This window comes from Streptomyces sp. NPDC037242, from assembly GCF_055604165.1.
In genome coordinates, this window is sequence record NZ_JBVJUY010000019.1 from 1 (window position 1) to 165,540 (window position 165,540).

146 protein-coding genes and 8 pseudogenes are annotated in these 165,540 nt (G+C 70.9%); 84 read left to right on the forward strand and 70 right to left on the reverse strand.

Going from position 1 to position 165,540, the window contains the following annotated elements; translation table 11 throughout:
- Positions 1–115: 115 nt before the first annotated feature.
- Together ACZ7GJ_RS22460 and ACZ7GJ_RS22465 are read right to left on the reverse strand one after the other, a co-directional pair.
- The gene (locus ACZ7GJ_RS22460; RefSeq protein WP_470754091.1) at positions 116–4,162 is read right to left on the reverse strand and encodes an NB-ARC domain-containing protein; all 4,047 of its coding nucleotides are present in this window, start codon (positions 4,160–4,162) and stop codon (positions 116–118) included.
- Position 4,163: 1 nt separating this feature from the next.
- The gene (locus ACZ7GJ_RS22465; RefSeq protein ID WP_470754092.1) at positions 4,164–4,475 is read right to left on the reverse strand and encodes a trypco2 family protein; all 312 of its coding nucleotides are present in this window, start codon (positions 4,473–4,475) and stop codon (positions 4,164–4,166) included.
- 157 nt (positions 4,476–4,632) lie between these two features.
- Between ACZ7GJ_RS22465 and ACZ7GJ_RS22470 the strand changes: the two genes are divergently transcribed.
- The 5 genes and pseudogenes from ACZ7GJ_RS22470 to ACZ7GJ_RS22490 all read left to right on the forward strand — a co-directional run bounded on the left by ACZ7GJ_RS22470 (position 4,633) and on the right by ACZ7GJ_RS22490 (position 10,963).
- Positions 4,633–5,010: a hypothetical protein gene (locus ACZ7GJ_RS22470; RefSeq protein WP_470754094.1), complete on the forward strand. Its 378-nt coding sequence runs from the start codon at positions 4,633–4,635 to the stop codon at positions 5,008–5,010.
- Positions 5,010–6,326 (forward strand): lanthionine synthetase C family protein, encoded by a 1,317-nt coding sequence (locus ACZ7GJ_RS22475; RefSeq protein WP_470754097.1) that lies wholly within the window; start codon positions 5,010–5,012, stop codon positions 6,324–6,326. Before ACZ7GJ_RS22470 ends, ACZ7GJ_RS22475 begins: the two co-directional genes overlap by 1 nt.
- A 59-nt stretch (positions 6,327–6,385) precedes the next feature.
- Entirely contained in the window at positions 6,386–9,430 is a 3,045-nt protein-coding gene (locus tag ACZ7GJ_RS22480) for a lantibiotic dehydratase (RefSeq protein ID WP_470754099.1), read from the forward strand.
- 115 nt (positions 9,431–9,545) lie between these two features.
- Positions 9,546–10,507, forward strand: a pseudogene (locus ACZ7GJ_RS22485) (aldehyde dehydrogenase family protein); the annotation flags it as partial.
- A gap of 234 nt (positions 10,508–10,741) precedes the next feature.
- Positions 10,742–10,963 (forward strand): hypothetical protein, encoded by a 222-nt coding sequence (locus tag ACZ7GJ_RS22490; RefSeq protein ID WP_470754101.1) that lies wholly within the window; start codon positions 10,742–10,744, stop codon positions 10,961–10,963.
- A 200-nt stretch (positions 10,964–11,163) separates the two neighbouring features.
- On the opposite strand, the gene ACZ7GJ_RS22495 is transcribed toward ACZ7GJ_RS22490, so the two are convergent.
- Positions 11,164–11,619, reverse strand: a complete 456-nt coding sequence (locus tag ACZ7GJ_RS22495) for a DUF3592 domain-containing protein (RefSeq protein ID WP_470754102.1) — start codon at positions 11,617–11,619, stop codon at positions 11,164–11,166.
- 214 nt (positions 11,620–11,833) lie between these two features.
- Here ACZ7GJ_RS22495 and ACZ7GJ_RS22500 point away from each other — a divergent pair, with 214 nt between their 5' ends.
- Positions 11,834–13,402: an alpha/beta hydrolase gene (locus ACZ7GJ_RS22500; protein ID WP_470754104.1), complete on the forward strand. Its 1,569-nt coding sequence runs from the start codon at positions 11,834–11,836 to the stop codon at positions 13,400–13,402.
- 11 nt (positions 13,403–13,413) lie between these two features.
- On the opposite strand, the gene ACZ7GJ_RS22505 is transcribed toward ACZ7GJ_RS22500, so the two are convergent.
- The 3 genes from ACZ7GJ_RS22505 to ACZ7GJ_RS22515 all read right to left on the reverse strand — a co-directional run bounded on the left by ACZ7GJ_RS22505 (position 13,414) and on the right by ACZ7GJ_RS22515 (position 15,830).
- Positions 13,414–13,941 (reverse strand): hypothetical protein, encoded by a 528-nt coding sequence (locus tag ACZ7GJ_RS22505; RefSeq protein ID WP_470754105.1) that lies wholly within the window; start codon positions 13,939–13,941, stop codon positions 13,414–13,416.
- A 106-nt stretch (positions 13,942–14,047) separates the two neighbouring features.
- Positions 14,048–15,010, reverse strand: coding sequence for a GlxA family transcriptional regulator (locus ACZ7GJ_RS22510; RefSeq protein WP_470754106.1), 963 nt, complete (start codon positions 15,008–15,010; stop codon positions 14,048–14,050).
- A gap of 73 nt (positions 15,011–15,083) precedes the next feature.
- Complete coding sequence (locus ACZ7GJ_RS22515; RefSeq protein WP_470754107.1) at positions 15,084–15,830, reverse strand: S1 family peptidase; 747 nt, start codon at positions 15,828–15,830, stop codon at positions 15,084–15,086.
- Positions 15,831–16,088: 258 nt separating this feature from the next.
- On the opposite strand from ACZ7GJ_RS22515, the gene ACZ7GJ_RS22520 reads away from it, so the two are divergent.
- Both ACZ7GJ_RS22520 and ACZ7GJ_RS22525 read left to right on the forward strand, forming a co-directional pair.
- A complete protein-coding gene (locus tag ACZ7GJ_RS22520) occupies positions 16,089–17,087 on the forward strand; it encodes a GlxA family transcriptional regulator (RefSeq protein ID WP_470754108.1) in 999 nt (332 codons plus the stop codon).
- 173 nt (positions 17,088–17,260) lie between these two features.
- Positions 17,261–17,692: a VOC family protein gene (locus ACZ7GJ_RS22525; RefSeq protein WP_470754109.1), complete on the forward strand. Its 432-nt coding sequence runs from the start codon at positions 17,261–17,263 to the stop codon at positions 17,690–17,692.
- 255 nt (positions 17,693–17,947) lie between these two features.
- Here the strand turns inward: ACZ7GJ_RS22525 and ACZ7GJ_RS22530 are convergent, their stop codons facing one another.
- The 4 genes from ACZ7GJ_RS22530 to ACZ7GJ_RS22545 form a co-directional block, all read right to left on the reverse strand.
- Positions 17,948–18,721 carry a glycosyltransferase family 2 protein gene (locus tag ACZ7GJ_RS22530; protein WP_470754111.1) on the reverse strand — a complete coding sequence of 258 codons (774 nt, stop codon included), beginning with the start codon at positions 18,719–18,721 and terminating at the stop codon, positions 17,948–17,950.
- A 116-nt stretch (positions 18,722–18,837) separates the two neighbouring features.
- Entirely contained in the window at positions 18,838–19,533 is a 696-nt protein-coding gene (locus ACZ7GJ_RS22535) for a hypothetical protein (RefSeq protein WP_470754113.1), read from the reverse strand.
- Positions 19,534–19,725: 192 nt separating this feature from the next.
- Positions 19,726–21,927, reverse strand: coding sequence for a YhgE/Pip family protein (locus ACZ7GJ_RS22540; RefSeq protein WP_470754115.1), 2,202 nt, complete (start codon positions 21,925–21,927; stop codon positions 19,726–19,728).
- Positions 21,924–22,481 carry an ATP-binding cassette domain-containing protein gene (locus ACZ7GJ_RS22545; RefSeq protein WP_470754117.1) on the reverse strand — a complete coding sequence of 186 codons (558 nt, stop codon included), beginning with the start codon at positions 22,479–22,481 and terminating at the stop codon, positions 21,924–21,926. The genes ACZ7GJ_RS22540 and ACZ7GJ_RS22545 overlap by 4 nt, the downstream gene beginning before the upstream one ends.
- A gap of 220 nt (positions 22,482–22,701) precedes the next feature.
- Here ACZ7GJ_RS22545 and ACZ7GJ_RS22550 point away from each other — a divergent pair, with 220 nt between their 5' ends.
- The 9 genes and pseudogenes from ACZ7GJ_RS22550 (at position 22,702) to ACZ7GJ_RS22590 (ending at position 35,017) form a co-directional block, all read left to right on the forward strand.
- The gene (locus ACZ7GJ_RS22550) at positions 22,702–23,649 is read left to right on the forward strand and encodes a phosphotransferase family protein (RefSeq protein ID WP_470754118.1); all 948 of its coding nucleotides are present in this window, start codon (positions 22,702–22,704) and stop codon (positions 23,647–23,649) included.
- A 310-nt stretch (positions 23,650–23,959) separates the two neighbouring features.
- Entirely contained in the window at positions 23,960–24,640 is a 681-nt protein-coding gene (locus ACZ7GJ_RS22555; RefSeq protein WP_470754119.1) for a hypothetical protein, read from the forward strand.
- A gap of 51 nt (positions 24,641–24,691) precedes the next feature.
- Positions 24,692–24,835 (forward strand): annotated as a pseudogene (locus ACZ7GJ_RS22560) (N-acetyltransferase); the annotation flags it as partial.
- Positions 24,836–24,948: 113 nt separating this feature from the next.
- Positions 24,949–25,191: pseudogene (locus ACZ7GJ_RS22565) on the forward strand (response regulator transcription factor); the annotation flags it as partial.
- Positions 25,192–25,785: 594 nt separating this feature from the next.
- Positions 25,786–29,370, forward strand: a complete 3,585-nt coding sequence (locus ACZ7GJ_RS22570; RefSeq protein WP_470754120.1) for a WD40 repeat domain-containing protein — start codon at positions 25,786–25,788, stop codon at positions 29,368–29,370.
- A 120-nt stretch (positions 29,371–29,490) separates the two neighbouring features.
- Positions 29,491–30,030 (forward strand): anthrone oxygenase family protein, encoded by a 540-nt coding sequence (locus tag ACZ7GJ_RS22575; protein WP_470754122.1) that lies wholly within the window; start codon positions 29,491–29,493, stop codon positions 30,028–30,030.
- Between the two features lie 78 nt (positions 30,031–30,108).
- Positions 30,109–33,249, forward strand: coding sequence for a CHAT domain-containing protein (locus tag ACZ7GJ_RS22580; RefSeq protein ID WP_470754123.1), 3,141 nt, complete (start codon positions 30,109–30,111; stop codon positions 33,247–33,249).
- Between the two features lie 29 nt (positions 33,250–33,278).
- Positions 33,279–33,944 carry a hypothetical protein gene (locus ACZ7GJ_RS22585; protein WP_470754124.1) on the forward strand — a complete coding sequence of 222 codons (666 nt, stop codon included), beginning with the start codon at positions 33,279–33,281 and terminating at the stop codon, positions 33,942–33,944.
- A 299-nt stretch (positions 33,945–34,243) separates the two neighbouring features.
- Complete coding sequence (locus ACZ7GJ_RS22590; RefSeq protein WP_470754126.1) at positions 34,244–35,017, forward strand: CAP domain-containing protein; 774 nt, start codon at positions 34,244–34,246, stop codon at positions 35,015–35,017.
- Positions 35,018–35,161: 144 nt separating this feature from the next.
- Here the strand turns inward: ACZ7GJ_RS22590 and ACZ7GJ_RS22595 are convergent, their stop codons facing one another.
- Positions 35,162–35,404, reverse strand: a complete 243-nt coding sequence (locus ACZ7GJ_RS22595; protein WP_470754128.1) for a hypothetical protein — start codon at positions 35,402–35,404, stop codon at positions 35,162–35,164.
- Between the two features lie 61 nt (positions 35,405–35,465).
- On the opposite strand from ACZ7GJ_RS22595, the gene ACZ7GJ_RS22600 reads away from it, so the two are divergent.
- From ACZ7GJ_RS22600 to ACZ7GJ_RS22630, 7 genes are all read left to right on the forward strand, one after another.
- Positions 35,466–35,714, forward strand: a complete 249-nt coding sequence (locus ACZ7GJ_RS22600) for a hypothetical protein (RefSeq protein ID WP_470754130.1) — start codon at positions 35,466–35,468, stop codon at positions 35,712–35,714.
- A gap of 312 nt (positions 35,715–36,026) precedes the next feature.
- A complete protein-coding gene (locus tag ACZ7GJ_RS22605) occupies positions 36,027–36,779 on the forward strand; it encodes a thioredoxin family protein (protein ID WP_470754131.1) in 753 nt (250 codons plus the stop codon).
- Positions 36,776–37,390: a TlpA family protein disulfide reductase gene (locus ACZ7GJ_RS22610; RefSeq protein ID WP_470754132.1), complete on the forward strand. Its 615-nt coding sequence runs from the start codon at positions 36,776–36,778 to the stop codon at positions 37,388–37,390. The genes ACZ7GJ_RS22605 and ACZ7GJ_RS22610 overlap by 4 nt, the downstream gene beginning before the upstream one ends.
- Positions 37,387–38,151, forward strand: coding sequence for a cytochrome c biogenesis CcdA family protein (locus ACZ7GJ_RS22615; protein ID WP_470754133.1), 765 nt, complete (start codon positions 37,387–37,389; stop codon positions 38,149–38,151). Before ACZ7GJ_RS22610 ends, ACZ7GJ_RS22615 begins: the two co-directional genes overlap by 4 nt.
- A 60-nt stretch (positions 38,152–38,211) precedes the next feature.
- Complete coding sequence (locus ACZ7GJ_RS22620; protein WP_470754134.1) at positions 38,212–38,778, forward strand: hypothetical protein; 567 nt, start codon at positions 38,212–38,214, stop codon at positions 38,776–38,778.
- 35 nt (positions 38,779–38,813) lie between these two features.
- Complete coding sequence (locus tag ACZ7GJ_RS22625; RefSeq protein ID WP_470754135.1) at positions 38,814–39,554, forward strand: response regulator transcription factor; 741 nt, start codon at positions 38,814–38,816, stop codon at positions 39,552–39,554.
- Complete coding sequence (locus ACZ7GJ_RS22630; RefSeq protein ID WP_470754137.1) at positions 39,551–40,981, forward strand: ATP-binding protein; 1,431 nt, start codon at positions 39,551–39,553, stop codon at positions 40,979–40,981. The genes ACZ7GJ_RS22625 and ACZ7GJ_RS22630 overlap by 4 nt, the downstream gene beginning before the upstream one ends.
- A 359-nt stretch (positions 40,982–41,340) precedes the next feature.
- Here the strand turns inward: ACZ7GJ_RS22630 and ACZ7GJ_RS22635 are convergent, their stop codons facing one another.
- Together ACZ7GJ_RS22635 and ACZ7GJ_RS22640 are read right to left on the reverse strand one after the other, a co-directional pair.
- A complete protein-coding gene (locus ACZ7GJ_RS22635; RefSeq protein WP_470754138.1) occupies positions 41,341–42,513 on the reverse strand; it encodes a DUF6183 family protein in 1,173 nt (390 codons plus the stop codon).
- Positions 42,514–42,605: 92 nt separating this feature from the next.
- Complete coding sequence (locus ACZ7GJ_RS22640; protein ID WP_470754139.1) at positions 42,606–46,676, reverse strand: polymorphic toxin-type HINT domain-containing protein; 4,071 nt, start codon at positions 46,674–46,676, stop codon at positions 42,606–42,608.
- A gap of 453 nt (positions 46,677–47,129) precedes the next feature.
- Between ACZ7GJ_RS22640 and ACZ7GJ_RS22645 the strand changes: the two genes are divergently transcribed.
- Positions 47,130–49,199 (forward strand): trypsin-like serine protease, encoded by a 2,070-nt coding sequence (locus tag ACZ7GJ_RS22645; RefSeq protein WP_470754141.1) that lies wholly within the window; start codon positions 47,130–47,132, stop codon positions 49,197–49,199.
- 230 nt (positions 49,200–49,429) lie between these two features.
- Here ACZ7GJ_RS22645 and ACZ7GJ_RS22650 read toward each other — a convergent pair.
- Positions 49,430–49,585 (reverse strand): annotated as a pseudogene (locus ACZ7GJ_RS22650) (mycothiol transferase); the annotation flags it as partial.
- Between the two features lie 109 nt (positions 49,586–49,694).
- On the opposite strand from ACZ7GJ_RS22650, the gene ACZ7GJ_RS22655 reads away from it, so the two are divergent.
- The gene (locus ACZ7GJ_RS22655; RefSeq protein ID WP_470754142.1) at positions 49,695–51,509 is read left to right on the forward strand and encodes an endonuclease/exonuclease/phosphatase family protein; all 1,815 of its coding nucleotides are present in this window, start codon (positions 49,695–49,697) and stop codon (positions 51,507–51,509) included.
- Positions 51,510–51,566: 57 nt separating this feature from the next.
- Here ACZ7GJ_RS22655 and ACZ7GJ_RS22660 read toward each other — a convergent pair whose 3' ends face one another.
- The 6 genes from ACZ7GJ_RS22660 to ACZ7GJ_RS22685 all read right to left on the reverse strand — a co-directional run bounded on the left by ACZ7GJ_RS22660 (position 51,567) and on the right by ACZ7GJ_RS22685 (position 59,367).
- The gene (locus tag ACZ7GJ_RS22660; RefSeq protein WP_470754306.1) at positions 51,567–51,956 is read right to left on the reverse strand and encodes a RidA family protein; all 390 of its coding nucleotides are present in this window, start codon (positions 51,954–51,956) and stop codon (positions 51,567–51,569) included.
- 178 nt (positions 51,957–52,134) lie between these two features.
- Positions 52,135–52,653, reverse strand: coding sequence for a hypothetical protein (locus ACZ7GJ_RS22665; protein ID WP_470754143.1), 519 nt, complete (start codon positions 52,651–52,653; stop codon positions 52,135–52,137).
- Positions 52,654–52,951: 298 nt separating this feature from the next.
- Complete coding sequence (locus tag ACZ7GJ_RS22670; RefSeq protein ID WP_470754145.1) at positions 52,952–53,422, reverse strand: hypothetical protein; 471 nt, start codon at positions 53,420–53,422, stop codon at positions 52,952–52,954.
- A 165-nt stretch (positions 53,423–53,587) separates the two neighbouring features.
- Entirely contained in the window at positions 53,588–54,100 is a 513-nt protein-coding gene (locus tag ACZ7GJ_RS22675; RefSeq protein ID WP_470754146.1) for a cupin domain-containing protein, read from the reverse strand.
- An 897-nt stretch (positions 54,101–54,997) separates the two neighbouring features.
- The gene (locus tag ACZ7GJ_RS22680) at positions 54,998–55,393 is read right to left on the reverse strand and encodes a hypothetical protein (protein WP_470754147.1); all 396 of its coding nucleotides are present in this window, start codon (positions 55,391–55,393) and stop codon (positions 54,998–55,000) included.
- Positions 55,390–59,367, reverse strand: a complete 3,978-nt coding sequence (locus ACZ7GJ_RS22685) for a polymorphic toxin-type HINT domain-containing protein (protein WP_470754149.1) — start codon at positions 59,365–59,367, stop codon at positions 55,390–55,392. The genes ACZ7GJ_RS22680 and ACZ7GJ_RS22685 overlap by 4 nt, the downstream gene beginning before the upstream one ends.
- A 586-nt stretch (positions 59,368–59,953) precedes the next feature.
- Here ACZ7GJ_RS22685 and ACZ7GJ_RS22690 point away from each other — a divergent pair.
- The 5 genes from ACZ7GJ_RS22690 (at position 59,954) to ACZ7GJ_RS22710 (ending at position 65,463) form a co-directional block, all read left to right on the forward strand.
- Complete coding sequence (locus tag ACZ7GJ_RS22690; RefSeq protein WP_470754150.1) at positions 59,954–61,909, forward strand: trypsin-like serine protease; 1,956 nt, start codon at positions 59,954–59,956, stop codon at positions 61,907–61,909.
- A gap of 254 nt (positions 61,910–62,163) precedes the next feature.
- The gene (locus ACZ7GJ_RS22695) at positions 62,164–62,388 is read left to right on the forward strand and encodes a hypothetical protein (protein WP_470754152.1); all 225 of its coding nucleotides are present in this window, start codon (positions 62,164–62,166) and stop codon (positions 62,386–62,388) included.
- A 130-nt stretch (positions 62,389–62,518) separates the two neighbouring features.
- Positions 62,519–64,378 (forward strand): hypothetical protein, encoded by a 1,860-nt coding sequence (locus ACZ7GJ_RS22700; protein WP_470754154.1) that lies wholly within the window; start codon positions 62,519–62,521, stop codon positions 64,376–64,378.
- A 191-nt stretch (positions 64,379–64,569) separates the two neighbouring features.
- Positions 64,570–64,923, forward strand: a complete 354-nt coding sequence (locus ACZ7GJ_RS22705) for an RHS repeat-associated core domain-containing protein (RefSeq protein WP_470754156.1) — start codon at positions 64,570–64,572, stop codon at positions 64,921–64,923.
- A 132-nt stretch (positions 64,924–65,055) separates the two neighbouring features.
- Positions 65,056–65,463: a peptidoglycan-binding domain-containing protein gene (locus ACZ7GJ_RS22710; protein ID WP_470754158.1), complete on the forward strand. Its 408-nt coding sequence runs from the start codon at positions 65,056–65,058 to the stop codon at positions 65,461–65,463.
- Between the two features lie 141 nt (positions 65,464–65,604).
- Here the strand turns inward: ACZ7GJ_RS22710 and ACZ7GJ_RS22715 are convergent.
- Positions 65,605–65,894, reverse strand: a pseudogene (locus tag ACZ7GJ_RS22715) (transposase); the annotation flags it as partial.
- A 132-nt stretch (positions 65,895–66,026) separates the two neighbouring features.
- Between ACZ7GJ_RS22715 and ACZ7GJ_RS22720 the strand changes: the two are divergent.
- A complete protein-coding gene (locus ACZ7GJ_RS22720; protein WP_470754159.1) occupies positions 66,027–66,368 on the forward strand; it encodes a DUF5713 family protein in 342 nt (113 codons plus the stop codon).
- A 42-nt stretch (positions 66,369–66,410) separates the two neighbouring features.
- Here ACZ7GJ_RS22720 and ACZ7GJ_RS22725 read toward each other — a convergent pair whose 3' ends face one another.
- A complete protein-coding gene (locus tag ACZ7GJ_RS22725) occupies positions 66,411–67,259 on the reverse strand; it encodes an NAD(P)H-binding protein (protein WP_470754160.1) in 849 nt (282 codons plus the stop codon).
- 118 nt (positions 67,260–67,377) lie between these two features.
- Positions 67,378–67,749, reverse strand: a complete 372-nt coding sequence (locus ACZ7GJ_RS22730) for a winged helix-turn-helix transcriptional regulator (RefSeq protein ID WP_470754162.1) — start codon at positions 67,747–67,749, stop codon at positions 67,378–67,380.
- Positions 67,750–67,831: 82 nt separating this feature from the next.
- Between ACZ7GJ_RS22730 and ACZ7GJ_RS22735 the strand changes: the two genes are divergently transcribed.
- The 3 genes from ACZ7GJ_RS22735 (at position 67,832) to ACZ7GJ_RS22745 (ending at position 69,842) form a co-directional block, all read left to right on the forward strand.
- Positions 67,832–68,746 carry an NAD(P)-dependent oxidoreductase gene (locus ACZ7GJ_RS22735; protein WP_470754163.1) on the forward strand — a complete coding sequence of 305 codons (915 nt, stop codon included), beginning with the start codon at positions 67,832–67,834 and terminating at the stop codon, positions 68,744–68,746.
- A 230-nt stretch (positions 68,747–68,976) separates the two neighbouring features.
- Positions 68,977–69,360 (forward strand): VOC family protein, encoded by a 384-nt coding sequence (locus ACZ7GJ_RS22740; RefSeq protein WP_470754164.1) that lies wholly within the window; start codon positions 68,977–68,979, stop codon positions 69,358–69,360.
- 80 nt (positions 69,361–69,440) lie between these two features.
- A complete protein-coding gene (locus ACZ7GJ_RS22745) occupies positions 69,441–69,842 on the forward strand; it encodes an NADAR domain-containing protein (protein ID WP_470754166.1) in 402 nt (133 codons plus the stop codon).
- A 147-nt stretch (positions 69,843–69,989) separates the two neighbouring features.
- Here ACZ7GJ_RS22745 and ACZ7GJ_RS22750 read toward each other — a convergent pair whose 3' ends face one another.
- Positions 69,990–70,136 carry a hypothetical protein gene (locus ACZ7GJ_RS22750; RefSeq protein ID WP_470754167.1) on the reverse strand — a complete coding sequence of 49 codons (147 nt, stop codon included), beginning with the start codon at positions 70,134–70,136 and terminating at the stop codon, positions 69,990–69,992.
- 100 nt (positions 70,137–70,236) lie between these two features.
- On the opposite strand from ACZ7GJ_RS22750, the gene ACZ7GJ_RS22755 reads away from it, so the two are divergent.
- Positions 70,237–72,972: an RICIN domain-containing protein gene (locus tag ACZ7GJ_RS22755; RefSeq protein ID WP_470754169.1), complete on the forward strand. Its 2,736-nt coding sequence runs from the start codon at positions 70,237–70,239 to the stop codon at positions 72,970–72,972.
- Positions 72,926–76,444: a glycosyl hydrolase family 18 protein gene (locus ACZ7GJ_RS22760; protein WP_470754170.1), complete on the forward strand. Its 3,519-nt coding sequence runs from the start codon at positions 72,926–72,928 to the stop codon at positions 76,442–76,444. Before ACZ7GJ_RS22755 ends, ACZ7GJ_RS22760 begins: the two co-directional genes overlap by 47 nt.
- 798 nt (positions 76,445–77,242) lie before the next feature.
- Here the strand turns inward: ACZ7GJ_RS22760 and ACZ7GJ_RS22765 are convergent.
- On the reverse strand, positions 77,243–78,025 hold the full coding sequence (locus ACZ7GJ_RS22765; protein ID WP_470754172.1) for a hypothetical protein: 783 nt from the start codon (positions 78,023–78,025) through the stop codon (positions 77,243–77,245).
- Between the two features lie 378 nt (positions 78,026–78,403).
- Here ACZ7GJ_RS22765 and ACZ7GJ_RS22770 point away from each other — a divergent pair, with 378 nt between their 5' ends.
- The gene (locus tag ACZ7GJ_RS22770; protein ID WP_470754174.1) at positions 78,404–79,474 is read left to right on the forward strand and encodes an alpha/beta hydrolase family protein; all 1,071 of its coding nucleotides are present in this window, start codon (positions 78,404–78,406) and stop codon (positions 79,472–79,474) included.
- Between the two features lie 40 nt (positions 79,475–79,514).
- On the opposite strand, the gene ACZ7GJ_RS22775 is transcribed toward ACZ7GJ_RS22770, so the two are convergent.
- From ACZ7GJ_RS22775 to ACZ7GJ_RS22785, 3 genes are all read right to left on the reverse strand, one after another.
- Positions 79,515–79,919: a hypothetical protein gene (locus ACZ7GJ_RS22775; protein WP_470754175.1), complete on the reverse strand. Its 405-nt coding sequence runs from the start codon at positions 79,917–79,919 to the stop codon at positions 79,515–79,517.
- A 152-nt stretch (positions 79,920–80,071) separates the two neighbouring features.
- Complete coding sequence (locus ACZ7GJ_RS22780; RefSeq protein ID WP_470754176.1) at positions 80,072–80,341, reverse strand: hypothetical protein; 270 nt, start codon at positions 80,339–80,341, stop codon at positions 80,072–80,074.
- 106 nt (positions 80,342–80,447) lie between these two features.
- Positions 80,448–82,235 carry a S8 family serine peptidase gene (locus tag ACZ7GJ_RS22785; RefSeq protein ID WP_470754177.1) on the reverse strand — a complete coding sequence of 596 codons (1,788 nt, stop codon included), beginning with the start codon at positions 82,233–82,235 and terminating at the stop codon, positions 80,448–80,450.
- A gap of 116 nt (positions 82,236–82,351) precedes the next feature.
- On the opposite strand from ACZ7GJ_RS22785, the gene ACZ7GJ_RS22790 reads away from it, so the two are divergent.
- Positions 82,352–83,065: a TetR/AcrR family transcriptional regulator gene (locus tag ACZ7GJ_RS22790; RefSeq protein WP_470754179.1), complete on the forward strand. Its 714-nt coding sequence runs from the start codon at positions 82,352–82,354 to the stop codon at positions 83,063–83,065.
- A 103-nt stretch (positions 83,066–83,168) separates the two neighbouring features.
- Here ACZ7GJ_RS22790 and ACZ7GJ_RS22795 read toward each other — a convergent pair whose 3' ends face one another.
- Positions 83,169–83,498, reverse strand: coding sequence for an NHLP-related RiPP peptide (locus tag ACZ7GJ_RS22795; protein WP_470754181.1), 330 nt, complete (start codon positions 83,496–83,498; stop codon positions 83,169–83,171).
- A gap of 249 nt (positions 83,499–83,747) precedes the next feature.
- On the opposite strand from ACZ7GJ_RS22795, the gene ACZ7GJ_RS22800 reads away from it, so the two are divergent.
- Positions 83,748–84,938, forward strand: a complete 1,191-nt coding sequence (locus tag ACZ7GJ_RS22800; RefSeq protein WP_470754182.1) for a putative peptide maturation dehydrogenase — start codon at positions 83,748–83,750, stop codon at positions 84,936–84,938.
- Between the two features lie 114 nt (positions 84,939–85,052).
- On the opposite strand, the gene ACZ7GJ_RS22805 is transcribed toward ACZ7GJ_RS22800, so the two are convergent.
- Together ACZ7GJ_RS22805 and ACZ7GJ_RS22810 are read right to left on the reverse strand one after the other, a co-directional pair.
- The gene (locus ACZ7GJ_RS22805) at positions 85,053–85,244 is read right to left on the reverse strand and encodes a hypothetical protein (RefSeq protein ID WP_470754184.1); all 192 of its coding nucleotides are present in this window, start codon (positions 85,242–85,244) and stop codon (positions 85,053–85,055) included.
- Entirely contained in the window at positions 85,216–85,461 is a 246-nt protein-coding gene (locus tag ACZ7GJ_RS22810) for a hypothetical protein (protein WP_470754186.1), read from the reverse strand. Before ACZ7GJ_RS22810 ends, ACZ7GJ_RS22805 begins: the two co-directional genes overlap by 29 nt.
- A 240-nt stretch (positions 85,462–85,701) precedes the next feature.
- Between ACZ7GJ_RS22810 and ACZ7GJ_RS22815 the strand changes: the two genes are divergently transcribed.
- Positions 85,702–86,259, forward strand: coding sequence for a GNAT family N-acetyltransferase (locus ACZ7GJ_RS22815; RefSeq protein WP_470754188.1), 558 nt, complete (start codon positions 85,702–85,704; stop codon positions 86,257–86,259).
- Positions 86,260–86,404: 145 nt separating this feature from the next.
- Positions 86,405–87,139 carry a carbonic anhydrase gene (locus ACZ7GJ_RS22820; RefSeq protein ID WP_470754190.1) on the forward strand — a complete coding sequence of 245 codons (735 nt, stop codon included), beginning with the start codon at positions 86,405–86,407 and terminating at the stop codon, positions 87,137–87,139.
- A 44-nt stretch (positions 87,140–87,183) separates the two neighbouring features.
- Here ACZ7GJ_RS22820 and ACZ7GJ_RS22825 read toward each other — a convergent pair whose 3' ends face one another.
- Both ACZ7GJ_RS22825 and ACZ7GJ_RS22830 read right to left on the reverse strand, forming a co-directional pair.
- Complete coding sequence (locus ACZ7GJ_RS22825; protein WP_470754307.1) at positions 87,184–88,674, reverse strand: alpha/beta hydrolase; 1,491 nt, start codon at positions 88,672–88,674, stop codon at positions 87,184–87,186.
- Positions 88,675–88,763: 89 nt separating this feature from the next.
- Positions 88,764–89,147 (reverse strand): DUF4190 domain-containing protein, encoded by a 384-nt coding sequence (locus ACZ7GJ_RS22830; RefSeq protein WP_470754191.1) that lies wholly within the window; start codon positions 89,145–89,147, stop codon positions 88,764–88,766.
- A gap of 288 nt (positions 89,148–89,435) precedes the next feature.
- On the opposite strand from ACZ7GJ_RS22830, the gene ACZ7GJ_RS22835 reads away from it, so the two are divergent.
- Positions 89,436–90,578: a sensor histidine kinase gene (locus ACZ7GJ_RS22835; RefSeq protein ID WP_470754193.1), complete on the forward strand. Its 1,143-nt coding sequence runs from the start codon at positions 89,436–89,438 to the stop codon at positions 90,576–90,578.
- Positions 90,575–91,315: a response regulator transcription factor gene (locus ACZ7GJ_RS22840; RefSeq protein WP_470754194.1), complete on the forward strand. Its 741-nt coding sequence runs from the start codon at positions 90,575–90,577 to the stop codon at positions 91,313–91,315. Before ACZ7GJ_RS22835 ends, ACZ7GJ_RS22840 begins: the two co-directional genes overlap by 4 nt.
- A gap of 95 nt (positions 91,316–91,410) precedes the next feature.
- Here ACZ7GJ_RS22840 and ACZ7GJ_RS22845 read toward each other — a convergent pair whose 3' ends face one another.
- Positions 91,411–91,854 (reverse strand): DUF6223 family protein, encoded by a 444-nt coding sequence (locus ACZ7GJ_RS22845; RefSeq protein ID WP_470754196.1) that lies wholly within the window; start codon positions 91,852–91,854, stop codon positions 91,411–91,413.
- Between the two features lie 196 nt (positions 91,855–92,050).
- On the opposite strand from ACZ7GJ_RS22845, the gene ACZ7GJ_RS22850 reads away from it, so the two are divergent.
- Entirely contained in the window at positions 92,051–93,178 is a 1,128-nt protein-coding gene (locus ACZ7GJ_RS22850; protein WP_470754197.1) for a sensor histidine kinase, read from the forward strand.
- A complete protein-coding gene (locus ACZ7GJ_RS22855) occupies positions 93,175–93,837 on the forward strand; it encodes a response regulator (RefSeq protein WP_470754199.1) in 663 nt (220 codons plus the stop codon). Before ACZ7GJ_RS22850 ends, ACZ7GJ_RS22855 begins: the two co-directional genes overlap by 4 nt.
- 82 nt (positions 93,838–93,919) lie before the next feature.
- Here the strand turns inward: ACZ7GJ_RS22855 and ACZ7GJ_RS22860 are convergent, their stop codons facing one another.
- Positions 93,920–94,504 (reverse strand): DinB family protein, encoded by a 585-nt coding sequence (locus ACZ7GJ_RS22860; RefSeq protein ID WP_470754201.1) that lies wholly within the window; start codon positions 94,502–94,504, stop codon positions 93,920–93,922.
- A gap of 283 nt (positions 94,505–94,787) precedes the next feature.
- Positions 94,788–95,951: a lipase family protein gene (locus ACZ7GJ_RS22865; protein WP_470754308.1), complete on the reverse strand. Its 1,164-nt coding sequence runs from the start codon at positions 95,949–95,951 to the stop codon at positions 94,788–94,790.
- Between the two features lie 263 nt (positions 95,952–96,214).
- Between ACZ7GJ_RS22865 and ACZ7GJ_RS22870 the strand changes: the two genes are divergently transcribed.
- Both ACZ7GJ_RS22870 and ACZ7GJ_RS22875 read left to right on the forward strand, forming a co-directional pair.
- Positions 96,215–96,649, forward strand: a complete 435-nt coding sequence (locus tag ACZ7GJ_RS22870) for a hypothetical protein (protein ID WP_470754204.1) — start codon at positions 96,215–96,217, stop codon at positions 96,647–96,649.
- Between the two features lie 111 nt (positions 96,650–96,760).
- Positions 96,761–97,396 carry a VOC family protein gene (locus tag ACZ7GJ_RS22875; protein WP_470754205.1) on the forward strand — a complete coding sequence of 212 codons (636 nt, stop codon included), beginning with the start codon at positions 96,761–96,763 and terminating at the stop codon, positions 97,394–97,396.
- Between the two features lie 44 nt (positions 97,397–97,440).
- On the opposite strand, the gene ACZ7GJ_RS22880 is transcribed toward ACZ7GJ_RS22875, so the two are convergent.
- A complete protein-coding gene (locus ACZ7GJ_RS22880) occupies positions 97,441–98,535 on the reverse strand; it encodes a C40 family peptidase (RefSeq protein ID WP_470754206.1) in 1,095 nt (364 codons plus the stop codon).
- Positions 98,536–99,342: 807 nt separating this feature from the next.
- Between ACZ7GJ_RS22880 and ACZ7GJ_RS22885 the strand changes: the two genes are divergently transcribed.
- The 6 genes from ACZ7GJ_RS22885 to ACZ7GJ_RS22910 all read left to right on the forward strand — a co-directional run bounded on the left by ACZ7GJ_RS22885 (position 99,343) and on the right by ACZ7GJ_RS22910 (position 108,191).
- Positions 99,343–100,890, forward strand: coding sequence for an AbfB domain-containing protein (locus ACZ7GJ_RS22885; protein ID WP_470754210.1), 1,548 nt, complete (start codon positions 99,343–99,345; stop codon positions 100,888–100,890).
- A 68-nt stretch (positions 100,891–100,958) separates the two neighbouring features.
- The gene (locus ACZ7GJ_RS22890) at positions 100,959–101,540 is read left to right on the forward strand and encodes an RICIN domain-containing protein (protein ID WP_470754212.1); all 582 of its coding nucleotides are present in this window, start codon (positions 100,959–100,961) and stop codon (positions 101,538–101,540) included.
- Between the two features lie 35 nt (positions 101,541–101,575).
- Positions 101,576–102,250, forward strand: coding sequence for an RICIN domain-containing protein (locus tag ACZ7GJ_RS22895; RefSeq protein WP_470754213.1), 675 nt, complete (start codon positions 101,576–101,578; stop codon positions 102,248–102,250).
- A 119-nt stretch (positions 102,251–102,369) separates the two neighbouring features.
- A complete protein-coding gene (locus tag ACZ7GJ_RS22900) occupies positions 102,370–103,494 on the forward strand; it encodes a hypothetical protein (protein WP_470754215.1) in 1,125 nt (374 codons plus the stop codon).
- Positions 103,495–103,645: 151 nt separating this feature from the next.
- Positions 103,646–107,947 (forward strand): polymorphic toxin-type HINT domain-containing protein, encoded by a 4,302-nt coding sequence (locus ACZ7GJ_RS22905; RefSeq protein WP_470754216.1) that lies wholly within the window; start codon positions 103,646–103,648, stop codon positions 107,945–107,947.
- A gap of 10 nt (positions 107,948–107,957) precedes the next feature.
- A complete protein-coding gene (locus ACZ7GJ_RS22910; protein ID WP_470754218.1) occupies positions 107,958–108,191 on the forward strand; it encodes a hypothetical protein in 234 nt (77 codons plus the stop codon).
- Positions 108,192–108,306: 115 nt separating this feature from the next.
- Here ACZ7GJ_RS22910 and ACZ7GJ_RS22915 read toward each other — a convergent pair whose 3' ends face one another.
- Complete coding sequence (locus ACZ7GJ_RS22915; RefSeq protein WP_470754221.1) at positions 108,307–111,225, reverse strand: AfsR/SARP family transcriptional regulator; 2,919 nt, start codon at positions 111,223–111,225, stop codon at positions 108,307–108,309.
- Positions 111,226–111,305: 80 nt separating this feature from the next.
- Between ACZ7GJ_RS22915 and ACZ7GJ_RS22920 the strand changes: the two genes are divergently transcribed.
- The 6 genes and pseudogenes from ACZ7GJ_RS22920 to ACZ7GJ_RS22945 all read left to right on the forward strand — a co-directional run bounded on the left by ACZ7GJ_RS22920 (position 111,306) and on the right by ACZ7GJ_RS22945 (position 116,737).
- A complete protein-coding gene (locus tag ACZ7GJ_RS22920; protein ID WP_470754225.1) occupies positions 111,306–111,851 on the forward strand; it encodes a carboxymuconolactone decarboxylase family protein in 546 nt (181 codons plus the stop codon).
- A gap of 15 nt (positions 111,852–111,866) precedes the next feature.
- Positions 111,867–112,937, forward strand: a complete 1,071-nt coding sequence (locus ACZ7GJ_RS22925) for a GNAT family N-acetyltransferase (protein ID WP_470754228.1) — start codon at positions 111,867–111,869, stop codon at positions 112,935–112,937.
- A gap of 55 nt (positions 112,938–112,992) precedes the next feature.
- On the forward strand, positions 112,993–113,400 hold the full coding sequence (locus ACZ7GJ_RS22930) for a VOC family protein (protein ID WP_470754229.1): 408 nt from the start codon (positions 112,993–112,995) through the stop codon (positions 113,398–113,400).
- A gap of 91 nt (positions 113,401–113,491) precedes the next feature.
- Positions 113,492–114,709, forward strand: coding sequence for a glycosyltransferase (locus ACZ7GJ_RS22935; RefSeq protein WP_470754232.1), 1,218 nt, complete (start codon positions 113,492–113,494; stop codon positions 114,707–114,709).
- Positions 114,710–114,775: 66 nt separating this feature from the next.
- Positions 114,776–115,969: pseudogene (locus ACZ7GJ_RS22940) on the forward strand (glycosyltransferase); the annotation flags it as partial.
- A gap of 30 nt (positions 115,970–115,999) precedes the next feature.
- Positions 116,000–116,737: an SAM-dependent methyltransferase gene (locus tag ACZ7GJ_RS22945; protein WP_470754310.1), complete on the forward strand. Its 738-nt coding sequence runs from the start codon at positions 116,000–116,002 to the stop codon at positions 116,735–116,737.
- Positions 116,738–116,914: 177 nt separating this feature from the next.
- Here the strand turns inward: ACZ7GJ_RS22945 and ACZ7GJ_RS22950 are convergent, their stop codons facing one another.
- Entirely contained in the window at positions 116,915–117,322 is a 408-nt protein-coding gene (locus tag ACZ7GJ_RS22950) for a RidA family protein (protein ID WP_470754235.1), read from the reverse strand.
- A 146-nt stretch (positions 117,323–117,468) separates the two neighbouring features.
- Between ACZ7GJ_RS22950 and ACZ7GJ_RS22955 the strand changes: the two genes are divergently transcribed.
- Complete coding sequence (locus ACZ7GJ_RS22955) at positions 117,469–117,849, forward strand: winged helix-turn-helix transcriptional regulator (protein ID WP_470754237.1); 381 nt, start codon at positions 117,469–117,471, stop codon at positions 117,847–117,849.
- On the opposite strand, the gene ACZ7GJ_RS22960 is transcribed toward ACZ7GJ_RS22955, so the two are convergent.
- Positions 117,813–118,016, reverse strand: a complete 204-nt coding sequence (locus ACZ7GJ_RS22960; RefSeq protein WP_470754312.1) for a response regulator transcription factor — start codon at positions 118,014–118,016, stop codon at positions 117,813–117,815. The genes ACZ7GJ_RS22955 and ACZ7GJ_RS22960 overlap by 37 nt on opposite strands.
- Here ACZ7GJ_RS22960 and ACZ7GJ_RS22965 point away from each other — a divergent pair.
- Entirely contained in the window at positions 117,972–118,739 is a 768-nt protein-coding gene (locus ACZ7GJ_RS22965; RefSeq protein WP_470754318.1) for an ABC-2 transporter permease, read from the forward strand. The two genes, ACZ7GJ_RS22960 and ACZ7GJ_RS22965, sit on opposite strands and share 45 nt — an antisense overlap.
- A gap of 103 nt (positions 118,740–118,842) precedes the next feature.
- A complete protein-coding gene (locus ACZ7GJ_RS22970) occupies positions 118,843–119,331 on the forward strand; it encodes a hypothetical protein (protein WP_470754238.1) in 489 nt (162 codons plus the stop codon).
- Positions 119,332–119,410: 79 nt separating this feature from the next.
- On the opposite strand, the gene ACZ7GJ_RS22975 is transcribed toward ACZ7GJ_RS22970, so the two are convergent.
- From ACZ7GJ_RS22975 to ACZ7GJ_RS22995, 5 genes and pseudogenes are all read right to left on the reverse strand, one after another.
- Positions 119,411–119,899, reverse strand: a complete 489-nt coding sequence (locus ACZ7GJ_RS22975) for a P-loop nucleotide/nucleoside kinase family protein (RefSeq protein WP_470754314.1) — start codon at positions 119,897–119,899, stop codon at positions 119,411–119,413.
- A 255-nt stretch (positions 119,900–120,154) separates the two neighbouring features.
- Positions 120,155–120,757: a mycothiol-dependent nitroreductase Rv2466c family protein gene (locus ACZ7GJ_RS22980; protein ID WP_470754240.1), complete on the reverse strand. Its 603-nt coding sequence runs from the start codon at positions 120,755–120,757 to the stop codon at positions 120,155–120,157.
- A 256-nt stretch (positions 120,758–121,013) separates the two neighbouring features.
- The gene (locus ACZ7GJ_RS22985; protein ID WP_470754242.1) at positions 121,014–121,388 is read right to left on the reverse strand and encodes a hypothetical protein; all 375 of its coding nucleotides are present in this window, start codon (positions 121,386–121,388) and stop codon (positions 121,014–121,016) included.
- A gap of 142 nt (positions 121,389–121,530) precedes the next feature.
- The gene (locus ACZ7GJ_RS22990) at positions 121,531–122,343 is read right to left on the reverse strand and encodes an FG-GAP repeat domain-containing protein (protein WP_470754244.1); all 813 of its coding nucleotides are present in this window, start codon (positions 122,341–122,343) and stop codon (positions 121,531–121,533) included.
- Positions 122,324–122,560 (reverse strand): annotated as a pseudogene (locus tag ACZ7GJ_RS22995) (type III PLP-dependent enzyme); the annotation flags it as partial. The pseudogene ACZ7GJ_RS22995 and the gene ACZ7GJ_RS22990, both read right to left, overlap by 20 nt.
- 6 nt (positions 122,561–122,566) lie before the next feature.
- Here ACZ7GJ_RS22995 and ACZ7GJ_RS23000 point away from each other — a divergent pair.
- Positions 122,567–122,815: pseudogene (locus ACZ7GJ_RS23000) on the forward strand ((2Fe-2S)-binding protein); the annotation flags it as partial.
- Positions 122,816–122,939: 124 nt separating this feature from the next.
- On the opposite strand, the gene ACZ7GJ_RS23005 reads toward ACZ7GJ_RS23000, so the two are convergent.
- Positions 122,940–123,773, reverse strand: a complete 834-nt coding sequence (locus tag ACZ7GJ_RS23005) for a PIG-L family deacetylase (RefSeq protein WP_470754246.1) — start codon at positions 123,771–123,773, stop codon at positions 122,940–122,942.
- A gap of 196 nt (positions 123,774–123,969) precedes the next feature.
- On the reverse strand, positions 123,970–124,371 hold the full coding sequence (locus tag ACZ7GJ_RS23010) for a hypothetical protein (protein WP_470754248.1): 402 nt from the start codon (positions 124,369–124,371) through the stop codon (positions 123,970–123,972).
- 233 nt (positions 124,372–124,604) lie between these two features.
- Here ACZ7GJ_RS23010 and ACZ7GJ_RS23015 point away from each other — a divergent pair, with 233 nt between their 5' ends.
- Complete coding sequence (locus ACZ7GJ_RS23015) at positions 124,605–125,471, forward strand: SDR family oxidoreductase (protein WP_470754249.1); 867 nt, start codon at positions 124,605–124,607, stop codon at positions 125,469–125,471.
- A 54-nt stretch (positions 125,472–125,525) separates the two neighbouring features.
- On the opposite strand, the gene ACZ7GJ_RS23020 is transcribed toward ACZ7GJ_RS23015, so the two are convergent.
- The 3 genes from ACZ7GJ_RS23020 to ACZ7GJ_RS23030 all read right to left on the reverse strand — a co-directional run bounded on the left by ACZ7GJ_RS23020 (position 125,526) and on the right by ACZ7GJ_RS23030 (position 131,376).
- Entirely contained in the window at positions 125,526–128,408 is a 2,883-nt protein-coding gene (locus ACZ7GJ_RS23020) for a hypothetical protein (protein ID WP_470754251.1), read from the reverse strand.
- Between the two features lie 131 nt (positions 128,409–128,539).
- Complete coding sequence (locus ACZ7GJ_RS23025; RefSeq protein ID WP_470754253.1) at positions 128,540–129,604, reverse strand: 3-oxoacyl-ACP synthase III family protein; 1,065 nt, start codon at positions 129,602–129,604, stop codon at positions 128,540–128,542.
- Positions 129,601–131,376 carry a thiamine pyrophosphate-binding protein gene (locus ACZ7GJ_RS23030; RefSeq protein WP_470754255.1) on the reverse strand — a complete coding sequence of 592 codons (1,776 nt, stop codon included), beginning with the start codon at positions 131,374–131,376 and terminating at the stop codon, positions 129,601–129,603. Before ACZ7GJ_RS23030 ends, ACZ7GJ_RS23025 begins: the two co-directional genes overlap by 4 nt.
- A gap of 470 nt (positions 131,377–131,846) precedes the next feature.
- On the opposite strand from ACZ7GJ_RS23030, the gene ACZ7GJ_RS23035 reads away from it, so the two are divergent.
- Positions 131,847–133,016 (forward strand): ATP-binding protein, encoded by a 1,170-nt coding sequence (locus ACZ7GJ_RS23035; protein ID WP_470754257.1) that lies wholly within the window; start codon positions 131,847–131,849, stop codon positions 133,014–133,016.
- 44 nt (positions 133,017–133,060) lie between these two features.
- Here ACZ7GJ_RS23035 and ACZ7GJ_RS23040 read toward each other — a convergent pair whose 3' ends face one another.
- A complete protein-coding gene (locus ACZ7GJ_RS23040; protein ID WP_470754259.1) occupies positions 133,061–133,558 on the reverse strand; it encodes a ricin-type beta-trefoil lectin domain protein in 498 nt (165 codons plus the stop codon).
- A gap of 242 nt (positions 133,559–133,800) precedes the next feature.
- Here ACZ7GJ_RS23040 and ACZ7GJ_RS23045 point away from each other — a divergent pair, with 242 nt between their 5' ends.
- From ACZ7GJ_RS23045 to ACZ7GJ_RS23055, 3 genes are all read left to right on the forward strand, one after another.
- Positions 133,801–134,898, forward strand: a complete 1,098-nt coding sequence (locus tag ACZ7GJ_RS23045; RefSeq protein ID WP_470754260.1) for a serine hydrolase domain-containing protein — start codon at positions 133,801–133,803, stop codon at positions 134,896–134,898.
- Complete coding sequence (locus ACZ7GJ_RS23050; protein ID WP_470754261.1) at positions 134,895–135,671, forward strand: MerR family transcriptional regulator; 777 nt, start codon at positions 134,895–134,897, stop codon at positions 135,669–135,671. Before ACZ7GJ_RS23045 ends, ACZ7GJ_RS23050 begins: the two co-directional genes overlap by 4 nt.
- Positions 135,672–135,742: 71 nt before the next feature.
- A complete protein-coding gene (locus tag ACZ7GJ_RS23055) occupies positions 135,743–136,198 on the forward strand; it encodes an RpiB/LacA/LacB family sugar-phosphate isomerase (RefSeq protein WP_470754263.1) in 456 nt (151 codons plus the stop codon).
- 271 nt (positions 136,199–136,469) lie between these two features.
- Here the strand turns inward: ACZ7GJ_RS23055 and ACZ7GJ_RS23060 are convergent, their stop codons facing one another.
- The 3 genes from ACZ7GJ_RS23060 to ACZ7GJ_RS23070 all read right to left on the reverse strand — a co-directional run bounded on the left by ACZ7GJ_RS23060 (position 136,470) and on the right by ACZ7GJ_RS23070 (position 139,147).
- Positions 136,470–137,402: a hypothetical protein gene (locus ACZ7GJ_RS23060; RefSeq protein ID WP_470754265.1), complete on the reverse strand. Its 933-nt coding sequence runs from the start codon at positions 137,400–137,402 to the stop codon at positions 136,470–136,472.
- 204 nt (positions 137,403–137,606) lie between these two features.
- Positions 137,607–138,785 (reverse strand): ALF repeat-containing protein, encoded by a 1,179-nt coding sequence (locus ACZ7GJ_RS23065; protein WP_470754266.1) that lies wholly within the window; start codon positions 138,783–138,785, stop codon positions 137,607–137,609.
- A gap of 41 nt (positions 138,786–138,826) precedes the next feature.
- Positions 138,827–139,147, reverse strand: a complete 321-nt coding sequence (locus ACZ7GJ_RS23070) for a helix-turn-helix domain-containing protein (RefSeq protein WP_470754267.1) — start codon at positions 139,145–139,147, stop codon at positions 138,827–138,829.
- A gap of 31 nt (positions 139,148–139,178) precedes the next feature.
- On the opposite strand from ACZ7GJ_RS23070, the gene ACZ7GJ_RS23075 reads away from it, so the two are divergent.
- Both ACZ7GJ_RS23075 and ACZ7GJ_RS23080 read left to right on the forward strand, forming a co-directional pair.
- Positions 139,179–139,892 carry an FG-GAP repeat domain-containing protein gene (locus ACZ7GJ_RS23075; protein ID WP_470754268.1) on the forward strand — a complete coding sequence of 238 codons (714 nt, stop codon included), beginning with the start codon at positions 139,179–139,181 and terminating at the stop codon, positions 139,890–139,892.
- 242 nt (positions 139,893–140,134) lie between these two features.
- Positions 140,135–140,494 (forward strand): DUF6355 family natural product biosynthesis protein, encoded by a 360-nt coding sequence (locus ACZ7GJ_RS23080; protein WP_470754269.1) that lies wholly within the window; start codon positions 140,135–140,137, stop codon positions 140,492–140,494.
- 81 nt (positions 140,495–140,575) lie between these two features.
- Here the strand turns inward: ACZ7GJ_RS23080 and ACZ7GJ_RS23085 are convergent, their stop codons facing one another.
- Positions 140,576–141,076 (reverse strand): MarR family winged helix-turn-helix transcriptional regulator, encoded by a 501-nt coding sequence (locus ACZ7GJ_RS23085; RefSeq protein WP_470754315.1) that lies wholly within the window; start codon positions 141,074–141,076, stop codon positions 140,576–140,578.
- Between the two features lie 183 nt (positions 141,077–141,259).
- Between ACZ7GJ_RS23085 and ACZ7GJ_RS23090 the strand changes: the two genes are divergently transcribed.
- Complete coding sequence (locus ACZ7GJ_RS23090) at positions 141,260–142,390, forward strand: NADH:flavin oxidoreductase (protein WP_470754270.1); 1,131 nt, start codon at positions 141,260–141,262, stop codon at positions 142,388–142,390.
- 184 nt (positions 142,391–142,574) lie between these two features.
- On the opposite strand, the gene ACZ7GJ_RS23095 is transcribed toward ACZ7GJ_RS23090, so the two are convergent.
- The 4 genes from ACZ7GJ_RS23095 to ACZ7GJ_RS23110 all read right to left on the reverse strand — a co-directional run bounded on the left by ACZ7GJ_RS23095 (position 142,575) and on the right by ACZ7GJ_RS23110 (position 146,315).
- Positions 142,575–143,885 (reverse strand): SgcJ/EcaC family oxidoreductase, encoded by a 1,311-nt coding sequence (locus tag ACZ7GJ_RS23095; RefSeq protein ID WP_470754271.1) that lies wholly within the window; start codon positions 143,883–143,885, stop codon positions 142,575–142,577.
- Positions 143,886–144,024: 139 nt separating this feature from the next.
- Positions 144,025–144,684: a hemerythrin domain-containing protein gene (locus ACZ7GJ_RS23100; protein ID WP_470754273.1), complete on the reverse strand. Its 660-nt coding sequence runs from the start codon at positions 144,682–144,684 to the stop codon at positions 144,025–144,027.
- Between the two features lie 200 nt (positions 144,685–144,884).
- Positions 144,885–145,772, reverse strand: coding sequence for a LysR family transcriptional regulator (locus tag ACZ7GJ_RS23105; protein ID WP_470754316.1), 888 nt, complete (start codon positions 145,770–145,772; stop codon positions 144,885–144,887).
- Between the two features lie 96 nt (positions 145,773–145,868).
- Positions 145,869–146,315, reverse strand: coding sequence for a nitroreductase family deazaflavin-dependent oxidoreductase (locus ACZ7GJ_RS23110; protein WP_470754274.1), 447 nt, complete (start codon positions 146,313–146,315; stop codon positions 145,869–145,871).
- Positions 146,316–146,715: 400 nt separating this feature from the next.
- On the opposite strand from ACZ7GJ_RS23110, the gene ACZ7GJ_RS23115 reads away from it, so the two are divergent.
- From ACZ7GJ_RS23115 to ACZ7GJ_RS23125, 3 genes are all read left to right on the forward strand, one after another.
- Entirely contained in the window at positions 146,716–147,780 is a 1,065-nt protein-coding gene (locus ACZ7GJ_RS23115; RefSeq protein WP_470754275.1) for a gluconolaconase, read from the forward strand.
- Positions 147,781–147,802: 22 nt separating this feature from the next.
- Complete coding sequence (locus tag ACZ7GJ_RS23120) at positions 147,803–148,963, forward strand: SMP-30/gluconolactonase/LRE family protein (RefSeq protein ID WP_470754276.1); 1,161 nt, start codon at positions 147,803–147,805, stop codon at positions 148,961–148,963.
- 223 nt (positions 148,964–149,186) lie between these two features.
- Positions 149,187–150,530, forward strand: coding sequence for a phytase (locus ACZ7GJ_RS23125; protein WP_470754277.1), 1,344 nt, complete (start codon positions 149,187–149,189; stop codon positions 150,528–150,530).
- 34 nt (positions 150,531–150,564) lie between these two features.
- On the opposite strand, the gene ACZ7GJ_RS23130 is transcribed toward ACZ7GJ_RS23125, so the two are convergent.
- A complete protein-coding gene (locus tag ACZ7GJ_RS23130) occupies positions 150,565–150,798 on the reverse strand; it encodes a helix-turn-helix domain-containing protein (protein ID WP_470754278.1) in 234 nt (77 codons plus the stop codon).
- Positions 150,798–151,283, reverse strand: a complete 486-nt coding sequence (locus tag ACZ7GJ_RS23135; RefSeq protein WP_470754280.1) for a DUF2975 domain-containing protein — start codon at positions 151,281–151,283, stop codon at positions 150,798–150,800. Before ACZ7GJ_RS23135 ends, ACZ7GJ_RS23130 begins: the two co-directional genes overlap by 1 nt.
- Positions 151,284–151,772: 489 nt before the next feature.
- On the opposite strand from ACZ7GJ_RS23135, the gene ACZ7GJ_RS23140 reads away from it, so the two are divergent.
- Together ACZ7GJ_RS23140 and ACZ7GJ_RS23145 are read left to right on the forward strand one after the other, a co-directional pair.
- Positions 151,773–152,051, forward strand: a complete 279-nt coding sequence (locus ACZ7GJ_RS23140; protein ID WP_470754281.1) for a hypothetical protein — start codon at positions 151,773–151,775, stop codon at positions 152,049–152,051.
- Between the two features lie 43 nt (positions 152,052–152,094).
- Positions 152,095–152,835 carry a class I SAM-dependent DNA methyltransferase gene (locus ACZ7GJ_RS23145; RefSeq protein ID WP_470754283.1) on the forward strand — a complete coding sequence of 247 codons (741 nt, stop codon included), beginning with the start codon at positions 152,095–152,097 and terminating at the stop codon, positions 152,833–152,835.
- 32 nt (positions 152,836–152,867) lie between these two features.
- Here the strand turns inward: ACZ7GJ_RS23145 and ACZ7GJ_RS23150 are convergent, their stop codons facing one another.
- Positions 152,868–153,215: a hypothetical protein gene (locus ACZ7GJ_RS23150; protein WP_470754284.1), complete on the reverse strand. Its 348-nt coding sequence runs from the start codon at positions 153,213–153,215 to the stop codon at positions 152,868–152,870.
- 139 nt (positions 153,216–153,354) lie between these two features.
- Positions 153,355–153,492, reverse strand: coding sequence for a hypothetical protein (locus tag ACZ7GJ_RS23155; RefSeq protein ID WP_470754285.1), 138 nt, complete (start codon positions 153,490–153,492; stop codon positions 153,355–153,357).
- Positions 153,493–153,693: 201 nt separating this feature from the next.
- Here ACZ7GJ_RS23155 and ACZ7GJ_RS23160 point away from each other — a divergent pair, with 201 nt between their 5' ends.
- Entirely contained in the window at positions 153,694–154,155 is a 462-nt protein-coding gene (locus ACZ7GJ_RS23160) for an RICIN domain-containing protein (RefSeq protein ID WP_470754286.1), read from the forward strand.
- Positions 154,156–154,345: 190 nt separating this feature from the next.
- Entirely contained in the window at positions 154,346–154,630 is a 285-nt protein-coding gene (locus ACZ7GJ_RS23165) for a hypothetical protein (RefSeq protein ID WP_470754288.1), read from the forward strand.
- Positions 154,631–154,644: 14 nt separating this feature from the next.
- Here the strand turns inward: ACZ7GJ_RS23165 and ACZ7GJ_RS23170 are convergent, their stop codons facing one another.
- The 3 genes from ACZ7GJ_RS23170 to ACZ7GJ_RS23180 are packed head-to-tail and all read right to left on the reverse strand — an operon-like array spanning position 154,645 to position 156,433.
- Complete coding sequence (locus ACZ7GJ_RS23170) at positions 154,645–155,064, reverse strand: DUF732 domain-containing protein (protein ID WP_470754290.1); 420 nt, start codon at positions 155,062–155,064, stop codon at positions 154,645–154,647.
- Between the two features lie 14 nt (positions 155,065–155,078).
- The gene (locus ACZ7GJ_RS23175; RefSeq protein WP_470754292.1) at positions 155,079–155,672 is read right to left on the reverse strand and encodes an HAD family hydrolase; all 594 of its coding nucleotides are present in this window, start codon (positions 155,670–155,672) and stop codon (positions 155,079–155,081) included.
- Between the two features lie 5 nt (positions 155,673–155,677).
- A complete protein-coding gene (locus ACZ7GJ_RS23180; RefSeq protein WP_470754293.1) occupies positions 155,678–156,433 on the reverse strand; it encodes a DeoR/GlpR family DNA-binding transcription regulator in 756 nt (251 codons plus the stop codon).
- A gap of 73 nt (positions 156,434–156,506) precedes the next feature.
- On the opposite strand from ACZ7GJ_RS23180, the gene ACZ7GJ_RS23185 reads away from it, so the two are divergent.
- A complete protein-coding gene (locus tag ACZ7GJ_RS23185) occupies positions 156,507–157,706 on the forward strand; it encodes an MFS transporter (RefSeq protein WP_470754296.1) in 1,200 nt (399 codons plus the stop codon).
- 17 nt (positions 157,707–157,723) lie between these two features.
- Here ACZ7GJ_RS23185 and lepB read toward each other — a convergent pair whose 3' ends face one another.
- Positions 157,724–158,398 carry a signal peptidase I gene (gene lepB / locus ACZ7GJ_RS23190; RefSeq protein WP_470754297.1) on the reverse strand — a complete coding sequence of 225 codons (675 nt, stop codon included), beginning with the start codon at positions 158,396–158,398 and terminating at the stop codon, positions 157,724–157,726.
- 132 nt (positions 158,399–158,530) lie between these two features.
- Here lepB and ACZ7GJ_RS23195 point away from each other — a divergent pair, with 132 nt between their 5' ends.
- Entirely contained in the window at positions 158,531–158,962 is a 432-nt protein-coding gene (locus ACZ7GJ_RS23195; protein WP_470754298.1) for a DUF5958 family protein, read from the forward strand.
- A 28-nt stretch (positions 158,963–158,990) separates the two neighbouring features.
- Here ACZ7GJ_RS23195 and ACZ7GJ_RS23200 read toward each other — a convergent pair whose 3' ends face one another.
- Complete coding sequence (locus ACZ7GJ_RS23200) at positions 158,991–159,755, reverse strand: helix-turn-helix domain-containing protein (protein ID WP_470754300.1); 765 nt, start codon at positions 159,753–159,755, stop codon at positions 158,991–158,993.
- An 88-nt stretch (positions 159,756–159,843) separates the two neighbouring features.
- Between ACZ7GJ_RS23200 and ACZ7GJ_RS23205 the strand changes: the two genes are divergently transcribed.
- The 3 genes from ACZ7GJ_RS23205 to ACZ7GJ_RS23215 all read left to right on the forward strand — a co-directional run bounded on the left by ACZ7GJ_RS23205 (position 159,844) and on the right by ACZ7GJ_RS23215 (position 161,820).
- Positions 159,844–160,581 carry an SDR family oxidoreductase gene (locus ACZ7GJ_RS23205; protein WP_470754301.1) on the forward strand — a complete coding sequence of 246 codons (738 nt, stop codon included), beginning with the start codon at positions 159,844–159,846 and terminating at the stop codon, positions 160,579–160,581.
- The gene (locus ACZ7GJ_RS23210; RefSeq protein WP_470754302.1) at positions 160,578–160,991 is read left to right on the forward strand and encodes a nuclear transport factor 2 family protein; all 414 of its coding nucleotides are present in this window, start codon (positions 160,578–160,580) and stop codon (positions 160,989–160,991) included. The genes ACZ7GJ_RS23205 and ACZ7GJ_RS23210 overlap by 4 nt, the downstream gene beginning before the upstream one ends.
- 220 nt (positions 160,992–161,211) lie before the next feature.
- The gene (locus tag ACZ7GJ_RS23215; RefSeq protein WP_470754303.1) at positions 161,212–161,820 is read left to right on the forward strand and encodes a response regulator transcription factor; all 609 of its coding nucleotides are present in this window, start codon (positions 161,212–161,214) and stop codon (positions 161,818–161,820) included.
- A gap of 34 nt (positions 161,821–161,854) precedes the next feature.
- Here the strand turns inward: ACZ7GJ_RS23215 and ACZ7GJ_RS23220 are convergent, their stop codons facing one another.
- Entirely contained in the window at positions 161,855–163,627 is a 1,773-nt protein-coding gene (locus ACZ7GJ_RS23220) for an ATP-binding cassette domain-containing protein (RefSeq protein WP_470754304.1), read from the reverse strand.
- Positions 163,624–165,408, reverse strand: coding sequence for an ATP-binding cassette domain-containing protein (locus ACZ7GJ_RS23225; RefSeq protein WP_470754305.1), 1,785 nt, complete (start codon positions 165,406–165,408; stop codon positions 163,624–163,626). The genes ACZ7GJ_RS23220 and ACZ7GJ_RS23225 overlap by 4 nt, the downstream gene beginning before the upstream one ends.
- Positions 165,409–165,540: the final 132 nt, after the last annotated feature.

Here is a 165,540-nt window from a genome sequence, read left to right on the forward strand (position 1 = left end):
GTGCTCTCGGCGTGCCGACCGGAAGCCCGCGTACTGGACGTACTCGGGCTTCCGGCCGGTGCGGCGAGAGCACGTGCCGGGCGTCGCGACGCCACGGACATCCGTCAGACACCCCCTAACGGCCGTCGTCGATGGCGCCGAGGCGCCGCAGGGCTTCGCGCTGGGCGTCGCTCAGGCCGTAGGCCTTGTTCAGCCTCATGCGCTCATAAGGGCGGTCCGGAACGAGCATGGCGGTGGCCTTGCCGTCCGCGTGGGACCACAGACGCACGGTCCCGTCCGTGCTGGCCGACACCAGGGTTTCGCCGTCGCTGCCGAAGTCGACTGAGGTCACCGCCCCGGGATGGCCGCGCAGCACCTGCACGCAGCGGCCTTCCGCGAGCTCCCACACGTGCACGGTGCGGTCCTCACCCCCGCTCGCGGCAAGGTTGCCGCTCGGGCCCACGGCCACGCACGACACCCGGTTCCCGTGCCCCGTGAGCGTGTGGAGGTGTTCGGCTGTGTCGAGGTCCCACACGTTGACGCAGCCGTCGACGCCCGAAGTCACCAGTCGGCGGCTGTCCGCGGTCACGGCCAGGGAGGTTACGGCCCCGATGTGCCGGGCGAGCGTCGCCAGGTGCTCTCCGGTCTGCGCGTCCCACAGCTTCACCTGCGCGCGGTGGTCGTGTCCTCCGCTCACCAGGAGCCGCCCGTCAGGGGTGAACGCGAGCGCGCCCACGCTGGAGTCGTAAGCGTCGATGACCGTGATGGCGCGCCCGGTGACGGTGTCCCACACACGGATCCTGCTGTGCGCGCCGCCGCTCGCCACCCTGGTGCCGTCCGCGCTGAAGGCCACGTCCGCCACCCAGCCGGTGTGCCCGTGCAGCACGTGCAGGCACTGGCCTCCCTCGACGTCCCAGACCCGTACGGTCCGGTCGTCGCCGGTACTGGCGAGCAGCCGGCCGTCGGGACTGAAGGCGAGTGCCTGCACCCAGTGCTGGTGCCCGCGCAGGGTGCGGGCCCGGTGCGGTGCGCGCGTCGGCCACAGGCGTATGTCGGTGTCGTCACCGGCGCTGGCGATCGTCCTGCCGTGCGGCGCGCACACCACTGCCCGGACCGGCTGCTCGTGGCCGCGGATGACCATCAGGCACTCGCCGCGGCCCGCGTCCCACACCCGTACCGTCTGGTCGTCGCCTCCGCTGACGAGCCGCCGGCTGCCGGGGACGAACGCGGTGCCCGACACGCCGAGCTCGTGACCGGCCAGCGTCTGCACCCGCCGCCCCGCGGCGAGGTCCCAGACCCGTACCGTACGGTCGCCGCTGGCGGAGGCCAGCAGACCGTCGGCCGAGTCGAACGACAGGTCGGTCACCCGGTCGGCGTGGGCGCGCAGGGTATGTGTCAGTGCGCCGGTCGACAGCTCCCAGACGCGGATGATGCCGTCGAAGCCGCCTGCGGCCACCGACCGGCCGTCGGGCGACACGGCGATGCTCCACAGGCTGTCCGGCTGCTCGTCCCGCTCGTCGGCGAGCACCCGCAGGCACTCGCCGCTGTTGCTGTCCCACACCCGGACCGTGCCGTCCAGGCTGCACGTCACCAGCGTCTCGCCGTCGGGCGCGTAGGCGACCGCGCTCACCCAGTTGCCGTGGCCGTGCAGGGTGTGGCGCAGCCGCCCGGTGAGCGCGTTCCACACCCGGCCGGTGTTGTCGTACGCCGCACCGGCGACCAGCGGTTCCGTCGGGTGGCAGGCCACGTCCACGACGGCTTCCTCGGGGCCGTGGCACACCTGGATGCAGCGATGGGTGCGCATGTCCCAGATCCGCACGGTCCGGTCCGCGCCCGCGCTGGCCAGGATGCGGTCGTGGTCGCCGAACGCCACGGCCCAGGCGGTTCCGGAGTGCTCGTGCCAGGTGGCGGTGGGCCGCGCGTCGGCGAGCTGCCATACGCGGACGTCCCCGCCGCCGGTGCCCGCGGCGACCAGCGCTCCGTCGGAGGACACCGCGACGCCGCGGACGACCCCGAAGGTGTCCGTGAACAGCGTGCGCTCGAAACGCGCCGCCGTGAAGTCGACGTCCCTGAGCGTGACCCCTCGCAGATCGGCCTCACGTACCGTCAGGGCTGAGAAGTCGAACTCCGACGGGGGCAGTTGGAGGTGGAGCACCAACTGCAGCACATTGGCGGCGGTGTATCCCACGGACGGCCCCGCGGCGCCCCGGCGGGCCGCCGCCAGCAGATCCTGGAGCATCCGCGTGACCTCGGGCAGCCCGAACGTGCCGAGCAGGCGGCGGGCCAGGGGGGCCACCAGTACCCGGGCCTGTGCCTCCCGGATGTACTGCCGGGCCGTCGCCAGGGTCAGGGCGTGGCTGGACAGTTGCTCGGGCGTCCCTGAGACGACTTCCCGGAACAACGCGTCCAGGAGCCTTTCCAGCACGAACTCCAGGATCACGGGGTGGGTCGTGAAGGAGCCGGGCAGGCCCCCGCCGGCCATCGAGCGGCGGCTGAGCGCGTCCAGCGCCGCGATCAGCTCGCGCCGGGTCAGCGGGGGTACGACATCGCGTTCCAACTCCCCCAGGGTCACCGGTTCGCGGCGGACCGCGAACCAGTACATCACCGCCTGCTCGTGCGCCGACATGCGGTCGAACTGGCCGGCGAGCAGCTGGTGCGTCCCGCCGACGACGCCGGTGTCCTCGCGCAGGAACGCGGCCACATCGCCCTGGAAGACCCGCAGCACCGTGTCGCAGACGACCTTGATCTCCAGCGGATTGCCCGAGTACCGCTCGATGAGCGCCGACCACGACTCGACCCGTGAGGTCAGGCCCCGGTCGGCCATGAGGTGGCGGCCCGCCGTGTCCGACAGCCCGCCCAGGTCCATCACGCGGACCGGGCCGCTGTCCGACCGCGACCGGACGATCTCGGCGGGCATCTCCCGGCTGGTGACCAGCAGGCAGCTGCGGTGGCCCCCGGCGGCTACGGCGTCGAACAGCGCCCCGTAGTCCGCGAGCCCCGGCAGGTAGCTTCCGGCCGTGAGCGCGCCGCCCTCGAACAGGGACTCCGCATTGTCCAGGACCAGAAGGCACCTGCGTTCGCGCAGCAGGCGCCGCACCAGCAGCATCTGCTCCTCCAGGGAGTCGGGCAGGTCGGTGATCTCTCCGGCCGAGACGTGCCGTACGAACGCGCCGAGGACCTCCGCCAGCGGCTGCGCGTTGAACAGGGAGCGCCAGAACACCACGGTGAAGTCGTCCCGCAGGGCGGCTGCGAGATGCGCGGCGAGCGTCGTCTTGCCCATGCCGCCGCGGCCCAGGACGGCGACCAGCCGGCACTGGTCCTCGCCGAGCCACTGGCGCAGGGTCCCGATCTCCTCTGCGCGCCCGAAGATCACGGGTACGTCGGGGGCCTCACGCAGGTCCACACGGGGCCCCTCACCCGGGATGGCGGCGCCTTGCGAGGGCTGCCCCGGAGCAGGCACCGATGCGACGGGGTCGCCGTCCGGCGAGGGCTCCGCCGCGTACACCGGCTCCACCCGCGGGGCCGTCCCCGTATCGCGCTGAACGAGTTCGGCGAATGCCGGGTGCCCGACGAATGCTTCGGCGGGCAGGGCGTGCAGACGGCGGTGGTCGAACTCCCGGTCGTCGCACACCACGACGCCGACCAGCAGCCCCCGGCAGAACACCGCCGTCCCCGAAGCACCGGACCACGGACGCCGGCCCGAGGAGGAGTCGGCCCGGGGCGCGGCCTGCTGGTCGAGTACGTAGTACCGCTGCGGCCCGGTGGCCAGCGGCGGCAGTTGCCCGCGCAGCTGCTCGACGTGGGGGACGTCGCCGTAGCGGGCCAGCAGGGGGAAGCCGATGCCGTTGTAGTCCAGCGCGTCGTGGCCCTCCGGCCGTCCCCAGCGCACCGGCGGTCCGCCCACATCGATCGGCTCGTCGAGCCGGAGCAGTGCGGCGTCGATCTCCGGGAAGTCCCCGGTGGTCGGGTCCGGCCAGCAGAGCAGCGCGGTACGCCGCGCAGGGGTTCCATGGCGCGGATGGCCGATGCGGACCTCGAACCGCGGCCAGCCGCGGCCGTGGGCGTCGGTCACGACATGGCGCGCCGTCAGGACCAGGTGAGGGCTGATGAGGTAGCCCGAGCCACTGCTCCTCGACTCCTGCTCCGTACCGGCCCGCACGTCAGCCAGGCGCGCGGGGTCCACCTCAGTCGCCCCAGGACGTCGAACGGTCCTGGCCGACCTGGACGTTGCGGCCACCGGTGGCTTCGTCGCGCACGCTGAGCCGGAGCGTGAGCCTGTGGGTCCGCGCGGTGGCCACCGCCCCGGCGATGCCCGCGCTCACCACGCCGAAGGACAACCGCGCCTCCGGTGACGCCTCCCGGCGCAGCTCCAGCAGCAGTTCCAGCTCCGCCTCCGCGACCTCGAACCGGAGCTGCTGCCCCGCCCCCGCGTCCTGCGCCCGGCCGAGCTCCCGGCGCAGTTCCTCGATCGCCTCGGCCAGTCCGATCTCCGCCACCGCGCATCCCCCCAGGACTCTCCCGACCACGCTCAAGCAGTGTGCCCGGCCTGCGCCCCCTCATGCCGGCGATGCCGCCCCGGGTTGCGGCCTTCCCCGGAGGTGCCATCGTAGAAATAAAGGCATTGCTCGGTGACCGATTTCCGAGGGCTGAGCCATGGAAGACGAGCAAGCGCACGTCGTGGTCAACGATGACCAGTTCGACCTGGACATCCGCGTCAGGATGACGACGCGGGAAGTCGACAGATTCGTCATCCAGGACACCCACAGCTGCGCCAGTACCTGCGGCGATGAATGCACGAACAGCTGTGCCAGTACCTGTGCGGGCAGTTGCCCCGTTCTCGACACTCCCAACGAGACCGAAACCTGTGGGACCTGCGGCTCCTGCACCTCGGAGTGCGACCGCAGCCTCTACGAGGACCACTACGTCCTGGAGGTCAGTCAGGTCCGGGCCGACGGGGTCACCCGCAAGGTCGCCGGGGAGCACGTCATCCGCCGCGTCGTCGAGCACGAGAACCCCCCGCAGGAAGGCTGATGGTCCCGCCCGCCTGGCAGCCGGCCATCGGCGATCCGCAGACCGCCGCCTCGGTGCGCGCCGTCTGCGTGGACGTGCTCTCGCGGCTGCGAGACCCCGACACCGTCGAGGGAGCGGCCCGTACGACACCGCTCCAGGGACGTCCGCGATGGACGGCCCACAGCGCCGCCCAAGGCACGTGCGGTCTCGCCCTCGCCTTCGGACACCTCGACCGGTGCCTGCCCGGCGAGGGCTGGGACCTCGTGGCCCACCAGCACCTCGGCCGCGCCGTCGACGGCACCGCGTCGAACCCCGTGGGCACCCTGGGACTCTTCGCCGGCCTCACCGGGGTGGCCTTCACCACCGCGTACCTGGCGCGCGGCGGACAGCGGTACCGCACCCTGCTCGGCGACATCGACGACAGCCTGTACACCCGGATTCCCCAACGGCTGCCGGCCGTCACCGGGGAAGGCCTCTCCGTCGGTACGTTCGACCTCGTGTCGGGGTGGACCGGCGTGGCCGCGTATCTCCACTCCCGGCCGACCGGCCCGGCCCGGGACCGTGCTCTCCAGATGGTGCTCGGCTGGCTCGTGGACCTGTCCCGCGCCGTCGACGGGGTCCCCGCCTGGCACACCCCGCACGCCCTCATCACGGACGAGGGCATGCGCGACCGGTACCGGACCCCGGTCGCCAACTGCGGCCTCGCCCACGGCATCACCGGCCCTCTCGCCATGCTCGCCCTCGCCCACGCCGACGGCCCGATCGGCGCGGGACACACCGAGGCGATCCGCCGCACGGCGTCCTGGCTCGCCTCGCACCAGGTCGACGACGCCCAGGGAGCGGCGTACCCGGCGGTCGTCCCGCTCGGTGAGGACCCCGCCACCGCCGCACCACCGACGGCAGCCCGCGACGCCTGGTGCTACGGCAGCCCCGGTGTCGCCCGCGCCCTCTGGCTGGCCGGCACCGCCCTCGGGGACCCCGACCTGACACGTACGGCCGTGGCCGCCATGCGGGCCGTCCTACGACGGCCCGTCGCCCGGCGGCGCATCGACTCGCCCGGGTTCTGCCACGGCATCGCCGGGCTCCTCCAGGTCACCCTGCGATTCGCCGTCGACACCGGGGACGAGGAGATCAACGAGGGCGCGCGCCGCCTGGTCGACCAACTGCTCGGCGCATACCAGCCGCAGGCGCCCTTCGGCTATCGCAGTGTCGAGCCCGACGGCACCCGCGAGGACCGCTCCGGCCTCCTCGAAGGCGCCGCGGGGGTCGCCCTCCCCCTTCTCGCCGCCGTCACACTCGAACCACCCGCCTGGGACCGGTTCTTCCTCCTGTCATGAGCGCCGACGCCTCCCGTGGTCCCGGCCGTCGGACACGAGCCGCTCCCCGGGCATCCGGGTTGTACCGCTGTCTCGACGACTTCGTCATCCGCACCCCGATCCTCCCCGTCGCGCAGTACCCCGCGGCCGAGGACCTCGGGCGCGCGTCCGCGACCGCTCGCGTCCGGGACGACGACGAGGCGCGACGTGCCGTCGTCGTGTCCTCGCTGGCCCTCGCCACCGCGTTGGCGGGGCCCGTACGCAACGAACGCGACCGGCGGCGCCTTGAGTCGAGCCTCCTGCGCTACCTCATTCGTCTCAGCACCCGGCCCACGCCCTTCGGGCTGAACGCCGGCGTCGCGCTGGGGCGGTGGGGCCCGGTCACCGACGTCCGCCTCGCCGACCGGCCCCCCGAGGTCCACGCCCGTATCGACATGCACGCCCTCGTGCACTTCGTCACCGCCCTCGAATCACGCACCGAGATCCGGGAGGAGACGACCGTCATCGCCAATCCGGCCGTGCTGCACCGCGCCGGCCGGATCACGTTGAGCGGTGTCGAAGCGGTCCTCGGAGCGAACGGCGGGGAGAACGTCACCCTGCGCGCCACCGGCGCCGTCACTCGCGCCCTCGCCCTCGCCCGCACACCCACGGCCTACGCGGACCTCGCCGCCGACCTCCTGGAATCCGTACCCGGAGCCACTCCGGACAAGGTCCACGATCTGCTGTACCGGCTGTGGCGGCACGCGTTCCTGCTGACCGACCTGCGCCCACCGCTGACCCGCCTCGACCCCTCGGGACACGTCCTGGAGCACCTCGGCCGGATACCGGCAGCCGCCGGCGCCGCCGCGGACCTCGGCGATCTGCTGGCCGCGATCCGGGACTGGGAGGGGCAGCCGGCCGGCGCCGGCGCCGCCGCCTTCCCCGCGCTCGCCGATCACGCCCGCCGTGTCACGGGCTTCGAAACGGCCACGCCGCTCCAGGTCGACACCGTTGTGCCCCTGGCGGCCTGCGACGTGTCCCGCAAGGTGGCCGATGAGGCGGTCCGAGCGGCCGAACTGCTGCTGCGGCTCACCCCGTTCCCGTTCGGCATGCCGCAGATCAGCGCGTACAGGAGCGCGTTCGAGGCGCGCTACGGCACCGACCGCGACGTGTCCGTCCTCGAACTCCTCGATCCCGTCGCAGGCCTCGGGTCACCGTCCCTCCTGCCTCCGGTCATGCCCGCCAAGGCCGCCCGTGCCGACACCTTGCTCCGCCTCGCCACCCGTGCCCTCCACGAGCACCTCGCCAGCGTCGAACTCGACCAGGACACCGTCGACCGGCTCGCCCTCTGGGAAGCGGCTCCCGAGGGGCTCCCCGCCTCGCTCGACCTCTACGCCATGGTCTGCGCCCCGTCACCCGCCGCCATCGACGCCGGGGACTTCCACCTGGTCGTGGGCCCCAACGTCGGTGCCGGAGCAGCCGGACGCAACCTCGGCCGCTTCGCGGGCATGCTCACCGGCGCCGTTCCCGCCCTCGGTTCCATCGCCGACGCCGAGCAGGCCGTCGAAGCCGGCCGCGTTCTGGCCGAGCTGGTGTACCTCCCGGAGAAGACCCGCTCGGCGAACGTCGTCGTCCGGCCCTCGATCCGCGACCACGAGGTGGGCATTCGCACCAGCGCGCAGGACGGACCTGCCCGCTCCATCCCCCTCGACCGGCTCGCGGTCCGCGTCACGAACGGCAGGTTCGCCCTGATCTGGGACGACGACGCCACGGGGGAACGCCGAGAGGTCGGCGTCTGCTCGGGACACATGCTCAACAACAGCCGGGCCCCGGCCGTCTGCCGTTTCCTCGCCGATGTGAGCCGCGACGGCACCGCCCAGATCGTCGGCTTCGACTGGGGCCCGGCCCGCGACTTCCCCTACCTGCCCCGCGTCACCTCCGGCCGGGTCGTCCTGCGCCTGGCCCAGTGGCGCATCGACCACGCCGCGGCGCACGAACTGGCCGGGCAGCAGCCGGACCGGTTCCAAGCCGCCTTCGAAGCCTGGCGCCGCGAGTGGCGGGTGCCCCGCTTCACGTACCTGACGAGCAGCGACGCGGCCGCGGACCATCGGCTCCTCATCGACGCCACCGCGCAGTCCCACACCCACGAGATACGGCGAGCCCTGAACCGTCTGCGTCCCGGCGGCAGCGTGGTCCTCCAGGAGGCCGTTCCCGGGCTCGACGATGCCTGGGTCGGCGGGCCGAGCGGCCGCCACACGGTCGAACTCGTGGTGTCCATGGCCCGCAACGCCGTTGTTCCGCGCTCCGTTCCACCCGGCAGGGCCGGCGCCCCGGTGGCGAGGGCGGACCGGCTGCGGCCCCCGGGCAGCGACTGGACCTTCGTCAAGCTCTACGGCGACCGGCAGGAGGAGGAATCCCTGCTCGTCGACGGCATCCGGGAGCTCATCGGCTCGCTCGACGGCCAGTGCGACCGACGCGTCTTCCTGCGCTACTCGGACCCCGAACCCCACTTGCGGCTACGCCTGCGCGGCAACCCTGCCGTGCTCGTCCCCGCACTCAGCGACTGGGCCGGCACCCTCCTCGCCGACGGCCACGTCTCCCGTTTCACCTTCGACGTCTACGATCGCGAGATCGAACGCTACGGCGGCGTCGTCGGGATGGAGGTCGCCGAACAGCTGTACTCCGCCGACAGCTCCGCCGTTCTCGACCTGCTCTCCCTCGACCTGGCCGGCAGGTCCCAGCTCGACAGGACCAGCCTGGCGCTGCTCACCATCGACGATCTGTTGGCCGGGCTCGGCCTGAGCGAGGCCGAGAGGCTCCGCTTCTACGACTGGGAGAATCCCCAGCGACGGGCTGCGGGCGCGGAGTACCGCACGCGCAAGGCGGAGTTCTGCGACCTGCTGCGCGGACCACCTCCTCGTCCCGTTGCCGACGTCCTCGCGCGGCGTCGTCCCCAACTGGCGGACGCCGCCGACCGGCTCGCCGATCTGGGTCGCCGCCGGCAGCTCGGCAAGACGCTGCCCGAGCTGTGCCACAGCTACGTACACCTGCACTGCAACCGCCTCCTGGGCACGGACCGGGCTGCCGAGAACACGGTGCTGCAACTGCTCTACCGCACCCGCCACAGCCTGGATTCCGCCCCGTGAGCCGTGCGGCACTGGTGCACCCAGTCCAACGGCAAGCTCGCAGCACAGGACTTCTGGTCACCCGACCCGGCAACCCCCGATCACTTCCCGGCCGTCTTCGCATCCCTGCCGCTCATTGCCTGGCCCGCTCCTGCGCCGCGAACCGGTCGGGGTCTGCGCCCAGATCACCCCCTGGAACTACCCCCTGATGATGGCGGCGTGGAAGATCGCCCCGGCGATCGCAGCCGGGAACACGACCGTCCTCAAGCCCGCCGACACCACGCCCTCCTCGTCCGCGCTGCTGGCACGCATCGCCCGGGAGCACCTGCCGCCGGGCGTGCTCGACGTCGTGTGCGGGGACCGCGACACCGGCCGGGCGCTGACCGCCCACCGCGCGGTGGCCCTGATCTCGGTCACCGGCAGCGTACGGGCGGGGCAGGAGATCGCGGCCACGGCGGCGTGGACGTCGAGGGGACGGCCGCCGCCCTGGCCGGGGTCGCCTACTACAACGCGGGCCAGGACTGCACCGCGCCCACCCGGTTCCTGGTCCACCCGCGGGTGTACGACGCGTTCCTCGGCTCCTTCGCCGCCGCGGCGGCGAAACTGCGCACCGGCCCTCCGGACGAACCGGGCGCGGACTTCGGCCCCCTGAACAACGCGGCCCAGCTGGCATCCGTACGGGGCCTGCTCGACCGGCTCCCGGTCCACGCCGAGACCGTCACCGGGGGCGCCCGGATCACGCGGCCCGGCTTCTTCCACGAGCCGACCGTCGTGGCCGGCGTGCGCCAGGACGACGAGATCGTTCAGGAGGAGATCTTCGGCCCGGTGGTGACCGTCCAGACGTTCACCGACGAGGCCGAGTCCCTGCGGCTGGCCAACGACGTCCGCTTCGGGCTCGCCGCCAGCGTCTGGACCTCGGACCACGACCGCGCCATGCGGGCGACCCGGGCCCTGCACACGGGCATCGTCTGGGTGAACACCCATGGCACCACCGTCTCCGAGATGCCTCACGGAGGCGTCAAGCACTCGGGCTACGGCAGCGATCTCTCCCTGTCGGGCCTCCTGGACTACACGCAGGCCAAGCACGTGATGCTGTGAGCGAGCGCAGCCCACTGCGAACCCGGTCCCGATGGGTCAGCGGCCGAGGGAAGGAGGCCGGCAGCTCCTTGCAGCGACCCAGCCGACGCGAACGCATACCGCGACGATGCCACGACCCCGGCAATTCCCTGAAGTTCCAGCGCAGTTCCTGACCGAACACGGGACGGGTTGCGTAGGGAATCCCGTGGGCTGAACCCTGTCTTCCGCCCTCATGGGCCTGAGAGCATCCCCCGTATGACGACGCACTTCCTCACTCGCGCGGCCATCGCGCTCGCCTTCTCCGCCGCCCTCGTGTGCTTGTCCACGCAGGCGGACACCTCCGCCGCCCCGGCCGACTCCCGGGTTCAGCTGGGGACTTGTCACGGCTGCTGGCCCAACGACGCCGTCGTCGCGATGCCCAGCGGCTGGGGCCAGGACTTCCCCGACGTGGTGCAGGGCGACGGCGTCTGGCTCTGACCGCCACCGCGCCGCGGGGCACGCGGCGAGGCCGGTCACCGCGGTCCGCCTGGCCGACCGGGCGTAGCGGCGCATCCGTGGTCCGGGCGAGACCGGCCGGAGCGGTTCGCACATCCCGGCGTACGGGGATTCCTCCCTCCCCGTACATCAGCACGCACCGCCCCGCCCCGCCGCGAGCGCGCCGCCGAGCACCGGGATCCTTACGACAGGCCCCCCAGGGCGAACCCCAGCCCCATCGCGACGAACAACGCGCCCAGTGCGCTGAACAGCCACCAGAAGGCAGTGCCCTCGGCCGGGAGTATCCAGCGTGACGGGTCCGCCCGGTCGTACCGGACCTCGACGCGGGCACCGACGGGAAGGGTCCTGTCCTTGGGCCGGGCGATGCTCGTCCTGGTCTCCATGGCGCGGCCGTCGCCCGTGCTCCACGTGATCACCGGGTAGTACACGGTGGTTCCGACGCTCCGGCCGGTGCTGCCGGCGTCCGAGGCCGGCGCGATCCGGGTCTCCTCAAGACGGGTCACCACGCCCCGCGCGGTACTGCCCTCCCTCAGCAGGAACCGGACGCGTCGGATCTTGAGGCAGGCGACGACGCCGATGACCGACCCCGAGGCGGTGAAGACCGATGCGAAGAGCAGGAGTATCTGGGAAGCGGACACGGGGTCGTCTCGATTCTGGAGCCGGAGGACTCCTGACAGCATGCCAGTGCGGCGGTCTCCTCCCGGAGGAGGAGGCCGGACCGGGCCCCAGGTCCCGGACCAGGGGTGGGCGGGACCGGGGTCCTCGTGCCCTTGGGCGATGTGCCGTACCAGGGCGGGTTCCTAGCCTCGGGGCATGCGATCACACGAAGCGGACGATGCTCAAGGAAACCCCGTGACCACTGTCAGCCCCGCCGCACGCCGTGCCTTGGCCGTGGGCCTCACCCTCGCCGCCTGCCTCACGTCCTCCCCCGCCCTGGCCACGGCCGCCGAGACCCCCACCCAGGACAGCTCCGGGGCCGGACTGGACCGGTACTACCGCCAGCACCTCGGCTGGGGCAGCTGCACCAAGGGCCCCGACGACACCAAGGGCCGCGATCTGGACCAGGCAGGCGTGCAGTGCGCGGACGTGACCGTGCCCCTGGACTACGCCGACCCCCGGGGGCGCACGATCACCGTGGCGGTCTCCCGGCTCAAGGCCACCGACACCCGCCACCGCATCGGCGCGATCCTCCTCAACAACGGCGGTCCGGGCGGTCCCGCACTCCAGTCCCCGCCGCAGGCCCGCGCGTCGATGAAGGAGGTCGGCGCGCGCTACGACATCGTCGGCTTCGACCCGCGCTTCATCGGGCGCAGCACCCCGCTGGACTGCGGCTTGCCCGTCGGTATGACCTGGCTGTCCGCCGGCGCCGGCCGGGCGGGCTTCGACCGCCAGGTCGCCCTGCAGAAGAGCCTGGCCGACAAGTGCCGGGCCACCACCGGTGCCTCGGTGCTCCCGCACGTCACCACCCGCAACACGGCCCGCGACATGGACGTCATCCGCGGCACGCTCGGTGAGCGGAAGATCTCCTTCCTGGGCTACTCGTACGGCACCTACCTGGGCACGGTCTACACGCAGATGTTCCCCGGCCGCCACGACCGGATGGTGCTGGACGGGGCGATCAACCCGAGCGACTACCGCCCCCGGCTGCTGAAGGGCGCCGAGCGCGAGAACGAGAAGGCTCTGTCCGACTGGGCCGCCTGGGCCGCGGAGCACCACGACGCCTACGGCCTCGGCCGCAGCCGCGCCGAGGTCCTCGCCGCCGTCGACCGCATCGTCGCGGCGGCCGCGCGCGCTCCGCTGACCATCGGCGCCGGCGCCGATGCCTTCCGGATCGACGACAGCCAGGTGCCGCTCCTCCTCTTCTCGGGCATCGCGGACGACACCGCCGCGGCGCGGGCCTCGTTCGGCGAGCTGCTCTCCGTACTGGCCAATGCCGTGGAGGGCCGGCCGACGACGGTGCCGCCGATGCTCCTCCCGGAGCTCCGCTATGTGCTGCGCGGTGAGGGCGAGCCCACCGGCGCGCAGTCCGCCGTCATCTGCGGGGACGTGGCCGCCGAGCGCGATCCCGAGCTCTACTGGCGGGACATCGAGCGCAACCGCGCCGCGCACCCGCTGTTCGGCGCCCTGACCAACAACATCAACCCGTGCGCCTTCTGGGACTCGCCACGCGAAGAGCCCACCCGGGTGCGGCGCGATGCCCCCGCACTGATCGTCGCCGCCACCGGTGACCCGCGTACGACGTACAAGGGAAGCGTCGAACTGCACAAGCAGCTGCCGAGCTCCAGGCTGGTCACCCTCGAGGGCGCCAACCGGCACGCCCTCTTCGGGCGCTACGGCAACGCGTGCGTGGACGACCAGGTCAACCGGTACCTGGCCACCGGCAAGCTGCCGGCGAAGGACCGGACCTGCGTCAAGCACTAGCGGCCCGCGGTTCACTCCGTGAGACGCTCTCGCGTGGCCTGGATCTTGTAGACGTCGCCGACCCTCAGCTTCTCCGGTGTGACGTACTCGCCGTAGGTGCCGATGACGGTGACGGCCACCTGGGAGGCGGGCTGCCAGAAGGTACGGAAGTACGGGGCGTTCACGGGCATTGCCGGGACCTCCACCAGCGGGACGCCGCGCCGCTCCAGCAGGCGGCGCAGCTTCTCGAACCGCAGCCGCCGGGTGAACCGCCCGTACCGGTCGCGGAGCACGCCGTCGACGATGGCGCGGTTCCCGTGTGCGAGCCGGTGCACCTGCAGGGAGAAGTGGTGGCCCGCCCAGGGGTCCTCGGCGGAGACCCGGTCCCAGTAGAACTCGGCGAGGCCGTAGTCGCGGACCAGGCCCTGGGCGTGCGCGTTCTCGCCGAAGTCCGCCCCGAGGACCTCGGTGACGCGGTCGGGCGAGTCACCGGGGCCCATGCCGAGCACGGTGCCGGAGGTGACGACGTCCACGTAGAACGCCAAGGAGTACGGGGTCAAAGGCCGGTTCCTCGGTCGGTTGCGGTGTGTGCGCACCACCGTAACCCCGCCGGCGTGGTGACCGGGGGCCGCGGTACGGCGCACGCGCCAGTTCCGGTCATCCCTGCTATTCCGGGGTGCGGGCGGCGCGATGGGACTGGCGGTAGGCACGGGGGGTGGTGCCGGTCAGGGCGCGGAAGTGGCGGCGCAGGACGGCCGGTGAGGTGAAGCCGGTGCGGGCGGCGACCTGTTCGACGGGGATGTCGGTCTCCCTGAGTAGCCGCTGGGCCTCTGAGATCCGCGCATTGAGCAGGTACTGGAGGGGGGTGTGACCGGTATGGGCTCGGAAGCGGCGGGTGAGGCTGCTGATGCTGGTCCGTGCGTGGGCAGCCATGTCGGGGAGGGTCACGGCGCGGTCGAGCTGGGTCTCCAGCCACCGAAGAGTCGGTTCGAGCCCAGCGCTGTCCATGATCTCCTGTTCGATGGTGTCCTGGACGCTGTCCGCATCGAGGTGAAGTGGTGTGATCAGCTCCCGGGCGGTCTCTCCTGCCACTCGCGCACCGTGGTCACTGCGGAGGATGTGCAGACAGATGTCCAGTCCGCCGAAGATCCCCGCAGTTGTGAGGAAGGGGCCGTCCTCGACCACGGTGCCGAGCGCGTCCACCTCGATCCGTGGATGGCGCTCCGCGAGTTCCCCGGTGTGTCGCCAGCTGGTTGTCGCGCGGCGACCGTCCAACAGGCCGGTCGCCGCGAGGGTGAAGACACCCGTGCCGACAGCTGCGAGACGGATTCCCCGGCTTGCCGCCGCGTGCAGCGCGGCGTGAACGGATGCCGGCGGCTCGCCCCGGTGGCCGGGGTGCCCGGTGATCAGTACGACATCCGCGCCCACGAGACCTTCCAGGCCCCAGGGCAGGCTGACCGGCATCGGGCCGGGCGAATGGACCACCCGAAGACCGGGGGCGGCGCAGAGTCGCACCTCGTAGTCCACGCCCGGATGGTCACGGGACACAGCTGCGAACACCATTGCGGGGGTGGTGAGGTGAGGGCCGGGAACCCCGTCGAACGCGAGGACGGCGATGATGACTGACACGACCGGAATATAGCCAGGTCGGCGCAGGCGCCGCCGTCAGCCTCGCGTCCGGTCACCTGGAGCTGCCGGCCGGTCAGCCGGACTTGCGGATCGTCTCGCGGATCCAGTCGGCGTAGACCGGCACGTTGGTGTAGAGCCCGGGACCCGTAGCGCACGCCGGGTCGTTGTCACCGTCGCCCGACGTCGTACCGATGAGTTCCCAGCGGCCGTTCCTGGCGCGCTGCACCTGCGGGCCGCCGGAGTCCCCGTTGCACGCCATCGCATCCGGCTTGGCGCTCACCGTGCACAGCCGGGTTTCCCCGGCTCGGTTGACGCACTCGGCCTCGGATCCCCTGCGGGTGTCCAGCTGCTGGAGCCGCTCCGGGAACACCCAGTTCGGGAAAGCGGCGCCGACGACGGTACCGAAGCCGAGGATCCGGGTGGGTGTGCCCACCGGTCCGGCCTGCTTCGCGATCCGGATGGGCTTCTGGGAGACCGGCCGGTCCAGGCGTACCAGCGCGAGGTCGTTCGGGTTGGGCGCGCCGTCCTTCCCCTGGGCGTACCCCGGGTGCATGACGACCTTGTCAACCTTGCGGACGGTGCCGCCGGACGTGCGGTGGTCGCTGCCCACACGGACCAGCCCCTCCTGGGTCACCCCGAGATCGGGGTCCATGCAGTGGCCGGCCGTGAGCACCCATTGCCGGTCGATCAGCGTTGCCCCGCATCCGGCCTTCAGCACCGCCCCGTCCTCCAGAGGGATCGACATGGGGATCGAGGCCATGAAGGAGTAACGTTCCGTTGAATCCTCGCCGTTCACGATGGCGTTCGCGCTGCCGGTCATGAGCGTTGCCCCGAGTGCGGCTGCCATTCCGGCCGCGGCTGCGACGCGCACCGTCAAGGCGCGCAGGCGTGCGGAACGGGGATCGGAGGTCGGGCGGTGGGCGGGAGTAAGACGCATGTCAGTCCTCTCGGAGGGGGCGCAGGAAGAGGCACGGGCCGGGCGGCCTCTCGTGCCGGGCTCCGTGCTGATGCCCATCCTCCGGGCCGGGTCCCGCCCCAAAACAGTCGTTCTCATGTCACTCTCGGCTAAATTCGGGACATGTCACTGATCGCCGTCCTGGCGCTCGACGGAGTTCCGGGGCACCAGCTCACCACCCCCGGGCTTGTCTTCGGCGCGGCCGCCAGGCACCACCCGTGGGTTGACTACGACCTGCGGATCTGCGCCGCGCCGGGCTTCGAGAGCACGGGCGGCTCCGCTCCCTTCCGTATCGGGACACCGTGGGGTCTGGAGGGACTGGAGGACGCCGACACCGTGCTGCTGCCCGGCTGCGCGGCCTTCCGGGACGCACCCGCGCCCGCCGTGGCCGAGGCCCTGCGTGCCGCCGCCGCACGTGGCTGCCGCATCGGCGCGGTCGGTACCGGCACGTTCGTCCTCGCGGCCACCGGTCTGCTCGACGGCCGGCGCGCCGCCACCAGCCGTCGGCACACCGAGGAGCTGGCGCGCCTGCACCCCCGAGTCGAGGTCGACCCCGACGGCGCGGTCGTGACGCACGGCCGCTTCCACAGCGCGGCCGGAGTCCTGGGAGGCGTCGACCTCTGTCTGCGCCTGGTGACCCTCGACCACGGCGAATCCGTGGTCATCGAAACCGAGAGACAGGCGTTCCTCCAGCTCCACGCCCCGGCCGACGACCCCGCCGGTGACGTCGCAGCGACTCTGTCGTCCTCGGACGGCAGTCTCTATGAGGCAATCCGGTGGATGGAGGCCAACCTCGAACATCCGCTGACCCTCGCCGAAATCGCCGACCGCACGGGCCTCGGTGTACGCACCCTGACCCGGCGCTTCCGCTCCGAGACCGGACTCAGCCCGCTCCAGTACCTGCTCCACGCCCGTATCCAGCTCGCTCAGCGGCTCCTGGAGCGCACCGACGACCCCATCGAGCGCATCGCCGCCCGCACCGGTCTGGGCACACCCGCGAACCTGCGGCACCACTTCCATCGCTGTACCGGCACCACTCCCGGCATCTACCGCAACGCCTTCCGTTCCCTTGCCGCCGATCTCACCTGGGCCGCGCGGGATGAGGCCGCCGGCCATTCCTGAGCGGCACGGCAGGTGATGTCCGTTCCGGAGGGTCCTCGTGCGGGACCGCTCGAGCCGCCGGGATACGCTGCGTGATGCCCTGGCCCGGTGCGGCCCGGAGGGCGCCCGTACCGAACCTCCCGTCGGACCTAACCACCTGGGAAGATGAGCAGGGCCCCTGTTACCGTGCACCGATGTCAACGATCAAGCAGTTCCAAGTGACTTTCGACTGCGCGGAGCCTGCGAGCCTCGCTGCTTTCTGGTGTGAGGTGCTGGGGTACGTCGTACCGAAGGTCCCGCAGGGCTTTGCCACGTGGGGGGAGTACCACCGCTCACTGCCTCCCGAGGACGAGATCTACTTCGCGTGCACCGATCCCTCGGGTGCGGGCCCGCGCCTGCTCTTCCAGCGAGTTCCCGAAGGCAAGGTCGTCAAGAACCGGGTGCATCTCTGCGTGCGGGCCGGTGTCGGGCTCGTGGGCGAGGAGCGCCTTGCCACGCTCGAGGCCGAGTGCGCACGACTGGTCGCGCTCGGCGCGGTACATGTCCGAACGATGCTTGCCGACGGCGAGAACGAGTCCTGCATTGTGATGCAGGACGTTGAGGGCAACGAGTTCTGCCTCGACTGAATCCCGTCCGGGACTGCGGAAAGTGTGCTCGACGCGGGCGCGGACCCGTTTGCGACTCTTGTTGTGGGCCTGCTTCCCGTCGGGCAGGTCCTCTCCTCGACGGCGAGTCGGGCCTGGCCGTCACCTACACCCTCGTACGCACGGCCGACGGCACGGCCACGGGCACGAGCCGGCTCAGGGATCTGGAGGCGCTCGGTCCGGGTCGGCATCGGCGCGAGATCCTGCGGCGCGGTCATGGGGGCAGGATCGGCCGGGCTAGATGCGGGAGTTGCGCGCCGACTGCCACACGGCACCGGCCAACGCCCGCGTCGCCCGGGGGACCGACAGGTGCTCGTGCTCGCGGTACAGCGCCCAGTTGTACCGGACGAGCGAGAGCTTGTTGGAAGACAGGGATCCCGCCTGGTGGGCCCGGTACACCGCGAGCGGCTCAGCCAGACCCCGGGCGTCGGCGCCGTCCCGCATGATCGACAGCCAGAGGGCGTAGTCCTGGCGCTTGCGCATCTCCGGCATCAGCCTCGTGCCCAGGACGTTGCGGTCGTACATGGCGGTGAGGGCCCCGATGTGGTCTCGGACCAGCATCGCGCGGTAGTCCACGTGCTCACGCGCACGGACCACGCGTCCGTTGGGGACCCAGTCGGTGCTCTCACCGGCGTAGTCCGCGTCCATCTTGAAGTAGGACGTGAACGTCAGCGGCGCGGTGGCCCGGGCGGCGAAGGCGAGCTGCTTCTCGGTCTTCTCCGGCAGCCACATGTCGTCGCTGTCGAGGAAGGCGACGTAGTCCCCTCGGGCCCGCTCGATCGCGCGGTTGCGGGCCAGGCCGGCGCCGCCCTGTTCGGGCGCCTGCTTCGGCAGGACGCGCTCGTCCTGCCGGGCGAACTCCGCGAGCAGGTCCATGGAGCCGTCGCAGGACCGGTCGTCGGTGACCAGCAGCTCCAGATCGCTGTGGGTCTGGGTGAGCACCGACCGGACGGCCGCACCGAGGGTCGCCGCCGAGTTGTACACGGGCATCACGACAGACACCAGGGGCACAGTGCTTCTCCTTGCCAGACCAGGAACGGGCACCCCATTCAAGCACCGCAATCAGGTAGGAGCCGGCATGCCGGTCGTGGTCGCCGGTAGCGCTCCCCCTGGCCCGGGGGTCTCGGCTACGGCGTGGGCGGGTGGGTGAGGCGCAGCCAGGCGGTCAGTGCGGCCTGCAGTTCGAGGACGGCCTGGTGGTCGAGGGGCTCAACCGTGCGGCCGATCCGCAGCGCGACGGTTTCGGGCGTGACGTGCCAGCCCACGGCCGACCGTTCGGGAGATGTGATCGCTGCGCCGTGGGCGAGGGTGCGCAGCATGCTCTCGACGCGGGGCGGTACGGGTGCTCGGCGCGGCCGTGAGGCCGTGTTCCTTCGGCGGATCGGGAGGCCGAGTGCGGTGCGGAACTCGTCGATTGCGGCGTCCAGCAGTTGCGGGTCGCTCGGAGCTGCCCCGATGAAGGCGACGGTCAGCTCGTGATGGGGCCGTGCGTCGTGCTGGCGTTCCCGCGGGGGCAGCGGGTGCTCCTCGATGTCCAGGCGTACGCACGCCGGCGGGGTCAGCTGATGGCTGTAGTTCTTCTTCGTGGAGGCTGCGTGCTGCAGGCGCAAGGCCCTGATGGGGCCGGTCAGCAGGTGCTCGCCCTGCATCCACGGCAGGTCCGGGTGCAGATACCGAAACGGCGGTCGCGGCGGGTCCAGCTTGGGGCGGCGCCCGTACACGCCGTAGGAGCGGTGGAGCACACCCGTTTCGGTGATCAGTACGGTCACCTGCCTGCTCGTCGCGGGATTGCCCAGCCGGAACCCCACCACAGTCGTCGGCATCGGCCCCTCCCCCGCCCGGTGCTCGGATCGGCACCTACGACGGTAGCGGTGACGCCTGCCGCAGCATGCGGGAATCCACATCCCGCCAATACCGGACCTGCCGCGAAGGGCTACGGCCCCGGCGCGGCCGCGACGAGTTCCTACTCGCGGTCCGGCGTCTTGGCCTTGGGCTCCTTGTGCTGACCGCGGGTGCTACATCTCGACAGCTGGTTTCATCCTGCCGAAGGTCCAGGTGCGCTGCCTGTGGGCGATGAGGACGGCCAGGGCGAGTGCCCCCGCGAGGAATCCCGACAGCACCAGTGCGTCGTACCAGAAGTCCTGTTCCCGGCCGCCTGAGATCGACACGCGCAGGGCGTCGATGAGGTAGGACATCGGCAGGAGCGGGTGGAGGAATTTGAAGGGCTGCGGTGAGGTCAGGATCGGGTACGTGCCGCCTCCCGAAGTCAGCTGCAGCATCAGCAGGACGAGTGAGAGCAGTCCGCCGACCACTCCGAGGGCGGCTCTGAGGGCGTAGGAGATCGCCGTGAACGCCGCCGCGCCCAGCACCATGATCCCGATGGTGTGCAGGGGTTGGAGCGGGTCGAGGCCGAGCCCCAGGTCGACCGAGGAGTAGAGGACTCCGACCGCGAGCACTCCGATGCCCAGGATCGGTAGCCAGCCTCCGAGGGCCACCGTCGTCGAAGGCAGACTCCCGGCCAGCGCCCTGCTGTTGAAGGTGCCCAGGATCTGGTAGCCGAGCAGCCCGAGGACCCACAGGGCGATGCCGAAGAAGAAGGGGGCCAGACCGCGGCCGTTGACGTGGGCCGGGTTCTCCACATCGGTGCGGATCTCCACCGGGTTGGACAGCACGTCGGCCATCTTGGCGCGCAGCGCCGGGCGGATCGTGGGGATCTTCTTCACGCCCGAGTCGAGGCCGTTCGCCAGCTCGGTCGCGCCCGTCTTGAGCTCGACCAGCCCCGACGTCAGTTCGTTCGCGCCGTCCTGGGCCTTGCCCAGGTTGTCGCGGAGCAGGTTCGCCCCGTCCGCGACCTGGTGGGCACCGTCGTTGAGGAGCTGGACCTGCGATCTGGCTTCGGCGATGGTGCCCGGCAGTTCGGCGATGCGTGCGACGGCCTGGTCGACGATGCCCGCGAGGCGCCGCACCGCGGCGTCGATCCGGTGCTGGGCCGTGTTGATCCAGTCGGCCGCGATCTTCACGTTCTTCGTCAGTTCGACGAGTCCGCTGCACACCGGCCCCGGGTCGCCCGCGCACCTGCGCTTGACGTGGCGGTGGACCGTGTCGGCCGCTCGGGCCGCCTTGGTCGTGGCCCTGGTGAGATCGTCCGCGATCGCGAGCACGGTGCGCTCCCCCGTGACGAGCAGCTTCGCCAGCGCGTCGAGCGTGGGCGGCACCGTGGCCGCCTCGTCGAGCAGTCGCTGGAGGGCGTGCAGGTCTTTGGAAACCTGCACCGTGATGCGGTGCGCGACGGCCGCCGCGTCGATCGCATCGCTGCAGACCGGACCCGGGTCGCCGGCGCACAGTTGCTTCACCGTCGTCAGGACGGCCGAGGTGTCGGCCACCGCTTTGTCCGCCAGCAGGGAGAGCAGTTCCACGGTGGAGGACGCGGCTCCCGCTCCTTCCCGCACGGCGGAGGCGAGGTGCGCGATCTCGCCCTCGGCCGCCGCTACGGCCTCGTCCACCGCGTCGACCAGCTTCTGGGTGCCGTCGGCCACCTGCCCGGCGCCCTCCGCCAGGGTTTTCGAACCGTCGGAAAGCTGTGTGATGCCGTCGGCGAGTTTCCGGGCGCCGCCGACCGCGGTACCCGTGCCCGTCGACAGTTTCGCCGCGCCGTCCGCCGCCTTGGCCATCTGGTCGTGCAGTTCGGGCAGCTTGCCCAGTACGCCTCGGGTGTAGGCGGCGAAGGCCGCCGAGTTGACGCGCCGTTGCAGCTCCGGCTCCGCGGACTCCCCCATCTTGCCGATGGTGAAGCCGCGCGCGTCGTTGAGGGTGAAGGTGATGTGGGCGCGTCTGGGCTCCAGCGACAGCGGGCTGGCCAGGTCCGCGCTGAAGTCCCGGGGCACGGTCACGATGAAGTAGTACGTGCCGTCCTCAAGGCCGCGCCGCGCCTCGTCCTCGGTGACGAAACGCCAGCCCAGGGTGTGGTCCTGGGTCAGCTCCTCGACGAACTTGTTCCCCGCGTCCACGGTCTTGCCCATGGCGGTCACGGGCTCGTCCAGGTTCACCACCGCCACGGGTACGTCCTTCAGCCTGCCGTACGGGTCCCAGTTGGACCACAGGTACAGCCCGCCGTACAGCGTCGGCAGCAGGACCAGGGCCAGGGGCACCAGGCGGCGCACCAGGGGTCCGGTCGTGAACCGGGCGAGTTCGACGGCGGCGAGCCGCAGTGCGCTCATCCGGCCGCCCCCGGACCGAGGTCGATCACGCCATCCACGTCGGGTGGAGCCGCGCAGGCGCTCGCCACGACGGCCACGCCGGAGTCGGCGACCTCGCGCAGGTACTCCCAGGCCCGTTCCAGGTCCGCGGGAACCAGGCCTTCGTCCACGTCGTCCACGAAGACCGCCTCGGCGCCGGAGGCCAGGGCCAGCCCTACGTCGACCCGTAGCCGGTCCGCCGCGGACAACTCGCTGTACCGCTGGCCCTGGTCACCCGGGAGCGCGCCGGCCAGGCCCTGGTCCTGCAGGAGTTGGCCCACCTTTCGGTGCTCGTCGGTCTCCACGACACCGGTGATCCTGGCCAGGGAGGCGAGGTCGCGCACACCGCCCTGCGGGCCCTCGCCCCGACCTCCTCGGAGCCTGCCCGCCAGGGCCATCAGCAGGCTCGATCTGCCGGAGCCTCCCGGCCCGACCACGGCGATGAGCTGACCCTTTCGGATTTCAGCGTCGACGGGACCGAAAACTGGACCTTCCGGTCCCACCAGGCAGAAACCCTTCACCGAGATCACTGCCACAGATTAAGGGCAATTTTCTCTATTCTGGACTTTTGATGGCAGTTCTTGGGAGATGTCCCATACTCCAATATCCGATGAGCACGCTATTCCTATGGACAGAAGAAAGGCTTCTCGCAGACCGCGACGGAGACCTCGCTTTGGCACTCCCTCTGGTGACCTGGGTCGGAGATTCGCCGCCCACTGCCGCCGAATCTCCGACTCAGGTCACTAGGGTCGGGCCATGGGGGAAGACGACCAGGAATGGCGCGCCACGCGCGCGTGGGTGGAGCGGGGCCTGGCCCCTGGCGAGCGGATCGCGGGTGCCGTGCGGTTGCGGGGCGGGTTGACTTCGGAGATGCGGCGCCTGGACCTGGTGGGCCCCGGCGCGCGTTCCCTCGTCCTCCGGTCCTTCGTGCAGCCCTTCTTCCGGCGGCACGCGGAGGGGCTGCTGACCCGCGAGGCGCACGTGTTGAGGCTGCTCTCCGGGGCGGAGGGGATACCCGCGGCGCGGCTCGTCGCCGTGGACGCCACCGCCACGCACTGCGACGACCCGTCGCTGCTGATGACCCTGCTACCGGGGGCGGTACGGATCGCCGACGAGGGGGCCGGGCCGCGGGCCGAGCTGCTGGCACGGCAGTTGGTGCGGATCCACGGCCTGGCGGTCGCCGAGGCCGACCGGCCGCGGGCGTACGAGGCCCGGACGGGTCCGGAGCGCCTGGTCGTACCGGCGTCGACCGGGCGTCCGGAGCTCTGGGCGCGGGCGGTGGACGTGATCCTGCGGGATCCGCCGGCGTACGAACCGTGCTTCCTGCACCGGGACTTCCACCCCGGCAACGTCCTCTTCGCCGGTACCGGGCCGGACCTCCGGATCACCGGGGTCGTGGACTGGGTGGAGACCTCGTGGGGGCCGGCCGATCTGGACGTGGCCCATTGCGCCACGGGGCTGGCGCTGCTGCACGGCGCCTCTGCGGGGCTGGCGTTCTCGGACCGGTACGAGGCCGCCGGGGGCGGCTTGGCCGCGGGTCCCGACCACCTGTACTGGCGCCTCCTGGACGTCCTCGCCTTCGCTCCCAACGCGGAGAAGGTCGCCGCCCCCTGGCGCGACCTCGGCCGCCACGACCTCACCCCTGCCCTCCTCTCCGCCCGCCTTGAGTCGTACGTGGCCGCCCTCATGCACCGCTACGCCTAGGGAGTGTCGTCACAGTGGCGTCGGCCGCCCGAAGGGCGGGGCCGGCGGGGCCTGGTGCGTGCGCTCGCAAGGCGGAGGAGGGAATCGACGCGGAGCGTCGGTGACCGACGACAACGCGGCGAGCGTGCGTGCCAGGCCCCGCCGGCCAGACGGGACTTTGACGACACGACCTAAACCGTCTCCGGCCGTGACTGCGACGGGTGCACGCCTGGACAGAGCTGTTCGCGGACCGGCGGACTATGCGAGGCGCGACGGATCCGCTAGATTGAACGCGTTCAGTTGAATGCGTTCAAATCATTGGGGGACGATCATGGAAACCGGCCAGGAGCAGGACACGACAGTTCCTGTCCACGGGCTGCAGCGGGGCCTGGCCGTGGCCGCGGCGGTCGTCACGCTGCCCGTGGTGGCTTGGGGGCTCACCCAGATGATCGGCAGCTGGTTCCTCCTGACATGGCTCGTAGCAGCGGTCCCACTGCTGTTCCTGCGTGGGCGCAACGGCTTCGTCCCCGCGTGCGTGACCGTGGGGCTGCTGCTCCTCGGATGGGGGGTGCTCGGCGCCCTCGCCGGGATGTTCCTGTTCCTGCCGTCGGCCGTGCTGCTCCTGCTCGCCGCGTTCGCGGACCCGCGCCGACGCCCGCTCGCCGCCAAGGTGCTCGGCACTGCCGGAACCTTGATGACGGTGGCGGTCCTCGCCGGCTGCACGACCCTCGCCTGGAAGCTCTACCTCGCTCCCGCCTGGGCCGAGCCCCACACGTACCGGGCCGAAACCACGCCCGAATGGATCCGCTACGGCCTCAGGGACGCCACTCCCCACCTCAAAAGGTTCGGGGCGACAACCGTAGGGGGATCGCAGTCCGACGAAGGCACCTACCTGCAAGTCCGCTTCCCCGACCAACTCTCCGGACCCGAGCGCGAGACCCTGAGGAACGAGATCGCCCAACTGCCCGGCATCACCGGGGTCGAACTCTGCCCGGTGACCGACTGCGGCTGAAGCATCCCGCCGCCGACCGAACCGCCCCTGTCCGGCCGATCACCCACCGGGGCCGCGGAGCTGCGGATCAGGAAGCGCGGTCTGCGGCGGGCCGAGGTGGCTGTGGAGGAGAACAACCCCCGGGCTCATGCGCCGTACCAGCGACTGGGCTACGTCGCGTACAGTCGCCAGCCGGACTCGTGGGACGTACAAGCCCGCATCAACGTGCACATCGTTTCGTGGCGGCGCAACGATCCGTCGGGGCCCCGGCGGCACGTTCACACGTCGCGGTGCCTCACGGTGAAGACGGCCAGTGCAACCGCACTGCGCGCCCCGAAGCTGCTCCGGAGCGTTCCCCGCGGCCGGTCGAGGGCTTCACGGAACGGGAGCGGGAAGCGCTCACCCTGGTCGGACGGGGCCGGTCGAACACCGAGATCGCGGAGGACCTCTTCATCACGGTGGCCACCGCCAAGTCGCACGTGTCACGGCTGCTCACCAAACCGGGAGCCCGGGACCGGGTCCAACTGGTGATCAGCGCCTACGGGATGGGGCTCGTCACGCCGCCCCGCTGACGGCGGCCTGCTCGACAGTGCGTTCCCACCGTGCCGCGCGCGGTCCTGTTCGTACAGGCCGTCGCCCGAGGTCCAGCGCTCCGCCCACAGGCGGGCCTGTTCCGCGGTCTCCCACAGGCCGGTCGACCCCGATGCGCCCGTCAGACGACGCACCACGGTCGGGCTGTAGACGCCCTGGACACGGAAGTTCTCCAGGTGCCAGACCGGTACGATCACGCACACGTGCCGTGGTGACCCGCGGTGCCGGCCGACGGCGATGACTCGCCCGTGGCCCCAGTCCCATCCGGGCCGTACCAGCCACACCTTGCCACCGGGCGGGAAGTGCTTGGTCCCGCGCTTGATCTCCACTGCGCCAGGGCCGTACGGAAGTTCGCGGCGTACGTTCGCTGCCACCGCGTACCCGAGTGTGTGCGCCGACGTCTGCGGACCGCTGTTGTCCATACACCCCCCTTGATTTCGTCCACCCGACGGTAGGGCGTGTGCGTCATGCCACCAACCGGTTAATGACGGGGAGCGGGGTGCCGTCGGCCGCTTGGTGAAACTCCGGCCCCGTGCACCGCGCGACGGTAGCCTCCGGTGCAAGGGGGTGCGCGGATGGGGCGCTTGGGAAGAACGGTGGCGATCTGCCTGGCAGCGGCCATGGCTGCCGCCGTCGCCGTGCTGGCCTCGCTCGCGGCGAACGCGGCGACGGCTGACAACCGTTGGCCCGGCGTACTCGACCGCATCCGGGCCGGCCCTTGGCCGTGGGTCGGCGGGCTCGCGGCCGGAGCGGTGTTCTTCGCCGTGGCCGCCGCGCTGCTCGGCCGGGAGCCCACCGGAGCCGCCCAGGACCCGCCGCCGCCAGGGCCGTCCGTCGTCCCGGCTTGGGTCGTCGACCGCGCGGAAGCACGGCGAGCCGTCGCCGCCGTCTGCGGACGCGGGGCGGCCGGCCCGGTGGGGATCACCACCGCCCTCGAAGGGGCCGGCGGGTTCGGCAAGACCACCCTCGCCACCCTCGTCTGCGCCCATCCGCGGGTCCGCCGCCGTTTCCGCGGCCGCGTCTACACCGTCACCATCGGCCGGGACGTCCGCGGACGTTCCGCCATCGCGGCCAAGGTGGTGGAAACCACGGCCTTCATCACCGGCGACTCCACCACCTTCGAGGATCCCGACCGGGCAGGCGACCACCTGGGGCGGCTACTGGACCACCGGCCGCGCACCCTGCTGGTCCTGGACGACGTCTGGGAGCCGGAACAACTGGCCCCTTTCCTACGAGGCGGGCGCCACTGCGTACGGCTGGTCACCACACGCGTCCCGGCCGTCCTGCCCGACGGCGCCGCACGGCTGCGGGTCGACGAGATGACGCCGGACCAGGCACGTGCGGTCCTGACCCGGGACCTGCCCGAGCTGCCCGAGGAGACGGTCACCGGGCTGCTGCGCGCCACCGGACGGTGGGCGCTGCTGCTGCGGCTGACGAACCGTCTGATCATCCGGCGTACCGCCACCGGCGCCGATGCCGCCACGGCCGCTGCCGAGGCGCTGGAAGACCTGCGCACCGGAGGCCCGGCCGTCGGCGAAGCCCCGGTCGAGCAGCTCGACTTGGACGATCCCGCACGCCGGTCGCGGGCCGTGCGGGCGAGCGTCGAGGCGGCGACGACCCTGCTGCCGGACAGCGGGGCGCGACGGCTCGTCGAACTCGGCGTGTTCGTGGAGGACGAGTCGATCCCCGTCCCGCTCGTGGTGCGGCTTTGGGAGACCACCGCGGGCCTGTCCGAGGCGTGCTCCCGGGACCTGTGTGCGGACCTCGACCGGCTCTCCCTCATCACGCTGAGCCCGCAGGACGGCGGCCGGATCACGCTCCACGACGTACTGCGCGACTACCTGCGCGGCGAACTGGGCGCGCCCGAGCTGCGCGAGCTGCACGCGGCCCTGGTCGACGCGGCCCCGGTCGACGCGGCCCTGAGTGGGACCGCCCTGCCCTCCGGCGCGCCGCCGCGGGTGGCGGCCGGGGACGGCTACCTGCTGGACCACCTGATCGAGCACCTCCTGGCGGCGGGCGAGACGGCCCGGGCCGAAAGCGTCGCCGGAGACCTCCAGTGGGTGGAGGCGCGCCTGCACCAGCGTGGGCCGTCCGCGCCCTGGGGCGACCTCGCCCGCATCCCCACGGATTCCGCGGCCGCCCTCGCCCGTGACCTCGGCCGGATCGCACACCTCCTCGCCCCCATCGAGCCGGCCCGGATCCTGACCGCCGTCCTGCACAGCCGCCTGTCCGCACTCCCCCACTGGGACGCGCAGGTCACCGCACGGCAGGCCGCCGAACCCGCCCTGCGGCCGCTGCTCGCCAACCACTGGCCGCTGCCCGACGCACCGGACCCGACTCCGCCGCACGACCTCAGCTGGCCCGGAGACCTCGAAGACCCGGTGCTCGCCGTCGCCGCGGGCCCGGGCGGGGCCTGGCTGGCGACGGGCGACGCCACGGGTGAGCTGGTGGTACGCGAGCCGCGTACGGGCGCCGTGGTGGCCCGGCACCGGTTTCCGGACGGGGTGGCTGACCTCGTGGCCGTCCCGGGCGACGGCTCGTTGCTCATCGCCTCGGGCCGGACCGCGCTCCGGGCGGACCCCCTGCGGCCGGAGCAGGCCGTACCGCTGTTCACCGCCCCCGAACGGCTGCTTCGGCTGACCGCCGCCCCCGACGGCAGTTGGTACGCCGCGCGGACGCGTCACGGGCACCTGTGCGCGGCGGTGGGCAGCACGGTCTCGACTTTGGCCGGGCGCTCCGGCCGCGGCGACAGCCCCGCGGACACGCTCGCCGCCTCTCCGACCGGCCGCCTGCTGGCGGCGTCCGAGGGCCGCGGGTGGCTCGGGCTGTGGGACATGACCACTCGCCGGCGCGTGGCATGGATCCGCGGGAGCCGCGCTGCGCCCAGGCCCGCGTACACCGCGGCCTTTTCCGCGGACGGCCGCTTCCTGATCACCGCGGACAACGAGGGAGCCGTTCGCCGCTGGTTCGTTGCCGGTCCATTGCCCCCGCGGCTGGACGAGGACGACTCCGAGCCCATCGCCCAGGCCGGCGGCCCCCTCGTACGGCTGGCCGTCGCGCCGGACGGCTCCTGGTGCGCGAGCGCCGGTGCCGACGGGGCGGTGCGCCTGTGGGACTTGCCCGACGGACGCCCCCATTCGGTTCTGCTGGGCCACACCGGTACCGTCCGCTCCCTCGTCGTCTCCCCGGACGGCTCCTGGCTGGCGGCCGTCGGAGAGTCCGGCGCGCTCCGGGTGTGGGACACCCCCGCCGGCCCGCCGGAAGACCTGGCCGAAGGGCACCTGACTCGGCAGGTGGCCGCCCTCGCGTACGCCCCGGACGGCACCACCCTCGCCTCCACGGGGCCACTGGTCCATCCTGTGGGCCTGGACTTCCGGGGGGACGGCGGAGCGACACTGCTACACCGGGCGGATGACCCGAGCCTGGCCGTGACGCTCGAAGGCACCACCTGGACGAGCGGGACGTCACTGTGCTTCGCTCCCGACGGGTCCTGGCTGGCCCGCGGGGACACGAACGGCACGGTGTCGGTGTGGGACACCGGGACCACAACCCCTCGTAGCGTGACGCCGGTCGGTGCCGGCGCAATGGCCCTGTCGCCGGACGGCCGTCTGCTGGCCACTGCCAGGGACCGGACCGTACACCTGAGCGATCCGGCCACGGGCGAGTCGGGGGCCCGCTTCGAAACCGACAGCGAGGTGCACGCGGTCCTGTTCCCGCCGGACGGCTCCTGTCTGGTGACCGGCGAGGCGAGTGGCGACGTGTGGATCTGGGACCTGTTCAGCCGGACCCGGACGGCGCGGCTCAAAGGCGGCCGGGGGGCGGTGCTGGCGCTGTCCATGACGCCCGACGGGCACTGGCTGTTCGGTGCGGGCCACGACGGGACCGTACGGATGTGGGACGCCCGCACCGGCGCGTACGGAGCCCTGCGCACCGGCAACTCCCGGCCCGTGAGGGCGGTCGCCGTCTCCCCGGACGGGCGGTGGACGGCCTCGGCGGGCGACGACGCCACGGTACGGGTCTGGGACCGGGCCGGCGGGCAACTGGTGGCGGCCCAGCGGGCCGAAGGCGCGTTGCGCGCGTGCAGCTGGCGCCCCGACGGCAGCGGGCTCGCGGTCGGCGGAGACCGGGGCATGTACGTCTACGCGTTCCTGACGGCCTGAACACGCAGTCGGGAGTTTCGAGTCGAGATCCAAAACCCATGGCAGAAAAGCGAGTTGGATGCCACGATCGGCTGCCCGCACCGCGGGCTGTGAACTCCGACCGGAGCTGGAGAGCGTCCCATGCAGAGAAGTACAGCCGGCGGGAGCACCCGGATCGGGACCGCCCTGCTCGTGCTCTCGACCGTGCTCGTGGGCCTGATGGCGGGCCTGTTCTTCGCGTTCGACGTCTCGGTGATGCCGGGACTGGCGCAGGGCGACGAGCGCACCTACGTCACGGCGATGCAGAACTTCAACGCGGCCATCGACGGGAACGGCCTGTTCGGCACGGTCTTCGTGGTGGCCCTGCTCACCACCACCACCTCGGCGGTCCTCGAATTCCGCAGGGGGCGCCGCGGGATCGCGGTGTGGGTGGGAGCGGCTGCCGTCGCGTACCTCGCCGTCCTGGTGATCACGTTCACCGTCAACATTCCGCTGAACAACGAGCTCGCCGATTCGGGGTACGCGACGCACCTGGCTGAGTTTGCGGACTTCCCGATCGTCGAGAAGTTCAAGGGGACCTGGGTGACCGCGAACATCGTCCGCACGGTCCTCTGCACGTCCGCCCTCGTCTCCCTCTCGTGGGCAACGGTGCTGCACGGGCGGGCCACCGCGCGGCGGTGAACCCGATCAGCCACGGGTATGTACGGCTCGTCCCGCTCGGCGGGAGACTGCACGTGCGTCGACGTGTGAGGTGGGGGCATGGCGTTCTTCGGGCATCTTCGTCGCGGCGCGCGCTCGCCGTCGATCCACAGCGTGCTCTCTCATCCGGTCATCGGCATCGCAGCCCAGGTCGTCGACCGGCGGATCAGCCCCGATGAGGGGCTGTCTGCCGCCCGCCGGCTGGGGACGTCGTTGCGTGTCGACGCGGCCGTCGTGACGCGTCTGTCGGACTTCAACCGGGAGTCTGCTCTGGAAGGCGGCCTCACACAGGCGATGGTGCTCCAGCGGGTGCTCATCGCCTACGTCGAAGGCGCGGAGAGCCACAACCGCCGAAAGGTCTGGGTCGAGGCTGCGATCAGCGTGTTCGGCGACTGGGTCGACGTCGTCACGGTCGAGATGGCCGAGAACGCAAGCGTTCTTTCGTACATGTCGGCGGTGCGCTACGGCGAGCGGGCCGTAGCGCTGGCCCGCGAGCGCGGCCGACCCGAGCGTGAGGGCGAGGTCCTGCACCGGCTGGGTACCCTGCATCTCGACCCGTATCAGCGCGGCGAGCCCGCGCATTTCCGCGAACGGGTCCGGGAGTGGCGCACGCGGTCCCGGGTCTCCGACGACCTGGAGCAGGTCCTCGCGGTCACCGGCCCGGTCGAATTCGGCGACGATGGCGAACTGCACCTCGGCCGGCCCGACGCGGAGCTGCCGAGCGTTGAGCAGGCACTCGCGAAGGCGGCGGACCACTTCGGCCGCGCCACGCTCCTGCGGCCCGCTCCTGAGCGCGGCTACAGCTACAAGGGCCTCGCGCAGACCCTGTACCTGTTACGGCAGTTGGGTGCCCCGATCGCGGACGCGGACTTCGAGCACGTGTGCCGGCTCGCTCTGCGCGACCTGCCCGCGGAAGCGGTCGGGGAGCGGCTGTTCGTCAAGGCCGCGCTCGGTGCCGGCACCACGGGCGACACAGGCACCACGGGCGACACAGGCGCCGCAGGCGTGGACACAGACGTAGGGCATCTGCTCAGCGGCGGACTCGCCGAGGTCGTGCACCGGGACGGGCAGGAAGCCGCGTGGGAGGCCCTGCAGGCGGCTGCGGCCATGACCCGGATCACCGATCCGGATACGGCCTGGCAGCTCCTGCTCCTCCAGGAGACGCTGGATCGCGCCTGGTCCGACACCACCCTGCGGGCCCGGCATCTGCGTTCTCTGATGGAGTTGGTCGGCCTCGTGGAGGGACCGGCCTGGGTGCGAGACGCCACCGCGGAGAGCCTGGACGCCGACGCGGAGCGCATGCGCACCGACGACGAGGTCACCCAAGAGCAGCGGGGCTACGGCTTCGTGCGGCTGGCCTGGTTGGCGGGGACGGTCGATCGCGAGTTGCTGGGCGTGGAGCTGGCGGACGAAGCGGTCCGGCTGCTCAATCCGATGCCCGCGCATCGCGCCGGAATCTTCCACGTACTGTATGCGGGCCTGCACAGCGGCGAGGCGGTCAATGCCTTCACCGAGGATCGGCCGATGGAAGCGGTCGACCACTACTGCGTCGCCCTCGCCTATCTCCTCGACGCCGAGCTCACCGACTCGGCGCTGGACGTCCTCGGCCGCATCGAGAGCGTCGTCCGGGACGTGCCGGAAGGACTGGAGTGGGCGATCAGCTACCTCGGTCCTGTCGCCCTCCGCCTGGAGTCCAGGGGCGATGCGGCAGCACTGCGACGACTCCAGGAGATCTATCAGATACTGGCCTCGGTGCTGATCCGGCAAGGCCTGCCGCCGGCGTTGTTCCTCTTCCTGATCCAGATGGCGAAGGGGGCCCGGCGCTCGCTGCTCCTGCTGCGCGGCGCGGGATCGATCGCGTTCGGCCGGCCCGGCACCGACCTGCATCCCGGCGGCCGTCCGCAGTTCCTCCAACACCCCTGGACCGACGAATATCTGGACCAGGACACGCGGCTTCTGGCCTACGCCGGAGGTCGCGAGGTCAGGCCGATCGCGACGCCGGAGGATCGGGCGGCCGACCGACGCGCGGCCTACAGCGCCCGCATCTGGGACGCGATGCTGGCCGCTGTCGGGGAACCCGGCGAGGACATGGTGCTGCCGGACCGTCTGAAGGAACTGCTGGACCCCCAGACCATCCTTCTCGTGCACTGGATGGTGATGGACGCCGCCGTGGGCCAGGTCGTCGTGACCCTGCTCGTCACGGCGGAGGACGTCGAGATGGTGGTTCGGACCAACGAGCTCCCGGCCGCCACGTATGCGGTCACGGATGCCGGCCGCACGCTCTTCATCCCGCCGGAATCACTGTTCCTGGCCGAGCAGCGGCGACTCGTGCAGCGAGATCCGCGACCGCGGACCGTCCATCGGGACTGCGCCCTGCCGCTGGCGAACATGTACCAGGACATGTTCCAGCCGGTCGTACTGGGCCTGGATCGGCTGGTCGCAGCCGGGAAGACACACATCCTCCTCGCGCCGTACGGGCCGTACCGCTTCTTTCCCCTCCATCTCGCCGGGGAGGCGGACCGGCCCGTGTGCCAGGACTTCGCGGTCTCCTACCTGTCGGACATCGCCGGCCTGGACCGGCCGGCGCGCCGGTCTCCGTCGGCTCCGCGCCGCACCGCCCTGGTCGCGCTGGGCCTCTCGTACGACGACCGGGACGACCTTCCGTCGCTGCGGCAGACCGTGGAGGAGCTCCAAGGCGTCGCGGCGCCCTTCGACGTCGGCATGCTCCTCGACGGCGAGGTGACCACCCCTGTGGTGCGCCAGGCGCTGCTGTCGGCTCGGATGGTGCACCTGCGAGCCCACGGCAGCCACGATGTCGACGCCCCGATGCTGCAGACGGTGTACCTGACGCCATCGGCTGCCGACGACGGTCGCCTGTTCGCCTACGAGGTGCTCGGCCTGGACCTCGCAGGCCTCGAACTCATCACGCTGAGCGCCTGCGAGACCGGACTGGGACGCTTCGACGAGGGCGACAACGTCGCCGGCCTCGCCGCGAACCTGCTGGTCGCCGGTTGCGGAAACGTCGTCAGTACCCTGTGGCCGGCCGCCGAACGCGCCTCGACGGTCTTCTTCCCGGCGCTGTACCGGGCGCTGGCGGACGGAGCCACCGTGCGTCACGCCTTCCAACAAGCCCAGAAGACGACGCGGAGCAGGTTCCCCGAGTACCGCGACTGGGGCACCTTCGTGTTGTACGAGGGCTGAAGAGACGGCGGAAGTTCTCAGGAGGCAGTGTGAGGGACCACCACCTGCAGGCGATCGACCTGAACCTCGACGAGCGCGTCACGCTGGGGCTGTCCGCTGCGCCGCCCGAGACGTTCAGGGAACGCGTGTACCTCGGCCGGACCCGGGTCGGGGCGTTCGAGGGTGACGATCTGACCCCCGCCCAACGCTCGCACGTCGAAGCGCATCCCGATCTCCGCTTCGCCCGGGCGGTGGTGCCGCTCACGCTGGTCCATGACGAGGAGAGCCCGTTCGATTCCGTATGGCTCCAGATCACTCTGCGCACGCAACCGTCCGACCGCACGGCCTTGTCACGCTGGTTGGACCCCGGTCTGCTGTTCGATGCGATCGAGACCACGACCACCGCCAAGATCGGAGCCGCGCTGAAGGTCACCGCCGAGCGCAGCGAAGAGACCAGGACGACGGGCCGTGCGGTCTACCTGGAGGCCCTGTACGACGGCAGCCCGACGCCCACCTGGTCCTTCACCCGCACCGACCAGCAGATCCGTGGGCAGTACCTGCTGAGCATGGTCGTCGAGGCGCAGCGCGATGCACGGGTCACCGCCGAAGCGCGGCTCGGCGCCACGGTCCGCGCCAAGAGGCTGGGGATCTTCTCCTACACGGCGAAGCTGACGCCGGTCGTGGGTCCGCTGTTCGAACTCGGGCCGGGAAGTTAGAGCGGTCGGCAGGCCGAGGGATCCCCCTCGGCAGGCCTGGTCATGGACCGCCCGATCGTGCGGGAGGGCCGGGCCCCTTTTGTGGTGGGTCGGTGCGATTGCACGAATCGCCCCTGTGGCGATCCTGCGGGCTTCCTTAAGGGAAGTTGAGGAAGCCCTCCGGAACGGTCTTTTCGCTGGTCGCCAGCCTAGGCTCGGGCGGACTCCCCTCCTCCCCTGCCTTGTGAGGTGTTACCGGCATGAGCCCCAGCCGTACTCCCGGACGTCCGTCCCGCGTCGAAGCACGACGGAAGAAGACGGTGCGCACGCGCATCGTGCTGTCCGTCACCGCGGCCGCCGCGGCGGTGGCGGTCGGCGTCGCGGTGGCCGACTCCGACGGCGCCGCGCGCGGGGGCGGACACTCCGACGGCGCCGCCGGGCCGTCGGACGGCACGGCAACCACACCCACGCCTCCCGTCCCGACCAACGAGCCTTCGGCCACGGCGAGTCCGGGTCCGAGTCCGTCCGCGACGCCCGGGGGCGACGCCCCGGGCTCCGCCACCCCCGCGCAGCCCTCGGCGGCGGAGAGCAGCACGGTTGCCAAGGCCGCGGCGCCGGTTCAGTCCGACAAGCCCACACGTAAGCCCGCGACGCCGCCGAGCAGCGGCTCCGGTGGCTCCGGTGGCTCCGGTGGCTCCGGCACGGTCGACGCGGGTAGCGAGTCCGCGGTGCTCGCCCTGGTCAACAAGGAGCGGGCCGCAGCCGGATGCGGGCCCCTGGCCTCGAACAGCAAGTTGAGCGCGGCCGCACGGACCTACAGCGACACCATGGCCCGCAGCGGCGTCATGTCGCACACCGGACCCGACGGGTCCACCATGACCAGCCGCGTGGAAGCCGCCGGGTACTCGTGGTCCCGCCTGGGCGAGAACATAGCCCGCGGTCAGGCGGACGCCGACGCGGTGATGGACGCGTGGATGAACAGCTCCGGCCACCGGGCCAACATCCTCAACTGCGACTTCAAGGAGATCGGAATCGGCGTGCACAAGGGCGACGGCGGCCCGTGGTGGACGCAGAACTTCGGCGCCTCGAAGTAGACCGGCCCACCTGGCCCACCCGGCGGACAGCGACGTCCTCCGCACCCGTGGAGGGGTGCGGAGGACGTCGTCGTTCGTCCGTGGGCCCGGCCCCCGCACCCCTCGGGGCGTGCGCCACTATGGGGCCGTGCCCCGTCTTCCGCGTTACCTGTTCATATGGCTGTCGTGCACGGCCGCCAGCGTGACCGCCGTGCTCGTCACCGTCCAGTTCGTGGTCGGCACGACCCGGCACACTCCCCCGGTCGCACGCTCCGCCCCGACGGTCATCGAGACGCCGCCCGCGTGGCAGGCGGGCAGCCCGCCCGCGTGGCAGACGGGCAGCCCGTCCGCGAGCGCGTCCGAGAGCCCCTCGCCCTCGGTGACCCAGCGGCCGTCTCCCTCGGCCACCTCCCCCACCCCCGCCAAGGCCCCATCGGGAACCCCGCGGTCCAGCACCTCGAAGAGCTCCGTGGACTGCGCGGAGGGCGGGGCCGGCCTGTACACCGTCCCCTCGCAGGGCGGCAAGGTCACCGTGCGGTACGGGAGCCGCGGGGTGTGCCTGATCTCGGCGGTCCCGGACCGCGGCTTCAAGACCAGCACTTCGCAGACCGCGGACGACACCCTCACCGTCACGTTCACCAGCGCCGACCACCGGTCGGTCGTGACGGCGACGATCGATCCGTCTGCGAAGGCGAGCGTCCGCGAGTCCTCGATCTGAGGGCTGGTGACAACACCGCCCGACCTTGGACCTTTTGATGGGATTGCACCCCTGTACGCACCCTTGTCCGCGCCCCGGAACGCGCTCGGGCGAAGCGGAAGGTGAGCTGTTCCTTAGGGCATCCTCAAGATCGGGCCGAGCCGGTTCCGGCGGCCCGTAGCGGTCCTATGCTCACCTCAGCCGAGCAGCCTTCGGCGCCGGGGCCCTGACCCCGGCGATCCGTCGGGCCGCCGGTTTCACCGAGCCGGGGGGCGTCCTGCCCTTCCCGCATTCCGATCCGTGCCCTGGGGTGTCTTCGCCATGAGTTCTCGCATGCTCCGACCCGTCCGCGCCGACCGCCGTACGCAGCCGCCCTCCCCCGGCGCGTCCCGGGGGATGCGGCTGCCGCTGGTCGCCGCGGCCGTGGTCGCCGCGGGGCTGACCGCCGCCTGCGGGCCGTCCACCCAGGCCGTCGGATCCGCCGCGCCCTCCGCGGCCTCTTCGTCCCCGGAGCCCTCCGCCACCGAGGCCGCAACCGCTTCGCCCGAGGCGTCCCCGACCTCGACGGCCTCGGCGTCGGCTTCCGCATCCGCCACCCCCCGGCCCGGGTCCTCGCCCACCAAGGCCGCGTCCGCCTCCGCCGGGACGCCGGCCAAGCCGTCCCGTACGCCCGCCGCGGCCCAGCCGGCCGCTGTTCCCGGGCCCGGCTACGACAGTTCGGCCGACGCGCAGAAGCTCATCGACGCGGCCTTGCGCACGGCCAAGTCCGAGGGGCGGATGGTGCTGCTCGACTTCGGCGCGAACTGGTGCGGCAACTGCAAGGCCGCCGACAAGGTGTTCGCCCAGCCCCAGACCGCCTCGCTCCTCGGGAAGTCCTACCAGCTCGTCAAGATAGACATCGGCGGCAACAACTCCGCCAACTCCGCGCTCCTGCGCAAGTACAGCCCGTCCGGCGGCACCTACACGATGCCCGTACTGGTCGTCGTATCCCCGTCGGGCACCGTACGCACCGACACCCACGTCACCGGAAACCCGTCCCTGACCGCGGAGGGCATCAACTCCTTCCTGCGCCAGTGGGCGTCATGAGGAGACCGGTCCGGAAGAAGGCGCTCGTCCCGGCCGGGGCCGGGCTCGCGGTCGCGGCCGCTCTCGTACTCGCCGGCCTCGCCACGGACGACGGCGGGCCCGCGGCATCGGACGGTCGGGCGGGCACGGCCGTGGGTACCGCGGCCGGGACCACGGTCATGGACCCCGGCACCCGGCCTGACGCGCCCGCACTGACCGGCGACGACCTGGACGGCCGGGCGGTCAGCCTCGCCGGGCTCCGCGGCCACGTCGTCGTCCTCAACGTCTGGGGCTCCTGGTGCGGACCGTGCCGGACGGAAGCCGACGGCCTGGAGCGGCTCAGCCAGCAGACCCGGGCCGAAGGAGTCCGGTTCCTCGGGATCAACACCCGCGACCGGGACCCGGCCGCAGCGCGGTCCTTCGTACGGGCACACGCCCTGAGCTTCCCCAGCCTGCCCGACCCCACCGGCGAACTGCTGCTCCGCTTCCCGCCCGCGCTGCTCAACCCGCAGACCGTCCCCTCCACCCTCGTGATCGACCGCCGCGGGCGCATCGCCGCCAGCATCGGGGGCGCCGTCACCGAGGAGCAGCTGCGGCCCGTACTCGCACACGTGGCGCAGGAGGAGTCATGATGCTCGCCGCCGCGGACACCGCCTCCCTCGTCAACGGAACGCTCCTGATCGCAGCCCCGGTAGCGCTCCTCGCGGGACTCGTCTCCTTCCTCTCGCCGTGTGTCCTGCCGCTCGTTCCGGGCTATCTCAGCTACGTGACCAGCCTGTCGGTCTCCGACCTGGCGGACGCGCGCGGCGGGTCCCGCAGCCGCATGGCGGCGGGAGCCCTGCTGTTCGTCCTGGGCTTCACGGCGGTCCTGGTCTCCGGAGGCGCCCTGTTCGGCCACTTCGGCCGCGTCCTGCTGGCCCACCAGGAGGTGATCACCCAGGTGGTCGGCGCTTTCACCGTGCTGATGGGGCTGTCGTTCATGGGGCTCCTGCCGGGCTTCGCACAGCGGGAGCTGCGCAGCCACCGGCGGCCCGCGCTGGGGCTCGCCGGAGCCCCGATGCTGGGTGCGGTGTTCGCCGTGGGCTGGACCCCCTGCATCGGCCCGACGCTGGCCGCCGTCCAGGCGCTGGCCTGGACCGAGGCGAGTGCCGCCCGCGGAGCCCTGCTGATGGCCGCCTACTGCCTGGGGCTGGGCCTGCCGTTCGTCCTGACCGCGCTGGCCTTCCGCCGCGCCCTGGGCGCCTTCGGCCTGGTCAAGCGCCACTACCCGTGGGTGCTGCGGGTCGGTGGGGTTCTGCTCGTCCTCGTCGGCCTGCTGTTGGCCACTGGGGTGTGGAACGACCTGGTGTACACGCTCCAGCTGTGGAGTGCGAACTCCCCCGCCGCGCTCTAGGACCGGCCCGGCCCGTTGCGACCCACACAGATGCACATATACGGAGATACAGAGACGCACATGAACGCTTCGCAGTACATACGGCGGTCCCGCACGGCCCGGGTCTCGGCCTCCCTCCTCGCCTGCGCCACCCTCGCCGCATGCGGCGGCCAGCAGGCCGACGGCGCCCACCACCCCGCACCCACGACGAGCTTCACCGAGGAAGGGGTCACGGTCACCCTCTCGGTGTCCGACTGGCACGCCTCGACGGGCACGCTCTCCGCGGTGTTCACGCCCGAGCGCAAGGGCTTCCACCTCTACAGCACCGATCTGCCGGCCGACGGCGTCGAGGGCGTGGGCAGACCGACGGCCGTGACCGTCACCGGGGCCCTGAAGGCGGGCGGCAGGCTGGCGGCCTCCGCGGAGGTACGGTCGATCATCGTGCCCGGTGTCGAAACCCCGGTGCCCGTCTACCCGGACGGCCCCGTCACCACCACACTGCCCGTACGCGCCGACGCGGACGGGAACGCGACGGTGCTGGTCGGCTACGCGAGCTGCAGCACTCAGGACGGCTGCACCATTCCGGTCTCCGACCGCCCGGTGCACCTGCACGTCACGGGCGACCGCGCTACGTTCAGCCCCCACTAGCCGCAACCCACCGGGCCGACCCTAAGGTGTCCTCCATGCCCAGCGTCCTGGTCGTGGAAGACGATCCCAGCATCCGCCAGTCCCTGATCGAGGTCCTGACGGAACACGGCTATGCCGTACGCAGCTCCGCCGACGGGTTCGGAGCCCTGCGGGAGGTCACCCAGACGCCTCTCGACGCGGTGGTCCTCGACCTGGGCCTGCCCGATCTGGACGGAGGAGACGCACTGCGCATGATCAGGGGCATCTCCTCCGTACCCGTCCTGGTGGCCACCGCCCGCGACGACGAGCGGGAAATCATCAGCCTCCTCAATGCGGGTGCCGACGACTACCTGGTCAAGCCGTTCTCCGGCGGGCAGCTCGTCGCGCGCCTCTCGGCCGTCCTACGGCGGACCGCACAGGTCCCCGCCGCGGCGGTCCCTCCGGGAACGCGGGGGACACCGGTGGCACATGCCGCGGTGACGTCCGATGCGCTGCACCCCACCACCGTGGGCGAACTCACGGTGGACCCGGGCGCGCGTACCGCGTACCTGACCGGCGTGGAACTGCGCCTCACCCGGCGGGAGTTCGACCTCCTCGCGTTCCTCGCCCGCCACCCCGGCCAGGTGGTCTCCAAGCGCCGTCTGCTGACGGAGGTCTGGCGCGAGCCGTACGTCGACGACCAGACCGTGGACGTCCACCTGTCGTCCCTGCGCCGGAAGCTCGGCGAGCGGGCGGCGGCCCCGCGCTACCTGCTGACCGTCCGCGGGGTCGGGATCAAACTGGTGGCACCGCGTTGAGGCGTTCACTGGCCGGAGTGGCGCTCGCAGTGACCTCCATGGTCGCCCTCTCCTTCCTCATACCGCTGGCCGCACTGGTGATGTCGCTGGTCAAGGCACAGGCCGTCACCGAGGCCGAACAGCGCGCCGCCGCCCTGGCCCCCGTCCTCACCCTGACCACGGACCCCGCCGCGCTGCGGGAGTCCGCGGCGAGCCTGGATCCGGCCCAGCGGCTGGTGATCCACCTACCGGCGGACGCCGAGGCCCTCGGCAGCTCCAAGGCGCCCGCCGCGCTGCTCCAACGGGCCCAGCAGGGGCGGGAGTCCATCTCCCAGGAGATCCCGGGCGGCTGGATATGCCTGCAGCCGGTGGTGCTCCCGGGCGACCGGGTCGCCGTGATCGAGAACTTCGTGCCCGAGGAGGAACTGACCCACGGGGTCAAGGAATCGTGGGCGGTCATGTCCTTCCTCGCGGTGGCCCTGATCGGCGGCTCCGTACTGGTCGCCGACCGTCTCGGTGCGAAGGTCGTCAGGTCCTCGAAGAGACTCGCCCAGGCCTCGCGTGCACTCGGCCAGGGCGACCTGGACACCCGGGTGGAGCCCGTGGGGCCCAGGGAACTGCGGGATGCGGGCGTCGCCTTCAACGCGATGGCGCACCGGATGACCGAGCTGCTCGCCGTCGAGCGCGAACTCGTCGCCGACCTGTCGCACCGGCTGCGTACGCCGCTCACCGCACTGCACCTCGCGTCGGAGCGCATGGCGGGCACACCCGAGTCGGCCCGGGTCGAGGCGGCCGTCGGTGAGCTGGAGGCGGAGCTGCGGGCCATCATCGCAGCGGCGCGCACCCCGCTCGCCGTGGGCCCGATGGGCCTGGGCATGCTCGGTACGGAACCGCCCGCGGGGCAGTCCGCCGTGGGGGCCGGGGCTGGGGCCGGGGCTGGAGCTGGGGCGTCCTGCCCGCGCTGCGAGGCTGCCGATGTGGTCCGTCGCCGTACCGCCTTCTGGTCGGTCCTGGCGGAGCAGCAGAACCGGCCCTGCTCGGTCGACCTGACCCAGGAAGCCACGGCCGTCGCCCTCTCCGACGACGACCTCGCCGCCGTGGTCGACGCGCTCATCGGCAACATCTTCCGCCACACCGCGCCCGGGACCCCGTTCCGCGTCCAGGTGGTGCGGACTGCTCAGGCCGTGGAGCTGGTCGTTGAGGACGGCGGGCCGGGCATCCCCGCACCGGACCTGGCCCTCAGCCGCGGGAGCAGCACCGGCTCGACGGGATTGGGCCTCGACATCGCGGGGCGCGCCGCGAGTGCGACGGGCGGCTCGGTGCAGATCGGCCGCAGCTGCCTGGGAGGGGCTCACATCACGGTGTCGTTCGCCCTCGCCCCGCAGGTTCCGTCCGAGCGCAGACGCCGCATCTCGCGCCGCCGCCCGACGTGGCCGCACAGACGGTAGACCGTCCCCTCCAGGCGGGAGCCCTGTCGCTCAGCCGGCGAGGAGAGGGCCGTTCGCTCTCCGGTTCTGCCTGGCCATCAAGCGGCTCCTTCGTGTTGTGCAATGCTTCGTTCAGGCGGCCGCCGTGCCGCAGGGCCCCTCGGTGCGGAGCGCCTGACCCAGCCGATCACGATCACCCGACGCCGGCTCCCCTCGTGGACGCAAGTCCATCCGTGTCCACCGGACCCGTGCAATTCGAATGGCCCGTTCGCGCCACCCGCACACATCCCGCCGCCCCGGCCGCCTCCGTCACGGATGCACTCGTCGAGCGGATCGATCATCGCCGTCCTGGCGGTGGGGCGGCCGGCCCGCTGTGGCGGTCAGTCGGTGTCGGTGGCGGCGAGGACCGCGACCTCCTGGCCACCGGGTCGCAGTGCGGCGACGGCGAGGTCCCAGGCCACTTCGTGGAACCACGGCGACTCGGTGTCGGCTCGGAACCAGTGCGTCTGCCGTACCAGTTCGGCCGTGTGCGTGATCGCGGCGTCCACCGGAGCACCGGTCAGGCCGCCGAGGGAGCGCCAGGCCGCCAGCCTTCCGTAGGCACCCGTGAGGCCGGCGCCGTAGGCCGGGGCCCGGACCGCGGCGCTGAGCAGGACCCGCAGCACCGCGTCCGGAGTGGACGCGTACAGCCGCTCCGGAGCCTCCCGCTCGGGCCAGGGGACGAGGGGCAGTAGTTCGAGGACGGCGGGGAAGTCCTCCGCGGACACCGGATCCGCCGACCAGAACTCCTGAGCGGCGATCTCGCCGTTGGACTGGGCCCGCCAGTGCTCCACGGCGGCGCCCATCGTCCCGGCCAGTTCCGGGAGGCTGGTCTCCGTCATGTCGAGGCCGGCCGTGCGCTCACGCATCGCCGGTGTCGCGTGCAGTTCGGGTCCGTCGAAGGAGACGAAGGGGGTGGGGGGCAGGACCCAGGCCCAGCCGTCCGCCGCACCTGCGGGGCGGCGCAGCCCGTACTCCTCGGGCAGGAGGGCGAGCGGCAGCGCCGCGAGCGGGTGCCCTTCGGCGTCGAGCGTGCGGGCGTGGGACACGAGCGCCGGGTACTCCTCCACCCTGGCCGAGACGAGCACCAGTTCGTGGAGGAGGCATGCGGCGAATTCACCGGAGTGCACCGTCTCGGTCTCCCGGGCGAACACCAGCCGCGCGAGGTCCTCGATGCGGTGGCCCCGGGCCACGAGCAGGGCCAGGCGTCGCTCGGCGTCGGTCCGCTCGGGGCCGTCCGGGTGCGGTGATGCGGGCAGGCGCAGCAGGGTGCGCAGGCTTTCCGGTCCCGGCCTGGCGGCCAGGGCGCGGAGCACATGGCCCAGCGTACGGGCGCACCGGTCCCCGGGGTCCTTCCCGGCGGCGGCGCGGGCAGCGGTCGCCGCCCCTAGGTCTCCGGCCCAGTCGGTCTCGCCGGCGGACACCCGCGCGTCGATCTCCTGGCGCAGCGCGTGGAGGCTCGCCTCGTCGGCTTCGTCCAGAGCCGCGAGCACGTCGGCGATGTTCTTGCTCATGGCGGTGGAGTTCCTGACTTCTGGGCACAAACGGGATCGGCCGGCACCACCTTCCCGGTGGTGCCGGCCAATCCTAGCTATGGACGCGGATGTCAGTTTCCGGCTGTTGGGAACGGATAGGCGGTGATGATCCGGTTGGTGGCGGGATCCGCCACGATACGGACGAACTGCTCACCCTCCGTGCCGACTACCCGGCCCATGGGGACGACCCACGTCATGTCATCGATCTGGACACCCCTGTGCCGGAGGTTCCAGGCGTCGTCGATCAGGTCGAACATCACGTTCGGGCGCGTCGTGGCCCACACGTTGTGGTTCGCCTTGTCCGGGTTCTTCACCATGTGGGCGAGCACATGGTCGAGCTTGTGCTCGCTGGGCTTCTTCGGATTGATGCCGTAGATGAGGCCACCGGGCGAGACGAAGTCGAAGTTCCCGATGTCCGCGAAGACGACGGGGCATTCCGTCGCGCTGGAGTTGTGCACCAGGACCGGGGTCTCGCCGGCCAGCACGTAGTAGGTGTGGAGGTCGTTGACGGTCAGGTTGAAGGCGGGTTCGAGGCCCTTCCAGTGGCTGACCTTGTCGATCTGCACCGCGGTGCCGACGGGGGTGCGCAGGGCGTCGCCGACCCTGAGGTCCGCGGCGTCGACCCAGCGCTTGCGGTTCTCCACCCAGTAGGGGTGATGGTCGGTCGAGGTCAACGCCCCGGCCTGCGCCCCCGCCCCGAGCTCGATGTCCGTGAACTCGCGGTCGTCCGGCGTGTAGATGGTGGCTTCGACGCGGCGCGGTCCGGTGGTCCCGGACTCGGGGTCGGTCGCCTTGACGAAGTCACCGACCTTGACCTGCTCGATGGGGCGGGTGGACCCGTCCCCCATGAGTACGCGCGTGCCGGCCGGGAAGCTGTTGCGTACCGCCGGGGGGCAGTCGGGGACCTTCCGCAGCAGGCTCGCGAACTGGTCGTACATCTCCTTGGCCTTGGGGCCGTACTTCTCTGCCCACTTGGTCCACTTGACGGGCGCGGTGGCCCAGCCGCCGATCGGGATCGCGGAGAGGCAGGAGAGCGCCGCGTCCGTCCACATCCCCTCCCTGCCCGTCGGCACGAAGTAGTCGACGGTGCCCTCCAGCGCGTACAGGCCGCAGTTGACCCCGTCCGCGATCTCGCCCCAGCCCGGAACCAGGCCGACGATGTCGAGCCCGATGTGCAGGAGGTCGAGCTGGGCGTTGAGGGAGAGGCCGGCCGCGTCGGGGCCGAGGGTGATGAACTTCAGGAAGGTGATGCCGGAGTCGATCAGCCCCTGCCGCTTCTTGGCGGCCTCGGCGCGCAGGCGTTCCTGCTCCGCCTTGACGTACTGGTCGTACATGTAGCGCTCGATGGTCGCCTCGAACTTGGCCCGGGCTTCCTGTGCGCTCTCGCCGGCGTTCAGCGCCGACTGGCGGGCCTGGTCGGCCGCCTGGTAGGCGCTGGCCGCGTAGCCCGCCGCCGCCATGGCGCTGGCCCTGGCGTCCATGGCGGAGTTGCCCGCCTGCTGGGCGCTGCGCTCGGCGCGGAGCTCGGCGTCACGGGCGCTGGCCGCGGAGGCCGTCGCCGCTGATGCGGAGGCCGCCGCGCTGTCGGCGGACTTCTTGGCGTCGTCGGCGTAGCCGGCTGCCTTGCTCGCGTAGGACGCGGCCGTCTGTGCGTGGCCGTTCGCCTCGTCTGAGTAGCCCTGTGCGAGGGCGGCGGCCTTGGCCGCTTCGAAGGCGTCCTGGTAGGCCTTGGCCGCCACCTTGCTGGCGTCGGAGATGATGCCCTGGACCTGTGCGACGTGGGCCGCGTTGAGCTGGTCGCGGCGCTTGGCGCGGTACTGGCCGGAGTCGATGAAGGTGCGCAGGTCCGTATCGGGGCTGGCGAGGGCGGTGTCGGCCGCCGCCTTGACCTCGGGGCTGCCGCCTTCGGAGAGGGTGGCGGCCTTGACGCGGTCGTCTTCGATGCGGGCCTGGTGCTGCCCGGTGAGGAGGAACGCGGCGAGGGCCTTGGGGTCGGGGTTGTCGAGGGCTGCCTTGGCCGCCTCCTTGACCCCGGTGCCGCCGGCCTCGGCGACCTTGGCGACCTCGATGCGGTTGTCCGGCGCCGCGGCCGTGTACTGGCCGGCCGTCAGGAAGGCGTGGACCTGTGCCCCGTCGCCCGTGAGGGCATTGGCCGCGGCGGTACGCACGTCCGCGTGCGCGGAGTTCTGCCCGAGCTGGTTGACCAGTTCGCGTTCGTCCTGCTCGCCGGCCTTCTTCCAGCCGGTGCGGACGTACTCGACGACGGCCGTGTCCGCGCCGGCCAGGGCCGCTTCCGCGGCGGTGCGGCTCCAGGGGCCGCGGGTCTGCATCGCGATGAGGGCCATCTTGCGACCCGTACTCGCCGTCTGCTCATCAGTGGCGCCGGGCTGGGCGGACTGGGCCGCCAGCGTCACGAAGTCGGCGTCGAGCTTGACGGCCTCCTGTTCGAGGCGGGCGTACTCGGCCTTGGCCTCGTCGTACTTGGCCTTGGTGTCCCGGGCCAGGTTGACCTGGGTCTTGGTGCGGGCGGCGACCTCTTCGGCCTCGGTCGCGCGGGTGGCCGTCTGGACGTCCTGGGCCTTCTTGACCGCGGCGTCGGCCGCTTGCGCCGCCTTCATCGCCTCGTCGGCGTTGATCTTCGCCTGGTTCGCGGCCTTCTGGGCGTCGTTGGCGTAGTCCGCGGCCCTACGAGCGGCTTCGGCCGCCTTGCGGGCGTGCGCGGCGGCCGAACGCGCTGCGGCGGCGGCCTCACGCGCCTGGGTGGCGGCGGCCTGGGCGTGGCCCTGCGCGATGGCGGCGGACCGCTTGGCCTCCGCGGCGTGACGGCGGGCGGACGCGGCGGCCGCTTCGGCCTCACCGGCGTGGACGCCGGCCTTCTGCGCGGCCTGGTCCGCCTCCGTCGCGCTGCCCGCGGCCAAGTCCATGTCGGCGATGGCATCGAGCGAGGCCTGCAGGGCGGCGGTGGCGGCGGCGAGCGTCTTCTGGAGCGCATCGGCGGAGTCGGCGATCTTCTCCGCCTGCGTCGCGGCCGCGAGCGCGTCCGAGGCGGCCTGCTCGTTGACCTTGCCCGAGGCGGCCGCGCTCCACGCCCTGGAAGCGGCCTGGGACGCGTACAGGGCAGCGGTCGAAGCGTTGTGGGCCGCGACCGCGGCGGTCTGTGCGGCCGAGTTGGCCGCGCGGGCCGAGGCGATGGCCGACTGTGCGGCAGCCGCGGCGCGGCGGGCGGATTCGGCTGCCCGGCGGGCGGCGTCCTTGGCCTTGGCGGCGTCGTTCTCGGCGGCCTTCGTCTCCTGGGCTGCCTTGGCGCTCTCCTCCTTGGCCAGGCGGGCGGCGTTCTTGGCCTTCTCGGCCTGCTCGACCGCGCTGTTCTTCGCCTTCTCGGCGGCCGCGCCGGCGTCGGCCGTCTGCTTCGCCAGATCGGTGATGGTGGCGTGTTCCTGGTCCTGGGCCCGGGCTATGTACTGGCCGTAGGTCAGGAAGTCGCGCACGTCCTCGATGGTGCCCTTGAGCGCGGCAGCGGCGCCGCGCTTGGTCGCGGGGCCGCCGCCGGATTCGAGCTGCGAGACCCGTACCCGGGCGTCCTCGTCGCGCTGGCGGTACTGCCCGTCGGACAGGAACTGGCGGATGTCCTCGATCGAGCCGCGCATGGCGGCGTCGCCGGCTTCGCGGACGCCGACGCCGCCGGCCTCGGTGACCCGGGCCGCCTCGACCTGCTGGTCCTGCGCCAGCGGCGCCTTCCAGCCGTCCTTCATGAAGGCGGCCAGCTCCGTGGACGTGCCGTCCATGGCCTGCTTGGCGGCCTCGCGCACGGCGGGTCCGGCATCGGTGACGAGCTTGAGCGCGGCCTCGCGCAGGTCCAGTTCCTCGGCGACCTTCTGGCCCGCGGCCAGGTAGTCGCGGATCTGGTCATCGGTGCCGGCGAGTGCCGTCCCGGCGGCGGCCTTGACCGCGGGACCGCCGGCCTTCCACTGCTGGAGCGCTTGTGCGCGCGGGGACGGAGCCGCCGGATCGGCGGCGGAGGCCGGACCTGCCGATACGAGCCCGGCGAGCAGGGCGAGCGGAAGGAGTCCGCGCGCGGCCTGGGAGGCCAGCACGGTTCCCCGCCCCCAGGCGCCGCTGCGCCGTGGTGGGTTGTGACGCACGAAGAAGGTTCCCTCTGTGATGTGGCGGTGTGCCGTCGGCGCATGGCGCAGGACCGACCCCTCACGGAACGGAGGAGCCGGCCGGCGTTGTTGCCTTCCTGCGTGCGCGTAGGACGGGGCCCGCCGGCCTCCTTTGATGCAGCTTCCCCAGGCCAAAGGACGGCGGGCCCCGCTCCGGACCGTCAGTCGGGCCGGCGCAGCTCTTGGTTGATTCGAACGTGAGATCAGTTCGCCGGGGCGATGGTTGCACACCTCGAATGTCTATTTATCGCTTCGTTACTACTGACGGGAAGTTAAACAACCGTCGGATGCGATGCCTCCGTTTACCGGGTACTCTCCCCGTGGCCCCCCAGGCAACCCGACCGTCCGCGCCGACGCGGCACGGTCTTCTCAGCTCATCCCACCTTCGCGCCCGACGCGCTGAGGGTTGCCCCGAAAGGCCAGACACCACCCGTGCGTATCCGCAGATGGCTGCCCGCAGCCACCCTTGCCGCCGCCCTCGCAGCCGCCACGTCCGCCCCGCTCGCTTCGGCCGAGCCGGTGGCACCCTCCAACGGCGAGGCCCCCTTCATCGCCGATGACGGCTCCTACCCGTTCCGCAGCGCCGTCCTGGCCGCCACGGGCGCGGACCTCATCGCGGGTGACGGCAACATCACCCACACCTCCTGCTCCGGGCCGTACCAGATCATGGTGTGGGCGCGGGACCTGAAGACCAGCGATTCCAGGATCTGCTTCAAGGCCGGAAACACCGGCTACCTGGCCGTCAACATCCCCCGCGCCTACCGCATCGAGACGGTCAAGCGGGACATCAAGGCCGATATCTCCATCAGTGGGGCAACGCAGAACCTCGAGATCCCGGAGGACACGTCGAAGGGTTTCGGCGAGGCCAACCCCACCGATCCCAAGCAGGCCGTCCTGCTGGAGATGCGCGTCACCGGCTCATCCGGCCCGCGCATGGCGGGGCAGCCCCTGAACGACAACGAGCTCAAGTTCAACGCGAAGCTGAACATCGGTGACGGCAAGCGTTCCTGCTCCGGCGCGCTCGTGGACCCGAACTGGGTCCTGACGGCCAAGAGCTGCTTCGCCGACGACCCCGCCGCGAACAACACCGTGGCGGCCGGGGCGCCGAAGGACAAGACCACCGTCTCGGTCGGCAAGTTCTGGCTCAACTCCGAAACCGGCTTCTTCGCCGACGCCACCGAACTGGTTCCGCACGCCGACCGCGACCTCGTCATGGTCCGCCTGTCCCGCGCCGCCACCGACATCACTCCCGTTCCCGTCTCCTCGACGGCACCCGCGGCCGCCCAGGAGCTGACCGTCGTCGGCTACGGGCGCACCAAGGACAGCTGGGGGCCCGTCGACCGCCACCAGGCCGCGTTCAGCGTGGGCACCACCGCCGCCACCGGCTTCGACCTCGCCGCCAAGACGCCCGCCGACGCCACCGTCTGCAAGGGCGACGCCGGCGCGCCGGCGCTGCGCACCGTGAACGGAAAGCTGGAACTGGTCGGTCTGGTCAGCCGTTCCTGGCAGGGCAGCTGCCTCGACAGCGCGGCCGAGAAGGCCGGCGCCTACGGCACCCGCGTCGACGACATCCGTGACTGGGTCCAGCAGACCCGCGCCCTGACCCCGGGCTGGAAGACGGAGGCGCTGGTCCAGTCCGGCACCAGCCTCTACCAGGGCATCCGCCTGGCGGACGGCTCCTGGACCGGTTTCACCGACCTCCAGACCAAGATCAGCAGCCTCGGCGGCATCCGCTCCTCCGCGTCCGCGGGCATCGACGGCGACACCCACGTCCTCGCGATCAGCGACAGCGGCGGCCTGTTCCACACCATCCGCAAGGCGGACGGCACGTGGACCAGCTTCGGGGACGTCTTCTCGGTGGCCAACTCCCTCGGCAGCCTCACGCAGGTGTCCGCCGTCTCCGTCGGCAGCGACCTCCACGTCGTGGCCGTCGCCAACGGCAAGATCTTCCACACCAAGCGCAACTCCGCGGGCCAGTGGTCCACCTTCGGCGACCTCTCCGGCGTCGCCGGCCCGATCGGCACCGTGACCGCCGCGGCCACCGCCAGCGCGGGCGGCCAGCTCCAGGTCGTCGCCGTCTCCGGCGGCAAGGCGTACCACACCATCCGCAACGCCGCGGGTCAGTGGAGCATCTGGGGCAACGTCGCGGGAGCGGCCGGCACCACCGGGCCCATCACCGCCGTCACCATGGCCGGCACCGGCAACGACGCGCACATCGTCGTCGCCACCGACAACGGCACCCGCCAGCACCACGCGATCCGCAAGGGCGACGGCAACTGGGAGCTGTTCGGGGACCTGAAGGACGTCCTCGGCACCATCACCGCCAAGTCCGTCGCCGCGGCCTCCGTCAACGGTGAGCTCCAGCTCGCGGTCACGACCGCCGACAACAAGGCCCTGCACACGGTCCGCCACGCCGACCGCACCTGGAACCCGACCGCCCAGGTCAACCTCCAGGGCACCAGTGGCACCTTGGGCGCCATCAGCATCACCGGCACCTTCTGACAACCACCCCGGCCGCCGCACCTGCCCCCGGGCACGACGGCGGCCGGGGTCGCCACGTGAAGCCCGGCCATCAGGAATGGCGTAGCCACCGGCGGTGACGGCTCCCCCACCCGGTGGACGCGGGCGGGCGCGGCGATCGGCGTACGCAACTGCATGTCGGTCACGAACCGATGCTCCCACCGGCGGACGGCAGTTCCGCGCCCGGACGGCCCCGGGAGCAATCAAGCCTTGGCCAGGTGTTTGACCAGGCCGAGGAGGTTGGTCCCGGTCGCCGTCAAAGGCCGGCGGGCGTCGTACTCCGACAAGCCGTCGAGTTTCCAGAGCAGCGCCTCGCGGTCCCGCCGCAGTCTCCCGTGCAGGTTGCCCTTCGCGAATTCATCGATCATGCAGCGTGTGCCTGCCATGCACTGCTCGCGGCCTCAAGATCGCGTACGCGGCTCATCATGCGACCATCAGGTTTCTTCTGCATCACATATCCGAAAGAAGGAACGTCACATGATGCGCCTACGTGCGCTCATCGTCGCCCTGCTCGCAGCGACGATGCTGAGTGGGCCGGTCGCCCCGGCATCCGCCGACAGCGTCTCGCCGAAGTCCGCCTCCGCGCTGCGCTTCCTCAGCTACAACATATGCGGGGGCAGCGACGAACTCGAAACCCCCTGTGGCACCGCCGCGCAGAGGGACGCCGTGAAGGTGCGCGTCGACCTGGTCAAGAAGCACGTGACCGATTGGGACGCGGACATCGTGTTCCTCCAGGAGGTCTGTCAGTCCCAGTACGACGAGCTCCACAAGGCCCTCAAGCCCTTGGGGTACGACGGCACCTTCACCACCATGATCCCCGTCCCTGTTCCCTCCACCGGGGACCTGTGCAAGTCCAACAGCGAGCCCGCCTTCAACAAGGAACACCCCCTGGGCAACGCCGTCTTCGCCAAAGGGCCGGTGACGGCCCTCGACCCTCTCGACCTGACCACCGGCGACGAGAAGGCCGGGACGACCTGGAAGTCCTCGTGCGTCCAGGTCTCGCTCCAGGGCCGCGAGACGCGGGCTTGCTCCGTCCACTTGTACTCGTTCAACGACACCATCCGGATCGAACAGGCCAAGAACCTCGCCGGCTTCGTCAAGCCGTGGATCGACGCGGGCACACCGGTCGTCCTCGGCGGTGACTTCAACGCCCAGCACTGGGCGCAGCGGGACGGGGAATGGTACAGCGATCCGCGCCTGAGCCCCATGACCTCGCTGCTGGACCCGTTCTACAGCCACTCGGGCGGCACGGGCCAGTTCCTGGAGGCGGACGAGACCGATGCCCAGCGCTTCACACCGGAGTGCCAGGCCCTCAACCCGCCGGCCGGCCACTGTCGTTCCGGAGCCAACACGGTGTTCAGGGACAGCGACCCCCTCACCGAGTCCAAGTACGACTACGTCTTCGTGAGCAAGGACCACTTCAAGAACGTCGTCGCCGACGCGATGCCGCGCGAGTCCCTCTCCGACCACTACCCCTACCGCGCCGCCGCGACCTGGTCGAACTGCAACAACCCCGCCGACGGCAGGGCCGACCTGCTGCGCCGTGGCGCCGACGGCAGCCTGTACCGCCACTTCGGCGGCCGCCGGACGGACAAACTGCTCCAGGCTTCGTACTGCAAGGTCGGCGCCGGTTGGAACGCCGACTGGAGCGGCATGCGCAAGCTCGCGCGAGCGGGTGACGTCGACGGCGACGGCGCTGAGGACCTCTACGCCATCGACAGCGCGGGGAACCTCCGCTTCTTCCCCGGGGACCCGACCGAAACGTTCTTCCGGTGGCCCCGCACCGTCGCAACCGGCTACGGCACGGTCGACCAGTTGGCCGTGAGCGCCGACATGGACGGTGACGGCACCCGAGACCTGGTGACCCGGCTCGCCGACGGAACGCTCCAGCGCCGGGCGATCCAACCCGACGGCACGGTGGGCAGCCCGGTCTCCATCACGGGAGAGGTCTCCTGGAAGGACTACGACACCATCCTGACGCCCGGTGACCTCACCGGCGACGGCACGCCCGACCTCCTCGCCCGGACCCCCGCCGGCGATCTGTACCTCTACGCGGGGACTGCCGGCGCCACGCTGCGGCCGCGCGTCAAGATCGGCTGGGGCTGGAACACGTACGACGGCATCTCCGCCCCCGGCGACGTGAACGGTGACGGCAAGGCCGACCTCCTGGCCCGCGACACCGCCGGCAACGTCTACTTCCACGCCGGCCTGGGCGCGCTGAACGGCACCATCGCCTTCGCCGACCGGTTCAAGAGCGGCTGGGGCTTCCCGACCGGCGAAACCCTGTTCTAGCGGACAGGAGGTCCTGGGCGCGACGCTCAACCAGCACCGGGAGGTAGCCCGGACCGATCAGTCGAGGGTCGCGACGGCCTCGATCTCGACAAGGTGCTCGGGTACGTCCAGGGCCGCGACACCCACCAGGGTGGCCGGCGGCGCGGGGATCACACCCAGCCGCGCGGCGGCCCGGCCGGTCCCCTCCATGAGCCGGGGCATCTTGTCGGGGGTCCGGCCGACGGCGTAGACGGTCAGCTCGGCGACGTCGTCGAATGAGCCGACCGCAACGCCGTCGGCGTCCCGGGCGACCTGGCCGGCGATGAAGACCATCTGTGAACCGGATGCGATGGCCACCTGCCGGTAGGCGTCGATCGTGGGCAATCCATCAGGGAGGGGACATCTTCTCCTGATGTTCGCGGCTCCGGCGCAAGCAGCACCGGGCGGCGGAGTCTTCGTGCCGTCCATCGCTTCCTCCCGGAGGGCTCCGGGAGCCTGTTCCGGATGCCGGATCATCCGGACGGGCTGCTCCTGTGGCCCGGACAGCCGCGTGGTGAAGAGGCGCAGGCCTTGCATCGGTGGCAAGTTCTTGCGGGAGGACGAGGGTCGCGTTGACGGCTTCGATGTCCGCCTCGGCCCCCTGCTGTCAGGCTCGAACGCCGTCGGAGTTCTGGGGGAAATCGAGGAACATGCTGACCCGGTCGATCCGGCCGTCGCCGTCGTCGGTCCGGTCGGTCACCGTGATCCTGACAGCGGTCTCCGGCACGCGGAACCGGACGATCCCCGCCTCCACGTCACTCTCGTACTCGACGTACGGGTCGAGCGCGTGTCCTGCCGACTCGATGCCGGCTCGCACCGGCGCGAACATGGCCGGTCCCGACAGCGGGCCGTAGGCATCTGCGATGCGCGGCGGAACATCAGCGGTGGTCAGTCCCGGACGGTCCACGCGGATGACGAACCCGAAGGGCCGCCAGGTACCCTCCTCCTCACCGCGCAGGTGGTGGACCTCGATCAACCCGTAGTCCTGGAGCAGCCCCAGCGCCGTCTCCCCCACCCACAGCGGCGCACCGCCCAGACGGGCCCGCCACTCCTCCGGAGTGAGGTCCGCGCCGGCGCCCAGCATGCCACCGGTGATGGCCACGTCGATCAGGAACTCGTCGATCACCGCCCCGCCTTCCCTTCTTCTCAGGTCTCTGGGGACAAGCGGAGCATGATCCTTAAAGCGTACCGCGAGCCTTGCCGTCCGCCAGGCCAGGGCCAGTTAGAACATCCGCGGTACGTCCGGGAAGCGCATCCCGGCGCGGCCGAGCGGATCATGCTCGACCCTCGGGCCCCAGCGGCCCCGACAGCCCCCGGGCGCCTGGCGCCCGCGCCAGTTCTCCACGGTGGCGCCGAACTCCGGCAGACCGCCCACGTCGGGGGCCAGGGTGTCGAAGAACCCCTCGTCGTGGAAGCCACCACCGTCACGTTCGCCGGAGGTGGTACAGGGTGGGAGAGTCCGGGTCCCCGGCGAGGTAGTAGGGCTGGATCCCCTTCTTGGTCCGCTCCATGCCGAACTTCCAGGTGTACTTGCCGATCGGCGCGAGCGGCACGGTCGTCCACTTGTCCATGTCCCTGGGCGGACGCTGGATTTGCCCCGTCACGTCGGTGATGGAGATCTGGACGGCGGGAGCAGCCATCAGCGTCTCTCCACTGACCCCCTCGATCAGCTTCCAGGTCCCGGTGCCCGACAGACCCCACCCCTTGTCGAAGTCCCAGTCCTCGCCTCCAAGATTCGTCACCTCGGCCCGCCCATCGCTCTCCAAGGTCACCTTGGCGCCGTCGAGTCCCGTCCAGGCCCCGGTGAGTTCGCTGGTCGTGGCATCACGGACGGTGGGCAGTGCGGGGTACGCACAGCCGCCGACCACCATGACGAGGGCCGCTACCGGGCCCAACACCCACCATCTTGCGCGCCTACGGTTGCCCATCATGCCCCCAACTCAACGCCCACCTCGGAAATGAACGTGTTCAGAATAGCTCCTTCAGCTGTTCCGGCAATACGCACCCGGGTGCGTCCGATGTCTGTAGCAGGCGTACTGCCGTGACCATCCGCCACCAGGTCAGGTGGCCGAGGGCGGTTGGCCGATCAGCGTGGCGAATCGTCTGGCGAACGGTGCGCGCGAGAGTCTGCCCTGCTCAGCGAGTGTGGCTACGGTCCAGGGTGCTGCGGAGGTCTCGGTGGATGGAGTGGAGGGCGGCGGTGACCGAAGGGGCGTCCAGTGCGGCCGCCCATCCGGTGGCACTCCCCCGGGCGGGTTGTCCGTCGAACCAGATGCGCAGGATGTACAGGAGCAGGGCGTCCAGGAGTCCGGGGACGATCGCATCCGTGCCCAGGCGCGGCCTCTTCCAACTCGGCAGCCAGAAGTCCCCCGGCCGAGCGCAGCTCGGGATGGCGGTCCGAGTGCGCCGTCGGCCAGGGCGTGCCCGCTGCCGTTGGGCAGGAACACCACGTCGCCCGCGCCCAGTTGGACGGCCTTCCCGTCCGGGGGCAGAAGCCAGCCGGAACCCTGAAGGACCACCTGGAAGCCCGCCGATCCTGGGACGGGGGCGAACCCCTGCACCCAGGGGGGCATGCCACTCTGCGCGCCGGAATGCCGCGGTCGTTCTTCCCCGTGGACCTGCCCTACGCGCTCGGCTCCGGCTCGAACTTTCCGTCACCGAACTCCGTCACCTGCTCACTGGTGCCGAGCGTGACCTGGCCGACTTCGACCTGTCCGCATCGATCGTACCGCCGGAGCGGTAGAACAGGGGCCCGGTTGCGTCGGCCATCGAGGGTCGGGGCGCCGGGCACCGTCCCGCACCACGATGAGGGGCGCACCGAGTTGTCGGTGTGGACCACTGAAGGGGGCGGCGAGCTCGCGAGCTCTGAAGACCTTCTTGTCGCCGGTTCGGCCCCGATCGTCTGCATCCGACGGATCAGACGCGTCTCGCGACCGGGTCTGACGCAGACCATCCCGGCCATCAGTACCCGGCTGCTCGAACCATCCCCGTCACTTTGATCACCGGAGTCCGCCGCAACTGGCTCCGACCGCCACCGCGCGACCGCTCGCTCCTCCCGCTGGATCGCCCCGTGAGCGGGCACTTGCGGCGACCAGCTGGGGCTCGCTCCAGCCATGCGCGGCCGGGCCGCCTTCCGGCTCGGCCTGCAGCCGGACCGACTGGGCATCGCTGAGCGGACAGGGACAGCCACCGGGTCCCCTGGACACCCGCCCGTCGGCGTGCAAGGCGTACGCCGGCTTCCGCTCGGTACCCGTAGCCTGCCGGCCGCCTCAGGAGGTCGAACCCCCGCTCGAACACGGCTGCGGCTGCCTCGAAGTGCATCGTCCCGGGGGGCAGAGCGCCACCGAGGGCGTACCTCGTGACGAGGGTGCAGCACCACCAGCGCCCGCTGTCGAAGCCCCGGTGGGCGGGGACGCGGAACGCCCTGCCCGCGCTGTGCGCGGGCAGGGCGTTTCCTGTGTTCGGGGCGATCAGTCCTTGCGGACCAGTTCCCAGCTCATGGAGTCCCCCGAGCCGACCGTGAGGGTCCCGTCGGAGAAGTCGAGCACGGCGCCGTACAGCTCGCCGACTTCGTTGTGGACCGGCGAGGCCGTGAGGATTTCGTCGAGGCCGGGCTCGCCGAGGCCGTCCATGGGCTCGAACGCCCAGGCCTCCGGCGGCCAGGCCCAGTCGGGCAGTGCGGGCCATCCGCCGTCCGAGATCCGCAGGGTCCAGTCGGTCCCGTTCCACAGGATCACGGAGCCGCCGGACGCGAGGATCAGTTCGATCCCCTCCGCACTCCAGTCATCGCCCTCGGGCAGGTACCTCAGGGCGAAGGCGGCTGTGAGGGTCTCGCCCTGGAGGGCGAGGGTCTGCCGGTCGCTCACTTCTTGCAGCTGCAGGTCATCGGAGTGGCATTCGAGTACCACCTGTTCAGACCCTTGTCCATCGGGAAGAGCGAGACGAACTCGCCGTTGGCCTTGGTGATCACCAGGTCCTGTCCCTTGCGGTAGAAGAAGTAGTCGTCGGAGCCGCCACCGTCGGGGTTGTAGGGGCCCTGCCGCACGTCCTCGTGGTTGGCGCGGACATCCGCAATCTTGTCACGGTAGGCCTGACGAGCGGCCTGGTCGCCGGGGTGCGCTCCGTAGTCCTTGGAGTGCTTGCCCCACTTCTTTCCGAACTGGTCCTCAATGATGTTGAGTTCCGGGCCGCAGCTCGTGTTGTGCACGAGGACCGGAGTCGTGCCGGCCAGGACGTAGTACGTGTGGAGGTCGTTGACCGTGAGGTTGTAGGCGGGTGCGAGTCCGGTCCAGTGGCGGACGTTGCCGATCTCCGCCGTGCTGCCCTCGGGGGTACGCAGGGTGTCCTGCGGGGTGAGGTCGGCCGCCACCTTCCACGTCTGGGCGCTCTCGGACCAGAACGGGTGGTGGCCGGTCGCGGTGAGCGAAGCGCCGCCGCTGTTCTGGGCGAGGGTGATGTCGGTGAACTCGCGGTCGTCCGGCGTGTAGATCGTCGCGTCGACCCGGCGCGAGCCGGTGACACCCGTGTACGGGTCGGTGGCGAGAACCTCGTCGCCCGTCTTGACCTGCTCGATCGGACGGGTGCTCCGGTCGCCCATCAGGACGGGAGTGCCGGCCGGGAAGCTGTTCTTCGGCGTCAGGCACGGCGGGAGCTTGGCGTACTTCGTGCCCTTGGCGACGCTCTCGATGCCGTCGTAGATCTTTCCGGCGATCTTGATCTTGCCGATCGGCAGGACGCCGGCCGCGGCCATGACGCAGCCGCCGAGGGACGGCTCCTTGATGCACTTCTCGATGTCGGCGGCGCCGGACAGCTCCCACGCGGCCTTGCCGAGGAGCTTGGCGAGTTCCGCGTCGGGCTTGCCGATGACGATCTCGAAATCGTCCTGGTTCATCGCGCACGGCGGCAGGTGGTCCCGGTTGTACGGGATGATGCAGGGCTTCTTCTTGTTCTTCTCGGCCTCTGCCTGCTGCTTGCGCACCTCCTCGGCCTTGCGCTGTGCCTCGGCGAGCTCCGCCTCGCGCTTCACCTTGACGTCGGCCCACGCCTGGGTGGCGGCGGCCGCGGCCTCGTCCTTGCTCTTGCCGGCCTGGATGGCCGACTCCTTGGCGCGGGCAGCGGAGATGTCCGCCTCGCGGGCCGATTCGCGGGCGTAGTTCGCGGAGAACGCTGCCTGTGCGGCGGAGGCCTCGGCGGCGTCGGCGGACCGGTTGGCGTTGTTCGCCGCGTTGCGGGCGGTGACGGCCGATGCCTTGGCCTGGTCGGCGCTCTTGGTGGCCGCGTTGGCGGACTTCTGGGCGTCTGCCGCGTAGGTCTTGGCGAGGGCGACGGACTTGTCGGCCTCGGCCGCCCACTTCTTGGCGTCGGTCTCGGCCTGGTTGGCGCGTGCCGCCGCCTCGGCGGCACGCCAGCGGGCGGCCTGGGCGTTGGCCGAGATGATCTCGCCCTCGGAGAGCATCCGCCTGATCTGGAAGCGGTGGTGATCGGTCAGGTCGTCCTTGCGGGCCGCCATGTACTGGCCCGAGACGACGAACTCGTGCAGCCTCGCCGGCGTTCCCGCCAGGGCAGCCTTCGCGGCGGCCCTCAGCTCGGCATTGGTCTCGCTGCCGTCCTCCGCGTCCTTCTTGTTGGCCAGGGTGGAGGCGATGACTTCTTCATCGCTCAGCCGGGCACCGTACTGGCCGACCTCCAGGAACGTGGCCAGAGCCTTTCCGGAGCCGTCCGCCAGGGCGGCCTTGGCGTCCTTCTTGACGCTGTCGCCGCCGTCGTTGTTCACCTTGGAGACGGCGACCGCGAGGTCGTCCGCGCCCACCGCGTACTGGCCGGTGTTGTGGAAGTCCGCGATCTGCTCGGGAGTGCCCTTCAGCGCCGTGGCGGCACCCGCGCGGATGGACGCGTACGGGCTGCTCACGCTCAGCTGGACGACACGGTCGCGGATCTCCTCCAGACCGGACTTCTTCCACCCGGTGCGCAGGTATTCCAGGACCTCGGCGTCCGTGCCGCCCAGGGCACGCGACGCGGCTTCCTGGTTCCAGGGACCGCGGAGGTTGAAGGCGTCCAGAGCGAACTTGCGGCCCTTGGCGGCGGTGCCGGCGACATCCACGTCCGGCTTGGCCGCATCTGCGGCCAGTGCCTGGCCCGTGTTGTCCAGGGCGCGGGCGTCGCGGGCGACCTCGGCGGAGGCCGAGACCAGACGCTGGGTCTGCTCCTTCTCCGAGCGGGCCCGCTCCAGAGCCGCCTCGGCGCGCGCGGTCAGCTCCTCCGTCTCGACGTCGAGAGCGACCTGGTGGACCTTCTTGGCGGTGTTCACCGCCTTCGTCGCGGCCTCGGCGGCCACGCGCGCGGCTTCCGCCCAGGTACGGGCATCCGCGGCGTACTTCGCCGCGTCCCCCGCGTACTTCGCGGCGAGCTCGGCGGCAGCGGCCGCCTTCTCCGCGTGGTCCGCGGCGGAACGTGCCGCGTCGCGGGCGTCGAAGGCCTGCTGGGCAGCACGGCGGGCGAGCGCGCCGGCGTTGTTCGCCGCACGGTTCGCGGCGTTCGCGTGGCGGCGGGCCTCAGCGGCCGCGTTGCGGGCTTCGGCGGAGTACACACCGGCCGCCTCGGCGTGCCGGTTGGCTTCCTCCGCGGACGACGCGGCGGCGTTCGCGTGGTCGCCCGCGCTGCGCGCGCCATCCGCGGCGATACCGGCGGCCAGCGAAGCCTCGCCCGCCTTCTGCGCGGCGTCGGCCGACGCCTTCGTCAGCAGCGCGGCGTCACGCGCGTCCTTGGCGGCGCGGTTGGCCGCCTCCGCCTTGCTCGCGTCACCGGCCGCCGCAATCGCGGAGTTGTAGGCGTTGTTCGCCGCGGTCGCGGCCAGAGAAGCGGCATTCGCGGTCTGCGCGGCGGCCAGCGCGGCCGTGCGGGCCGCGCGGTTCGCCGCGTTCGCCGAACCGATCGCCTGCTGCGCCGCGGCCGCGGCCTCACGCGCCGACTGTGCGGCCTGCTTCGCCTTGTAGGCGGCCCGGTCGGCGTCCTTGCCGGCCGCCTCCGTCTCCTTGGCCGCCTTCAGCGCGGCGAGCCGGGCGTTGTCGGCGGCGGTCACGGCCTTGGCGGCGGCCGCCTCCGCCTTCTTCGTCGCCGCTTCCGTCTGGATACCGGCCTGCCTGGCCTGCTCGGTCAGCTGGGCGATCGTCGCGTGCTCCTGGTCCCGGTTGCGGGCGACGAACTGCCCCACCTCCAGGAACTCCGCGATGTCGTCCGCCGAACCCCGCAGGGCGTTCTTGCCCGCGAGCTTCAGGTTCGGGCCGCCGGAGTTGACCAGCTTCGAGACCTCGACGGCGTTGTCGGTCTCACGTGCCTCGTACTGGCCCGTCTCCAGGAACTTCGCAACGGCCTCGGGACCGGCCTTGAGCGCGGTCTTGCCGGCCTCCTTGACCCCCGGACCGCCGAAGTTGATGACCTGCGACGCCTCGACCTCGCGGTCCTGGGCCAACGGCTTCTGCCAGCCGTTGCGCATGAACTCCTGGAGCTCCTCGGGGGTGCCCTTGAGAGCTGCCTTCCCGGCTTCACGGACCGCCGGTCCGCCCGTGCGGAAGATCCGGCTGGCGTCGATGTAGTCGTCGTCGTACTGGATCGCGGGCATCTCGGCGAGGAACGCCTTGACGTCGTCGTCGGACCCCAGCAGAGCCTTCTGCGCCGCCTCCCGGATTCCGGCGCCGCCGTGCCTCCAAGCCTGCACGACGTAGGAGCGGTCGGAGGAAGGCTCATCCGTGCCGTCCCAGTCGGCGGCCTGGGCAGGTGACGCCCCCAGAAGGCTCGCCGTCAGGGCCACGGGCAGGGCGACTCCGCAGAAGCGGCCGAGCACCCTTTTCACCGCCCCGGGCGATGCGGCGGAGCCTGTGGCTCCGGATGTATGTATGCGCCGTCGCATGCGACGTTCCCCTCGCTCGATGTTGTTCTGCTCGTGCGCGGGCACGGGGGAAGGGCGTTCCGGTCACAGTTCGCCCGTGCCGCAGCGGATGTCACACGCGTGCGGTCGGCAATACCCCCAGGCGGGGCAGTCCTCCCCCTTGGCCACGCACCAGCATGGTGAAGCGAAATCGATCTTACGTGCTACCTACAGCCGGTCGACGCGGGGCTCGAAGCCCCGTACGCGCGCTGTCCGATTTCCGGACGCGATGTCCCGATGGAGAGGGTTTGGCGTTTCCCTCAGCACATCACCCCGAGTCGATGCGCGAGGTTCGCATGTTTCGGTTCTCACACTTGCGGAACATCGACACTCCAGTGGCGATGAATCAGCGGGATTCACCCGGTTTGCGTCGGTCCAACAAGCCCAATCGCCCCCATTCCGCAGGGAGTTTGCGAATATCCGGGGGATCGCACATGTGATCTACTTGCGTGAACTCACGGGGCGTCACAGTGCCCCCGTCCTCCTGCACCCAAGGAAGTCCGTGGCGATATCGCGTGCCCGCAAGGCACTTTTCACCAGTCTCGTCGGAACGACGGCGGCCCTCGCCGGAAGCGCGAGCATCGGCGTCGCGTACGCGGGCCCCCAGTCCCCCGCGGCCGCCTCGGCGACCGCATCCGCGACCGAGATGCCCGTCACTGCCGAGGACCTCTCCTACCCGGATGCGGCCCGGATCCTCGCCGAGCAGAAGATCACGCTCAAGCGCGGCGACGGCCACATCGTCTTCGTCGACTGCGCGGCCGGAACCCCCGACATCGAGGTCAAGTCCCGCATCGCGCAGAAGAACTTCTGCTTCGACGTCATCGGCAACAAGGGCTGGCTCACCCTCGAACTCCCCGACGCCTTCGGCATCTGGACCGAGGCCTATCCGGTCCAGGCCAAGATCACCGCAGATGGCCAGGAAACCGTCGTCAATGCGCCCGCCAACGACTACAAGCCGTTCGGCGAGGCCGGCGACTCCGGTGCTCCCTCGGTCCTCGTCGAGCTCCGCGTCAACGGCACCGGCGGGGAAGCACCTGCTCCCATCGATCCCCCGGCCCAGCTCCCCTTCGCCGCCAAGATCGACATGGGCGACCAGGGCTCCTGCACCGGAACGCTCGTCTCCCAGCGCTGGGTCCTGACCGCGGCCACCTGCTTCGCCGCCAACGGGAAGCCCGCGGCCGGCAAGCCCGCAGTCGCCACCACCGTCACCGTCGGGCGCCCCGACCTGGCGCAGACCGCGACCGGTGGCGTGCGCACGGCCGTGCAGCTCGTCCCGCACCCCGACCGCGACCTCGTCCTCGTGAAGCTGAACACCGGCATCGCCGGCGTCAAGCCCGTCGCGCTGGCCTCGGCACCCGTCACGGCCGCCCAGGCCGTCACGGCAGCCGGCTACGGCCGGACGAAGACCACCTGGGTCCCCAACACCCTGCACGCCGGCGCCTTCAACGCCACCGGCGACAGCTCCGCGAACGTCTCGCTGACCCCGTCCGGCGAAGGCCTGATCTGCCAGGGCGACGCCGGCGGCCCCGTACTGCGCGCGGTCGGCCAGACTCAGGAACTCGTCGCCGTCACGAGCAGGTCCTGGCAGGGCGGCTGCCTCGGCACCCCCGCCACCGAGACCCGCACCGATGGCGTCTCCACCCGCGTGGACGACGTACGCACCTGGATCACCAGCAACGCCAATCCGGTCGCCGGCGACATGACCGGCGACAACCTGCCCGACATGGTCGCCGTTGACGACGAGGGCAAGCTGCGCCTCTACCCCGGCAACGGCGCCGGAGGCCTCGGGTCGATGGTGCTGATCGGCACCGGCGGCTGGGGCGGCGCACAGGTCACCCACCGCGGTGACTGGACCGGTGACGGCATGGAGGACATCGTCGCCGTCGTCGGCGGTGAGCTGCGTGTCTACCCCAACCGCGGTGACGGCACCCTCGGCGCCCCCGTCAAGATCGGCACCGTGCCCACCTCCGCCCGTGTCGTCGGCATCGGCGACTCCACCCGTGACGGGCAGCCCGATCTCGTCGTCGGCTACGACGACAAGCTCTGGATCTACCCGGGTGTCGTCGGCACCACGCCGAAGCACGGCACCCCGATCCAGGTCGGCACCTCCGGCTGGAACGTCATGACCCTCAGCGCTCCGGGCGACGCCAACAAGGACGGTCGCCCCGACCTGCTCGCCCGTGACACCCGTGACGGCATCCTGTACGTCTACCTCGGCCAGCCCAACGGATCCTTCGGTGACCGCACCGAGTTCGGCCGCGGCTACACCGTCGCCAACCGGCCCCTCATCGCCGGCGCCTCGGACGCCAACCGCGACGGCGTCGCCGACATGTGGGCCACCGCCGGCGACGGCACCCTGAAGTTCTACAAGGGCGGCGCCGACATCCACGGTCCCATCGACGGCCCGAGCATCCAGGTCGGCAGCGGCGGCTGGGGCGCGATCAAGTCCATCAGCTAGCTCCGGACCGCCCGCATCCGCTTGATCCGGGCCGGAGACACGGGGCCTGTTGTTTTCCCCCGGCGATCAGCCAGGGGGAAACCGGCAGGCCCTCTCCGCGTTGATGAGGAACTCTCGACCGGTTGAGACTTTCGTGAGACTCCGGCCGTTCCTCCCGCCCGTAACGTCATTGGTGTCCGCCTCTGACGTCAGGGGGCAGAGGTCCACCCAAACGGGTGTCAGGGATAGTGAGGGGAATCAACATGATGCGACGGATGCGTACCGGCCTGCTCGGGGGAGCGCTCGGCCTGGGTGCGATGCTGCTCGCGGCCGTTCCGGCTTCGGCGGCGCCCGCGTCGGCCGACACGCAGGGAAAGGTCCAGCTGGTGGCCGACGCAGCCACCGCTCAGGCGGCGGCTGCGGCCTCCGACTGCCACTACGGCGGGTACATCATCTACTCCGACGGCAGGGTGGTGCACGTCATCGTCTGCGGTGAGTGACATCCTCGGTTGACGAGTCGCTCCGGGAGATCTCAGGCTCTCCCGGAGCGATCGGAATTCCCTCTTCAGCGCTGCCCGACCCCTAGCATCGTCCCGTGCGCAACGGTGGCCGATGGGCGGGGGTCCTGGCATGGAACGAGCATCATCCGAGTCCGCGTTACCGAACGCAGGGCAGGAGGACGTCCGGGACCGGGTGACGGAGCTGCTCGCGGGGGCGGGCGGGGTCGCGGTCGTCGACGTCGTCGGCCCCCTGGGGTCCGGGAAGAGCACCATCCTCACCGAACTCGCCGCCGGACGGCCCGTCATCAGCGCCCACCGAAACGACCTGAGTGCCGCCATGCGCGAGGCTTCCGGCAGCAGCCCGCGCCCCGTCGTGTACATCGACGACGCCGACGTGCCCGGCTTCAGGGGAATGCTTCGGGAGCAACTCCTCCTGGCCGGGGCGGACGTGAGCGTGGTGCTGGCGAGCAGGCACCCGATACCCGACACTTCCACCGTGCTCGTCCCGCGGTGGACGGACGAGCAGGTCCGCGAACTGGCGGTGGCCCTCGGCGTGACGGCCGGACTCGACCTCGTGGTGGCGTTGGCCGGTGGGCTGCCACTGATCGCGGCTGGGCTGAGCCGGGCGCTGCTCGCGCCGACACCGCCGGAGGTGCCGGGGGCCGTAGCCGACCGGGCGCTGCGCGAGATCCTGGCCGATGTCCCCCTGGACCGGCACCTGTCGGACGTACTGGAAGTACTGGCCGCCGTCGGGCGGGGAGACGAGGAACTGCTGGCCGGCCTGGTGGAGCCACCGGACGGCCCGGACTGGTTCGCCGCGCTCACCGACCTCGCGCTGATCACGGCCACCGAGTGCGGTCCGGCGGTGGTCGAGCCGTACCGGTCCCTCCTCGACCTGCGGTACCGCTGGCGTCGCCCGGTCGCACACCGCGCCGCGATCACCCAGGCCGCATCCCGCAACCTCCGCCTGCTGGACACGACCGCCGACGAAACCCGCCGGCAGGCCCTCGCAGAGCACTCGCTGTATCTGACGGACGACCCGGTCGTGCGTCGGACGCTGTTCCCGCCCGCGCCGAGCATGCCGACCGTACGGCAGGCCCGGCCCGCCGATCACGAGCGGATCCTCGCCCTGGCCGGCCAGTGGGCGCGTCGCGGCGGCCACAGCACCGCCCGTACCGGACGGCTGCTCGACGGTTGGCTCCGGCACACCCCCGACGGATTCCGCGTGGTGTGCGACCCGGACGACCGACCCATCGGCATGAGCTACACCCCGATGCTCACCGACCGGTCGGTGGCCGTGATCGAGCCGGTGACCCGCCAACACACCGACTGGCTGGCCGACAAGGCCGGCGGGGCCTTCATCGGGATGGCGGCGTGCGAGGACGGACACCCGGAGGCGCACGCAGCGCTGTTGCGCCGGATCCTGGCGGACGGCATCGGCAAGCGGCGGATGGTGGTGGCCACGCCGTCGCCCGACTACCAGCAACTGGTACGCAGGCTCGGCTTCGGTTTCGTCGGCACGGCACGGCACGAGATGTCCGACGGCGGACCGTCCGCGGAGATCCACGAACTGGCGTTTCCGACACCGGACGGCCTGAGCGCCTGGCTGGGCCGGATCGCCGCCAGCGGCCTGGCCGGGTCCCTCCCGCCGAACCTGCGGTGGTGCGTGGCGGAGGTCCGCAAGGCGCTGGGACTCCTCCACGATCCCGTTCGACTGGCCCGGAGCGCCCTGTTGGCCTCGGCGGCGGCCTCGACCCCGAAGGAGTTGCGCCGGGTGTTGGTCGACGCGATCGGTGACCTGATCGCCTCGGACGATCCGCGCACCGCCCAGGCGGGCCGGATCCTGGACGCCTACTACGTGCGCCGCCGGTCCGACCACGTGGGCGTGGCGCACCGCCTGCACCTGAGCCGGGCCACGTACTTCCGCCGGCTCGACCACGGCCTGACCCGGATCGCCGAGCAGATGCTCGTCCGGTACGGCACGACATGACCGCCGGACTTCCAAGGGCGGCCGGGCCTTCTGCAAAGCCGAGGGAGGCGGTGCGGCCCTGCGGGGTGCGGGGGTAGAAACGCAGGATGCCGGTGGTGCTGGTGCCACCCGGGAGGGTGGCCCAGATGTCGGGGGACTCCTGGCCGGCCGTGGGGGCGAACTGGCGGTAGCCGCCCTCTTGGTCTACGGCCTTGCCCTGGCCGTTGCCGCCGGAGGCGATGCGCAGGACGCTCGCCGCGTCCCAGCCGGACGGTGCGTACTCGGCGACGCGTGCCGATGGCGAACTGGGTGCCGCCGTATCGGCCCACCAGGTCGGGGATGCCGTCGCCGTCGCCGTCACCGGGAGAGACGACGTCGTACGCGAGTACGACGCGGCGAACAGCCGGTTCGTCTCGGTCGACCCGGCCATGGACCTCACTGACCCGCAGCAGCTGAACGGCTACGCGTACGCGAGCAACAGTCCGGTCACGCTCAGCGACCCGACCGGCCTGTACGCCTGCTCACGGCGTCTTGGCCAAGAACCGCTGGGCGGGCGTGACCGCTGACGTATCAGGTATAGACAACTCGCCTTGGGTAGAGGAGAGTTCGGCGCGCTCCGGCGATCGCCAGGGCCGGTCGACCGCTCGGATTCCGACCGATGACGGCAGTCCTTCCACATTCCCGACAAGGAGTTCCCTGTGCGCAAGCCTGTGAATGCACTGCTCGCGACGCTCATAGCGCTGAGCGGCAGCCTGATCACGCTCGCCTCGGCAACCTCGGCTACAGCAGCCACCCCGACGTGCAACTGGAGCGCCTCGTACTACGGGGCCTGGGTGCCCAACTACGGGACGACCAGCGTCAACGTCAACTGCAACATGATCAAGGGCGTCAACAGTGTCGCGGTGGGCACTCTGCAGGAGACCCTCAACATGTGTTACGGCGAAAACCTGGTGGTGGACCGGGACTTCGGATCCGCGACCCGAGCCGCGCTGGTCCGCGCCCAGCAGAAGGCCGGCACTCCCGCAGATGGCGAGTACGGGCCCAACACCAGGAAGGCCATCAAGCACAAGCCGGTGAGCGGCAGTACGTGCGTCCGCGTCCCCTAGCCAGTAGCCAGCGCGGCGGCCGCCGTGGGAACGCCCCGGAGCATGACCGGTCCGGGGCGTTTCCCCAACGGGACCGAGGGGCGGCCGCAGCGCTACATCGAAACCACCACGCTGTCCGAGCGCCGGCGCCCTTCGCGGCGGGTTGATCAGGTGGGACCGGAGAAGGATGCGGCGTAACTCTCGGCGGAGTGTGCGGTCGAGGTCCTATCAGCGACCAGACGGCCTCGACGGAGGTTCGGATCAGGCGCGCATGGCGGGAGCCGAACGGTGGCGAGCCAGTGATGCTCGGCCTCGTTCCGTTTCAGCCCCGCGACCAGATGGGTGTTGAGATGGTCCCAGACCACCACGATCGGGCCGCCGAGCTGAATGCGCGCCCGCGCCAGCAGGTCGCAGTGACCCTTCCAGGAGAAGCTCTTGCGTGCATCCTTGAGCGACGGACGCCGTAGCCACCAAGGGTGTTGCAAAAGTCCTGGCCGCCTACTGTCTGGCATCGATGGGGGCATCGTTGTCAGTGGTGCTGTGCATGATCGGCACGTCAGCCTTTCGCGGAGTAGGGAAGCATTGTGCCGATCACAAACCAGCAAGCAGTGAGACACGCCTTCCTGCGGCAGATGTACGACGACTCGTACTTCCCTGATCACGTGGTCGATCAGGGAAAGGCGATCCTGCTGCGGCTGTGCGAACGCGTTGAGGCCGAGCAGCCGTCGGACCTGGAGGCCTTGTATGCGCTCACGCAGGCTGCGACGGAGGAGTTCAACCTGCTGGAGAGGGAGTTCGTGGCGGCCGGAAGCGAGATCGAGACGGTTGCGCGTGAGGGGATCTGTGACGAGTTCTACTTTGTCGCGCAGGCATACGGGTTCATGGACGCGGATGCGGAGGATCTGACTTCCGGCCGGGACTGGTGAACGAGGACGGGAAGGCCGCCTCGGGTCGAAGCCGCATTCCTCTCAGCGGAAGTCCGCAGCGTGGTCCACCGCCCACTCCCGGAAGGACCGGGCCGGGGTACCAGTGATGCGCTCCACCTCGTCGTTGACCGGCTCAGGATTGTCGAGCATCTCCGCCTGGGCCGGCAACACGGCCTCCACCAGCTCTGCCGGGTAGCCTGCGGCCTTCATCTGCTCGACGGCCTCGTCCAGTCCGATTTCCTCGAACCGCACCGGCCGCCCGATGGCCTCACCGATCAGTGCCACCTGCCGTTCCTGGGTGATCAGTTCGCGGCCGGTGATCAGGGGGCGGGCGCCGAGCAGGGCGTCGGTCCTCAGCGCCTCAACGGCGACCGCGGCCATGTCCGCCTCGTGGATCAGCGGGCGGGCCAGCCTCGCCAGTGGCGCCCGTACCGCACCGGTAGTGCGGATCTCCTCCGCCCAGCCCAGAGTGTTGCTCGCGAACCCGGTGGGCCGCAGCGCCGTCCACTCCAGGCCCGACGCCTCGATCAGCCGCTCCAGCTCGGTGTGGAACATGGTGATCGCCTCACCCGGCTTCTCCTCGCCCCCCACCCCGGCCGATGACAGGTACACCACCCGTCGGGCGTGCTTCCCGATCACGTCGATCACGTCCGACGCGCCCTCGGCGCTCAGGAACGGCCACACCAGGAAGACCGAATCGACGCCCTCCAGAGCCGCGTCCAGCGACGCGGGATCACCGAGATCGCCGCGTACCGCCTGCACACCCTCCGGGAAGTCCGCCTCCCCTCTCACCAGCGCCCGCACGGGCACACCCGCCGCGTGCAGTTGGTTCACCACCGCGCCGCCGACCTTTCCGGTCGCGCCGGTCACCAGGATCCTGGGCTGTGTCATCGGAATCTCCTCGTCTCTCTGTTCGATGACACGACTCTCGTACATCAACCAAGGTTCAGGTCAAGCACCGGCCGGGGGTGATGCAGCGCGGCGCCCCTCAGCCGTCAGCCCTCAGCCCTCAGCCCTCAGAGGGCTCGGCTACGTCGATCGCTTCGGACCTTTCGCGACGGATCCGCTCCATCCCCCAGGCGCCGAGCGGCCCGAGCGCTTGGTTGAGCGTGTGTCCGTGCTCGGTCAGGGAGTACTCCACCTTCGGCGGCACCTGGGCATAGACCTCCCGGTGGACGAGGCCGTCCTCCTCCATCTCCCGCAGGTGCTGCGTCAGCATCTTCTCGCTCACTCCCGGCAGGCCACGACGAAGCTCGGCGAAGCGGCGTACGCGATAGGTGTCGAGTTCCCAGAGGATCAGTCCCTTCCACTTGCCGCTCACGACGTCGAGCGCGGCGTCGATGCCGCAGACGTAAGGCCCGCACCTCGGCGTCTTGGCCATCACTGTCCCCTTACTAAAAGGTAAGTACCGCAGAAAATAGTGGGTACTTCCGAGAGTAGATGTGCTCTCCGAGCATGGAGGGGTGAACGAACAACGAAACGCCACCACCACGCAGAACAGTGCAATCACCGTGATCGGGCTCGGCCCGATGGGCCAGGCCATGACCCGCACCCTCCTCACCGCCGGCCACCCGGTGACCGTCTGGAACCGCACGGCCAGCCGGGCCGCCGACGTCGTCGCCGCCGGAGCAGCGTTGGCAGCGACGCCGCGCGAGGCGGTCGAAGCGAGTGACCTAATAATCCTCAGTCTCACCGACTACCAGGCCATGTACGACGTCCTCGACAGCGCCACCGCATCGCTCGCCGGCCGCACGCTGGTCAACCTGAGTTCGGACACTCCCGACCGCACACGCGACGCAGCATCCTGGGCAGCGGGCCACGGCGCCACCTTCCTCACCGGAGGTGTCATGGTCCCCGCGCCGATGGTCGGCACGGGGGCGGCGTACGTCTACTACAGCGGCTGCAACCAGGTGATGGAGAGGCACCTGGCAGCGTTGACACCGCTCGGAACACCGAAGTATCTGGGCGAAGACCCGGGCCTCGCCCAGATGATGTACCAAGCCCAACTCGCGGTGTTCCTCACCACCTTGTCCGCGCTGATGCACGCCACTGCGATGCTGGGTACCGCAGGAATGAAGGCCCAGGAGGTACTGCCGGAACTGCTCGCCTCCGCCGACTCGATCGGCGACATCCTCAGGGCCGGTGAGGACAACCCCGGCACCGCGCTCGATGCCGGGGAGCATCCCGGTGACCTCAGTACGGTCACCATGATGGGTGCGACGTCCGACCACATCGTCGAGACCAGCGCGTCACTCGGCCTCGACCTCGCGCTCCCCCGGGCCGTGCAGGCCCACTACCGACACGCGATCGAGAACGGTCACGGCAGCGACAACTGGACCCGCATCATCGACAGCATCCGAGCACCCGGCCCCCACTGACCCACCCAGGACCGCGCGGTCCGACTCCGGGGCCTGCCCCCGGCGCCGGACCCGGCCATGAGGCACCGCACGCGAAGGCGCTGAACTCGCCTCCGATCCGGGTGTGGCTCTCCCAGGCCATGCGGACGGGATGCAGCGTACGAGCCGTTGCCGCCGCCAGGGTCGACGTACGCGGTGCTACATCAAGCCGGTGCCGGGCTTTGACGTCGGCACTCGTAGACTGTGCGGTCATGACACAACCATGGCCCTTCATCCACCACGTCACCTTCATCGCCTCTGACCTCGAGGCGAGCACCCGCTTCTACACGGCCGCGCTCAAGCCTCTCGGTGTTGCCGGGGAAGCGGCTGACGGCGGAGCGGAGTTCTGGGAAGAGGAGCTGGACACTCCTTCCTTCGGTCTGTACCCCGCGGGCGACGCCACGGTGACCCGGGGCGCACACATCGCGTTCACCGCACGCGACCGAGCCTCAGTCGACACCTTCTATGAGGCTGCCCTGGCCGCGGGTGGCACGTCCCGGCACGAACCCCGGCTTTGGCCTGAGTACCACGCCTATTGCGCGTTCGTTGACGACCCGGACGGCAACAACATCGAAGCCGTGTACAAGGAGCAGTAGTAGGGCAGTTGGGTGTGGCTCTCCATCAAGGAGAGCCACACCCAACTGGTTGCTCGGGCGCCCCCTGGACGGCGGCGCCAGTGAGGCCGAGCTCGCGCACGTTTCCACGAGAGCCGGTCGCCGACCCGGGCCAGGACGAGCTGCGTAATGACTACCCCGCCCCGATCACCGTTGGTGAGGTCATCCACCCGTCCCTCGCCGATGCCTACTGGGCCCTGTCGATCGATAAACCAGAGGTCCGCGAGAGCTGGGAGCACGTCCGCACCGCCGTCATGACCGGCCTGCTGCGCGCCAAGGACAACCAGCATCCCGAGCTGGCCGAGACCCTGCTGGCGACGGGCGACGCCACCGTGATCTACGACGACATGGACTCGGCCTTCTGGGGCGACAACTCCGGCCGGGGTCGCAACTGGACGGGCCGCCTCCTCGAGCTCGTCCGCTCCGAGCTGCACATGCGGCGAGCGGGCATCCCCGGGCTCTGACCGGCTCACGGGGTGCCCGGCCGCGGGGAGAAGCGGCGCGCCCTGGTGGATCCGCATGCTCGCGCTGAAGGCTGCCGTCAGGCCCTCGCCGATCCCGTCGGCGCCGAGAATCGGGGTCCGCGCCGTGAGCAGCCGCCGCATCCGGGCCTACGCGGTGACCGCGGCCGCCCCGGCCCGTGAGCCGAGGAGCGTGACGGAGTCCCGCGCCCCCTGGTGGAACCGGAATTGCTCCGACCGGGGGCTGCCCGGGAGGTGCTCGTCCGTCGGCGCGGCCCTGCGGTAGCTGGCGCTCACTCCGGTCGCGGGCCTCCTCCAGGCTGTTGATCTGCTGTCTACCGTGCTCAGCCACGATCCCCGAATGAAGGAAGTCCATCGAGCAACGGAGTACATGGACATGCGTGGGTTGATCGAGCGGGCGCGCCGGCCGGGCCGGGCGCGGGCTTTAGGGCAGTTGCTGGCGCTGGCCCTGATCGCAGGGCTGTTGCAGGTGCTGCTCCTGCCTGCCGGGCAGGCTGCAGCCGCCGGCGTCGAAGACCACACCGTCGCCACCTGGAACCTGCAGGGCAAGGCGGCTCGGCTCCAGTACACGGTCCCCTACCTGATGCGGGAGAAGCGGCTGGAGCTCATGGCCGTGCAGGAGGCCCCCGAGAGGCGCTCCGTGGGCTTCTTCACCGGCGGAAGGCTGGTGAAGAACGTCGGGGAACGTCACCTGGAGGAGTCGACGTGGAGCGACAACGGGCAGACCTACTACTTGTACTGGGTGGTGAACGCCGAATCCACGGACCGGGGGGTCGGAATCGTCACGACGGTTCGGCGGCAGGCGGACGATCTGGACGTCGTCGAAATGCCCGGCAACCGAGCGCCCGACTCGACCAGGGGGCGCCGAACGAGGCAGGGAATAGTACCGCGGAAAGACGCATTCCCCTTTCCCTCGGTGGGCGTTCGCGTCGGGACCGAATGGTTCTACGCGATCCATGCGACCAACGGATCGGCGAGGAGCAGGAACAACGCCGCGGGGATCGTCCGGACGATCAATAACCGCAGGCCGGGTGAGCGCTGGGCTGTCCTGGGCGACTGGAACCGTCATCCCTCCAACGGGAGTGACAAGTTCGCCGCCCGGGACCTCCGGACCGAGAACCCACTGGAGCAGCAGATCGACAACGATCCCGCGGGCGTCCGCGTCGTCTACAGCAATCAACGCACGCACCGAAAGTCCCAGCCGGTTGTGGGCGGGGCAAAGGGCGAGACGGAGATCGTGGACTTCAACGAGCTCGACTACCTCGTGAGCAACGACGCCGGTGCGGGCTACGCGGCGACCCGGATGGACGGCCCACTGGGGTCGGACCACTATCCGGTCGTGTTCTCGCGGAACGCCGTCGACCCCGCCGTGGCCTGTCCCCTCGCGCCTGTCCAACCTCTCCGATTCCGAGCCGAGTCGAGTGCCACCGCCGGAGGCCTCTGCGAGGAGACCCCCGAAGAGGAGACTCCCGACGTCGAACCGGCCATCGTCTCGATGGGCGACAGCTACATCTCCGGTGAGGGCGGCCGCTGGGCGGGCAACGCGCTCACCAAACAGGAGGGGGACGTCTGGGGAACGGACCGGCGCTCGCGTTGCGCGGACAGCTCGCAGGACTGCGTGTACGACACGACGTCCTACGACAACGGCGGCAACCGGTGCGACCGTTCCGACGTGGCCCCTATCAAGGGGGCGGAGTTCGAGGACGTCCCCGTCGAACGGCGGTTCAACATCGCCTGCTCGGGTGCGACGACGAAGGACATCCTCTCCGACTCGCGCAACAACGAGAAGCCCCAGATCCAGCAGTTGGCCGACCTCGCCCGCACCCATGACATCGGGATGGTCGTCGTCTCCATCGGCGGCAACGACCTGAATTTCTCGGGCATCATGACGGCGTGCGCCCAGGCCTTCTTCAGTACCGCTCTGAATTCCTCCTGCAAGCCGGACGGGGAGAGGCAGTTCGCCGGCAGGCTCAACACAGTGCGGACCGATGTCACCAGGACGTTGACCGCGATCCGCGGCGTGATGTCGGCCGCCGGCCAGTCTGACTACCAACTGGTGCTCCAGTCCTACCCCAACCCGCTTCCCGCCACGAACGACTTCCGCTACGCACAGGGCGTGATGACCAGCGACCGGTTCAGCAAGGGCGGATGCCCCTTCCGTGACGTCGACGCGGACTGGGCCCGCAACTCGGTGGTGCCCCGCATCACCGACATGCTGCGGCAGGCCGCCGGGACCGTCGGGGCGAAGTTCCTGAACGCGCAGGACGCCTTCGCCGGGCACGAGTTGTGCGCGAAGACGGCGGAGCAGGCGACGAGCTCCAACAGCAGCGCGGCTCCGCTCCCGGCGGCGAAGGCCGAGTGGGTGCGCTGGGTGCCGTACGTTCCCGGTTTCGGGTGGGCCACCCCCACCGCGCAGGGCGATGTCCAAGAGGCCGTCCACCCCAACGCCTTCGGGCAGCAGGCGCTGTCGCAGTGCCTGACCGGGTTCGCCAAGGCAGCGTCCGACCCCGAGCAGTACGTCTACAACTGCGCCGGTTCGGGCGATGGCATGACGGTCACTCCGGATGCCTCCACGGTACGGGAAGGCATCATCCGGCTACGGAACGTCCGCACGGGCGAGGTGCTGGACTCCGAGGGGAACGGCGACGACGACTACCTCGTCACCCGCCCGGACGACGGGCGGGCCAGCCAGCGGTGGCTGCTCCACAGCACCGGCTCCAAGATCTCGCTGCAGGCGCAGCACAACGGACGCTACTTGGGCGTGTGGAACAACGTCCTCAGCAACAGGAACTGGGCGTACCTCGGCGGCAAGGAGCTCGGCTGGAGGTTGACTCGGGGCGGAGACGACCGGGTCACCCTGTGGCAGGAGGGGATGGGGTTCAAGGGCAGCGGCGCATGCCTGACGCAGGACCCGGGGAGGCGGTCCGACGACACGAACTGGGTCGGCATCGAAACCTGCGGCGGCTCCGACGGGAGAGCGGACTGGCACATCGAGTATCCCGGGGACGTGATCATCACCCCCCCGCGACCCCGACTCCGGCACCGATCCGCGCGAGGGCCAGCAGGTGGAGCTGCGTTCGGGCACGGGCATGGCCGTGGATCTGAGCGGTAGCAACACCGCCGGCGGGACGAGCGTCCAGGCCTACGCGCCCAACGGCAGCGGTGCCCAGCGCTGGGTGATGCGCTCGCTCGGCGGCGGCAACTGGCGGATCACGGCCTCGGCGAAGCCGGACATGGCCGTGGACCACGACCCCGGGCCGCACACCACCCACCTCATGGCGACCCAGGAGGGCAACGCCAACCAGGTGTGGCAGCCGAAGAGCACCGGCACCGGCTGGTACACGCTGGTCAGCACCACCGACGGCGGCTGTCTGACCGCCGGCGGCGCGGGCGAGGCGCTGGCGGTGGCGGCCTGTGACGCGGACAACCAGGCCCAGCGGTGGAAGTTCCGGGAGACCGGGACGGGCACGGAGGTCGGTACGATCCGCGGGCTGGCGGGCAAGTGCGTCGAGCCGCTCGGCGGAAGGCGGGACGACCGGACGCCCGTCCGGCTCACGGACTGCTCCGGCTCCGACGGCCAGGCCTGGACGGTGTCGGCCGACGGCTCGCTGCAGTCGCTGGCCAAGTGCCTGGACGTGGACGGTGGCCGTGCGGACAACGCGACGGCCGTGCAGTTGTACGCGTGCAACGGCTCTCCCGCCCAGAAATGGATCTACACCGCGCGCCAGGAGCTGCGCAACCAGGCCTCGGGCAAGTGCCTGGACGTCCCGGGCTCGGACATCGGCCGGCCGCTGCAGATCTACGACTGCAACCGGAGCGAGGCCCAGAAGTGGCAGCTGTCCGCCCGTCCGGTGGGCCAGCCCGACGGGGGTGACGCGGGCGACCCGTTCGACGGCTCGCCGGACAGCCGCGGCACCAAGCCGGCCGCCTCGGGCGACTGCCGGCCCGAGGGCATGACGCCCACCCCGGGCGTGGCGGCGCGGTACTGCGACGTGTACGACGGCGCGGGCCGCGAGTGGGTCGGCCAGGACCGCACCCGGCGCGTGGTGGGCTACTTCACCGGCTGGCGCGCCGGCGTGAACGGCGACCCGAAGTACCTGGCGTCGAACATCCCCTGGTCGAAGGTCTCGCACGTCAACTACGCGTTCGCCGACGTACGCGACAACCGGATCAGCGTCGGCGACCCGAGCGACCCCGCCAATCCGGCGACCGGCATGACCTGGCCGGGGGAAAAGAACGCCATGGACGCCTCGCTGCCGTACAAGGGCCACTTCAACCTGCTGAACACGTACAAGAAGAAGCACCCGGCGGTGAAGACGCTGATCTCGGTCGGCGGCTGGGCGAGCACCCGGAACTTCTACGCGATGACCACCAACGCCGACGGATCGGTGAACCAGGCCGGCATCGACACGTTCGCGGACTCCGTCACCGCCTTCCTGGACCGCTACGGGTTCAACGGCGTAGACATCGACTACGAGTACCCGACCGCCCTGCCCAACACCGGCAACCCGCTGGACTGGGATGTCTCCAACCCGCGCCGCAAGGGCCTCCAGCAGGGCTACAACGCGCTGATGAAAACCCTCCGCGAGCGGCTCGACCGGGCGGGCGCCGATCAGGGCCGCTACTACCTGCTGACCTCCGCGGGCTCCTCCTCCGGCTACCTGGTGCGCGGGCTGGACGCCGGGCAGGCGCTCCAGTACCAGGACTTCGTCAACGTCATGACCTACGACCTGCACGGCTCCTGGAACAGGTTCGTCGGCCCGCAGGCCCCGCTGTACGACGACGGGCGGGACAGTGAACTCGCGGACGCCGGCATCTACAACGACCAGGCGCCCGACACCAAGGACTTCCAGAAGGAGGGCTACTTCAACGTCGACTGGGCCTACCACTACTACCGCGGCGCCCTGCCTGCCGGCCGGATCAACCTCGGCATCCCGTACTACTCCCGCGGCTGGCGCGACGTCCAGGGCGGCACGGACGGGCTGTGGGGCACGGCCACGATGCCGGACCAGGCCCAGTGCCCGCTGGGCACGGGCGGGCGGGGCCCGGTCAACGCACAGTCCTGCGGACTGGGAGCGGTCGGGATCGACAACCTGTGGCACGACCTGGAGAACGAGCGCGAGGTCGGCGCCGGGTCGAACCCGCTGTGGCACACCAAGAACCTCCAGGACGGCCGGACCCCCGGCTACCTGCGGTCCTACGGCGTCGACACCGGCCTGCCGAGCGGACAACTCACCGGCACGTACGCGGAGAAGTACTCGGACGCCCTCCAGTCGCCCTGGCTGTGGAACAACACCAAGAAGGTGTTCCTGTCCACCGAGAACGAGAAATCCCTCGACGCCAAGGCCCGCTACATCGTCGACAAGGGCATCGGCGGCGCGATGATCTGGGAGCTGGCGGGCGACTACGCCCAACGCCCGGGCGGGGAATGGGGAATGGGTTACGACCTCACCACCCGTCTGGACAATGCCTTCAAGGGCGCAGGCGCCACCAGCAACACCAAGGCCGGCGGGAGGCCGCAGCCGACCGAGGTGATCGACGTCAAGGCCGAACTGGTGGAATTCCCCACCGGGGAGAACGACTTCTACCCCATCCAGCCGAAGCTGCGGATCACCAACAACTCCGGCGTCACCCTCGCCCAGGGCACTGAGATCTCCCTCGACCTGCCCACTTCGACGCCACCCGTCGTCAAGGACAACGACTACAAGGAGATGAAGGGCCTCGTCCCCGGCCATACCGGCCCCAACACAGGAGGCCTCAAGGGGGACTTCCACCGGCTGACCCTCACCGTCGGCTACTGCGAGGACCTGTCGCCGGGCAAGTCCCGGGACATCGACCTGAAGTACTACCTGCCGATCACCGGGCCCGCCAACGTCACCTTCCGGATCGGCGGCCGGGAGTACGGCTCGACCGGCGAGCAGCGCCGCGACGTCCGGACGGTCGCACCGCCCGCCCCCGCGGTCGGCAGCTCCTGCCAGGCGCCGGACTGGAAGCAGGGCCAGGTCTACCGGCCGGACGGCGGACGGTTGTGGCGGATGTACGACAAGGGTGACAAGGGCTGGATGTTCGAGTACGGGGACAGCCAGGCAGGGAAACCCATGATGATCGACAACTTCTCCGACCAGTCCCGCGCACACCTCGTGGAACTGATGGACCAGAACCCTAACCAGTACTGGCGGATCCAGGACGCGGGCGGCGGCCAATACACCATCGCCGGCGGCGGCAGGTGCCTGACAGCCTCCGCTTCCCGGCAGGACCTCGCCTCGCTCCCGTGCGACGGGCGCAACGAGCAGAAGTGGCGGCTCATTCCGATCGCGGACAACGGCAGTGAAGGAGCCCCCGGCGGGCCGAAGCACAACGGCGTGTTCAAGCTCCGCTCCACCACCGGCAACGACATCGAAGTGTCCGGCGGCTCGACTGCCCGGGAAACCCACCTCATCACCGGCGACCCGGCCGCCTCGACAGCCGCGTTCGTGAAGTACCAGGGCTACTACTGGCACGCCCAGTGGTACACCATGGTCGCCCCCGGCACGGCGGAGGCCAACGGCGGCCGGCCCTGGAAGCGGCTGAGCCCGACGCCGTAGCCCCGGGAAACCACACGCCGTGAGCCGGCCGGGCACCGCGTTCCCGCGGCCCCGGCCGGCTCTTCAGTCCCACGCGGCCGGACTCTGACGGCCGCGGCCGGGTCGGCGAGACCGCTTCCTGGTTGTGGTCTTCCGACCGCGAATCAACAACATCGCGCAAGGACCGCTCCGCGGATAGTCCGGGAACGAATCCACGGGCAAGTGGTCGTGGTACAGGCGGCGGTGCCACCACTCCCCCGGGCCCGCCTCGGGATCGGGCAGCGTTCGACGCCACAGTTCCTCGTCCAAAGGTCGCACGATCAGCTCCAGTTCCCGCCGTGGGCGGGGTGGCAGGAGAGGAAGGATCCGTTCTATGGCGTCCCGGGCCATTGCCGTGTCATCGAAATGTCCTCCGGGGCACGGACAACCGGTGCGTTGGAGATAGAGGTAGCGGCCGGGTTGGGTGAGGAAACAGCGGTACAGACGCAGAGCGGTCTCTGTGCCGAGGCGGAGGTCGGGGTGCTGGCCTTCCACATGATGGATGAGGGCAGTCGTCCGGGGCGACAGCCGCCAGATGCGCCTGGTCGTCGCTCTGACGGGCCTCCATTGCAGCGCACGAAGTGCGCCTGGGCGCTTACGAGGCATGGGCCTTTCGAAGGATGATCATGCACTGAGGCTTCCATGACGCGGCCCGCGATGTCCATACCGTTCCCGGCATTCCGTGGTGTCGCGCGTGCAGGCGATGGCCTGGGCCGGCTGCCCCGTCCGCGGCGACAGGCGGGCGGAAGGAGCAGGCCGGCCCAGGAGGGAAGTGGTGGGTCAGATCTCGCAGTTGGTCTCGGTACCGAGGAAGGGGATGTCTTCCTGGCAGGTGTCGTTGCCCGGGCCGCCGTCCACGGTGCCGGTGGCTTCGGCGCCTTCGTGGATGTTGTCGTTGCCGGCTCCGCCCAGGACCGTACAGGCGTTGGCGTCGGTGATGTCGATGGTGTCGTTGCCGTCCTCGCCTGCCACGGTGCTGAGCGTGCAGGTGAGGAGCGTCAGCTCGTCGCCACCACCTCCGCCGTGGATGCCCCCGACACTGGCCGCAAGGATGTTGATGTTGGCGAAGTCGTCGCCGGTGCCGAGGAACGCATCGTCGGCGAGCACCGATCCGTGAACGATGAACCGGTCCGAGTTCGCGCCGGTGTCGACGAGACCGGAGTTGTTGCCCGTGATCTCGACGAGGTCATCGCCGCCGCCGGTGGCGATCGAGGTGCCGTCGTGGTTGCCGAGGATCCGGACGATGTCGTCGCCGCTGCCGGTGTTGAAGTCGGCCAGGCCGTCCAGGTTCCCCGCCGTGACGAGATCGTTGCCGCCTCCGGTCACCACGCTGCCACCGGCGTTGAGCAGGATGGTGACGGTGTCGTTGCCGCCGAGGCTGTTGATGGTCTGGCCCGGCAGCAGGAACGGGCAGGTGATGTTGTCGGCGCCGTTGGTCTCCGCTCCCGTGCACTGCAAGGGGAGGGCTGAGGCGGTGGTGGCCGACAGGCCGACCAGCCCGAAGGACATGAGCAATACGGTGGCCAGCCAGGCCAGGCCACGGCGCGGCGTGTTCGCGTACATCAGAGTGCTCCTCTCCACAGTCGGCGCGTTCGACCAGGCTCTGTGCGAGGGTTTTCGCTCCGGTCTCACGCCGACCTGCGCTTGAAGTGTGCGCATGGCTCGTCCAGGGGTGGGAGGGCGTACTGGGGTGGCCCCCCGCGCCCAGGCGCCCACGGGCGCCACTCAACGAGACCCCTGGTTCAAGGCAGTACGCCTGGGATGTCCGGCGCGGGCGCGAGGGCTGCGCCGCCATTGAGGCGTGGGCGCGTACTGCCTGATACACGCCCGACAAATACCGCGCATAGCGTTCCGGATGCCGCCGTGCCCCCTCCCCCACACACACGGCCCCGAGCGTCCACCACAGTCTGCGAGCAGCAGCCAGGAAGGCCCCCTACCCCCATGCGTACGACCCCTCGCTCCCTGCGCCGCAGCATCCTCACCACGGCGGCCGCCGCCACCGTCACCCTGGCGTCGGCCTGCAACTCCCCCGCGCCCGACGTCGCTGTCGGCCCGGCCCGGGTCTCCGTACAGGCCGACACCGACAAGGTGTCCCAGCTGACGTACGACCTCGGTGACACCGCTTACGCTCCGCCGGGCCTGGCCGGAGAGCGCACGGAGCTGAAGGCCGCCGTGACGTACCCCCGCCAGTTGGACGGAGGCGGCAAGCACCCCCTGGTGATGGTGCTGCACGGCTGGGCCGACACGTGTCAGGCCGGTGACAAGCCCGTACGCCCGCAGGCATGGCCGTGCGGCGAGAAGGCCCAGCCGGTCGACAACTACCTGGGGTACTCCTACCTCGCCCAGGCCCTGGCCGAGAAGGGCTTCGTCGTGGTGTCGGTGTCGGCCAACGGCATCCAGGCCCACGAGAAGAAGCAGGGAAACGTCGCGCGCGCGGCCCTGCTCGACAGGCACCTGGAGATGTGGCAGCAGCTTTCCGCCGGCGATGGCCCGCTGCGGGAGCTCAAGCAGTTCACCGGCCACGTGGATCTCGACCGGGTCGGCACGCTCGGGCACTCCCGCGGCGGCGGTGGCGTCCTGTCACAGGCCCTGGACAGCCACCGGCTCCCATCCGGAGTGCACATCCGGGGCACGATGGCGCTCGCACCGGCCATGAACGGCATCGACGCCGACAAGGAACGCATCACCCGCGTCCCCGTCTCCGTGGTGGCCGGCACCTGTGACGCCATGTGGGACGCCAGCAAGATCCCCCTCACCATGGCAGCGGGGAACCCCGACGCCGAACACCACGACGTGACCGGTGGCAACCACAACTTCTTCAACACCGTCTGGACACCGGGCAGCGGTCCCGCTTTCGCCTCGGACGACGTCGCCATCGAAAAGCGAAACCGTCCCGAAGGCCGGTGCGAGAGCACGAACGGGACCGGCGAACCCCAACAGCTCACACCCGCCCAACAGCGTGAGATCGCGATCGGCCACACGACAGCGTTCTTCGAGAAGCACCTGCGATGAAGGACGCTCGCATTCCGGCTCCCGTCAGCGCGCCAGACCGTTAGTGCGCCAGGCCGTCGGTGCACCAGACCGTCAGGGCATCGAGCCGTACGGCTCTCGGCGTTCCGTCCGCGCCGATGACGGCTTCGACGAAGTTGTTGTTGTCGCCCTCCCCCACCCGTTCGACCTGGACCTGCCGGTAGTCGCCCCGGGCGAGCCAGGGTGCGATGCCGACCAGTTGCTGGCCCTGGGGCGTCCAGACCCTGAGAGCGAACTGGAGGTCCTGGTCGGGCTTCACGTACACCCGAGCCGTGCAGTAGCGGAAGGCCCGGCCGAACGAGGCCCAGGTGCCCTCGCGAGTCCATCCCCGGGTGGCGGACAGCCGGCCGTTGCCCTGGCCGGTCAGGGCGGTGCCGGTGCCGATCTCGAAGCCGGCCTGACCGTCACCGCCGGTGAGGCGGCCCAACGCGCCGTGATCCGTGCGCGTTCGCGCATGATTCCCCCCGCAGACGTCTGGACGAAGGTTTCGACCGGGCTCGCACCGCCTGTCCCGGCATTCCAAGGCTGGAGCACGCCGAAACGCACACGCCAACTGCCGCGGCTCCGCGGGACGAGGGCCTAGATCGGGCGGCGCCGCGTGGAGAGGGCCATGGAGAGGACCCAGGGGTGCCCAGAGAGGCTTTCGACCTGCTGCCGGGACAGGGAGGCGGTCACGATGGTCCGTCCGGCCTCGGCGTCGGCCACGCCAGCGTCCCGTAGGACCGCCTGCTCGGCGTCGTTGGGCGGGTGTGCCAGCCGCAGGATGACCAGCAGGCCCCGCTCGGTCGATTCGAGGTCCCGGGCGTCAACCGCTGCGGCGAGGGGGGCGTCGAGCTTGCCGTAGTCCACCCCTCGATTGTCACAGAGGCCCGACCGCACCGCCGGTCGGCGCCACGGACACCCCCGGGGGGCGCAGCCGCTCCAGGGAGCCGGCCGCGCCCCCGGCCCACTCGCGTCACAGGCCGGCCGCGTCGATCAGGCCCTGGCCCCACTTCGGGTCGAAGGCGCCCGGTGCGCCGCCCGGGATCTTCGCGGTCGACCGCAGGGCGTCGAGGACCTCCTTGGGCTTCGCGGTGCCGTCCTGTTCCAGCAGGAGCGCGGCCACGCCCGCCACGAACGGGCACGCCATGCTCGTTCCCTGGAGCGCCACGTGCTCACGGTCAATCATGAGGGCCCGCTGCATTCCCACGGCATCCCTCGACAGGGCGGAGACGATCATCGCTCCCGGAGCCGCGATATCCGGCTTCTGCGCACCGTCGCGGCGCGGGCCTTCGCTGCTGAAGGTCGCGATGTCGTTCGCCACCAGCGAGGTCGCCACCCGCTGCACGCCGTCGATGTCGGTCCACGACGTCCGGGTGGTGGCAGCCGCCACCGTGAGGGCCTGCGTGGCCGCACCCGGGGAGCCGATCTTCATCTCGTCACGGGCGAGCGGACCGCTGAACTGCGGTGTCGGCCGCGCTTCCGGGTGCCCGACCATCCATACGTCGGCCCGGCAGGCTCCGTTGGCGACGGAGGCCGCCCGCAGCACCAGCCGCCACGCCTTCAGCGGTGGGGTGCTGCTGAACGCGTCGGGTTCCACGCCCACGATGAAGTTGTGATCCCCGTTGCCGGGGTCGGTGCCGGGGGTGACGATCTGCACGCTCCCGTCGGCCAGCTCGTACGTCTCCTCCGGGCTGCCCGAGGTACGTACGGCCTGGAACGGCGTCGAATCGCCGGCCGGGGACTCGACGGCGACCTCCAGGCGGTCTGCTCCCGGGTACCAGCCGTTCAGCCAGAACACGGCGGAGGAGCCCTGCACCCGTCCCGGATGGCACGGTACTGACCTGACCTCGCCGGACGTGAGCTCGAAGCCGGCGTGGATGTCGTCGTCGCCCTCGTTGCCGGCCGCGCAGCACACGATCCGCCCGGGCCCCGATTCCTCCTCGATGGCCAGGGACATCAGGTCGGTGCCGTCGTGCGGGTCGCCGTGCCCGCCGAGGCTGAGGTTGACGACGGCCGGCAGGCCCAGGTCGCCAGCCACGCGGAACACGTACTGGATCCCGTCGATGATGTGCGCGTCGTCGAAATCGGTCTTCACGGCGACGATCGTGGCTTCGGGAGCGACGCCCTCCGCGCCCGCCGCGATCCCCGCGACGTGCGTGCCGTGTCCGTCGACGTCCCGGGACAGCAGCGGGCCGGCCAGGTCGGCGGCCCGGAACTCCTGGCCGTATCCGCCCTCGGGCACTCCGGAACCGCCCCGCAGGGTCTGGTCCCAGATGCGGTCGATGCGGCCGTCGAAACCGCGGTGACGTGCATCGATGCCGGTGTCGACCACGCCTACGAGCACGCCGCGGCCGGTCAGACCGCTGCGGTTGCGGAAGGCGGGCACGTTGACCTTTCCCAGGGCACGGTCAACGCAGGGGTGCAGCCGGGCGGCGGGCACGATCCTCCGTACGCCGGGCAGAGCGGCCAGGTCGGGGACCGCATCGAGTTCCACGATCGCTGTGCGTACCCGCCGGCCGCCCCCGTTGACGTAGATGCCGTCCACGACCTCGACGCCCGGGACGGGTACGCCTTCCTCGTCCCACACGGTGCCGGGCTCGCACTCCAGGGAGACGACCACGCGCAGCGGCTTTGCCCTCTCCTCCACGGAGACGAGGCCCATCATGCGGGCCGACCGCAGGAGCGGGGTCCGCCTGCGTTCCTCGCGTACGTAGCGCTCGTAGGCCGCGATAAGCGGCGGCGCCACCTTTTCGACTCCCATGGCCTTTCTCCTTCGCCTCCGGGCGTGGGCCGTGGTTTACGAAGTAAACTTATTTCATCCACTTATGCCATATATGTTCCTCCCGACCACGGTCACGGTCAAGACTGGAAACGATCATGAACCAGGCCCCTTCCCCCCGCCGACGTCCCCGCCTCAGCCGGGAGCGCGTCCTGCGCGCGGCACTGGCGCTGGTGGACGCGGAGGGGCTGGCCGGCCTGAGCATGCGGCGCGTGGCCGAAGCGCTCGACGTGGAGACAATGGCCCTGTACCGCTACACGGCGAGCAAGGACGAACTTCTCGACGGGCTGGTGGAGATGCTCTTCATCGAGCTGGAGGAACGCCTGTCGGCCCCCGAGGCCACCGATGCCCCCGACCCCGCCGAGGCCACTGAGGCCGCCCCCGCGGTCCGTGGGGCCCTCCATCAGGTCGCCCGCGAGATGTACCGGGTCGCCGTCACGCACCCGAACGTCGTTCCGCTGTGCGCGACGCGACCCCTGGTGGTGCCGCTGGCCCGTCGGCCGTGGGCAGTGCTCCGCTGCCACGAGCGCCTACTCGACCTCCTCCTTGAGGCCGGGGTGGAGCCCGCGGCTGCCCTGCGGCTCTACCGGTCGTTCCTGTCCTGGGTCCTCGGCTTCATCGTCATCGACCTGCGCGCGATGGTGGACGACCCGAGCGAGACGGAGCCCGCCTTCCGGCTCGGTCTCCACCGCCTGCCCGCCCGGGACTTCCCGCGGCTACGGGCCCTCGGCCCGGAACTGGCCCGCCGCGGGGGCGAACCGGAACTCATCGCGGGCGTGGACGCCCTCATCGACGCGGCCATCGGCTCCTGAGCACGGGACAGGGCCCCCTGGAACTCCTCGGTAAAAGAATCTCCCCGAGCTCCCAGGAGGCCCTGCCTTCATGCATCGACTCTCAGATGAGGTACGGATCCGGTCAGATGGTGCGTAGCGCCATGGGGATCGAGTCGGCGTCCAGAGCGAATACGACGGTGTGCGTCCCATTGGCCAACAGGTACGCGCGCAGCTGGTCGCGTGCGTCGGCGATGGCTTCCTTGCCGGCCAGTCGATCCACGACCAGGCAGAAGAAGGGCGAGCCCGCGCGCAGTTGCTCTTCGGACAGCTCGTAGCCGGCCTGAGCCAGGGCGGCGTGGCGGTTCTGCTGGAACAGCTCGCGGAAGGCGTCGTCGGTGGCGAGCAGGTCGAGCAGTCTGTCTACGACCTTCGGTGGGATCCGTAGCTTGGTGTCCTGCACGGTTGACGGCATGGTGTTGTTCCCCCCAACAAGTAGGTGCAGAGCGTCAGTTGCGAACAACTGACGAAAACGATCGTCGGCGCTCAGCAGATCAAGCAACGATCGACGATGTCGACCGGAAGGTGCAGCTTCCCGTTCCCCCATGCCCGAGTCTGCATGGTAAAAACAATAACTGACCGTCGTGTGACACGGGGGCGATTCCGTGGCGCCGTCGAGACCGGATCCCGCCCTCTGGATCCGTCATCCGCCGAATGGATCCCGATGCGTATTCGCCGTTGTGCCGTGCTGTTTCTGGAGCCTCGCGAAGATGTGGATTTCGACTTGGGCTCGCTGCTGACCGGCGGTGCCGGCCTGAGCCGCACCCGGCGCTGGCTGGCCTTGGCCGCGCATCTCGACGCGGAGGTCGAGGTCGACGCGCCGCACCGCGAGTTGCTCGGCCGGCTGAGCCCCGGCGAATGGCGTGAGACCGACTCACTGGACACCGAAGAATCAGCCCTGGTGGCCGAGCTGATCCACAGCGGCCTGGTGATCGCCGACGACGAACGCCATCACGCTCATCGTGAACGCGACGACGTACTGCGCGCCAGTCATTGGTGGCCGCCCGCGGCGATGATGCACCGGCTCGCGCGCTGGGAGGGCTTGGACAGCGTCAGCAGCATGGAAGCCAACGAGATGACCACCGCCGCCGACCTACGGAGCAAGCTCGGCCCGCCGCCCACGCATGCACTCGGGCACGGGGACGCGGCGGACCGGGTGCCGTTGCCGCGCATCGACGGCAACGAGTTCGACGCGATGCTGGCGCGGCGTGCGACCTGCCGCAACTTCGACGGGGAGCGGGCGTTGCCGCTTGAGCTGTGCGCGCACATGCTGCAACGCGTGTTCGCCGCACAGTCGCAGGTGCGTGTCGACGACGACACCGTGTTCCTGAAGAAGCACACGCCTTCCGGAGGCGGTCTGCATCCGACCGAGGCCTACCTGATCGTGCAGAACGTCGACGGTCTCGCGCCCGGGCTGTACCACTACCACGTGGTCGATCACGCTCTGGAGCGCCTGCCCGCCCCGGACGAACCATTGGAGCAGTTCGCGCGCCGTGCCCTGGCCGGTCAGCACTGGTTCTCCAACGCACCCGTGCTGGCGGTCCTGGCGCCGCGCTACGCGCGCAGTTTCTGGAAGTACCGTCAGCACGCCAAGGCCTATCGCGCCCTGGTGCTCGACAGCGGGCACCTCTCCCAGACCTTGTACCTGAGTGCGACGGAACTCGGCCTCGGCGCCTTCGTGACCTCGGCGATCAACGAGATCGACATCGAGCAGGGCTTCGGCCTGGACCCGCTGGCCGAAGGCCCGCTGGCGATCTGCGGCTTCGGCTGGCGCGCACAGAAGATGACCACCACCGAATTCGATCCGGCCGAGGAGGTCTGGCTGAGAACGCCGGACGCAGCCGAAGAGAGCTGAGTCCGCCTGACGACCCCTGAGGCGACCTACGTCCTGCGGATGGTCGCGGCGTTCTCCCCTGCCCCGGAGCGGTCCCGACCGCTCCGGGGTCTCGGTCTCAACGCTGGGTGGTGACTACCACTGCCCGATGATGGGGGTGTCCGTGGGGTTACCGAAGCGGACGCTGTAGATCACCGTGTCGGAGTCCTTCGCGGCGCCGAAGAAGCCGGAGTCCGCCGGCCGGCGGACACCGATCTTGTCGGTACCGTCGCCGTTCCAGTCGCCGACGAGCGGCACGTCACCCGGGTTGCCGAACTTGCGCGACACGGCGACCGTCTTGTTGTCGGGTGTTGGTGGTGAACGCGCCGGTGTGGAGCTTGCCGGGCACCCATGTGGTCTTGGTCCGTCCGAAGCCGACCGCGGTCAGGTCGGTGCCGGCCGCGGGGGCGGTGGTGGCGCGCTTGACGGGGGCGATGTCGGTGACGACGGTCGCGAGGCGGGCCATGACCAGGTCGCGGTCGGTGGCACTCGCCGAGACCTCCACGACTTCGCGGGTCTGCCCGTTGCTGATTGGCCACCGCGTTTCTCGCGCAGCAGCTCGGTGACCTGGGTGAGGCGCCCGCCGAACATCGTGCGCTGTCCCTGACCACCCCAACGGCACACAGTGCACAGAAGCCCTGCACGTCACGCACTCCCCCGCTGCGCTGAAAATCGATCCTGCTGACTGCACCGTCTTCCTTAAGGTGTGGCGAGCGCATCCGCGAGACCGACCGAGGGAAATCACATGACGCAGCAGAGGGCCGTCTCGATAGAGCGGATGGACGGATCAGCCGCGGCGACGGTCGAGGACGCGTTCAGGCTGATCTATGCCGAAGCGTTCAGCGAGCCTCCCTACAACGAGACCGAGGACGACGTCGCCGCCGCCTTCAACCGCTTTCCTTCCCAGACCCGCAGGCAGGCCTTCCGCGCCGCCTTGGCCCGTACGGGGGACGGCGAGCCGGTCGGTGTGGCGTACGGGTTCCCGCTCGCAGCCGACACGGGTTGGTGGGGCGAGCTGACAGTGCCGGTGGCCGACGACATGCGGCGGGAGGACGGACACCGCACCTTCGGGCTGATGGAACTCGCCGTGCGCGGACCGTGGCGCGGGCAGGGCATCGCGCGGCGTCTGCACGAGACGCTGCTTGACGGCATTGGGGCCGAACGGGTGTTGTTGAACGTCCACCCGGGCAGCAGGGCGGCGTCGGCTGCCTACCGGGCTTGGGGATACCGCAAGGTCGGTGAGGCGCGGCCATGGGGGACGGTTGCGGACCTCAATGACGTGATGCTGCTCGACCTGCGCTGATTCATCGGCGAGCAGGTGGGGAACCTCGGGGGGAGAATCCACGCCGGCCTGGATCTGGGGCCGTTGTCCAAGACTTCCTCAAGGTCGGGCCAAGCTCGAAGCGGCGTCCCGCGCTCCGGCCGGGATGCATCTACTTTGTTCTCATATGACAGGAAATACTGAACGTCTTGCACCCCTTGGTCGGCGTCGGCTCGTCCGAGCTTCGCTGACGGGAGTGCTGGCGCTGGCCGCGGGTCTGGCGTCCGATGCCCCCGCGCCCTCGACCTCCGCCGGCGGGGAGGGGAGAGCACCACGGCCGACGACTCCCGAGTCCGCACTGCGGGAACTGGCTGCGGGCAATGCCCGCTGGCAGGCGCTCCACGAGCGGCATCCGGACGAGACGCGCTCGGTGCGCCAGACCTTGGTCTCCGGGCAGCATCCCTTCGCGGTGGTCTTGGGGTGCGTCGATTCCCGCGTCCCTCCGGAGCTGATCTTCGACCAGGGCCTGGGCGACCTACTGACGGTGAGGTCGGCGGGCTCGGTCCTCGATGAGGCGGTCCTCGCCAGCATCACGTACGGGGTCCTGGAGTTGGGGATCCCGCTCATCGTCGTTCTTGGGCATCAGTCGTGCGGGGCCGTCACGGCCGCGGTCCGCGCCGCCGAGGACGGGGAGTTGCTCCTCGGCCACATGCAGTACCTGGCTGACCAGATCCGTCCCGCGATCGACCCCGCCCTTCGCTGGGAAGCGCGCGTGGACGCCGCCATCACCGCGAATGTCCGACTGGTGAGCTCCCGCTTGGCCGTCGAGCCGACCTTGGTGGAGAAGGTTGCCGCGGGCGATCTGGCCGTCGTAGGCGCCCGGTACGAACTGACCAACCAGCGGGTCCACCGGATCCGCTGACCCCTTGCGGCCCGCCCGATGCGACAAGGCATCGTCACGGGTTGCTACTTCTGCGCGGCGCTCGCCTGGCAGGTCAGGTCCTTTGTGGGGAGCCTGCCCGTGGTCAGGTAGGCCGTGGCGGTCCTGTCCGCGCAGGGACTGCTGTCCGGTGCGTAGAGGACGCCGTGTCCCTCGCCGCCGGCGACGGTGAGCATCCGGGAGCCGCGCAGGACCCGGTGCATGGCACGGCCGGAGAAGAGGGGCGTCTGGGAGTCCCACTCGTTCTGCGTGATCAGCGCACCGACCTTGTTGTCGATCCTGGTCTGCGGCTCGCTGCCCTGCTCCCAGAAGGCGCAGGGTGTGATGGCGGCCGCGAAGTCGCCGTACAGCGGATACCGGGCCTTGTCGCGGACCGCCTCGCGGCGGTACCGCTCGGGGTCGTGCGACCAGGTGCGGGTGTCGGCGCACATGAAGGACCAGGCAGCGGACAGGTAGTTGTCGTCGGGCTCCTGGACCTGACCGGGCGTGCCGGGCGGATCCGGGTTCTTGTCCTGCGCCGCCTTCTTCAGCGCGGCGATCCGTTCGGCGGCCTTCTGGACGTGGAAGAACGTGCTGTTGTCGGCACGGATGCCGTCGCCGGTGAGCGTCTGTCCCTCAAAGGGGATGGGCGTGCGGTTCGCCCGCGCGACCAGGTCCCAGTAGGTCTTGCGCACCTTGGCCGGGGTGTCGCCCAGGCCATACGTCGTGTGCCTACGGGCGGTCCATGCGGTCCAGCGCGTGAAAGCGTGCTCGGCCGCCTTCGCCATGTCCTGGAACATCCCCCGGTAGATCCGGGTTGGGTCGGTAGCGCTGTCCAGCACGATCCGGTCGGCCCGCTGGGGGAACAGCTGCATGTAGACGGCGCCGAGGTAGGTGCCGTAGGAGGCCCCCAGGTAGGAGATGCTCTTCTCGCCCAGCGCGGCACGGATGACGTCCATGTCTCGGGCGCTGTTGCGGGTGGTGAGGTGCGGCAGCATGTCACCGGCCCTGGCCCGGCACTTGCCGGCGACGGTACGGGCCCGGTCCACGTCCTTCGCGAAGGTCTCCGCCTTGTACGGGTGGTCGGCCTGTTCCTCTGCGGTGAGCCCGCAGCTGACGGGAGAGCTCTGCCCGACGCCCCTCGGGTCGAAGCCGACGAGGTCGTACCGCCGCTTCACTTCCTCGGGGAACTTCATGAGCGGGTCGACGGGCAGCCGCAGTCCCGGTGCGCCGGGGCCGCCCGGGTTGAGCAGTAGAACGCCGTGACGCGCCTTCGCGCTGCTCGCCTTCAGCCGGGATATGGCCAGGCCGATCGTCCTGCCGTGGGGGTCGCCGTAGTCCAGCGGCACCTTGAGCGTTGCGCACTGAAAGGTGTCGGGGCCCTTGGCGTCGCAGCGTTTCCACTGGAGCTTCTGCTGCGTGTACTGCCGCAGGGGGTCGTTGGCGGTGGCGGCGGATGCCGTTGCGGGTGTCAGCGCCGAAAGTGTGGCCGCCGCGAGGCCGACGGCGAGTAGGGGGGCCTTGCGGGTGTTTCTGATTCGCACGATGGTGCTCGTCCTTGTCGAGGAGGGTGGGCAGCCGGTTCACCGGTGAGGAAGGGGAGGGCCGTTCCCGTTCCCGTTCCCGTTCAGTTCCGGTTCAGGTGCTCGCGGACGCACTGCGTGTACTCGTGGAAGGTGTCGGGCCGGTAGCACTCCTGCGTCTTGTTCGCGTACCAGACCATGAAGACGACGACCAGCCCGGACACCACGATCGCGAGGGACGACGTCACCACGGCGGTGACGGCCTTGCCCCGGCCCACACCGGTCTGCTTGGCCGTCATCAGCGCGCCGATGCCCAGGATCAGGCCGAGCACGGCGAGCGGGCCGCCGATGAGGACGACCGAGGTGCACAGGCCGATGATGCCGAGTGTCATGGCGGTCGTGGCCAGGCTGGTCTTCGGTGCTGTCAGGCCCGGTGCCATTCCGTTCCGTGCCGTCCGCGGCGGTGTCTCGATCTCCTGAGCGTTCATCAGCCCGTCCTTCCGTCCCGTCAACTGGTGAGGTGAGGCCCCGATTCTGGTTTCGGGGGCCTACGGACACATCACGGGAAGGCGGGAGGGTTCACTCCCCCGATCGGGGGAGGCCCTGGTGGGCCGTGCGGTCATACTTGCTTGACCATGTTCAGAGGAATCCGGCCGCTGCTGCGCGGCTCCACGTATTCGGGCGCGTTGTTCGCCTATTGCGGCGCCTTGGCGAGCCTTCCCCTGCTGCCTTTCGCAGCACTGCCGGCGGTGGCGTGGTCATCCGCTTCAGAGGGAGTGCAGCTCGCTCTGACCGTGCTGGTCTGGTCCGTACTGATCGGCTTGATCGGGCTGGCTCGTACCACGCGGCGGGTGCTGATCGCTTGCGCCCGGCGGATGCTGGCGGTGCCGTTGCCGGATCCCGTGGGCGAGCGGCGGCGTACGGGTTCGTCCGGTGACGGGGCGGCTTCTTCCACGGCAACGGCATCGGGCGGCGCCGAGCGTTGGCGGACCCCGCTCTGGCTGCTGTCGCATGTGGCGCTGGGGTGGGCAGGGGCGCAGCTGAGCGTGCTGCTGTTCATCGCGGGCCTGCTCCTTCCCGGCGGTTGGGCCGGAGCCGAGGCCGCCGTGAGTGTGAACGGCTGGTCGCTGCGGGCCGAGAGCGGTTGGCAGAGCTGGGCGGCGGCGCTCTGCTGCCTGCTGCTGGCGGCGGCTCTGTGCCTGGCTGTGACGTCCGCCCTGCGGTGGCTGGCGCCCAGGCTGCTGGGGCCGTCGTCGGCCGAGCAGCTCGCGCTGGCGGCCGAGCGGGAGAGGGTACTGGCCGAACGCAACCGGCTCGCCCACGAGCTGCACGACTCGATCGGGCACACCCTGACGGCCGCCACGATCCAGGCAGCGGTGGCGGGCGAGGTGCTCCCTGTCGACCCGGTGGCTGCGCGCGCCGCCCTGCGCAGCATCGAGGAGTCGACCCGGGCCGCCCTTGAGGACCTCGACTACGTACTGGGCATGCTGCGCGAGGAGAAGGCGGGGACGGCGCCCGCCCGCACCCTGGCCGACCTGCCCGAACTGCTCGACCGGCTGCGGCACGCGGGCGCGGTGGTGGAGCCGGAGCTGTCGGGCGACTACGCGCAGGTGCAGGGCACGCTCTCCCGGGCGGCGTACCGGATCCTGCAGGAAGGGCTGACGAACGCGCTGCGGCACGGAGCAGGCGGCCCGATCCGGGTCAAGGTGACGGCCGCACCGGACTCGCTGGAGCTCGACGTGGCCAACCGGACCGGAGCCGGGAGCGGAGGGGGCCCGGACGCCTTCCCGACGTCCGGGCACGGCCTGCCCGGCCTCTTTGAGCGTGTGCGGCTGCTGCACGGCGAAATCGAGGCCGGTCCGGACGGACCGGAGCACTGGCGGCTCGCGGTCCGGTTGCCCGTACGCTTGCCCGCATGACCGGCTCACAAGCGAGCGCAGTGAGCGCGACCGGCCCCGACGCGAGCGCAGTCGTCCCAACCGACACCGCAGGCGCCTCCCACTGCACCACCCTCCTGATCGCGGACGACGACGAGGTGACCCGCAGCGGTCTGCGCATGCTGCTCTCAAGGCAGCCCGGGATCGCCGTGGTCGGGGAGGCCGCCGACGGCGTCGAAGCGGTCGAGCGGGCACGGCAGTTGCGGCCGGACGTGGTCCTGATGGACGTACGGATGCCGCGCCTCAACGGCATAGAGGCCACCCGGCAGCTCCTCGCCGGACCGGCCGACCCGCCGAAGGTCGTGGTGATCACCACCTTCGAGAACGACGACTACGTCACCGCCGCCCTCAGCGCCGGGGCCAGCGGCTTCGTGCTCAAGCGGCTCCCCGTCCCCAAGATCGCGGAGGCGGTGCGGGTGGTCGCGGCGGGCGAGGCGATCCTCTTCCCGGCGGCCCTGCGCCAGATGGTCACCGCCCGGCCACTGGGATCCGCCGAAGCGCTGCCGCAGGCGGCGCTGACGGGCCGGGAGGAGGAGGTGCTGCGCCTGATGGCCACCGGTCGGTCCAACCCGGACATCGCGGAGTCGTGCAGGGTGAGCCTGGAGACGGTGAAGACGCACGTCGGGAACGTACTGGCCAAACTCGGTGCGCAGAACCGGACCCACGCGGTGGTGATCGCGTACGAATCCGGTCTGGTGGTGCCCGGGGTCACGGGCTGACGCGGCATCGGCTGGTCGGGCCCACACCGAGCTGCGCCGCCTCGCGCAGTACGGCGCCGGGGCGACGACGTGCGCGGGGCGATCGGCTTCTCCTCCTAGCGGGTGCGGCGCGAGCGGTTCAGGGCCCGGCCGCCCAGTGCAGTGCCGGTCAGCCCGAGCAGCAGGGCCACGTAGGCGCCGCCCAGGCCGTTGCCCGTACCGAGTCCGCCTTCGGCGGTGGCCGCGACCAGCCCGCCGAGGGCCAGGGCGATCGGCCCCGCGACCACGGCCACCGTGGCCCCGAGCGACCCGTTGGCCGTGCCGAGACGACCGGCGGGTCGGGTCAGCGCGAGCACGGCGATGACCACGGCGACCAGCCCCAGCAGCCCACCCGTGGTGGCGCCGAGCCGCCCGAGGCTGAAGTCGGCGACGCCGGCGGCGATCGGGCCCGGCTGGACCGAGGCGTGCGCTGCCGCCGGTGTGGCCGGCCCGAGGCCCGCGATCAGGACGGCAGCGGCCGAGGCGGCGGTGAACAGGCTGAACTGGCGACGAGTTGACATCGAGGTGCTCCTTCTCTTCCCACAACTTGTGTGGTTCGAGCATGTCGGCACGAGCCGCCGCAGGTCGTCCGGCAGCCGCAGGCACTTCGCGCTACCACGGACGCGGCAAGCGCAGCGGAACTACTGCGTGCGTGGTAGTCGGCCGCTCGTCCGCGCGCGGGATCCGCCCGCGTCGGCCTCCGGCTACTGTGCGCGCATGAGCAATAGACGGTTCCGCGTTCCGGCCGGTGTCAGAGACTGGCTGATCGCCGTAGGCGTGGCGGCGGCGCTGCTGGTCACCGGGCTGTCCGGGCAGCACTCCCCCACGGGCCTCGGCCTGCTCGGCTACGTACTGTTGGCGGTGGCCGGCCTCGCGCTGGCCGCGGGCCGCCGGGCTCCGGTCGCCGTCCTCGCCGTCACCGGCCTGTGCTCGGTGGGATACCAGGCGGCCGGCTTCGACGTGGCTGCCGTCGCGTTCCTCTTCGCGGTGTACGCGGCCATGCGGGCCGGACACCGCATCGTCACGGTGGCCGCGAGCGTGGCCGTGCTGGCGGCTCTGCCCCTCGCGGCCCTGGTCTCGGGTCTGCACGACACGGGTGAGGCGTTCGCGCAGGCCCGCGGCGCCCTTGAGATCGCCTGGCTGGTCGCGGCCGGGGCGGCCGGTGAAGCCCTCCGGCAGGCCGAGCGGCGCGCGGACGAAGCCGAGCGCACCCGGGAGGAGACCGCGCGCCGCCGGGCCGACGAGGAGCGGCTGCACATCGCGCGGGAGCTGCACGATTCCCTCACCCACCAGATCTCGGTCATCAAGGTGCAGTCCGAAGTGGCCGTCCACGTGGCCCGAAAGCGCGGCGAGCAAGTACCAGAAGCCCTCTTGGCGATCCGGGAGGCCGGCCGCGAGGCGGCCCGGGAGCTCCGGGCAACCCTGGAAGCCCTGCGCGACGACGACACGACCCCGCCGCACGGTCTCGACCACCTGCCGGAACTGGTGGAGCGGGCCGGCGGTGCGGGCCTGGAGGCCACGCTGACGGTCGAGGGGCAGCGGCACGACGTACCGGCCGCCGTCGGTCGCACCGTCTACCGGATCGTCCAGGAGTCGCTCACCAACATCGCCCGCCACGCGGACGCGACCACGGCATCGGTTCGCATCGACTACCGTCCCGACGCCGTCGCCCTCCAGGTGGACGACGACGGCAAGGCCACACCTGACGCCGCCCCGGTCCCCGGCATGGGACTGCTCGGGATGCGCGAACGCGTCACCGCCCTCGGAGGCCGGCTGCGGGCAGCACCGCGCGGCGGGGGCGGCTTCACCGTCCAGGCCGAACTCCCCGTGGAGAGAGCCTCGTGATCCGGGTCCTGCTGGTCGACGACCAACCGCTCATCCGCAGCGGATTCCGTGCGCTCCTCGACCTCGAAGACGACATCGAGGTCGTGGCCGAGGCCGCCAACGGTGCTGACGGGCTGGAGCTCGCGAGAAAGCATCTGCCCGACATCGCACTCATCGACATCCAGATGCCGGTCCTCGACGGCATCGAGACGACCCGCCGCATCGCGGCCGACCCGGCCCTGGCGGGGGTGCACGTCGTCATCCTCACCAACTACGGCCTGGACGAATACGTCTTCAACGCCCTGCGCGCCGGCGCCGCCGGGTTCCTCGTCAAGGACATCGTGCCGGAGGACTTCCTGCACGCCGTACGCGTTGCCGCGCGCGGCGACGCCCTGCTCGCGCCCTCGATCACCCGCAAGCTCATCAACCGGTACGTCAGCGAGCCGCTCCCCAGCACCACCGGCCCGGCGTTGGAAGAACTCACCGGCCGCGAGCGGGAAGCCGTCGTACTGGTCGCACAGGGCCTGTCCAACGACGAGATCGCGGACCGCATGGTGATCAGCCCCCTGACCGCGAAGACCCACATCAACCGGGCCATGAGCAAGCTCCAAGCCCGCGACCGCGCCCAACTCGTTGTCCTCGCCTATGAATCGGGCCTGGTCACGCCACGCAACTCCTGACATCCACTCGGCAACACCCCCGGTAGGCGCCCGCGACCGGCATCGTGCCGCACGACCATCAAGTCACGTGGGACAGCCTCTACTAAGCCTTGGCTGATGCGGCCGATCTGGCGGCCTGCTCGATCTTCGCGCGGTAGGCGGCACGGGCTTCCTCGTCGATGCGCTGCTCGTGTTCGGCGCGCAGCCCGGTCCGGCCGTCGAGGCCCTCGCGCAGGATGTCGGCGTGCCCGGCATGCCGGACGGACTCACTGAGGACATGGACCATGACGGCGAACAGGTTCGTGTTGTGATAAGGCTCCGGCCACCACGGCACGTGGCCGGGGGCGTCGAGGGGAAGCTCGTTGATCGTCGCGTCCGAGTGTTCCCACGTGCGCCGGTAGGACTCGATGATCTGATCACGCGTCTCGTCCTCGGTCGCCCACAGATCGCTGCCGTCGTGGTCCTGCCACCGGGGCAGCGGTTCCGGGGAAGGACGGTCGAAGACCTCGCCGAAGTACCTGGCCTCGACGCTGGCCAGGTGTTTGACCAGGCCGAGGAGGTTGGTCCCGGAGGCTGTCAGAGGCCGGCGGGCGTCGTATTCGGACAAGCCGTCGAGCTTCCAGAGCAGCGCCGTGCGGTCCCGCCGCAGTCGCCCGTGCAGATTGTCCTTCGCGAACTCATCGATCATGCGGCCTGAGCCTGCCATGGGCTGCTCGCGGTCTCAAGATCCCATCCGTGGTCCGCAACGACTGGCAGAGCCGAGGCCCGGCCACGGCCGCCGCCCTGACCTGCTTCGACTGATCGCCACCAGGCCGCAGCCGCAGACAGCCGGGTAGCGGCACCACAGGGGCGCACCGCCACCCCCGCTGTCTCGGGGTGGCGGCCCTTGGCCCGGTGGGCTGCCCGGCTACGGGGCAGGCGTGAACGCCGCGTCCGCCGCCACAGCCGGCCGCGGTGTCACGGCGGAGCGCTCAGCAGTTGCCGTCCGCCTGGCGCCCGGCGAAGCGGTCGGCGAGCCAGTTCGCCGCCGCGCCCGCCTCGCTGATTCCTCCGGTGATGTGGCCGCGGCCCGCAATCGCGTGCCAGTGGACGTCCGCGCCCTTCGCGCACCAGTCGGCGCGCAGTTGCTGGGCGACGGCGTACGGGATGAACTCGTCGCTGACCGCGTGGTACTGGTACACCGGCGTGGCCGGTGCGCTCCTGCCGAGCTTGGACTGGTTCATCCGGGCCTGCCAGTCGGGCTGGGCCAGCGGATTACTCGTGGTCATGTCGGAGATCCGCCTGAAGGAGCCGCCGATCGTGTCGATCGCGGCGCAGTGGGTCTTGAGGGCGTCGACGAAGGTCTTGCCCCTGGGGTTGAGATAGGAGTCCAGCTTCAGTTCCGGGAAGGCCGCGTCGTGGCCCGCGGCGGCCATGAAGACGAGGCCGGAGCCGACGCGGCCGTTGTTGGAGTCCATGACCTTGAGCAGGTCCGCCGGAACCCCGCCGGCCGCCACACCCTTGACCTGGAGTTCGGGGGCGTACGAGCCCTTCAGCTCGACCGCCCAGCCAGCGGCCTGGCCTCCTTGCGAGTACCCCATGATGCCGACCGGTCCGGAGGCCGACAGTCCTGCCTCGGGCAGCTGCTGGGCGGCGCGTGCCGCGTCGAGGACGGCGTGCCCCTCCGAGGGGCCGACGGCGTAGGTGTGCGGGCCCGGGGTGCCGAGGCCCTCGTAGTCGGTGACGACCACGGCCCAGCCGCGCTGGGTGAGCCGATGGATGAGATTGCCCTCCGAGGAAGTGCCCTTGGGGAAGTGGTCACTGGGCGCGCAGGAGTCGTCGAGGCCGACCGTGCCGACGGCATAACTGACCAGGGGACGGGGGCCGCTGCTGCCGTCCTGCGGGACGATCACGGTGCCGGAGACCACGTCGGGGGCGCCATCGGCGGTGGTCGAGCGGTACTGGATCTTCCAGGCCTTGGTGTTGGTGGCCTGGCCCGGCCGCGGGTGGAACGACGAGGGGGCGCTGGCGACCAGGTCGCCGGGCAGGGCGGCGGCGACCGCCGCGTCGGCCGAGGCGTGGGTGGTGGTCGCGGGCATCCCGCCCGCCAGGGCCAGGGCGGCCACGGCGGCGAGCGCGGTGCTTCGGATGCGCATTCGGGTACGCATGGGGGCTCTCCCAAGGGGTCCGTGTGTGCGGGGGCGAGGAGACCGGACTGCCCGACCGGCGGGAAGACCGCCGGCCCGGCAGCTCAGCTTTGCGGACCCGCCCCCTCGATCCCGCCCCGTCCAGCCCGGCGCCGGGTGCGCCGGGGCAGCGTCACCCGAAGGAGGGCACCACCTGAGTCTGCGTCAGTACCAGGCGCCGACCCGCGAGACGGTGAGAGAACGGAGTCGGCTCCCTGAGCTGGACAATCACGTTGACCGGGGCAGGCTGCCGGGACGAACACGTCTTCGTTCTTGAGAGCCAGGGTGAGTCCGACTACGTGGTCGCCATGGCCGTCGGCTGGACGGAAGGGATACTCCGCCGCACTCAGCAGAGCTTCTTCCATCACTTCCACCCCGCCAGGCCGATGACCTGGCCCAGCGAGCCTCTCCCGGATGTCGACGCCGGCCTCAACATCGCCTCGGCACAGGAACTCATCGACGCACTACGCGCTGACGAGAACGCCATGATCCGACGAGAGCGCAACCGCTGGGTCTACGTGGTCATGACGCGGGTGATCCGCCCCGACGGACCCGAGGTCACCGGAGCGGGCGTCTTCCTGACCGGCGCCGACGCCGAGGAGGCCCAAGCCGTGATCGCCGCGAGGTCGGTCGACTGCTGGATCGAGGAGCTCCCGATCGCGATCTGACGCCGGGATGACGATGATCGATCCGCTCCACGGCTGAATCCACTGCGGACGCGGCCGGGGCGGTGGGCGTGGCGTCGGGATTTGTGCGGGTTGTCGGGTGATGATGCCGCAGTGCGACTTGATCACGTGTCCTATGCGGTGGCCCGCGACAGCTTCGTCTCGACCGTCCAGTGGATCGGATCGGCCCTCGGCGCCGGATTCGTCGACGGAGGCGTGCACCCGCGGTTCGGCACCCGCAATTTCATTCTCCCGCTGAGCGGCGGCACCTACGTCGAGGTCGTCACCACACTCGACCACCCCGCCGCCGACCGCGCGCCCTTCGGCCAGGCCGTCGCGCGCCGCGCCGCCGAGGGCGGCGGCTGGCTCGGTTGGGTGGTCTCCGTCGACGACATCACCCCGGTCGAGGCCCGGCTCGGCCGCACCTCGGCCGAGGGCCACCGTGTCCGCCCCGACGGGTTCGACCTGAGGTGGAAGCAGATCGGCCTGCTGGAACTGATGGAGGACCCGCAACTACCCTATTTTCTCCAGTGGTTGGTCCCCATCGAGGAGCGCCCGTGCGCCGACCCGCGCACCTCCACCACCATCCACGGGGTCTCCATCGCCGGCGACGCCGCCTCCATCGCCGAATTCCTCGGCGAACCGGCCGACCACCCCCTCGACCAGATCGACGTCACCTGGGTCGAGGACGAGGAACCGGGCCTGGTCTCGGTCGAGTTCGCCACCGCCCGCGGCCCGGTCACGATCTGACCGGGGCGGCCCGGCCACACGAGGCGACAACTCGCCACATGGGTTCAGGAGCCGATGAAGCGGGTGGCACCCACGAACGGGCGGTTCGACAGGGGCTCTTCCCTCACCTTCTCCCCCGTCTTGGGTGAGTTGATCATCATCGGTTCGCCCTTGCCGTTCCTGCCGACGTAGATGCCCACGTGGGTGACGTTCGAGGTGCTGCTGCCGAAGCCCACGACATCGCCGGGCCGGAGGTCGGCCGGCGTCGTGATCCGCTCGCCCTCGGCCGAGCCGGCGGGCGCCGCGCCGCCGCCCGCATCGAACTGCGGCTGGCTGTCACGCGGGATGGTGATTCCGAGAGCGGAGTACACCTGGCTCGTCAGCCCGGAGCAGTCGTACCCGAACCCGGCCGTGCCGGACCACAGGTATTCCAGACCCAGGAACTTGCGCGCTTCGGCGACCACGTCTTCGCCGGTCACTCCGGCCGGCGGGACCTTCGCGAGGTCGCCGCGCCGGAAGTAGATCGGCCTGCCGTCGTTGGCCCGGGCCTCCACGACGGACGGGGCGCCCGCGACGGGCTTCACGGCGAACTCCGTGTTGAACGAGTACTCGGAGCCTCCCTTGGACGGCGCCCCCTCCGCCAGCGCCTGACGAGAGCCGTAGCCCCAGGCCGTCGGGCTGGTGACGCGCTCCAGGGTCGTGCCGGACGGGGCCTTCTTACGGAGCTTCGTCAGCTGCCGATCGGGTACCCAGCCGGGGTAGCCGGCCGTGTCCCTGGGCGTGGGCTGGCCGTGGACCACCACCTTGTCCCAGAGCACGCCGTCCTTGGTCTTCGTGTCCACCACGGTGACCCGGCCCCCGTACAGAGCCTGCGTCTCACCCGCAACGTCTCGGCGCAGGTTGATGTCGTGAGACATTGCGGCGAACCAGCCCCGGATGTCCACCGGGTTGGTGAGCGCCTTCGCGTCCACCGTCCGTACGCCTTCGGGGCTCACCCAGATCTGGGCGACGGACACGTCCACGTAGCAGGTCCTGGCACCCTTGCAGGCGGCCGAGGCCGCCGAAGCGGAGGCGTCTGCGGCTGGGACGTCATGCGCCAGGGGAACCAAGGCCATGACGGCACCGACGGCCAGGGAAAGCGCGGCATTCGAGAGGGGCATACGACGATTGTCCCGCGCGAGCGCCAACGGACCAGGGACCGGTCGGCCGACCATACGGCTGATATCGGACATGCGGACGTGCCGGCCAACCGCCGCGTCCGCGACGGCCGCCGACCAGCTTTGCTGGGCGGATCCGTGTGAGCGAGAATGCTCGGCATGACGACTTGACTCGCCTGGTGTTCCGCTTGCCGGATCCACACCGGCAATGTGGTGTACGTCCCGCGGAAGCAAGTCCTGGTCGACGTCCTCGCCTCTCTTCCTCATGAGCAGCGAGAGCGGATTCTGCGTTCGGAGACGCGACTGGTCGAGTTCCTGGACTGCCAGGCACCGGCATCTCCCGGCTGGGAGCAGCGGAGTATAGGTCGTCAGTAGAGCGATAAATATTGGTGTGTACCAGCCCACATCTTGCCCTTACGCCCCGTCGCCGACGGGTGGCCAAGGCTGTCCGGCGGCGGGCTGACGGCCCCACAGGCGTGTGCCGACTGGGTCGGGAGGGCTCCGGCAGGCGCAATGGGCCGGTGCGGCCCGGCTCTTCTCTGTTTAGGGAATCGGCCATCCATAGTCACCTTCCAGCCACTACCGCCCCGCGCGAGGGCCAGTTTCAGCGGAAAATTGACTGAAAAGGGCCCTATAAATCGCCAGATGGGTGACAACCGGGCGGGAGCAGTCAATTCCGTTTTGACTGAACTTTGGCGATCTTCAAGACTGCGCCCACCGACCATCCCGCACCCATCGGGAACTGCATGCGGGACCTAGCAGGGGGAAACCGAAAGCAGAATGAAGAAGAGCTACTCGAACTCCGGTCGCATGACGAAAGCCGTCGCGCGCGGGCTCGTGACGGCCACCGCGCTTGCCGCCGTCAGCGGCGTGGCCGCCCCGCTCATCGCGCTCGCCGCCCCGTCCGCCGCCTCGGCCGCCGCCGGGATCGGGACCACCGACAAGCAGCGCGTCGACGCCGCTGCCGTCGTGCGCCTCGACCCGAGCCCGGACGTACTGCTGCTCAGCGACATCGACTTCATCCACGCCCTTTGGCAGAAGGCCCGCGACGGCGGGGAGGCCTTCGACTCCGTGCGGCTGGCCGCCGAGGGGGCCATCATCAGCGACGTGGCCGACGAGCACGTCGCGTTCATCACCACCGGCATCCACGAGGCGTATGCCGTCGACAAGCAGCGCGAGAAGGACAAGGCCGACGCCGCCCGCGCCGCCCGGCTCGCCAAGTCCCAGGTCCTGATCGCGGTCGGTATCCCGAACAGCCCCGACCTACTCGACCTCAGCGACGACAACTTCATCCGCGCCGTGATGCGGCACGAGGCCGCCGGTCCGGAGGTCCGCGCCGCCGCCGCGACGGCCCTGGCCGGCGACACCGCCGCCTGGCAGGAGTTCATCACCAACGGCGCCCGCGAGGCCCACCAGCGCGACGTGGCCAGGGAGCTCAAGGAGCTGGAGGAGCGCAATCGCGAGGAGGCCGAGCGACGCAAGGAGCAGGCCGCCCGCGCCAACACTGCCGCCCTGTTCCGTGTCTCGGCGAGCGAGGCCATGCTGGTCCTCAGCGACGACAACTTCATCCGCGAACTGCTGCGCGTCGCACCCGCCGACGCCAAGGAGAGCGAGCTGTACGCGGCGGGCCAGCGCGCGGTCCTCAACCCCGACCCGGCCGCGTGGAAGCAGTACATCCACACCGGCGCCGAAGAGGCGTACAAGAAGGACGACGAGGCTCGCCGCAAGAAGATCGCCGACGCCAACCGCCTGCTCGTCACGCAGATCCAGGCCGCGGCCGAGAAGACCGGCGTGAACCCGAACCTGGTCGCGGCCGCGAAGACGGCGCTGGCCGCCGGCGACGAGGCCGTCGCGCAGTTCCTCAAGGAGGACAGCCTCTACCGGGCCAAGCGCCAGACGCTCCAGCCGGTGAACGCCAAGCTGCCCGGCTTCGTCGTCCGGCAGTCCGGCGTCGACGCCGGCGAGGCGTTCATCGCTCCCGTGTCCGCCGGCTCCAAGCAGGCCGACCGCGAGGACGCCACCTGGGTCGTGGTGCCCGCCCTGGGCGGTCAGCCGAACTGCTACTCCTTCGAGTCCGCGCGCAAGCCCGGCCACTACCTGATGCAGAAGGACCTGCGGGTCCGGCTGACCGCCAGCGACAACAGCGCGCAGTTCCGCAAGGACGCGACCTGGTGCGCGAAGAAGGCCCTGGTCGGCTCCGGTACGTCGTTCGAGTCGGCGAGCCAGCCGGGCCGCTTCCTGCGGCAGTACCAGGGCGACCTGTACGCGGCCGACAAGAGCGCCAAGAACCGCTTCGACGCGGAGAAGGACTTCGCCCTGGACGCCACCTGGAAGGTCGCCACCCCGCTCGCGCGCTGACCGCAGCCGCCGCAGCAGAATCCTTTCCTTCCACCTGAGAAGAACGGAAACACCCCATGTCTCGGATCATGCGATCCGTTCTGGCCATCGGGGCCAGTGCCGCCGTGCTCGCCGCCGGCGTGACCGTCGCCGTCGCGGCCGCAGAGCCGTCGACCCCGTCCACCATCGCGTCGTCCGTCACCGCCGCCATCGCGTCGCCCCCGGTCGTACAGCTCAAGGCCGAGCACAGCGGCAAGTGCCTCGCGATCGGCAACGCCAGCATGCGCAACGGCACCAACGCCGGCCAGGCCACCTGCGCCGGCGACAGTGAGAACCAGAAGTTCGACATGGTGCCCACCGGCGCGGGCACCTTCGAGCTGAAGTTCAAGCACTCCGGCAAGTGCCTCGACGTGGAGAGCTCCGGCACCACGAACGGCACCGTCGTCCAGCAGTGGTGGTGCGTGGGCGTGCAGAACCAGCGCTGGCGCCTCGTGATGGTCGACATCGCCAACGAGCTGTACGAACTGCGGCCCGCCCACACGGCGGCGAACGCGCAGCGCTGCCTGAACATCGCGGCCGCCAGCAAGGACGACGGCGCCGCCGCGCAGCTGGCCTCGTGCAGCGGTTCGGCCGCCCAGAAGTGGCGCATCCAGCCGGTCACGGCAACCTGAGCATCCAGATCCCGCGAGAGGAAACCGATCCCATCATGTCTCGGATCATCCGGGCCGCCCTGGCCGTAGGCGCCACCTTCGCCGTGCTGGCCGGCACCGCGACCGCCGTGCAGGCCGACGGGGACACCGATGCCCGTGCCGCGGCCGAAGCCGCTCGCCTCGCGGCCGAGGCGGCGCAGCGGGCCGCCAACGGCGATCCCGCCGAAGCGGCCCGCGAGGCTGCGCTCGCGGCGCGCGCCGCAGCGCAGGAAGCCAATTCCCGCGCCGCGATGGCGCCGACGGCCATCACGCTCACGGCCGCCCACAGCGGCAAGTGCCTTGACGTCGAAGGCGGCAAGACCACGGACGGCATCAACACCCAGCAGTACACCTGCAACGGTAGCGACGCCCAGAAGTGGAGTGCCGTCGCCGCGGGGGGCGGCAGCTTCGAGCTGCGCTCCGTCCTCAGCGGCAAGTGCCTCGAGGTACAGCAGCAGGGCACCAAGCCGGGCTCGGCCGTCCAGCAGTTCACCTGTGGGAAGGGCGCACACCAGCGCTGGCAGTTGGTGCTGGTCGACCCCGTCCGCAAGCTGTACGAGGTGACGCCGATGCACGCCGCAGGCATGTGCCTGGACGTCCCCGGCGGCAAGAAGGACAACAGCATCGACACGCAGCTCTACACCTGCAACCGGTCCGACGCCCAGCTGTGGCAGGTCCAGCAGGTCAAGTAGGCCTGCCGAACGGGGGCGCGCGTGAGCGCTCCCGTCGACGTCGCGGAGGGGCAGGGCCGGGCGTACGGACCTGCCCCTCTTCGGCTTTGAACATTCTTCTTCCTCAAGGGGGTCTTCAGTTGAGTCGTCAGTGGTGGGGTGCGCGGACGGCGGCGGCCGGCGTGCTGGCCGGCGGGATAGCGGTCGCGGGCGTGGCCCCGGCGTGGGCGGACGCTCGCATCGCGGTCGCCGCGTCGTCCTCTGCGTCTTTGTCCTCCGAGTCGATCACGGAGCAGACGCTTTCGCCCGAGCTGGCCGCGGCCGTCGAGGAGGCGCGCCGACGGGTGACGTCGATGGCGAAGACGCACCCGGCCGCCGAGGTCCGGACGTCGGCGTGGAACGCGCTGCGCAGTACCCGCGGCGACGAGGCGCTCATCGAGTGGCTCGCGCCCGGCGGAGGCTTCGACTACGCCAAGCAGCGGGCCCGGGACACGCGCGCCCGGAACAAGGCGTTCTGCGAGCGCGTCGTGGCCACGCACACGGTGGGGTTCTCCCCCGAGGTACGGGCGGCTGCCGCGCGGGCGCTGAAGGGGAGCGTCGCCGAGCAGGCGGCGTTCGTGAAGACGGGGTACGCCGACGCGCAGCGGCGTGACCGCGCCGCACGCGAGGCCACCGAACAGCAGCGGCTCGAAGTCGCCGCCAAGGACCGGGACTTCGTACGCACCCTCGGTGAGGACGATCCGGGCGAGCAGGTACGCGTCGCGGCGCAGTGGGCGCTGCGACCGGGTGCCACGGACACGGACGTGGCGGAGTTCTTCGGCTACGGGTGGGCCACCGGCGCGGCGTTGGACCTGGAGGGGTACCGGACGCGTGTGGCCGACGGGGAGACTCTGCGGCACCACACGCTGACGCTCCTGATCCGGGAGGCCACGGCGGCCGAGGAGGCCGTCAAGGACGCGGCGGACGCGGCCCAGGCCCGCGCCGCGGCGGAGCGGGCCTGGAAGGCGGTGTCCGCACACGCCGACGCGGCGCGGCGCGCATGGCTGGCCGAGCAGACCGCGGCCGCCGCGCAGGCGGAGAACTGGCGGGCCGTGGCCCTGCTGTCCCGGGAGTCCTCGGCGGAGCTCTGGAAGGCGATCTCGGGCACCGCCGAGACCAACCAGGGCGCCTGGGCCGGGGAGCAGGCCGGGGCCGTCGACGCGGCGGCGTTCTGGAAGGCCATGTACGACCGGGCCCAGAACGGCGAGACCCGAGCCCGGGGCTGATCCCGAGGATCCGGCCGGCCCATGGCGGGCCGGCCGGACGCATTTGACCACCCCGCCCGCTGACCTGGGCGGGGGTTTCTTAATCCATTCTTCTAGGGGGTTTCCCGTGTGGGGAAGGTTCCGGCCCAGGGCCGGAAGGCTGCGCGTCGGCGTGGCCTTGAACGTACGGAAGGCCGTGTCCGCAGCGGTCGTCGTGGCGGTGCTGGGCACCGCCACCGGCGAGGCCGCTGCCGCGACCGCCGCCGTACCCAACGAGAAGGCGTCGCTGACGCAGACGCTGGCGTCGCTGGACCAGCTGGCGGCGGCGCTCAAACCGAAGACAGCCGGCGCGGCGCCCGCCGCGAAGTCCGAGCTCCAGCGGATCAGCGACGAGCGCGACCGGCAGCTCGTCGAGGACTTCGCCGAGTTCGACGAGGAAGAAGAGGTCCGCGAGGCCGCCCGGAAGGCGCTGGAGAGCACCGACCCGAACGCGATCCGGCAGTTCCTGGAGCACGGCGAGGCCGAGGCCCGCCAGCGCGCCAAGGACAAGCGCGCCGGCGCCGATGCCGCGAACCGCCAGCAGATAGAGAAGCTGCGCGGCACCGGCGGCCCGTTCTTCAACGCCGAGGTCGAGCGGGTCCTCAAGGGAACGGCGCAGGACCGCGCCGACTTCCTGGCCTTCGGCGCGGACATCGCCAAGCAGCGCGACGAGGCGGACAAGCAGAACGCCGCCAAGCGCGCCGAGGAGAACCGCAAGCGCGTCGAGATGCTGGCGTCGGTGGGCGGACCTGCGGTGAAGCAGGCCGCGCAGGCCGCGCTTGACTCCAAGAGCGACGCGGTGATCGCGGAGTTCCTGGAGAAGGGCTACCAGGTCGCGGCGCAGCAGGACGCCGACGACCGGGCCGCGCACGAGAAGGCGCAGAAGGAGGCCCTGGAGGCAGCGGAGAAGCTTCGTGAGCTGGCCCGCAAGGCCGCCGTCGCCGCCGAGGCCCGTACCAAGCTGATCGCCGCGCACGGCGACGCCGTCAAGGCGCTCAAGAACGCCTCCAACGCCATGTCGGCGGCGGCGTCCGCCGCGCGCGAGGCGGACCGGATGCTGGCGGCCGACCGGGCCGGCAAGCGCCTGTCCGACTACGCCCAGGTCAAGGCCGAGGTCGCGCGTCAGGTCGGGTACGGCCAGGACGCCGCCAGGTCCGCTCAGGTCGCGGCCGCGCAGGCCAAGATCCAGGCCGATGTGCTGGTGGAGACCGGGCTGGAGCACGGCACCCAGTGGTCCGAGGTCGCCTCGGGCATCGCCGCCGCGGCGGAGGCCGCGGTGAAGGCCAGTGAGACGGCCCAGCACGCGGTGGACGCCACCGCCGCCGACGCCGCCGGCCTGAACGCCCAGAACCAGGCCGAGTTGCACGAGCAGCAGGCCAAGAAGTGGCGGGCGAACGCCGAGGAGCAGGCCCGGGCCGCGGCCCGGATGGCCGAGGCCGCCGAGAAGCAGGCGAAGATCGCCGCGACCGCTGCGGCGCGGGCCAAGGACGCGCGTGTGGCGGCCGAGCAGGCGGAGCGCGAGGCGTGGGAGCACGCCCGCAAGACCCGCGATGCCCGTATCGAGGCGCAGCGCCAGGCCGCGATCGCGGCCGAGCAGCGCAAGATCGCCGAGCGTGAGCGCGACCTCGCCGCGGCGGCCCGGGCCCGGGCCGAGCGCGAGCGGGACATCGCCGCGGCGGCGCGTGCGCGCGCCGAGGCCGAGGCCCGTACGGCTTCCGCCGCCCGCGCACAGGCTCAGGCGGCCCAGGCGACGGCCGCGTCCGCGCGCGCGTCCGCCGCACACCAGGACGGCATCGCCGCCGAGGCGGACCGCAAGGCGCGGGACGAGGAGACCAACTCCCGCAACGCCCGCAACGCCGCCTACGCGGCCGAGCAGCGGCACGATGCGGCAGAGGCCCGGGCCAAGGCGACCGAGGCGATCGCCGCCTCCGGCCGCGGCACGATCGACGCGGGTGTCGCCCGCGCCGCCGCCGACCAGGCGCGTTCCGACGCCAACACCGCGGGCGAGGCTGCCGGTCAGGCCCGCAGCGCCGCCAACACCGCCGGCGGCGCGGCCGTACGGGCGCGTTCCGCCGCGACGGAGGCCGCGGGCGCCGCCGCCCGGGCGCGGGCCGCGGCGGCCGAGGCCACCGCGCACGCCGCGCGCGCGAACGCCGCGGCGAACAAGGCCGAGGCTGCGGCAGCGGCCGCCGACGCCGCCGCCAACAAGGCGGAGGCCGAGGCCGCTCTCACGCACGCCGCCGCCCAGCGCGCCAACCAGAAGGCCGCGGAGGCCACGGCCCAGGAGGCCCGTGCCGGCATCGCCGCGCACGAGGCCGCGCGTCTGGCCGGGCTCGCCGCCATGCACGCGAACAACTCCCTCCAGGCCGCGAACCGCACCAAGGAGGAGGCCCAGGGCGCCGTCCGCGAAGCGGCGATGGCGCGGGTCCAGTCCACGATCGCCGTCAAGTCGGCCTCCGCGGCCCGCGGCACTGCCGCCGGCATCGCCGAGCCGGCCAACATGGCCATCGAGCTGACCGCGCCGTTCGCCGGCAAGGACGTCGACGCCGATTTCGCCGCCGAGGTCGCCGTCGCGGCGGAGCAGATGGGCGCGGAGCAGGTCGCCTCGGCCGAGGCGAAGGCCGCGGAGGCGGTCAAGGCCGCCGAGGCCGCGGAGGCCGCGGCGCAGCGGGCCAACGCCCAGGTCGCTCCGGCTTACAAGGCCGCCGCGCAGGCGGCGCGTTCGGCCGCGAACGCCGCGCGTTCCGCCGCGGCCGCGATGAAGTCGGCGGCGCAGGCCGCCGAGGAAGGTGCCAAGGCCCGCGCGGCCGCGGCACGCGCCAACCAGGCCGACGCACAGGCCCAGGCCGACGCCAAGCTCGCCCGTAGCGCCGCCAACCAGGCCTACGCGGACGCGACCGCGGCCCGCAACGCCGCCAACCAGGCGGAGGCGGAGGCGGCCCGTGCCCGGGGCGCCGCGGCCGAGGCCGACAACCACGCGGCCGCCGCGAACAGCGCCGCCAACCTGGCGGAGCACGAGGCGACCGTCGCCCAGGGCGCTGCCGCCCAGGCGGAGAAGGACGCCGCGGACGCGAACAAGTTCGCGGAGTCGGCGGAGGGCCACGCCAAGTCGGCGGAGGCAGCGGCCAAGAACGCCAACACGTACGCCCGCGAGGCGGACGAGGCGGCGAAGAAGGCCGAGGAGTACCAGCGCGAGCAGGAACGCAAGGCCAGGGAGGCGGCCGCCAAGGAAGCGGCGAGCAAGGGCAAGCCCCGGGAGCTCGGCGAGGACGAACTCGAGGCGCTGAGGAAGGCCGGCATCTCGCCGGAGGCGTACGAGGCGGCCCGCGCGCTGGCCGAGAAGGACCTCGTCGACTTCCTGTTGGAGAACGGCGGCAAGATCATTGTCGACCTCCTCTTCGAGGACATCAAGAAGTGCTTCACCGAGGGCAACTTCGAGAGCTGCTTCTGGGCCGTGGTCGGCAGCCTTCCCTGGGGCAAGGCGCTGAAGGTCATCAAGGAGACGCCGGCGATCGCCAAGGCCCTCGTCAAGATCGTCGGTGGCCTTGACGACTTCCTCGACAAGTCCGCGGCGGCGAAGAAGCTGGTCCAGAAGGGCGAGGACATCCTTGAGGAGGCGCGCAAGCTGTGCGAGGCCTCCAAGCCCAAGAACAGCTTCGTGCCGGGGACTCCCGTCCTCATGGCCGACGGGACGCGCAAGCCGATCGAGGACGTCCGGATCGGCGACCGGGTTCGGGCCACCGATCCCGAGACCGGCAGGACCGAGGGCCGCGCCGTCACCGCGTTGATCGTCGGCGAGCGCAGCAAGGCCCTCCGGGAGCTCACCGTCGACACCGACGGTGCGGCCGGGAACGCCACGGGCACCGTCGCGGCCACCGACGGGCACCCGTTCTGGGCGGCCAACCGGCACGACTGGGTGAACGCCGAGGACCTCAGGGCAGGTGATCTCCTGCGCACTGCGGACGGCGAACTCAAGGAGCTCGTCGGCGTCCGTGCCTGGACCGAGCCGGTGCGGGTGCACAACCTGACGGTCGACGGCATCCACACCTACTACGTGTTCGCCGCCGACGTGCCCGTACTCGTCCACAACGAGACGGCGAAGTGGTGCGGCCCGGTCGGCCAGCACCCCGAGGTGAAGGCGCTTCTCTCGGACGCCATCGCCATGCTCGAGAAGAAGAACGTCGGCAACATGGGCAAGCTCGGGCGTGCGGACAACGTGATCCAGCTGTGGGACCAGAAGGACGCCAGCCTCGACCCCAAGTTCATGACTCCGGAGCACCTCGCCAACGTCAAGAAGCACTTCACCCGCGACGAGATCGAGCAGCTGTGGAAGTACATGGCCAAGGTGGACGAGGTGTCGACCGCCGGGGGCAATACGAGCCCGAGCGCCCCGCAGCGCGCAAAGGTCCTCAAGCACTACCTCGACAGTTGGTAAGGTTTTCGGCGTGAAGATCATCTTCAGGAACGACGGCGGCGATCGGCTCAATGTGATGTTCGAGCCCGCCGGCATGGAGCACGACATCCCACCGGGTGATCACATCGTGGTGGACTGGCCTGTCCCCGAGAACGAAGCCTTCGAGGGCAGTGTCGACCACACACCGGCGGGACTCGTCCTCACTCCGCCGTACGACGAGCCGTTGCGGGCATGGGACTCCGCAGGCAACGAGCTCGATGTCTGAGGGGCGGCCGTCGGTGTGATCCACCGGTAGGCCGGGGCGGCGAAGGCCGCCGACCTCTCGTCATTCCCGCAGCGGTGGGCGCTCACTCACGTGAGTGTCCACCGCTGCGGCGTTCTCACGGCTCCGAGGGTTCGGACTCATTCGCGGTGGGCGGCAGCCCGGTGAGGAAGGTACGGATCTCGTCGGCCTCGGGGACGGCGAGGGCGGTGTAGAGGTCAAGGGCCTGTCGGGCGTGGTGGTGGGCGAGGTCGATGCCGCCGAGGTCGCGGTGGACGTGCGCCAGGCCGTCATGGGCGCGGGCCTGCTCGGGGCGGTAGCTGAACTCGCGCGCGAGGGTCAGCGCGGCATCGTGTTCGGTCGCGGCCCGGCCGAGGTCGCCCATGGACCGGGCGGCTTCCGCAAGGGCGTTGAGCGACTCGGCCTCGTCTCCCGGGAAGTCGAACCTGCGGCTCAGCTCCAGGGCCTGGTGGTGATGGCGCCGGGCCTCGTCGTGGCGGCCTTGTCGTTGGTGCAGCAGCCCGATGTTGTTCAGCACGACGGTCTCGCCGATACGGGATCCCGTCTCGCGGTACGCGAGCAGCGATTGCCGGTGGTGCTCGTGGGCCTCCTCGTACCGTCCTCGGCGTGCGAGGACGATGCCGAGGTCGGTCAGGCACCTGGCTTCGCCGGCGCGGTCGCCGAGCTCCCGGAAGAGCGCGAGTGCCTGCGCGCAGTGCTCGTAGGCCTGGTCGTATTCCCGCCGCCGCCTGAAGACGGTGCTGAGGGCCTGGAGTGCGCCGGCCGCGGCGCCCTGGTCGCCGATCTCGCGCGCGAGGTCCAGGGCGTGCCGGTAGTGCTCGGCCGCTTGCTCGTAGGCGCCGTGCCACCAGAAGTGCACCTGGCCGAGATCGATGAGCGTGCGGGCTTCGGCGGCTTTGTCGCCGTTGCGGCGGGCGGCTCGCAGTGCCAGGCCGCAGAGCGCCAGCGCGTCGGCCTGGTGGGCGTGGCCCAGCAGGTAGCGGTGCAAGGTGGCGGCCAGTTGGCTGGTGTGCGGGAGCCAGTCGTGCTCGGCCGCGTACTGGGCGGACGCCATGAGGTTCGTGCGTTCGCTGTCCAGCCAGGCGATCGCCTCGGCCTCGTCCCGCGGGAGCGAGGCCGGGGTGTCCGGCGCGGGGATACGCGGTCTGCGGTTCGTGCCCTCGGGGTAGAGGTGGTCGATGGCCGCGCACGCCGTGTGGAGATAGTGGTGGAACAGCCGGCCGAGGGCCTCGCGTTGGGCGTTGGGGGGTTCCTGGGCGGCCGCGGTGGCGAGGGCGTGTTCGCGCAGCAGGTCGTGGAAGGTGTACCGGCCGAGCTGGCGCTGGGTCAGGACGTGGGCGTCGAGGAGGTCTTCCAGGAGCGTCTCGGCCTCGTCGAGCGGGAGGTCGGCCAGCGCGGAGGCCGCCTCGGGGCTGATGTCACGGCCCGGCTGGAGCCCCAGGAGTCGGAACATGCGTTGCTGGTCCGCGGTCAGCTGCTCGTAGGACAGCGTGAAGGCCGCCGCCACTCCTCGCTCTGCCGTGGCCAGCTCGGAGAGTCTGCGGCGCTGGTCGCGGAGCCGGTCGGCCAGGTACGCGACGGTCCAGCGGGGGCGATGGTGCAGGCGGGCGGCAGCGATGCGGACGGCCAGCGGGAGGAATCCGCACAACTGCAGGACATCGAGGACGGCCAGGGGTTCGGCGTCCGCTCGTTCGCCGACGATCGCCGTGAACAGCTCCAGGGCGTCCGCGGCGGGCAGTACGTCCAGGGACAGGGCGTGCGCGCCGTCCAGGTCGGTCAGCCGTCGGCGGCTGGTGATCAGGATGAGGGCGCGTGAGGCTCCGGGCAGCAACTGGCGTACCTGGTCCGCTCCGAGGGCGTTGTCCAGTACGGCCAGCACGCGACGGCCGGAGAGTTCGGACCGCCACAGCGCGGCCCGATCGGCGACCGATGCGGGTATGTGTTGTGCGGGCACGCCGAGTTGGCCCAGGAGGACCTCCAGTGCGGCACCGGCGTCGAGCGGCGCCTGGCCTGCGGTGTGCGCCTGTAGGTCGATGAAGAGCTGTCCGTCCGGGAAGTGGTCCGCGAGGCGGTGCCCCGCGTGGACCGCGAGCGTCGTCTTGCCGACCCCGGCCATACCGTCGATCGCCGAAATGGTCACGACGCCGCCGTTGTTGGCCGACCACAGACGGATCAGCCCGTCGAGCTCGCCTTCGCGTCCGGTGAAGTCCGGGACGTCGTACGGGAGGAAGTTGACCCCCTGCGACAGCGGCTTCGGCGGCGCGGTGACCGGCGGCCGCAGATCGGGGGCGTCCCGCAGTATGTCCTGTTCGAGCTTGCTGAACGCGTGGCCGGGGTCGAGTCCCTGCTGCTCGGCCAGGGTCGCCCGGAAGGTTCTTGCCACGTCCAACGCGTCGGTCTGGCGTCCGGTGCGGTGCAGGGCGAGCATCAGCTGGCAGCAGAGCCGTTCTCGCAACGGGTTGGCCGCCAGGTGGGCGGACAGTTCGTCGATGAGGTCGTCGTGCCGGCCCCGGGCCAGTTCCAGCTCGGCCAGGCGCTCGACGGCGGTCAGCAGTTGCCCGTTCAGGCGTGTCCTGGCGCCCTGGACGTAATGGGCGGTGATGTCGGCCAGCGGCTCCCCCCGCCACAGCGCCAGCGCGGCACGTATCCGGTCCGCGCTGTCCCCCGGGTCCTCGGAGGCGGCCGACGGCTTGGCGGTCAGGCCGGTGAACTCGTCCAGATCGAGTTGTCCCGGCTCGGGGGTGATCACGTATCCGGCCGGCACCGTTGCCAGCATCCGGTCGGCCTGTGAAGCGCGCAGCATCCGTCGGATGGCGGCGATCGTGGTCTGGATCTGCGCGCGGGCGGAATCCGGCGGCAACGGCCCCCACATCGCGTCGATCAGGCGATCCGTACTGATCGCGACGCCGGCGTGCAGCAACAGGTAGGCGAGCACCGCGCGATGACGGGGCGCCAGGCCGGGCGCATCCGAACCGGGGGCCGCGGCCTCCACCGGGCCGAGGATGGTGAACCGCATGCCGTCACTCCAGGGGTCTGCATTGCGTGCATCGACGATGCATCGGGAATGTATCAAGATCAACCGGCAGGGTTACCTGCATGCCAGCACTCCACACCGTTGAACCGGAGATCGCGACCGGTGAAACCGCAGCTCTGTTCACTGCCACGCACCAGGCCCTGGGGGTCGTCCCCAACCTCGCCAGGGTGATGGCCAACAGCCCGACCGTACTGAAGGGGTACGTGGGCGTCCTCACCACCCTGAGCACGGAGGGAACCCTGTCGGCGGACGTGCGCGAGAGCATCGCGTTGCTGGTGGCGCAGGAGAACGGCTGCGACTACTGCCTGTCCGTCCACGCCTTCCGCGGGACCAGGACGGCGGGGCTGAGTGCGGCCGAAGCCAACCGCGCACGCCGGGGCAAGGCCGATGACCCCTGGGCCGCCGCCGTCCTGGATCTGGCCGCCGTGGTGGTCCGTGACCGTGGAACCGTCGCCGACGAGCAGCTGGCTGCGGCCCGGCGCGCCGGCCTGTCCGACGGGCAGATCGTCGAGGTCGTCGCCCATGTCGCCCTCAACGTCTTCACCAACTACCTCGCCACGGCCGCCCGTTGTGACATCGACTGGCCGCTCGTGCGCCACACCGACTGAAAGGGCGCGAACTCGATGAACCGACGAGAGCACGCCCTCGCGCCGTCCCGGAGCAAGACCGACTCGACCAAGAAGGCCATCACCGTGCCCACAGCAGTACAAGTCACCCCGCTCCGAAGCGTTTCGGCCGCCGAAGCCACCGCGTGGCACCGGGTCGTCGCGGCCTCGATGGCCCACGACCTGCCCGGAGTACCGGCCCCCGATCCCGCACAGATCCACGCCCAGCTCACCCGGCCCGCTCTGGGCAGCCACCGGCTGACCTGGCTGGCCACCGGTGCGGACGGCGTCCCGGTCGGAGTCGCCTCCCTACGGGTATTCACCTCCCCGGGCCAGGAGCACCTGGCCGAGCTGGAACTCCATGTCGACCCCGCGCACCGCCGCCTGGGAACCGGTTCCCTCCTCCTGTCGGCGGTCGTGGCGTCCTGCCGCGCCGAGAACCGGCGCAGTCTGATCGCCACAGCCGCGGCCGAAAGTCCGGGCGAAGCCTTCAGCGAACGGCGGGGCTTCCGCCGAGCACTGGCCCTCAACCACCTCCTGCTGCGCCTCGACGAGATGGACCGGGCCGACCTGCTCCGGACCGCCGATGCCGAGCACCCCGGCTACCGACTGGCCGGCTGGACCGGAACGGTTCCCGACGGCCTCGCCGCCGCTTTCGCCACGGCGAAGAACGCGATGAACGACATGCCCGTCGGTGAGCTGGACTACGGCAGTGTGGCGTGGGACGCGGACCGCGTGCGCGCCATGGCCGCGGTGGTCGCCGACCGCGGGGACACGCTGCTGACCATCGCCGCCGTCCACGACGACGGTGCCATGGCCGGCTACACCGAGATCCTGATCCCTCAGGGAGCGCCGCCGCGGGTCCAGCAGTACGACACGGCGGTCGTACCCGAACACCGCGGCCACGGGCTGGGGTTGTGGGTCAAGGCCGCCATGGTGCGCCGACTGCGCGCCGAGTACCCCGGCGTCGTCGAGATCGAGACGGACAACGCCGAGGACAACCTCCACATGCTGGCGGTCAACCACCGACTGGGGTTCCGCTCCTACCGGCGCACGTGCGAGATCCAGCTCGACCTGCCCGCGACCTGATCCGTATCTGCATCCATCCGGCCTTTACCGTCACTCACTTTGCGAAGGTTTCATCATGAACGTATCCTCCTCCACCCTCTCCCTGACCGTCGCCGACGTGGACGCGTCTCGCGAGTTCCTGTGCACCCACCTCGGCTACGAGGTGGCCATGGCCGACGACGGCTTCGCGTCCCTGACGCGGGGGGACGCCGCCGTCGACGTCGTCCTGCTCCGCGCAGGTACGGATGTCCTCCCGCCCGAGCAGCGCCACCGTCGGGCAACCGGTCTGATCCTGGCGCTCACCGTTACCGACCTGGCGGTGGAGGAGGCCCGGCTGCGCGCGGCGGGCGCCCCCATCACCATGCCGCTGCGCGAAGAGCCGTGGGGCGAGAGGCTGTTCCAGATGACCGACCCGAACGGTGTCGTCGTCCAGCTCGTCGAATGGGTGAGCGTCCCCGACCCCGAGCACTCCATCAGGCCGTGAACTGCCACGGGCTCGGCAACTCACGAGGCACAGCTGCCCGGGGCGTGCCCCCGGCCTGGCCAAGAAACCACGGAAACTGGAGATTCACGAAGTGCGTGTGCTGTTGTCAACATATGGATCGCGCGGGGACGTCGAACCGCTGGTGGGGCTCGCGGTGCGGTTGCGGGAGCTCGGCGCGCAGGTGCGGGTGTGCGCGCCGCCGGACGAGGACTTCGCGGAGCGACTGGCCGGGGTCGGCGTGTCCGTGGTGGGTGTCGGGCAGTCGGCCCGCGCTCTGACGACCGCGGCTCCGCCGCCGTCGAAGGGCAATCTGCCCCAGCGCGCGGCAGAACTGATCGCCAGTCAGTTGCAGGTGATGCCCGCGGCGGCGGAGGGGTGCGACGTACTGGTGGCGACGGGAGCGATGCCGGCCATCGCCGGTGCGCGGTCGGTGGCCGAGAAGCTGGGCATCGGCTACGTGTCCGCGATCTTCCAGCAGCTGACCCTCCCTTCGCCGCAGCGCCCGCCGCTGGCATACCCCGGGCGGCCGTTCCCGCCGGAGGTGACCGACAACCGGGCACTGTGGGAGTTGGACGCCCAGAGCATCGACGCACTGTTCGGTGAGGCGCTCAACACCAACCGGGCGTCGCTCGGCCTGCCCCCGGTGGGCAACGTCCGCGACTACGCCTTCGGCGACCGGCCGTGGCTGGCGACGGACCCGGTGCTGGACCCGTGGCTGGAGACGCCGGACCTCGACGTCGTACAGACCGGCGCTTGGGTCCTGCCCGACGATCGGCCGCTCCCGGCGGAGCTGGTGGCCTTCCTGGACGCCGGCGCGCCACCCGTGTACGTGGGGTTCGGCAGTATGGCCGTGCGCGCAGGTGAGGAGGCGGCCCGGGTGGCCATCGAGGCGGTCCGCGCGCAGGGCCGCCGGGTCCTTGTCGGGCGTGGCTGGGCGGAACTGGGCCTCATAGACGACCGGGACGACTGCTTCGCCGTCGGGGAGGTCAACCATCAGCAGTTGTTCGCCCGCGTGGCTGCCGTCGTGCACCACGGCGGCGCGGGTACGACGACGACTGCCGCTCGGGCCGGCGCCCCGCAGGTGGTGGTGCCCCAGTTGGCGGACCAGCCGTACTGGGCCGCCCGCGTGGCCGAGCTGGGCATCGGCGTAGCCCACGACGGCCCTGCTCCGACCTTCGGGTCCCTGTCGGCCGCGCTCAGGACGGCCCTGGCCCCAGAAGCCGGCAGCCGGGCGAAGGCCGTGGCGGGCACGGTTTGCACCGACGGGGCGGCGCGCGCGGCAAGGCTGCTCCTCGACACCGTCAACTGAGCAAGTCGAGTCGAGACGGGGACGTCCCCCGCTGATCACCACCACCACAGAAACGAGAAGCACGACATGCGTGTGCTGTTGATGGCGTACGGATCACGAGGCGACATCGCGCCGCTGGCGGGACTGGCGGCGCAGTTGCGGAAACTCGGCGCGGAGGTACGCGTGTGCGCACCGCCGGACGAGGAGTTCGCGGAACTGCTGGCCGGCGTCGGCGCGGAGCTGGTGCCCTTCGGGCGAGACGTACGCGCGCTGCGGACCGGAGCGCCTCCGTCGGACGCGGCGGCGTTCGCGGCCGAGTTGGTCGCCGCGCACTTCGATACGGTCGCCAAGGCGGCCGAGGGCTGTGACGTCCTGGTGGCGAGCGGCCTCATGCCGGCCGGTGCCCGCTCGGTGGCCGAGAAGCTGGGCATCCGCTACGTGTATGCCGGCTTCCACCCCTTCGAGATGCCCTCGGCGCACTACCGGCCGTCGCCGCGGCCCGGCCCGCCGGCCCCGCCCGACATGACCGACCACCGGGCCCTGTGGGACCTGGACGCCCAGAAGGTCAACGCCCTTTACCTCCAGCCCCTCAACGCCCACCGCGCGGCGATCGGCCTGGAGCCGGTGGACAACGTCCGCGACCACGTCTTCGGCGACCGGCCGTGGCTGGCGGCGGACCCGGTCCTGGGCCCGTGGCAGGAGCTGACGGACCTCGAACTCGTACAGACCGGCGCGTGGATCCTGCCCGACGAACGCCCGCTGCCGACCGACCTGGAGGAGTTCCTGGAGGCCGGCACACCCCCGGTGTACGTGGGCTTCGGCAGCATGCCCATGCGCAACGCGACGGAAGTCGCCCGGGTGACCGTCGAGGCGGTCCGGGCGCAGGGCCGGCGCGTACTCGTCTCCCGCGGCTGGGCGGACCTCGGCCTGGCGGACGGCTCGGACGACTGCTTCGCCGTCGGCGACGTCAACCACCAGGCACTGTTCCGCCGGGTCGCAGCCGTCGTGCACCACGGCGGCGCAGGCACCACGACCACCGCCGCCGGAGCCGGGGCGCCCCAGGTCGTGATACCGCAGTTCGTCGACCAGCCGCACTGGGCCGCCCGCGTGGCGGAGCTGGGCATCGGAGCGGCCCATGACGGCCCGAACCCGACCTTCGCCTCGCTGTCGGCCGTACTCGGGACGGCCCTGGACCCCGAGACGCGAGCACGGGCGAAGGCCGTCGCCGGCACGATCCGCACCGACGGGGCGGCGGTGGCCGCGAAGCTGCTCCTCGATACGGGGCATACGGAGACGGGACACGCCGAGCCGCTGAGCCGCGAGCAGATCTCCATGATCGCCCACGCCGACCACCCGATAAAGTCGCCGCTCGACGACGACTCGGTCAGCCGACTGCTCGAACACGGCCTTCCGCGGGGCGACGAGCGCGTGCTCGACCTCGGGTGCGGCACAGCGGAATGGCTGCTGCGCGCCCTGGCGACACGCCCGCACCTGCACGCCGAGGGCGTCGACGTCTCCGATCTCTCCCTGACGCATGCCCGCCGGGCAGCGAGCGGACTCGGGGTCGGCGAACGCCTGGTCCTCCACCACCAGGAGGCCGCGGACTTCGCCTCTCCACAGCCGTACGACCTGGTGATCAGCGTCGGCGCCGCGCACGCCTTCGGCGGTCTCCTCCCCACCCTCGCGGCGGCCCGCAAGCACCTGGCCCCCGGCGGCCGCGTCCTGATCGGTGAGTCGTACTGGGACCGCGCCCCTTCGCCGGAGGCCGTCGAGATGTTCGGTGACCTCGCCGACCTGGCGACCACGGTGGACCACGTCGTCGCCGACGGATGGACACCCGTCCACGGCCATGCCAGCACCCGCAGTGAGCTGGACGCCTACGAGTGGGCCTGCTGGGGCTCGCTGGCCTCATGGGCTCTGGACCACCCTGGCGATCCAGCCGCCGCACAGGTACTGGAGACGGCCACCACCCAGCGTTCGCAGTGGCTGCACGGGTACCGCGACAGCTTCGGCTTCCTCTGCCTGGTCCTGCGCCGGACTGCGGATTGACCGCGTAGGGCCGCCGGTAGGCCACCGGGCCACCGGGTCCGCCATCGTCGGGTACCGGCCCTGGGAGGCGTTCCTTTCTCCTGGGCGACGAGGTGTTCCGTGAGAACACGATCAGCGTGGACCTGGAGGGAGTCCGGGATCGGAACGAGGAACGAACCCGGGGCGGGGAGCACCTGATCAGTCCAGGACAGCGGTGGCTTCGACCTCGACGAGATGCTCGGGTACGTCCAGTGCCGCTACTCCGAGCAGCGTGGCAGGGGGTGTCGCGGTGATTCCCAGTTTCGCGGCCGCCCGACCGAGCCCCTCCATCAGCAGGGGCATCTTGTCGGGGGTCCACTCGACGACGTAGACGGTCAGTTTCGCCACGTCGTCGAAGGAGGCGCCGACTCCGGCCAGGGCGGTGGCGATGTTGTAGTAGCACTGCTCGACCTGAGCGGCGAGGTCACCCTCCCCGACCGTGACACCGCCGGCGTCCCAGGCGACCTGTCCGGCGATGAAGAGGAGTTTCGAACCAGTCGCGATCGACACCTGCCGGTAGGCGTCGATCTCCGGCAATCCGTTGGGGTTCACGAGGGTGATGGCCATGCTGTCCGCCTCCATTGCGCCTTGAGCGCCCGTGAGCTCGCTTCCGTCGAGCCCCCGACGCGCTCGCTCTCTTGTGGTTACTCAGGAACCGTAGGAGAGTGTCCGCTGACATGGAAGAACGCACTTTTCGGTGACTGGGGAACCTCATGGTGACCAAGCAGTTCACGGGCTCGCCCGACGAAGCGGACCTGAGGCGCGCGGACTCCCTCGCGCGGGAGATCTTCTCCGACGTCGCCAACAAATGGGCGCTCCTGATCATCGAAGCGCTGGGCGAGCAAACCCTGCGATTCGGCGAGCTGCGGGACGAGGTCGAGGGCATCAGCCACAAGATGCTCACCCAGAACCTGCGCATGCTGGAGCGCTACGGCCTGGTCGAGCGGACGGTGCACCCCGTCGTGCCCCCGCGGGTCGAGTACACCCTCACCGAGCCGGGCCAGGCCCTGCGGGTGACCATCGACGGACTGTGCGACTGGACCCACCGCTACCTCGGTCACATCGAGGCATCCCGCCACCGATTCGACGCCTGAGAGCCTGTCAGGTGGGCGGCATCCGGCGGTCTGCGTGAGGGGGTGACCAGACCCGCGTCGTACGCGGCGATGACCAACTGGACCCGGTCGCGCGCGCCGGTCTTGGTGAGCAGGTTCCTGACGTGCGTCTTGACCGTGCCCGGGCCGATGTCGAGGTGGTCGGCGATCTCTGCGACGGACCGCGCGTGCGGTGGCGGGACCTCGTCGCCGCCGAGTGGATCAAGCTCTGGTCGCTGCGATCGACCCGCTGGGTGCTGGGCCTCGGCATGCTGATCCTGCTCGGGCCGGCCCTGCAGAGCAGCCTCGACACGTACGGCAGCTGGCCACAGTACGGTCCGCTCCAGCGCTCGCACTACGACCCGATGACGGAGGCGTTGAGCGGCGCGGGGGTGGCCCTGCTGATGATCGGCGCGGGCACGGTCGGGGCGCTGTCCATTGGCGGTGAGTACGCCTCCGGGCTGATCCGCGCGACACTGACCGCGGCGCCGGCCCGCCACCGGGTCGTGCTGGCCAAGGCCGTCGTCCTTGCGGGCGTGATGTCCGCCGTCGGCGCGCTCGTGTCCCTGGGGACGTTCACCCTGAGCCAGGCGGTGCTGTCCGGCCGGGGCATCGGCCTCTCGATCGGCGATCCGGGAGTCCCCGGCGTCCTCGCCGCGAACGCGGCGCTCGCGCCGGTGTCGGCACTGGTGGGCCTGGGTGCCGGTGCGCTGCTGCGGCACACCGCCGCGTCCGTCGTCACGGCCTGCGGGCTGCTCGTGATCCTGCCGGGGTTCTTCAAGCCGACCGTGCACCAGTGGGCGAACGAGCTGTTCGCATGGACGGGCTTCGGACTCTGGCCCGTCCTGGCAGTGCTCCTGGCGGTGCTGGTGGTACGCCGACGAGACGTCTGAACCGGGCCCCCGCGGGGCAGTAGATCGTCCGTCAGCGCGGTCGGTCGGTGCCCGAGTCGAAATGCGGTCGACGGGATCGTCTCGTACAGAAGATCATGTGTGGATGTCGCCGATCGAAGCCGCAACCGATGACCTGCAGGATCTCGCTGTTCAGTGGAGTATCGGCGCGGCCCGTGCTCACGATGTCGTCAGGGCTGCCTGTGCGGCGCTCGTTGCCGGACTGGACGGCCCGGAACTGCGCATCCTGGCCGGATACACACGTGCCGAGGCGGAGTACAACGTTCCCGAGCTGCTTCCCGTCGTACTCGATGAGCTGGACCTCGTGTTCTACCCGCGCGACAGCGAGGCCGGGCAGGAGGCGGCCGTGCGGGCGCTCGCGCACCGGATGCTGGCGGGCCGGCTGACGCCGCGAGAGCTTGCTCTGCGCATCCACCGGCAGTTCGGCCACCGGATACCCCTGGCCGAGCGCCTTGCTGAGCTTGATGACGAGTACGACATCATCGAGTACGGGCACAGGACCTTGGCCCAGCTCGACGCCGAGGTCACGTCCGAAGCGCAGCGTCTGGCGTACGGCCGGCCCGACCAGAGCTGACTCTCTTAGCGATCTCGGCTCTTGCCCGCCGCAGGTGCCGACCGGCGGAACTTCGCCCTGATGAGTGGCTGTGACGGGCTTACTCCACACCCCGCCTATGACGGGGCGGATCAAACAGGTCCAGCTCGGTCGGCGTGGGAGCCTCGAACTGGCCCTGACACTCCCTGAGCAGCTCGGTCGTCAACACGACCGAGCCCGGCTCCTGGTTCCGGAGGGCAATGCGCCGCTCCAGTTCCGCCATCGGCACGTTGAGGTAACGAAGTTCGACCTCGACTCCGAGTGCGCGGGCTTCGAGCCGCTTCTGATCGCGTTCCTGGCGCAGCCAGAACCCATTCTCCAAGATCACAACGGCTCCAGAAGCCAGCAGATCCTGGGCGTGCCGCCAGAGGCGACGCTCGATGCGGTCCCGAGCCTCACCGTCGAAGAGGTCGAAGCCCAGCTCCGCAAGCCACTCGTCCGGGCACAGACGCACGGCGGACAGTTCCCGCTCCAACTTCTTGGCCACCGTGGTCTTCCCCGCACCGGGAAGACCACACAGGAGTACGAGTCTCGGCCGTCGGCCGCCCATGATCACCTACCCCTCTTCAAACCCTCATGGAAATCATCGCTCCTGCAGGGACGCGGGAGAAGGGAGTTTCATGGCCCGTCGAGGAGCAGCACACGCAAAATCTGCGGCCGATGCACCTGTCCATATTGGATCCCGAGCTGCTGGAACGGATCACCGCGCGGCGTGCGGAACCTGTGCGCTCGGAGCCAGTTCAGGTGAGGCGGGACGGGTGGACCGGATGGCAGCCGACCCTTGGCGGCGTCAGCACAGCGTGGTTCAGGTGAAGTCGAGCGTGCCCGTGCGGGTGCGCTTCAGCTCGAAGAAGTCGGGGTAGCCGGCGAGGAGCCGGACTCCGTCGAAGACGCGCACCGCGTCCTCGCCACGGGGGATCGAGGTGAGGACGGGGCCGAAGAACGCGGTGCCGTCGATGTGGATGGTCGGTGTGCCGACCTCCTCGCCGACGGGGTCCATGCCCTGGTGGTGGCTCTTGCGCAGGGCGTCGTCGTAGTCGGTGGTGTGTGCGGCGTCGGCAAGGTTCGTCGGCAGGCCGGCCTCGGCCAGCGCCTCGCGGATGACGGCGTCGCTGGCGGCCCGGTCGTCGTTGTGCAGGCGGGTGCCCAGGGCGGTGTACAGGTCTCGCAGAACATGGTCACCGTGCTGCTGGGCGGCGGCTACGCACACCCGCACCGGGCCCCAGCCGGTCTCCAAGAGCCGCTGATAGCGCTCTGGCAGGCCTTCGCGACCCTCGTTGAGCACCGACAGGCTCATGACGCGAAAGTTCAGGTTCAGGTCGCGCTGGGAGTCCACCTCCAGGATCCAACGGGAGGTGATCCACGCGAAGGGGCAGATGGGGTCGAAGTAGAAGTCGACTGTGGTCATGAGAAGGAGGCTAGAACCCAAGCGGCCCAGGAGAGAGGGCCATTGGCCCGCCATCATCACGGGCCAATTCTCAGGGCCTGCCATCGTGCCCGGCCCTGGCCGCTGCCCCGGCCCCGACGCCGGCCAGGGCAGCCATCGGGCAGCCCCTCCGCCCCGCCTCCGGTGTCACGACCGACCGGAACCCAGCTGCATATTTGCCGAGTTGCAGAGCTTTGCAACTCCTGGACGCGCGGAGGCGGGGCGAAGCCACGAACAGCTACAGCTCCAGGGCGGATTCGATGCGCTTGAGCTGGTGGCGGGCCATGGCCAGGTTCGAGCTGGCCTTGTTCAGCACCACGTACAGGAACAGCCCATGGCCCGCCCGGCCCGCGAGCAGCCGGATGAGGTGGTACTGGCTGCCCATGGTGATCAGGATGTCCTCGATCTCGTCATCGAGGCCCAGCATCTCCAGGGTGCGGGCCTTCGCCCGGATCACATCGGTGTTGCCCGCCGCCGCGATCGTCATGTCGAGGTCGTTTCCGCCGCCGAGGGTACCCAGGGCCATGCCGCTGGTGTAGTCCACCAGGGCGACCCCCATGCTGCCCTCGATCGACGTCATCGCCTCCTTCAAAGACGTCTCCACATTCGCCATCAGCCGCAGCTCCTCACCACTGTTTGCTCAGGCCGACGCACAACCGTCGGCCTCATCGTGATGATCACGCTACTCACCGTGCTCGTAGCCGCGGGCGGAAATCTCGAAACTCAGGAAGGACCCGTCCCCGACCTGCCGCCGGTCAGTTCATGAAGCGGGTGCCGCCGCCCCAGCACGTGTCGTCCCAGACCTGCTGGGCGACCGGCAGCGCGCCGGTGCCCAGGGGGTCGGCGGTGACGGTCCAGACCGCCTGGTGGGGCTCGCCCCCACAGGCGGGGTCGGCCCCGTTCCTGCCGTAGTCGTAGAACAGTGCGACATCGCTCTTGCCGTCGGCGTTGTAGTCACCCGTGGTCAGGAACGGCACCCTGGGGCCGCCCTGATTCCGGTCCCACTGGGACACCGGGTACGGGGCGAACCCGCCGTCGCCGTCCGCGTGGGCGCTGAGGGTGAACAGCTTCACGCGCTCCTGACCGTAGTCGTACATCAGGACGAGGTCGCTCTTGCCGTCCCCGTTGAAATCACCGGAGTCCATGGCCGCCGTCCTCGGGCCGAAGCACGTGCTGTCCCAGACCCTGCGGGCCTCCCCGTCACCGTTGAAGAGACCCTGGCTCCCGTTCCCGGAGAGGGTGTACCCGGCCTGGTGACCATCGGCGCAGGGGGCGCCGGGCCCGGTCGTGCCGAAGTCGTAGAACAGGGCGACGTCGCTCCTGCCGTCGCCGTCGTAGTCACCCGTGGTCAGGAACTTCACGGCAGGCTGCGTGGGCCCTGCGGGCCGGTCCCACCGGGTCTCCATCGGGCCGACCCCGCCGAACCCGCCGTCGCCGCTCTTCAGCGCCTGCAGCGTGAACAACCGCATCTGACCTGCGGGGTACTTGTACAGCAGGACGAGATCGCTCCTTCCGTCACCGTCGAAGTCAGCGGGCCGGCCAGCAGCCGTACTCCAGCTCTCCCCCACTGGTGACCTCGTAGCCGTCGACCGACCCGCGCAGCGCGGCCAGTACGGCCGCCTCGGGGTTGGCCTTGGCCGCGTAGTACAGCTCGACGCGTTCGGGCAGCGCCGCCCGAACGGCCGCCGCGTGCGTGCGCAGCGCGTCCAGGTCGTACACGTACGCCGGGAGCGTGTCCGGTGTGAGCGCGGCTACGTGGTCGCCCACCAGGGGGGTGAGGGTCATCGGATGCACCTGGGCCGCATGCTCGGTGAGGAGGAGGCCGCCATCCGCGAGGCCACCGCCGTACTGCCCGGCGACACACCGCCCTTCCCCGGCGCCGCCGCGTTCCGCAGGCTGCCGGGCGCGGACTGCCGTATCCACCATTCCCGCACCCGGCTCGGCTGCTGCCTCTACTACGCCATCCGCCCCGCCGAGGCCTGTCTCACCTGCCCGCGCACCTCCGATGCCGAGCGCCTCCGGCGACTGGAGCAGCCATAGGCGGACACTGACACCCCGGCAACTGCCGGCCGCCGAGCCGGCAGCGCCCCGCGTGCAAGACCTGGACGACGCGCTCGATGGCGCCGGTGCGGCCGATTGTTCCTGGTCCGGCGGGACGGGCGGGTCAGCGCAGTCCGGCGAAGAGGTCGTTCTCGGGTACGGCCGCGCCGGTGGTGTCCTTGACGCGTACGAACGTCTCCATGCCCATCAACTCGCCGAACCTCTCCTTGCCCATCTTGAGGAAGAAGATGTTCTCGCCCTGACTGGCGTGCGCTGCCAGCGCATCGAACTTCTGACCGCTGAACGCGGTGGTGTCAACCCACGTGGTGATCTCATCGTCGGGGAGGCCGATCTCGGCCAGCGCGGCGGCCTCGGCAGGATCCGGCTCCGGCATGTCCTCGTGAAACTCGCGCATGATCTCCCCGAACCGCTGCATCCCCGAGCGGGGCATCGTCGTCCAGTACACCTTCGGTGTCAGCGCGGTCATCTCCAGCGCCGCCATCGTGATGCGGTGGGCCTGGATGTGGTCGGGGTGACCGTAGAAGCCGTTCTCGTCGTAAGTGACGACCACATCGGGTCGGTAGTGCCGCATCAGTTCCGCGAGCCGGGCGGCGCCCTCCTCCACGGGGGTCTGCCAGAAGGATCCCGGGGCGTCGTTGCTCGGCCAGCCCATCATCCCGGAGTCGGCATAGTCCAGCATCTCCAGATCGCTGACCTTGAGGACTTCACAGCTCGCCTCGAGTTCTTGACGGCGCATCAAGGCGACGGTCTCCGGGTCGTGCCCGGGAGCGCCCGGCTTGACACCCCCCGGTCCGTCACCGCAACGGCCGTCGGTACACGTCACGAGAACCGTGCGGATGCCTTCCGCCGCGTAGCGCGCGAGGACCCCTCCGGTTCCGGTGGCTTCGTCGTCGGGGTGGGCGTGCACTGCCATGAGCGTCAAGGGCCGGTCAGTCATGAAACATTCCTCCTGCGGAAGTACGTCTTGGGCCGAGCACGCGGCAGGCATACCGCGATCCCGGGGGCCCGGGTTCAGGTGGGGCGGACGACCTTGCGGTCTCCGTGTTCCCCGTCCGTGCGGCGCCGGCCCCTCGGTTGGTGCAACCGCGCCGACCGGCCCGGCTGTTCCCGGATATGGGGGCGGCCTGGACGGATCAGCGGTCGCCCGTGTGTGGGGGCACCGGACGGGGACGTGGCAGCGGCTGACGCCAGTCGCCCAGCCTCGTGAGGAGGAGCTGGCGGGCGAGGGAACGTACGTCGTCCCACGCCGGATCTGTGGTCAGGGCGCTGTCCCAGCAGCCGACGCGGCAGGTGGCATCGATCTCGCCGAGGCGACGGCCGATGGCCCGAAGGCCGCGCAGATCCTCGGGCTCGAAGACTCCGCGCTCGGCGAGTCCTTCGGAGACGCGGCAGAGGAGCTCCACCTCTTCGACGACGTCCTTCGTCTCCAGCTCACGCCCGCCCAGCCAGGCGAGTTGATCCTGGGTGTCGGCCGCCAGGAGGGCCATGAAGCGCAGGGTCCAGGTGCGCAGGTTCACGTCGCCGAGGTGGTTCATACGTGCAGGATCGCACCTGGTTCCCGCCACCATTTCTTGAGGCGGCAGCCCCACCACGCCCGGGCGCCCGCCCTGGAGGCGTACGTCGGGCACAACACGGCCGCCAAGCGGACCGGCGGGGCAGCCCGTACGGGCGTCCTGGCGAGTGAACCCGCGCGTGTCCTGACGGGCTCGGGACGGTCGTGCCGCAACGTGGGTGGAAAGCCCCGAATCGGCCATGAGGACGCGACGAGATGACGACCGTAGTGGTGACCGGTGCAAGCGGGAACGTCGGGCGACACGTTGTGAGCGAGCTGCGCCGGCGAGGCGTCACCCACCGCGCGCTCACCCGCGATCCGGAACGAGCCACTGCCGTACTCGGCCCCGGCACCGACCTTGCGCAGGGCGACTTCACCGATCCCGAATCGCTCCGTGCCGCCTTCGCGGGCGCCGAGCGGGCCTTCCTCAGCTGCGCCAACGACCCGCGGCAGGTCGAGAACGCGGCCAACGTGATCGAGGCCGCAGCCACGGCCGGTGTCCGGCAGATCGTCCTGCTGTCCACGGTCGGAGCCGGGGTCGGCGCCGCGCAGACGTTCGCCGATCAGCACGGCCGCATCGAGCGCCGCCTGCGCTCGGCGGGGATCCCCTTCGTGATTCTCCGGTCCAGCTTCCTGATGTCGAACCTACTCGGTTCACTGCCGACGATCGGGCAGGCCGGGCGGATCTTCCTGCCCGCGGACGATGCCCGCATCGCCATGATCGACCCCCGTGACGTGGCCGCCTGCGCGGTCGCGCTGCTCTCCGGGCAGAGCGGGGACGGGGAGACCCACCTGATCACCGGCCCGGAGGCCATCACCTTCACCGAGGTCGCCCACCGCCTCTCCACCGCCCTCGGACGGACGGTGGAGTACGTCGCCGTACCCGACGAAGCAGCCCTGGCCGGCATGCTCGGGGCGGGGCTGCCGCCGTGGCTCGCCGAGGGGGTGGTGGGCATCTTCCAACTGCTCCGGGAAGGCACCAATGCCGACACCACCGACTCCGTGCGCCGGCTGACCGGGCACGACCCACGGCCCGTTGTCGACTACGCCCGTGACGTCATGGCACCGCTCCTGACCCGCTGATGCCGCCAGTCGACTCCGGCCGGCAGCCCGTCCGGCGTTCGTACTCGATCCCGGTCAAGGCCCACCCGACGGCAGTGGAGTCGCGGCCAGCACCGGCAGACCCCACGCACGCCTGACCCGATCGACGAGGACGAGGGCGCTGTACGGCGAGACGGCCAGCTCCAGGCGCATGTCGGCCAGGCGTTGGACCGAACCGTCCGGATCGCGTGCCGCGGCCTCGGCGCTGCGCTGGTCGAAGGCCGCCGGGGTGAAGATCTGGAGCAGGGTGAGCACATAGGCGGCGTACGCACGGGCCTCCGCGACCAGCGGACGCGTGGTCTCCGGCAGGGCCGGCCCGTCCGGACCACCGCTCTGAGCGGAGGCCGCCGGCGCCACGGGGGCCGCAGCCGCCACGGGGGCCGCAGGCGCCGCGAATTCCTGCAAGGCGCGCACGAGCGCCGCGCCCTGCTCCGGCCGGGCCTCGTCCAGCCGCTCGGTCAGGAGCCGGTAGTCGACCATGACCGGTGCGGTCTCCGCCGTCCACGGCTGGGCAGCCAGCAGGGTCCGGAAGCCGGCCAGGGTGTCCGACAGCTCCTCCGCCAGCATCACGAGCGCGATGTCGCACAGTTCCACGTACGGGGTGCTCTGGCGCAGCTCGACCAGGCCGAGTGCGTAGCGGATGAGGTCCCGCGGGATGCCCCCGGACAGGGCATGGGCGAGGACGGCGTACGGGCGGGGCAGCCCGGGCACGCGCTCCTCCAGGATCGCCACCGACTCGGCGGGCGTCATCGGCCGGACGTGCACGATGTCGTCGAAGGCGCTGTCCGTCGTGTCGCGGTGGGGCATGCCCCGGCGTACGAAACCCGCGCTGATGTCCTCGGCCACGGACACCAGGCAGTAGACCCGCGGTACGCCGAGGATCGCCTTGATCTCGCCCAGGAACATGCGCGCCTGTGCCGGAGTGGCCATCCGGTCCAGCTCGTCGATGCACAGGAAGACGCGCCCGTCGCCCTGCTCGCCCAGTTCGTCCGCGATCGCCCCCACCAGAGCCAGGAACTCCGCCACCAGTTGGGGGAAGTTCGGCGGCACACTGGAGAGGGTGGAGCCGTGCACGCTCCCGAAGGGGGGCCCGGGCGTGAAATTGAGCGCGGCGGACGTCCCCTGGACCGTACGCAGCCTGAAGAGCTGGTTCAGGCAGCGCCGGGCGAGATCGGTCTGCGTCGTGTGCCGCCGCTTGCGCCGCCTGGAGGAGGAGCGAACGAGCGCCAGTCCGAGCATGAACACCGCGAGCCGGCCCGGGTTCTCGGCATCGAACACGACCGGCCGGGTCGTCGCAGAGGTCGCCATGAAGCTGATGCAGGCCAAACCGGCCAGGGTCACCGCAACCAGCGTGCGATCGCCGGCGGTCAGACGTCGCGGGATGACCTGCAGCTTGACGAACAGGAACACGAACAGCGCTACGAGCAGGGTGGCGAAGGCAATTGCCACACCACCCCGTGGTGTACCCGGCCCGCTGGTCCAGATGGTCCGGTCGGGCAGGAGGCCCACGGTGTTGTGCACATCCACCAGAGCGTCCAGGACCGGTGCCGCGGCCAACAGCCAGCCGAGTGCCCACAGCAGGCTCCAGCCGGCCCGGCTCTGCTCCCCCAGCCCCAGAAAGCGGCGGAAGCGGCCCGGTGTGCGAAGACCCCACACCAGGAAACTCAGGTACGCGACCATGAGGCTGGCCAAGACGTACTCACCGTGCCAGAGCCCACTCACCACGTGGGCTGCGTCCTGGGCCACGCCCGTAGCGAGAGACACGAGCCCCGACCGGTGGCCGCCCCACCAGACGCGTAGCGTCGCGGCCGCGCCCAGCACGAGCAGGGCTCCGGCCGGCAGGGCGAACAGCAGCCACCGCGCGCTATTGCGAGCCAGACCGGCGGTACGACGGCCCAGCCGTACGAGGCCCGACAGCCGCGTGAAGTCCGGCACTGTCTGCCCGCTTCGCCGCAGGTACTGCTCGCACACACCGATCAGACAGGACAGCAGGAAGTCGTACGGAGTGTAGGCGGCGGGTACGGCGACGCGGATCACCAGGTCGGGCTCCGATCCGCTCCGCGCCGCCTCGGGCCGGAGCAGACCGCTCACGGCGTCCAGGAGGGTGGTCTTGCCCACGCCCCGCGGACCGCTGAGCGCGATCGTGCCGCCATCGATCAGGCTCAGCTTGCGCGCCAACTGGCTCGCGCACGCGCTCCGCACGAAGAAGCGGGAGTCCCGACGCGCCCGCAGCCCGTGATATCCGTCGTACATGAGGACGGAGTGCGGGTCCTCCCCGAGCAGTGCCTCGATCACCTCCAGGAGGACCCGGCGGGCGCTGTGAGCGTTGAGCTCCACGGCAAGCCGACGCAGGGCGCTCTCGGCTTCGCCGCTGGTGGCCCACACCAGCAGGCGGTAGCGGGCGTAGGTGGGAATGTTGCGCAACTGTCGACGCGCGCGTGGGCGCCGCATCAGCCATCCGCCCACGGCGAGCAGCACGACCACCGTCACTGCCGTCTGCGCCGTGAACCTGAAACCGCGGTCCTGATACGGGTTCACGAGCGCGGCGAACAGGACGAAGAGGGTGGCCGCGGCGGCCGGTTCGAGCCCGAGCTGGGCGCGGGCGCGGGCCAGCCTCCGCCGGTTCCTCGACCGCTCGTCCAGCGCCGCGCAGACGGCTTCGTGGTCGTCACGCGCCAGGACGAGGACCCGTTCCACGGCCGCGGGTACCTGCATGGCCGCCCGCACCGCGTCCGCCGTGACCTCCGGGCGGATCTGCAGGCGGTCGGCGACGGCCGGTTCGACCAGGAGTTCCTCGACGCTGCTCCGGTAGACCTCTGCTTCCGCCGCGTAGCGCCAGCCCCGGAACGGCGGCAGCGGATCCACCGGGTCCGGTGGACCCGGCGGGTCCGCCGCCGGGTGTGTCACGGTCTCGGTCATCCCTCGGCTCCTCCCCCACGGCGCAGCCCGGCGAGCGTAGACCGGCGGGTGCGCCCGGCGCAGTCGAACCGCCCATCCCACCGGAGTCCCGCGCCGGGGCTCTGGAAGTACCTGGATGCACGCCAAAGGGGCTACAGGTCGTCGGCCGCGATGCGGCCGTCACCGGTCGGCTCGGCGGCCTGTCCGCGGCCGCCCCAGCGGACCGCCGCGGCGGCGGTGAAGTCGCCGGCGTGCGCGAACCCGCCGAACACCACCAGATCGCCCGGCCGGATCCGGCCCGCTTCGACCGCCAGGTCGAGATTGATCGGCAATGCGGCACCGAACAGGTTCCCGCACCGGTCGAAGGTGTCGTGGTGGCGTTCCGGCGATACCCGCAGGGCCTCTCGCCAAGTGCGCAGGAACAGCCGGTTCGGCTGGTTGGTGATCAGTGCGTCGATCTCCGTCGTCGCCAGACCGAGCCCACCGCACAGCTCCTCGACGGCCTCGGGCACCAGACGGTTGCCGCGGTCCAGGACCCGGGCGATGCTCTCCTCGCTGAACGCGATCCGGAACTGCTCCCTCCCCGGCTCCCAGTACTTACGGTCCTCCGAGCAGCGCAGCCGCATCTCGCCCGCGTACTCGGGGACGGCGCGTGTCACCGAGCCCAGGACCGGGGCGGAGTCCCCCTCCGTGAGGTAGGCCACCCCGCAACCGTCGCCGGGGATGGCGGCCTGGGGGTCCTCGCGCAACCCGGGGTCGGTGTAGACCCATCCGGCCGCGGTCTGGGAGTTGCAGATCAGCGCGGACCGCGCCGAGGTACCGAGGATGAGCTCACGGGCCGTCTTCAGCATGCAGACGAACGACACGCAGCCGCCGCTGGCCAGGTCGATCAGCCACTCCGGGTTCATCCGGAGGCGCCGGGCCACCTCGGTGCCGGCGCCGATGAACGGCAGGTCCGGCAGCTGGGAGTGGACGATCAGCACGTCCACGTTCCGGATCGCGGCCTCTCCCTGGCGTTCCATCAGCGGCCGCACCGCCCGTTCGATCAGGTCCACGTTGCTCTCGTCCCGGGCCACGTGGTGCCGGTAGACGGGTGCGTCGAAGATCGCATTGCCGCTGAGCGGGTGGTGGGGGGCCGCGTGTGCCGTGAAGTACCGGGCGGGCACCGGCTCACCGGGCAGGTAGTGCGAGACGTCGACGAGGCTGACGGTGGTCATGCGGTACCCCCGGATGGCGGTTCAGGTGGTCCTGGTGCTTCGGATGGTTCGGGTGCTTCGGCTGGTTCGGGGTGTGGCGGCGTCCCGGGACCGATGGCGGCGAGGAAGGGGAGGAAGGGCGGCACCTCGTACGGGTCGCAGTCCACGGCCGCCAGCACCGGGCCGCGGCCGTGGTTGCCGCGGAGCAGGGCCTGGCGCAGGCCGTCCGCGTCGGCGGCCCGGGTGACCGGGAGGGTGGGGAACGCGGCGGCCGCGCCCGCGCCGATGTCGGTCGGGCGGAACAGGTTGAAGCTGTATTCCTCGGGGTAGTACAGCCGCTCCCGGATCGCGCACATGCCGTGCGCGTTGTTGTTGAAGATCACGAACGTGACGGGAGCCTCGTACTGCACCGCGGTGTGCACCTCCAGGCCGTGCATGTAGAAGGCCCCGTCCCCCGCGAGCACGTATGTGCGCCGCCCCGTGGCGAGCGCCGCGCCGATGCCGGCGCCGAAGGCGTAGCCCATCCCACCCATCCCGGCCGCCAGCACGAAACCTCCCTCGCGCGGGACCGGGAGGTGGTGGACGGCGGCCGCGCCGGCGTTGCCCGCATCGACGAAGACCAGCGCGTCCGGCGGCAGTGCCGCCTCGACGGCGGCCAGCGCCTCGGCGTACGACAGCACCCCTGGAGCGGCCGCGCCGGTACGGACCGCCCCGGCGGGACGGGGGCGGCTCGGACGGTCGGGGCTCTGGCCCAGGGAGCCGGGATGGCTCGGGCAGGGGCGGTCGGACAGCTCCATCCCGTCGAGCAGGGCGCGCAGCGTGGAGCGGAGATCGCCGAGTACGGGGAGGGCGGGGACGAACGGGGGTTCCGGGCCGAGGGAGATGACCGTGGCGTGCGTCAGGGCCTCCTCAAGTCCCGCCCGCGCCAGGTGGGGCAGGCGGGTGCCCACGAGCAGGCAGACGTCCATGCGCCGCAGGCGGCTCTCGACGCCCGGATGCCCCATCACCCCCGCCACCCCGGCGTACCGGGGGTCGTGGTTGTCGAACGCGTCCTTGGCGTCCGGGGTGACCGCCACCCACGCGCCGAGTCGGCGTGCCAGCGCGGCGAGTTCGTCGCGAGCGGAGGTCGCGGTCACCCCCGCGCCCGCGATGACCAGCACGCCGGTGGCAGCCCGCAGCCGGGCCAGCGCCTGGTCGAGCGCAGCAGGGTCCGCCGTTGCCGCGGGAGGATCCGCGGGCCTCGGCCACGCGGTGCGGCCCGCCGGTGCCCGCTGGACATCCTTGGGCAGGAGCAGCACCGCGGGACCGGCGGGATCCGTCCGCGCGGCGGTGACGGCCCGGGGCAGCAGCTCGGCCAGAGCGTCCGGGCTCCCGGCCCGGGCGCAGAACCGGGACACGGCGGCGAACACCCTGCCCGCATCGAGGGAGCCGGCCCGGCCGCTGCCGTCCTGGAAGGCTCCCCGGCCTTCGAGGCCGGTCTCCGGCTGCCCCACCAGGGCCAGTACCGGCACCCTGGAGGCGTAGGACTCGGCCAGGCCGGGGACCAGGTTCATCGCGCCGCCGCCCGAGGTCGCCGCGACCACTCCGAGGCGCCCGGTGACCCGGGCGTACGCGTCGGCCATCGCGGCCGCGGAGAACTCGTGCTTGGCCACGACGCCGCGGACGCTGCCGCGAGCGGCATGGAGGGCGTCGTACAGGTCCTCGATGTTGGCGCCTCCCACGCCGAAGACGTGGCCGACACCCAGTCCAGCCAGCTCACTGACCAGCCGATCCACGACCCGGGGCTCCCGCACGCGCCCAGCCTGGCTCCGGTGGCCCGGCCCCGCAAAGGAGGACCGGCGACATTTCAGGCCAAAACCTGCCCTCTTGCCCCCGTACGCCCGCGATCTCCACGCGAACGGCCGAATGCCCGGGGAGCCGGGCGTGCTCGGGCGGGGCGTCGAGGACCTTCGCGTCAAAGGCAGGCAGCACCCAGTGGAAATCAGCGGGCAAAGACACTTGGGCTCCGCCGAGAATGCCCCCTCGGCCGCCCTGGGCGGGGCCTTCGCGCTGCTCCGCCCCCTACGTCGGCCACCTGGGCCAGCCGCTTCGACGAAGCCGCGGACGCCGCCACCTGAGACCTCGCAACACAGGCCCTGACCTGCGCATTTACCTCAAAATCCCTAGGATGGGCAGGCGCGCGCACGACGGGGTGGAGGCGGCGTCGGCTGCTTCGACGGCCTCCACCCACAGCATGCTCAGGACTGCCCAGGGAGGGTGTTTCATGACCGAGTCCGGCAACCCCAGTCAGCCCGCGAACGTGAACGAGTACACCGCCAGCGACATCCAGGTACTCCAAGGCCTCGATGCGGTGCGCAAGCGCCCCGGCATGTGGGTCGGCTCGATCGGCGAACGCGGCCTGCACAACATGGTGTACGAGGTCGTCTCCTACGCCGTGGACGAGCACTTGGCCGGCCACGCAGACGTCATCGACGTCACGATCACCGCGGAGGGCGGCATTCGCGTCGTGGACAACGGGCGCGGCCTGCCCCTCAAGGAGGAAGAACCCTCCGGCAAGTCGGCCCTCGAACTCGAACTGACGGAACTGACCTTCGGCCCCAAGGCCCATGGCGGCTACGGAGTCTGCGGCGGCCTCAGCAGCCTGGGCCTGTGCGTGGTCAACGCGCTGTCGAGCCGTCTCACGGTCGAGGTCCGCAGAGACAGCCACCGCTGGACCCAGGAGTACGAGAAGGGCACGGCGGTAACTCCCCTGACGAGGAACGAGGAAACGAGCGAGCATGGCACCATGATCACCTTCCTGCCCGACGCCGAGATCTTCGAGACCACTTGGTGCTCGTTCGCCGCGCTGTCGGAGCGCTTCCAGGAACTGGCCTTCCTCAACAGGGGCCTGGCCCTCTCACTCACTGACGAGCGGCCGGAGCGGCCGGTCCGCCACCACCACGTGGACGGCCTTCAGGACTACGTCGCCCGCCTCAGCCCCTACCCCGCGAGTCGCGTCCACTCCCCCGCCATCGCTTTCGAGTCGGAGAGCGAGGACGAGACGATCCACGTGCAGGTCGCCATGCAGTGGAACACCTGGCCCCGGGGAGAGCTCCGCTCCTTCGCGAACACCACCCGCACCCACGAAGGCGGCGCCCACGAAGAGGGCTTCCGTACCGCGCTCACGTCCGTCGTCAACGACTACGCGCGCAGGCAGCGGCAACTACCCCCGGACGACGAGGACATCACGGCCGGAGCCATCACCGAGGGCCTGACTGCGGTCATCTCCGTAAAACTCGCCCGTCCCGTCTTCGAGGGCGCCACCAGGACCAAGCTCGGCAATCCCGAAGCGGACGCCTACGTCCAGGAGGTCGTCAGCAAACACCTCACCGACTGGCTGGACCAGAATCCGAACGAAGCCGCGTCCATCATCCGCCACATCCTCGATCAATGAACTCCCCGCCGGCGCGTGGGCGCCGTAGGGGCGGCCGTCGAGGGTCACTGCGCCCGGTACCACCGCTGGCCGATGGTGCCGTTGCACCACCAGATCTGCACGTCCTGACCGACGGCGGGTCCGCCACGGGCATCGAGGCACAGGTCGGGCCGCAGGTCACTCACGTAGGCGACGCCGTTGCGTACGGTCCAGCGTTGGCCGGCGCCACCGTTGCAGTTCCAGACCTGAACGTCCTGACCGGGTGCAGCCACCCCGCCTCGCACGTCGAGGCAGAGGTCGGGCCGCAGGTCGCTGACGAGGCTGGCGCCGCGCCAGGTCCACCTCTGGCCGGCGCCACCGTGACAGTGCCAGACCTGCGTGTCCTGGCCAGCCTCCGACACTCCGCCCCGTACGTCCAGGCACTTGCGGCTGTCGTAGGCGTTGAGCCTGAATCCGGCGGCAGCCCGGGCGGGAGCAGCCGCCGTAAGTCCTACGGTCAGGGCGGCTACGAGACCGGTCACGGCCATCTTGGTAGTGCGCGTACGGCGCTTGGCGCTTTTCATGGTTCTCCCATCCTCGGGCGGATCCCCGGATCCCCGGATCCCCGGATCCGAGGATGACCGGGGACCGCGGAACAGGAAAGCGCCATTGCGGTGAATGGCGCACCAGCATCCGATGGCCGCCTGGCCGACGGGAAATCACTGTGGTACAGGTCACAGTTGAGGTTGACCTTGGGTCAGGGTGGAGGCTCATCGCATCGGCAGGACGCCGAGACCGGCACACCGACGCGAAGGAGCCAACCACCATGCACACCACTGTTTCCGGCCAGAGTCAGGACCGTCCGGAGCTGCGGAAGGCGATCGAGGAGCTGGTCGAGGCCGGTTTCACCGGGATCCAGCTCCGAGTCAACGACGAGCGGGGCGAGTGGGTCGGCAGCGCCGGCGCGCGCGAGCTGGGCGGGAGCACCGAACCGCTGGCTGACGGTCACTTCCGCATCGGCAGCACCACCAAGAACTTCGTCGCCACCTCGGTGCTCATGCTGGTGGCCGAGGGCAGGATCGGGCTGGACGCCCCGGTTGCCGACTACCTGCCGGAGTTCGGTCTCGACCGGCGGATCACGGTACGGATGCTGCTCCAGCACACCAGTGGGATCTTCAACCACACCGGCGAGCTCTACGAGGACGGGACGATCGTGCTGGGGGTGCCCTGGCGCGGCAAGGAGTGGGTGGACAACCGTTTCAAGACCTACCGGCCCGAAGAGCTGGTGCGGCTGTCGCTGTCCAAGCCGGCGCGGTTCGCGCCGGGTACTGGCTGGAGCTATGCCAACACCAACTACGTGCTGGCCCGGCTGGTGGTCGAGAAGGTCACCGGCCGTTCGTTCGCCGAGGAGTTGCAGCGGCTGATCCTCGGGCCGCTGGGGATGACCGGCACCGTGGCGCCGGGCGCCTCGTCGGAGATCCCCGAGCCGCACAACCACGGCTACTACCGCTACGCGGACGCCGGGCAGGAACGGACCATCGACGTCACCCGTCAGAACCCGTCCTGGGTGGGGGCCGGCGGCGACATGATCTCGACCACCAAGGATCTGCACACGTACTTCTCCGCACTGATGGGCGGCAAGCTCCTGCCGGCCGAGCTGCTGGCCGAGATGCGCACACCGGAGGCGACGGTCGGCTACGGCCTGGGGGTGTTCGCGCAGGAAACGGGGGGCGGCACCGTCTTCCACCACAACGGTGCCGTCATGGGCTCGGCGGCGCTGATGTACAGCACGGTCGACGGCACCACCACCCTGACCGCCGGGCTGACCTGGGTGGACGACGCCGACATGGCCATAGCCCCGGCCTTCCAGAGCGCCCAACAGCGTTTCCTCGACGAGGTGTTCTGCGGCAAGCTGGACGCATGAGGAACGGGGTCACGATCGGGCAGGCGGCGGCGTTCGTCGGCGTCACGGTGAAGACGGTGCGGCACTACCACAAGCTCGGCCTGGTCGCCGAGCCGGAACGTGACAGCTCCGGCTATCGGCGGTACGGATCCGGCGAGTTGTTGAAGCTGGTGCAGGTCCGGACGTTGGCCGCTGCGGGCGTACCGCTTGCCGAGGTCGGGCCCATGCTCGGCGCCGGCGCCGAGCAGTTCGGCGCCGCGCTCGCCGAGGTCAAGCAGCAGCTCACCGAACGCATCGATGAGCTGGCTGCCCGCCGCAACACCCTGGACCGGCTCGCCGACGGCGACCGGGCCCTGCTGCCCGACCGCGCCTGCGCGGTCCTGGAGCGGATGCCCGGCCTCGGCTTCAGCCCCGACTACGTGGCCGCGCAACGCGAGGCCCTGGTGCTGGCCAGGGCGCTGGTGCCTGAGGGTTTCGACGGCTTCCTGGCCCAGCTCGAACACGGGCTGGACGACCCGGGGTACGTCGACCTCATCAAGCGCGGCCTGGAGGCGGAGACTTGGGAACCGGACGACCCCAGGATCGAAGAACTCGCGACCGACATGGCCGAGCGCTACCTCGCCAACCCCGCGTTGCAGGGGGATCACACCAGCCTGCGGGCATGGTCCAGGGCTTCGGCCCAGTACAAGCTGATCAACAACCACCGCGAGGACCAGGCCCCGGTCGCGGCCCGGCTGACCGCACTCACCGAGGCCAAACTCCGCGCTGCGGGCGTACCGATGCCGCACCGATGACGGACAGGGGCAGGCTCTCGCCCACCTCGACTCTCGGCGACCATCCGTTCCACGGCCGGTAGTCTCGGAGCATGCGGATCTCGGTTTCCTCGGACATGGACGAACCTGTTGCCCGAGCCCTCCTCGGGCAACTGCGCGACCGCGGACACGATGTGGTGGCTTATGGGGCGCTGAGCCCCGGCGACGATCCGCAGTGGGCCGCCTGCTCGGAGGCAGCAGCCCGCGAGGTCGCCGCCGGGAACGCCGACCAGGCCGTCGTGTGCTGCTGGACCGGTACGGGCGCGTCGATCGCCGCGAACAAGGTTCCCGGCGTACGCGCGGCCCTGTGCACGGATGCCTACACCGCGGACGGTGCGCGCCGCTGGAACGACGCCAACGTGCTCGCGCTCAGCCTGCGTCTCACCTCGGTACCGCTGCTCAAGGAGATCCTCGACGCCTGGTTCGACGCCGAGGCGAGCACGGACGCCGAGGACCGGCAGAACGTGGCGCGCCTCGAACGACTCGACAACACCAGAACCACACCCTGAGAACGCCATCGACAGGCGCTTCGGGGTTGTCATTCGCGCTCACGGGCTCTCGCGAGTGTGGAGACCATGATTTGGGCCTCGGTGGGCTGATCCCCGAGCCGTCCCGCTCCGAGGATCGCCTCGTCCGTCATCCGCGCGCAGCCTGGTCGGCTCTCGGCCGCGACATCCGCCGCGCCGGCGTGGCCGTTCTCGGCCGCCCGCACATACCAGGTCAAGGCTTCCTCGTGAGCGGACCGCTGCAATCGCGGCGCGTAGACGCCCAGTCAGACGTTCATGATCGGTACGCGTCGTGGTACCTGCGCAGCCGGGGGGCGCGTATGGCCGGCAGCTCGACCAGGGTGTCCTGGAAGGCCTGGTGGTGGGGCGTCAGCGGGTGCCAAGGGCGCAGCGGCAGGGGATAGTCGTCGCGCAGGACTCCGTCCGGGAGCACCCCGGTCGCGGGCAGCGGTGAGGTCTCGCCACCCGGGTGGGCGAGGTACGCCCAGACCCCGCTGTCCAGCGGCACCACGGCCGCGTCGTCGCCGGGTGGGCGCCAGGGCGTGCCCGTGAGGGGGTGCCGGGGGACGAGGAGGACTCCGGGACGGGGCCGGGGCGTGCGGAGTCCCGGGCCGGCCAGCCCCACGCTACGGGCATCAGGCCCGGCCGGCAGGTACTGGCTGACGGCGTGGCTGAGCAGCTCGGCGAGCGGGCCGGCGGGGAGGGTCACGGGGCGGTCCTCAGTGGCCGCCACGAGGTGGGCCAGCGCGACCCCGACCGCCGCCTCCCAGCGACGGCTCCACGACCCGTCGGGTTCGACGGGTGGGACGCGGTGCTCGGCGCGCTCCAGGTCGTCCCAGTCGGGAGGCGGACCGGCGGGGAGCCCCGAGGGGCGGCGTACGACGGTGTCGGGCTCCAGCCATACCGTCTGCCACAGTCCGCAGTCGTCCATGCGGGTCGCCACGGCCCGCCCGCACCCCTCGCACGCCAGGTTGGGGCCGGCCCGGCCGTCCACACCCTGGCAGTAGCCCTCGCACTTCTCGGGCATCAGGGCCATGGACCGGGAGTCGCCGGGGGCGATGACGATCCTGTTCCGCGCGCCGAAGGAGACGCAGTACACCGGCGCGTACACGCCCTGCCGGGCAGCCGCGTCCGCTCCGACCTCCTCCCACATCCGCCACGGCGGTCCAGTGGGTCGGGGGTCGACCGCGTACGTCGCGGGCTCCATCAGCGGAGGATGGAGTTCCTCCCAGCCCCCGTGATGGGTGTGGACCGGGAGGGCCACTCGGGACACCGGCGCCGTCAGCTCCGTGCCGCACCCGGCACACGCGAACACGTCCAAACAGGCTCCCCCAGGTCATGAGCCGCGCGAGGCAGCGGGGCCGGCCGCGGGGTGCGCGGCCGGCCCTCTACGGCTGACGGCGTGGCGGGGTCAGCTTGCCGAGCCGGCGCGGCGCATCCGTGCGGCGAGGAGGAAGCCTGCGCCGGCGACGAGGGCGGTGCCGGCGCCGCCCGCAATCAAGGCCGTGTCTCCGGCTCCGGTGGCGGCGAGGGTGGAACCGCTGCCGCCCTGGGCGGTGACTGCGGTGTTACCGGAGCCCGAAGCGGCGGCGGGGTTGTGCTGGTCCTGCTGGGCCTTGTTCTTGTCGTTCGCGCGTGCCTCGTGCTGCCCCGTCTTCAGGAACTCGGTGCGGTCGGCGGCGGTGCCCGCCAGCGCGGCTCGGCCGGCCTTGAGCAGTTCCGGTCCCGCGCCGTCGATGATCACCGCTATCGCGACACGGTTGTCCTGGTCGCGCAGCTCGTACTGGGTCACCTCGAGGAAACGGCGCAGCTCGGCCGGGGTCGCGGAACCCCTGAGGAGCTTGCTGATCGCCTCGCTCAGGATGGGGCCGTCCCAGCCTTCGTCGATGCGGGAAAGCTCGACCCGGTCATCTGAGGCCTGCGCGAGGTACTGCCCCGTCTTCAGGAAGGCGATCCGGTCGGCGTGCGTGCCCCTGAGGGCGTTCTTGGCCGCTTCCCTCAGTCTGGGGCCACCGGTGGCGGTGAGCCGGGCGATGTCGACCCGGTCGTCGGCGTCGCGCAGCTCGTGCTGGGTGACCTCGTAGAAGTGGCGCAGCTGCTCCAGGGTGTGCCTGTCGCTGTCGAAGATCTTGTTGATGCCTTCCCGCAGGCCGGGGCCGGCGCTGTGGTCGAGACGGGCGATCAGCACCAGGTAGTCGTCGATGCGGATCCTGTGCTGATCGGTCTCGATGAACTTGCGCATGGCCGCCGGGCCCTCGGCGATGGCCTCGTGGCCGGCTTCCTTCATGTACTTACTGGCCATCGGGTCGGCGATGATCGCGAGGATGGTCTTGCGGTCCTGCTCCGCCGGGCTCTCGGCGGCCGGGCCGCTCTCCGCCGGGCCGCTCTCCGCCGGGCCGCTCTCCGCCGGGCCGCTCTCCGCCGGGCCGCTCTCCGCCTGGCCGCTCTCCGCCTGGTCGGGTGCGGTGGGAGCCGGCGGGTTGGTGGACGTAGCGGCATCCTTGTCGGCAGCGAAGGCCGGCGAAGCGATGAGGACGGCCGGAGCCAGAGCAGCAGTGGTGACCGCCGCGGCGATCCGGGACAACTTCACAGACAAAACCCCCTGAGAAACGTTCTTTCGCCACCCCAGACTCACCAGCCGCTCCGATGGTTGTACGACGCAGCAAGAACGGGGGTGCGGTTCGAGGAGTCCGTCGCAGCGGGGTCGGCGTTGTTGCGCGATCGGACGGCGGCGAGGGGTTGCCCGGTCCAGCGATGCACGGCGCGGCGCAGGCCGCCGGGGTCGGAGTAGCCGGTCCGTCTGGCGACGGAGTCGACGGTCATGTCGGTGGTGGCGAGCAGGTGGAGAGCGTGTTCGCGGCGCAGCGCCTGAAGTTCCTCCGACCAGGTGGTCTGGTGCTCCTCGAGGCGGCGCCGAAGCGTGCGGGTGCTGAGGGACATCTGCAGCGCCACCGCGCGCAGGGTGGGGATCTCGGCGTCCGGTGTGGCCCGCAGAGCGGTACGGAAGTGGGCGAGCCAGTCACGTACCCCCGCCACCGAGACCCGTACCGACGCCCTCGCCACCCGCATCGACGACGTGCGCGCCTGGATCACCAGCAACGCCACCCCGGTCGCCGGCGACATGAACGGTGACAACAAGCCCGACATGGTCGCTGTGGGCGACGAGGGCCAGCTGCGCCTCTACCCCGGCACCGGCACCGGCGCCGTCGGCGCGCCGGTGCAGATCGGCAGCGGCGGCTGGGGCGGCGCGTCGGTGACGCACCGCGGTGACTGGACCGGTGACGCCATGGAGGACATCGTCGCCGTCGTCGGAGGCGAGCTGCGGGTCTACCCCAACCGCGGCGACGGCACGCTCGGCGCCCCCGTCAAGATCGGTACGCTGCCCCCCACGGCCCGGATCGTCGGCGTCGGCGACACCACCCGCGACGGACAGCCCGACCTTGCCGTCACCATCGACGACAAGCTCTGGATCTACCCGGGCGTCATCGGCACCACCCCGAAGCACGGCACCCCGATCCCGATCGGCACGGGCGGCTGGGACGTCATGACCCTCACCGCCCCCGCCGACATGTGGGCCACCGCCGGCGACGGCACCCTGAAGTTCTACAAGGGCGGCTCCGACATCCACGGCCCCATCGACGGCCCGAGCATCCAGGTCGGCACCGGCGGCTGGGGAGCCATCAAGTCCATCAGCTAGCCGCGCCCGGCAAGCGGACCTGAACCGGACGAGCCCTGCGCCGAACGCCTCCGCCCCCGTTCTCGAGCGGGAACGGGGGCGTTCGGCGCAGCGACCGCCGTCAAGCCGGTCGGCGCGTGCGCGGTCGTAGCGTCGCGGCACGCACGGGCGTCGAAGGTGTGGCCGAAAGGCGATCCTCCGTTTGGTGGGTTTTGTCCGCCAGGCCTTCTCCCGGATGCGCGGCACCCGATAGCTGTGGCGTCATGACCTTCCTCAGGGCAAAACTCCGCACAGCAGCCGCCGTCACAGCCGCGCTGGCCATCGGCGTTCTGGCGTCGGCGCCGACCTCCGCCGGCGCGCAAACCGCCGCAACCCCGCCCACCCGGGCAGCCCTCGCCTCGGGGTGCGGCTGGAACGAGGGCAGGGGCAGTGAACGGGCCTTCTACGAGCACTGCGCCACCGACACCAACGTGTGGATCCAGGTCAAGCGGTGGCCCAGGTCCAACTACCACCGCTGCGTCGGGCCCGGCCGCACCAACCTGGACGCCGACGCCACCGGCGCCTGGTACGACAGCAACTACGCGGGCGGACTCTGCTCCCACCCGGGAGACACCGGGCCCTGATATCGCGCCGATCGTCCGCGATGACTACGCCCGAGGGACGACCCTCGGGCGTAGCAGTGCGGCTCCGCACGCCAGGCGTTGCTACCCGGCGGGAGTCGCGGGTACCTGCGGAGCAGGAATCGGGGCTTCGCGCGGGGCCGGCGGGTGGCATGCGGCGCGGACCTCTTCCTCCGTGCGCGGCCAGTACCGTCCTTCGAGGGCCTCGGCGCTGCGGTTGAGCCGGACCAGGACGTCTTCCAGCTCCTGCACTTCCTCCGGCGACCAGTCCGTGAGCACCCGGGCCAGGCAGGACCGGTTGACCTCACGGTCTTCGGCGAGCCGGCGCCCGCCTTCGAGGGTGATGCGCAGCTTGCGGGCCATCCCGCCGTTCGGGTCCGCGACGCGCTCGGCCAGTCCGCAGCGCAGCAGCGCGGCCGTCTGGCGGTTCACGGTCGAGGTGTCGAGGCCGAAGGCCTCCGCCAACTGTCCGATGGACATGGGGCCTTGTGTGTCGATCCGGCTGAGCAGCAGGTACGCCGACCGCTCCAGGCGTTCGGGGTCGCGCTCGCGCCGGGCCAGCACCTGGTGCCGCGAGAGCAGCATGAGCTCCCGCTCCAGTTTCTCCAGCACTACGCCTCCCGACCCTTTCGGCGCCCCATTATCGCGCACCTGTGAACCCGGGGACCGGCGGACCCCGGACGCTGCAATATGCATGATACATAGCATGTGTACTATGCACTTCTCGTTGTCACGCCGACGAGCCACACCTCACCCCGGAGGACCCGCATGACCGTCTCCACGTCCACCGCCTCCCGCGCCGCCGAGATCCTGTCCCGGCCCGTCAGGCTCAACGGCCTGACCGTCCCGAACCGCATCGCGATGGCGCCGATGACGCGGATGTTCTCTCCCGGCGGCGTGCCCGGCGAGGACGTGCAGGCGTACTACGCCAGCCGGGCCGCCGCGGGTGTGGGCCTGATCGTCACCGAGGGCACCTACGTCGGGCACGACTCCGCCGGTCAGAGCGACCGGGTGCCGCGGTTCCACGGCGAGGACCAGCTGGCGGGGTGGGCGAAGGTCGCCGCGGCCGTGCACGAGGTGGGCGGCACGATCGTGCCCCAGCTGTGGCACATAGGCATGGTGCGCAAGCAGGGCGAGGCCCCGTACGCCGACGCCCCCGCCGTCGGCCCCTCCGGCATCCGCGTCGACGGCACCGAGGGGACCGGCAAGGCGATGACCCGTGCCGACCTCGACGACGTCATCGGCGCGTTCGCCGACGCCGCCGCGGAGGCCGCGCGGATCGGCTTCGACGGTGTCGAACTACACGGCGCCCACGGCTACCTGCTCGACCAGTTCCTGTGGGAGCGCACCAACCGCCGTACCGACGCCTACGGCGGCGACGCGGTGGCCCGTACGAAGTTCGCCGCGGAGATCGTGGCCGCGGTCCGCGAACGCGTCCCGGCCGACTTCCCGGTGATCTTCCGCTACTCGCAGTGGAAGCAGGAGGCCTACGACGCCCGGCTCGCGCAGACCCCGCAGGAGCTGGAGGCGATCCTGGCCCCGCTGGCGGCGGCCGGCGTCGACGCGTTCCACGCCTCCACCCGGCGCTACTGGCTCCCGGAGTTCGAGGGCTCGGACCTGAACCTGGCGGGCTGGACCAAGCAGCTCACCGGTCGGCCGGCCATCACCGTCGGCTCGGTCGGCCTCGACGGCGACTTCATCCGCGCCTTCGTCGGCGAGGGTGCGGAGCTGGGCGACATCGACAACCTCCTGGACCGCATGGAACGCGACGAGTTCGACATGGTCGCCGTCGGCCGGGCGCTGCTCCAGGACCCGCAGTGGGCGGCGAAGGTCCTCGGCAACCGCTTCGACGAGCTGAAGCCGTACGACGCGGCGGCGCTCAAGTCGCTCAGCCGGTAGCCGGAAGCCGTCAGCTGTCGGGTCAGCCGGTCCGAGGACGCCCCGTGACATCGGACCGCCGAGGTCACGGGGCGTTCGTGCGGATGCAGGCGCCGCCACGAACGGGACCGGCCCGGCGAGCTGCTCGACTTCCTCCGCACGTACAACCCCCGCCGCTGCCACGCACCGCAAGCGGTGCAGGCCGTCAGTCGGCCACGATGGTGTTCTGGGCGGCCCCGACGCGCCAGGTGCCGTCCTCCTTGACCAGGATGTAGAACGGGCGGCCCTCGGGCCGGTCGGCGATCCGGGTGCCGTCGTGGCGGACGGGCTGCTGGCGGACGTTCACCGCGGCGACGTCGGGCCGCAGGAACAGCACCCGCTCGACGTCGTAGACGGCAGTGGACTCGGCCGTCGCACCGGGCAGCACCTTCCGGGTGAAGGTCGCGATCTCCTCGAAGCCCGACAGCTGCTGGCCGTGGCCGGTGGTCCACACCGGGTCCTGGCGGCGGAAGACACTCAGGAACCGGTCGACCAGCTCGTTCTGCTGGGCGTGCTCCACCTCGGCGACCAGACGGCGGATCTCGGTCACCTCGGCATCGGTCTCCGGGCCGTCGGGTGCGCCGAACACCTCGACCGGCCGGTACGAGCCCGACACCAGCTCGGCCACCGGGCCCGGCCGGTCCGGCCGCCAGCCGAGGGCGGCACGGGCGGCGGCGCCGCTGACGCTCTGGTCGAGGGCGAGCGCGTCCGCGAAGAGCGGGCCGAAGACCTCGGCGGCCTGCTCCACCGGCACCGCGTGCGGGGCGGCGAGCACTCCGGCTGCGCGGCCCGCGGCCCGGGCGAGGTCACGGACCGGAACGGCCGGCTCCCCGACGCCGTGCCAGACGGTGCCCGCCTCGGCCCGCTCGACGGCAGCCACGAACAGCTCGGCCAGGTCGTCCACGTGGACGGTCGGCCAGCGCACGCCCTCCTCGCCGTAGTACTCGGGCACCCCCTGCAGGCGGGCCCGGTCGACCAGGATGGCGGGGATGCCACCGCCACGGCCGTACACGATGCCGGGCCGGACCACGACCGCACGCACGCCCTCGGCCACCTCGGCCAGTACCCGCTGCTCGATCCGCGGTCGGTAGCCGACGATGTCGATCGGATCGGTCGGGGTCTCCTCCCCGACCTCCTGGGCCTCGCCGGTGGCGCCGAGCACCCAGACGCCGCTGGTGTAGACGAAGGGGCGGCCGGTGCCGCGCAGCGGGGCGGCGAGCGCCTCGATGACGGCGGTGTCGGCCTCCGCGTCGCCGCTCGGCGGAGCCAGGTGGATCACGGCCTCGATCTCGGGGGTCACCACATCGGCCAGCGACGCCGGGTCGGCGGTGTCGCCGACCAACTGGGCGTGCCAGCCCCGGCCGGGCTGCGGCTCGGCGCCGCGGGTGAGCGCGACGACCTGGTGGCCGGCAGCGGCAAGGTGGTCGGTGACGGCGGAGCCGATGTAGCCGGTGGCACCGGTGAGCAGAACCTTCATGACACTCCTGCAATGAGGAACGGGACGTACGGTCTCGTTCGAGGGCGGGTGACTTGCTTCGAGCCCGGACGGGCTCGGCTGTGATCGCGAGGGAAACTCCCCGGTTCCCGCGCAAGGAGACGCGGAAGAAGGGCAGGGTTCACGACCGGATGGCGGCCGCGGTGGTCCTGGTACCCCATCGGTCGAGCACCCCGTAGGCGGGTTGCCATCGGTGCGCATAGGCGTGGCGCGCGGACTCCGGCAGGAGCTGCGCCAGAACGGCGGACACGGTCCGATCGGCGGCGCCGTCCAGGAGCCAGGGCAGGATCCGTGCCGCGTCGGCTCGGAGCCTCCGAGCGTGGACGCGTGCGAAATGCGCCCACTGCTCATCGCTCAGAACGGCCTGGACCAGCGGGAAGATGACCTCCTCCTCGTGGCGGAGGTGCCCTCGCAGGCCGGTGACCAGCGAGAAGGTGAGCTCACCGAACAGGTCGAGTCCGACACCCGTGTCGGCCAGCGCCTGGTCGATCGCCTCCAGCAGGCGGGCCAGCACGGTGTGTTCGGCCTCGATCACCTCCAGCCGCGCCAGGGAGGAGGGGCGACCACGCAGGGCTTGCCGCAGGGAAGGCCACAGCGCGTCGTCCTCGGCGGCCTGGTGGGCGAACAGAGCCCTCCGGAACAGCTCCCAGCCCGCGGCGGTGCGCAGCACTTCCCGGGGATCGGGATCGTCGCGGGCGGTGGCCCTGGCAAGGTGGTGCAACTCCCTTCGTAAGGCGTTGTGCACCGCGTACGTCACGGTCATGTCGAACCTGTCTTCCACGTGTGTCCAGTTCCTGGTGCCGATGACCGGGTGCGCCCGTGTCAGGCAGTGCTGCCATGGCTGGTTCCTCCAGGAACAAGGCACCGCCGAGACGTCGACGAGTCGCCTCCCCGGATGCTCAAAGCCTCTTGTGAGAGGGATCCCGGATCAACACACGATTGGTGCGTCGATCGATAACTCGACGGTTATCGCACGGCGGGTCAAAACCGCATGCCGCCGAGGTCGCGGACCGTGCCGGCGAGAGCGTCGATCAGTTCGCTCTCCGCCTCGGTGCGCCAGACCAGGGCGTAGGACAGCGCCGTCTGGTCGGTGACGGGGATCCAGCGGATGTTCGGCATGCCCCAGTGCCGGGTGACGTGGCTGGGGAAGCTGTGGATGATCTCACCCATGCCGACCTGGTTGATCAGCTCCTCGGCGTTGGTCACGGGGCGCCCACGCTCGATCATCCGGCCCTCGGCGGTGTGGAACGGTAGGTAGCTGTCCTCCCAGTAACGCGGCATGCCCGGTGCGACGGCGTGCTGGAAGTCGGCGAACATCTCCAGCCGTACCGACGTCCGCCCCGCGAGCTCGTGGTCGCCGGCGACGGCGAGGACCCGGGGGTCGGTGCACAGGATCGGGCCGACGGTGAGATCCGGTTCCTCCACGGGCAGCCAGGTGACGAGGACGTCCATTTCGTCGTCACGGAGCCGACCGAACGGATCGACGTACGCCAACTGCCGGATCTCCAGCTCCCACTGGGGATGGCGCGAGCGGAAGGTCCTCCAGTACGGGTGGAGGTCGACGACGTTGAAGGGCATCATGCCGACCCGGAGTTTGCCGGTGACACCTCTAGCTGCCAGACGGGCGCGTTCCAGGGACGCGTGCAGGCCCGCATAGACCGGCTGCAGGTCGTCGCGCAGCTGGCGTCCGACGCTGGTCAGACGCACGGTACGGCTGGTGCGCTCGAACAGTGCGGCGCCGATGCGCCGTTCCTGCTTCCTGATCGCCTGGCTGACCCGTGCCTGCGAGACCAGGAGCCGCTCGGCGCTCCGGCCGAAGTGCAGCTCCTCGGCCAGGACCAGAAAGATCTCGATGTCCCGCAGCTCCATCACGCCCCCGTGTGTCCTTCCCCACCGACAGCGCGGAGGCTGTCGAGCCGCAGAAGTATATGGGGCTTGCGGGTTCACCGACCTGGCCTTGGGGGCCTACTCGCGCCCGGGCTCCAGCACGAAGACGGGGATCACACGGTCGGTCTTCTCCTGATACTCGGCGTACGGCGGATACGCGGCGACCGCGCGCTCCCACCACTCGGCCTTCTCGGCCCCGGTGATCTCACGGGCCGTCATGTCCCGGCGTTCGGGACCGTCCTGGAGCTCCACGTGCGGGTCGGACTTGATGTTGAAGTACCAGACCGGGTGGCGTGGGAAGCCGCCCTTCGAGGCCACGGCCGCGTACCGCCCCTCGTGTTCCACGCGCATCAACGGGATCTTGCGGATCTTGCCGCTCTTCGCGCCGCGCGTCGTGAGGATGACGACGGGCAGGCCCGTGTCCCAGAGCGTCGATCCCTGCCTGCCGCCCGAACTCTCGTACAGCTCGACCTGATCGCGCACCCACGCTGCTGGACTCGGCCCGTACTCGCCCTCAAGAGGCATCGCATTCACCCATCGTCGCGTCACGAAAATGGGTGCCCGACGGGTGGTCAGGCAAAACGCAAAGTGCGCCCGCCGGAATTCGGCTGAGACCAGATCGAGCCGGATGGGGCGGACCCGGCAGCGCCGGGGTGCCGCGGGACCGTGGATCCGGACACCTCCCGCGCCCGGCCGTGCCGGCGGCCGCGACACCGCTCCCGTGGATCTTGACCCCAGTGATCAAGCAGCAGCGGCGCCCCCGGAGACCGTGGAAAGACTCGGGAACACGCCCGCCTCCGTACGGAAAAACGCCTGGTCAGCGACCTCTGTCCGGTTCTCACCCCGTGGCGGGTTCGGCTCGGTGTTCATCCGCAGCCGATTGCGTAGCGTCACCGGTCTGCGACGCAGGGAGGGTCTGAAGAGCATGGGAAATGCCAGCGCCAGGAACGATGTGGGAACGGCCTACATCAACGACGTGTTCATGCGCCACCCGCTGACCACCCGGAATCAAGAGGAACTCGAAATAGCCGCCAGGGCCGCCGACATCATGCAGCGGAACCAACGGCGCAACGTGCTCAAGCGGACCCCCGAGGGAGGGGGCGAGCAGATCGAACCGATCGGGTTCTCCCTGAACAAGGTGCGCTACGGCGGCTTCCCCCCGGAAGAGGAGACCGCGCAGGAGCGCGGCTGGCGCGCCTACATGAACGTCGGCGTACCGGTCGTCGAGGAACGGGGCGACATCCAGCAGCCCCCTCCCGACATGATCTCCAAGCAGACGTACGTCAATGGCACCGACCCGATCAAAATCACCGTGACGGACACCGTCGAATTCTCGATCTCGAACACGATCAGCTGGTCGCTCCAGGGAGAGGTGAAGCTCACCTTCGGGGCGAAGTCCATCGCATCGCTCCAACAGCAGCTCCAGAAGAGCATGGAGATGAAGCAGTACCAGAAGACCACCCTGCTCAACAGCAAGGACAACCAGGGCGTCAACACCGAGACCCAGACGGAAGCGACGGGCAACACCACAGCCACGAGTTCCGTCACCGGCACCGGGGAGTTGTGGGGAGAGCTCCTCCTCGGGATCACCGGCTCCGTCAGCGGCTCGCTGACCACCGAGTGGAAGCACCAGTCGTCGGTCAGCTTCGAGATCAGCAGCCGTGCGGACGTCATGGCCACGACGCGGCGTCAGATCCGCCAGTTCGACTACGAATTCCCCGTCACCTTCGGCGGCTGGGTCGCCCTGTACTACCCCGAGCCCGTGGCGGTCAAGGAGACTCCGCCGCAGGCCTCCGACCCGAAGTACTCCCGGGTCATCGCGTGGAAACTCGGCGACGCCTCCCTCGATGCCGGCCATTTCGACCTCGCCGACCAGGGCAAGCGGTTCATGCAGAAGGGGACGGCCGAGATCGTCGCCGTCCGTACGGGAGAACACCGGGTGTTCCAGCCGGAAGTACTCGACTACCAGAGCCAGAAGCAGCCCCTCTAGGAGGGGACAGGAGGGGAAGCTCATGTCCTTCAAGAACATTTTCGACAACGGCGGAGAACAAGCCGGTTCCGCCGACAAGTCCGCCCAGTCCCTGGGCCAGGACGCTCCGGGAGCCGGTGACGTCTCGGAGGCCGTGCGCAAGCTGGAGAGCGAGCGCGACCCATGGCTCGTGCGCCAGACCGCGCACGGGGCGTTCGACGTCATGGGTTTCCTGGGCCCGCTCTTCCAGAACGCCCAGGGCGTGGCCGCCGCGCAGCGCCAGGTCTCCGAAGACCCCGGTTCGGCATCCGGCATGGCCTCGGCGACCACGAAGGCGTTCGGACCGCCGAAGGTGAGCATCGGCGCCGAAGACATGCCGAAGCTGGAAGACCTGTCGAAGCTCATCGGCCACAGGAGGAGCTACGCCCTCATCGCGACGGGTCTGGGAGCGTCCGAAGGCCTGGTGGTCGACCCGTCGCTGAACACGGCGTACGTCGCCGACCGGGGCGGCCAGAGGCTGTCCGCGGTGAAGGTCGACACCGGCGCCCAGTACACGGCCGCGAGCACGCTGGGCGACATCGGTGACGTGCAGGCGGACGGTCGTGGGACGGCCTACACCACCGACTACGGCGGCGCCCGCATGCTCGCGGCGGACCTGTCCAGTGGCTCCTCCCGCAAGATCGCCGACGTGTCGGGCGCGTACGGCGTCGCGCTCGACGCAGCGGCGGGCAAGGCCTACGTCGCCAGCTGGCTCGACGGGCAGCTGATCGCCGTCGACCTGCCGGGCGGCCAGAAGCGCACGATCGCCACCGGCCTGGGGCAGGGCATCGGCGGAGTGGCGCTGGACGGCCGGGGCAAGGCGTACGTCGGCCGGAAGGACGGCGGCGGCCACCTGTACGAGGTCGACCTGGGCGACGGCACGCACCGCGTCGTGACCAACCTCCCCGGGTCGAGCACCATTCGCGTGGCCCTCGACGGCGCCGGACGGGCGTACACCATCGACCACCTGAACGGGCGTCTGTACGAGATCGCCCTAGCGGACGGCGCGCAGCGCGTGGTGGCCAGCGGCCTGGGGACGTGCGCGGGCCTCGCGCTGGACACCGTCAACGGCTGGATCTACGTCAGCAACACTCAGGGTCAGCTGTGGCAGATCGACCAGCGTGCCGCCCAGGCGCAGGGCGGCGTCGGCAAGGTCGTGCCCTAACGCGCGCGTCAACGCGCGTGTCGCCCTGTTGCGGGAGGGAGCGGAGGCGGAGCGAGCTCCGGCCTCCGCGCCTGCGCGCCCCTGCGCCCCTGCGCCCCTGCGCCCCCGGGGTCGATCCGATTTCATGGCGTGATCATGTGCACGCCACATCCTCTCCATGGTCGCTACCCGCAGGTAGACCACGGTTGGGGCGAGCCGCCCTGAACACCGTGAGCAGGAGACCATGATGAGTGTGACGTCGAAGAGGCAGACGACGGCCGTGGCCGCAGCGACCCTCGTGGTGCTGGGAGTGGTCGCGGTCCCCGCGCACGCGGGTGAGGACCGCACCGCAGCGCCGTCGCTGCCCCGGGTGACGGCCTCCGTGGAGACGCCGTCGCTGTTCGGCGACGAGGCGGGCGGCAACGCCGACGCCGACGACCCCGCGATCTGGCGCAACGCGAAGAACCCCGACCGCAGCCTGGTCATCGCCACCGCCAAGGAAGGCGGCCTGCGGGTGTACGACCTGGACGGCCGCGAGGTGCAGGCCATCGCGGCCCCGCAGCCGCCCCGCGCGGGCGACAAGCCCGGCCGTTTCAACAACGTCGATCTGATCACCGGCGTGCGTTTCCCCGACGGCCGCCACGACGTGGCCGTGGTCTCCGACCGCGGCCGTGACCAGCTGCGGTTCTACCGCATCGACCCGAGTCGGCGCGCGGCCCCGCTGGTCGACGTCACCGACGGGACGGCCGCCCCGTACGTCTTCTCCTCCGGACAGGACGAGGTCAACGAGCAGCGCAGCGCCTACGGCCTGACGGCGTACACCGACCGCCGCAGCGGCCGTTCCTTCGCGGTCGCGAGCCGGCGCAACGCCTCCTCCCTCGCGCTGGCCGAACTGAGGCCGAACGCGAACGGCACGATCGGCTACCGCACGGTCCGCACCCTCACCCTGCCCTCCACCTTCACCCTGCCCGACGGGAAGTCGTGGACGCCGTGCGGTGAGCCGGGCGAGGGGCCCCAGGTCGAGGGCATGGTCGTGGACCCCGACACCGGCGACCTGTACGCCGGGCAGGAGGACGTCGGCATTTGGAAGCTGGACGCCGACCTGAAGTCCGCGCCCCGCCTGATCGAGAAGATCCGCTCCTTCGGCGTGCCCGGCACGTTCAACCCGGAGACGGAGGAGTGCGACGCGGGCGAGGACCCCGGCTTCGGCGGCCGGCACGTCTCCGCCGACGTGGAGGGCCTGACGATCTGGCGCGACCCCAAGGACCCGCGCCGCGGGGGCTACCTGCTGGCCTCCAGCCAGGGTGACAACACCTTCGCCGTGTTCGAGCGCACCGGCGACAACGCGTACGTCAAGGGCTTCCGCATCGCCGCGGGAGACAAGCCCGGCACCCCTGACGGATCCGAGGAGTGCGACGGCGCCGCCGTCACCAGCGAACCCCTGGGCCGGAAGTTCCCGAACGGCCTGCTGGTCGTCCAGGACGGCCACAACACCCCCGTCACCACCGACCCCGGTGGCGAAGCCCGCACCCAGACCAACTTCAAGTTCGTGGACCTCGGCCGCCTGAAGCGCGCGGCACACCTCTGACCCTCGTACACCGAAGCCCCCGCTGGCCGCAGCCTCAGCCCGACAGCGGGGGCTCCTCGGCGTCCTCGGCTTCCCAGCGCAGCAAGTCGCCCGGCTGGCATTCGAGCACCTCGCAGAGCGCGGCGAGCGTGGTGAAGCGCACTGCCTTGGCGCGGCCGTTCTTGAGGACGGCCAGGTTGGCGGGGGTGATCCCCACCCGTTCCGCGAGCTCCCCCACGGACATTTTCCGGCGTGCCAGCATGACGTCGATGTCGACGGCGATCGGCATCAGATGACCTCGTCCAGCTCGGCCCGCATCTGCGTCGCTTCGACATCGCGCGCGACGGCCTGGGCCAGCAGCGCGCGCAGTACGAGCACGAAGAGCGCGACCCCCAGGATGGCCAGGCCGACCCCGGCCATGATGACGGTGACACCCGGGTCCTCCCGCTGGCCCGGCGCATTGATGGCCGTGACCGCGAACCATACGAGGGCGACCGCCACGATCGCGCCGATCACGACGTCCACGTACCGGAAGGCGGCGTCGGAGAACACGGTTCCGCGTCGCACCATCGCCACCAGCCGCCATACGCAGACCAGGGCGACCTGGATCGACGCCAGGCCCAGGATCGTGAGCAGGCGCAGCGGCGTCAGCGGGAGCGACCCGTCCTCCGGGTCGGTGGCCATCGCCCACACCATCAACACCTGTACGCCCACGCTGCCCGTGAGCACCACCACGAGCACGGAGCGCAGCGCCCATACGGTCAGCTTCCCCATGGCCCATCCCTCCATCGACTTACGATGGGAACCTATCGAATTTCGATAGGTTAAGCAAGGGCTGGACGCCGACTCACCGACGCAAGGGCAGCACACTTTCGTTTACGAAACGTCCCGGACCGGCAGCCCTAGGCCTCTTGAAGACAGGCCGTTCGCGGCCCCTGCCGGGCTTTCCACGGCGGTTTCCTGGAAGTGGTCGGAGTGAGACCGGACACCGGTCCCGTGGCACCGCAGCAACTGCGGACGGGAAGTCCAACACCGGTCGCGAGGACAACGCGATGAGCGCAACCGGCGAATTCACTTCCCGCACCGCCCCCGAGACCGTCCACGAGTCCTACGCCTCCACCTGCCTCGACTGCGGGTACGGCCGGGAGAAGCAGTACGACTCCACCAGGTCACCGACTTCGTCCCCTTCGACCCCGTCACCAAGCGCACCGAGGCCACCATCGGCTTCGGCCCCGGACCCGGCCCGGCCCCGCCACGTGCCACGTGAGCAAGGGCGCCCCGCAGGCCATCGCGCGGCTCTGCGACGGCGACCCGGCCGCCGAGCACGTCGCCTCGGTCGCCGACGGCTTCGCCGCCCGCGGCTTCCGCTCGCTGGGTGTGGCCCGTACCGACGAATCCGGTGCCTGGCGCCTGCTGGGGATACTGCCGCTGGCCGACCCGCAGCGCGCTGAGCGCGGTGTGAGACCCGACGAGTCCCGCCCGGACCGCTCCCGACGGGACTCGCCGTGCCGCGGCCACGATCCTGTCGGAAGGAGGACGTAAATACGTCGACAGCGCCCCTCGGCACCCGGCAGAGTGGCCGTCCGTGACGAGCAGTGAGCTGTGGACCCGTGCGACCGCCGACCGATACGACGCCGAGGAGGCCGAATCATCCTCGGCTGCCGTGCTCGGCCCGACTCTCGCCTTCCTCGCCGAGCTCGCTGGCGACGGCCGGGCACTGGAGTTCGCCATCGGAACCGGACGCGTGGGCGTCCCGCTCCTGGAACGCGGCGTTCCGGTCGTGGGCATCGAACTGTCCGAGCACATGACAGCGGTGCTGCGGCGCAAGATCGACGCGAGCGCGCTCCCGGTGACCATCGGGGACATGGCTACCACCGTCGTCCCGGGCGAGTTCACCCTGGTCTATCTCGTGTACAACACCATCACGAACCTGCTCACTCAGGACGAGCAGGTCGAGTGCTTCCGCAACGCCGCGCGTCATCTGGAGCCCGGCGGCCGATTCGTCATCGAGCTGGGCGTACCGCCGCTGCGGTTCCTGCCACCCGGCCAGGTCGCGGTGCCGTTCGACGTCTCCGAGCAGCATCTCGGCTTCGACACCTTCGACTTGGTCGAGCAGATTCTCGTCTCGCACCACTTCACCCGCGACGGCGACGACGGCCGCTACCGCAGCGACAACTCCCGGCACCGGTACGCCTGGCCGGCGGAGCTCGACCTGATGGCACGGATCGCCGGGCTGGAGCTGGAACGTCGCGTCGCGGACTGGGACGGTGCGCCGTTCACCCAGGACTCCGCGAAGCACATCTCCGTGTGGCGCAAGCCGAGCTGAGGTCGGCCACCGCCACCGCCACCGCCACCGGCCTAGAGGCCGCTCTTCTCGTCGGCCGGCGGCCGGGGTGTCCGGGCCGCCCGCAGTGCCAGGGCTGTCGCGGCGGCCAGGCCCAGCACCGCGAGGGCCCCGCCCGACAGCCGAAGCGTCCCGACCGCGCCGAGGCCTGCCACCAGCGTTCCTCCGAGCGCGGTGCCCAGGGGAACCGACAGCACCCGGACCGCCGAGCTCGCCGCCCGTGCCTGCGGCAGCAGGGCGGTGGGTACGGAGCGCTGGAAGAGCGTGGTCGACAGCGACGAGTAGGGCGGCCACAGCGGTCCGGCGACCCCGAAGCAGACGCCCGACACGGCCGTCGGTGCCCCGAGGCCCATGGGGAGCATGAGCGCTCCGAAGCTGCCTGCGGTGGCGCAGTAGCCGGCCGAGCAGCAGCGCGCCCACCGCCCCGGACAGGGTGTAGGCGGCCGCCGCGAGCGCGACCCAGACGCCGTGGTGCGCCGGCGGCGCCAGCTCGATCGCCAGTCAGCTCACCGCCACCACGGCCATGCCGTCACCCAGCGAGGACACCACGAAGCCGGGGAGGATCCGCCGCAGAGTCGGGTTGCTCATCACCGGCCAGTACGGCGAAGCGCGCACCGCACGGTTCAGGACCATGAGCACGGGAACCTCCATCACGACACGGAACCGACCTTCACAACCCTTCCCCATGGGGCGGGCTGGGACAGGCGGCTTCACCTTCGGCGCAAAACCCGTGAACGCCCTGGATGCCGTGGATGCCTTGAGGCGTACTTACCCTCCGGGCCCGCCTTGGGCAGACTCGATAGCGTCTCGGCGATCCGCGCCGAGCGGAGGAGGACTGTCGTGTTACTGAAGAAGCTGGCTGCTGTAGGAGTGGGCGTGGTGGTCGCCGTGGGCCTGAATGCCACACCGGCGAGCGCGACGCCGTCGAGCTCCGCCTTCCAGGATCGCTCCTCGCCCCCGAAGTGCCTGGACTTCCGGGCCGACTTCGGCCCGTACGTCACGACGTGCAACTACGACGCCTATCAGGTGTGGTACTGGGACAACGCGATCGCGCACACCGCGTTGCGCCAGAGGGCGACCAAGCTGTGTCTCACGCTGCGCAACGGTCAACCGACCATGAAGTCCTGTTCCGCCGCCGACCAGGCGGCGCTGTGGGCCATTGACGATACGTCGACCGCCGGTGCGCTGATCAAGAACAAGGTGAGCGGCACGTGTCTGGCCCGGATGGAGAACGATCGCGTCAACGCCACCAGGTGTACCGGGGGCGCCTCGCAGCGATGGGACGTCATCAACGGCCTGTGATCGCGCGCAGACCCCGCCCCGCGGCAGCACAAGCCATGGGCCGGGTGGCGTAGTCGACATCGCGCCGTCGACAATTTCACGGCCCTGCACGCGACGCTCTCGGCGCACTTCGACGTGCGGGTCCACTGCGCGGTCAAGGCTTGCTACGTGCCGGAGGTCCTGCGCGCTCCACAGGTGACGATCAGCCTGCGTGGACCTTGCCGCCGCGGCCCGGGAGGCCATGAGGCCCGCGCCGCCGGGATACCGGCTCTTGTTGGAGCCGGGTCGTTTCGTGTTCGCCGACGCGGACGTGGCGCGCGACGGCCTGGCCCTGCTCGCCGTAGGGGCGGCATACACGGCAGTACGGGCGTCGCTGTGGGGCTCCGAGTTGCCCGACATGGGCATCTTCCGAGACGGGGACATCGAGATCACGTTCGGGAAGGCCGAGCAAGCAGCGCTCGCTCGGGCCCTCTACGGAGTGGGTCTCAAGTGGTGAAGTCGTCCGCCCCGTCAGTACGTGGGGCAGAGGTTGGCCTGAACCGCTACGAGGATGCCGGCGCTCTTCGTGGTCCCGAACCCCTCAGGGTGGTTGGGCCCGGTGAACCGGCTCTCCACCTGTGCGACGCGCTTCGTGACGTCCTGCTCGTCCTTCATGGCCTGGCACTGGCTGAGCCCGCGGCTGATGGCTTTGTCGTCATTGCCGCCGACGATCTCGGGGTCGAGCTTGTTGAGCGCGGCGAGGTAGGCGGCGCGCTGTGCGGGCGCCGGGCTCGGGGGGATGCCTGCGGAGGATCGGTCCGCCGAGGGGGTGGCGACGGTCGACGGTGAGGCCTTGGCCGTGTCAGCGGGCTCGGGGTCGCTGGAGCAGCCGGTGAGGGCGAGCAGAGCCGCCGCGGCGGCGATGCCGGTGATCATGTGGTGTGTACGCATCAGAACATGATGGGCTACGCGAGGGCTTTCCTCAGTTCGGCGGCGGTCGTGAACAAGTGCCCTTGCAGGCCGAGGGATCGTGCGGCGTCGATGTTCTCCTGGCGGTCGTCGACGAAGAGGATGCGGCCGGGTTGGAGGCCGAGGGCGTCAAGGCACCACTCGTAGGCGCCCGGCTCCGGTTTGGCATGGCCGATGCGGCAGGAGAAGGCGCGGACCTCGAAGTGCTTCAGCCAGGTGTGCCGTTGTTCGAAGTGGACGGCGAGCTCTTCGGGGATGTTGGACAGCAGGGCGATGTGCCGGCCGGATGCGGCCAGTTCCTCGATGAGGGCCACCATCTCGCCGTCCACCGCACTCCAGCTGGCCACGTCGGCCTCGATGAGGTCGGCGATGCGCTGGGCGTCGAAGTCCGTGGCGAGGACTTCGGCCACGCTATGCCAGTACTCGGGGCCGGTGGTGTCGCCGCGGTCGTAGGCCGGGCGCAGTGACCAGTAGGCGTCCCAGAACACTGCGGCGGGCACGCCGGCCAGGGCGATCAGGCGGCTCTTTCCTTCCTCGGACTGGTGGCGTGCGATGACGCCGAACATGTCGAAGAGGACGGTGGTGCTCATGGAGGTCATGCCTTTCGTACGGTGACGCCGGCCGCGCGCAGTGCGTCGGTGGCCTCGGTGGGGGCTGCCTGGTCGGTGATGACGGCGTGCAGCGCGGCGGCCGGTGCCACATGGGCCAGGGCGGTCCGGGAGAGCTTGGGGGCCTCGGCGACGGCGATGACGCGGCTGGACGAGGCGATGGCGGCACGCTTGACCGCGGCGTCCGCGAGGTCGTAGGCGGTCAGGCCGTCCTCGGTGGTCAGTCCGCAGCAGCCGACGACCGCGGTGTCGAACCGCAGCGCGGCCAGGGATGCCTCGGTGAGCGGGCCGGTCAGGGCGAGTTCGCCACGGCGCGGCTGGCCGCCGGGCAGCAGCAGAGTCACCTGCGGTGCGTCGGTCAGCGCGTTGGCGGCGTGCAGCGACAGGGGCATGACGGTCAGGCGGCGGCCCGCGAGGACGCGGGCCACCTCCAGGCAGGTGGTTCCGCTGTCCAGGACGACCGATTCGCCGTCCGCGATCAATGCGGCCACCTCGACGGCGATGCGGCGCTTGGCTTCCAGGCCCTCCTGGGCGCGCAGTGCGAAGGGGGGCTCCTCGCCGCGAAGGATCAGGCTGCGGGCGCCGCCTCGGTAGCGCTCCAGTACACCCTGCTCGGCCAGTGCCTCCAGGTCGCGGCGGATGGTCATCTCCGAGGCGCCGGTGAGCTCGGCGAGCTCCGCGACGCTGCTGCGGCCACGGCCGCGTACGGCGTCGGTGATCATCCTCAAGCGTTCTGCACTCATGCCCTCATTGAACACCGCCTGCGTTCGAAAAGGCAAGTTTCAAACACTGGACGTGTTTGTTATGTTCGAATGCATGCAGAGATCGCTCCGTCTCGGACGGCTGGCCACCTTCGCCTACTTCATCCTCAACGGCTTCCTCATGGGTATGTGGATCGTCCACATACCCATCGTGGAACAGCGCACCGGCATCAGTCACGCCCTGCTCGGATGGCTGCTCCTGGTGCTCGGCGCAGGCGCGTTCGCCGGGATGCGGCTGGCCGGACCGCTCACCGACCGCGTCGGCGCCCGCAAGGCCGTACCGGCGGGCGCCGCCCTGTGCAGCGCGGCCGTGATCCTGCCCGGCCTGGCCACCAATGCCGTCACCCTCGGCGCGGCCCTGCTGCTGCTGGGTCTGGGCAACGGAGCCTTGGACGTCAGCATGAACACCCACGCCGTACAGGTCGAACACGGCTACCGGCGACCGGTGATGTCCGCCTTCCACGCCATGTTCTCCATCGGCGGCGTCCTCGCGGCGCTGGCCGGGGCGCTCACGCTCAGCCGCGGCTGGGACCCGGCCGCCACGCTCGGCGCCACTGCCCTGGCCGGACTCGCCGTCGCGGTCCTCGCGGCTCCTGCCCTGCTCCCCCGTGAACCCGCGCCGGTAGCAGCCGCGGAAGCGGAAGCGGCCAAGCCGGGAGCCCGCTCCGGCACGTCCCGACGCATCTGGATCCTGGCCGCGCTCGCCTTCATGCTCATGCTCTGCGAGGGCGTAGCCAACGACTGGAGCACCCTCCACCTCAAGGACGCCCTGGGCGCACCCCCCGCGACCGCGGCCTTCGCATTCGGCGCGTTCGCCACCGCCATGACCATCGGCCGGCTCCTCGCCGACCGGGTGACCGCCCGTATCGGCGCCACCTCGGTCCTGCGCTACGGCGCCACCATCGCCGCGGGCGGCCTGACCCTGACCGCCCTCTCCCCCAACGTCCCGCTGGCCCTGACCGGTTGGACCCTCATGGGCATCGGCTTGTCGGGCTGCGTCCCGCAGCTCTTCAGCGCCGCGGGCCACCTCGACCCGGACACCGCCGGAACGAACGTCTCCCGCGTCGCCGGCCTCGGCTACCTCGGCATGCTCGCCGGGCCGGCGGTGATCGGGCCCATGACCCACCTCGTACCGCTCGGCCTCACGCTCTTCCTCCCCGTCGCGTTCTGCGCCATCGCCGCCTACGCCGCCAAGGTCCTGGAGACGGGATCAGTGACCGCCGGGCCGCACCGGCCCGTGCCCAACACCAGGTGACGCCCCCACGCCGTCCGTTACGGCTGGTCGACGTGCACCGCGCCCCAGACGGGTCCCACCGGCGCGGGCTTGCGCCGGCGCACCACCAATGCGGCGATCCCCAGCCCGATCCCCACGGGCACGAGGCACACGCCGGCGAACATCGACAGGCCGAGGCCCACCGACATCGGACTCTCCTGGTCCTCCTCGACCCCGATCACGGCCGACACCGGCAGCGTCCCCTTATTGCTGTCCGGGTGGAAGCGGGAGTCCGCAGCGTTGCCTCGGTTGTCGCCCAGGATGAAGACCCGGCCCTGCGGCACCGTGACGTCGAAGGGCACCCCGCCGTCGCCGGGCGCGTCCTTGACGTAGGGCTCGTCGAGCCGTTGCCCGTTGAGGGTCAGGGACCCGTCCCCCATCGCGTAGGAGATGCGGTCGCCGCCCACCGCCACCACGCGGCCGAGGAACGGCCCCTCCAGCCCCCACCCGCTCGGGTCGTACATCACCACCTCGCCGCGCCGAACCTCGAACGGCTCCTTGCGTAGCACGATGAGGTCTCCGCGGACGAGGGTGGGCTGCATGCTGTCGCCGAACTGATGGGCTGCGGTGAACCGGCTCAGCATGAACGCGATCGGACCGCCGATCAGTGCGACGCCCAGCACCAGCAGGACGATCGCCCAGATGCCTCTTCTACGCCCAGGCCTGCGTTCCATGACTCCGTAACCCCTCCCAGCAGCACTAATGGCCAGAAGGCTACGGTCTGGCCGAAATCACTCCGTACCCGGGTCCGTGATTCAGGGACCACCGGACCTCACCCCGGACCGGCGGGATGGAATGATCGCACGATGACCGGAACAAGCGGGGCGGACGGCTCATCCCTTTGGGGCGGGACGGAGGAGATCGTCAACGCGATCGCCCAGGAACTCCGCACGCTGGACGACGGTGTGGCCTGGTTCTCCGGCCTGTCGCCGGAGATCCGGCAGGAGGTGCTGCAGGAGGTCACCCGCTACGGGATGCAAGCGCACATCACGGCCGCGGACGGCCGTGCGGGCGTGGCACGGCCGGGGGTGAAGCCGACGGCCGACCCGGCGGTGATGATCTGCATGGACCCACCCCGCTACGGGTTCTCCGGCCTCCCCGCCAACGAACACGTCAAGGCGTTCCGCGTCCTCGTCTCCGTGTTCGCAGTCGCCGACACCCGCCGCAGACAGACGTACTGCAAAGGCACTTGCAGCCACGCATGGCACAACCTGCCCACTCCCACCACGCTCCCCTGACGGCCAATCGCTGACAGCGCGACGGGCGTCAGGGCGAAGTCCACTGCGCGGTGGCGTGGAGGGAGCCGAGGAGGGTGAGGGCCTCGGCGCTGGGGGTGGCGGGGTCGGCCTGGTAGACGATGAGTTGCTGGCCCGGCGCCTCGCGTACGTCGAAGGCCTGGTAGGTGAGGGTCAGGGGGCCGACGCCCGGGTGGAGGAGGTGCTTGAGGTCCGAGGTCTTGCCGCGCACGGCGTGGGTGTGCCACAGGCGGGTGAAGTCCGCGCTGTGGTCCGTGAGTTCTCGCACGAGGCTTCGTAGGCGCGGGTTGTCGGGATCGAGGCCCGCCTGGCGCAGGTGGCCCACCACGGCTTGCGCCGTGTCGGCCCATCGGATGTGGAAGCGCCGTCCCGCCGGGTCGAGGAAGACCAGGCGGGCGAGGTTGTCGGCCGGGTCGAAGGGCGAGTACAGGGCCTCGGCGAGGGCGTTTGCCGCGAGGACGTCCAAGGCCCGGTTGATGACGAACGCCGGGGCTCCCGGGTAGCCGTCCAGCAGTTGACGCAGGGCGGGCCCCACCCGGTCCGGGGCGGTGGGCGTGAGCGGAACGGCCGGCGCCGTCCCGGCCAGTCGGTGCAGGTGCGCGCAGGCGTCGGGGTCGAGACGCAGGGCGCGGCCGAGGGCGTCGAGCACTTGGGCCGAAGGGTGGCGTTCGCGTCCCTGTTCCAGGCGCGTGTAGTAGTCCACGTTCACGCCGGCCAGGACGGCGACCTCTTCCCGGCGCAGTCCGCTGACCCTGCGGACGCCGTGCACGGGCATGCCGACGTCTTGCGGGCGCAGGCCCGCTCGGCGGGCGCGGAGGAACTCTCCCGATCCCGCCGCCCTTCGACCGAGAGGAACCGCAGGAATGACAGACTCAGCCAAGGTCGTGGCGATCACCGGAGCGAGCAGCGGAATCGGGGAGGCGACCGCCCGCCGCCTCGCCGCCGACGGGCACCGGGTGTTCCTCGGCGCGCGCCGCACCGACCGTCTCGACGCGCTGGCCCGCGAGATCACCGCAGCCGGAGGCACCTCGGCGTACTGCCGCCTGGACGTCACGGACTCCGCCGATGTGAACGCCTTCGTATCCGCCGCCCGCGAGCGCTACGGCCGGGTGGACGTGATGGTCAACAACGCAGGGGTGATGCCGCTCTCGCCGCTCGCCGCGCTGAGGGTCGACGAGTGGGACCGGACGATCGACGTGAACGTACGGGGTGTCCTGTACGGGATCGCCGCCGCGCTGCCGTTGATGCGTGCCCAAGGCGGCGGGCACTTCGTGAACATCGCCTCCGTCGGCGCGTACGAGGTCTCTCCGACGGCCGCCGTGTACTGCGCCGGCAAGTTCGCCGTCCGCGCGATCTCCGAGGGACTGCGTCAGGAGTCCGCGGACGGCAGCATCCGCGTCACGCTCGTCTCCCCCGGCGTGACCGAGTCCGAACTCGCCGACGGCATCGGCGACCCCGCTGCCAGGGAGGCCATGAAGGCCTACCGTGCCGTGGCTCTGCCCGCCTCCGCCATCGCCGATGCCATCGCGTACGCCGTCTCCCAGCCGGCCGGGGTCGATGTCAACGAGATCGTGGTCCGGCCCGCTGCGAGTGCCCAATGACCCATCTGTCCCGCAGATTGCGGGCCCTTGAGGACAAGGAGGCATTGCGCGCGCTCATGGTCCGCGGATGGCGGGCGCTGGACCACAAGGACTGGCAGGCCTGGTCCAACTGCTGGGCCGAAGACGCGGTGTTGGAGTTCGCGCCGTGGGGGACGATCCGCGGGAGGGAGGCAATCAGGGCCAAGGTGGAGGAAGCGGAAGCGCCCTACGCCACCATGCAACACCACGTCCTCAACACGCACTTCGAGGTGGCGGGAGACGTGGCCACCGGAATCGGCTACATGTGGTTCGTGACCGATCCCGCGCCCGGGGCGGCCGCCTCCCCTTATTCCATGGGCGGGCCGTACGACTGGGAGTTCCGGCGGGAGGGGAACGGCTGGGTCGTGGTCCGCCAGGGGGTGGGCGTCTAGTGGACCGCGGGCGAGGACCCGGCCGCCTGATCGCCGGGCGCGTCGTGTCGAGACGGGGCGAGTGTTCAAGGGGGTTACTCGCCGAAGAGAAACGGAATCCTTGGGAATCTCGGCCAAGTTGGCCGTACGCCCCTGCACGCCCCCCGAAGCGACGTTCCATCACCCGTGTACGGGGGCAACCGCGTGGTGCCGTTGGTTCGTTCACCGAGGAGAGCACACGATGACGAAGGTTCTCGTCCTGCACAGCGTCAGCCTCGTCAGGTCGGCCCTGGCCGCCCTGCTGAGATCGGAAGGGTCCTTCGAGGTCACGTCGGCGGGCTGGCGTACCGCGGTGCGCCAGTCCGAGTCCTTACGACCAGACGTGACGGTGGTGGACCTGGACTGTCCGGGCACGACGGCCGTTCTGGCCGACAGCGGGCGTGCGGGCCGACAGGCCCTCTCGTCCCCGTCCCCGGTGCTGGTGCTCGCCTCGACCGGCGCGCCGGGTGCGCTGCACCGGGCCTTCCGGGCCGAGGCCCGCGGCTACGTCGACAAGGACGGCTCGCCGGGACGGCTCGTACGGGCCGTCCGGAAGGTCGCGTCGGGAGAGCGTTTCATCGACGCCTCGCTGGCTTCCGCCTTCATGGAGGCCGACCCCGTACCGCTGAGCCCGCGGGAGCTGAGCGTGCTGGCCCGGGCCGCGGAGGGCGATTCCATCGCCGAGATCGCCCGGACGCTGCACCTGGCGACCGGGACGGTACGCAACTACATCGCGGCGGCGACCCGCAAGGCCGGCGCGCGCAACCTCATCGACGCGATCCGGATATCCCAGGAGGCGGGCTGGGTCTGATCCGCGGCCGCCGCGGACGGGTGCCGCGGTCCCCTCACCACTCGTCCGCCGCCCGGGTCCACTTCCCCACCAGTTCGCGGTACAGGGGCGAGCCGGCGGGGAGCTCCGCGTGCGTGCCGCACACGGCGCGGGTCCCGTCGAGGACGAGGACCCGGTCGGCGCGGGCCGCGGACGAGACGCGGTGGGCCACGACGACCAGGGTGCCGGGCCGGTCCGCGAGGGCCCGCTCGGCCCGCTCCTCCGTACGCGGGTCCAGGTGGCAGGTGGCCTCGTCGAGCAGGAGCAGCGGGGCCGGCGAGAGGTAGGCGGCGGCCAGCGCGAGGTGCTGGCTCTCCCCTCGGGACAGCAGTCGGGGGGACACTTCGGCGTCCAGGCCGCCCAGCCGCTCGACCAGGCCCTCCAGCCCCAGGGCGCCGACGGCGCGCAGCACCTGGGCGTCCCCGGGTCCGGAGCCGTCCGGGCCCGGGGCGAGGTGGGTCAGGTTCTCCCGGACGGTGCCGGTGAACACGTAGGCCTGCTGTGGCAGCAGGGTCCGCCGCGGGTCCGGTCCCGTGCCGCCCGGTTCCCGGCCGGCTGACTCGCCGGCGACGAGGACCGTCCCCGCGTCGGGTGACAGCATCCCGGCCAGCAGCGCGGTGAGCGTGGACTTGCCGATTCCGCTCGGGCCGACCACCGCGAGGTGCTCCCCCGGCCTGACGACCAGGTCGAGGGCGTCCAGTACGGGAGCGGCTCCGGGGCCGTAGGCGAAGGTGACGCCCCGGAGTTCGGCCGCGGCGGCGTTCCGCGGGCCGGGGTGACCGCTCACCTGTGGTGTCGTCGCACGGCGGCCGGCCGGAGTCGGCGGCGCCGTGTCGCAGAAGCGTTCGAGTACCACCAGCAGCCGAGTGCCGGCGGAACCCACCGCGGTCATCAGGGAGTTGAGGGCGGGCAGCAGGGCCTGCACCACGTAGGTGAGGCCGCCGGCCAGCGTGCCCGCCGTGATCCCGTGTCCGAGCAGCCAGGGCGTCGCGGCGAGCAGCGCGATCACCGGCAGTCGGCCCGCCGTGCCCAGGGCCAGGGTGCGCAGGGCCGCCCAGCGGGCGAGCTCGCGCGCCAGCCGCTCCTGGGTGGCGATCAGCGGCTCCACCCGGGCCCGTGTCGCCGCCTGTCCGCCGCAGGCGACCACGTCGCGCAGCCCCGCCCCCAGCGCCGCCACCCGGTCCGACAGCGCTTCGTCGGTATCCAGGGAACGGCGCTGTACGGATGCCATGGGGCGCAGCGTGGCCAGGAAGGCGGCCGCGCCGAGCAGCAGGGGAGGCAGCACGACCAGCAGCAGCACGGGGGCCAGGGCGGCCATGCCCGCGAGGGCGCCCACGGCGGTGAACACGAACGAACGTGCCGTCAGGACCAGCCCCGCGAAGGAGTCCCGGGCCATTTCCGTCTGCTGGGTCAGCCGGGCCACGGCGCCCGTGTCGGGGGCGCGAGCCGGGTCGGCGACCGCGCGGTCCAACGCCTGCCGTACCGCGCGCCGGACCAGGCCGTCGCGCAGCGGTTCCACGAGGTCCGAGAGGCCGGCGAACACACCGCGCAGCGCGAACCCGCCGAGCAGTGCCCCGGCCCCGGCCGCGGCCAGCCAGGCGAGGCCGGTGGTGGTGCGGCCGGCGAGGAAGCCGTCGTCGAGGGCGCGGGCCACGCCGTAGCCGCCGAGGAACGTGTGCGCGGACTCCAGGAGCGACCAGGCCGCCAGCTTTCCCAGTGCGCCCTTGCGGCCGCGCAGGAACCGTCGGGCCTCGGGGGCCACCCGGCGCCAGGCCTCGCGCTCGGTCACCGTGCCACCTCCCGGTCGGCCTGCGGTGCCGCTTCGGCCTCCGGTGCCGCTTCGGCCTCCGGTGCGGCTCCCGGCTCCACGTCGGCGGCGAACACCGCCCGGTAGGCGGGTTCGCGGCGCCACAGTTCGCCGTGCGTGCCGGTCGCCCGCACCCGCCCGTGGTCGAGCCACAGGACGAGGTCGGCGCCGGCGGCGGACGAGAGGCGGTGCGCCACCACGATCCGGGTGCCGGACCGGACCTCGTGGGCGAGCGCCCGCTCGACTTCACGGGCCGTGACGGTGTCGAGGCTGGAGGTCGCGTCGTCCAGCACGAGGAGCCGGCCCGCGTGGCAGAACGCCCGTGCCAGCCCGAGGCGTTGGACCTCACCGCCGGACAGCGGGGCGTCGGCGAGGCGCGTGTCGTAGCCGAGGGGCAGGCGCCGTACGAACTGGTCCGCACGCGCGGCGCGGGCCGCGGCGCGCACCGCCTGCGGCTCGGGCTCCGGAAGCGGTCCGAATCCGATCGCACCGCCGACCGTCTCGCCGAACAGCACGGGTCGGTCGAAGGCGTACCCGACCTCGCGGCGCAGTGTGTCGGCGCTCAACTCCCGCAGGGGTACGCCGTCCAGCCGTACCTCGCCGGCGTCGGGGTCGGTCAGCCGTCCGGCCACGGCGGCGAAGAGGGTCTTGCCTGCGCCGGAGGAGCCCACCACGGCGAGGCTGGTACCGCCGGGGACCACCAGGCTGATGTCGTGCAGGACCGTCGAGCCGCCGCGCACGACCCGTACGTCGCGCAGTTCCAGGGTTCCGGGGCCGCCTTGCGGCAGCTGCGCCCGGCCGTGGTCGAGTACGGGCAGGGCCAGGAGGGCGGCGGTCCGGCGGGCGGCGGCCCGGCCGCGGACCACGGCCGCCAGGCCTGCGGTCACGGCGCCGATGCCGGCCGCGAGCGCGGCGTACCGGGATGCGGCGAGGAGTTCGCCGACGCCGATGGCCCCGGCCGACAGACGGATGCCGCCGACGGCGAGCACCACGTACAGCAGCATGGGCATCAGGGCAGCGGACCGGGCGGTCGTGCCGCCGAAGACCTGCCACATGCGCCTGCCTTCGGTGCCGAGCTCGGGCAACTGCGCGAGGATCCGGGCGCGTTCGCGCTCCGCGGTACCGGCGGCGGCGATCGTGCGCGCTCCAGCCAGTGCTTCGATGAGGCGGCCTGCGGTCGCGAGCTGCACCTGCTGGTAGCGGGCGACGCTGGTGAGGGTGTCGCGGGCGAAGGCCCGCAGCAGGAGCAGCAGCAGGGGAACGCCGAGGAGGAAGGCGAGCGCCGTCCATACGTCGATGAGGAAGAGCGCGGCCACCGCGCCGAGCGGCGGCAGCAGTGCGGCGACGGCGTGTGCGACCGCGGCGGGGACCTTCCCGGCCTCGGTGGCGTGAGCGGTCAGCCGGGCGGCGGTCTCACCGGGCGCGTGGCGGGCCGCGTGGTGCGGGGCCGTCCGCAGCAGCCGGCTGAGCCCGAGCCTGCGCAGCCGGGCGGTGGAGCGGCCGTCCACCGCGCCGGTCAGCCGTACGGCCGCGGCGTCCAGCGCCACTTCGGCCGCGATGACCAGGGCGCACAGCAGTGTCCAGGCGGGGCCCGACGGGGATCGGCGGAGCAGCAGGTCGAGGGTGTGCCCGAGGACGGCGGGTTCGGCCAGTGCTGCCGCGGCGGCCGCCACCGCGCAGCCGAGGACGGCGGCGGTGCGCCCACCGCTGTGCCGGGCCGCGGCCAGGAGTTCCCGGTCGGCGGTGTGGACCTCGGCCCGCACCTGCGCCTGCACCGTGTCGACCGCCGGATCGACCACCGCGTCGGCCTGGAGCGCTCCGCGCAGCTGGGCTGCATGCTGGCGACGCTGGTCATCGAGACCCTGGGCACGCAGGAGTACACCCTGGCCCGTGCG

What these genes read in the sequence shown, in the direction of transcription:
- ACZ7GJ_RS23060 (WP_470754265.1), bottom strand. Translation starts at nt 137,402, where the DNA reads ATGGAGCCCGCGACGTACGCGGTCGACCCCCGACCCACTGGACCGCCG.
- ACZ7GJ_RS23125 (WP_470754277.1), top strand. Translation starts at nt 149,187, where the DNA reads ATGATGAGTGTGACGTCGAAGAGGCAGACGACGGCCGTGGCCGCAGCG.
- ACZ7GJ_RS22635 (WP_470754138.1), bottom strand. Translation starts at nt 42,513, where the DNA reads ATGAGCAAGAACATCGCCGACGTGCTCGCGGCTCTGGACGAAGCCGAC.
- ACZ7GJ_RS23020 (WP_470754251.1), bottom strand. Translation starts at nt 128,408, where the DNA reads ATGACCGAGACCGTGACACACCCGGCGGCGGACCCGCCGGGTCCACCG.
- ACZ7GJ_RS23085 (WP_470754315.1), bottom strand. Translation starts at nt 141,076, where the DNA reads ATGCTGCTCTCGCGGCACCAGGTGCTGGCCCGGCGCGAGCGCGACCCC.
- ACZ7GJ_RS22845 (WP_470754196.1), bottom strand. Translation starts at nt 91,854, where the DNA reads ATGTCAACTCGTCGCCAGTTCAGCCTGTTCACCGCCGCCTCGGCCGCT.
- ACZ7GJ_RS22605 (WP_470754131.1), top strand. Translation starts at nt 36,027, where the DNA reads ATGCTCCGACCCGTCCGCGCCGACCGCCGTACGCAGCCGCCCTCCCCC.
- ACZ7GJ_RS22950 (WP_470754235.1), bottom strand. Translation starts at nt 117,322, where the DNA reads ATGGCCATCACCCTCGTGAACCCCAACGGATTGCCGGAGATCGACGCC.
- ACZ7GJ_RS23150 (WP_470754284.1), bottom strand. Translation starts at nt 153,215, where the DNA reads ATGCTCCCCATGGGCCTCGGGGCACCGACGGCCGTGTCGGGCGTCTGC.
- ACZ7GJ_RS22515 (WP_470754107.1), bottom strand. Translation starts at nt 15,830, where the DNA reads ATGACCGGCAGCGCGAACGCCATCGTGAACGGCGAGGATTCAACGGAA.
- ACZ7GJ_RS22840 (WP_470754194.1), top strand. Translation starts at nt 90,575, where the DNA reads ATGACCGGCTCACAAGCGAGCGCAGTGAGCGCGACCGGCCCCGACGCG.
- ACZ7GJ_RS23215 (WP_470754303.1), top strand. Translation starts at nt 161,212, where the DNA reads ATGACGAAGGTTCTCGTCCTGCACAGCGTCAGCCTCGTCAGGTCGGCC.
- ACZ7GJ_RS23010 (WP_470754248.1), bottom strand. Translation starts at nt 124,371, where the DNA reads ATGAACCACCTCGGCGACGTGAACCTGCGCACCTGGACCCTGCGCTTC.
- ACZ7GJ_RS22520 (WP_470754108.1), top strand. Translation starts at nt 16,089, where the DNA reads ATGTCACTGATCGCCGTCCTGGCGCTCGACGGAGTTCCGGGGCACCAG.
- ACZ7GJ_RS23200 (WP_470754300.1), bottom strand. Translation starts at nt 159,755, where the DNA reads ATGCCCGTGCACGGCGTCCGCAGGGTCAGCGGACTGCGCCGGGAAGAG.
- ACZ7GJ_RS22575 (WP_470754122.1), top strand. Translation starts at nt 29,491, where the DNA reads ATGCAGAGAAGTACAGCCGGCGGGAGCACCCGGATCGGGACCGCCCTG.
- ACZ7GJ_RS23120 (WP_470754276.1), top strand. Translation starts at nt 147,803, where the DNA reads ATGTCCTTCAAGAACATTTTCGACAACGGCGGAGAACAAGCCGGTTCC.
- ACZ7GJ_RS23035 (WP_470754257.1), top strand. Translation starts at nt 131,847, where the DNA reads ATGACCGAGTCCGGCAACCCCAGTCAGCCCGCGAACGTGAACGAGTAC.
- ACZ7GJ_RS22765 (WP_470754172.1), bottom strand. Translation starts at nt 78,025, where the DNA reads ATGTACGCGAACACGCCGCGCCGTGGCCTGGCCTGGCTGGCCACCGTA.
- lepB (WP_470754297.1), bottom strand. Translation starts at nt 158,398, where the DNA reads ATGGAACGCAGGCCTGGGCGTAGAAGAGGCATCTGGGCGATCGTCCTG.
- ACZ7GJ_RS22490 (WP_470754101.1), top strand. Translation starts at nt 10,742, where the DNA reads ATGACGACGCACTTCCTCACTCGCGCGGCCATCGCGCTCGCCTTCTCC.
- ACZ7GJ_RS22815 (WP_470754188.1), top strand. Translation starts at nt 85,702, where the DNA reads ATGACGCAGCAGAGGGCCGTCTCGATAGAGCGGATGGACGGATCAGCC.
- ACZ7GJ_RS22975 (WP_470754314.1), bottom strand. Translation starts at nt 119,899, where the DNA reads ATGGGCGGCCGACGGCCGAGACTCGTACTCCTGTGTGGTCTTCCCGGT.
- ACZ7GJ_RS22755 (WP_470754169.1), top strand. Translation starts at nt 70,237, where the DNA reads ATGCGTGGGTTGATCGAGCGGGCGCGCCGGCCGGGCCGGGCGCGGGCT.
- ACZ7GJ_RS22865 (WP_470754308.1), bottom strand. Translation starts at nt 95,951, where the DNA reads ATGCGCATCCGAAGCACCGCGCTCGCCGCCGTGGCCGCCCTGGCCCTG.
- ACZ7GJ_RS22570 (WP_470754120.1), top strand. Translation starts at nt 25,786, where the DNA reads ATGGGGCGCTTGGGAAGAACGGTGGCGATCTGCCTGGCAGCGGCCATG.
- ACZ7GJ_RS23050 (WP_470754261.1), top strand. Translation starts at nt 134,895, where the DNA reads ATGAGGAACGGGGTCACGATCGGGCAGGCGGCGGCGTTCGTCGGCGTC.
- ACZ7GJ_RS23005 (WP_470754246.1), bottom strand. Translation starts at nt 123,773, where the DNA reads ATGACTGACCGGCCCTTGACGCTCATGGCAGTGCACGCCCACCCCGAC.
- ACZ7GJ_RS23135 (WP_470754280.1), bottom strand. Translation starts at nt 151,283, where the DNA reads ATGGGGAAGCTGACCGTATGGGCGCTGCGCTCCGTGCTCGTGGTGGTG.
- ACZ7GJ_RS22580 (WP_470754123.1), top strand. Translation starts at nt 30,109, where the DNA reads ATGGCGTTCTTCGGGCATCTTCGTCGCGGCGCGCGCTCGCCGTCGATC.
- ACZ7GJ_RS22985 (WP_470754242.1), bottom strand. Translation starts at nt 121,388, where the DNA reads ATGGCGAATGTGGAGACGTCTTTGAAGGAGGCGATGACGTCGATCGAG.
- ACZ7GJ_RS22795 (WP_470754181.1), bottom strand. Translation starts at nt 83,498, where the DNA reads ATGCCGTCAACCGTGCAGGACACCAAGCTACGGATCCCACCGAAGGTC.
- ACZ7GJ_RS23185 (WP_470754296.1), top strand. Translation starts at nt 156,507, where the DNA reads ATGCAGAGATCGCTCCGTCTCGGACGGCTGGCCACCTTCGCCTACTTC.
- ACZ7GJ_RS22885 (WP_470754210.1), top strand. Translation starts at nt 99,343, where the DNA reads ATGACGAAAGCCGTCGCGCGCGGGCTCGTGACGGCCACCGCGCTTGCC.
- ACZ7GJ_RS22770 (WP_470754174.1), top strand. Translation starts at nt 78,404, where the DNA reads ATGCGTACGACCCCTCGCTCCCTGCGCCGCAGCATCCTCACCACGGCG.
- ACZ7GJ_RS22740 (WP_470754164.1), top strand. Translation starts at nt 68,977, where the DNA reads ATGACACAACCATGGCCCTTCATCCACCACGTCACCTTCATCGCCTCT.
- ACZ7GJ_RS22555 (WP_470754119.1), top strand. Translation starts at nt 23,960, where the DNA reads ATGGAAACCGGCCAGGAGCAGGACACGACAGTTCCTGTCCACGGGCTG.
- ACZ7GJ_RS22655 (WP_470754142.1), top strand. Translation starts at nt 49,695, where the DNA reads ATGATGCGCCTACGTGCGCTCATCGTCGCCCTGCTCGCAGCGACGATG.
- ACZ7GJ_RS22525 (WP_470754109.1), top strand. Translation starts at nt 17,261, where the DNA reads ATGTCAACGATCAAGCAGTTCCAAGTGACTTTCGACTGCGCGGAGCCT.
- ACZ7GJ_RS22820 (WP_470754190.1), top strand. Translation starts at nt 86,405, where the DNA reads ATGACAGGAAATACTGAACGTCTTGCACCCCTTGGTCGGCGTCGGCTC.
- ACZ7GJ_RS23115 (WP_470754275.1), top strand. Translation starts at nt 146,716, where the DNA reads ATGGGAAATGCCAGCGCCAGGAACGATGTGGGAACGGCCTACATCAAC.
- ACZ7GJ_RS22610 (WP_470754132.1), top strand. Translation starts at nt 36,776, where the DNA reads ATGAGGAGACCGGTCCGGAAGAAGGCGCTCGTCCCGGCCGGGGCCGGG.
- ACZ7GJ_RS23105 (WP_470754316.1), bottom strand. Translation starts at nt 145,772, where the DNA reads ATGGAGCTGCGGGACATCGAGATCTTTCTGGTCCTGGCCGAGGAGCTG.
- ACZ7GJ_RS22790 (WP_470754179.1), top strand. Translation starts at nt 82,352, where the DNA reads ATGAACCAGGCCCCTTCCCCCCGCCGACGTCCCCGCCTCAGCCGGGAG.
- ACZ7GJ_RS23095 (WP_470754271.1), bottom strand. Translation starts at nt 143,885, where the DNA reads ATGAAGGTTCTGCTCACCGGTGCCACCGGCTACATCGGCTCCGCCGTC.
- ACZ7GJ_RS22700 (WP_470754154.1), top strand. Translation starts at nt 62,519, where the DNA reads ATGGAACGAGCATCATCCGAGTCCGCGTTACCGAACGCAGGGCAGGAG.
- ACZ7GJ_RS22915 (WP_470754221.1), bottom strand. Translation starts at nt 111,225, where the DNA reads ATGCGGTTCACCATCCTCGGCCCGGTGGAGGCCGCGGCCCCCGGTTCG.
- ACZ7GJ_RS22540 (WP_470754115.1), bottom strand. Translation starts at nt 21,927, where the DNA reads ATGAGCGCACTGCGGCTCGCCGCCGTCGAACTCGCCCGGTTCACGACC.
- ACZ7GJ_RS23180 (WP_470754293.1), bottom strand. Translation starts at nt 156,433, where the DNA reads ATGAGTGCAGAACGCTTGAGGATGATCACCGACGCCGTACGCGGCCGT.
- ACZ7GJ_RS22475 (WP_470754097.1), top strand. Translation starts at nt 5,010, where the DNA reads ATGGTCCCGCCCGCCTGGCAGCCGGCCATCGGCGATCCGCAGACCGCC.
- ACZ7GJ_RS22695 (WP_470754152.1), top strand. Translation starts at nt 62,164, where the DNA reads ATGCGTACCGGCCTGCTCGGGGGAGCGCTCGGCCTGGGTGCGATGCTG.
- ACZ7GJ_RS22660 (WP_470754306.1), bottom strand. Translation starts at nt 51,956, where the DNA reads ATGGACGGCACGAAGACTCCGCCGCCCGGTGCTGCTTGCGCCGGAGCC.
- ACZ7GJ_RS22860 (WP_470754201.1), bottom strand. Translation starts at nt 94,504, where the DNA reads ATGATCGATGAGTTCGCGAAGGACAATCTGCACGGGCGACTGCGGCGG.
- ACZ7GJ_RS23025 (WP_470754253.1), bottom strand. Translation starts at nt 129,604, where the DNA reads ATGACCACCGTCAGCCTCGTCGACGTCTCGCACTACCTGCCCGGTGAG.
- ACZ7GJ_RS22850 (WP_470754197.1), top strand. Translation starts at nt 92,051, where the DNA reads ATGAGCAATAGACGGTTCCGCGTTCCGGCCGGTGTCAGAGACTGGCTG.
- ACZ7GJ_RS23130 (WP_470754278.1), bottom strand. Translation starts at nt 150,798, where the DNA reads ATGCCGATCGCCGTCGACATCGACGTCATGCTGGCACGCCGGAAAATG.
- ACZ7GJ_RS23205 (WP_470754301.1), top strand. Translation starts at nt 159,844, where the DNA reads ATGACAGACTCAGCCAAGGTCGTGGCGATCACCGGAGCGAGCAGCGGA.
- ACZ7GJ_RS22980 (WP_470754240.1), bottom strand. Translation starts at nt 120,757, where the DNA reads ATGACCACAGTCGACTTCTACTTCGACCCCATCTGCCCCTTCGCGTGG.
- ACZ7GJ_RS23170 (WP_470754290.1), bottom strand. Translation starts at nt 155,064, where the DNA reads ATGCGTACACACCACATGATCACCGGCATCGCCGCCGCGGCGGCTCTG.
- ACZ7GJ_RS22895 (WP_470754213.1), top strand. Translation starts at nt 101,576, where the DNA reads ATGTCTCGGATCATCCGGGCCGCCCTGGCCGTAGGCGCCACCTTCGCC.
- ACZ7GJ_RS22920 (WP_470754225.1), top strand. Translation starts at nt 111,306, where the DNA reads ATGCCAGCACTCCACACCGTTGAACCGGAGATCGCGACCGGTGAAACC.
- ACZ7GJ_RS22925 (WP_470754228.1), top strand. Translation starts at nt 111,867, where the DNA reads ATGAACCGACGAGAGCACGCCCTCGCGCCGTCCCGGAGCAAGACCGAC.
- ACZ7GJ_RS23175 (WP_470754292.1), bottom strand. Translation starts at nt 155,672, where the DNA reads ATGAGCACCACCGTCCTCTTCGACATGTTCGGCGTCATCGCACGCCAC.
- ACZ7GJ_RS23045 (WP_470754260.1), top strand. Translation starts at nt 133,801, where the DNA reads ATGCACACCACTGTTTCCGGCCAGAGTCAGGACCGTCCGGAGCTGCGG.
- ACZ7GJ_RS23210 (WP_470754302.1), top strand. Translation starts at nt 160,578, where the DNA reads ATGACCCATCTGTCCCGCAGATTGCGGGCCCTTGAGGACAAGGAGGCA.
- ACZ7GJ_RS22880 (WP_470754206.1), bottom strand. Translation starts at nt 98,535, where the DNA reads ATGCCCCTCTCGAATGCCGCGCTTTCCCTGGCCGTCGGTGCCGTCATG.
- ACZ7GJ_RS23055 (WP_470754263.1), top strand. Translation starts at nt 135,743, where the DNA reads ATGCGGATCTCGGTTTCCTCGGACATGGACGAACCTGTTGCCCGAGCC.
- ACZ7GJ_RS22470 (WP_470754094.1), top strand. Translation starts at nt 4,633, where the DNA reads ATGGAAGACGAGCAAGCGCACGTCGTGGTCAACGATGACCAGTTCGAC.
- ACZ7GJ_RS22930 (WP_470754229.1), top strand. Translation starts at nt 112,993, where the DNA reads ATGAACGTATCCTCCTCCACCCTCTCCCTGACCGTCGCCGACGTGGAC.
- ACZ7GJ_RS23015 (WP_470754249.1), top strand. Translation starts at nt 124,605, where the DNA reads ATGACGACCGTAGTGGTGACCGGTGCAAGCGGGAACGTCGGGCGACAC.
- ACZ7GJ_RS22615 (WP_470754133.1), top strand. Translation starts at nt 37,387, where the DNA reads ATGATGCTCGCCGCCGCGGACACCGCCTCCCTCGTCAACGGAACGCTC.
- ACZ7GJ_RS22675 (WP_470754146.1), bottom strand. Translation starts at nt 54,100, where the DNA reads ATGCCCCCCTGGGTGCAGGGGTTCGCCCCCGTCCCAGGATCGGCGGGC.
- ACZ7GJ_RS22725 (WP_470754160.1), bottom strand. Translation starts at nt 67,259, where the DNA reads ATGACACAGCCCAGGATCCTGGTGACCGGCGCGACCGGAAAGGTCGGC.
- ACZ7GJ_RS22550 (WP_470754118.1), top strand. Translation starts at nt 22,702, where the DNA reads ATGGGGGAAGACGACCAGGAATGGCGCGCCACGCGCGCGTGGGTGGAG.
- ACZ7GJ_RS22800 (WP_470754182.1), top strand. Translation starts at nt 83,748, where the DNA reads ATGCGTATTCGCCGTTGTGCCGTGCTGTTTCTGGAGCCTCGCGAAGAT.
- ACZ7GJ_RS23080 (WP_470754269.1), top strand. Translation starts at nt 140,135, where the DNA reads ATGACCTTCCTCAGGGCAAAACTCCGCACAGCAGCCGCCGTCACAGCC.
- ACZ7GJ_RS23090 (WP_470754270.1), top strand. Translation starts at nt 141,260, where the DNA reads ATGACCGTCTCCACGTCCACCGCCTCCCGCGCCGCCGAGATCCTGTCC.
- ACZ7GJ_RS22535 (WP_470754113.1), bottom strand. Translation starts at nt 19,533, where the DNA reads ATGCCGACGACTGTGGTGGGGTTCCGGCTGGGCAATCCCGCGACGAGC.
- ACZ7GJ_RS22830 (WP_470754191.1), bottom strand. Translation starts at nt 89,147, where the DNA reads ATGAACGCTCAGGAGATCGAGACACCGCCGCGGACGGCACGGAACGGA.
- ACZ7GJ_RS22970 (WP_470754238.1), top strand. Translation starts at nt 118,843, where the DNA reads ATGTCGCCGATCGAAGCCGCAACCGATGACCTGCAGGATCTCGCTGTT.
- ACZ7GJ_RS22620 (WP_470754134.1), top strand. Translation starts at nt 38,212, where the DNA reads ATGAACGCTTCGCAGTACATACGGCGGTCCCGCACGGCCCGGGTCTCG.
- ACZ7GJ_RS22730 (WP_470754162.1), bottom strand. Translation starts at nt 67,749, where the DNA reads ATGGCCAAGACGCCGAGGTGCGGGCCTTACGTCTGCGGCATCGACGCC.
- ACZ7GJ_RS22785 (WP_470754177.1), bottom strand. Translation starts at nt 82,235, where the DNA reads ATGGGAGTCGAAAAGGTGGCGCCGCCGCTTATCGCGGCCTACGAGCGC.
- ACZ7GJ_RS22625 (WP_470754135.1), top strand. Translation starts at nt 38,814, where the DNA reads ATGCCCAGCGTCCTGGTCGTGGAAGACGATCCCAGCATCCGCCAGTCC.
- ACZ7GJ_RS22955 (WP_470754237.1), top strand. Translation starts at nt 117,469, where the DNA reads ATGGTGACCAAGCAGTTCACGGGCTCGCCCGACGAAGCGGACCTGAGG.
- ACZ7GJ_RS23040 (WP_470754259.1), bottom strand. Translation starts at nt 133,558, where the DNA reads ATGAAAAGCGCCAAGCGCCGTACGCGCACTACCAAGATGGCCGTGACC.
- ACZ7GJ_RS23195 (WP_470754298.1), top strand. Translation starts at nt 158,531, where the DNA reads ATGACCGGAACAAGCGGGGCGGACGGCTCATCCCTTTGGGGCGGGACG.
- ACZ7GJ_RS22890 (WP_470754212.1), top strand. Translation starts at nt 100,959, where the DNA reads ATGCGATCCGTTCTGGCCATCGGGGCCAGTGCCGCCGTGCTCGCCGCC.
- ACZ7GJ_RS23110 (WP_470754274.1), bottom strand. Translation starts at nt 146,315, where the DNA reads ATGCCTCTTGAGGGCGAGTACGGGCCGAGTCCAGCAGCGTGGGTGCGC.